Source organism: Flagellimonas rhodophyticola (genome assembly GCF_049332665.1).
Lineage (GTDB): Bacteria > Bacteroidota > Bacteroidia > Flavobacteriales > Flavobacteriaceae > Flagellimonas.
In genome coordinates, this window is sequence record NZ_CP186326.1 from 2,687,229 (window position 1) to 2,917,914 (window position 230,686).

Annotated in this window: 188 protein-coding genes, 2 tRNA genes and 1 other RNA gene (2 of these 191 only partly in view); 112 read left to right on the plus strand and 79 right to left on the minus strand. The window is 39.0% G+C overall.

Annotated elements, in window-relative coordinates:
* Positions 1-241, minus strand: partial view of a thiol-activated cytolysin family protein gene (locus tag ACOKFG_RS12075; RefSeq protein WP_298789856.1) — the start only. 1,838 nt of this gene lie to the left of the window's left edge; the window shows 241 of its 2,079 coding nt (coding positions 1-241); its start codon is at positions 239-241; its stop codon lies off the left edge, out of view.
* A gap of 308 nt (positions 242-549) precedes the next feature.
* On the opposite strand from ACOKFG_RS12075, the gene ACOKFG_RS12080 reads away from it, so the two are divergent.
* The 12 genes from ACOKFG_RS12080 to ACOKFG_RS12135 all read left to right on the plus strand — a co-directional run bounded on the left by ACOKFG_RS12080 (position 550) and on the right by ACOKFG_RS12135 (position 14,961).
* Positions 550-2,433 (plus strand): tetratricopeptide repeat protein, encoded by a 1,884-nt coding sequence (locus tag ACOKFG_RS12080; RefSeq protein WP_298789857.1) that lies wholly within the window; start codon positions 550-552, stop codon positions 2,431-2,433.
* Between the two features lie 147 nt (positions 2,434-2,580).
* Positions 2,581-3,384 carry an AraC family transcriptional regulator gene (locus tag ACOKFG_RS12085; protein ID WP_298789859.1) on the plus strand — a complete coding sequence of 268 codons (804 nt, stop codon included), beginning with the start codon at positions 2,581-2,583 and terminating at the stop codon, positions 3,382-3,384.
* Between the two features lie 79 nt (positions 3,385-3,463).
* The gene (locus tag ACOKFG_RS12090; protein WP_298789861.1) at positions 3,464-4,537 is read left to right on the plus strand and encodes a serine hydrolase domain-containing protein; all 1,074 of its coding nucleotides are present in this window, start codon (positions 3,464-3,466) and stop codon (positions 4,535-4,537) included.
* A gap of 226 nt (positions 4,538-4,763) precedes the next feature.
* Entirely contained in the window at positions 4,764-6,014 is a 1,251-nt protein-coding gene (locus ACOKFG_RS12095) for an amidohydrolase family protein (RefSeq protein WP_299485447.1), read from the plus strand.
* Between the two features lie 251 nt (positions 6,015-6,265).
* On the plus strand, positions 6,266-6,751 hold the full coding sequence (locus ACOKFG_RS12100; RefSeq protein ID WP_299485449.1) for a hypothetical protein: 486 nt from the start codon (positions 6,266-6,268) through the stop codon (positions 6,749-6,751).
* Positions 6,752-6,991: 240 nt separating this feature from the next.
* Positions 6,992-9,241 carry a hypothetical protein gene (locus tag ACOKFG_RS12105; protein ID WP_299485451.1) on the plus strand — a complete coding sequence of 750 codons (2,250 nt, stop codon included), beginning with the start codon at positions 6,992-6,994 and terminating at the stop codon, positions 9,239-9,241.
* 136 nt (positions 9,242-9,377) lie between these two features.
* Entirely contained in the window at positions 9,378-9,944 is a 567-nt protein-coding gene (locus tag ACOKFG_RS12110; RefSeq protein WP_299485453.1) for a Crp/Fnr family transcriptional regulator, read from the plus strand.
* A gap of 63 nt (positions 9,945-10,007) precedes the next feature.
* Positions 10,008-10,460, plus strand: a complete 453-nt coding sequence (locus ACOKFG_RS12115) for a DoxX family protein (protein WP_299485455.1) — start codon at positions 10,008-10,010, stop codon at positions 10,458-10,460.
* Positions 10,461-10,518: 58 nt separating this feature from the next.
* A complete protein-coding gene (locus tag ACOKFG_RS12120; protein ID WP_299485481.1) occupies positions 10,519-10,941 on the plus strand; it encodes a thiol-disulfide oxidoreductase DCC family protein in 423 nt (140 codons plus the stop codon).
* 86 nt (positions 10,942-11,027) lie between these two features.
* Complete coding sequence (locus ACOKFG_RS12125; protein ID WP_299485483.1) at positions 11,028-11,624, plus strand: SRPBCC family protein; 597 nt, start codon at positions 11,028-11,030, stop codon at positions 11,622-11,624.
* Between the two features lie 36 nt (positions 11,625-11,660).
* On the plus strand, positions 11,661-12,770 hold the full coding sequence (locus tag ACOKFG_RS12130) for a DNA alkylation repair protein (protein WP_299485485.1): 1,110 nt from the start codon (positions 11,661-11,663) through the stop codon (positions 12,768-12,770).
* 130 nt (positions 12,771-12,900) lie between these two features.
* The gene (locus ACOKFG_RS12135; protein WP_299485487.1) at positions 12,901-14,961 is read left to right on the plus strand and encodes a mucoidy inhibitor MuiA family protein; all 2,061 of its coding nucleotides are present in this window, start codon (positions 12,901-12,903) and stop codon (positions 14,959-14,961) included.
* Between the two features lie 53 nt (positions 14,962-15,014).
* Here ACOKFG_RS12135 and ACOKFG_RS12140 read toward each other — a convergent pair whose 3' ends face one another.
* From ACOKFG_RS12140 to aroC, 6 genes are all read right to left on the minus strand, one after another.
* The gene (locus ACOKFG_RS12140; RefSeq protein ID WP_422861360.1) at positions 15,015-15,737 is read right to left on the minus strand and encodes a hypothetical protein; all 723 of its coding nucleotides are present in this window, start codon (positions 15,735-15,737) and stop codon (positions 15,015-15,017) included.
* Between the two features lie 9 nt (positions 15,738-15,746).
* A complete protein-coding gene (locus ACOKFG_RS12145) occupies positions 15,747-16,919 on the minus strand; it encodes a flavohemoglobin expression-modulating QEGLA motif protein (protein ID WP_422861361.1) in 1,173 nt (390 codons plus the stop codon).
* Positions 16,916-17,743: an N-formylglutamate amidohydrolase gene (locus ACOKFG_RS12150; protein WP_422861362.1), complete on the minus strand. Its 828-nt coding sequence runs from the start codon at positions 17,741-17,743 to the stop codon at positions 16,916-16,918. Before ACOKFG_RS12150 ends, ACOKFG_RS12145 begins: the two co-directional genes overlap by 4 nt.
* Positions 17,736-18,767 carry a glutathione synthase gene (gshB, locus tag ACOKFG_RS12155; RefSeq protein WP_298789889.1) on the minus strand — a complete coding sequence of 344 codons (1,032 nt, stop codon included), beginning with the start codon at positions 18,765-18,767 and terminating at the stop codon, positions 17,736-17,738. Before gshB ends, ACOKFG_RS12150 begins: the two co-directional genes overlap by 8 nt.
* Before the next feature lie 20 nt (positions 18,768-18,787).
* Complete coding sequence (locus ACOKFG_RS12160) at positions 18,788-20,113, minus strand: dicarboxylate/amino acid:cation symporter (RefSeq protein WP_422861363.1); 1,326 nt, start codon at positions 20,111-20,113, stop codon at positions 18,788-18,790.
* Between the two features lie 64 nt (positions 20,114-20,177).
* Positions 20,178-21,242, minus strand: a complete 1,065-nt coding sequence (gene aroC, locus ACOKFG_RS12165) for a chorismate synthase (protein WP_299485493.1) — start codon at positions 21,240-21,242, stop codon at positions 20,178-20,180.
* Positions 21,243-21,433: 191 nt separating this feature from the next.
* Between aroC and ACOKFG_RS12170 the strand changes: the two genes are divergently transcribed.
* Positions 21,434-22,384: a UDP-2,3-diacylglucosamine diphosphatase gene (locus ACOKFG_RS12170; RefSeq protein ID WP_299485495.1), complete on the plus strand. Its 951-nt coding sequence runs from the start codon at positions 21,434-21,436 to the stop codon at positions 22,382-22,384.
* Here the strand turns inward: ACOKFG_RS12170 and ACOKFG_RS12175 are convergent.
* Positions 22,361-25,273 (minus strand): FAD-binding and (Fe-S)-binding domain-containing protein, encoded by a 2,913-nt coding sequence (locus ACOKFG_RS12175; RefSeq protein ID WP_422861364.1) that lies wholly within the window; start codon positions 25,271-25,273, stop codon positions 22,361-22,363. The genes ACOKFG_RS12170 and ACOKFG_RS12175 overlap by 24 nt on opposite strands.
* Before the next feature lie 86 nt (positions 25,274-25,359).
* Between ACOKFG_RS12175 and ACOKFG_RS12180 the strand changes: the two genes are divergently transcribed.
* A complete protein-coding gene (locus ACOKFG_RS12180) occupies positions 25,360-25,854 on the plus strand; it encodes a hypothetical protein (protein WP_299485498.1) in 495 nt (164 codons plus the stop codon).
* A 102-nt stretch (positions 25,855-25,956) separates the two neighbouring features.
* Positions 25,957-27,066: a TlpA disulfide reductase family protein gene (locus tag ACOKFG_RS12185; protein WP_299485500.1), complete on the plus strand. Its 1,110-nt coding sequence runs from the start codon at positions 25,957-25,959 to the stop codon at positions 27,064-27,066.
* A 56-nt stretch (positions 27,067-27,122) separates the two neighbouring features.
* Here the strand turns inward: ACOKFG_RS12185 and ACOKFG_RS12190 are convergent, their stop codons facing one another.
* Positions 27,123-27,773, minus strand: a complete 651-nt coding sequence (locus ACOKFG_RS12190; RefSeq protein ID WP_299485502.1) for a rhomboid family intramembrane serine protease — start codon at positions 27,771-27,773, stop codon at positions 27,123-27,125.
* A gap of 53 nt (positions 27,774-27,826) precedes the next feature.
* Between ACOKFG_RS12190 and ACOKFG_RS12195 the strand changes: the two genes are divergently transcribed.
* From ACOKFG_RS12195 to ACOKFG_RS12210, 4 genes are all read left to right on the plus strand, one after another.
* On the plus strand, positions 27,827-28,723 hold the full coding sequence (locus ACOKFG_RS12195; RefSeq protein WP_299485504.1) for a lysophospholipid acyltransferase family protein: 897 nt from the start codon (positions 27,827-27,829) through the stop codon (positions 28,721-28,723).
* Positions 28,724-28,730: 7 nt separating this feature from the next.
* Entirely contained in the window at positions 28,731-29,600 is an 870-nt protein-coding gene (locus tag ACOKFG_RS12200) for an alpha/beta fold hydrolase (RefSeq protein WP_299485506.1), read from the plus strand.
* A gap of 74 nt (positions 29,601-29,674) precedes the next feature.
* Entirely contained in the window at positions 29,675-30,667 is a 993-nt protein-coding gene (locus ACOKFG_RS12205) for a sterol desaturase family protein (protein ID WP_299485508.1), read from the plus strand.
* Between the two features lie 68 nt (positions 30,668-30,735).
* Complete coding sequence (locus tag ACOKFG_RS12210; RefSeq protein ID WP_299485510.1) at positions 30,736-31,269, plus strand: nuclear transport factor 2 family protein; 534 nt, start codon at positions 30,736-30,738, stop codon at positions 31,267-31,269.
* Position 31,270: 1 nt separating this feature from the next.
* Here ACOKFG_RS12210 and glmM read toward each other — a convergent pair whose 3' ends face one another.
* Positions 31,271-32,662 carry a phosphoglucosamine mutase gene (gene glmM / locus ACOKFG_RS12215; protein WP_299485512.1) on the minus strand — a complete coding sequence of 464 codons (1,392 nt, stop codon included), beginning with the start codon at positions 32,660-32,662 and terminating at the stop codon, positions 31,271-31,273.
* 91 nt (positions 32,663-32,753) lie between these two features.
* On the opposite strand from glmM, the gene ACOKFG_RS12220 reads away from it, so the two are divergent.
* The 3 genes from ACOKFG_RS12220 to ACOKFG_RS12230 are packed head-to-tail and all read left to right on the plus strand — an operon-like array spanning position 32,754 to position 35,941.
* Positions 32,754-33,347 (plus strand): acyl carrier protein phosphodiesterase, encoded by a 594-nt coding sequence (locus ACOKFG_RS12220; RefSeq protein WP_298789915.1) that lies wholly within the window; start codon positions 32,754-32,756, stop codon positions 33,345-33,347.
* On the plus strand, positions 33,335-35,017 hold the full coding sequence (gene ggt, locus ACOKFG_RS12225; RefSeq protein ID WP_299485514.1) for a gamma-glutamyltransferase: 1,683 nt from the start codon (positions 33,335-33,337) through the stop codon (positions 35,015-35,017). Before ACOKFG_RS12220 ends, ggt begins: the two co-directional genes overlap by 13 nt.
* Before the next feature lie 9 nt (positions 35,018-35,026).
* Positions 35,027-35,941, plus strand: a complete 915-nt coding sequence (locus ACOKFG_RS12230; RefSeq protein ID WP_299485516.1) for a hypothetical protein — start codon at positions 35,027-35,029, stop codon at positions 35,939-35,941.
* 29 nt (positions 35,942-35,970) lie between these two features.
* Here the strand turns inward: ACOKFG_RS12230 and ACOKFG_RS12235 are convergent, their stop codons facing one another.
* Complete coding sequence (locus ACOKFG_RS12235) at positions 35,971-36,864, minus strand: LysR family transcriptional regulator (protein ID WP_422861365.1); 894 nt, start codon at positions 36,862-36,864, stop codon at positions 35,971-35,973.
* A 78-nt stretch (positions 36,865-36,942) separates the two neighbouring features.
* Here ACOKFG_RS12235 and ACOKFG_RS12240 point away from each other — a divergent pair, with 78 nt between their 5' ends.
* The gene (locus ACOKFG_RS12240; protein ID WP_422861366.1) at positions 36,943-37,863 is read left to right on the plus strand and encodes a DUF1338 domain-containing protein; all 921 of its coding nucleotides are present in this window, start codon (positions 36,943-36,945) and stop codon (positions 37,861-37,863) included.
* Here ACOKFG_RS12240 and ACOKFG_RS12245 read toward each other — a convergent pair.
* Positions 37,850-38,614 carry a LexA family transcriptional regulator gene (locus tag ACOKFG_RS12245; RefSeq protein ID WP_298789926.1) on the minus strand — a complete coding sequence of 255 codons (765 nt, stop codon included), beginning with the start codon at positions 38,612-38,614 and terminating at the stop codon, positions 37,850-37,852. The two genes, ACOKFG_RS12240 and ACOKFG_RS12245, sit on opposite strands and share 14 nt — an antisense overlap.
* A gap of 186 nt (positions 38,615-38,800) precedes the next feature.
* Between ACOKFG_RS12245 and ACOKFG_RS12250 the strand changes: the two genes are divergently transcribed.
* Complete coding sequence (locus ACOKFG_RS12250) at positions 38,801-39,577, plus strand: TIGR03915 family putative DNA repair protein (RefSeq protein ID WP_422861367.1); 777 nt, start codon at positions 38,801-38,803, stop codon at positions 39,575-39,577.
* A gap of 4 nt (positions 39,578-39,581) precedes the next feature.
* On the opposite strand, the gene ACOKFG_RS12255 is transcribed toward ACOKFG_RS12250, so the two are convergent.
* Positions 39,582-40,106 carry a hypothetical protein gene (locus ACOKFG_RS12255; protein ID WP_422861368.1) on the minus strand — a complete coding sequence of 175 codons (525 nt, stop codon included), beginning with the start codon at positions 40,104-40,106 and terminating at the stop codon, positions 39,582-39,584.
* Positions 40,107-40,284: 178 nt separating this feature from the next.
* On the opposite strand from ACOKFG_RS12255, the gene uvrA reads away from it, so the two are divergent.
* The 4 genes from uvrA (at position 40,285) to ACOKFG_RS12275 (ending at position 49,266) form a co-directional block, all read left to right on the plus strand.
* A complete protein-coding gene (gene uvrA, locus ACOKFG_RS12260; RefSeq protein ID WP_422861369.1) occupies positions 40,285-43,146 on the plus strand; it encodes an excinuclease ABC subunit UvrA in 2,862 nt (953 codons plus the stop codon).
* Positions 43,147-43,160: 14 nt separating this feature from the next.
* On the plus strand, positions 43,161-43,847 hold the full coding sequence (locus ACOKFG_RS12265; RefSeq protein ID WP_299173478.1) for a TIGR00730 family Rossman fold protein: 687 nt from the start codon (positions 43,161-43,163) through the stop codon (positions 43,845-43,847).
* A gap of 14 nt (positions 43,848-43,861) precedes the next feature.
* Positions 43,862-46,696 carry a metalloprotease gene (locus ACOKFG_RS12270; protein ID WP_422861370.1) on the plus strand — a complete coding sequence of 945 codons (2,835 nt, stop codon included), beginning with the start codon at positions 43,862-43,864 and terminating at the stop codon, positions 46,694-46,696.
* Between the two features lie 158 nt (positions 46,697-46,854).
* Positions 46,855-49,266, plus strand: coding sequence for an alpha-ketoacid dehydrogenase subunit alpha/beta (locus tag ACOKFG_RS12275; protein ID WP_422861371.1), 2,412 nt, complete (start codon positions 46,855-46,857; stop codon positions 49,264-49,266).
* Between the two features lie 30 nt (positions 49,267-49,296).
* Here the strand turns inward: ACOKFG_RS12275 and ACOKFG_RS12280 are convergent, their stop codons facing one another.
* A complete protein-coding gene (locus ACOKFG_RS12280) occupies positions 49,297-52,077 on the minus strand; it encodes a M16 family metallopeptidase (RefSeq protein ID WP_299173484.1) in 2,781 nt (926 codons plus the stop codon).
* A 247-nt stretch (positions 52,078-52,324) separates the two neighbouring features.
* Here ACOKFG_RS12280 and ACOKFG_RS12285 point away from each other — a divergent pair, with 247 nt between their 5' ends.
* Positions 52,325-52,702, plus strand: coding sequence for a DoxX family protein (locus tag ACOKFG_RS12285; RefSeq protein WP_299173486.1), 378 nt, complete (start codon positions 52,325-52,327; stop codon positions 52,700-52,702).
* A gap of 2 nt (positions 52,703-52,704) precedes the next feature.
* Here the strand turns inward: ACOKFG_RS12285 and holA are convergent, their stop codons facing one another.
* Positions 52,705-53,706 carry a DNA polymerase III subunit delta gene (gene holA, locus ACOKFG_RS12290; RefSeq protein WP_299173489.1) on the minus strand — a complete coding sequence of 334 codons (1,002 nt, stop codon included), beginning with the start codon at positions 53,704-53,706 and terminating at the stop codon, positions 52,705-52,707.
* A 26-nt stretch (positions 53,707-53,732) separates the two neighbouring features.
* Between holA and ACOKFG_RS12295 the strand changes: the two genes are divergently transcribed.
* The 3 genes from ACOKFG_RS12295 to ACOKFG_RS12305 all read left to right on the plus strand — a co-directional run bounded on the left by ACOKFG_RS12295 (position 53,733) and on the right by ACOKFG_RS12305 (position 56,163).
* Complete coding sequence (locus ACOKFG_RS12295) at positions 53,733-54,179, plus strand: type I restriction enzyme HsdR N-terminal domain-containing protein (RefSeq protein ID WP_298789947.1); 447 nt, start codon at positions 53,733-53,735, stop codon at positions 54,177-54,179.
* A gap of 12 nt (positions 54,180-54,191) precedes the next feature.
* The gene (locus ACOKFG_RS12300; protein WP_299173491.1) at positions 54,192-55,193 is read left to right on the plus strand and encodes a glycosyltransferase family 2 protein; all 1,002 of its coding nucleotides are present in this window, start codon (positions 54,192-54,194) and stop codon (positions 55,191-55,193) included.
* Positions 55,194-55,287: 94 nt separating this feature from the next.
* Positions 55,288-56,163 carry a flagellar motor protein MotB gene (locus ACOKFG_RS12305; protein WP_298789950.1) on the plus strand — a complete coding sequence of 292 codons (876 nt, stop codon included), beginning with the start codon at positions 55,288-55,290 and terminating at the stop codon, positions 56,161-56,163.
* A 51-nt stretch (positions 56,164-56,214) separates the two neighbouring features.
* Here the strand turns inward: ACOKFG_RS12305 and ACOKFG_RS12310 are convergent, their stop codons facing one another.
* Together ACOKFG_RS12310 and ACOKFG_RS12315 are read right to left on the minus strand one after the other, a co-directional pair.
* Positions 56,215-56,835, minus strand: a complete 621-nt coding sequence (locus tag ACOKFG_RS12310) for an L-threonylcarbamoyladenylate synthase (RefSeq protein ID WP_298789952.1) — start codon at positions 56,833-56,835, stop codon at positions 56,215-56,217.
* A 74-nt stretch (positions 56,836-56,909) separates the two neighbouring features.
* Positions 56,910-59,240: an ATP-dependent helicase gene (locus ACOKFG_RS12315; RefSeq protein ID WP_422861372.1), complete on the minus strand. Its 2,331-nt coding sequence runs from the start codon at positions 59,238-59,240 to the stop codon at positions 56,910-56,912.
* 130 nt (positions 59,241-59,370) lie between these two features.
* Between ACOKFG_RS12315 and ACOKFG_RS12320 the strand changes: the two genes are divergently transcribed.
* From ACOKFG_RS12320 to ACOKFG_RS12340, 5 genes are all read left to right on the plus strand, one after another.
* Positions 59,371-59,916, plus strand: coding sequence for a DsrE family protein (locus ACOKFG_RS12320; protein WP_298789956.1), 546 nt, complete (start codon positions 59,371-59,373; stop codon positions 59,914-59,916).
* Positions 59,917-59,926: 10 nt separating this feature from the next.
* A complete protein-coding gene (locus ACOKFG_RS12325; RefSeq protein WP_298789958.1) occupies positions 59,927-61,201 on the plus strand; it encodes an amidohydrolase in 1,275 nt (424 codons plus the stop codon).
* Positions 61,202-62,776 carry an FMN-binding glutamate synthase family protein gene (locus tag ACOKFG_RS12330; RefSeq protein ID WP_298789960.1) on the plus strand — a complete coding sequence of 525 codons (1,575 nt, stop codon included), beginning with the start codon at positions 61,202-61,204 and terminating at the stop codon, positions 62,774-62,776.
* Between the two features lie 40 nt (positions 62,777-62,816).
* Entirely contained in the window at positions 62,817-63,590 is a 774-nt protein-coding gene (locus tag ACOKFG_RS12335) for a hypothetical protein (protein WP_298789962.1), read from the plus strand.
* 76 nt (positions 63,591-63,666) lie between these two features.
* Positions 63,667-64,185: a hypothetical protein gene (locus tag ACOKFG_RS12340; protein WP_298789965.1), complete on the plus strand. Its 519-nt coding sequence runs from the start codon at positions 63,667-63,669 to the stop codon at positions 64,183-64,185.
* A 3-nt stretch (positions 64,186-64,188) separates the two neighbouring features.
* Here the strand turns inward: ACOKFG_RS12340 and ACOKFG_RS12345 are convergent, their stop codons facing one another.
* Together ACOKFG_RS12345 and ACOKFG_RS12350 are read right to left on the minus strand one after the other, a co-directional pair.
* Positions 64,189-65,103: a patatin-like phospholipase family protein gene (locus ACOKFG_RS12345; protein ID WP_298789967.1), complete on the minus strand. Its 915-nt coding sequence runs from the start codon at positions 65,101-65,103 to the stop codon at positions 64,189-64,191.
* Positions 65,100-67,124: a M1 family metallopeptidase gene (locus tag ACOKFG_RS12350; RefSeq protein WP_422861373.1), complete on the minus strand. Its 2,025-nt coding sequence runs from the start codon at positions 67,122-67,124 to the stop codon at positions 65,100-65,102. Before ACOKFG_RS12350 ends, ACOKFG_RS12345 begins: the two co-directional genes overlap by 4 nt.
* Before the next feature lie 115 nt (positions 67,125-67,239).
* On the opposite strand from ACOKFG_RS12350, the gene recG reads away from it, so the two are divergent.
* On the plus strand, positions 67,240-69,345 hold the full coding sequence (gene recG / locus ACOKFG_RS12355) for an ATP-dependent DNA helicase RecG (RefSeq protein WP_422861374.1): 2,106 nt from the start codon (positions 67,240-67,242) through the stop codon (positions 69,343-69,345).
* Between the two features lie 50 nt (positions 69,346-69,395).
* On the opposite strand, the gene ACOKFG_RS12360 is transcribed toward recG, so the two are convergent.
* Positions 69,396-70,508: a DUF2911 domain-containing protein gene (locus ACOKFG_RS12360; RefSeq protein WP_299485546.1), complete on the minus strand. Its 1,113-nt coding sequence runs from the start codon at positions 70,506-70,508 to the stop codon at positions 69,396-69,398.
* Positions 70,509-70,918: 410 nt separating this feature from the next.
* On the opposite strand from ACOKFG_RS12360, the gene leuC reads away from it, so the two are divergent.
* The 7 genes from leuC (at position 70,919) to ACOKFG_RS12395 (ending at position 81,802) form a co-directional block, all read left to right on the plus strand.
* Positions 70,919-72,328 (plus strand): 3-isopropylmalate dehydratase large subunit, encoded by a 1,410-nt coding sequence (gene leuC, locus ACOKFG_RS12365; RefSeq protein WP_298789975.1) that lies wholly within the window; start codon positions 70,919-70,921, stop codon positions 72,326-72,328.
* Positions 72,329-72,384: 56 nt separating this feature from the next.
* On the plus strand, positions 72,385-72,981 hold the full coding sequence (gene leuD, locus ACOKFG_RS12370) for a 3-isopropylmalate dehydratase small subunit (protein WP_299173511.1): 597 nt from the start codon (positions 72,385-72,387) through the stop codon (positions 72,979-72,981).
* A gap of 31 nt (positions 72,982-73,012) precedes the next feature.
* Complete coding sequence (locus ACOKFG_RS12375) at positions 73,013-74,530, plus strand: alpha-isopropylmalate synthase regulatory domain-containing protein (protein ID WP_299485548.1); 1,518 nt, start codon at positions 73,013-73,015, stop codon at positions 74,528-74,530.
* Between the two features lie 95 nt (positions 74,531-74,625).
* Entirely contained in the window at positions 74,626-75,681 is a 1,056-nt protein-coding gene (leuB, locus tag ACOKFG_RS12380) for a 3-isopropylmalate dehydrogenase (protein WP_298789979.1), read from the plus strand.
* Between the two features lie 545 nt (positions 75,682-76,226).
* Positions 76,227-76,976 (plus strand): outer membrane beta-barrel protein, encoded by a 750-nt coding sequence (locus ACOKFG_RS12385; protein ID WP_298789981.1) that lies wholly within the window; start codon positions 76,227-76,229, stop codon positions 76,974-76,976.
* Positions 76,977-77,050: 74 nt separating this feature from the next.
* Positions 77,051-79,375 carry a carboxypeptidase-like regulatory domain-containing protein gene (locus ACOKFG_RS12390; protein WP_422861375.1) on the plus strand — a complete coding sequence of 775 codons (2,325 nt, stop codon included), beginning with the start codon at positions 77,051-77,053 and terminating at the stop codon, positions 79,373-79,375.
* A gap of 84 nt (positions 79,376-79,459) precedes the next feature.
* Complete coding sequence (locus tag ACOKFG_RS12395) at positions 79,460-81,802, plus strand: carboxypeptidase-like regulatory domain-containing protein (RefSeq protein ID WP_422861376.1); 2,343 nt, start codon at positions 79,460-79,462, stop codon at positions 81,800-81,802.
* Between the two features lie 172 nt (positions 81,803-81,974).
* Here the strand turns inward: ACOKFG_RS12395 and ACOKFG_RS12400 are convergent, their stop codons facing one another.
* The 7 genes from ACOKFG_RS12400 to ilvD all read right to left on the minus strand — a co-directional run bounded on the left by ACOKFG_RS12400 (position 81,975) and on the right by ilvD (position 91,088).
* The gene (locus ACOKFG_RS12400; protein WP_422861377.1) at positions 81,975-83,564 is read right to left on the minus strand and encodes an NADP-dependent glyceraldehyde-3-phosphate dehydrogenase; all 1,590 of its coding nucleotides are present in this window, start codon (positions 83,562-83,564) and stop codon (positions 81,975-81,977) included.
* 158 nt (positions 83,565-83,722) lie between these two features.
* A complete protein-coding gene (gene ilvA, locus ACOKFG_RS12405; protein WP_422861378.1) occupies positions 83,723-84,988 on the minus strand; it encodes a threonine ammonia-lyase in 1,266 nt (421 codons plus the stop codon).
* Between the two features lie 29 nt (positions 84,989-85,017).
* Positions 85,018-86,493: a ketol-acid reductoisomerase gene (gene ilvC, locus ACOKFG_RS12410; protein WP_299173539.1), complete on the minus strand. Its 1,476-nt coding sequence runs from the start codon at positions 86,491-86,493 to the stop codon at positions 85,018-85,020.
* 24 nt (positions 86,494-86,517) lie between these two features.
* On the minus strand, positions 86,518-87,045 hold the full coding sequence (gene ilvN, locus ACOKFG_RS12415; RefSeq protein ID WP_422861379.1) for an acetolactate synthase small subunit: 528 nt from the start codon (positions 87,043-87,045) through the stop codon (positions 86,518-86,520).
* A gap of 1 nt (position 87,046) precedes the next feature.
* Positions 87,047-87,628 carry an O-methyltransferase gene (locus tag ACOKFG_RS12420; protein ID WP_422861380.1) on the minus strand — a complete coding sequence of 194 codons (582 nt, stop codon included), beginning with the start codon at positions 87,626-87,628 and terminating at the stop codon, positions 87,047-87,049.
* Entirely contained in the window at positions 87,629-89,362 is a 1,734-nt protein-coding gene (ilvB, locus tag ACOKFG_RS12425; protein ID WP_422861381.1) for a biosynthetic-type acetolactate synthase large subunit, read from the minus strand. It lies immediately after the preceding gene.
* 49 nt (positions 89,363-89,411) lie between these two features.
* Positions 89,412-91,088, minus strand: a complete 1,677-nt coding sequence (gene ilvD, locus ACOKFG_RS12430) for a dihydroxy-acid dehydratase (protein ID WP_298790000.1) — start codon at positions 91,086-91,088, stop codon at positions 89,412-89,414.
* A gap of 351 nt (positions 91,089-91,439) precedes the next feature.
* Between ilvD and ACOKFG_RS12435 the strand changes: the two genes are divergently transcribed.
* Positions 91,440-92,168 (plus strand): nitroreductase family protein, encoded by a 729-nt coding sequence (locus tag ACOKFG_RS12435; protein ID WP_422861382.1) that lies wholly within the window; start codon positions 91,440-91,442, stop codon positions 92,166-92,168.
* Here ACOKFG_RS12435 and ACOKFG_RS12440 read toward each other — a convergent pair.
* Genes ACOKFG_RS12440 through ACOKFG_RS12455 form a run of 4 tightly spaced genes read right to left on the minus strand, consistent with a single transcriptional unit; the run spans position 92,163 to position 95,663 of the window.
* On the minus strand, positions 92,163-93,002 hold the full coding sequence (locus ACOKFG_RS12440) for a biotin-dependent carboxyltransferase family protein (protein ID WP_422861383.1): 840 nt from the start codon (positions 93,000-93,002) through the stop codon (positions 92,163-92,165). The genes ACOKFG_RS12435 and ACOKFG_RS12440 overlap by 6 nt on opposite strands.
* Complete coding sequence (gene pxpB, locus ACOKFG_RS12445) at positions 92,995-93,729, minus strand: 5-oxoprolinase subunit PxpB (RefSeq protein WP_422861384.1); 735 nt, start codon at positions 93,727-93,729, stop codon at positions 92,995-92,997. The genes ACOKFG_RS12440 and pxpB overlap by 8 nt, the downstream gene beginning before the upstream one ends.
* Complete coding sequence (gene pxpA / locus ACOKFG_RS12450) at positions 93,726-94,466, minus strand: 5-oxoprolinase subunit PxpA (RefSeq protein WP_422861385.1); 741 nt, start codon at positions 94,464-94,466, stop codon at positions 93,726-93,728. Before pxpA ends, pxpB begins: the two co-directional genes overlap by 4 nt.
* The gene (locus tag ACOKFG_RS12455) at positions 94,467-95,663 is read right to left on the minus strand and encodes an Nramp family divalent metal transporter (RefSeq protein ID WP_422861386.1); all 1,197 of its coding nucleotides are present in this window, start codon (positions 95,661-95,663) and stop codon (positions 94,467-94,469) included.
* A gap of 179 nt (positions 95,664-95,842) precedes the next feature.
* Between ACOKFG_RS12455 and ACOKFG_RS12460 the strand changes: the two genes are divergently transcribed.
* Entirely contained in the window at positions 95,843-96,286 is a 444-nt protein-coding gene (locus tag ACOKFG_RS12460) for a hypothetical protein (protein ID WP_298790014.1), read from the plus strand.
* Here the strand turns inward: ACOKFG_RS12460 and ACOKFG_RS12465 are convergent.
* Positions 96,283-96,693 carry a hypothetical protein gene (locus tag ACOKFG_RS12465; protein WP_298790016.1) on the minus strand — a complete coding sequence of 137 codons (411 nt, stop codon included), beginning with the start codon at positions 96,691-96,693 and terminating at the stop codon, positions 96,283-96,285. The two genes, ACOKFG_RS12460 and ACOKFG_RS12465, sit on opposite strands and share 4 nt — an antisense overlap.
* A 300-nt stretch (positions 96,694-96,993) precedes the next feature.
* Between ACOKFG_RS12465 and ACOKFG_RS12470 the strand changes: the two genes are divergently transcribed.
* Positions 96,994-97,863 carry a 3-keto-5-aminohexanoate cleavage protein gene (locus ACOKFG_RS12470; RefSeq protein WP_422861387.1) on the plus strand — a complete coding sequence of 290 codons (870 nt, stop codon included), beginning with the start codon at positions 96,994-96,996 and terminating at the stop codon, positions 97,861-97,863.
* 12 nt (positions 97,864-97,875) lie between these two features.
* Positions 97,876-98,520 (plus strand): hypothetical protein, encoded by a 645-nt coding sequence (locus ACOKFG_RS12475; RefSeq protein ID WP_299485573.1) that lies wholly within the window; start codon positions 97,876-97,878, stop codon positions 98,518-98,520.
* Here the strand turns inward: ACOKFG_RS12475 and ACOKFG_RS12480 are convergent.
* From ACOKFG_RS12480 to ACOKFG_RS12580, 21 genes are all read right to left on the minus strand, one after another.
* Positions 98,517-100,052, minus strand: a complete 1,536-nt coding sequence (locus tag ACOKFG_RS12480; protein ID WP_299485575.1) for a YifB family Mg chelatase-like AAA ATPase — start codon at positions 100,050-100,052, stop codon at positions 98,517-98,519. The two genes, ACOKFG_RS12475 and ACOKFG_RS12480, sit on opposite strands and share 4 nt — an antisense overlap.
* Before the next feature lie 42 nt (positions 100,053-100,094).
* Positions 100,095-101,894 carry a hypothetical protein gene (locus tag ACOKFG_RS12485; RefSeq protein ID WP_299485577.1) on the minus strand — a complete coding sequence of 600 codons (1,800 nt, stop codon included), beginning with the start codon at positions 101,892-101,894 and terminating at the stop codon, positions 100,095-100,097.
* Between the two features lies 1 nt (position 101,895).
* The gene (locus ACOKFG_RS12490; protein WP_299485579.1) at positions 101,896-103,053 is read right to left on the minus strand and encodes a DUF4249 domain-containing protein; all 1,158 of its coding nucleotides are present in this window, start codon (positions 103,051-103,053) and stop codon (positions 101,896-101,898) included.
* A gap of 26 nt (positions 103,054-103,079) precedes the next feature.
* On the minus strand, positions 103,080-105,845 hold the full coding sequence (locus tag ACOKFG_RS12495; protein WP_422861388.1) for a TonB-dependent receptor: 2,766 nt from the start codon (positions 105,843-105,845) through the stop codon (positions 103,080-103,082).
* Positions 105,842-106,525, minus strand: coding sequence for a hypothetical protein (locus tag ACOKFG_RS12500; RefSeq protein ID WP_422861389.1), 684 nt, complete (start codon positions 106,523-106,525; stop codon positions 105,842-105,844). Before ACOKFG_RS12500 ends, ACOKFG_RS12495 begins: the two co-directional genes overlap by 4 nt.
* 273 nt (positions 106,526-106,798) lie before the next feature.
* Positions 106,799-108,574, minus strand: coding sequence for a hypothetical protein (locus ACOKFG_RS12505; RefSeq protein WP_299485585.1), 1,776 nt, complete (start codon positions 108,572-108,574; stop codon positions 106,799-106,801).
* Positions 108,575-108,583: 9 nt separating this feature from the next.
* A complete protein-coding gene (locus tag ACOKFG_RS12510; RefSeq protein ID WP_298790034.1) occupies positions 108,584-109,771 on the minus strand; it encodes a DUF4249 domain-containing protein in 1,188 nt (395 codons plus the stop codon).
* A complete protein-coding gene (locus ACOKFG_RS12515; protein ID WP_298790036.1) occupies positions 109,768-110,952 on the minus strand; it encodes a DUF4249 domain-containing protein in 1,185 nt (394 codons plus the stop codon). Before ACOKFG_RS12515 ends, ACOKFG_RS12510 begins: the two co-directional genes overlap by 4 nt.
* Positions 110,953-110,987: 35 nt before the next feature.
* Positions 110,988-112,160 carry a DUF4249 domain-containing protein gene (locus ACOKFG_RS12520; RefSeq protein WP_298790037.1) on the minus strand — a complete coding sequence of 391 codons (1,173 nt, stop codon included), beginning with the start codon at positions 112,158-112,160 and terminating at the stop codon, positions 110,988-110,990.
* A gap of 41 nt (positions 112,161-112,201) precedes the next feature.
* Positions 112,202-113,425 carry a DUF4249 domain-containing protein gene (locus ACOKFG_RS12525; protein ID WP_298790039.1) on the minus strand — a complete coding sequence of 408 codons (1,224 nt, stop codon included), beginning with the start codon at positions 113,423-113,425 and terminating at the stop codon, positions 112,202-112,204.
* 3 nt (positions 113,426-113,428) lie between these two features.
* Positions 113,429-116,197 (minus strand): carboxypeptidase-like regulatory domain-containing protein, encoded by a 2,769-nt coding sequence (locus ACOKFG_RS12530; RefSeq protein ID WP_298790041.1) that lies wholly within the window; start codon positions 116,195-116,197, stop codon positions 113,429-113,431.
* Entirely contained in the window at positions 116,194-116,946 is a 753-nt protein-coding gene (locus ACOKFG_RS12535) for a hypothetical protein (RefSeq protein WP_298790043.1), read from the minus strand. Before ACOKFG_RS12535 ends, ACOKFG_RS12530 begins: the two co-directional genes overlap by 4 nt.
* Positions 116,947-117,181: 235 nt before the next feature.
* Entirely contained in the window at positions 117,182-119,578 is a 2,397-nt protein-coding gene (locus ACOKFG_RS12540; protein ID WP_298790045.1) for a penicillin acylase family protein, read from the minus strand.
* 128 nt (positions 119,579-119,706) lie between these two features.
* Positions 119,707-121,470, minus strand: a complete 1,764-nt coding sequence (locus ACOKFG_RS12545; protein WP_422861390.1) for a hypothetical protein — start codon at positions 121,468-121,470, stop codon at positions 119,707-119,709.
* An 11-nt stretch (positions 121,471-121,481) separates the two neighbouring features.
* On the minus strand, positions 121,482-122,720 hold the full coding sequence (locus ACOKFG_RS12550; RefSeq protein WP_299485594.1) for a DUF4249 domain-containing protein: 1,239 nt from the start codon (positions 122,718-122,720) through the stop codon (positions 121,482-121,484).
* A 3-nt stretch (positions 122,721-122,723) separates the two neighbouring features.
* The gene (locus ACOKFG_RS12555; RefSeq protein ID WP_422861391.1) at positions 122,724-125,504 is read right to left on the minus strand and encodes a carboxypeptidase-like regulatory domain-containing protein; all 2,781 of its coding nucleotides are present in this window, start codon (positions 125,502-125,504) and stop codon (positions 122,724-122,726) included.
* A gap of 6 nt (positions 125,505-125,510) precedes the next feature.
* Entirely contained in the window at positions 125,511-126,257 is a 747-nt protein-coding gene (locus tag ACOKFG_RS12560) for a hypothetical protein (RefSeq protein WP_298790053.1), read from the minus strand.
* A gap of 240 nt (positions 126,258-126,497) precedes the next feature.
* Positions 126,498-128,474 (minus strand): thioredoxin family protein, encoded by a 1,977-nt coding sequence (locus tag ACOKFG_RS12565; RefSeq protein WP_298790055.1) that lies wholly within the window; start codon positions 128,472-128,474, stop codon positions 126,498-126,500.
* A complete protein-coding gene (tilS, locus tag ACOKFG_RS12570) occupies positions 128,471-129,778 on the minus strand; it encodes a tRNA lysidine(34) synthetase TilS (RefSeq protein ID WP_298790057.1) in 1,308 nt (435 codons plus the stop codon). The genes ACOKFG_RS12565 and tilS overlap by 4 nt, the downstream gene beginning before the upstream one ends.
* 22 nt (positions 129,779-129,800) lie before the next feature.
* Complete coding sequence (locus ACOKFG_RS12575) at positions 129,801-131,102, minus strand: chorismate-binding protein (RefSeq protein WP_298790059.1); 1,302 nt, start codon at positions 131,100-131,102, stop codon at positions 129,801-129,803.
* A 6-nt stretch (positions 131,103-131,108) separates the two neighbouring features.
* Positions 131,109-131,645 carry an NAD(P)H-dependent oxidoreductase gene (locus ACOKFG_RS12580; RefSeq protein ID WP_298790061.1) on the minus strand — a complete coding sequence of 179 codons (537 nt, stop codon included), beginning with the start codon at positions 131,643-131,645 and terminating at the stop codon, positions 131,109-131,111.
* A gap of 134 nt (positions 131,646-131,779) precedes the next feature.
* On the opposite strand from ACOKFG_RS12580, the gene ACOKFG_RS12585 reads away from it, so the two are divergent.
* Positions 131,780-132,976: a heparan-alpha-glucosaminide N-acetyltransferase domain-containing protein gene (locus ACOKFG_RS12585; RefSeq protein WP_298790063.1), complete on the plus strand. Its 1,197-nt coding sequence runs from the start codon at positions 131,780-131,782 to the stop codon at positions 132,974-132,976.
* Between the two features lie 20 nt (positions 132,977-132,996).
* On the opposite strand, the gene lpdA is transcribed toward ACOKFG_RS12585, so the two are convergent.
* Entirely contained in the window at positions 132,997-134,403 is a 1,407-nt protein-coding gene (gene lpdA / locus ACOKFG_RS12590; protein WP_299485600.1) for a dihydrolipoyl dehydrogenase, read from the minus strand.
* Positions 134,404-134,582: 179 nt separating this feature from the next.
* Here lpdA and ACOKFG_RS12595 point away from each other — a divergent pair, with 179 nt between their 5' ends.
* The 3 genes from ACOKFG_RS12595 (at position 134,583) to ACOKFG_RS12605 (ending at position 137,950) form a co-directional block, all read left to right on the plus strand.
* A complete protein-coding gene (locus tag ACOKFG_RS12595; RefSeq protein WP_298790067.1) occupies positions 134,583-135,632 on the plus strand; it encodes a helix-turn-helix domain-containing protein in 1,050 nt (349 codons plus the stop codon).
* 94 nt (positions 135,633-135,726) lie between these two features.
* Positions 135,727-137,043, plus strand: a complete 1,317-nt coding sequence (locus ACOKFG_RS12600) for an MFS transporter (protein ID WP_299485602.1) — start codon at positions 135,727-135,729, stop codon at positions 137,041-137,043.
* Complete coding sequence (locus tag ACOKFG_RS12605; protein WP_299485604.1) at positions 137,021-137,950, plus strand: aldo/keto reductase; 930 nt, start codon at positions 137,021-137,023, stop codon at positions 137,948-137,950. Before ACOKFG_RS12600 ends, ACOKFG_RS12605 begins: the two co-directional genes overlap by 23 nt.
* A 4-nt stretch (positions 137,951-137,954) precedes the next feature.
* Here the strand turns inward: ACOKFG_RS12605 and ACOKFG_RS12610 are convergent, their stop codons facing one another.
* Positions 137,955-138,344 carry a hypothetical protein gene (locus ACOKFG_RS12610; protein WP_299173615.1) on the minus strand — a complete coding sequence of 130 codons (390 nt, stop codon included), beginning with the start codon at positions 138,342-138,344 and terminating at the stop codon, positions 137,955-137,957.
* A 105-nt stretch (positions 138,345-138,449) separates the two neighbouring features.
* Positions 138,450-138,908, minus strand: a complete 459-nt coding sequence (locus ACOKFG_RS12615; protein WP_299173617.1) for an Lrp/AsnC family transcriptional regulator — start codon at positions 138,906-138,908, stop codon at positions 138,450-138,452.
* A gap of 150 nt (positions 138,909-139,058) precedes the next feature.
* Between ACOKFG_RS12615 and ACOKFG_RS12620 the strand changes: the two genes are divergently transcribed.
* The 8 genes from ACOKFG_RS12620 to ribB all read left to right on the plus strand — a co-directional run bounded on the left by ACOKFG_RS12620 (position 139,059) and on the right by ribB (position 148,539).
* Complete coding sequence (locus tag ACOKFG_RS12620) at positions 139,059-140,279, plus strand: aminotransferase class I/II-fold pyridoxal phosphate-dependent enzyme (protein ID WP_299485606.1); 1,221 nt, start codon at positions 139,059-139,061, stop codon at positions 140,277-140,279.
* Between the two features lie 71 nt (positions 140,280-140,350).
* The gene (gene nhaC, locus ACOKFG_RS12625; RefSeq protein WP_298790078.1) at positions 140,351-141,841 is read left to right on the plus strand and encodes a Na+/H+ antiporter NhaC; all 1,491 of its coding nucleotides are present in this window, start codon (positions 140,351-140,353) and stop codon (positions 141,839-141,841) included.
* A gap of 93 nt (positions 141,842-141,934) precedes the next feature.
* A complete protein-coding gene (gene tpx, locus ACOKFG_RS12630; protein WP_298790080.1) occupies positions 141,935-142,441 on the plus strand; it encodes a thiol peroxidase in 507 nt (168 codons plus the stop codon).
* A complete protein-coding gene (locus ACOKFG_RS12635; protein ID WP_298790081.1) occupies positions 142,434-142,799 on the plus strand; it encodes a diacylglycerol kinase family protein in 366 nt (121 codons plus the stop codon). The genes tpx and ACOKFG_RS12635 overlap by 8 nt, the downstream gene beginning before the upstream one ends.
* A gap of 63 nt (positions 142,800-142,862) precedes the next feature.
* Entirely contained in the window at positions 142,863-145,232 is a 2,370-nt protein-coding gene (locus ACOKFG_RS12640; protein ID WP_299485609.1) for a DNA translocase FtsK, read from the plus strand.
* 4 nt (positions 145,233-145,236) lie between these two features.
* Entirely contained in the window at positions 145,237-145,884 is a 648-nt protein-coding gene (locus ACOKFG_RS12645) for an outer membrane lipoprotein carrier protein LolA (protein WP_299485611.1), read from the plus strand.
* Between the two features lie 4 nt (positions 145,885-145,888).
* A complete protein-coding gene (locus ACOKFG_RS12650) occupies positions 145,889-147,397 on the plus strand; it encodes an LptF/LptG family permease (RefSeq protein WP_298790087.1) in 1,509 nt (502 codons plus the stop codon).
* On the plus strand, positions 147,397-148,539 hold the full coding sequence (gene ribB, locus ACOKFG_RS12655) for a 3,4-dihydroxy-2-butanone-4-phosphate synthase (RefSeq protein ID WP_299485613.1): 1,143 nt from the start codon (positions 147,397-147,399) through the stop codon (positions 148,537-148,539). Before ACOKFG_RS12650 ends, ribB begins: the two co-directional genes overlap by 1 nt.
* Here ribB and ACOKFG_RS12660 read toward each other — a convergent pair.
* Together ACOKFG_RS12660 and ACOKFG_RS12665 are read right to left on the minus strand one after the other, a co-directional pair.
* Positions 148,536-149,729 carry a DegT/DnrJ/EryC1/StrS family aminotransferase gene (locus ACOKFG_RS12660; RefSeq protein ID WP_299485615.1) on the minus strand — a complete coding sequence of 398 codons (1,194 nt, stop codon included), beginning with the start codon at positions 149,727-149,729 and terminating at the stop codon, positions 148,536-148,538. The two genes, ribB and ACOKFG_RS12660, sit on opposite strands and share 4 nt — an antisense overlap.
* Positions 149,730-149,735: 6 nt before the next feature.
* Positions 149,736-150,491 carry a sulfite exporter TauE/SafE family protein gene (locus ACOKFG_RS12665; RefSeq protein WP_299485617.1) on the minus strand — a complete coding sequence of 252 codons (756 nt, stop codon included), beginning with the start codon at positions 150,489-150,491 and terminating at the stop codon, positions 149,736-149,738.
* Positions 150,492-150,594: 103 nt separating this feature from the next.
* Here ACOKFG_RS12665 and ACOKFG_RS12670 point away from each other — a divergent pair.
* From ACOKFG_RS12670 to ACOKFG_RS12735, 14 genes are all read left to right on the plus strand, one after another.
* Positions 150,595-150,679: transfer RNA gene (locus ACOKFG_RS12670), tRNA-Ser, on the plus strand.
* A gap of 109 nt (positions 150,680-150,788) precedes the next feature.
* Positions 150,789-150,874: transfer RNA gene (locus ACOKFG_RS12675), tRNA-OTHER, on the plus strand.
* Positions 150,875-151,072: 198 nt separating this feature from the next.
* Positions 151,073-151,528: a hypothetical protein gene (locus tag ACOKFG_RS12680; RefSeq protein WP_298790095.1), complete on the plus strand. Its 456-nt coding sequence runs from the start codon at positions 151,073-151,075 to the stop codon at positions 151,526-151,528.
* Positions 151,529-151,785: 257 nt separating this feature from the next.
* Positions 151,786-152,106 carry an ArsR/SmtB family transcription factor gene (locus tag ACOKFG_RS12685; RefSeq protein WP_298790097.1) on the plus strand — a complete coding sequence of 107 codons (321 nt, stop codon included), beginning with the start codon at positions 151,786-151,788 and terminating at the stop codon, positions 152,104-152,106.
* A complete protein-coding gene (locus ACOKFG_RS12690) occupies positions 152,103-152,555 on the plus strand; it encodes an SRPBCC domain-containing protein (RefSeq protein WP_298790100.1) in 453 nt (150 codons plus the stop codon). Before ACOKFG_RS12685 ends, ACOKFG_RS12690 begins: the two co-directional genes overlap by 4 nt.
* A 15-nt stretch (positions 152,556-152,570) precedes the next feature.
* The gene (locus tag ACOKFG_RS12695; protein WP_298790101.1) at positions 152,571-152,807 is read left to right on the plus strand and encodes a DUF1059 domain-containing protein; all 237 of its coding nucleotides are present in this window, start codon (positions 152,571-152,573) and stop codon (positions 152,805-152,807) included.
* Between the two features lie 96 nt (positions 152,808-152,903).
* A complete protein-coding gene (locus tag ACOKFG_RS12700) occupies positions 152,904-153,494 on the plus strand; it encodes a hypothetical protein (RefSeq protein WP_298790102.1) in 591 nt (196 codons plus the stop codon).
* 223 nt (positions 153,495-153,717) lie between these two features.
* Complete coding sequence (locus ACOKFG_RS12705) at positions 153,718-154,254, plus strand: hypothetical protein (protein WP_298790105.1); 537 nt, start codon at positions 153,718-153,720, stop codon at positions 154,252-154,254.
* A gap of 36 nt (positions 154,255-154,290) precedes the next feature.
* Positions 154,291-154,662, plus strand: coding sequence for a nuclear transport factor 2 family protein (locus tag ACOKFG_RS12710; protein ID WP_298790106.1), 372 nt, complete (start codon positions 154,291-154,293; stop codon positions 154,660-154,662).
* A 171-nt stretch (positions 154,663-154,833) separates the two neighbouring features.
* Positions 154,834-155,427, plus strand: coding sequence for a hypothetical protein (locus ACOKFG_RS12715; RefSeq protein WP_298790108.1), 594 nt, complete (start codon positions 154,834-154,836; stop codon positions 155,425-155,427).
* A 101-nt stretch (positions 155,428-155,528) separates the two neighbouring features.
* Complete coding sequence (locus ACOKFG_RS12720) at positions 155,529-156,770, plus strand: alginate lyase family protein (RefSeq protein ID WP_298790110.1); 1,242 nt, start codon at positions 155,529-155,531, stop codon at positions 156,768-156,770.
* 235 nt (positions 156,771-157,005) lie between these two features.
* Positions 157,006-157,731, plus strand: a complete 726-nt coding sequence (locus ACOKFG_RS12725; protein WP_298790112.1) for a DUF6090 family protein — start codon at positions 157,006-157,008, stop codon at positions 157,729-157,731.
* A 166-nt stretch (positions 157,732-157,897) separates the two neighbouring features.
* Complete coding sequence (locus ACOKFG_RS12730) at positions 157,898-158,275, plus strand: DUF2200 domain-containing protein (RefSeq protein ID WP_298790114.1); 378 nt, start codon at positions 157,898-157,900, stop codon at positions 158,273-158,275.
* 76 nt (positions 158,276-158,351) lie between these two features.
* Positions 158,352-159,596: an amidohydrolase family protein gene (locus ACOKFG_RS12735; protein ID WP_422861392.1), complete on the plus strand. Its 1,245-nt coding sequence runs from the start codon at positions 158,352-158,354 to the stop codon at positions 159,594-159,596.
* A gap of 95 nt (positions 159,597-159,691) precedes the next feature.
* On the opposite strand, the gene ACOKFG_RS12740 is transcribed toward ACOKFG_RS12735, so the two are convergent.
* A complete protein-coding gene (locus ACOKFG_RS12740) occupies positions 159,692-160,066 on the minus strand; it encodes a transcriptional repressor (RefSeq protein WP_298790118.1) in 375 nt (124 codons plus the stop codon).
* 153 nt (positions 160,067-160,219) lie between these two features.
* On the opposite strand from ACOKFG_RS12740, the gene ACOKFG_RS12745 reads away from it, so the two are divergent.
* From ACOKFG_RS12745 to ACOKFG_RS12755, 3 genes are all read left to right on the plus strand, one after another.
* Positions 160,220-161,128, plus strand: coding sequence for an NAD(P)/FAD-dependent oxidoreductase (locus ACOKFG_RS12745; protein ID WP_298790121.1), 909 nt, complete (start codon positions 160,220-160,222; stop codon positions 161,126-161,128).
* 210 nt (positions 161,129-161,338) lie between these two features.
* On the plus strand, positions 161,339-162,340 hold the full coding sequence (locus tag ACOKFG_RS12750) for a cellulase family glycosylhydrolase (RefSeq protein ID WP_298790123.1): 1,002 nt from the start codon (positions 161,339-161,341) through the stop codon (positions 162,338-162,340).
* A gap of 35 nt (positions 162,341-162,375) precedes the next feature.
* Positions 162,376-165,669, plus strand: coding sequence for a VCBS repeat-containing protein (locus ACOKFG_RS12755; protein ID WP_298790125.1), 3,294 nt, complete (start codon positions 162,376-162,378; stop codon positions 165,667-165,669).
* Position 165,670: 1 nt separating this feature from the next.
* Here the strand turns inward: ACOKFG_RS12755 and ACOKFG_RS12760 are convergent, their stop codons facing one another.
* The 6 genes from ACOKFG_RS12760 to ACOKFG_RS12785 form a co-directional block, all read right to left on the minus strand.
* Positions 165,671-167,335 (minus strand): glycosyl hydrolase, encoded by a 1,665-nt coding sequence (locus ACOKFG_RS12760; protein ID WP_298790128.1) that lies wholly within the window; start codon positions 167,333-167,335, stop codon positions 165,671-165,673.
* A 78-nt stretch (positions 167,336-167,413) separates the two neighbouring features.
* Positions 167,414-168,493, minus strand: coding sequence for a glycoside hydrolase family 5 protein (locus tag ACOKFG_RS12765; protein ID WP_298790130.1), 1,080 nt, complete (start codon positions 168,491-168,493; stop codon positions 167,414-167,416).
* A gap of 68 nt (positions 168,494-168,561) precedes the next feature.
* Entirely contained in the window at positions 168,562-171,063 is a 2,502-nt protein-coding gene (locus tag ACOKFG_RS12770) for a glycan-binding surface protein (protein ID WP_298790132.1), read from the minus strand.
* Positions 171,064-171,090: 27 nt separating this feature from the next.
* Positions 171,091-172,161 (minus strand): IPT/TIG domain-containing protein, encoded by a 1,071-nt coding sequence (locus tag ACOKFG_RS12775; RefSeq protein ID WP_298790133.1) that lies wholly within the window; start codon positions 172,159-172,161, stop codon positions 171,091-171,093.
* A gap of 6 nt (positions 172,162-172,167) precedes the next feature.
* Complete coding sequence (locus tag ACOKFG_RS12780) at positions 172,168-173,730, minus strand: RagB/SusD family nutrient uptake outer membrane protein (protein WP_298790134.1); 1,563 nt, start codon at positions 173,728-173,730, stop codon at positions 172,168-172,170.
* Between the two features lie 23 nt (positions 173,731-173,753).
* Positions 173,754-176,873: a SusC/RagA family TonB-linked outer membrane protein gene (locus ACOKFG_RS12785; protein ID WP_298790135.1), complete on the minus strand. Its 3,120-nt coding sequence runs from the start codon at positions 176,871-176,873 to the stop codon at positions 173,754-173,756.
* A 613-nt stretch (positions 176,874-177,486) separates the two neighbouring features.
* Between ACOKFG_RS12785 and ACOKFG_RS12790 the strand changes: the two genes are divergently transcribed.
* From ACOKFG_RS12790 to ACOKFG_RS12805, 4 genes are read left to right on the plus strand one after another with little or no spacing between them, the layout of a single operon-like run.
* Positions 177,487-178,623 (plus strand): glycosyl hydrolase, encoded by a 1,137-nt coding sequence (locus ACOKFG_RS12790; protein WP_298790137.1) that lies wholly within the window; start codon positions 177,487-177,489, stop codon positions 178,621-178,623.
* A gap of 3 nt (positions 178,624-178,626) precedes the next feature.
* Positions 178,627-180,459, plus strand: a complete 1,833-nt coding sequence (locus ACOKFG_RS12795) for a sodium:solute symporter family protein (RefSeq protein WP_422861393.1) — start codon at positions 178,627-178,629, stop codon at positions 180,457-180,459.
* A 9-nt stretch (positions 180,460-180,468) separates the two neighbouring features.
* Positions 180,469-181,653, plus strand: a complete 1,185-nt coding sequence (locus ACOKFG_RS12800; protein WP_422861394.1) for a glycosidase — start codon at positions 180,469-180,471, stop codon at positions 181,651-181,653.
* On the plus strand, positions 181,646-182,839 hold the full coding sequence (locus ACOKFG_RS12805; RefSeq protein ID WP_298790143.1) for an AGE family epimerase/isomerase: 1,194 nt from the start codon (positions 181,646-181,648) through the stop codon (positions 182,837-182,839). Before ACOKFG_RS12800 ends, ACOKFG_RS12805 begins: the two co-directional genes overlap by 8 nt.
* Position 182,840: 1 nt before the next feature.
* Here ACOKFG_RS12805 and ACOKFG_RS12810 read toward each other — a convergent pair whose 3' ends face one another.
* Positions 182,841-183,716, minus strand: a complete 876-nt coding sequence (locus ACOKFG_RS12810; RefSeq protein WP_422861395.1) for an AraC family transcriptional regulator — start codon at positions 183,714-183,716, stop codon at positions 182,841-182,843.
* A 352-nt stretch (positions 183,717-184,068) separates the two neighbouring features.
* Between ACOKFG_RS12810 and rluF the strand changes: the two genes are divergently transcribed.
* The 3 genes from rluF (at position 184,069) to ACOKFG_RS12825 (ending at position 187,148) form a co-directional block, all read left to right on the plus strand.
* Positions 184,069-184,791, plus strand: coding sequence for a 23S rRNA pseudouridine(2604) synthase RluF (gene rluF, locus ACOKFG_RS12815; RefSeq protein WP_422862191.1), 723 nt, complete (start codon positions 184,069-184,071; stop codon positions 184,789-184,791).
* 225 nt (positions 184,792-185,016) lie between these two features.
* On the plus strand, positions 185,017-185,865 hold the full coding sequence (locus tag ACOKFG_RS12820) for a hypothetical protein (RefSeq protein ID WP_422861396.1): 849 nt from the start codon (positions 185,017-185,019) through the stop codon (positions 185,863-185,865).
* Positions 185,866-186,503: 638 nt separating this feature from the next.
* On the plus strand, positions 186,504-187,148 hold the full coding sequence (locus ACOKFG_RS12825) for a response regulator transcription factor (protein ID WP_298790153.1): 645 nt from the start codon (positions 186,504-186,506) through the stop codon (positions 187,146-187,148).
* A 69-nt stretch (positions 187,149-187,217) separates the two neighbouring features.
* Here the strand turns inward: ACOKFG_RS12825 and dnaK are convergent, their stop codons facing one another.
* Positions 187,218-189,137, minus strand: a complete 1,920-nt coding sequence (gene dnaK, locus ACOKFG_RS12830) for a molecular chaperone DnaK (protein WP_422861397.1) — start codon at positions 189,135-189,137, stop codon at positions 187,218-187,220.
* 199 nt (positions 189,138-189,336) lie between these two features.
* Between dnaK and ACOKFG_RS12835 the strand changes: the two genes are divergently transcribed.
* The 4 genes from ACOKFG_RS12835 to ACOKFG_RS12850 all read left to right on the plus strand — a co-directional run bounded on the left by ACOKFG_RS12835 (position 189,337) and on the right by ACOKFG_RS12850 (position 193,667).
* Complete coding sequence (locus tag ACOKFG_RS12835; protein WP_299485641.1) at positions 189,337-190,761, plus strand: L-serine ammonia-lyase; 1,425 nt, start codon at positions 189,337-189,339, stop codon at positions 190,759-190,761.
* A gap of 20 nt (positions 190,762-190,781) precedes the next feature.
* On the plus strand, positions 190,782-191,033 hold the full coding sequence (locus ACOKFG_RS12840) for a VF530 family protein (protein WP_299485643.1): 252 nt from the start codon (positions 190,782-190,784) through the stop codon (positions 191,031-191,033).
* 230 nt (positions 191,034-191,263) lie between these two features.
* Positions 191,264-192,994, plus strand: a complete 1,731-nt coding sequence (locus tag ACOKFG_RS12845) for a hypothetical protein (protein ID WP_299485645.1) — start codon at positions 191,264-191,266, stop codon at positions 192,992-192,994.
* Between the two features lies 1 nt (position 192,995).
* Positions 192,996-193,667 (plus strand): SCO family protein, encoded by a 672-nt coding sequence (locus ACOKFG_RS12850; protein WP_299173723.1) that lies wholly within the window; start codon positions 192,996-192,998, stop codon positions 193,665-193,667.
* A 1-nt stretch (position 193,668) separates the two neighbouring features.
* Here ACOKFG_RS12850 and ACOKFG_RS12855 read toward each other — a convergent pair whose 3' ends face one another.
* On the minus strand, positions 193,669-194,151 hold the full coding sequence (locus ACOKFG_RS12855; protein WP_299173726.1) for a nuclear transport factor 2 family protein: 483 nt from the start codon (positions 194,149-194,151) through the stop codon (positions 193,669-193,671).
* 70 nt (positions 194,152-194,221) lie between these two features.
* Here ACOKFG_RS12855 and panB point away from each other — a divergent pair, with 70 nt between their 5' ends.
* The gene (gene panB / locus ACOKFG_RS12860) at positions 194,222-195,040 is read left to right on the plus strand and encodes a 3-methyl-2-oxobutanoate hydroxymethyltransferase (protein WP_298790169.1); all 819 of its coding nucleotides are present in this window, start codon (positions 194,222-194,224) and stop codon (positions 195,038-195,040) included.
* 48 nt (positions 195,041-195,088) lie between these two features.
* Complete coding sequence (locus ACOKFG_RS12865) at positions 195,089-195,751, plus strand: pseudouridine synthase family protein (protein WP_298790171.1); 663 nt, start codon at positions 195,089-195,091, stop codon at positions 195,749-195,751.
* Here ACOKFG_RS12865 and ACOKFG_RS12870 read toward each other — a convergent pair.
* Entirely contained in the window at positions 195,748-197,292 is a 1,545-nt protein-coding gene (locus tag ACOKFG_RS12870; protein ID WP_298790173.1) for a hypothetical protein, read from the minus strand. The genes ACOKFG_RS12865 and ACOKFG_RS12870 overlap by 4 nt on opposite strands.
* A gap of 146 nt (positions 197,293-197,438) precedes the next feature.
* Between ACOKFG_RS12870 and ACOKFG_RS12875 the strand changes: the two genes are divergently transcribed.
* Positions 197,439-198,611 (plus strand): 2-isopropylmalate synthase, encoded by a 1,173-nt coding sequence (locus ACOKFG_RS12875; RefSeq protein ID WP_298790175.1) that lies wholly within the window; start codon positions 197,439-197,441, stop codon positions 198,609-198,611.
* A 34-nt stretch (positions 198,612-198,645) separates the two neighbouring features.
* The gene (gene leuB, locus ACOKFG_RS12880) at positions 198,646-199,764 is read left to right on the plus strand and encodes a 3-isopropylmalate dehydrogenase (protein ID WP_422861398.1); all 1,119 of its coding nucleotides are present in this window, start codon (positions 198,646-198,648) and stop codon (positions 199,762-199,764) included.
* On the opposite strand, the gene ACOKFG_RS12885 is transcribed toward leuB (ACOKFG_RS12880), so the two are convergent.
* Complete coding sequence (locus tag ACOKFG_RS12885) at positions 199,757-201,004, minus strand: peroxiredoxin family protein (protein WP_422861399.1); 1,248 nt, start codon at positions 201,002-201,004, stop codon at positions 199,757-199,759. The genes leuB (ACOKFG_RS12880) and ACOKFG_RS12885 overlap by 8 nt on opposite strands.
* Before the next feature lie 127 nt (positions 201,005-201,131).
* On the opposite strand from ACOKFG_RS12885, the gene pheT reads away from it, so the two are divergent.
* A complete protein-coding gene (gene pheT / locus ACOKFG_RS12890; RefSeq protein WP_422861400.1) occupies positions 201,132-203,552 on the plus strand; it encodes a phenylalanine--tRNA ligase subunit beta in 2,421 nt (806 codons plus the stop codon).
* 1 nt (position 203,553) lies between these two features.
* Here the strand turns inward: pheT and ACOKFG_RS12895 are convergent, their stop codons facing one another.
* Positions 203,554-204,096, minus strand: a complete 543-nt coding sequence (locus tag ACOKFG_RS12895) for a fasciclin domain-containing protein (protein ID WP_298790183.1) — start codon at positions 204,094-204,096, stop codon at positions 203,554-203,556.
* 224 nt (positions 204,097-204,320) lie between these two features.
* Between ACOKFG_RS12895 and ACOKFG_RS12900 the strand changes: the two genes are divergently transcribed.
* Positions 204,321-205,040: a hypothetical protein gene (locus tag ACOKFG_RS12900; RefSeq protein WP_422861401.1), complete on the plus strand. Its 720-nt coding sequence runs from the start codon at positions 204,321-204,323 to the stop codon at positions 205,038-205,040.
* Positions 205,041-205,042: 2 nt separating this feature from the next.
* Here the strand turns inward: ACOKFG_RS12900 and ACOKFG_RS12905 are convergent, their stop codons facing one another.
* The gene (locus tag ACOKFG_RS12905) at positions 205,043-206,674 is read right to left on the minus strand and encodes an ABC-F family ATP-binding cassette domain-containing protein (RefSeq protein WP_422861402.1); all 1,632 of its coding nucleotides are present in this window, start codon (positions 206,672-206,674) and stop codon (positions 205,043-205,045) included.
* A 170-nt stretch (positions 206,675-206,844) separates the two neighbouring features.
* Here ACOKFG_RS12905 and ACOKFG_RS12910 point away from each other — a divergent pair, with 170 nt between their 5' ends.
* Positions 206,845-208,227, plus strand: a complete 1,383-nt coding sequence (locus tag ACOKFG_RS12910; RefSeq protein WP_298790189.1) for a transaldolase — start codon at positions 206,845-206,847, stop codon at positions 208,225-208,227.
* 53 nt (positions 208,228-208,280) lie between these two features.
* Here ACOKFG_RS12910 and fsa read toward each other — a convergent pair whose 3' ends face one another.
* The 4 genes from fsa to ffs all read right to left on the minus strand — a co-directional run bounded on the left by fsa (position 208,281) and on the right by ffs (position 210,455).
* Positions 208,281-208,937, minus strand: a complete 657-nt coding sequence (gene fsa, locus ACOKFG_RS12915) for a fructose-6-phosphate aldolase (RefSeq protein WP_298790191.1) — start codon at positions 208,935-208,937, stop codon at positions 208,281-208,283.
* A gap of 98 nt (positions 208,938-209,035) precedes the next feature.
* Complete coding sequence (locus ACOKFG_RS12920; RefSeq protein ID WP_299485657.1) at positions 209,036-209,455, minus strand: hypothetical protein; 420 nt, start codon at positions 209,453-209,455, stop codon at positions 209,036-209,038.
* A gap of 33 nt (positions 209,456-209,488) precedes the next feature.
* Complete coding sequence (locus ACOKFG_RS12925) at positions 209,489-210,298, minus strand: SDR family oxidoreductase (RefSeq protein ID WP_298790194.1); 810 nt, start codon at positions 210,296-210,298, stop codon at positions 209,489-209,491.
* A 58-nt stretch (positions 210,299-210,356) separates the two neighbouring features.
* Positions 210,357-210,455: signal recognition particle sRNA small type (gene ffs / locus ACOKFG_RS12930), an RNA gene on the minus strand.
* Positions 210,456-210,549: 94 nt separating this feature from the next.
* Here ffs and ACOKFG_RS12935 point away from each other — a divergent pair.
* The 9 genes from ACOKFG_RS12935 to ACOKFG_RS12975 all read left to right on the plus strand — a co-directional run bounded on the left by ACOKFG_RS12935 (position 210,550) and on the right by ACOKFG_RS12975 (position 218,695).
* On the plus strand, positions 210,550-211,596 hold the full coding sequence (locus ACOKFG_RS12935; protein WP_298790196.1) for a glutaminyl-peptide cyclotransferase: 1,047 nt from the start codon (positions 210,550-210,552) through the stop codon (positions 211,594-211,596).
* Positions 211,597-211,598: 2 nt separating this feature from the next.
* Complete coding sequence (locus ACOKFG_RS12940; protein WP_422861403.1) at positions 211,599-211,994, plus strand: acyl-CoA thioesterase; 396 nt, start codon at positions 211,599-211,601, stop codon at positions 211,992-211,994.
* Complete coding sequence (locus ACOKFG_RS12945) at positions 211,991-213,547, plus strand: choice-of-anchor Q domain-containing protein (RefSeq protein ID WP_422861404.1); 1,557 nt, start codon at positions 211,991-211,993, stop codon at positions 213,545-213,547. The genes ACOKFG_RS12940 and ACOKFG_RS12945 overlap by 4 nt, the downstream gene beginning before the upstream one ends.
* Positions 213,548-213,676: 129 nt before the next feature.
* A complete protein-coding gene (locus ACOKFG_RS12950; RefSeq protein WP_422861405.1) occupies positions 213,677-214,411 on the plus strand; it encodes a LytR/AlgR family response regulator transcription factor in 735 nt (244 codons plus the stop codon).
* Positions 214,412-214,548: 137 nt separating this feature from the next.
* Positions 214,549-214,713, plus strand: coding sequence for a hypothetical protein (locus ACOKFG_RS12955; RefSeq protein WP_422861406.1), 165 nt, complete (start codon positions 214,549-214,551; stop codon positions 214,711-214,713).
* A 30-nt stretch (positions 214,714-214,743) separates the two neighbouring features.
* Entirely contained in the window at positions 214,744-214,962 is a 219-nt protein-coding gene (locus ACOKFG_RS12960) for a hypothetical protein (protein ID WP_422861407.1), read from the plus strand.
* Positions 214,963-215,215: 253 nt separating this feature from the next.
* Complete coding sequence (locus tag ACOKFG_RS12965; RefSeq protein WP_422861408.1) at positions 215,216-217,168, plus strand: tetratricopeptide repeat-containing sensor histidine kinase; 1,953 nt, start codon at positions 215,216-215,218, stop codon at positions 217,166-217,168.
* 24 nt (positions 217,169-217,192) lie between these two features.
* Entirely contained in the window at positions 217,193-217,861 is a 669-nt protein-coding gene (locus ACOKFG_RS12970; RefSeq protein ID WP_298790209.1) for a histidine kinase, read from the plus strand.
* Between the two features lie 177 nt (positions 217,862-218,038).
* The gene (locus ACOKFG_RS12975) at positions 218,039-218,695 is read left to right on the plus strand and encodes a hypothetical protein (protein WP_298790211.1); all 657 of its coding nucleotides are present in this window, start codon (positions 218,039-218,041) and stop codon (positions 218,693-218,695) included.
* A 50-nt stretch (positions 218,696-218,745) separates the two neighbouring features.
* On the opposite strand, the gene glyA is transcribed toward ACOKFG_RS12975, so the two are convergent.
* Entirely contained in the window at positions 218,746-220,020 is a 1,275-nt protein-coding gene (gene glyA / locus ACOKFG_RS12980) for a serine hydroxymethyltransferase (RefSeq protein ID WP_298790213.1), read from the minus strand.
* A 250-nt stretch (positions 220,021-220,270) separates the two neighbouring features.
* Between glyA and ACOKFG_RS12985 the strand changes: the two genes are divergently transcribed.
* Entirely contained in the window at positions 220,271-221,476 is a 1,206-nt protein-coding gene (locus ACOKFG_RS12985) for a hypothetical protein (RefSeq protein WP_422861409.1), read from the plus strand.
* A gap of 95 nt (positions 221,477-221,571) precedes the next feature.
* On the opposite strand, the gene ytxJ is transcribed toward ACOKFG_RS12985, so the two are convergent.
* On the minus strand, positions 221,572-221,961 hold the full coding sequence (ytxJ, locus tag ACOKFG_RS12990) for a bacillithiol system redox-active protein YtxJ (protein WP_299485667.1): 390 nt from the start codon (positions 221,959-221,961) through the stop codon (positions 221,572-221,574).
* 143 nt (positions 221,962-222,104) lie between these two features.
* On the opposite strand from ytxJ, the gene clpB reads away from it, so the two are divergent.
* The 5 genes from clpB to ACOKFG_RS13015 all read left to right on the plus strand — a co-directional run bounded on the left by clpB (position 222,105) and on the right by ACOKFG_RS13015 (position 228,812).
* The gene (clpB, locus tag ACOKFG_RS12995) at positions 222,105-224,705 is read left to right on the plus strand and encodes an ATP-dependent chaperone ClpB (RefSeq protein WP_422861410.1); all 2,601 of its coding nucleotides are present in this window, start codon (positions 222,105-222,107) and stop codon (positions 224,703-224,705) included.
* Between the two features lie 128 nt (positions 224,706-224,833).
* Positions 224,834-225,430 carry a TetR/AcrR family transcriptional regulator gene (locus ACOKFG_RS13000; protein WP_298790221.1) on the plus strand — a complete coding sequence of 199 codons (597 nt, stop codon included), beginning with the start codon at positions 224,834-224,836 and terminating at the stop codon, positions 225,428-225,430.
* A gap of 576 nt (positions 225,431-226,006) precedes the next feature.
* Positions 226,007-226,627 (plus strand): helix-turn-helix domain-containing protein, encoded by a 621-nt coding sequence (locus tag ACOKFG_RS13005; protein ID WP_422861411.1) that lies wholly within the window; start codon positions 226,007-226,009, stop codon positions 226,625-226,627.
* Between the two features lie 155 nt (positions 226,628-226,782).
* A complete protein-coding gene (locus ACOKFG_RS13010; RefSeq protein WP_422861412.1) occupies positions 226,783-227,946 on the plus strand; it encodes a hypothetical protein in 1,164 nt (387 codons plus the stop codon).
* 8 nt (positions 227,947-227,954) lie between these two features.
* Complete coding sequence (locus ACOKFG_RS13015) at positions 227,955-228,812, plus strand: TolB family protein (protein ID WP_422861413.1); 858 nt, start codon at positions 227,955-227,957, stop codon at positions 228,810-228,812.
* An 11-nt stretch (positions 228,813-228,823) separates the two neighbouring features.
* Here ACOKFG_RS13015 and ACOKFG_RS13020 read toward each other — a convergent pair whose 3' ends face one another.
* Entirely contained in the window at positions 228,824-230,332 is a 1,509-nt protein-coding gene (locus tag ACOKFG_RS13020; RefSeq protein ID WP_422861414.1) for a PorP/SprF family type IX secretion system membrane protein, read from the minus strand.
* Positions 230,333-230,405: 73 nt separating this feature from the next.
* Here ACOKFG_RS13020 and ACOKFG_RS13025 point away from each other — a divergent pair, with 73 nt between their 5' ends.
* Positions 230,406-230,686: the 5' portion of a SixA phosphatase family protein gene (locus ACOKFG_RS13025; RefSeq protein ID WP_422861415.1), read on the plus strand. 250 nt of this gene lie beyond the right edge of the window; 281 of the gene's 531 nt are visible here — the first part of the coding sequence; its start codon is at positions 230,406-230,408; the stop codon falls past the right edge of the window.

Consider the following 230,686-nt stretch of genomic DNA (forward strand, 5'->3'; position numbering starts at 1 on the left):
GGTATTCGTCACCCTCTGCCAAAGTTTCGTCTGTTCTTGACTGTGGTACCTCTTCAAATTCACCACCTTGTTCAATCACTCCCCTAAATGTGGTTGGTGTTGGCCCATCATCATCTTGGGAAATGGGGTCATCGTCAGTTGGAATCTCCGGGGAATCGCTATCGCTGCTGCAAGAAAAGAGTAACAGTACAAATATTGTTAGCAACGGTAGCAATTTTAAATGAGATTGATTTGTTTTCATAATTATTTGGTTTTTAGGATTCAACACCCCAAACCTAGATTAGAAAACACCCCAACCCTAATTTTGAGCATGGACAAAGTATGGACAAGTAGTATGGATTTAATTCAAAACCACCATGGACAATAGTTTTTCACTTGATTGTCCAAATTTTTCAAAAGGCCAATAAAAACAGTGCTTTATAAGGTTTTTTAAGGTAGCTTTTTACCGGAAACGCATGGACTTTTCATGGACAAGTGTTTTTTGAACTCTAGAATACCTGTTTCTAGGAAAGGATATTATCGATATCTTGGTAAACCAATCAACCTCTCATGAAAACTCTGAATATTTTTTTTCTTCTTATTTTTTCTATTGTGTGTCAGTTATTGTTTTCACAAGACCAACGCGAAATAGATAGTCTTAAGACTTTGTTACAACAAGAACTTGATTCGGAAAAAAGAATTAAACTTTTGGAAGAATTGCACTCAAGCCTAATTTACAGAGCACCTAAACAAGCTCTTAATTTTGCTAAAGATGGTCTAAAATTGTCTTTGGAAACAGCAGACAGAAATGCGCAACTAAAAGCTTATTATAATATCGGTGTCGGCTTTATGACCTTGGGCAATATAGATTCGGCAAAATATTATCACCTAAAAGGAGAAGCTCTTGCAAGAGCACTAGAGCAAAAATTACAACTTGCATATTCAATTTCTGCAATTGCAAATATTAAGGCGTTAGAAGGCGATTTTGATGAATCCATTGCAACATATGAAAAAGCCAACGAAATATTTAAAGAGAAAGACTCCTTATTTGATTTGGGAATAGGAATTGGCAATGTTGCTAGCATATATATGGCGAAAGGCAGCAACAAGATTGCACAAGCGAAATCAATGGAAGCATTAAAAGTTCTTGATAACTTTCAACGTGACCCATATAGAAAGGCAGATATATTAAGAAGAATTGGCCATATACAATATAACATAAAAGACTTTCGGGAATCAATTAAATACTTTAATCAAGCCCTTAAGGTCTACTTAGAAACGGATGACAATGTTTATGCCTCCGAAACATATGTTGATATTGGCACCTCACTCGCTGAAATGGGAGAGTACAAAGTCGCCATTTCACAATTCGAAAAGTGTATTGCCCTAACAGAAAAATATGATTTAAAGGGTACGCAAGCTATTGCTTACACCAATTTGGGGAACGCTCTTAGGAAGATTAAGGACTATAATACGTCATTCATTTATCTAAAGAAAAGTTTAGATTACCAACTTGAACATGGGTTTGTAAATAATAAAATTGAAGTTTTGAAGAGTATGAGCGAATTGTACTTTGATCAAAACCAGACATCTAAAAGCATTGAATACATCAACAAAGCTATCATAATTGCGGATTCTGTTAAATCCATTGATTATCTCATGAACACTTACCTTTTGAGATCTCAGATTTTCGAAAAACAAGAGAGAAATATGCTTGCACTCTCAGATCGCAAAAAACATGAAGTTTTCAAAGACAGTATTTTTAATATCAAAAAGGTTCAGCAAATTGATGAACTAACTACTATCTATGAAACCGAAAAAAAAGAAGCGGCAATAGCTCTCCAAGAGGAAGAAATCAACACACTAAACGAAAAAGCTAAGGTGGATAAACTCACCAAAGGATTGTATGCCGGAGGTATGGCCTCTGCCCTAGCCCTTTCAGGGCTTTTGGTATTTGGTTTTAGACAACGTATCAAAAAGAACAAAATAGCGCGCGAAAAACAAGAGGAAATCTATAAACAAGAAATTGAGCACAAGAAAAAGGAATTGACTAGTCAAACCTTGCACCTGGTTCAGAAAAACACCTTTATCCAAGAACTCAAGGAAAATCTAGAAAACCTTAAAAGCTCACCGGAAAAATTCAAAGTGGAGTTTCGCCGCATCGTAATGCTACTGAAAAAGCAGAATGCCTCGGATAAAGATTGGGAAGTTTTCAAATCCTATTTCTCTGAGGTACATAATGACTTTGACCAAAAGCTCAAGACCCTCTACCCCGATATCTCAGAAAAGGAAATCCGGTTGGCTGCATTTTTACGGATGAATTTGACCACCAAAGAAATTGCAGCTACGCTGAACGTATTGCCTGATAGTATTCTCAAATCCAAATACCGTCTCAAAAAGAAATTGGAGCTGGAAAAGGAAACCGATTTGACCAGTTTTTTGAACACCTTATAGGTCTCCACTTCTATTTAAGGGTTTCAGAATAATCATTGAGCGGCGGCGGCCCTTGATTTTGAAGGAAAATTAGACGAAATTCGTTATCAGCTGACATAACTCATAAAACGGGACAAAATAGTTTTCGTTATCTGTATGATCTAGTAAATGAAAATTTTAACCAAGGGAAAATATTACGGAAGTCCAAATTCAGAAGTGTCCTTTAATGGAGTTTTGTTGTCGCAGTATACCTACACTGGAGACAAAACGGACTGGCATTACCATGAAAACCCATATTTTATGTATGTGTTACAGGGGAACATGAAGGATAGCAATGCCAGAGTACAAACGCTCTGCCCTTCTGGTAGTTTAATGTTCAACAATTGGCAAGAACCCCATTATGGTTCCAAACATTCTGACAACGCTAGTGGGTTCCATCTGGAATTTGAGGTAGACTGGCTCAAAAAAAACGGAATCCCATTACACTTATTAGAGGGTAGCCAACTTATTGAAAATCCGCAACTACACGTTCTATTTGCTAAGTTATATCGCGAATTCTTACTTTCAGATGATTATAGTGAAGTGTCTGTTGAGGTTTTATTGCTACAAATCTGCGAGACTTTGAGCAACCAAAAAGAAATAAACACCCTAAACAATCCCATATGGGTAGATGGCTTAAAAGAATTACTGCATTATGACACTTCCTCGCTCAGTCTTGATTATTTATCTTCTGAGCTAAATATCCATCCGGCACATATCTCCAGAGCGGCTTCCAAATACCTATCCATGAGTCTAGGAGAATATATAAGACAGCAGAAAATCAAAAAAGCTATCCCGCTTTTGTTGGATCCTTCCAATTCATTGACTGCAATTACCTATCAACTTGGTTTTTCAGACCAAAGTCATTTCACTCGAACCTTTAAGACCTATTTGAACAGAACCCCGGGTGAATTCAGAAGGCAGGTTGTTTAATTTAAATGGCTACAATGTTAATTTCATTCTATTTTATGCGAAAAATAAGGTGGTTCTTTGTTTTATAAAATCATCAATCATGTATAAAATCTGTATTTCGTTAGTTTTCTGTTTGACCTTGGGTCAAACTGCAATTTCACAGTTAGACTTTTCAAGGGCAGAGGACTCTCCCCACGCCCTCCTTTCTGAAATGGACAGTACGATACAGACTGGTAAATACGAACAGATTACAAGCGTTTTGGTGGCTAAAAACGGCATTGTTCTTTTTGAGAACTATTATAATGGTGCTGATAAGACCACGAAACACAATACACGATCCGTCACCAAGACTATGGCTACCTTATTAACGGGAATTGCCATAAAAGAAGGTCACATCCAATCTGAAAAAGACAAAATTTTCACCTATTTGGAGCATAAGAAACCTGTGAAGCATCCGGATCCTAGAAAAATGGAAATAACATTAGAAGATCTCCTTACCATGAGTTCGGCCTTGGAATGTAATGATTTCAACAGTTTTTCCAGAGGAAACGAAGAACGCATGTATCCCATTGAAGATTGGACCGGTTTTTATCTTGACCTTCCAATGAGGGCCTACCCCTTTGAGCCCCAACCGAAGGACCAACCCTACGGAAGGGCATTTAGCTATTGCTCCGCTGGAGCTGCGACTATGGCAGAAGTTGTACAAACTGCGGTAGGAATGCCGTTGGACAACTTTGCCACACAACATCTTTTTGGGCCTTTGGGCATTCAGGATTATACCCTTCATTACAACCCTGAAGGTGTTCTGAATACCGCGGGTGGCAGTGAATATCGAAGTAGAGATTTCCTTAAACTTATTCAATTATGTCTCAACAATGGTGAGTGGAAAGGTCACCAAATAATTCCAGCTGACTGGTTAAAAAAGGCCACTACTCCCAAGGCTCGCGTTCGTAATGGCGTAGATTATGGCTATTTATTGTGGCTGCAGCGTTTTGGAACGGAAAAACTATATTCCTCATACGCCATGTCGGGTAATGGCGGGCAAAAAGTACTGGCACTACCTGACCTAAATACCGTTGTGGTAATAACCACCACGAATTACGGAAACCGCAATGCCCACAACTACACCAATGCCATTATGAATGACTTCATTGTGCCGGCCATGGAAAATTAAGCAACCCTGCTCTCCAAAAACTCACCAACTGCGGGCAGATGCGTTTTATTCGTATACCACCCCAAATAAGACGGTCACCTTTTAAGTGTTATTACATACCCATTTAAAATTGTTTTGGTAACTTATTGCCAATCAATTATTTGATGTAAATCACTAAAACACAAAAAATCCACTCTCGATTGTCACAGTGCTATAAAGTTTCAGTCCTTATGAAAACAACCTAACCATGAAACAGCTCCTCTTAAGTCTTTTTTTGGTGACTCAGCTTATGACTTGCCAACAAAATGTGGCAAAACAGAATCCGAATAGTCTACAAATACAGTTTACGAATGGGCTGTGGTTTAACGGCAACACTTTTGTAGAAAGAACCGTCTGGGTAAAAAATGGCATCTTAAGTTTTACCGGGACTTACATCCAAAACGACACCATAATCAATCTCGCTGGCAAATATGTTATTCCACCCTTTGCGGAGGCGCATAATCACAATCTGGAAAGTGCTTATGGGTTGGAAAAAAGGATTAATGCTTACCTGGACAATGGCGTGTTTTACGTAAAACACCTATCCTCCATTAAAAAACGGATTGGTCCCTTAATGCATCAATACAACAATCCGAATGGGCTTGAGGTCAGTTTGGCCCATGCCCCTTTTACGGGAACCGGTGGTCACCCCATAGCGCTTCGGAAACGGTATTTGGATGCTGGGTATTTTGATGGCCTTTTCAATTCCTTGGAAGAAGTTGAATCGCATGGATATTATATCATGGACAATGAAGATGACCTCAACCGCAAATGGGAGCAGGTGTTGTCATTTCAACCTGATTTCATTAAAATCAATCTCCTCTATTCCGAAGAATACCAAAAACGGAAAAACGATACGACCTATTTTGGTAGAAAAGGCTTGGACCCAAATTTGGTGCCTGCTATTGTCTCAAAAGCACATCAGCATAAATTAAGGGTCAGTGCGCATGTGGAAACCACCCATGATTTTCATATAGCAGTAACCGCTGGAGTGGACGAAATTGCGCATCTCCCGGAAATCCGACATGGCAAAGCCATTTCCGTTGCGGATGCGAAAATAGCTGCTCAAAAAGGTATCGTGGTCGTTACCACAACCTCCTTGATTACCAAAAACAAGAAATGGCCCAATTACCAAGAATTGGTGGACAACATCGGTGCAAATCTCAAATTATTAAAGGATGCCGGCGTTACCATTGCCTTGGGCTCCGACATGTACAACGATAATTCGGTTGGGGAATTCAAACTATTGCATTCCTTGGAGGTATTCAGCAATCTGGAATTGCTTAAAATGTGGTGCGAGAATTCGGCTGTCACTACCCTTCCACATCGTAAGGTCGGCTATCTTAAAGAAGGTTTTGAAGCTAGCTTCTTGGTGCTGGACAAAAACCCTTTAGAAGATATGTTAGACATCAACAAGTCCATTCAACTAAAAATTAAACAGGGAACCATCCTCGAATGATAAAATAAGCGAAAATACTCTTGACACACCTTTGTCATCACGGTTCTAATTTCGCGCAATTACCAACTAAAAACTGAGAATTGTGCTTATGGTATGGATTTTGAATCCATCCGTGTATTATGCGTATAATTCTACATAGAATACTTCTTTTGTCGACTTTTTTGTTTTGCCTACATACCACATCCGCGCAAAACAAATCATATAAGAAAGGTTATATTATTCAACACAACGGCGACACCCTAATAGGTTTTGTGAAAGATAGGTCTCCAGAACCTTTTGTGTCCTTTTATAAAAAAATCCGATTTAAGCAACGTTCCTCTTCATGGGTTAAAAAATATGATGCAGATGATATTTTGGGATATGGTTATGGAGCAGCTAATTTTCTATCCGTTCCCTTTAGGGAACAGCGAGACATGTGGGTTGCCAGATATTATACAGATTTCGGAGCGCCCAGAGAATTCTTGAAAGTGATAGCGCAGTCTGAAAATCTGGTCTATTACGAGCAGCTGTTTATAGATGACGACAATTCTTATCTGGATTCGATTCCCTTTTTCCACAAGCCCTCTTCCAACCAAATGGTACGAGTTACCCAAGGGATTTTGGGATTTAAAAAGAAACGTCTTATGGAATATTTCTCCGATTGCCCGGGAATCATCCCATTCTTAAACACTAAAAATCCAAGGAATTCAGGAATTTTAGATCTTTATGAATTTTATTTAGCGAACTGCGCCGAGTAGGCCATTTTAAAATTCGAAACTACAAGCTTAGACCTTTGTGAAAAAGCGGGCGTCCTCCCCTTTTTTCTTCATGACCTATAAAGCAAGCTTCCAGCACAATACATGTTGATAACTTCTTACAATCCAAAGGTTGCACCACTTGACTGTGAAGGAAAATTCTGTGAACTTCGTCATCGACGGATATAAATCATTAAAACGATTCATATCCTTTTAGTTGTGCTGCACTAAATCAACTTGGAAATGGAATCATCTGAAATTTTGATTAAAAATATTAGAGAAGAAATCCCAACCATTCTCATAGGAAAGTTTGAGGAAGCCAACCTTTCAAATTTAGAAGAAATCCTTTCTATTGACCTTCAGGATTTTGGCCAAAGAAGGGGAGTTGGAAAGACAGTAGTAAAAAAGCTACAAGAGTTTCAAGAACGAGTAAGAGAAAATTTGGAAGAGTTTGTAGACTTACAAACACAGAATACCAAGATCCATTATTTACCTGTTAATGAGGATGTTGTCTCAACTTCGAATTTCTTAGATAATTCTTCAGAAACCGTAACAGACTTTCTTAACCTTTTGCCCAAACATGAACATAGAGGCATAATTAATCACCTTTATGGTCTTAACAATTCTGACATCTTCACTCTAGATGATTTATCTCTCTACTACCCATTAACGAAAGAGCGAATTAGGCAACTTAAATATGAATTACTTGATGAGATAAAAAGTGTTTTTCAGGGAGAACCAAATTCAGATTTAAGCTGCCATATAAGACAAAGTGTATCCAAAGAATTCAAAGAAATTCAAGATTACTTATCGAAAAAACGAGTCTTTTCTTTTCTTGAGCTTATAGAAATCTTTAGAGACAGATATTCTTGCGACAATGCTTCTGAAAATAAACCAATAATTAACCTTTTGATTGATCTATTTGGCTTTTCAAAGTGTCGAAAAGTTGAATCAGTTTTTACCAAAGCGGACTTAATTGTTGTTAACGAAAAGAATAGAAAGAACTTTTTAAAAGCTGCAGATAAAACTTTGCGTCATTTGAAGAAAAAGATTATTCCAATCAACGAAATGCAGGCTGTGATTGAAATTAGAAGGTCGAACAAGTCGCTCCAAAATAATCAGGTCATTGATGCCTTAAATGTTCTTCCTGAAATAGAAATCCTTGATTCTGACGATCAAACATTTTATCAAGTCAAATTTGAACACCTATCAAGTGCCGCAGATAGAACTTACAGAGTTTTATTAGAGAAAGGTGATCCAATGTACATTGACAACATTGTTTCTGAAATCAACCATCGTCTCGCTCATACTGGAACATCTAAGATATATGATCGACATAGCTTAGCAATTGCTTCCGATAAGAGGTTTGTTTCCATGGCTAAAACTGGTTTTTGGACTTTAAAAGAGTGGAATAAGAATATTGATAAGCTTGAAGATTTAGTGAAAAACGCACTTTACAAGCTAAATAAGCCCTCAACGTATGATGAAATATTTGAAATAATTTCAGCAGGCAGACCAAATATCAAAGAAAATTCTGTTCGTGCTATAACAGGTAGAGATTGCCTGAAAGTAACTGGAAACAAGTGGATTCTCCCTGAATGGAAGCAGAAATATTCTGATCTAGCTTTCGTAAAGCGAAAAAAACGTGTCAATACATCCGAACCAGAACACAGAACCGAGCAAAGAGCTTTAGTGATAAAGTATCTTGATAAGAAGCCAGGAAAAAAGGAACTAGCTTCAAAAATCATTAAGGACATTTCACCAGCAGATAGTAGGTTTTCCAGAGTCTCTTTCTATAAGTTGTTTGAACAAGAAGAGTATTTCATAAAAGATGATACTGATAAACTACTGATTTCGCTGAGAAGTCAAGAATCAAATGTCAAGGTATCTGTGGATCAATTCAATTGGAAAGAAGTTAGTAAAAAATTAGAACGAGACATCAAAGGTGCTTTTGAAGATTCAACTTCGCCAAACTACTCCCAATCTCTTAAAGAATCGATACAATTGTTTTACGAGTTTCTTTTAGAAAACTCCTCCGAACAAGAATTCCAAGGTCTGCCAGAAAGAATATTGGGAAATATGAACAAATACTATTTTGACTCAACAGATAATATAGATAAACTCAATTTCTTGAAGCAGTTTCTTACTAGTACAGATCCACTACTCAAGAAAATTTTGTGGTTTATTGACCGTACAAACTATAACTGGATAAAAACACATAAAAAAGGACTTGGAGATATTATTTACAAGCTCAACAAACTTGACCCGACCAAAGAACGGTTTAAAGACGCTAGAACAGCACGAGCCTATAAGTTTGGCAAGCAAATTCAGTCAGTTTATTTCTATCGTAATAATGATACCCATGGTGCTAATGACTGGACAGTTGCTGAATTGACAAAGACCATTTCTGATTGTTTCACCATTTACATTTTCGCCTGTGCGGAATACTTCAATGAACTAAAAAAAGAAATAGCGCAGCACAACAAAACTTAAACTGCATTAAAACGCAGTTTAGCCAAACCGATAACGAAACCTCTTTGCAAGATTGTATCTTATGGCCTACCAAAGCAATGTCATAAAGATGTACCTTGGAGTATAAATAAGCTTGCCACGGGCTAAAAAGCGGTACATGGACGAAATCAGAAAATTTATTGACACTATCGCTCCAATGAGTGATTCTGATTGGCGGTTTTTCTCCTCAAAACTGCATAAAGCAGCGCTCAAAAAACATACGGCCCTATTAAAACTTGGAGCGGTTGAGAGCCATTTGTATTTTATAACAAAAGGAGTGGTCAGATTTTATATTCCAAAGGAAGAAGGCGATTTGACTTTTGGTTTTCTATTCGAAAATGAATTTGTCACGGGTTATGATTCATTTTTAACACAAACCCCTTCTGAATACCAAATTGAAACCTTGACCGATTCCGTTTTGTGGAAAATTTCGCACAAAGACTTAGAAGAAGTCTATGAAAGAACAAGCAGTGGAAATACTATCGGACGAAAAATGGCAGAAAATATGTTTTTGATAAAATCAAAGCGGGAACTTGCTTTATTGAGTAAAACAGCAGAAGAGCGCTATTTGGACCTATTCTCTGACAGACCAAAATTGTTACAGCAAATTCCATTAAAATATATTGCATCATATATTGGTGTTACTCCACAGGCATTAAGCAGAATACGCAGGCGCATTACTTAACCTGGGTTCATTGTTTTTACTTTGGTGTTTTTTGAACTTTGTATTTCAATAATACCTAAAAGCATGAAACCACTATTAGTACTGTTATCAAGTTTTATCATCTCTATTTTTGTAATTAAAATCATTAAAAAAGAATATGATTTTGCCCTATCTGCCAGAATTGCCATGTCAATAATGCTTGTATTTACGGCGATTGGTCATTTCGTATTTACAAAGGGAATGTCAATGATGATACCCAATTTTATTCCTTTCCAAGAAAGTTTTGTCCACCTAACAGGAGTATTTGAAATTCTTTTAGCAATTGGCTTACTTATCCCTAAATTGAAAGTGATAAGTGGATGGGCGCTACTAATTTTTCTTCTGCTCATGTTACCAGCTAATATTTATGCTTCCATGCATAATGTGAATTATCAGAAAGGAACATTCGACGGAAATGGTCTTGCCTATTTGTGGTTTAGAATTCCTTTACAAATCCTTTTTATAGTTTGGACTTATATTTTTTCAATCCGGATGTAATTTCCTTGTTGCCGCAAGATTGCGTCTTAATAGTGCACTAGGCTTTCACCCCAAGGTAATGTATCTTTGTAGAGTGGGAAACAATAAAAAAATCATCTTGTTTGATGGCGTTTGTAATCTCTGTAACGGAGCCATCCAATTTATCATAAAACGGGATAAAACTGACACGTTCCGTTATGCGCCGCTCCAAAGTGAGATTGGCGAACAGCTTATTGCTGAGCGTGCTATTGACACCTCCAAAGTGGATTCCATTATCCTCATCGAACCTGGAATAGCTTATTTTACCAAATCAGATGCCGCTTTGCGTATTGCACAAGATTTTGGAGGATTGTGGAAAGCGTTGGCAATCTTCACCTGGATACCCAAAACCTTTAGGGATGCCATCTACGATTTGGTTGCCAAAAACCGCTATAAATGGTTTGGCAGAAAGGATGCCTGTATGATTCCAACACCCGAACTACAGGCCAAGTTTTTGGGATAATCACAATTTTCCAACTTTATTTCATCCTCTGACATAGGGCTGTCACAACCTGGTTCTAGTTTTGTTTTCAAATAAAACAATCTACAATGAGAGTAAACAAAACAATTCCCATGATCTCCTTGGCGCTGGGTCATGCGTTAATAGGTTATGGACAAAATGCAGAACAAGGTATTCAGTTCCCCTCTGCTTCCGATTTCGTTTCCAGCCCCTTAAGAAATAGTATTACACTTGAACTCAAAGCCTCGACTTCAGAGGTTTGGGCCCTAGTTGGAAGACTAGAGCGAATGCCCGAATACAGCAGTGGACTTAAGAAAGTGGATGCGGAATACGATGCTGTCGATCATTGCAAAGCCTTTACCTGTACCTTTCTTCCTATGGAAGAAGGTATGCCCGAAACCACCCATACAGAAATAATAAAATGGTACAAGCCCAATGCAGGATTGGCATCGATAGCTGAAGAACCCAATACTTTTGGCCTAAAAAACTCGCTGGGCATGTTGACTTTGGAAAGTAAAGGCAATAGCACATTGTTTCGATGGAGTCAGTATTTTGACGCTGACGATATGGAATCCCTTAAAATGAACGTTGAAGCGTTTAGGTTGGCGCTTAATGAGGACATCGCCAGTAATCTGATCAAAACGTTTGGAGGACGAGTCGTTGAGAGTTATGTCCAACAGTTTTGATTAAAGCTATTTTCATTTTTAAAACTTTAATACACAGTGGCAGAATTATTTAAAAATATCTACAACCCCGCTTTCTTTGACCGCTTTACCCAGTGCGTAAAAGAAGTGTTTCCGTCTTTTGATGGGGAGGCCTTTTTAAACGAAATATATTCGGATGATTGGGAAAACAAAGAGTTAAAGCAGCGAATGCGGCATATTACCCTAGTCCTTAAAGATCATTTGACCAATAATCTAAAGACCAATGTTGACATATTGCTGAACCTCATCCCGGTTTTGAAGCAAAATGATTTTAGGTCCGACAATCTGGAGTTTATTTTCCTTCCTGACTTTGTAGAAATTTATGGGATTGACCATCATGACATCGCCATCGATGCCTTTGAGGAAATTACCAAGTTTGTAAGTTGTGAATTTGCGGTAAGGCCCTTTATAATAAATAGCCCAAAAAAAATGATGCAACAAATGACGACATGGTCCCGCCACAAGCATCCAATGGTGAGGCGACTTTCCTCGGAAGGGTATCGACCTCGATTACCCTGGGCAATGGCATTACCCGACCTTAAAAAGAACCCAGCCCCCATTTTGCCTATTCTGGAACGTTTAAAATCGGACTCATCGGAATCCGTGAGACGAAGCGTGGCCAACAACCTGAACGATATCTCCAAGGACAATCCGGATATTGTGATTCAATTGGCCAAAAAATGGAAAGGTGAAAGCAAAGAAGTGGATTGGGTAGTAAAACATGCTTGCCGCACTTTGCTAAAACAAGGTATTCCGGAGGTGATGCTTTTGTTTGGATTTGGAAAAATCAATAACATCAAAATTGAAAAATTCAAGATTTCAACTCCTATAGTTGCCGTTGGCGGGAATTTGGAATTCTCTTTTGTGCTTCACAATAGGAATCGCAAGAATTCCAAACTTCGCTTAGAATATGGACTGTATTATCAAAAGGCAAATGGTACACTATCTAAAAAAGTGTTCAAAATCAGCGAAAAGGAATATCCCGGTGGTTCAGCTACCCTGATTACTCGAAAGCAGCCCTTTAAAATCATCACCACTCGAAAACTTCATGTTGGTTTGCACCAAGTTTCATTGATTATTAATGGTATTGAATTGGATAAAAAGGATTTTCATCTGATTGAAAAATAATATCAACGCATTTTTGCGTTCACTAACCCATAAGTCTGGCTTACCATTCAAAAGGTAACACTCGCTTGTTTTGAGTTTTATAAACTGACGGTTGAGGCTAAGTTTATCCAAACTTTAAAGCCAATCCGTCATGAAAAAATTACTGTTCATATTTATTATCTGTCCATTATTCCTATTCGGGAATGACAAAAAAGTGCCCTCGACCATTAATGATGTCACCGTATACCTAAGCGGTGCGCAAATCTACAGAAAGGCACAATGTGTCCTCAAGGAAGGCAAGAATAAACTTGTTTTTACCGGCCTTTCGGCCAAAGTTGAAGAGAGTAGTATCCAAATTTCCGGTCTGCAATCTGTCTCTATTCTATCCATGTCTTACGACCTGAATTATTTGGAAAAAACTGCAAGCGACCCACAGGTAAAACAATGGGAAGACGATATTATAGAGCATCAGCATCAAACGACCATGCTAAACAACATCATTGCAGGTTTGGATGAGGAGGAAAAGGTGATAACCTCCAATAGATCTATAAATAACCGGCTTCAGGCATTGGATTTAGACCGTGTAAAACAAGTAAGTGCATACTACAGAGAGCGCATCACAGCAATTAAAAATGAGATTTTTAAAACCAATCTTAAAATCAATGAGCATAAACTAGAGATCAACAAACTCCAAAAGCAGTTGGCAGAAATCAACAACGCCCCTGAAGAGGAACAAGGTGAACTTACCATAACTTTTGACGCACCAATTACCACAAATTTAGATCTGTCCATTTCCTATTTGGTCAGGGATGCTGGTTGGATTCCGAATTACGATATCAAGTCAAAAAAGCTGAATGCTCCCATAGACTTGGCATATAAAGCTCATGTCTATCAAAAAACTGGTAAGGACTGGGATAATGTAAAGGTGACACTATCCACTGGAAACCCAAATATCAACGTCAGTAAGCCAAATTTAGGCACTAAATACCTCAACTTTGTCAGTCGAAATGCCCGACGAGCAAAACCAGCACCTAAGAAAAAGGGCTATACCTATAATCCCATGGTACGGAAAATAACCGGAACGGTTGTAGATGATTCAGGTGCGCCCCTACCGGGGGCCAATATTGTTGTCAAAGGCACTCAGACAGGTACGCAGACTGATTTTGACGGAAACTTTGAACTTGATGTATCCTCAGGTAAAGAACTTTCCATTTCCTATGTCGGTTTTGTTCCATATGATATTCCCATTTACTCATCAGTTATGAATATACAAATGGAAGAAGATGCTTCAAGGTTGGAAGAAGTGGTAGTAACCGCAATGGGAACATCTCAGAGAAAATCATATAGTTACGCTGTGTCAAAAACGGTGAATGGAAGAGTTGCTGGTGTAAATATTAGAGGAAATAACAGCATTCCAAAAGTACAACCCCCATTATATATTGTTGATGGTGTTCCGTTAGCTGGATTTATGGAAGGTGATCTTGATGAAAATGAGATTCAAAGCATAGAGGTATTGAAAGGAGCCGAAGCGGAAGCACTTTACGGAAGTCGAGGTGCCAATGGAATCATTGTCATCACCACAAAAAAGAGTACTGTGCAAGATGATTTGACCAATACCAAATTCGTTATCAAAAAACCATATTCCATTGTTTCAGATGGAGATATTACGGCCATTGAAATCAATACGTTTCAGTTACCTGCCAAGTATGAATACTTTGCCGCGCCTTTGGTCAATGAAAATGTTTTTCTCACCGCCAGTCTGAAGGATTGGGAAAAATTCCAGCTCCTACCGGGCGAAGCCAATATTTATTACGAGGGCGGTTATGCGGGCAAAACCAATATCGACCCCTTTACGGTGAAAAAGGAAATGACACTTTCCTTGGGAATTGACCCTAATATTACTGTAAGTCGCAAACAACAGCGTAATTTTAAAAGCAAATCCTTCACGGGTAGCAATCGTATTTTGGACAGAACTTACGATCTAGAAGTAAAAAACAATAAAAGCTTGGCTATCAACCTAAAACTTATGGATAGGGTCCCAATCTCGCAAAACCGGGAAATAAAAGTGGATGATATTGACCCAAAAATGGCCAGTTATGATAAAAAATCAGGCCTCTTGACCTGGGATTTGAAATTGGACAGTCAGGAAAGTAAGAAAGAGAGCTTTTCATTTCAAGTCAAATATCCGAAGGGGCGCTATATCTCTTTGTAAAAATAAAGGAGCAGTGTTATTAACAATTCACTGTTCCTTTTTCCATTCTTGTATTAGTCAAAACTGATAGGCTCATCCAACAGTTGCATGACTTCTTCATCATCCGCAAACTGTTTATGCCAATTGTATACCACTTGTCTATACGGATTGTAACCAAGGTCGACTAATTTCTTTTTACCAAAGTTCTGCACCATTTGCATAATCCTAAATTGCTGTCCATCTCCTGTTTGTTCCAAATACGCCTTCAACATATCTCCAATTTCTGGACGCCATGATAAGGATGCTATTAGGTCTTCGCGTTTTACTTTGTCCAAGCCGGGTGCTTTTTCCATTTGTGCAATCTTAGGAGCAGAAAAGGCATATCGGACTCGCAATGGTGCATAGAACGGAATGCCTGATTTCTTATATGCACTCTCAATCTCTTCAACACTTTTGCCTTCTATGGCCGCTCCCATGCTAACTATAGAATCCGGTACCAAGATTTCCCGATGCATCAAAGCAAAACGATTACTGCGCTCCGTTATAATGAAGTCGTTTTCTGAAAGTCTTTTTACAATTCGAATGGTATCTATTCTAGGTTCTTGTTCTTCCCTTTCCTCTATAGATAAGAACATATCCTGGAGTTCAATAAAGGTCACCTTGTCTCCATAACTATTGAACAAGAAGCTTTTTTTCGGAAAATCGACATCAATGTCCGAAGGGGCTTGGGCCCTACACATTATAGAAAAACCAATGACCAAGGTAGCCAAAGGAAGGGCAAACACGGTTTTTTTCATTTCTTGAAGTTACTTTAGGTTATTCAAGATAAAATCCAAGGTTTTGTTCGTGTTCAGTTTTTGTGCGAATGAAAGGGTTTTATGTGTAATCGGTCGAACCAATCCTAGTGTCTTCAAGTATCTAATCGTCTCTTCATCATCCAAGGCCACCTTACCGGTCAATAAAATGTCTAAGCTCTCCTCTTTTTGATAGCGCTTATAGATTTTGCGCAGACCGCTCAAGTATAGTCTATCTTTGGTGAATCCACCTCCTCTATGTGCTCTCAGTGTGATACCAAAGGCTTCTTCCTTGTTTAATTTGTATTGACCATGAATCAAATCGAAGGTATCTGCAAATGAATACCCTTTGATCAAACTGTCAGCAGCCAAAACGCGATAGGCCAATTCTTTAAGTCTTTTTAGGGTTAGCGCACCGCCCATATACTCGCTAAAGACAGCTAAACCTTCTTGGGTTTCCACATTTTTGGGCAGTCCGTTGGAAAAAATCTTAAGTGGTTGCAGCAATCCATTGTAAGTAGTTACCAAATGGACCCCAATTTCATGATTGGCAAGTGTCAACAGCTGGTTTTTACTAAACTTGATATTCTTCTTTATCAAAAGAGCCTTTTCGGTATTGCTTACCATGGCTTCCGCAGCCATATTTTTTGAGAATCTTACGTTTAAATCAAAATCGTAAGCTTTTGAAAAATCTTCGAAGTACGTACATGCCTCTTCGGGAGAAAATACCTTTTCCATATCCGAAGAAGCTGGTTCGTCGGCAAAATGAAGAATGAACCTTGCATTCTGGACATCACGCTCCGTAGGTGTGCCATAAACCCTCAATGAGTTGTAATAGAATTTATTTCCCCTTCCAATGGTTTCTATACACTGTATCATATTGGAATAGTGATAAATCACCTCTTGATACAATCGTCGAATGCGTTCATCGGCTATGCGCTCCAACCGCTGTGAGAAAAACAGTCTATGTAGCTTATAGGGGTTAAATTTTAGTTTGGGGTATTTAAATTCGGGCTCCGCTGAAAACTTCGAAGTGAAAAAACGATGTTTCTCCTTTTCAATGTTCATTGGATTCACATAGCCAAGCAGTTCTATACGATGCACCAAACGATCAAGGTTGGCGTCTATTTCAAACAAATGCCCATATTCCTTTTCTAAACCTTGTATTTCTTTAGTACTTATCATGCATCTGCTTGCTCAAAATCATTAACCATTTCCGGAATCAATAGCTTTAGTTGGTCTTCTACAGAACGTACTACTTCCGGAAATATGATTCCCGTAAGTTCATCACAATAGACTTTTGAAATTTCGGTGGCCAAAACCAAGGTGTTTTTAAAATTATTCGTGATGTATTTCAGAAAATGTCCATTTCCTTGGAAGGTATCATTGATTTTAGAAGTCGTCTTTATCCCGTTTGGCAATTGTACGGTTTCTAATTTTCCTCTCCAGTTTTCCACCAAATTTCCAAATCTATCATTGTCTATATTTGATGTGCCCAAGTTCCATACCGGTACTTCCCGGTCCCATCTCTTCCAATTGTAGCTGTGCATATCAAACACCAATGTCTTTTTAAATTTTGATTCCAACTTGGAAATTAAGGCGTGTACTACCCTATAGAAATTGGCATGTTTGGCAAGACTATGTTGTTTTTCCTCTTCGTTCAGAGGCTCCTTCCATAGCTGTTTGCCCCATGCTGTATCAAAAATGGCCGTTTCGGGAGGTCTATTTAAATCGTATTCGAACCTGCTGTCACAACCAGCAATTACTATGGGAAAGCTCTGAATCATTTGCTTTGTGCAGGGATCTTCTTCGTACCATCTTTCATGTTCGGTATGAATGCAGTTGTCCCACAATGATTTTCTGAATTGGTGCCCATCGTGCACAGCGGCGCAAACATATGGTACGTAAGCTTCTATCTTCAAAGTAAAGGAATAATCCTCGGAAACAACTTCAAAATAGCTTTCCTCAGCTATCAATCCAAGTATGTCTTCAATGCTACATTTATGCATTTTCTACTTCACTACGTAATCTAGACCTTCGGTCAAATGCCTGTAATTTATCTACTACTTTACTTTCAATAAAGTCAATAACCTTGCATTGTGCTTTTGTTTTATACACCTTGTTTATATAGGTTATCCCTCCTGGCGACATCACATTGACCTCAACCAATTTACCCCCTATTACGTCTATTCCAACAAAATAGAGCCCGTCTTTTACCAGTTTAGGACCTATTTGCTTGCATAGTGCTTTTTCTTCTTTGGACAACGAATGCTTTGCTACCGATCCTCCTGCCGAAACATTGGAACGATGATCATCCGATCCTGGAATTCTTCGCATTGCGCCGATGGGTTCCCCATTGAGCAACAGGATTCTCACATCTCCTTGGTCTGCACCTTCAATATATTCTTGAAGAATCACATAGTTGGATGAGCCATCAGCGTTGGTCACATAGAAATCAAGCAAAGATTTAATATTTGACATGGCGGACTTTTCAATAAGAATGACTCCGGAACCTCCAAAACCATTTAAAGGTTTTAAGATCATCTTATCTGCTGAGGATTCCTTAATCTGCTGCACCAAATATCTTTTGTTTTTGGATACATGGGTCACAGGAATAATATTGCTATGGCTATCGCCGAAAGCAGCAGTATACAATTTGTTATTTGCCTCTCGGAGTCCCTGCAGGGAATTCACAATAAAAACATCATCCTTTACCGAATCCAAAAAATTGAGCATAATCGGGTCCAAAGGTGGGTTTGCACGCATGAAAATGACATCAAAACCGGCAAGTGGAAGCATTTCTTCCCGTAAGGAAGCTTGTTTGTAGAATGTTTTAAGACTACTGGAAATCTTATCCATTCTATTGATTACCGTGCAAAAAGCGCTGGTAACGCTATTTCGAATGGTCAAATTTGCCGGTGTGCAGAGTGCGACACCATGATTTCGCTTTACGCATTCATGAATCAGTGCAAGACTTGTGTCGTTTTCGGGTTGGATTTCTTCCCAAGGGTACATTAAAAAACAAATGTTCATAACGTATACTTTTTAGTTGCTTATTTTACTTCATCCAAATGGTCGTCCCATTCTTTTACATTGGGTTTACCAAGTTTACCTACGGATTTTGCTACCAGCATTGATACGGTAGCATCACCAGTAACATTGATTACGGTTCGGAACATGTCCAAGGGTCTGTCCACTGCAAAAATCAATGCTAAACCAATGGCAAATTTTTCTGGTGGAAAGCCTACGGACTCCAATACGATAACCAACATCACCATTCCTGCTCCTGGAACTGCGGCAGTACCTATGGAAGCCAACAACGCAGTTAGAACAATGGTCAACTGGGCGGAAAGCGGTAAATCGAAGGCTAAGGCCTGTGCAATAAAGACAGCCGCTACGCCTTGGTAAAGACTCGTTCCATCCATATTGATCGTAGCACCAACAGGCAGCACAAAACTAGTAACTTCCTTATCCACGCCTATATGTTCTTCTACCCGCTCCATGGTAACGGGTAAAGTTGCGGCACTTGAACTAGTAGAAAATGCCAACAATTGAGCTGGACTCATCTGTTTTAGAAACCATAGAGGGTTTTTCTTAGCGAAAACAGCAACCAAGATTCCATAAAACACTATTAATAACAGTAGTCCTGCAATCACGACTCCTGAATATTTTAATAAGGCTATCAATAGCTCGGGGTCTCCAGAAGAAACCACGACACTGGCCAAAAGTGCAAAAACTGCATAGGGTGCAACTAACATGATCAGGTCAACCATCTTTAATACGACATCATTCAAGGAGTCGAAAAAATCTTTAAGGGGTTTTGCCCTGTCCTCGCCTACCAACAGCAATGATATTCCTAAGAAAATCGTAAAGAAAATTACCTGCAGCATCAACTTATTATTGCTCATAGCAGCTACTGCGTTATCAGGCACCATATCTTCTAAAAATTGAAGTGGTCCAACTGATTTCTGTTGTGCTGCCGTTTCCAATTTTGAGGTAACTCCGCTGTCAGATGCATAGGTATCCGTCAATTTTGCTATTGTCTCTTCTGAAATTCCATCACCAGGTTGTACAATGTTCACTAATAACAATCCTAGAACAATTGCCACAATCGTAGTGCACATATAGATGCCAATGGTTCTTAAACCAATATTTCTAAATTTGGAAATATCCTTTAAATCTGAAATCCCCTTGACCAATGAAGCCAAAATAAGTGGTATGGCAATCAGTTTGAGCAGTTTGACAAAGATTGTCCCTAATGGTTTTATCCAATCTGAAACGAACGTCTCTCCACCATCAACACCGGTCATTACAAATCCAAAGATGAGCCCTAGAAGCATCCCGATTAGGATTTTCCAGTGCAGTTCAAGTTTTCTCATATTTCCAATTTAACATTTGGACAAGAAAGATAACATTTTGAGCTTGAAATGTTGAAAAGAAAGCCTATAATTTATTTGTGCGACTTAAAAGTGTAAAGTCGGCAAGAACCAAGGCTGCCATTGCTTCTACAATGGGCACTGCCCTCGGGACAACACAAGGGTCATGTCTACCCTTACCTTGGGTAGTAACTTTTTCCCCCTCTTTATTGATGGTCTCATAGGATTGTAATACTGTCGCCACAGGCTTAAAAGCTATATTAAAGTAGATATCCATCCCATTACTAATTCCGCCTTGAATACCACCACTTCGATTTGTGGTTGTGGTTCCATCTGAGTTGTAAGAATCGTTGTGTTCGCTTCCCTTCATTTTAACTCCATCAAAACCACTTCCATACTCAAACCCCTTTACTGCATTGATTGAGAGCATTGCTTTTCCCAAATCGGCATGTAGTTTGTCAAAAACAGGTTCTCCAAGACCAATGGGTACATTTTGAATAACACATGTGATTACTCCACCAACGGTATCACCCTGTTTTTTAATGGATTTGATATATTCCTCCATCTTTTTCGCCATTTCCATATCCGGACAGCGAACGGGATTGGACTCAATCTTTGAAAAATCCAAATCTTGATATCTAGTCTCCATTTTCAAATCCCCGACTTGGGAGACAAACGCATTTATCTTTAAATCACCAAGTAGCTGCTTTGCAATTGCGCCTGCCACCACCCTGCTCGCAGTTTCTCTTGCAGAACTTCTTCCACCACCTCGATAATCCCTAAAACCGTATTTCTTATCGTATACATAGTCAGCATGGGAAGGTCGATACGAATCTTTTATATGGGAATAGTCTTTTGATTTTTGATTGGTATTATGGATAGCAAAGCCAATTGGGGTTCCAGTGGTCTTACCTTCAAAAATACCCGAATAGAATTCAACGGTATCCGGCTCTTTGCGTTGGGTAACAATAGCGGACTGCCCCGGCTTTCTTCTATTTAACTCATTTTGGATTTTTTCTATATCCAATTCCAGTCCAGCGGGACATCCATCTATAACTCCTCCAAGAGCTTTTCCATGAGATTCTCCAAAGGATGTCAGTTTAAAGAGTTGTCCAAAAGTATTTCCAGCCATTCGGTAAAATTCAATAAGTGCCAAAGGTAGATGTTATAAACCGTTTTCAAAAGTCAGCTCGGCGGTTAATGTTAATGTAACATAAAATGCTCCGATTTGATGATTTTTTAACGGTATGCAAAGGAATTAATGACCTGGATTTGAATTTCAGTTTATTCCTACACGTTTATTTTGTACTAAACCTTATAATCTTGAAAAAGAGGAAGATTGAACTGGCGGTAATATCCGATGTCCACCTTGGCACCTACGGGTGTCATGCGGATGAACTTATTGCCTACCTCAACAGTATTCAACCTAACAAATTGATACTTAATGGGGACATCATCGATATATGGCAGTTTAGTAAGCGCTACTTTCCATCCTCTCATTTAAAAGTGCTCAAGAAAATAATTGGTATGGCCTCCAATGGTACCGAGGTTTTCTATATCACTGGAAATCATGACGAAATGCTCCGTAAGTTTAGTGATACTTCAATGGGTAATTTCAGGATTACGAACAAACTAGTATTGAATCTCGATGGAAAAAAGGCTTGGATATTTCATGGTGATGTATTTGATATTTCTATTCAAAATGCCAAATGGTTGGCCAAACTAGGAGGTTATGGATATGACCTTTTAATTGTAATCAACAGTTTTTTTAATTGGTGTTTGTCCAAGATGGGCCGAGAACGCTACTCCCTGTCAAAACGAATAAAAAATGGAGTGAAGAGTGCAATTAAGTATATCGACAACTTTGAAAAGACCGCAGGTGACCTTGCCATTGAAAATGGTTATGATTATGTAATCTGCGGGCACATCCATCAACCAAAAAAGGAACGATACGAAAACAAACATGGGAAGTGCGTATATCTAAATTCCGGTGATTGGGTAGAGAATTTGACCGCGCTTGAATATTCATTTAAACGCTGGAAAATCTACTATTACAACCGGGATAGATTATCTCCCTTCTTTGTGGATGAGGATTTGAAAGAAATGGATATACATGACCTTATCGCATCTGTTACCCATGCTGATTTGGAGCCAGAGACAGAAAAAATCATTGAAAACCACACCCGATTAATCGAAGCCGAAGAAACTGTTGAGGAACAAGTTGAATTTCTCGAAGAAAACGAGCAAGGCTCAGACAATCAAGGCTCTGCGTAAAATTGAAACAGGATGCTGGGCATCTCTAGATGTTCCATCTTTAATTTGATGTCTACAGCTTGCACCATTGGCCGAAATAATGGTTTCCGATGCACTCTTTCTTACAGCGGGAAATAATTTTAGCTCTCCAACTTGCATACTTGTGCCGTAATGTTCCTTCTCATAACCGAAAGACCCCGCCATACCACAACAACCCGAAGGGATAATGGAAACCTTATAGTTCTTTGGCAAGTTCAAAATATCAAAAGTCACTTTTTGGTTGGATAACGCCTTTTGATGACAATGATTATGGATTTTCACTTCCTTTTTATCTTTTGTGAAAAGCTCAGCACTAATATGTCCTTTTTCTATCTCTGACGCTAAAAACTCTTCAATCAAAAATGAGCTTGAAGCCAATAAATCGACTTTAGACTTATCATCGTGAAGTCTTTTGTATTCGTCTCTAAAAGAAAGTATTGCCGAAGGTTCAAGTCCGAGAATAGGAACTTTTTGCTCTAAAACCCCATCAAGTTTAGAAATATTGGAAGCAACCAGTTTCTTGGCCTGCTTTAAGAATCCTTTGGAAAGATAGGTTCGACCGCTTTCCCCATAAAAAAGTTGCACATCATAGCCTAACTTACACAAAAGCTCAATGGCATCCTGGCCAACTTCAATGTCCAAATATTGGGTGAACTCATCAATATATAACACCACCTTCTTGTTAGTATTCCCTGACTCGGCTTGGTACTTTTTTAAATGTTTATCAAAGTCAAAACTGTGCACTAAAGGAAGGCTCCTTTCATTGGCAACTCCCACCGCAGACTTAAGCCAACCTCCAAGTAATTTGGATTTGAAAATGGTGTTAGTGATGCCGGACACCTTACTACCCAGCCTATTTGCAATTGTATTGTATGCAAACAATTTACTTCTTAAGGGATATCCGTTTGACTCTTGATATTGATATAAAAACTCAGCTTTCAATGTTGCAACATCAACATTGCTGGGGCATTCGCTTGCGCAGGCCTTGCAGCTCAAACAAAGGTCAAACACCTCTTTCAGTTCTTTTTGGTCAAACCGATTGGGTTTTTCTGAGTTCGTCAAAAATTCTCTCAATGCATTTGCCCTTCCTCTTGTGGTATCTTTTTCATTTTTTGTTGCATGATAACTCGGACACATTCCCCCGGACATGGTGTGATTCTTTCTACAGTCCCCACTACCATTGCATTTTTCTGCAGCTTTTAGAATGCCTTCGCTATCCGAAAAATCCATTAAAGTCTTCACTTCGGGTTCTTTTCGGTCAATTTCATACCGGAGGGATTCATCCATTGGAAAAGCATCTACAATTTTCCCTGGGTTAAAAATATTTGCTGGATCAAAAGCTGCCTTTACGCGTTTAAGTAATTCGTAGTTGGCTTCGCCAATCATCAATGGAATAAATTCAGCTCTCACAATTCCATCTCCGTGCTCGCCACTAAAACTACCTTGGTATTTTTTAGTGAGCTTAGCCACATCCGTTGTAATTTCCCTAAAAAGTTTTACATCATCCGATTTTTTTAAATTCAAGATGGGTCTTAAGTGTAACTCCCCTGCTCCAGCATGTGCATAATACACGGCTTCCTGGTCGTATCCTTTCATGATTTGGGAGAATTCCAAAATGAAATCCTTTAAATCCTCCAATGCAACTGCCGTATCTTCAATACAGGCCACCGCTTTTCGGTCTCCAACCATATTTCCAAGCAATCCCAATCCTGCTTTTCTCAACTCAATCGCTTTATGGATATCCTCTCCCTTCAAAACAGGATTTGCATAGCTTAGGCCTGAATTTTCAATTGTGCTGAGCAAGTCAAGCACCTGTTTTTCCAAATCTTCTTCAGAATGCGCCTTAACTTCCAACATTAGGATTCCAGCAGGGTCTCCATCCACAAAAAATCGATTGGCCAACTGTGATCTATTGCTCTTTGTGCAATCAAGGATGACTTTATCCATCATTTCACACGTATGCAGCCCATGTCGCATCACAGGAGCTACATCGCTTAAACAATCTTCCAAAGTCCTATAATGAGTAGCCACCATAGCGGATAGTGGTGGAGGAAGGTCATCTAATTGCAGGGTAATCTCGGTTGTAAATGCTAAAGTACCCTCACTTCCTGAAAGAAGTTTGCTGAGATTGAAATCCTCCGATTTGGTTCCGAAAATGTTGTTGTTTAAAAGCTCATCTACTGCGTAGCCCGTATTTCTTCTATGAATACTTGCTTTTGGAAATTCCCTTTGGATATTCTCGACATTCTTAGCATTGGAAAGTTCTTTTTCCAAAACATTATAGATTTTTCCTTCTAAAGAACCTTCGTTGGTCTTTGAAAGCAGTGCCTCTTTACTCATTGCACCAAAATGTGCTTCACTTCCATCGGAGAGAATACAGTCCATGGATACCACTTTATCCCTGGTAACCCCATATTGAATAGATGTAGTACCTGAAGAATTGTTTCCTACCATTCCCCCGATCATGCATCGATTGGACGTAGAAGTATTTGGACCAAAAAAAAGACCGAAAGGTTTTAGATGTTGATTGAGTTCATCCCTCACCACTCCAGGCTGTACAGTGATTTGTTTTTTCTCCTGGTCCAACGCTAAAATTTCAGTGAAATGTTTTGAGACATCAACAATAATGCCTTCGCCCACACACTGACCTGCCAAAGATGTTCCCGCGGTGCGTGGAATTAGTCCTACTTTATTTTCATTGGCGAAAGCTACCAAAACTTTAATGTCATCTTTGTTTTTAGGATAGGCAACAGCTGTTGGTGTTTTCCGGTAAACGGAGGCATCTGTTGCATAAAGAGCTTTGCTCAAGTCGTCTGTCAATAATTCTCCCTGTAGTGCTGAAGAAAGCTTTTTTAAAAGAGTTTTATCCAAAATGGAACAATTTTTGGTCGTCAAAATAGTTTATTCTCAAGAAGCTTTGCAAAGCTATCTTTAATTTTTAACTAAACGAGAGACTTATGAAGATTACCACATTATTTACTGGTGTTTTTTTGTTCACAACAATTGCCATGAGTGCACAGGACATATCGGAGCATACTTTAGGGCTTCGATTGGGTGATAGTGACGGTTTTGGTGCCGAAATTTCATATCAAAAATCTATTGGGCGTTATAACAGGGCCGAATTCAACCTAGGATGGCGAGACAGCAGGGCCTTTGATGCCTTCAAGCTTGCAGGTGTTTATCAATGGGTGCACCAACTTGACGGGAACTTTAACTGGTACTACGGTGTTGGAGGTGGTTTGGGAAGTGTTGATTTTGAACCAATTCCAAATGGTGCCGATAACGATGGTCTTTTTGTATTCGCGGCAGGAGATATTGGCGTAGAATACGATTTTGATATTCCACTTTTGCTCTCCCTTGATTTCAGACCAGAAATTGGGTTGTTGGGATATGATGGATTTGACAATGGTTTTGATTTTGACATCGCCCTAGGAATACGTTATCAATTCTGATAAAAACATGATTTTATACAGCCCTTTGCCTCCATCTATCGGAAGTAAAGGGTTTTTTTATGCCGTATGGAATGAATACCTTAGCGCTTTAAAACGTAAAAAATGAAAAAGATTTTTGGATTCGTATGTGCAACAATGCTATTGGTCTCCTGTGGCTCCGGTTCTGATGGATATACGCTCAAAGGTACTATCACGGGTGAACTTGCTGAAGGAGCGCAGGTTTTTCTAAAAACCACAGATTCGCTTAATCAACTGGTAGAACTAGATACTGCAAACGTTGCGAACGGAAGCTTCAGTTTTACAGGCACCCAAACTGAACCAAAACTACATTATCTGTTCTTAGGCACTAATCCTGGCAACGTTCCTTTTGTTTTAGAAAATGGGAATATTGATATTAAATTCCAGAAAGATAGTCTTGGATTTGCCTCTATCAAGGGTACTCTTCAGAATGACCTTTTCATGAATTTCCTTCAAGAATCAAGAAAACTTTCCGATAGAGCAAGATCAATGCAGAACGACATGCGAGCAGCTTCGCAACAACAAGATACTGCAACCGTGACTGCGCTTCGTGAAGAGTATATTGAATTTCAAGAAGAAGTTAAAGATTTCAATATTGATTTCGCAAAGGAGAATCCGAATGCCTTGATATCAGCTTTGATTATTGGTAACTTAATGGGAAGTAAAGTTCTTCCTGATGATGAAATCAGAGCAATGTTCGAAGCTCTTACACCAGAAATCAAAGAGTCAACGCCAGGAGCGCGTTTAAAAGCGCAGTTGGATAAGCTTAAAACAACCCAAATTGGAGGTGTCGCGCCAGAATTTTCCGCTCCAACACCAGATGGAGGCACTTTGGCTTTAAGTGAAGTAAAGGGAAAAGTAACCCTTATCGATTTTTGGGCAGCGTGGTGCAGACCTTGCCGTATGGAAAACCCTAACATCGTTTCGGTTTATAACAAATATCATGACAAGGGACTTAACATTATAGGTGTTTCTCTTGATGCAAGAGCGGAAGATTGGAAGAAAGCTATTGTGGCAGATGGCCTTGAATGGAATCATATTTCCAACTTAAAACGATTTCAAGACCCTATTGCGCAGTTATATAGCATAAATGCCATACCTGCTGCCTTTCTTTTGGATGAAAATGGTGTTATTGTGGCCAAAGACCTTAGGGGTCCTGCCTTGGAAGCTAAGGTAGCGGAGCTACTGAATTAAAAAAGAATTTTACAAATAGGGAAGGTCAAGGTGTAAACTTTGGCCTTTTTTAATGCTTATATTTTTCCCATCTTTTCAAGAGCAAAAAGTATGATTATCGGAACTGCCAATAGGATAACAATCCAAGTATCGGTAACCAAAAGCTCCGGTTTAAATAGTAGCGTTATGGCATAGCCACCTATTGCCCCGCCAAAATGAGCAGAATGTCCTATGTTTCCCAACCTACTCTTCATCCCATAAATGGAATACAGTAAATAAGCAATTCCCAATACATAAGCTGGCAATGGGATGGGAATAAACATAATACCCAATTGCATATTGGGGTTTAACAAAATAGCAGCATAAAGAATTCCAGTAACTGCCCCACTGGCACCAACCGCACTATAAAAAGGTTCATTCTTATGAAAGAAAATGGCTAACAAACTACCGCCCAGAAGACTTATAAAATAAATAATGACAAACCTGGAGGCACCAAAACCACTGATTACCACATCAGCAAAGAAATATAGGGTGAACATATTAAAAAACAAATGCGAAAAATCAACATGTAAAAACCCGGAAGTGATCGTTCTTTCCCTTTGCCCCGCATTAATACCACCAATACTGAACTTGTATCGCTCAAAAAAACCGGTGTCGTTAAAGCCTCGTAATGAGACCAATATATTTGCGGCAATAATAGCAATGGTCGCAATGTGCAAATTGTACATAAGCCTTTAAATTTGGGGTTAAATATAGCTATATTTGCCCACAAGAATTGCCTATGCAGCTAGCTGTTTTTATACTTGCCTACCCCCTTCTCTGGTTAATTTCCAGACTTCCGTTCAGCGTACTTTATTTCATTTCAGATGGAGTGTTCATTCTGTTATACCGTATTATAGGCTATCGAAAAAAAGTAGTCCGAGGCAATCTCGCATTGGTTTTTCCAGAAAAGTCGGATAAAGAACGTCTTAAAATTGAAAAGGAGTTTTACAGACACCTTTGTGATATGTTCCTGGAGATGATAAAGACCCTGGGGATAAGTGACAAGCAAATGAGGAAAAGGTATGTCTTTACCAATGTTGAAGAAATTCTAAAGCTTGAAAATGAAGGTAAAAATGTAATGATCATGATGCCGCATTACGCCAGTTGGGAATGGGTTTTCAATTTAAACTCGTTCATTAGTGCTACAGCGTATGCCATTTATCAACCCATCAACAATAAATATTTCGATAAAATGGTGAGGGACATACGCAGCAAGTATGGAACAACTTTGATAAAAACTTTTGAGAGCAGAAAAATCATTAAAGATGCAAAGAAAGCCAACGAATTGGTGACCGTTGGAATCATCAGTGATCAGTCACCCATGCTTAATAGGGCACGGCATTGGACAAAGTTCATGGATGTTTTGGTTCCCGTGCATGTCGGAGGAGAGGAAATTTGTAAGGAGCACGACATTATTCCGATTTATTTAAAAGTTGAAAAATTAAAACGGGGACACTATCAAGGCACTTTTAAGGTTCTTGCAGAAAATCCAAAAGACGTAGAAGGGTATGGAATTTCAGAAGCTTTCCTCTCAGAAACCGAAAAATCCATTCGCGAAGCACCTGAATATTACTTTTGGACCCACAAACGTTGGAAACATAAAGACAAAGCGCCGGCAGCGTTCCAAAAGCCCTAATTCATAGATGTCCTTTAGACTTCGATTTAAAAAAAGGTATGTTCTTCTCGCTTTAGTGCTTGGTTATCTGCTTTTCGCCAATTCTTGCATGACTATGCGTACTTCGAGTAGAGAAACTGTAAAATTCTTCAAGGAGAAACAAGTCGACTACATCGACCAAAATTTAACTGTTCAAGATAGAAACATACATTACATTCAGACTGGAAACCAAGACGCTCCTACCCTAGTTTTTATTCATGGCTCTCCAGGAAGTTGGGATGCTTATAAAAACTACCTGACCGATCCTTTGTTAAATCAAAAATTCAGAATTATTGCTCCAGATCGGCCTGGCTTTGGGAAAAGTGATTTTAGAAATAGCATTTCACTCAGGTCACAAGCCCTAATACTAAATCAGTTACTCAAACATTTGGACAACGGTAAGCCTTTTACCTTAATAGGACATTCATATGGTGGACCACTTATTGTACAAATGGCATTGGAGCAACCTGAGCTCTGTAAAAATCTTGTCATACTGGCAGGAGCGTTGGACCCCGAGGCTGAAAAACCAGAAAAATGGCGCAAACCTTTAACATGGATTCCTTTAAAGTACCTGGTTCCCGGAGCCCTAAAACCTTCCAATGATGAATTATGGATGCTGAAGCAGGATTTAAAGCAACTAAAATCGGAATTACATAAACTTAGACCGCGCACATTGATAATTCATGGTAAGGAGGATAAGTTGGTTCCTTTTCAAAATGTTCCATTTATGGAAGCGCAATTTTCTGGAGTTGACAGCTTAAAAGTAATTTCTATTGAAGGTGAAAATCACTTTATTCCCTGGAACCAAGAAAAACTGGTAAAACAATCTTTATTAGATTGGATTGCTCCTAACAAATAGATTACTAATAAGTTCTGTTTTGTTATTCGTCTAAATTTTATTCTTGCCTGAATATTTTTCCATATTATTCATCTATGGAAATTTTATCAACCTTGCTGGAAGAGATTGTTGGTTTTTTTGGGATTACCCAAGCTTTGGAAATACTTAAAAGCGGTGATTATACCGTATTTAAGACTTATGAAGGGGTGGCCTCACTCGTATATCCTATTATTCCGCTTCTATTGTTATTGGAGTTTGTCGCAGGTTTAATCTACAAGAAGCCACAGATAAAAGTATATAAAGTCAATTTCTTAATTTACATTTTCAACAGATTTGTTGGTCGCTTCATTGCAATCGCAATGGTCGCTTTTTGCATTGGATTTTTTGGTCCTTATGCTCTTTTCAGTTCAAGTCCAACTTGGTATTGGTTTATATATGCCTATGTAGTTTGGGAGCTTGCCCATTTTGTATACCATTATCTTGGCCATAAGGTTAGGATATTTTGGTGTCTTCACTCAACGCACCATGCCCCAGAAGACATGAACCTATCTGTTACCCATGCCCACTTTTTTTTAGAGGCACCCTACGCTGATATTATTCGCACAACTATCTGCATCCTACTGGGAGTACCTCCAGAAGTGCTGTTTGCAGTAATGTTTATTGATGGCACATATGGGGCATTTATCCATGTTGGTGAAAACTTGATTAAGGATGCCCGTTTTGGTTTCTTAAATAAAATCATGCTTACCCCCTCCCATCATAGAGTTCACCACGCACGGAATCCGCTTTATATGGATACCAATTTTTGCAATTTGTTGAATATTTGGGATAGGGTTTTCGGGACATATCAAGAAGAACAAAAAAGTATTAAAATTGAATATGGGATAACTAGACAAATGGATTCTGGCAATTTTATCGATGTATATTTTGGTGAAATTATTGCGCTTGCAAAAGACGTTGCCAAGGCGCCAGGCATCTTAAATAAACTGCGTTACTTGATAATGCCTCCGGGATGGAGTCATACCGGAGAGCATAAAACGGCTAGGTTGGTCAGGAGCGATTATCTAAAAAACCTTCCAAATACTTAAATTTTTCCAAAAATTTTAAGTGAGATTGTTTTTGTTTCATAAATTGATGGTAACTCAAAAATCAAAAAATGAAACAATTACTAACCATCTTACTTCTCTGTTGCGCCTTTAGTTCATTTGGTCAGCAAAAGAATATCGTATCCAATGAAACCATTGAAGCTATTCGGGACGACGTCTGGATTCCATTTATGGAAGCTTATGCTGAATTTGATTCCGATAAATTGAAGTCTATTCATTCCAAGGATATTGTTAGGATTACAATAGACCAAAACCAAATTGAAACTGGAGAAAATTATCTAGAGAACTTCGGAGGTTTTTTGCAACATATGAAACAAGGTGGGAATGAGGTTGCAATTGCCTTTGCCATTCAATCCACCGCCATTGACGAAGGTGGTGCACTCGCCTATCAAACCGGATATTATCGGTACAGTTCAAAAAGAAATGGTGAAGAAAAGCTAATACCACGCGGATATGGCTATTTCAACGTAGCACTTAAAAAGGAAAATGAAATATGGAAGCTATGGCTCGACTCAGATAAACAAACCGATATATCTGATGAGGATTTCCAAGCACAAGAAATCTTATACGAACTTATGAAATAGGTTAATCCAACCCTGCTACTTCTTTTATCTCTCCAATAATTCTATCGGCCAAACCATCCGCTTCCTTTTGTGAAAGGGCCTCGGTGTATATTCTGATAATCGGTTCGGTATTGGATTTACGTAAATGTACCCAGTTCTCGGCAAAATCAATCTTAACTCCATCAACAGTGGACACCTGTTCATTCTTATATTTTTGATGCATGGCATCGAGAAGGCTATCGACATCCAAATCTGGTGTAAGCTGAATCTTCTTTTTACTCATAAAATAGCTTGGATAACTAGCTCTTAATTCAGCAACGGTTCCTCCCTTTTCTGACATCAACATTAAAAACAGAGCAGTTCCTACCAAAGCATCCCTTCCATAATGACTTTCTGGGTAAATGATTCCTCCATTCCCTTCTCCCCCAATAACAGCATTGTTAGCCTTCATTTTAGTAACCACATTCACTTCACCAACTGCTGCAGCCTCATAGATGCCACCATGCTTTTTGGTAACATCACTAAGGGCTCTGGTTGAAGACAAGTTTGAAACGGTATTTCCTTTAGTTTTATTCAATACATAATCCGCGCATGCCACCAAAGTATATTCTTCACCAAACATTTCCCCATCATTGCTGATAAAGGCCAAGCGATCTACATCAGGGTCAACCACAATTCCAAAATCAGCTTTTTCCTTGACCACTAATTCGCAGATATCAGCTAAATGTTCCTTTAGCGGTTCTGGGTTATGAGGGAAATGACCTGTAGGGTCACAGTACAACTTGACAACTTCTACACCTAGTTCTTCCAGAAGTTTTGGAATAGCGATTCCTCCTGTGGAATTCACGCCATCTACCACAACTTTAAAGCCACCTTTTTTGATGACCTCCTTATCAACTAAATTTAGATTGAGTACTTCTTTGATATGAATGTCGATGTACGAATCGTTTTTTGTAATGTTCCCTAAATCATCTACTTCGGCAAAATCAAAATCTTCTTTTTCTGCCAATTCCAAAATAATCGCTCCTTGCTTGGCATCTAAAAATTCACCTTTTTCATTAAGTAATTTCAAGGCATTCCATTGTTTCGGATTATGACTGGCTGTAAGTATTATGCCTCCATCCGCCTTTTCTAGGGGAACTGCAATTTCAACTGTTGGTGTTGTAGAAAGCCCTAGATCAACCACATCAATTCCCAATCCAACTAAGGTAGAAACTACTAGATTCTGAATCATCTCACCAGATAATCTCGCATCCCTACCGATAACAACATTCAATTTATCTTTTCCAGTATAATCTTTTAACCAAGTTCCATATGCAGCAGCAAATTTTACAGCATCAATTGGAGTAAGATTATCATTGGTGGCTCCGCCGATGGTACCACGTATTCCGGAAATTGATTTAATCAGTGTCATAGTTGTTGAAAAGTTTTTGCAAATATAACTGCCTGTCCGCTATTACATGTTTCGAATTTGTAAATTTCAAAAAGAAAACAAAGATCTATTCGTGAACTTCCTAGCCCACATTTATTTATCCTTTGATGATCAGGAAATTACATTGGGCAATTTTTTTGCAGATCATATTCGCGGGAACAAATTCAAACATTTTCCCGAAAAAATCCAGAAGGGTATTATACTTCACAGGGAAATTGACACTTTCACCGACTCACATCCAATTGCAAAGCAAAGCAGCAAGCGTCTCCACAAAAATTACAGTCATTATAGCAGGGTAATTGTAGATATCTTTTATGATCACTTTCTGGCCAAAAATTGGTCTGTTTACTCTCAAATCCCGCTTAAGGAATATGTTGAAAACTTCTATGATTTGCTAGAGGACAATTATGATATACTTCCACTTGGCACGCAACGCATGATGCCCTATATGATTGCTGATAATTGGCTCTATAGCTATGCTAACCTAGACGGAATATCCAAAGTGCTCAATGGAATGAACCGAAGGACAAAAAACAAATCCAAAATGAATTTTGCCATTCTGGATTTAGAACAAAACTATACTGCATTTGAAGAGGAGTTCACCAATTTTTTTGAAGAATTGATTACCTTTTCCCAGCTAAAATTCAAATCCCTATGCGAAGACTGATTCTTATCCTTCCTATTGTCCTATTTCTACATTGTAAAAAACAACCCGCAACACCAACAGGCCTGGTCACCGAAAAAGCAATGGTGGTCTCTGCCCGCGCGGAAGCTTCGAAAATTGGTTCTGAAATCATGGAAAAAGGCGGCAATGCGTTTGATGCCATGATTGCTACAGAGCTTGCGCTTGCTGTGGCTTACCCCTATGCTGGCAATATTGGAGGCGGAGGTTTTATGGTTTACCGGAAAAGTAATGGAGATATTGGGGCTATAGACTATCGTGAGAAAGCGCCATTATCCGCCCACAAGGATATGTATCTGGATTCTTTAGGGAACGTTATTCCCAATATGAGCACTGTTGGAGCAACCGCAGTGGGAGTTCCCGGAACTGTGGCAGGCGTGGTTGAGGTACATGAAAAATTTGGCTCCCTCCCTTTTTCGGAAATCCTTGCACCCGTAATTGCCTTGGCAAAGAAAGGTGTGGTTGTTACCGAAAAACAGGCAAAGAGACTAGAGCATCATCGTGAACAGATTATGACCGTAAGCGGTGACAGCACCAAGTTGGCTGCCAATTATAAGCCAGGAGACACAATTAAATATCCTGAGTTGGCCAGAACCTTGGAGAAAATCCAAAAACATGGCAGAGATGGTTTTTATAAAGGTGAAATCGCACAAAAATTAACCGCTTTTATTCAAGAGAAAGGGGGGTACATAACAGAAGAGGATCTTGAAAAATATGAAGCCAAATGGAGGCAACCCGTCGTCTTTGATTACAAAGACCTTAAGTTAATTTCGATGTCCCCTCCAAGTAGTGGTGGAGTGACCATGAACCAGATTTTCAAAATGATGGAATCCCATGACATTTCCGACTACGGACACAATTCCACAAAATCGGTACAATTATTCACGGAAGCCGCTCGCAGGGCTTACGCGGATAGAAACTACTTTTTGGGTGATCCAGATTTCGTTAGCATTCCATTGGATGTCCTTTTAAGTGATGACTATTTGGAGGAAAGAATGCAGGGTTTCTCATTTGAAAAACCGACCCCTTCTTCAGAAGTTTCCCATGGGGTTGTTGAAATCATTGAGAGCGACGAAACCACGCATTATTCTATTGTAGATAACCAAGGTAATGCCATTTCAGCAACGACAACCTTAAACGGAGCTTATGGATCCAAACTATATTCCGATGAGCTAGGTTTTTTCTTTAATAATGAAATGGACGACTTTAGTGCTAAACCAGGAATTCCAAATATGTTTGGCTTAATCGGTGCTGAGGCCAATAGCATTGCTCCAGAAAAACGTATGTTGAGCAGTATGACGCCAACCATTGTAGAGAAAGACGGAAAGTTATTTATGGTGGTCGGCACCCCCGGAGGCTCAACAATTATTACCGCCGTAGCCCAGACAATTCTAAATGTTTATGAATTCAATTTGAGTATGCAAGAAGCGGTAAATGCTCCAAGATTTCATCATCAATGGCTTCCCGATTTAATTATATTCGAAGAAGAAGGGTTTTCCAACGAGCTTAAATCCGAACTTAAGGGTATCGGGTATAAAATCCATGAAGGTCGAAACCGAATTATAGGTAAAGTCGATGCAATTAGGGTTCTCCCAGATGGAAAACTGGAAGGTGGTGCCGACAAACGTGGTGATGACACAGCAGTCGGCTTTTAAATTGGTGCTATGTTCGATATTGTCATCTTGACGGATTCACGATTTGTAAATCCCAAAAACTCAAACCAACTTATTGAGAATGTTCTTCAGGAAGATCAGCTAGTTTTAGGGTCTCTTCAAAAATTAGGACTGCAAGTCATCATAAAAGCATGGGATGATTCTGATTTTGATTGGAGCTCAACGAAATATGCCCTTTTCAGGTCCACCTGGGACTGCTTTGATCGTTTCACAGAATTTTCTTCTTGGTTTGAACAGACAAAGAATATAACCAACTTTATAAACTCCTATACGTTGGTTTCGTGGAATATTGACAAACATTACCTAAAAAAGCTACAACAGAATGGAATAAATATTCCCAAAACATTGTTTGTAGAACCAGGTGCACAAATCAATTTAAAACAGGTAATTGATAAAGCTCGACAAGATTTAAGTTTTACTACAGAAAACTTGGTGCTTAAACCATGCATCGCAGGAGGGGCTAGACATACCTACAAATTCCACATGAATGACTGGGCAAGTCATAATGATATGTTCGAGGAATTGATTTTGAACGAAACCATGATGTTGCAAGAGTTTCAAAAGAACATTGTGGAACATGGGGAAATTTCCGTTGTTATGTTCAATGGAGAATACTCACACGCCATTTTAAAACTAGCAAAGCCCGGCGATTTCCGAGTACAAGATGATTATGGAGGAACAGTGCATGATTATCAACCTTCAAAACAGGAAATTGATTTTGCAAAACAAGTACTCCACGCCAGTCCAGAGATGCCTATCTATGCCCGTGTAGATATTTTTAAAGATAATGAGGGTAGTCTGGCTTTGGCTGAACTTGAAATTTTTGAACCTGAATTATGGTTTCGACGTTACCCTGAAGCCGCAGATTTTTTCGCAAAAAGTATCAAGGAAAAACTGTTTGATTAGTATTTGACCTCTTCAAAATTCACCCACTTCTATTCTCCAAGTAACCTTAAAAACACCTCCAGTGCATGATTGGTGCTTGCTTCATTCCATACTGCAAATAGTTCTGTTTTAAAAGGCTCGTCATTAAGTTCTATAAAATCGACTTTATATTTGGTGGATAAGGTGAGTGATTTGGGAACAATCGAAATTCCAAGTCCACTCTCCACCAACTTAAAAATTGCAGGTCCATGTATAGATTGATGTGTAATCTTCGGCGTAAAACCATGACTCGCACAAAGACTTATAATTTGATGATAATACGATTGACTTTGTTGATTTGGAAAAAGAATGAATGATTCATTGGACAGCTGTTTTAAGCTTTTAAAATTCTTCATTCCTACGGAATGATCTTTTGGTAAAACAACGCAAAGATTCTCAGTTGCAACGGATTTAAAGCTCATGGTATCCGGAACTTCATTAGATCGCATTAAGCCAACGTCGAGTTGATTCCGCTCCAACAATTCCATTAATACCTGATTACTCCCTTCTTGTAAAACAAATTGGATTTTGGGGTAAGCTAAATTCAATTCTTTGATTTTTTCTGGTAAGAATTCTTGGATTGCCGAACCAACAAAGCCGATTTTAATCATCCCTGTATGCCCCTCAATAGAGGCATTCCATCTTTCCATAGAGGTTTGCATTTGTCCGACGATGATTTCAGCTTCGGTTTTAAAAAGTGCGCCAGCTCGATTCAATTCAACTTTCCGATTATGTCTTTTAAAAAGAGGGCATTTCAGAATAGTCTCCAATCGCTGTATCTGCTGACTCAGGGCAGATTGTGAAATCAAGAGTCGTTCCGCCGCTTGTCCATAATGAAGGGTATCGGCAAGAGTCAAGAAATAGTGCAAGTGTCGAATTTCTAATTGATTACTATAACTAATCATTTAATACCAAATAATAATTAAATACGATTAAATATACAACTAGTTTTGTAGTCAATTCCTATAATTAAAACATAGATTATGAACTTCGATGACAATACTCCATTAGACATTATCTTGAAATCTATTTTTGACCCCTATAAAAAGAGTGTGATTGATGTGGAAAAAATAAGTCAAGCAATGATTGCCAAAGGGCTGATCGGTAAGCAAGAAGACATCATCAATGACCACATAGCTTTCAGGACCTTAGGGGTTCCCAATTTGGGAATAGCTTCGCTGGAAAAAATATTTCTTACCCATGGCTACCAACGAATGGATTCCTATTATTTTGAAGAAAAGAAATTGGACGCGTATTGGTATGCCCCTCCGAAGCCAGAGTACCCAAGGATTTTTATCAGTGAATTGAGAGTGAATGAGTTATCATCTAATGCCCAATCAATCATTAAAAAATACACCAAGCTCATTGCCACAGACCCTGTGGACGCCCTAAACCTGGAAAATCCGAAGGAAGTTGGGCAGTTTTTTTACAAACCGTTATGGGAAGTGCCTTCACTTGATGAGTTTCTAGAATTAGCAAAAGAGACAGAGTACGCAGCCTGGGTCATTTATAATAGATACTATCTTAATCATTACACTATCAGCGTGCACGCACTACCTGAACCCTACAATTCTTTGGTAGCATTCAATTCCTTTTTGGAAGAGATAGGTATTGTCTTGAACACCGCTGGAGGGAAAATTAAAATCAGTAATGATGGTTTGCTAAAACAAAGTAGTTCGGTAGCTAAAATGGTAAATGCAACTTTTGAAAATGGCGAACAGATGAAAATAGCGGGCAGTTACGTGGAATTTGCCGAGCGATTACCACTTCCTGAGTTCAAAAACATGGAGAAGACCCTTTTGAAAAGAGAGCACCTACGCGAGGGGTTTGAATCAGCAAATGCCGACAAAATTTTTGAAAGCACTTATAACGAGCAGGTCAAAAAAACGGTTAATTGCTCTTAACCTGTCCTACTTGCTTTTTTAATTCTTCCATGGACTGTTGAAGCTGACGCAGTAAACCGGTTTCCGTGGTTGCATCAACATTAAAGGTAAGCTTACTACTGACTTCCCAAATTTCCTGTATCTGAAAGGGTTTGATTTCGTAAGGAGGATACGTTTCATTTAAAGAAACTAAGGTGATATTATTCGAATTGGGTCGTTTCTCAATCTTTTTGACCATGACCGAATCCTGAAGAACCACTACATACATTTTATTGGAACTTACATGATCTATGTGCTCGATGGCCCTTGCCAAAACCCATTCATCTGGTCTAAGATTTGGCAGCATACTATCGCCCTCAACCTGAAATCCTCGATATGTAGCATTTCTAAACTCCGGAATTGGCAAATCAAAAGCTGGAAGTTGCTGGTACCAACTGGTATCTTGAATGTTTTGTGGGTATCCCGCAGCGGCCTTGGCATTTACCAGTACCATATTGTCTTGTTCAGCGCTATCAACGGTGACCACTTTTGGAATAACACTGGTTTTTGAAGTCTCCAAATGCTTCTGATCACTTTCCCCAAACAACCACAACGGATTAATTTTAAATTGCCTTAATAGCTCTGCCACTACTCTACCAGATAATTTGGTGCGGCCACGTTCAATATCAGCAGTGGTATTAGAAATCCCCAATAACTTGGCAAAATCAGCTTGGGTATATCCAAGTTCTCTCCGAATCTCAGTAAATCGTTTTAACGTTAGTTCATTTTCCATGGCCCTAATTTATTATCCCCTTCGAACTGATAATTTGGATTATTTCCTATTCCGTTTCTACAAGCTCAGGGTACTCTTATCAATTCAAATATAGGTATTTTGGATTATTTCCAAAAAATAATTTGGATTATTTCCATTTTTAGGAATAATTCCATAATTTTGGATTAATTACAAAACGGGCGAATCATGAAACATTCAACAACACTGATTTACGATGGTACATTTAACGGCTTTCTTACCGCTGTCTTTGTGGCTTTTGAAGAAAAAATAAATGTATCCGATATTCAAAAGAACGGACAGAACCAAAATGGTCTTTTTTCGGATACCAAAACTATTTTCACTAATGTGGAGAAAGCAAAACGGGTTTGGAACACCATTCGAAACAAAAGTCACAATGCTATTACTAATATCTATTTTTCATTTTTGAGTGAATCCGAAGGTATTGAGTTGATATTATACACCTATATTCAGAGGCTGATGGATTCTAAAGCGAGTACCCATTTGAATTATTCCGATGGTATTGTACAACGAGTGAATCAACTTGCAAGTGCCGTGGGACGTGAAAAACAACGTACTGAAAAATTAGTTGATTTTCAAATCACGAAAGATGATGTTCGTTTTGCAATGGTAGAACCTGATGCTAACATCTTACCCTTAATATCCAAGCATTTTAGAAGCATTTACTCAAATCAAAGCTGGTTGATTTATGATCTGAAACGTGGATACGGTATTTATTACAATCAAAATCAGGTTGAACTGATATCCTTAAATCTCCAGGAAGTACATTTAACCAAAACATTCAAGAGTGATGCCTTTTTGAATGATGAGTACGATTACCCGACACTATTGAACGATTATATAAAGAACACCAAGATTAAAGCGTTGATTAATAGAAAACTGTTCTCTGAATCGGTTTCAAAAGGAAAAAGAAGATCCCTTACAATGACAAAAGAAGCCGTATAGTCAATTATTTGGACCGTTCTCCTATAAACTGATCGCTTTTGTTTTTAAATAGTACATTAAACGAGGTTAGACTTCCATAAATTCGGGTTATGTACTGCTGAAGGTCTATTTTTTCTTGATCATCTAAGTTTTTGCTACTGTTTATTTTTTGTTCCATTACTCTGATTCGGTCACGAACCATGACTATTTTATGAAAAAAAGTATCAATGGGCATTTCCTTTGGTGACAATTGGTCTGTTGGCTCAAGGATTAGTTTCCCACCTTTCCACTTATCTGCCAAAGCAACTTTTTCATGTGTATCGCTCCATTTTTCCAATATCTTGACCAAAGAGCTCTCCACATCAAAAAAACTAACCGTATCCACATCATCTTCAACTCCTTCAATGATATCAAATTCCGAATCCAAGTCAATGGTCTCAAGTCCATTTTCCAAAAAAGTGACCCAATAGTGCCTGGATGACACATTCGTCACAACTCCTTTTCCGTATTCAGGATGATCAATTCGGGAACCTATTCCAAGTAATTTCATTTTATGCTTTTATGAATTTTAAACGGACACTATTATGGGTAATATCCAATGTTAAATCTTATTTTGGATTAATTCCAAGAGGTTATAAAAATAAGTCAACAATTCACAAAAACGAAACCCAAACCAACTTCATTTTTAACGCTCAAATCGCTATTTTTGAAGTTTTGCTATATTTTTTATGATTGACTACGAAGAACATATTGAGGTTAAGGGCGCAAGGGTCCATAACCTTAAAAATATTGATGTTACCATTCCTAGGGAAAAGCTCGTAGTAATCACAGGCCTCTCCGGAAGTGGAAAGTCTTCTCTCGCTTTTGATACCATATATGCTGAAGGACAGCGCAGGTATATTGAAACCTTTTCCGCCTATGCAAGACAGTTTTTAGGAGGTCTGGAAAGGCCTGATGTGGATAAAATTGATGGCCTTTCTCCAGTAATTGCCATTGAACAAAAAACTACATCAAAATCTCCAAGGTCTACGGTAGGAACAATTACCGAAGTTTATGATTTTTTACGTTTGTTGTTTGCCAGGGCTGGTGATGCCTATAGTTACAATACCGGAGAAAAAATGGTAAGCTATAGCGATGAACAAATCAAGGACCTTATCATTGATTCGTATCGTGACAAAAAGATTAATGTTCTAGCCCCGGTGATTAGATCAAGAAAAGGTCATTATCGTGAATTGTTCGAGCAAATTGCCAAACAAGGTTTTGTTAAGGTACGCGTGGATGGTGTTATTATGGACATCACTAAAGGCATGAAGGTTGACCGTTACAAGACACACGACATAGAAATCGTCATCGATAGACTCAAGGTCAGTGAAAGTGAAGATTTCCATAAAAGACTCAATGAAACCATAAACACTGCTATGTACAGTGGTGATAATGTGCTCATGGTCTTAGAAGAAGGTGAAAGAGTACCCAGATATTTTAGTAGGGACTTAATGTGTCCTTCTTCCGGTATTTCTTATCCTACTCCAGAGCCAAATACATTTTCCTTTAATTCGCCAAAGGGAATGTGCCCAGTTTGCAACGGTTTGGGTCATGTGCATGAGGTGAATGAACAGAAGATTTTCCCAAACAAAAAACTATCAATTAACGGAGGTGGAATCGCACCTCTCGGAGAATACAAGAAGTCTTGGGCATTCAAACAGCTAGAAACTATTGCCCAACGCTATAAGTTTAATCTTTCCGACCCTATTTCCAAGATTCCCAAAGAAGCCATGGATGTAATTCTAAATGGAGGGAAGGACAGCTTTGAGGTCGATTCAAAAACTTTGGGTGTAAAGAGACAGTACAAGATTGATTACGAGGGTATTTCCAATTTTATCAAAACCCAGTTCGAAGAAGCCAATGCCACCTCTATTAAAAGATGGGCCAAGGATTTTATGGATAGGGTCTCCTGCCCTAACTGTGAAGGCGCTCGTCTACGAAAGGAATCACTCTATTTCAAAATTGGAAATAAGAACATAGCAGAGCTGGCCAAGCTTGATATTGCTGAACTGGCGGATTTCTTTGAACAACTGGAAAGTACAATTGAAGGAAATCAAAAGAAAATTGCCGAGGAAATCATTAAAGAAATCAAAACCAGAATTCGATTTTTGTTGGACGTAGGTTTAGATTATCTTTCATTGAACCGCAGTTCCAAATCCCTTTCGGGGGGCGAAGCCCAACGAATTCGATTAGCGACACAAATAGGATCTCAGCTTGTAGGCGTGCTTTATATTCTTGATGAACCGAGCATAGGATTGCACCAGCGCGATAATGAACGTTTGATCAATTCTTTAGAATCGCTTCGCGATATAGGCAACTCGGTTATTGTGGTTGAGCACGACAGGGACATGATCGAACATGCTGACCATGTTATTGATATAGGCCCGAAAGCAGGTAGACATGGCGGTGAGATTATTTCAGAAGGTAAACCCAAGGACCTGAAGCACCATAATACACTTACCGCACTGTACATTACAGGAGCACTGGTAATACCCGTTCCACAAAATCGAAGAAAAGGAACCGGAAAAAAAATTGTCCTTTCTGGTTGCACAGGAAACAATTTAAAAAATGTGACCGCTGAATTTCCTTTGGGTAAATTAATTGGGGTCACCGGGGTTTCTGGGAGTGGTAAATCCACATTGATTAACGAAACGCTTTACCCTATTATGAATGCCCATTATTTTAATGGGGTTAAAAAACCAATGCCCTATAAAAAAATTACGGGTTTGGAACATGCCGATAAGGTAATTGACATTAACCAATCTCCTATTGGCCGTACACCAAGATCTAATCCAGCAACCTATACGGGCGTGTTCAGCGAAATACGGGCACTGTTTTCCAAGACAACCGAAGCGACGATCAGAGGTTATAAACCAGGTCGGTTTAGTTTCAATGTCGCGGGTGGCAGGTGTGAAACATGTCAAGGAGGTGGACTCAAGGTCATTGAAATGAATTTCTTGCCGGATGTATATGTTGAATGCGAAACTTGCAATGGTAAACGTTTTAATAGGGAGACCTTAGAAATTCGATACAAAGGAAAATCCATTGCCGATGTACTTGAAATGACCATCAATGAAGCTGTTGAATTTTTTGAAAACATTCCTAAAATACACCGAAAGTTAAAGACCATTAAAGATGTAGGACTAGGGTACATTTCTTTGGGACAACAGTCCACCACTCTTTCAGGAGGTGAAGCTCAAAGGGTTAAATTGGCGACTGAACTTTCAAAAAGAGATACCGGAAATACTTTTTATATATTGGATGAGCCTACAACAGGACTTCATTTTGAAGATATTAGGGTATTGATGGAAGTTTTAAACCAATTGGTGGACAAAGGAAATACCATTTTGGTCATTGAACATAATATGGACGTCATAAAAATGATGGACCATATCATTGATATCGGTTACGAAGGTGGCCGAGGAGGCGGAATGATAGTTGCCAAAGGCACCCCTGAAGAGGTAGCAAAAGACAATAAAAGTTATACAGCCAAGTTCTTGAAGAAGGAGTTGGACAATGCGAAAAGAAAAATAGCCCCTGCGGTCTGATTAAAAATAGAATTATGCGAAAAGAACAACACCACAAAGGTTGGAATGAAATAAAGACGAACGATTCATGGGCAATATTCAAAATCATGGGGGAATTTGTCAATGGTTTTGAAAAAATGAGTCAGATAGGACCTTGTGTTTCCATATTTGGTTCGGCACGTACCAAACCCGGAGAACCTTTTTATGAGCTTTCTGTAAAAGTAGCCAAAAGCGTTGCTGAAGCAGGCTATGGAATCATAACCGGAGGTGGTCCAGGAATCATGGAAGCCGGTAACAAAGGTGCAAACTTGGCGGGGGGAACCTCTGTGGGACTGAATATCGACCTTCCTTTTGAACAACATGACAATCCATACATCGATGCTGATAAAAGTCTTGATTTTGACTACTTTTTTGTTCGAAAGGTGATGTTTGTCAAATACTCACAAGGGTTTGTGGTCATGCCAGGAGGCTTTGGAACGCTCGACGAACTCTTCGAGGCCATCACGCTGATCCAAACGAATAAAATACATACATTCCCCATCATTTTAGTTGGCACAGAATTCTGGAGCGGACTTTTCGAATGGATAAAGAATACCATGTTAACAGCTGGAAATATAAGTCCAGATGACCTGGATTTAATTAAAATTGTTGATACTGCAGACGAGGTGGTCCAAATCATTGACGCATTCTACAAAGGACGAAATCTTAGTCCTAACTTTTAATACAACGACTCTTGTTGAGTAAGAAACCTTCATTACAAATAACTATTGCGCTTCATTTTTTGTTGTGCCTTTCTGCATTGGCTCAACACACGAATGAAATCAATGCCACTTTGAAGGGTATCGGTAAGGAAATCCAAATCAAGCAAAAGTTTACCTATGTAAACGATTCGAAAGATGGGCTTTCCGTATTGTATTTTAATGATTGGAATCACGCATATGCCAACAAGAACACCGCCCTCGCAAAACGCTTTGCGGAAGAGTTTAAGCGAAGTTTGCATTTAGCCAAAGACAAAGAAAGGGGGTATACCAAAATGATGAGCATTGTGGATGCCAACTACACTGGATTGGAATGGGGTCACTATAAGAACAAGGATGTTCTCCGAGTTGAGTTAAATGAGATTTTGCAACCAGGTGAATCAGTACAGCTTTTTTTCACGTATAACGTAAAATTACCGCACTCAAAGTTTACTTCTTACGGTCATAGCCCAAATGGAGATTATTATCTAAGGGATTGGTATTTGACCCCTGCTGTTTACACCGACGAATGGAAGCTCTATGACAATATGGATCTAGATGATTTATATACTGATGTCACCAATACCTCTATAGACTTCATTTACCCTAAAGGATTGCATTTGGCCACCAATTTTGATTCTAATGGCAACTCTGAATTCCCGGGGGGACAATTCACAAGACTTGTTGGGGAGAACAGGAAGAGCTGTGAGGTTATTTTATATCCTAGAGAAGAATTTACCAAGCATGTTACCCGAACCATGACAGTGGTCACCGACTTAGATTCCAATAAGTACAATAATATCTCCCAGGGGATTTCAATCAATCGGATTTCAGATTTTTTATTCGAGAACCTTGGTCGTATGCCCCATAAAAGTTTATTGGTCAGTAATCTTGCCTATAATAAATCACCTCTCTATGGTATAAATCAACTACCCTCCTTTATAAGGCCTTATGAGGCGCAGTTTCAATTTGAAATGAAATTTTTAAAGACTGCTTTGCACAGTTTTTTGAAAGAAACTATGTTTCTAGATCCTCGACAAGAACGATGGGTCAGTGATGCAATTGCGAATTATCTAATGATAAAATATGTTGAGGAATACTATCCAGACCAAAAACTGGCCGGTAAGCTTTCTCGACTTTGGGGGTTTCGAAGTTTCCACTTGGCGAAAATGGACTTTAATGAACAGTATGCCTTGCTGAGCATGCTTTCAGCCCGTAAAAACATTGATCAGGCACTTACAACTCCCAACGATTCTTTGATTAAGTTCAACCAAAAAATAGCCAACGGTTACAAAGCAGGATTGGGAATGTCATATTTGGCGGAGTATCTTGGAGAAAAGAAAATCGACAGCAGTATTCTTTCCTTTTATAAAACCCACAACTTAAACTCGAATGTGAAAGCAGAGGACTTTAGGGTTGAGATAGAACGATTTTCAGATAAAAACCTAGATTGGTTTTTTGATGAGTACGTGTCCACACGAAAAAAAATAGATTACAAAATAAAGAAGGTGGAAAAAACCGAGGATTCCATCACCTTCGTTATAAAAAATAAAAGAGGTACAAAAGTTCCGATTTCGCTTTTCGGACTTCAAAAAGATTCGGTCGTATCTCATTATTGGTTTACGGATATTGACACTTCAAGCGTCTTTACCATCCCCAGAAAAGGTGAAGACCGTTTAGTACTTAACTATGATCAAAAGATTCCGGAGTTTAACCAACGTGATAACTGGAAGACGTTAAATGGATTCTTTTCCAGCAATAAAAAACTAAAGTTTCAATTTTTCAAGGATACCGAAGACCCCAACTATAATCAAGTTTTCTACGTACCTATAGCAAACTTCAATGTCTATGATGGCATAACTCCAGGGCTTAGAATCTATAATAAGACTTTTTTAGAAAGACCTTTTCAATACGATTTTGGTCCTACCTACTCCTTCCTAGAAAAGACTTTGGTAGGAAAGGCAAGTCTACGGTATAGAAAATACCATGGCAAAAGTGGTCTTTATGTTTCCAATTATTCCTTTTCGGGTTCTACCTCCCACTTTCAGGTTAATTCAAGGTTTACAACACTTACTCCGGCAATTAGTTTTGGATGGAGACCAGATAATTTAATGTCCAATCGACGGCAATCCCTGCTTTTTAGGTATAGAAGTGTTTTTAGGAACATAGATGATGCAATAGCAGATGAAATCGATACAGACCCAGATTATGCCGTTTTTAACGTCCGGTTCCGAGATTTTGACAACAACATATTAAACTATTCTTCTTGGTTTCTCGATGCACAACATTCAAGTGAGTTTAGCAAGCTTGCTTTTGAATTTGAATACCGTAAACTATTTCAGAGCAATAGACAGTTAAATCTCAGATTCTATGCTGGTAAGTTTCTGAGAAACAAGACGAATTCCGATTTTTTCAGTTTTGCCTTAGATCGTCCAACTGATTATTTATTTGACTTGAATTATCTCGGTCGTTCAGAAAATTCAGGAATCTACAGTCAACAAATTATCATTGCAGAAGGAGGTTTTAAATCAACACTTGAAAACCCTTTTGCAAACGATTGGATAACTACCATGAACGCTAGCACCAACATTTGGCGATGGATTGAAGCTTATGGCGATATAGGATATATTCGCAATCGTGGTGAAAATGCTCGTTTTGTGTATGACTCTGGTATCCGTTTGAATCTTGTTACCGATTATTTTGAACTTTACTTTCCTGTATATTCCAACCGAGGATGGGAAATTGCGGATAACGATTACGGAGAACGTATCAGATTTATTGTGACCATAAGCCCCAGAACACTTATTGGCCTATTCACTAGAAAGTGGTTTTAATTGCCATATTCCCAAAAAACATGCCTTAAAAAACACAAAATTTGAAAATTTTGTTTTCAAACGTTGATTTTGTTGTCATATTATCACATTATTAACATGGCTAGGTATTGCCAATACCGATGTATTTTAGTAATTTTGCAAAAAATCCTGCATAGCCTATGAAACCTGATTCCAAGACAAGCAATGATATTTCCTTTGATGATTTTCAGTCTCAAATTCTGAGGGATTATAAAGTTGCCGTCACCAGCAGGGAGTGTAGTTTGCTTGGAAGACGGGAGGTACTTTCCGGTAAAGCAAAATTTGGGATTTTTGGAGATGGAAAAGAGCTGCCTCAATTGGCTATGGCGCGCGCTTTTCAAGATGGGGACTTCAGAAGTGGTTATTACAGAGACCAAACTTTTATGATGTCCTTGGACAACCTAAGTCCAAAAGAGTTTTTCCACGGTTTGTACGCCACCACAGATCTGGATAAAGAACCTATGAGTGCAGGCCGTCAAATGGGAGGCCATTTTGTAACCCATAGTTTAAATGAAGATGGCTCATGGAAAGATTTGACCAAACAAAAAAATAGCAGTGCGGACATATCGTGTACCGCAGGACAAATGCCTCGTCTTCTTGGATTGGCACAAGCATCAAAACTATATCGCAACCTTAAGGAAATAGATCAGACAAATTTTTCCAACAATGGAAATGAAGTTGCTTGGGGAACAATAGGCAACGCAAGTACCAGTGAGGGCCACTTTTTTGAGACTCTCAATGCCGCTGGCGTAATGCAAGTACCTCTAGTAATGTGTGTTTGGGACGATGATTACGGTATTTCCGTTCCTTCTGAGTTCCACACAACCAAAGGAGATATTTCTGAGGTACTAAAAGGGCTACAGCGAGATGAGGATAATGACGGATATGAGATTTTAAAGGTTAAGGGGTGGGATTACACCGCTTTAATCCATGCTTTCGAAAATGCGTCGGATATTGCCCGGGAAGAACACGTTCCTGTACTCATTCATGTGACCGAACTCACGCAACCTCAGGGTCATTCAACCTCTGGATCCCATGAACGATATAAGTCACAAGAACGTTTGGAGTGGGAACGTGAAAATGACTGCAATAAAAGATTCAGAGAATGGGTCATAGAAAATAATATTGCCACTGAAGAAGAGCTTAAAAGTCTTGAAAGAGAAATAAAACAGCAAGTAAGGGCTGCAAAAAAGGAAGCTTGGTCAGAATTTCTTAAACCTCATCTTGATGAGAAGAAACAATTGGTAAAGCTTTTGGAAGCTGCCGCTAGCAAAAGTCCGAATCGGACTTTTATCTCAAAAGTTAAGAACGACCTTATTGCCATTGAAGAGCCGTTGAAGAAAGACTTGGCCTCCAAATCCAGAAAAGCACTTCGCTATCTTTTAGGGGAGTCAACGGAAGAGAAACGGGCACTTCAAGTTTGGATAAATCAATTTTTAAGTACATCACAACCCAAGTTCAGTTCACATCTTTATAGCGAATTGCAGAATAACGCCATAAATGTTGCCCCTTCGACACCAGTATTTTCTGAAGAAACTGAAATGGTCGATGGACGAATCATTTTAAGAGACAATTTTGATGCGCTATTTGAAAAATATCCAGAGTCCTTGGTGTTCGGCGAGGATACAGGTAACATTGGAGATGTAAACCAAGGCCTAGAAGGACTTCAGAAAAAATATGGAGCGCTACGCGTTGCAGATACGGGAATTCGAGAAACAACAATCGTTGGACAAGGTATCGGACTTGCCTTAAGAGGATTAAGACCTATTGCGGAAATTCAATATCTTGACTATATCCTTTATGGATTACAGACATTAAGTGATGATTTAGCGACATTGATGTACCGCACCGTGGGCAAACAAAAAGCTCCTTTGATTATTCGGACTCGCGGTCATCGATTGGAGGGTATTTGGCACTCAGGTTCACCTATGGGAGGACTCATCCATCTGTTACGAGGCATGTACATTCTTGTTCCACGTAATATGACCCAAGCAGCAGGTTTTTACAATACTTTGATGAAAAGTGATGAACCTGCCCTAGTGATTGAAAGTCTTAACGGTTATCGTTTAAAAGAAAAGAAACCTTCAAATCTTGGCGAGTTCTGCACCCCGATTGGTGAAGTTGAAGTCATGAAAGAAGGCTCCGATATTACACTACTATCTTATGGTTCAACCCTGCGTATTGTAGAAAAAGTAGCTGCTGAATTATCCGAAGTGGGAATTGATGCCGAAGTAATAGATGCACAATCACTTCTTCCTTTTGATCTTGGCCACAATGTGGCAAAAAGTTTAAAAAAGACAAATAGACTACTTATTATAGACGAAGATGTCCCCGGTGGTTGTTCTGCATATTTGATGCAAGAAATCCTTGAGAAACAAAATGGTTACCAATATCTTGATAGTGCACCACAAACACTCACAGCTAAAGAACATAGGCCAGCTTATGCTTCTGATGGGGACTACTTTTCCAAACCCAACGCGGAAGATATTTTTGAAAAAGTTTATGAAATCATGAACGAAACGAATCCGGAGGAATTTCCAACACTCAGATAAAAGTAAGCCCGCTTAAAGCGGGCTTTTATTTTAGTTTTTAAGTTCAATTTCCTGCTCTTTCATCGCAGGTACCAAAGGATTTCCATCTGCATCTATTTCAATTATGTTGTCAAATCCCAATTCATCCAATTTCGACGCAATTTTTGCCCTATCTCCTACCATAAACCAGTTTACGGCTTCTGGTTTTACAACTTTTTTACTGACCTCACGAACAGCATCAAGGGAAAGGCTTCGAACATTTTGGTCATAGGTTTCATAATAATCATCTGGTAAATTATATCTCAACAAATTACGAATGGATGTATTTACAGCACTATTGGTTTCCCATTGTCCTGGCAAGCTCAATACCTGATTCGTTTTTACCTTGTCCAACTCTTCTTGTGTTGCCGGTCTTGTAGAAATGAATTCTGAAATTTCTTTGCGGATTTCACCCACTGATTCTGATGTCTTATCGGTTTGAACAGGGGCATATACGATAAATGGACGTTCTTCTTTGGAGCCTAAAACAAACCCTCCGGCTCCATAAGACCAGTGCTTATCTTCACGAAGATTCATATTAATTCTTGACGTGAAATCACCTCCAAGAATGCTCACCATCTGTTCCAATGCTATTTCAGAAACCCCACCATATTTCTCCGTCAAGTGGCCCGCAATAATAACGGATTGCTGGGATTCTGGCCTGTTCATTAAATACAAAGTGTTTTTAGAGTTTGTTTTTGGGGCACTAAATGTAATAGCAGGTACATTTCCTTTCTTCCATTTGCCCAAACTCTTTTGAAGCTTTGATTTTAACTCATCCATTTCAATATCGCCAGTGACAATAATGGTTGCATTGTTAGGTTTGACCCAGGTGTCATAAAACTTGACGGCATCTTCCCTAGTCAGTTTTTGAACGGTATTCTCATAACCTGTGCCAGTATATGGATTGCTATACGGATGATTTTCACCATACATATATTTATTCATTACCCTTAATGCCATGGAAACTGGTTGTGCCTTTTCATTTTTGATGTTATTGATTTGCTCATTTTGTAAACGGTCAAATTCTGCCTGCGGAAAAATCGGATTCAACACAACATCGGAAAACAACTCAAGACTAGCATCAAAACTTTGCTTTAAAGTTGTCATAAACACATTGGACTGATCTTGATTTGAAAACGTACTTAGACTTACTCCTAAAAGTTCCGACTTTTCACTGATTTCCAAGGAATTCAGATTCTTAGTGCCCTCATCCATAAGATTCATGGCAAGTTGTGCGGTTCCCGGACTACTCAAATGATCGGTCTTATACCCCGCATTGACCACAAGGTTAACCACCACAGTTGGGACTCCTGTGCGCTTAGCTAGCACAACGTTTAGTCCATTGGAAAGTTGTGCTTTTTCCAAAGCTGGAAACTTAGAACTCTTTTGTTCCCCCAATTCTGGAAGTTTGGAACGGTCAACCGTACTTTTTTGCACTGTATATTCAGGAAATGGTTTGCATACCAAAATGTGTTTTCCTTTGGATAGCCATTTATTCGCGGTGCTTTTCAGGTCTTCAATTGTAGCATCCTCAATAAATTTCAAACGCGTTTTATAATACGAAGCGTCTCCAAAATAGGTCTGGTTGGAGGCAAGAATATCCGAAACTCCACCAAATCCACCAATACGTTCAAGTCCTTTTATGAAATTGGCAAAATAGGCTGCTTTTACCCTTTTCAATTCAGCTTCCGTAGGACCTTCTCTCAAAAAATTCTGAATTTCGGCTTCCAGTTGGCTTTTAAGTTTATCCGAATCCTGACCCGGCTTAACATTCAACCAAGTAATAAATCTACTAGCTATTTCACTTGATGCTTGAAAAGAAACGGCAGCACTAGCAGTCTGATCTTCGTAAACAAATTTCTTGTACAACCTTGAATTTTTCCCGCTAGTAAGAATTGAAGAGATCAAATCAAAATGTAAATCTTCCCTATCGCCAAACTGTGGGGTGTTCCAAGCAAACAGTACTCTGGTCTCAGGCACTCTATCTTCATAAACCTGATAAGTATCGAAATTTCGTTCAGGTATATTCACTTCCTGTCTTTCAATGGTCGGCCCTGCGGGAATATCTCCAAAATATTTTAAAACCTTTTGATGTACTTCTTCCGGATTGACATCACCGGCAACAGCTACGACAGCATTTGCTGCACCATAATATGACTTGAACCATTCTTGAACATCTTCCATTGAAGCTGCATTTAAATCCTCCATTTCCCCGATAACTGTCCAGGAATAAGGATGCCCTTTGGGGTACATGGCCTTGGTCAAATAGTTCCATTGTTTCCCATATGGTTGATTTTCTCCTTGTCTTTTTTCATTTTGAACCACACCTCGCTGTTCATCCAATCTTTCTTGATCTACAGCTCCTAGTAAATGTCCCATACGGTCAGATTCTAAAAACAGTACTTGGTCAAGGGCTGATACCGGTACATTTTGAAAATAATTGGTCCTGTCCGTATTTGTAGTCCCATTTAAATCGGTACCACCTATACTTTCCAGTGCCTGGAAGTAATCCTTGTTATAGTTCTCACTACCGTTGAACATGAGATGCTCAAAGAGATGGGCAAAACCACTCTTTCCTGGTTTCTCATTTTTAGATCCCACATGATACCACACATTCACGGCGGCAATCGGGGCTTTATGGTCTTCATGAACAAGCAAAGTGAGTCCGTTTGGCAAATTAAATTGCTCATATGGAATTTCTATTTCGCTGGCGTTGAACTGAAAGTTTTGTCCGTATTGCGATTGCATACACAATACGACCACGGCAATAAGAATAAAGTATCTTTTCATGACTGTGATTTATTGTTTTTTGATTGAAATAATTAAGTGTGAAACAAGGTAATGATAAGTTTTAGTTTTCCCAAGTATTTCCATTAGGGCGAACATACTATATTAAGATTACAGAGTGCAGCTAAATTGCCAAATCCGCTGAACAAAATTGTGGAATTAATGAAGATGGCAACCGTCAATTTCCATTCGATTTTTCTTATTATTCGCGACATAATTTATACATTCACGTAAATTTAAAATCCCCCTAATGAAAAATAGTCTTTTAATCCATCTAGGTCTTGCCCTCCTCAGGATAGTTCCTTCTGCACTTTTAATGACACATGGCTATCCAAAACTTCAAAAGCTTATAAGTGGAAACACTGAATTCTTGAACCCCATTGGTATTGGTCAAGCCCCTTCTCTATTTTTGACAGTAATTGGTGAATTTGTTTGTCCAATTTTATTGATTATTGGATTTAAAACAAGGTGGGCCGCAATTCCATCTGCAATTACCATGTTTGTTGCTGGTTTTATCGTTCATGCTTCGGATCCTCTGGGTAAAAAGGAATTGGCTTTGCTTTATCTTACCGTTTTCGTGGTTATTTTTCTTTTAGGTCCTGGTAAGTATAGCGTAGACAAAAAATAGAATCAATCTATTTGGATCAGTAATTCTTTCAATAAATCTGCCTGTGATAAATTGTTGGCATTTACGCCCTTACTCTTTAAGTCCAATTGGCGTAATCCTGAGACAATGCTGCTAACACGTTTCATGGGATAATTTTTGGCAGCTGTAGTGAATTCATTCACAAAATAGGGGTTGACTCCGAGTACCTTAGAAACATTACCAGGAGAGTGGTCCTTAAGCCCATGATACTGTAATAATTGAGTGAAGAAGGTACTTAATAAAGAAATGGTAACAACAAAAGGGTTATCCTTTGGGTTCTGGGCGAAATAATCAATAATACGGACTGTTTTTCGTATGTTCCGTTCACCAATAGCTTTTTTCAATTCAAAATTGTTGAAATCCTTACTGATACCGATATGCTTTTCAATCAGTTTCGAGGTAATCTCTGTGTCCTCGGGTACTACCAATAACAATTTATCCAGTTCATTATTGATTTTACTTAGGTCAGCACCCAAATATTCTACCAATAATACTGCAGCCTTTGGCTCAATCCTATACTTTTTACCACCAAGCGTACGACGTATCCATTCGGAAACTTGGTTTTCATAAAGCTTTTTGCTTTCAAAAAGCTCCCCATTTTTTTGAATGGCTTTGTAAAGCTTCTTGCGTTTGTCCAGTTTTTTGTATTTGTAACAGATTACCAATATGGTCGAAGGCTGGGGATTTTCAACATATGAAACAAATTTTTCAATGTTTCGAGATAGGTGTTGTGCTTCCTTTACAATCACCACCTGATGTTCAGCCATCATTGGAAATCTTTTTGCATTTGATATGACTTCATCAACACTTGTATCCTTTCCATACAATACCATTTGGTTGAATCCTTTTTCTTCCTCAGCCAATACATTTTCAGAGATGTATTGCGATATCTTGTCAATATAATAGGGCTCCTCCCCCATTAAAAAATATATAGGTTTTGGATTGCCTTCGTCAATATGGTTCACAATTTCCTTTATCCGGTCCATTCAGAAAAAATCATCAAATTTGTCCAATGCAATCATTGAACTTTCCCAAGTATCGGTTTAGAGTCAAAAGTAGCGAAAATAGCCTCCATATTTTTGACTTGATACGTAAAAAGTTTGTCCTGCTACAACCTGAGGAATGGGTACGCCAACATGTACTTCATTTTTTGATTTTCACCAAAAATTATCCGCAGAGTATCATCAATGTGGAAAAACAGCTCACGGTAAACAATTTGAAGAAACGATACGATATTGTTGTATTCAAACCCGATGGCCATATTGATATTTTGGTAGAATGTAAAGCACCAGAAGTTAAAATTGACCAAACCACTTTTGATCAAATAGCGCAATACAATCTCAGCTTGAAGGCAAACTACCTTATGGTTACCAATGGAATGGAGCATTATTATTGTAAAATGGACCTGGAACAAGAAAAATATTTGTTTTTGAAGGAAATTCCTGATTTTAGCCGTTAATTTGCTGCCGTTTTGAAAGTTGCCATAGTCATATTAAACTGGAACGGTAAAGCCTTGCTAGAACGATTTCTTCCAACTGTAATCGCTCATTCCGATGAAGCGGGCATCTATGTCGTTGACAATGCCAGTGAAGATGATTCCGTTGCCTTTGTTAGTAGTGAATATCCTCAGATAGGTATTGTGCAAAATTCAACTAATGGGGGCTTTGCCAAAGGCTATAATGATGGACTGCAAACTATCGACGCAGATATCTACTGTCTTTTAAACTCCGATGTCGAAGTTGCTCCGAATTGGTTGAATCCTATTTTGAAGACGTTCAAAGACGTACAGGAAGCGGCTATTATCCAACCTAAAATCTTGGACCTTAATCGAAGGGAATATTTTGAGTATGCTGGCGCAGCTGGTGGATTTATTGATATGCTGGGGTATCCATTTTGTAGGGGAAGAATATTTCAGGCACTTGAAAAAGACCAGGGACAGTACAATGATACCAAAGAAGTCTTCTGGGCGACGGGGGCCTGTATGTTTATCAAAAGTGATGTTTTTAAATCCTTAAACGGCTTTGACCAAGACTACTTTGCCCACCAGGAAGAAATAGATCTTTGCTGGAGAGCAAAAAATGCTGGTCATAAGGTCTATTATGTTGGAGAAAGTCATGTATACCATCTTGGAGGTTCCACACTAAAAAACATGGACCCAAAGAAAACCTTTTTGAATTTTCGGAATTCCTTGTACTCCATAACCAAAAATCTGCCCGGCAAAAGAGCGCTTTCAATCATAATTTTAAGGTTATTATTGGATGGAATAGCTGGACTGCGATTTGTTTTTCAATTTAAGTTCAATCATTGTTTAGCGATAATCAAAGCGCATATAAGTTTTTATATTAATTTTAGAAAGATTTACGGCAAAAGGGAAAAAGCTAATTTTTTGCAAAAATACTATTCTACGACATCCATTGTCTGGTCCCATTTCGTACATCAAGTAAAGAATTTTAACATTTTAGTAAAAGATTAACTACGCCTGACCACGCAAACATTGCATTTTACATAATTTTGGTCTCGTTTTTAATCCAGAAAATCAAACATATCTATAACTTATTACCACGATTATGAAAAAAGTTTTCCTAGGAACATTATCTATGGCAATTTTATTGACTTCCTGCGTATCTCAAAAGAAATATGCCGATTTGGAAGCCAAGCACAAAGAAACCCAAGACCTATTAAATTCTGCAACAGTTAAGTTAAATGACTGTTTGGAAGAAAAAGCTACAGCTTCGTCCAGACTTCAGACTCTTGAAGATCAAAACGCTTTCTTGAAAGCCAACAACCAAGAGTTGATCAACAACATGGGCAATTTAACTACACTTACTACCAAAGGTGCTGAAAACCTTGAGAAATCTTTGGAGAGTCTTCGTGAAAAGGACCTTACCATTAGGAAATTACAAGATGCGGTTACAAGAAGGGATTCTGTAAACCTTGCTTTGGTTCAGAGCTTAAAAGGTGTTCTTGGAAATTTGGATGATGAAGACATCGAGGTTAGTGTAGAAAAAGGTGTGGTATATGTATCCATCTCTGATAAACTATTGTTCAGAAGTGGAAGTTATAACATCACAAGCGCTGCTAGAAACGTTCTTGGTAAAGTTGCCAAGGTTGTGAACAACAAACCAGATTTTGAATTCTTGGTTGAAGGACATACAGATAATGTACCTTATAAAGGCAGTGGGGCTCTTGTTGACAACTGGGACTTGAGTGCAAAAAGAGCGACATCCATTGTTAGAACATTGCAAAATGATTTCAATGTTGACCCCAAGCGTATGACCGCAGCTGGAAGAAGTTATTATATTCCTGTGGCGTCTAACGACACAGCAGCAGACAGAGCTAAAAACAGAAGAACACGTATTGTAGTATTGCCAAAAATTGACCAATTCTACAGTATGATAGAAGAAGGAATGAAAGATCCAGCCATCGGCGGTTCTGGAAACTAGTCTTTCTATATATAGTATGAAAAAGCGGTCTCTGGGCCGCTTTTTTTTATTTTAGAAAATATCAATACTTCCCTTGCCTTCCCTAACAACCTCAGGGTATCCGTTAGAAAGATCTACGACCGTTGAAGCAACATTTCCGCCGTATCCCCCATCAACGACCACATCCACCAAATTTTGCCATTTTTCATAAATAAGCTCTGGGTCTGTGGTATATTCCAATATATCATCCTCATCCCGAATAGAGGTTGAAACTATAGGGTTCCCTAATTCGGTGACTAGGGCACTTACAATGGCATTGTCAGGAACACGAATACCGACGGTCTTCTTCTTTTTAAAATCTTTGGGAAGATTATTATTGCCAGGAAGGATAAATGTATACGGTCCTGGCAATGCTCGTTTTAAAATTTTAAACGTAGCCGTATCAATTTGACGTACAAAATCAGATAGATTGCTCAAATCAGGACAAACAAAGGACCAATTGGCTTTTTCCAACTTTATCCCTTTAATCCGAGCTATTTTTTGTAGTGCTTTTGAATTTGTGATATCGCAACCCAGACCATAAACCGTGTCGGTCGGATAAATAATCAATCCTCCTTTTCGGAGTATCGCTCCAATTTTTTCAATCTGACGAGGATTTGGGTTTTCCTCAAAAAGTTTTATGAGCTCGGCCATCAACAATTCTCATTTTCTACAAAGTAACAAAGATTATGGCCATTGCGAAGACTTTGCATGGCCATCGGGGATAATTATCCTTCCAAAACCTCTAATTTGGCAAATCTCAAAAGCAGTTTCTTCACATCTCCCCGCTCAAATTTGATTTCGGCTTTTTTATCATTTCCAACTCCTTCAATTTTCAAAATTTTACCCTTTCCAAATCGAGTATGATTCACCAAGGCACCTTCTGCTAAATTAGGATCAACGGTATTGGTATTGTTTGTTGGTGCGGCAATTTCTGGTTTTAATTTTCTGAGCTTACGAAGCTGGTTTTCGTTGGGTTTTTGTACGCTGGGCGGGGTTCCATTTTTAGGTTTTATCTGCCGAAGTTTACTCTTGTCCACCTCGCCAAAGATATTGGCGTCAATCATGGATTTGTAGCGGTACCCATCACTGACCGGAGTAAGATTTTCAACATATTGCTCTTCTATTTCCTCTAAAAATCGACTCGGTTCCGCATCAATTAACTTTCCCCAACGGTATCTATTTTGAGTATAGGTTAAATACGCTTGTTTTTCGGCCCGAGTCAATGCGACATAAAACAAACGTCTTTCCTCTTCCAGTTCACTTCTTGTGTTCATGCTCATAGCTGAAGGAAAAAGGTCTTCCTCCATACCTACAATATAAACATATGGAAACTCCAAACCCTTTGCCAAATGAATCGTCATCAAAGCAACACGGTCATCATCTCCTGTATCTTTGTCCATATCAGTGGCAAGAGCCACATCTTCCAAAAATTCTGTAAGACTACCTGTTGCATCGGCCAGTTCTTTTTGCCCTTCAACAAAATCTTTGATTCCGTTCAACAACTCTTCAATGTTCTCCATCCGTGCTATACCTTCTGGAGTGCCATCTTTTTTGAACTCCAACAACAGTCCCGTTTTCTTGGATACATGTTCAGCAAGGTTGAAAGCATCAGATCCCTCATTCATAATTTGGAAGCTTTTGATCATTGTCACAAAATCTTCCAGCTTTCGTTTGGTGCCTGCATTGATTTTTAAATTGAGTTTATCCAAATGTTCCATCACCTCAAAAATGGAACGGCCATAATGATTAGCGGCCACTACCAATTTATCAATGGTAGTCTGACCAATACCCCGAGCTGGAAAATTAACGATCCTTTTTAGAGCTTCCTCATCTTTTGGATTGATAACCATTCGCAAATAGGCCAACACATCCTTAATTTCTTTCCGCTGATAAAAAGAAAGCCCTCCGTAGATGCGATAAGGGATATCTCGTTTGCGCAAAGCATCTTCAATAGCTCTTGATTGAGAATTGGTTCGGTACAACACCGCAAACTCACCATTCGGCATTTGCAGCTGCATTTTGTTTTCAAAAATGGAGCTTGCCACATACCTACCCTCTTCCGCATCAGTAATACTTCTGTGGATTTTTATCTTATTCCCTTCATCATTGGAAGTCCAGACCACCTTTTCCAATTGGTTTTTGTTCTTTGCAATGATCGAATTGGCTGCGTTGACTATATTTTTTGTGGAACGGTAATTCTGTTCCAACCTATACATCCCAACATCATCATAGTCCTTTTGAAAATTAAGGATATTACTGATATTGGCTCCTCTAAACGAATAGATACTCTGGGCATCATCACCCACTACACATATGTTTTGATATCGATCTGAAAGTGCTTTGACAATCAAGTATTGTGAATGGTTAGTATCCTGGTACTCATCAACCAAAATGTAGCGAAACCTGTCCTGATACTTCATTAACACCTCCGGAAAACGGGTTAATAGTTCATTGGTGCGGAGCAGTAAGTCATCAAAATCCATGGCTCCAGCCTTAAAACAACGATCCACATAGTTTTGGTAAATCTCACCAAGTCTTGGTCGTTTGGCCATGGCATCCGCTTCAACTAGTTCTGGGTTTTGAAAATAGGCTTTAACCGTAATCAAGCTGTTTTTATAAGACGATATCCGATTTTGAATTTGCTTATACTTATAAATATCCTTGTCTAGTCCCATCTCTTTGATAATGGAAGCAATCAGACGTTGGGAATCCTGCGTGTCATAAATGGTGAAATTGCTCGGGTAACCTAATTTATCCCCATCAAAACGTAACAGCTTGGCAAAAACGGAGTGAAAAGTCCCCATCCAAAGGCTCTTGGCTTCAGAATTTCCAACAATGGTGGCTATACGCTTTTTCATTTCGCGAGCTGCCTTGTTGGTAAAAGTCAATGCAAGAATATTAAACGAATCGACACCTTGCTCCATTAAATGGGCAATTCTATAGGTCAATACACGAGTCTTACCAGAGCCCGCTCCAGCAATCACCATTAATGGGCCATCTTTGTGCAGCACCGGTGCCCGTTGGGCATCGTTCAATTCATCCAAAAAAGTACTCAAACCGTAAGGTGTTTAAAAAGTAGATGTGAAATTAGCCAATAATGGTTTCATGCTAAAATGATCCTGTTAATACTTATAAACACGATTACGTTTTAATTGGAATTGAATATATTTAGGAAATTAAAAAAATATGGCAAGACCCCTATTTTCATTTTTACTTTTCTTCACTCTTTTTTTTAACCACACTTTATTCTCCCAAAGCCCTGAAGCCGGTCCCATTATAATTGACTTTGGCAAAGTCCATAAAATTGACAACCCAGACTTTAAGACCAATGCTGATCAAGAATTCAAAGTAGTTTTTGATATTATGAACAGCCCCGAGTCACATACCGAAATCAACAAAACCATTGAAACGGCAGCTCGCTTTTTAAATATGCACGCCCAAAGTGGTGTTCCAAAATCCCAATTGAAAGTTGCCTTGGTGGTTCATAACAAAGCTTCCAAAGACATCATTAAAAATGAAGCATACAATAGTCGATATGGTGTCTTTAATCCCAATTTCGAAATGATACATGATCTTATGGATGCCGGGGTTGAGGTGATACTATGTGGTCAATCATCAAAATCAAGAGACTTTCCAAAAGAAGATCTTATTCCAGGAGTAAAAATTTCACTTTCGGCTATGACGGCACTTATACAATTGCAAAACGAAGGTTATCAACTTATAAAATTCTAAACTCAAACAAATGCGCAAAACTCTAACATTAACACTACTGCTAACCAGTCTTTCTATATGGGCTCAGGACCATAATCTGGATAAGGACTACACTGCTGTTGAAAACAAGGTCATTGAATGGCGAAGAGACATCCACCAAAATCCAGAACTCAGTAACCGAGAATTCAAGACTGCCGAAAAAATTGCAAAGCATCTAAAATCTCTGGGAATTGAGGTTCAGACAGGGGTTGCTAAGACAGGGGTAGTTGGGTTGTTAAAAGGAGATCAACCCGGAAAGGTGGTTGCCCTTAGAGCAGACATTGATGCGCTTCCTGTTACAGAACGTAACGATCTTCCATTTAAGTCAAACGTAAAATCGACTTTTTTGGGCAAGGAAGTCGGGGTAATGCATGCTTGTGGCCATGACACCCACACTGCTATCCTAATGGGTGTTGCCGAAGTTTTATCCAAAAACAAGGATAAAATCAAAGGAACTGTGAAGTTCATTTTTCAACCCGCTGAAGAAGGTCCACCACCCGGAGAAGAAGGTGGTGCTTTGTTAATGGTAAAAGAGGGGGTGCTTACCAACCCGGATGTCGATGCCATTTTCGGTCTTCACATCAATTCTCAAACTCCTATAAACAACATAAAATACAAACCAGGCGGAAGTATGGCGGCCGCTCAACGTTTTGTAGTCAATGTGAAGGGGAAACAGACCCATGGCTCCCAACCTTGGGGCGGTGTGGACCCTATTTTAATAAGTGCAAAAATCATTGATGGTCTTCAGACCATTATTAGTCGAGAGACAGAATTGATTAATGAAGCAGCGGTAATTTCTGTTGGTAAAATCACCAGTGGTGTCCGTTCCAATATCATCCCGGAAAGCGCTGAAATGATCGGTACCATTCGAACTTTGGATTATGATATGCAAAAACAAATAAACAAGCGGATGGAGGAAATGGTTCCGGCTATCGCCAAAGTTTATGGAGGTGAAGCAACTATTGATATTCAGACCTCTACTGCCATCACTTATAATCATTTAGAGTTAACTGAAATGATGGCTCCAACTTTGAAAAGAGTTGCTGGCAACGAAAATGTGAGCATACATAAAGCCATTACAGGTGCAGAAGACTTCAGCTATTTTCAAGAGAAAGTACCTGGTCTTTACTTTTTCTTAGGCGGAATGACTCCCGGGACCACAGAATCTTTTCCACATCATACTCCCGATTTTAAAATTGACGATAGTGGTTTGCTTTTAGGCGTTAAAGCGATGACCGAACTTACTTTGGACTATATGAATATGTAGATGGAATCTATTTTGGATTTTTTGAATTCCGTTTCTTGGTGGATTTGGGTTTTGATTTTCTTGGCTTTGGTGGCTATTCGGGATGTTTTCTTTCAGAAATCACATACCATAAGCCATAATTTTCCAGTAGTTGGGCATCTCAGGTATTGGTTGGAAAGTATCGGTCCAGAAATGAGGCAATACTTTGTGGCCAACAATCGTGAAGAGCTTCCATTCAACCGCATAGAAAGAGGATGGATTTATGCCTCAGCCAAAAAAGAAAATAATTACGAAGGCTTTGGAACGGATCGAGACATTTATGCGCATCAGCATATTTTTGTAAAAAATGCGATGATTGGATATCAAATACCTGAAAATCATCCCAATCAACTGGATTCGTATTTTTTACCCTGTGCTAAAGTCATAGGAGCTTATAATAAACGGAAAAAGCCTTACAGGCCAGCCTCCGCAATCAATGTTTCGGCCATGAGTTTTGGTTCTTTGTCTGCTACCGCGGTAGAATCCATGAACAAAGGAGTCAAAAAAAGTCAAGCCTATCACAATACTGGAGAGGGAGGACTTTCTCCATATCATAAGCATGGAGGGGATGTTATCTTTCATTTCGGAACAGGTTATTTCGGGGTCCGTTCAAGGGAGGGTAACTTCTCCATGGAGAAAATGAAAATTTTGGTGGATGAAAACCCTTGCATAAAAGCCATCGAGATTAAACTTTCCCAAGGCGCAAAACCTGGAAAGGGAGGAGTGCTTCCTGGAGCCAAAATCTCACCAGAAATTGCCAAGATTAGAGGAGTTGAAGTGGGAAAAGATGTCCTTTCTCCTGCTACGCATAAAGCTTTTAATTCAATTCCGGAGTTATTAAAGCTAATTGAGGACATCGCCAATGAAACAGGTTTACCTGTTGGAATAAAAGCGGCAATAGGAAAAGTGGGTCAATGGGAAGAACTGGCCGATTTGATGAAAAAATCGGGGAAAGGTCCCGATTTTATAACCATTGATGGCGGTGAGGGAGGAACCGGCGCTGCGCCACCTAGTTTTGCAGACCATGTTTCACTACCTTGGGTCTATGGCTTTGCTTCAGTTTACAAAATATTCCAGGATAAGGAGTTAACGGATCGCATAGTTTTCGTTGGAAGTGGAAAATTAGGTTTTCCAGCCAAAGCGGCCATGGCTTTTGCCATGGGTATTGATTGTATTAATGTGGCTCGCGAGGCTATGATGAGCATTGGATGCATCCAAGCCCAAATATGTCATACCAATAGATGTCCTGCTGGGGTCGCCACACAGAGTAAATGGTTACAAAAAGGCATCAGCGTTCCTTTAAAATCAGACAGATTGGCTCAATACTTTAAGACATTTAGAAAAGAGTTTTTAGAGATTACCCATGCTGCAGGATACGAGCACCCATGTCAATTTAGCATGAACGATATTCAAGTAAATGTTGATGATGACTATCTAAGCAGTGATCTTGAAGCAGTTTATGGGTACAAGAAAAAAGAGGTGCCTTTTACCTCAATGCAGGAGTTTTATGATTGTGTTTATTTGGGAGGTAAAACAACTTCCGAAAAAACACCCTAATTTTGAGCCGCATAAACATCGAACCAAATAGTACTTACTTATGAAAAAACAGTTACCCATTATCTTTTGCTTTTTGATAACTACAATTGGATTCTCTCAAAAGAAGAGTGAGCTATTTGAGCAGATTGAAGAGTTAAAAACCAATATACAGGATGTTGAACAGGAACTAGCTGAGAAAAAAAGAGAGGTTTCATCGAGTAAAGCAAAGGCAGAGACGCTGGAAACTGAAAATGTTAGTCTACGTGATGCCAATGCCACTTTGCTGCAAAATCTAAGCAGCTTTTCAGAACTTTCTAAGAAGAATAGTGAAAATGTCAACAAGACATTAGCTGCTTTGGAACGAAAGGAGAAACAGCTCAGTATCTTAAATGAAATGATAGCCTCCAACGATTCCACAGCAATTGTTCTACTGTCACGAGTAAAGCAAACTCTTGGGGAGGGTGCAAATGCTGATGTCAATGAAGGTGCCATTGTAATATCTAACAGTCTTACTACTTTGTTTGGTGCTGACACTGCATCCGATTTAACCGATGAGGGTAAAGCTTGGTTGGCAAATGTAGGTAAAGTGGTTCTTGCCAACCCTACGCTTAAAACAGAGATACAGGGGTTGAATATTACAGGGGAATTTGCGGTTACCTTGGATCAAGCAGCATCAGTTTCCAAGGAATTGATAGCTGTTTCAAAAGTTCCTGCAGATGCTTTGAGCGTTTCCGTAAAAGATGGGAATTTTAAGGAAGGTATCCTGATTCGCTTGCAGCCAGATCATAAAGAGTTTTATGACAAGGCCAAAGATCGTTTAACCAAAGGGCTATAAGAATACTATTTTACTGTATACTTTTTGAATATTTCATCCGTTGTAGTTTCTATAAAATCCAAAAACAAACTATCCTATGAGTGGAGATGATATCTTTCAACTTTTCGGCTTCTTGCTACCGGCAGTTGTGACCGGAGCTGTAGCCTTTTATTTTTTTAGATTACATACGCGAAATGAAGATGGCCGAAGACGTTTCCTGTTGCACAAAGATGCTCAAAAAGATACGCTCCCTATCCGTTTGCAAGCTTATGAACGAATGGTGCTTTTTTTAGAACGTATTGCTATCAATAGTTTGGTGGTGCGTGTGGCTCCAAAAGGAAAGAGCAAAGGTGATTATGAAAATCTACTCATAAAACAAGTGGAAACGGAATTTGAGCATAATCTTTCGCAACAAATCTACATGTCTGAAGAATGTTGGAACATTATAAAGGCGGCTAAAAATGCTACTATTCAGATTATTCGCTCTGCGGGAATGAGCGAAACTGATTCTCCTGATAAATTGCGTGAAGATATTCTGAACCAAACCATGGAAAAACAATCTCCTTCGGCAACCGCTTTGGCATATGTAAAAAAGGAAGTGGGCGAACTTTGGTAATTCCTAGTCCATATGATCCGGATCTATAGGACTGGTTTCTTCATTTTTATTTTTGGCATATAAATAACCTCTTTTCCACCAAAGAGTCATTCGCTCCTTGTTAAAAACCAAGGAGTTTGTGGTTAAAATTGTAGGTGTATAATAAAAATTAATAATGGCATCTTTTTGATTGGCCACTAATTTGCCAATTCGAATATTCTGATTTTCAATGCGGTCGAGCATAAAACTGAAGATGGTGGTCATCAATTCAAACGGATTCCTTGCTGGCATCCTGTTCAGGTAATTCACTTCGGTGTGCAGTACCACGACATCCACCTCGGTGGCACCTCTTCTTACCGCTTCCTCTATAGGGACCAAGCTGCCCAATCCTCCATCTGCATATTCACATCCATTGCGCCGAGCCAAGCTCATAAATGGAGTGTAATTGGATGAAATCCAGATCCAGTCACAAAATTCTTCATAGGTGCAATCATTAACGGATTTGTACTCGACTTGGTTCAAAGAAAGGTTGGAAACCGTTACTACAACATCAGTGTTGCCATGTTTTAATTGTTCAAACTCTTCTGGAGTCACCGACCTTCGAATAAGCTTACGTAAGTTTTCACTTTCCCCAAATGTTTTTTTTCCTCGGATAAAGCTTTTGAGAACATTCCAATGGTTGATCGCAATAATTTCGACCCCATGTTTCTTCTTAATCAGAAAAGGACAATTGTTGAAAATACTTTTTTGGTTCACATTGGAATAGATTTCTTTAATCTTATCCAGTTTGTTCAAAGCCAAATGAGAAATAAGCAAGCTACCTGTCGAGGTTCCAACAAACAAATCATATTCATGTCGTGCCTCTTGAATCAAAAACTGAGCAACACCACCTGCAAAAGCTCCTTTACTGCCTCCCCCTGAAATTACCAATGCTCTCATTTACCTAGAGTTTTGTCTACATATTGTTGTTGTTCCAAACTAAGGGTCGGATATATACCCATGAGCCTTTCTTTATTTTTACCTTCTTTTAAAAATTCTTTGAGCATTTTTCTGGACGATTTTTTAAAATGCCATACATGATGGTTGCATGCTTCAATCAAATTTTTAACCACCTGATCATTATAGGCGCCTATACCCTTTAGGTACTGAAAGGCTAGTAGTCTTACTTCAAAATGATGCTCAGCTCCTGTATACCCGCTTAATTCATCAAAATATTGTGGTTTTGAAGTTTCATTATACTCAGGAGTCACCAAAGCCAGTGTCAACCATAAAAGTCGAACATTTTTATTTGGAAGTCCAACAATATCTTGCGTTAGGTTCAAATATTTTCCTCTCTCATCTGGAAAGGACTCCCATAGTTTGAAAAGAGCGTTTTCTTGTGTCACATAACTTTTGTCTAAAAGCATTGACTCGAATGCTTTTTGTAACTCTTTAGAGACGTCTTTTACGGCCAATGACACAGCCTGTCTGACCTCCAAAGGTTCATTTCGGACAATCCTTTGAAGTATGGTATCCGGAATATGCTCAATAAAATCAAATATATATTCTCTTTTGAACGCTTTTGGACCCGAATCATTCCAAAACCAAGTAAACCAGTCCTGTTCTCCCTTTTGATAAGCTTCCGCATTCATTTTCTTTGCCAATAAGAACATATTTATAGAGTTACTCTTTTCTTTTAAAAAGGTAAGTGCAACTTCAAAAGGAAATTCGGATTCTTGCAACCATGTTTCTTCAAAATCCACGAGCTTCATACCGGAGGCTTTTTCCATTTCCCACATAAAATCGGAAATGGTAACATTTTGGAATGCATACTTATTCAAGTAGTTTTTAATGCCCTGTTTAAAGTTCATTTCCCCTACTCTTTCTCTAAGCATTACAAGTGCCCAGGCTCCTTTTTCATAAAATGTAAGACTTCCTGCACTTGGGTCCGTTAGAGCCTCTCCATTTCCTTCCCCTGAAAAATTGTTTAAAGCGTTCGCTGTTTCGAGTAAATGCCAGTAAAAATAATCATCGCCAAAAATATCTTTTTCAGCCAAATAGGCATAGTAGGTGGCGAACCCCTCATGCAACCAATGGTGTTCTCCACTTTGTTCCGTTACCAAGTTCCCAAACCATTGGTGGGCCATCTCATGAGCATTGACATTGACATAATTCTTATCCGTAAATGCAATGGAATCCACCATAAAGGTGTTTGAAAAAATGGTAGCTCCAGTATTCTCCATTCCGGCATATAAAAAGTCCTGGACTGGAACCTGTTTATAGTTTTGCCATGGGTAAGGTACTCCAATCTCGTTTTCCAAAAAATCGAAAATCTGTTGGGTGTATCGATAGGTCGGCTCAACTTTTAAACTGTCTTTGGGTTCATAATAAAGTTCTATTGGAATGCCTGATGTAGACTTAATAATTTTCTTGTCAAAATTACCGATGGCAAAACCCACCAAGTAACTGCTCATTGGTTTTTGCATATTGAACTTCCATAAAAAAGCTTTGGAGTCAGGTAAACTATCCCTTGACACCAACTTCCCATTCGATATGACCTTTAAATCATCCTTAAAAATAAAGTTCAAATCAAACTTTATTTTATCATTCATATCATCTAAACTTGGCAGCCAATGGCTTGTGTACTTTCCTTGACCTTGTGTCCAAATCTGTTCGTTACCTTGAGTTTTATCCTCCCAACCCAAAAAGTAGACCGTCTGTTTGGGGAGAGCTGTATACGAAAGGGTTATAAAATGTGTTACTCCTTTTTTAAATTTCTTTTGGATAATCAATCTTCTATAATCATTTTGATGGTCAACATTTTTTGAATCAAGTAAAATCTTGGAAAATTTCATTTGGTGAGCATCAAAAAAAATGGAATCGACATCTTTTAGCACCTCAAACTCATATGTGACTTTTCCATTGATTTTTTTTTCTTCTGGAATTAGCTCAATAGAGATTTCTGCATGGATAAAATCCACTTTATCCTGTGTTTGAGCTCCTAGAAACTGAAGAAAAAGAAAAAAAAGAAATGTGAGGCCAAGCTTCATACTGGGAATCTATCAAAAGTCCTTCCAAATTACATATTTTAGTTTGATGAATCCCAATTTTCTACAAACTCCAATTCCATATCTCAAAGGTGTAGGTCCGAATCGAGCGGACACTTTGCGCACCGAATTGGGTATAGAAACTTACCAGGATTTATTGCATCTATTTCCCAATCGCTATCTCGACAAGACCCAATACTACAAGGTAAATCAATTGCAGTCCAGCGGAGCCGATGTTCAAGTTGTGGGCAAGATTATTCACCTCAAAACTGTAGAACAAAAAAGAGGCAAGCGTTTAGTTGCAACTTTTATTGATGAAACTGGACAAATGGAGTTGGTATGGTTCCGCAGTCATAAATGGATTCGTGAAAATTTAAAATTGAACGAACCATATGTGGTGTTTGGCAGAACCACCCGTTACGGAAGCACCTTCTCCATGCCCCACCCCGAAATGGAATTGCTATCCGAGCATCAACGAGGGTTAAAAATTGCCATGCAACCCATTTATCCCTCTACGGAAAAATTAAGCGCAAAGGGAATCACCAATCGCGTCATAAGCAAAATGGTGCAGCAATTGTTTTTGGAATGTAAAGGTCAATTTCCAGAATCATTATCCCCTCCAATATTGGATGAATTAAGATTAATCTCAAAAAGTGAAGCTCTTTTCAATATTCATTTTCCAAAAAATCAAGATTTGTTGGCGAAGGCACGGTTCCGGTTAAAGTTTGAGGAGTTATTTTTTGTGCAGTTGCAGTTAATTTCCAAAAAAATACTTCGAAAGCATAAAATCAAAGGACTTACGTTTGACCAGGTTGGCGATAATTTCAATGGTTTTTTTAAAAATCACCTGCCTTTTGAACTAACCAACGCACAAAAGAAAGTTATTAAGGAAATTCGCAAAGATATGGGCAGCAATGCCCAAATGAATCGTTTGCTTCAAGGGGATGTTGGTTCCGGTAAGACAATTGTTGCTCTTATGTGCATGCTGTTGGCGATTGACAATGGTTTTCAGAGTTGTTTGATGGCCCCTACTGAGATATTAGCCCAACAACACTATAATGGTTTAAAGGAATTGTTGGGAAAAATGGATGTGAAAATTGCCCTGTTGACCGGCTCCACAAAAAAATCGGAACGAACCTTATTACACAACCAACTGGAAAACGGCAATCTTAATATTCTTGTTGGAACACATGCTGTTCTTGAGGACAAGGTGCAATTTAAAAATCTAGGATTGGCTGTAATTGATGAGCAACATCGGTTTGGGGTAGCCCAGCGCTCTAAACTTTGGCATAAAAATGAGATTCCACCGCACATCTTGGTAATGACCGCAACCCCTATTCCAAGGACATTGGCCATGAGCTTATACGGTGACCTAGATATTTCGGTGATTGATGAACTACCGCCAGGCCGCAAACCTATTAAAACCGTACATCGATTTGATGGTAACCGCCTAAAGGTCTTTCAGTTTATCAAGGATGAAATAAAAAAAGGAAGACAAATCTATATTGTTTATCCCTTGATTAAGGAATCAGAAGCTTTGGATTACAAGGATCTGATGGATGGATATGAAAGTATCGCTCGGGATTTTCCACTGCCAGAGTATCAAGTTTCTATTGTGCATGGTAAAATGAAACCTGCGGACAAGGATTATGAGATGGAACGTTTTGTGAAAGGGGAAACACAGATTATGGTGGCCACAACGGTCATCGAAGTCGGTGTAAATGTGCCCAATGCTTCCGTAATGATCATTGAAAGTACTGAACGTTTCGGACTTTCTCAATTGCATCAGCTTCGCGGACGTGTTGGCAGGGGTGCAGAGCAGAGTTTTTGTATTCTAATGACAGGTTATAAACTGTCTGAAGATGCCAAAACAAGACTTCAAACAATGGTAAGAACCAATGATGGATTCGAAATCGCCGAGGTGGATCTCAAACTGCGTGGTCCTGGAGATTTGATGGGAACCCAGCAAAGTGGATTACTTAATCTTAAAATTGCTGATATCGTTAAGGACAACCAAATTCTGAAGACTGCGCGGTATCATGCCATTCAACTGCTAAAGAATGACCCAAAATTGGAAAAAAGTGAAAATGCCTCAATCCTATTTGCTTATTCCAAGATGATGAAGCAATCCAATATTTGGAATTACATCAGCTAAAAAAACCCAGCTTCCGCTGGGCTTTTTCAACATGTTTTACATAAAGAAATCTAATTGATTGCTTCGCCTTTTTCAGCTTTTTCCAAATTGGCTGCCACCCTATCCTTATTAGCTTGGGCCGGTGCATTCTCCATGGCAATTTTCAAATGTTTCACCGTGGATTTGTTATCTCCTAGGGCTGAGTATCCTCTTGCCAATCCATAGTGTACTGGCCATGTACCTTTATGGTTTTTGGCATTCCATTTAAAAATTTCCAAGGCTTCATTATTCTTACCTTGACCTATGAGTTGTCTGCCATAGCCATGAACTTGAAAAACGGTCCCTAATGGTAACGCTTCCTCCATCAAGGCTTCAGCTTCCGCCGTTTTACCTTGTTTTGCTAAGATTTGAGATTTAATACTCAAATTATTAAACGTTTTTTGACTAAAAAACTGCCCAGCTATAGCAGCATCCACCCAACCAAGTGCCTCATCAAGGTCTCCGCCATTGTTTTGAGCATAGTTGGCAGCTTGCTCCCAGCTTTGTCTACTAAATCCGGGGGTAGTCTGTAATTGCTGACGTATTTCAGCCAAGATATTATTGCTCACATCCGTTTCCACTTTGAACGGAATTTGCTTTTTCTCCCAATTCAATGTAACCTCGGCAGAAGTTGCATCAACATTGTTGAAACTAAAGGTCAACTGTTCAACATGCGGTCCTTCCGCTGTTTCCACGTCAACACGCAGTACATCTTCTTCTGGTTTGTAAAAATAACTCCCCCAGGCATCATGGTTCTTAGAGAAAATAATTGTCGCGGTATTGCCTTCATTTACAATCATGTGAAGTCCATACTTTCCTGCAGGCAAGGTTTTACCTCCAATCGTCAAGTCGTGCGTTGTCTTAAAAATGGTGTTTTCATTGGCGCCAGCTCTCCATGGAGATTCTGCTGCTGTACCAAATCCCAAGTTGTTCATACCATAAGGTACCAAAGCGCCCCAAACCTCTCTGTCGTTCACGCTTGGTCTGGAATATACAACGGTAACATCTGTGTTGCCAATTCGTTGAGAAACTTTCGCCATTTGGCTACCACGTGGCAAAAAACTTAATTGGGCAACTGAGCTGTAAGAAATTAAAAAAACAGCAATTAGCATCATGGCCGAAAAGGCCGAGTAACTTTTCTTCATTTGTTCGTTTTTGATGAGTTAATGAATAAACTTTTAGGTCGTGGCCCTAAAGTAGGTAGCTGATTGCTTTGTTTCCGTTACAGCAATGTTAAAATGAAGCTGAACATGTTAAAATTCAATGGTTTGTTCATTCAACCTAAGCCAAATTAGCTCTGTTCAAATGACTTTTTTAACATAACAGTAAAGATGTATGGGTAATCTTGCTTTTCGATAAAAAAATAGAATAACTACTTAGATTATCCTATATGATAATAATGTGCCAACTTTTTGTTTTATATACCAAATATTGCTGTTTTATTAGTTGTTCCAAGTCAAAATTTAAGTTGAACATCGTAATTTCAGCGCCAAATCATTACGTATATTTTTTTCATATTTTAAATTTACCTTCTTATATATTATTGTTTACAGTTATGAGTAAAACACTATTTGATAAGGTTTGGGATTCGCATGTGGTACAACATATTGAAAACGGTCCTGACGTACTTTTTATAGATAGACATTTGGTACATGAAGTCACTAGTCCAGTGGCCTTTCTGGGTCTTAAAAATAGAAGCATTAAGGTGCTCTATCCTGAACGCACGTTTGCTACTGCCGATCATAATACACCTACACTTAACCAGCATTTGCCGGTCAAAGACAAACTGTCCGCAAACCAATTAAAGGCCTTAGAGGAAAATTCTAAAGCCCATAGCATCCCTTATTGGGGGCTTGGACATGAGAAAAACGGCATTGTTCACGTAATAGGTCCTGAAAATGGAATTACGGTACCCGGCGCGACCATTGTGTGCGGTGATTCGCATACCTCTACCCATGGTGCTTTTGGTGCTATTGCCTTCGGAATTGGAACCAGCGAGGTAGAAATGGTGCTTTCCACACAGTGCATCATGCAGCCAAAACCAAAAAGTATGCGCATTAATGTAAATGGAACATTGAACAAGGCTGTTACACCGAAAGATGTAGCACTCTTTATTATTTCCAAATTGACAACTTCTGGTGCTACAGGTTATTTTGTTGAATATGCAGGAGATGTTTTTCGAAATATGTCGATGGAAGGCCGAATGACTGTCTGTAACCTAAGTATTGAAATGGGAGCCCGTGGTGGTATGATCGCCCCAGATGAAAAGACATTTGATTATATAAAAGGAAGAGAGTATGCACCAAAAGGAGCAGCTTGGGATAAAGCTATGACCTATTGGGAAACTCTATATTCTGAAGACGATGCGAGTTTTGACAAAGAACTGACTTTTGAAGCCTCTGAAATTGAGCCAATGATTACCTATGGTACCAATCCTGGCATGGGAATGGGAATCAAAAATGATATTCCTCGAGCCGAGACTTTGGAAGGTGGAGCTGCCACATATCAAAAATCACTGGCCTACATGAACTTTAACGAAGGTGATGCCATGATTGGAAAACCCATCGATTTTGTGTTCCTAGGTAGCTGTACCAATGGTAGAATAGAAGATTTTAGAGCTTTTGCCTCTATTATAAAAGGAAGAAGAAAAGCGGATAACGTAACAGCTTGGTTGGTCCCTGGATCACATCGTGTTGAAGAAGCGATAAAAGATGAAGGCATTTTGGACATTCTCCATGAATCCGGTTTTGAACTTAGAGAACCAGGATGTTCTGCATGTCTGGCAATGAATGATGATAAAATCCCTGCCGGAAAGTACGCTGTAAGTACTTCAAATAGAAATTTTGAAGGAAGACAAGGTCCTGGAGCTCGAACCTTACTGGCAAGCCCATTGGTGGCAGCAGCAGCAGCCGTTACCGGGAAAGTGACCGACCCAAGAGAATTAATGGAATTGGAAACAGTATAATCTAAAACAACATTCAGACACTAGAATTCAGAAATCTGATCATTGAAAATTAAAACATGGCTTACGATAAATTCAACATACTAAAAAGTTCTGCTGTCCCTTTACCTATTGAAAATGTGGACACGGATCAAATCATTCCAGCTCGATTCTTAAAAGCGACTGAGCGTAAAGGATTTGGCGATAATTTGTTCCGTGACTGGAGGTATAACCCCGACAATACCCCAAAAGAACATTTCGTACTCAACAACCCCATTTACAAGGGGAAAATTTTGGTTGGTGGAAAAAACTTCGGCTCTGGTTCTTCCAGAGAACATGCCGCTTGGGCCGTTTACGATTACGGTTTTCGCTGCGTAGTTTCAAGTTTCTTTGCTGATATTTTTAGGAATAACTGTTTAAACATTGGGGTACTTCCGGTTCAGGTGAGTCCTGAATTTTTGGACAAAATCTTCACGGCAATCGAAGCAAATCCAGATACTGAAATAGAAGTTAGTCTTCCAGAGCAGACCATTACCATTTTAGAATCTGGTGAGAGTGAAAGTTTCGCCATCAATGACTACAAAAAGGAGAATATGCTCAACGGGTTTGATGATATTGATTATCTATTGAACATCAAGAACAACATTGAAGCATTCGCACAGAACACCCCTTTATAAAAAGCAATAGGCTTAGACCACGCATTTGAAAATGAAAAAAAGGACTGTTGAAATTATGGATACCACCCTTCGGGATGGTGAACAGACCTCAGGCGTATCTTTCTCCGCTTCGGAAAAACTAACTTTGGCCAAACTTCTGCTTGAAGAACTCAAGGTAGATCGCATTGAAATTGCATCAGCTCGGGTATCGGAAGGAGAGTTCGAAGCCGTTAAAAAGATTACGGAATGGGCAAAAACAGAAGGTTTGCTGCCCAAAGTAGAGGTATTGACCTTTGTTGATGGCGGTGTTTCTTTGGAATGGATGCAAAAAGCCGGCGCCAAAGTGCAAAACCTCTTGACGAAGGGTTCCCTCAACCATTTAACCCATCAACTCAAGAAAAAACCCGACCAACATTTTAAAGACATTGAAAGCGTAGTATCGAAAGCCGGTGACATTGGCATTGAAACCAATGTTTATTTGGAGGATTGGAGCAATGGTATGCGAAATTCACCTGAATATGTATTCCAATATTTAGATTTTTTGGTCAAACTACCCATAAAAAGGGTACTGCTGCCAGATACGCTAGGTGTGCTCACCCATCAAGAAACTTTTGATTTTTTACATCAAATTGTTCAACGTTATCCCGAAACTCATTTTGATTTCCATGGACATAACGATTATGACCTTAGTGTTGCAAACGTTATGGAAGCTCTAAAAGCTGGAGTTCACGGATTACATTTAACAGTTAACGGAATGGGAGAACGAGCGGGAAATGCTCCACTTGCCAGTGTGGTTGCTGTTGTTAACGATTTTATGCCAGAAATTACTATTGGCGTAAAGGAATCTTCATTATTTAAAGTAAGTAAATTGGTCTCTGCATTCACAGGTTTTGGCATTCCCGTTAACAAACCCATTGTTGGAGATAATGTTTTTACACAAACTGCTGGAATACACGCAGATGGTGACAGCAAAAAGAATCTTTACTTTAATGATTTATTACCTGAACGCTTTGGCAGAAAACGCAAATACGCGCTTGGCAAAACTTCTGGTAAAGCCAACATACAAAAGAATCTTCAAGAGTTGGGGCTGACCCTGAATGATGAGGAGCTAAAAAAGGTCACAGAACGTATTATTGAACTTGGAGATAAAAAAGAAAGAGTCACTAAAGAGGACCTTCCCTATATTATTTCTGATGTTTTGGCCAGTAATGTACATCACCAACGAGTTTTTGTAAAGTCATACGTGCTTACACATTCCAAAGGGTTAAAACCCTCTACTACCCTGTCCATTGAAATCGACGGAAAATTATACGAAGAAAATGCCCAGGGTGATGGACAGTTCGATGCTTTTATCAACGCTTTGCGGAAAGTGTATCAAAAAGAAAAAATGGAATTGCCTAAATTGGTAGATTATGCAGTACGAATCCCGCCGGGAAGTAACTCTGATGCTCTTTGCGAAACCATAATCACTTGGCAAACCCAAGACCAGGACTTCACGACTCGTGGGTTGGATTCAGACCAAACAGTTTCCGCAATCAAAGCAACCGAAAAAATGCTCAACCTATTCTAAATAGTAAATTTAAGATATCTGAACTCAGACTTCTGAAATCTGACATCCAAACACATAAACACTTTACCTTTAATCCTATAACCATAACTGAAAAAATGAAACTTAATATAGCCCTTTTAGCCGGAGACGGAATAGGCCCCGAAGTTATTGACCAGGCCGTAAAAGTATCCGATGCTGTAGCCAAAAAATTTAACCATGAAATCAATTGGACACCAGCTTTGACAGGTGCTGCTGCCATTGACGCGGTTGGAGAACCATATCCCGAAGAAACGCACCAAGTATGTACCAACGCTGATGCAGTGCTGTTTGGCGCCATTGGCCATCCACGTTTTGATAATGACCCATCCGCTAAGGTTCGTCCAGAGCAAGGTCTATTAAAAATGCGTCAAAAATTGGGGCTTTTTGCCAATGTACGTCCAACTTTTACTTTCCCATCTCTGATTGATAAATCGCCCCTAAAACGGGAGCGCATTGAAGGTACCGATTTAATTATCCTTCGCGAGCTAACCGGAGGAGTCTATTTTGGAGAACGTGGAAGAAAGGATAATGGTGATACCGCTTTTGACACTATGACGTATCAACGTTTCGAAATTGAACGTTTGGCCAAGAAAGGTTTTGAAATGGCAATGAAAAGAGGCAAAAAACTCTGCTGTGTGGACAAGGCAAACGTCTTGGAAGCTTCTCGGCTTTGGCGTGAGACAGTGCAGGCCATGGAAAAAGAATACCCAGAAGTTGACGTTACTTATGAATTTGTAGATGCGGTTGCCATGCGGTTGATCCAATGGCCCAAAGGATACGATGTCATTATTACCGCAAACCTATTTGGAGATATCTTGACTGATGAGGCCTCTGTAATCTCTGGATCAATGGGACTGATGCCTTCCTCATCACTTGGAAACAATGTATCATTATATGAACCCATTCATGGATCATACCCGCAAGCCGCTGGAAAAGACATTGCCAACCCATTGGCAACAATATTATCCGCAGCGATGCTATTTGAAGATTTCGGCTTAAAGGAAGAAGCAGATGCCATACGTTCAGTTGTTAACAAATCTCTTGCTGAAGGTGTTGTAACCGAAGACCTTTCCGAAGGAGAAAAATCATATAAAACTAGTGAAGTAGGCGATTGGCTTGCCGCCAACATCTAAAAAAACAACAACCAACTTTTCATTAAGAACCCTGTGCAATTGCATGGGGTTTCTTTTTTACCCCACTCTACCTTTATTCAACACTAATTCTTAGTCCCCTTAACCGTTACTCCCCAAACCTTTTACCTCCTTACCATAATCCCACCGACAACTGACAATTGACAACCATCAATTGAAACGTCACATCCGTCAATTGACATCCTCGAACAGCTTGCTCCATTTTTACTTTTGGAAGCGATTGCCATGTATAATTATGGCATCCAGAACCAAATTTTGCAATGTTACGTCAATCTCAAAAATCAAACCCTCCTTTCCTTGAGTCATACCCTTACTTAAATACTAAGTACTATGGTCAAAACCATCAAAACACCTTATAGATGGCACAACAGGCATTACAAATATTTACCAGATATAATGATAACCCTTAAAACCAATTTGCGAATGAATAGGAAAACCTATAACACATCTTAAATCGAATAGCAATGCAATATGAACATGAAAATTTCAAAATTTTTTAACCAAAGCCTTCAAATCCATAAATTATTATGAAGCATATACTCTTTATTACATCGGTCCTGTGTTTTTTGATATTCCCATTAAAGGGAATGACCCAGGATACGGATGAAGCAACAAATTCCGATAGCTCCATTATAGTGGGCGCCCGAGTCGGAGGCAGTTTTAGTCAATTTGCGCAACCCGGAACTGTAATCACTGGTAACATTGGCGCCTTTGGCCGCTATGAAGTCCTACCCTATATGCAGGTACAACTGGATTTAGGTTACGATGTTTTCGGTGGCGGCCGTACCGATCTTAACAGGGAATTGCCCGAACCTGCCAACACTACGCAAGCTGGTCTACTCACACAATTGGAATACCTGAATCGTCAGGTCTTTTTCCATTCGGTAGCAGGTCGTCTTTCTGCAAGATTATCCTTGCCGGAGCTCAATGGCTCTGCTGTGCAACCACGTCTTATCGTAGGAGGTAATTTAAACTACATTTTTAGGGGACGTGAAAATCGGGACCAATACATGGTGTTCGATGATGGTTCACGAATCATCCTATCCAACGATTGGGAAGAAGTCGGAGCCGACTACAAGTCGATTAATCTTGGAGCACATTTTGGTCTAGGCATCGATTTTAACCTGACAAACGGTGAAACATTTTCCGCAGAGTTTATTTACGATCGAGGTTTTATTGACCTAAACAACATCTCCATAGGCCAGCCCGAAAATATCGAGGTAATACGAACCAATCGTTTTGGGATAAGCTTCACCTATACTTTTATAAATTTTTAGCTATGAAAAACAAGTACGAACACAGTTTTAAACCAATACATCAATTGTTGAATACATTTAAAAACCATAATACAATGAAAAGAAACAAAAACTATTTTTCCATCATAGGTATGGTACTCGCTTGTGGGGTGCTCATCACTTCATGTGCTGATAACTTCGATGAAGAAGAACTATTGCTAAGGCAACAAGAACGCAGTGACAGAATTGCAGCAGATGAAGCCGCTGCAGAAGCGGCAGATGAAGCCGCGGAAGAAGCCCTTTCAGCAGCAAATGCAGCTGCACTGGCTGCCGCTGCCAACCTTACGTACACCATAACCCTTCACTCGGATGACCTTCCTGTAGCTGATGCAGACGTTATCCTTACCAACCAAAATGGTGGCAGTACGGCTGCGGTAACTACCGATGCCAATGGTAACGCTATTTTTACGGATATTGACCTTGGCGGATATAACGTGGCCATATCATCCGATAACCATCTTAACGCTTCCTATCTTGTAGATTTTGGTTCCCCACAGGACGGAGTTCACTATGAGTGGGTAAACGGTTCTATTGTAGCTTTGGAACAGTCCGAGGCATCAAAAATTGAGCTATTAGAGTTAAATGGCACCCAAACCGCAACCATTAAGGGAAATGTTGAGATAGAGACCGATTTGACCAATACCACTCCTGAAGTTCCCCTTGATATTAACATCCGTGCCAACCTGGACAATTTCAATGGGCTTTTTGAACATACCAACAACAGTTTCAATGGTTCCAACAGTGCGTCCACCTTCTATATCAATGGTTCATACTCTTTAACAGAAGGTGACATTGGTTCTGCTGTTGTTGACCCCAATACCGGAGCCTATTCCATGATGGTTCCTGCCCAAGAAGACGGCACAACCATCGAACTGTTGTTCCCCTTGGTAGAGACCGACCAAACTTTAGGGTTTTCCAGTGTCAACGGACAAGATGTAGGTGCACAAGTAGGTACACAGGCTGCTGTTTTTGGGCCTGATATTACAGCTACCACAACTCCTAATGTCTTTGGTGTAACGGCCGAGTTTCCTGCTCCTGCTGATCCGGGAAGAGGGTTTACAATAGGTAACTTTCAACCAACTGCGGCCGATCTTAATGCGGCAGGTGAAACTTTTACTGTTAGTAGTTTCCCATTAGAGGCTGCTTCAGGTGTCAGATATAGAGGCAATCAAGGTTCAGGATATGAACTAACGCCTGCTGTGACTGTTTCTGCTCCTGATCTGTCTGGCAATAGCGCTGTAAATGCTACCATAGAAGCATATATGGACTGGATATTTGAGTCTGTTTCGTATACAGCACAACCTGCGGCAACTTATGGTCTTAATGAGACGATTACCATTAGTGTAGAAATTTCTGATGAGAATGGCATTCAGGATATCTATGCTCTGGCAGAAGTGGATGCTGAAGCAGACGGGTCATTGGTTGCTGGTACTGCTGCTGTTAGCATGAACCCGGAGGTGACTACTAATTATATTGTAACCAGTTTTGCCCTTACCTTTACTGGTGCAGGGACTCCAACTGGAACACTAGCCAGAACGGGTAGTGTAGACAGATTTATGATTACAAATGATGGTGAAGGGTATACTAGTATCCCTACTATCACTGTAGGAGCTGCTCCTGTCGGAGGAACAGATGCTACACTAGAGATATATGCTATGTCTTTCAAATACTCTTTTGATTTGGACAACTCCGGCGTAACTCAGGAATATGTAGTACTTCCTGATGTTACTTTCGAACTTGAAACCGTACCGGGAGCTTTCAATATCAGTACTTCAGCGAATCTTGTGAGAATGGATGCAGATGGTTTTGTAGACGATAATGGTGGGCTTGCGCTAAATCCTTTTATTGACTTTAATAACATTTCAAACAGTGGCTTGATGGTTTCCAATAATGGTAACCTGGTCTTTGATGACGATTTGTTTAGCAATGATATTGGCGTTGTCGCTGCCGTAGAGAAAGGTCTAACAGGCTTTTCTTACTCCATGCCAAGAGCAATTATAGCAGAACCTACCCATGAGCAGACTACAGCAGATGTTGAGGTAAATGCTGATGGTGAAATTACTGGTCTATCCAATATTTCAGTAGGTAGTGGATATACTTCAGAATACGACGTTACCTTAGTTGCACAAAACGGACTGCTTGGTGCGGGCGCTATGATTGATTTGATTGATTTTGATGTGATAGCACAGACTGGGGAAGCAACTTGGGGTGGTAGTACAAATGATCTTATCATAGTTGAGCCCGGTTCTGGTTATACAGAGGATGTAAATATTAGTGCGGAAGCATTTTCAGGTACCACTTCCATCACAGTAAGAAATGGAGAGACTAAAATTCTAAATGTTAACTATGGTACGGGAGACCGTGTATCAGATGTTGATTAAAACAATGTTTTTTACTGAAATAAAAAAAGGGGCCTTAGGGCTCCTTTTTGCGTATTCCAAAAAGTACCGTTTAAAAAAATTATCATGAAAACAAGAAAATTAAAACCCACCAAAGTCAAAAACTATTTCTTCATTATAGTTTTGATACTCACCTCCGGAGTCTTGACTACCTCATGTGCTGATAACTTCGATGAAGAAGAACTATTGCTAAGGCAACAAGAACGCAGTGACAGAATTGCAGCAGATGAAGCCGCTGCAGAAGCGGCAGATGAAGCCGCAGAAGAAGCCCTTTCAGCTGCAAATGCAGCTGCACTGGCTGCCGCTGCCAACCTTACCTACACCATAACCCTTCACTCAGATGATGTTCCTGTAGCTGATGCAGACGTTATCCTTACCAACCAAAATGGTGGCAGTACGGCTGCGGTAACTACCGATGCCAATGGTAACGCTATTTTTACGGATATTGACCTTGGCGGATATAACGTGGCCATATCATCCGACAACCACCTTAACGCTTCCTATCTCGTAGATTTTGGTTCCCCACAGGACGGAGTTCACTATGAGTGGGTAAACGGTTCTATTGTAGCTTTGGAACAGTCCGAGGCATCAAAAATTGAATTGTTGGAACTGAACGGTACCCAAACTGCGACCATTAAAGGGAATGTTGAAATAGAGACCGATTTGACCAACAATACTCCTGAAATTCCGCTGGATGTTACCATCAGAGCCAATCTGGACAGTTTCAACGGCATGTTTGAACATACCAATAATAGTTTCAATGGGTCCAATAACCCAGACTCTTTTTATATCCCTGGGTCTTTCTCATTAACAGAAGGAGATATCGGTTCAGCAGATGTTAATCCAAATACTGGGGACTACGCCATGATGGTTCCAACGCAAGAAGAGGGTACAACCATCGAACTTTTGTTCCCTCTGGTAGAGGCAGAACAGACCTTGGCATTTTCCAATATCAATGGGCAAGATTTAGGTGCCCAAGTAGGCACACAGGCAGCCGTTTTTGGACCTGATATTGTCACTACTACAACACCTTCTATCAAGGGTGTGGTGGCGGAGTTCACAGCCTCTCCAGAACCAGGAAGAGGGTTTAACGTAACAACTTTCACTGCCCAAGAAAGAGGGCTAGGAGGCAGCGCTGTATCTATCGATAATTTTCCCGTAGAATCTGATTTGTCTGAAATCCGATTTAGAGGATCTCAAGGGTCTGGTTATCAATTAACACCTCGGGTGACAGTTTCTAACCCTGACCTTTCCGGTCCAAGTTCTAGAGTCGCTACTGTGGAGGCATGGATGAGTTGGGCACTGGAATCCGTTGCTTATACGGGACAACCTGCATTTACTTATAATAATAATGAAGAAATCACTATTGGTTTGGAAATTTCTGACGAGAATGGTCCTCGTGACATCTATGACTTGGCTAAGATAAATGCCGGTGTGATTGGACAATTGGTTGCTGGCTCTGTAGATGTGGATTCTGCACTACTAATGGCTCCAGATGGCGACAACGTAATAACGACCGATTATGTGGTAACTAGTTTTGCCATTACTTTTACAGGCAATGGCACCCCTACAGGTACGCTTACCAGATCTGGATCGGTAGATGTTTTTAGAATCCCGCAAGGTGGAGCTGGACAGGGATACACGGATATACCAACAATCGATGTGGAAGCTGCTCCACAGGGGGGTATCAATGCCACACTTGAGATTACCGATATGGCATTTCTATACTATTTTGATCTGGATAATACGGGTGTTATCCAGCCTTATGCGGTGCTGCCGGATGTTTTTTTTGAATATACAACAACTCCATCGGGATCTACTGAAGTATTTACTTCGGTCAACTTGGCTCTTTTAGACGACCATAATTTTTTGTTAGCTACTTTTGGTTTTCCCTTTCCTGACCTTAAAACAACGCTTACAGTATCGGGTAACCAATTACTGTTTGATGAAGACTACTTTGGTAGTTTTGAAGTAAGCGCAGGTGTATTGACTATTTTCTCCTATACCATTCCGAGAGCGATCGTAGTAGAACCCACCCATTCGCAAACTACCGCAGATGTAGATGTGAATGCAGATGGTGAGATTACAGGGCTCTCCAATATCACTCATGGTAGGGGATATAATACTACATATGACGTACAACTTACTACTTTGGATGGCCTCGCGGGCTCGGGGGCCGAAGTTGAGTTGGTAGGTTTTAGTACAACAAATGAACGAACAGGTGAGTTAACTTGGAGCGAAAATTTCATTATAAAAGACGGTGGTTCCGGTTACACCCTTGATGTGAACATTCCTGAAGAACCGTTTACACCGGAAACAGCAAGTCAATCACTTACCGTAAAAAATGGCCAAACCAAGATTATAAATGTCAATTACGGTACGGGAAAACCGGTTGCCGACCTTGAGTAGAAGACTAGTTGACTATTTCACAAAAAGAAGGGGGCAAAAGCCCCCTTCTTTTTATAATTACTTTATTAGAGAATTCCTTGCTCATCCATAGGAATCGATATCCAAGTTTTGAAAAAGTAAAAAACAATTTAGCTAAATATGTTCCAAAATTCCAACCCTTCAAAAATAGGCCTTACAGAATGTAATCAGTGCTTAAAAAATTGCTCACCTTGGCTTCTAACAACTGCTCTATAGTCTCATTATTAAGATCATTATCTTTGAAGGCTACAAAAGTTCGTATGGAAAAAGACCGCAACGCATCATGCACACTTAATGTGGATTGCGCTGAGTCCTTTCGTCCGGTAAATGGATATACATCAGGCCCACGTTGACAAGAACTATTTAAATTGACCCTGCAAACTAAATTTGCCAGTGTATCAATAAGCGGGGATAGCGTATAGACATCTTTGCCAAACAAACTCACCTGTTGTCCATAATTGGAGGCGGCCATATCATCCAACGGCTCCTCGATATCAGTAAATGATACCACAGGGATTATAGGACCAAACTGTTCTTCTTCATACACTCGCATCTCTTTGGAAACAGGATATAAAACTGCTGGCCAGATATAGTTTTCTGAAGTTTTTCCGCCTTTCTTGTTATGAACCTTTGCTCCTTTTCTTTTAGCATCATCCAATAATTCCTGAATATATGCGGGCTTTCCAGGTTCCGGTAGTGGTGTCAATTGAGCTCCGTCATCCCAAGGATTGCCAAACTTTAAGGCGTCAACTGCCGATGAGAATCGTTTTAAAAACTCATCCTTAATATCCTCATGTACATAAATGACCTTTAATGCGGTACAACGTTGCCCATTAAAGGAAAGGGTTCCAGAAATACATTCCTTGATGGTCAAATCCAAATCCGCATCAGGTAGGATTATCGCCGGATTCTTGGCTTCTAGCCCTAAAACCAAGCGAAGTCGATTACTCTTCGGATGTTGGTCCTGTAAAGCATTGGCTGATTTACTGTTCCCAATCAATGCCAATACATCTACTTTCCCTGTCTTCATAATTGGAGCAGCCACTGCTCTACCCCTACCAAACAAAATATTCACCACTCCTTTAGGAAAACTGCTTTGAAATGCTTCCAAAAGCGGAGTAATTAATAAGACTCCATGCTTGGCTGGTTTAAAAATTGCAGTGTTACCCATAATCAAAGCAGGTATCAACAGTGCAAAAGTCTCATTTAACGGGTAATTATAGGGCCCTAAACACAACACTACTCCCAATGGTCCTCTGCGAATATGCGCATACACTCCGTCGTGTTTTTGAAACTTGGCCGAATTGCGGTCCAATTGTTTATAGTCCTCAATAGTATCGTAAATATATTCCACCGTACGATCAAATTCTTTCCTTGAATCGGGAAGGGATTTACCAATCTCCCACATTAGAAGTTTTACAACCTCCTCCCTTTTCTCCTCCATTTTTTTCACGAAAGATTCCATACACTCAATACGGTCCTTCACCTTCATCGTTGGCCACACGCCTTGACCTCTATGATAAGCATTAGTCGCGGCATTTAAAGCTTCCATAGCCTCGGTCTCTCCCATATCTGGAATACTTCCCAGTACAGTGTGAGCATATTCTTCCGTTGATGCTATTGTAGAGATTACTTCGGAGTTTTTTCCATTCCAGGCTTTTAATTCACCATTGACCAAATAGGTTTTTTGATGAATTTGTTCTGTGATTTGGAATTCTTCTGGTATTGCAATTTGTGTCTGCATGACCTTCTTTTTTTTTGGATTTCTGTTATTTAATACTGCCAAATAAGGCACAAAGCTAACACAAAAAAGTGTCAAAACTCCTTTATTTACAGCGGTTTGCCAACGCAAACGTTTTAGTGACGTTATTTTAAAAAAAGAGATTGGCTATGTGATACCAATCACACTAAATATTGAAACAAATCGGGTTTATCGTTTAGATAATCCCCGAAAAAATTGTTAATCTTCATCCGTTGAATTAGCGGCTTGAGGTCATCAGATGATTTTAACTCTATTCCCACAACAGCTGGCGCATTTTCACGACTGGATTTTTTGGAGTATTCAAAATGTGTAATATCATCTGTGGGCCCTAAAATGTCAGCAACAAACTCCTTTAAGGCACCAGGTCGCTGCGGAAAACGCACAATGAAATAATGTTTTAAGTTACTAAAAAGCAACGCCCGCTCTTTTATTTCAGCCGTGCGGGTTATATCGTTATTACTACCGCTTACAATGCAAACAACATTCTTCCCTTTTATGTCATCTTGAAATTCATCCAAAGCAGCAATGGTCAGAGCTCCTGCTGGCTCCACCACAATAGCATCTCTATTGTACAACTGTAAGATGGTCTGGCATACTTTGCCCTCTTGAATGGTTTCCATCTTATACAGATGGTCCTTACAAATTGGAAAGGTATAATGACCCACTTTTTGCACGGCCGCTCCATCTATAAATTTATCTATCTGATTTAGCTCGATTAATTCTCCTTTTTCTATAGAGGTTTTCATTGAAGGAGCCCCGGCTGGTTCAACACCTATAATTTTGGTCTTTGGTGATAACGCGCTAAATGTTGCACAAAGTCCTGCAGCCAATCCACCACCACCAACAGCTACAAAAACAAAATCTATCGGTTCTTTAGACTGATTTAGCAGTTCCAAACCAATAGTCGCTTGTCCTTCAATGGTTTTTGGATCATCAAAAGGATGAACAAAAGTTTTGTTTTGATTGTCACAGTAGGTTTTTGCTGCTTTTTGGGAATCGTCGAATGTATCTCCTTCTAAAACTACTTTGACCCAATCCCCTCCAAACATTTTAGTCTGGTCAATCTTTTGTTTTGGCGTAACCGCAGGCATATAAATTGTACCCTTCACTTTTAAATGATTGCAAGCAAACGCCACTCCCTGTGCATGATTACCAGCACTCGCGCAAACCACACCCTTTTTTAATTCTTGTGATGAAAGAGAACTAATCTTATTGAATGCTCCTCGAATCTTATAACTGCGTACTCGATTTAAATCCTCACGTTTTAGAAGAACATTCGCCCCTAATTCTTTGGAATAGCGGATACTTGGCTGCAATGGTGTTGGGTCGGTTACTAGTTTAATAGTCTGCGCAGCCTTATAAATATCCGCTATATCTGGAAAATATGTTGTCGCTGTTCCTTTCATAAGGACATTGTCAGCGTAGGTTTAATTAGTTAAACTATAGGCTTCATCGCCGTCATAGACTCACGCAACCTAGCTCCCACTATTTCAACTGGATGCTCACGCAAGGCTTTATTGACTGCTATAAGTTTCACATTGTCCACCCCGTTGTCGCTGCCAGCGCCGTATTGCTTTCCAATGACATCGGTATCTATTGACTTCATAAAATCAGTCAACAACGGCTTACATGCATGGTCAAAAAGGTAACATCCGTACTCTGCAGTGTCGGAAATAACCCTGTTCATCTCAAACAATTTCTTTCTAGCAATTGTATTTGCAATTAGTGGCGTCTCATGTAGAGACTCGTAATATGCCGATTCACCTATTATGCCAGATTCCGTCATAGTCTCGAAGGCCAATTCCACACCAGATTTCACAAGAGCTACCATTAACACTCCGTTATCGTAAAATTCTTGCTCTGAAATATTATCATTTCCGGCAGGGGTCTTTTCAAATGACGTTTCTCCTGTAGCCGCTCTCCAATCAAGCAAGTTTTTATCGTCATTGGCCCAATCTTCCATCATCGTTTTGGAAAAATGACCACTCATGATGTCATCCATATGTTTTTGGAACAACGGGCGCATGATTTCTTTTAGTTCTTCCGCCAGTTCAAAAGCTTTTATTTTGGCTGGATTGGACAATCTATCCATCATATGGGTTATACCGCCATACTTAAGGCCTTCGGTGATAGTTTCCCATCCATATTGAATTAGTTTTGAAGCATAACCTGCGTCCATTCCTTTTTCCAACATTTTATCGAAGCATAGAATAGATCCTGTTTGTAACAGGCCGCATAAAATCGTCTGTTCACCCATCAAATCGGATTTTACCTCTGCAACAAACGACGATTCCAAAACACCTGCTTTATCTCCTCCAGTGCCTGCAGCATAGGCTTTAGCTTGAGCAAGTCCTTTACCTTCCGGGTCATTCTCCGGGTGCACGGCTATCAATGTTGGCACACCAAATCCCCTTTTATATTCTTCACGAACTTCAGAACCAGGACTCTTTGGAGCTACCATGATCACTGTTAAATCCTCACGAACTTGCATTCCTTCCTCAACAATATTAAACCCATGGGAATACGAAAGGGTGGCTCCTTTTTTCATTAAAGGCATAACAGCGCCCACTACATTAGTGTGCTGCTTGTCCGGGGTTAAGTTGATCACTAAATCGGCCGTTGGAATCAATTCTTCGTAGGTTCCCACGTTAAAATTGTTCTCTTTGGCATTTTTAAAGGATTGTCTTTGTTCTTTGATAGCGGCCTCACGAAGTGTATAGGAAATATCTAAACCAGAATCCCTCATATTCAATCCTTGGTTCAGACCTTGGGCACCACAGCCCACAATAACTATTTTCTTTCCTTTTAGCGCTGCGACACCATCAGCAAATTCGCTGGCGTCCATGAATCTACATTTTCCTAATTGTTCCAATTGATCGCGAAGCGACAGCGTATTAAAATAATTTGTCATTTTCGGTTTTGATTTAGTGCTATTTTATTGATTTTGAAATTCTTCTAAAATGGTGGTAATTGGCATTGTGGCCTTAGTGACGGCAATGCGTCCTGAACGGACAAATTGCATAATACCATAAGGCTCAAGAGCATCGTGCATTTCATCAATCTCATGTTTACGTCCTGTTTTGGCCAAAACAAAGAAGTCCCTGGCCACGGTAACAATCTGCGAATTACTTTCCTTAATAATATTCTGTATCTGACGTTCATCAAACAAGAGATCGGAGGCTATTTTGAATAAGGCCGACTCTTGATATATGGTTTCCTCATCAGTGTGGTAAAATGCTTTTATTACTTCTATTTGTTTTTCAATCTGTCCTGCAATTTTACGGACCCATTCTTCATGGGTGAAAACAACTATCGTAAATTTTGAAACATTCTCAATTTCTGATTTTGAAACATTTAAACTCTCTATATTAATGTGTCTCTTTAAGAATATACCTGATATTCTATTTAAAAGTCCCACATTGTTTTCGGAATAAACCGATATGGTATACCAATGTTTTTCCATGCTATTTTATTTTGACTGCAACTATAAGTCCGGTTGACCAGTCCATTTTAGTAATTGTAAAATCTTTCTTTGCTTCTAATATTTGAATTAATTCAGAGGCCTTTTTATCATGACCTTGCGGCCAGTTGGTTTGATAGCTCATATCATCAATCACATAGAAGCCTCCAATATTTAGTAATTCCAACGTTGCATCCAATAAACTATACTTGCCTGGCCATGCATCGGCAAAAATCAAATCGAACTTGCTTCCTTTATAGGTTGATATCCATTCTTCGCCATCCGCACAGACCAATTGAAGTCTTTCATCCGCTTCAAAAAAGTCTTTTGCTATTTGGGTCAATTCTAGGTCATTATCAATACTTAGGACTTTGGAATTCTCATCCATGCCTTTCAACATCCATGATAAGGATAATCCCATACCTGTTCCCAATTCGAGGAAATTACCTCCTGGTTTTGAAGCAATAAGCGTTTTGAGTAGCGCACCAATGAACATATCGGAAGGCATATCAAAGCCTATTTCCTTTGATTTTGCAAGCAAATCAGGATAAATCCTCGGTTTATCAAGTATTATAGCTTGATCCATCTACTTTAATCTAATATCTGATACGGATGCTCCAGACGGAATCATCGGGAATACGTTATCTTCTTTTTCCACTTTAACCTCCAAAAAATACGGGTCTTTTGATGCAATCATTTCGCTTACTGCATCATTCAGTTCTGAGCGTTCTATAACCCTGCGAGATTTAATGTGATATCCTTCTGCAATTTTCACAAAATCAGGGTTGGTCATTACAGTAGAGGCATATCTACTTTCAAAGAATAGTTCTTGCCACTGACGTACCATTCCCAAATGATCGTTGTTGAGTACAACAATCTTTACGGGAACATTATGCTGAAAGATAACTCCTAATTCTTGAATGGTCATCTGGTAGCCTCCGTCACCTATTATGGCAACAACTTCTCTGTCCATCGCACCCATTTTAGCTCCAATAGCCGCCGGTAAAGCAAATCCCATGGTCCCCAAACCTCCAGATGTGATATTGCTTTTAGATTGTTTGAATTTAGCATACCTACAGGCAATCATTTGGTGTTGCCCTACATCGGTAACTATGACCGCTTTATGTTCAGAGGCAATATTGATTTGTTCAATCACCTCGCCCATGGTAAGTCCATCCTTGGTGGGTGTTAAATCATTTTTAATTACCGTTTCGTACTCAATTCTATATTTTTCTTCAAACTCCGCTCTCCAAGCTTTATGCTCATTCTCATTGATTAACGGCAACAACAGTTCCAAGGTTTGCTTGGAATTGCCCAATACTGCCACATCCGCTTTTACATTTTTGTTGATTTCAGCGGGGTCTATTTCAAAGTGTATAACTTTAGCTTGCTTAGCATAGGTATCCAAGCTACCGGTAACCCTATCATCAAAGCGCATACCTATAGCAATAAGCACATCACATTCGTTGGTCAATACATTTGGGCCGTAATTACCATGCATACCTACCATTCCAACATTCAAAGGATGATCTGTATCCATTGCGGAAAGTCCCAAAATGGTCCAAGCTGCGGGAATTCCAGCTTTTTCAACTAAGGCTTTGAGTTCCGCCTCAGCTTCTCCTAATATTACTCCCTGGCCAAAAACAATGTATGGTTTTTTGGCATTATTAATAAGCTCAGCTGCTGCTTTAATCGCATTCATGTCTGGTTTCGGTGCTGGTGTGTAGCTTCTAACACCTGTACATTTTTCATATACAAAATCGAACTCATCAAACTGAGCGTTTTTAGTGATATCGACCAAAACTGGCCCTGGTCTCCCAGAACGCGCAATGTAGAAGGCTTTAGCCATGATTTCAGGAATCTCGCTAGCCTTGGTGATTTGATAATTCCACTTGGTGACGGGAGTAGATATCCCTACGATATCGGTTTCCTGAAAAGCATCCGAACCCAATAAGTGTCTTGGAACTTGTCCTGTAATGCATACCATGGGAGTGGAATCTATTTGTGCATCTGCTAAGCCAGTAACCAAATTGGTAGCTCCAGGGCCGGAGGTAGCCATAGCAATCCCCACTTTTCCATTTACACGTGCATATCCTTGAGCGGCATGGGTAGCTCCTTGCTCATGTCTTGTGAGAATATGGGTCAGTTTGTCCTGGAACTTATAAAGTTCATCATAGACTGGCATAATAGCTCCTCCTGGATAGCCATAAATTAAGTCCACACCTTCAGCCAACAAACAATGGATAATGGCTTCTGCCCCAGTGATACGAATTGACGTTTCTTTTTTCTTTTCTGTTTTTTGCGCTTTCAAAGTCTCCATAAACCTTATTTAAGGATTATATGCTCCCAATACATTTTGGGAAATGTTTTTAAATCATGTCGGTAACACAACCTAGCGAGGCTGAGGATACCGTTTTGGCGTATTTGTACAAACTACCTTTTCTTACCTTAAGAGGAGGTTGTTCCCAATTTTCCTTTCTTCTGCTCAATTCTTCTGCGGAAACTGCTACACTGATGCTATTTTTCTCCGCATCAATGGTTATCACATCTCCATCTTCAACTAGTCCGATAGCACCTCCCTCCTGAGCTTCAGGTGCAATATGTCCCACCACAAAACCGTGGGTTCCACCTGAGAATCGACCATCTGTTATCAAGGCTACATCTTTACCCAAGCCAGCTCCCATAATCGCAGCTGTAGGTTTGAGCATTTCTGGCATTCCAGGCCCTCCTTTAGGTCCTTCATATCGAATTACCACAACATCACCTTTCTTAACCAGGCCATTTTTGATGCCGTCATTTGCAGCAAACTCCCCTTCAAAAACTTTGGCAGGTCCTGAGAAATGCAGACCTTCTTTTCCTGTTATTTTGGCCACTGCGCCATCGCTGGCCAAATTCCCGTATAGAATTCTTAAGTGCCCTGTTTCTTTAATTGGATTGTCTAAATCCATAACCACTTTTTGCCCTTCAGACAAATCAGCAACCTCTTCCAGGTTTTCTGCAATGGTTTTTCCCGTTACAGTAAGGCAATCACCATGAAGCATTCCATGTTTCAGCATGAATTTCATGACGGCAGGCACCCCTCCTACGTTGTGAAGATCTTCCATCAAGTATTTACCACTGGGCTTAAGGTCAGCCAAAAACGGAGTTGTATCACTTATACGTTGAAAATCTTCTAGTCCAAAATCGATTTCTGCCGCTTTGGCAATGGCTAAGAAATGAAGTACTGCATTTGTGGACCCACCTAATATGGTTATTAAGCGGACTGCATTCTCCAAGGACTTTTTGGTTATGATGTCACTTGGTTTAATATCATTCTCGAGTAGATGTTTTAATGCCTTGCCCGAGTCAACACAATCTTTCTTTTTATGACCACCCACTGCTGGGTTTGAAGAACTATATGGCAATGACATACCTAGTGCTTCAATTGCTGATGCCATTGTGTTTGCCGTATACATTCCGCCACACGCTCCAGCACCAGGGCATGCATTCTGAATTACGCTTTTATATTCATCCTCATTCATGGTTCCAGCGACCTTTTCGCCCCAAGCTTCAAACGCAGAAACTACATCCAGCTTTTTATCGTTCAAACATCCAGGTGAAATTGTACCTCCGTATACCAAAACGGAAGGCCTATCCAAGCGGATCATGGCCATTAGTGCACCCGGCATGTTCTTGTCACAACCAACCACAGTTACCAAGCCATCATAATTCATGGCCTGAACAACTGTTTCCATGGAATCTGCAATAATATCTCTAGATGGAAGTGAATAACGCATTCCGTATGTTCCCATTGAAATTCCATCACTAACGCCGATTGTATTGAAGATAAGTCCTACCAAATCACCTTCAAAAGTTCCTTCCTTTACATAGGTTGACAACTCATTCAGATGCATGTTACATGGGTTCCCTTCATACCCTGTGCTCCCAATCCCCACCAATGGCTTTTTAAGGTCTTCCTCGGTCAATCCAATCGCATATAACATTGCTTGAGCGGCAGGCTGCGTTGGGTCTTGGGTTACATTTTTACTATACTTATTCAATTCCATTAATAATATTCTTTCTAATCCAGAATTCCGTTGAATTTACTCTACTATCCAAAGATAGATGTTTCAAATACCCAATAATTTTAACAGTTTAAGTGGTTCTAAATCCATCTGCATCAATAAATACGTATTTAACTGAATTTCAATATTTTATCTTATTTTAAAATCCCATATTCATTTAGTTTCAATACGCATAAAAAAAGCCTGTATCTCATTCGATACAGGCTTTTCTCAATCAATGGCAAGTCTGTATCATTCCCTAAAGGGAACAATAATGACGACGTTATTGATTGTATTATTTTGTTTCATACTTCAATAGTACAAAAAAATATTGTTTTCGATATCTTTAAAGCTATGGAAAAAAGTGTTACCGATGCTATTCAGTATCGACGGTCCGTCCGCATATTCAAAGACGATATCAAGTTGGATTCAGACAAAGTAAAGAAATGTGTTGAAAATGCGGTTTTGGCACCAACCAGCAGCAATCTTCAACTTTGGGAGTTTTATCATGTAACCCAACCCCATACTTTGGACAAATTAAGCGTTGCATGCCTAGGTCAGAAGGCGGCAAAAACAGCACAACAAATTATTGTAGTTGTGGTTCGAAAAGATTTATGGAGGAGTCGAATAAAAGCCAATCTTAGCTTTTTAAAATCCAGTTTTGGCAAAAAACCTAGAGAAGAATATAGTAAACCTGAAAAATTCGCTTTGAATTATTATGAGAAAATTATGCCAACGGTTTATTTTGATTTTCTTGGATTGTTGGGATGGATAAAATATTTTATGTTTCAGATTGTTGGTATGTTTAAACCAACATATAGACAGGTAAGACAATCTGACATGCGGATTGTCGCCCATAAAAGTGCAGGTCTTGCCGCACAGAATTTTATGGTCAGCATGGCGGCCATCGAATATGATACCTGCCCGATGGAAGGGCATGATTCTTTGCGCATAAAAAAAATTCTTGGATTACCCTCTAGCAGTGAAATAAATATGGTCATTGGTTGTGGGGTACGAGAGGAACATGGGGTTTATGGCCCACGATTTCGTATTCCTTTTGACCAAGTTTATAAGAGATTATAAAAGCTTAAAGGTCAGTGTGTCTCCAAATTTTTTCTGAGCCAATACGCTTATGGCCTCTTCCGTAAGTTGTAGAATTCTAGGATACCCACCCGTTGTTTGACTGTCTTTCATTAGGACTATTAATCTACCTGCGGGGGTAAACTGGACGGTACCTGGTATTGTTCCAGATGTCAACATGTTAGTATCATGACCTGTAATGAGTTCTTCTATTTGATATGCCATTCTATTATTGGCTTTGGATACTGTAAACTGCCTGGAAAAGAGTGACTCTAGTTGTTTATCTGAAAGCATATCATATTCCGGTCCTTTATCTACTTCTAAATAATCAAGCTCGTAGTGATTTTTGGTTTTTACTTCGGAAATCGAAGGTTCAAATGATTGTATCTCATTAAATGAAATTTCATCACCATCTTTCAAGCATTTTTTATGAGTAACAGGATAGTATTGTGATCTGCTCCCCAGAATTTCTTCAGATTTAAAGCCTCCTTTTACCGCCAAATAGTTTCGAAAACCATTTTCCAACTTGCCGTAGGATAATATGTCACCCTGATTAACCCTGATTACCTGATTATTATCTATTGGCTTATTGTTCAATGTTGCTGAAAGTTCAGCACCTGAAAGACATATGTAAGTTGTTGCCTCAAACTGCAAAGTAGGTCCGGTCATCGTTATTTCCAATACCGCATCCTTGGGATCATTCCCCAACATTTTATTTGCTCTTTTTACTGAAACGGAATCCAGTGCGCCAGAAACGGGTACACCTATATGCCGATTGCCAAATCGTCCTAAATCTTGAATGGTAAGGAAAAAACCTGATTTTAAGACCTTAAGCATGCAATGGGGTTTTTTCAAGTTTATATATTCCCACCTCTGTTTCTATTTTATGCAAATCGTATTCCGCCTTTGATATTTGATAAAACTGAATCTTATCCCCAACATTCACGAAACAAGGATTCTCGACCCTCGCATCAAAAATTGGAACAGGACAACTGCCGATGATATTCCAACCTCCAGGAGAATCTTGAGGGTAAATTCCAGTTTGCTTTCCTGCTAGTCCGACAGAACCTTTATTCACCAACAATCTGGGTTCTTTACGCCGTGGTATTTCTAGTTCGGTAGGGAGTCCTCCCAAATACATGAAGCCGGGTAAAAAACCTATGCCGTATACAGTATATTGGTTAGCGGTGTGTAAGTCTATTAATTCCTTGGCAGGAACACCTAAGGTTTTTGAAGTCTCCTCTAAGTCGATGGCAAAATCCGAATCATAACATACCGGTATTCTCCATAGAAAGCGTTTACTTTTATTGTCTGAGCTAGTTTTTTTGGAGTAACAATCTTTAATTAAGGGCACCATTTCTACAAAGTCAATATCCTCTGCGTTGTTGACCATGGTGAGGGAATTATATGCAGCAGACATCTCCCAATTTGGAAGGTTCAAGTTTTTAAAACTATTTGAGAAATCAAGAATATCCTCTAAAATGGATTCGTCCACTTTTTTTGGCCATTCAATAAGAACGGCCCGTTTTCCGAAGGGTTTAATGTTGATGGAATAGTTCTTCACTTCAGCTGCACTCCACTATTGGGTAATTCTCGGGAAAGATACATCAATATTTGTAATGCGGAAGGCGTATCTCCATGAATACATAATGTATCCGCCTTTATTTCAATTTCTTCTTTGGTAACGGTCTTTAACTTACTTTTTTTGATTATTAAAAGAATGTGCTCCAAAACCTTTTGGGGCTCCTCAATCAATGCATTACTCAATTGACGGGAAACCAAACTTAAATCTGTGTTATAGTTTCGGTCGGCAAACGCTTCATAAATAATTTTGATGCCATTTTCTATAGCTAATTCCGCTATTACGGAACCATACGGAACATATACGAATGTATTTCCCAGATACGGTTTGATGGCATTCAAATAAAGTAGGGCCAAGGATTTATTCTTTGCCGTTTCATTATACAAAGCACCATGCGCTTTTATATGATGAAGTTGAGCGTTTTCTTTTTCAAGCACCCTGTTAAAGGTTCTTAACTGGTCGATAATACTTGTTTTCAAATCATCATCTGATATTGAAAGTACTTGTCTTCCAAAATTTATTTTATCCGGATATGAAGGGTGTGCTCCAATTTTCACATGATGCTTTTTGGCTAGTCCAATCACATATTCCATCGACCCAATGTCTCCAGCATGCCCTCCGCATGCAATGTTGCAAGAGCTTATGAACGGAAGTAGGTCATCTTCGTTTCCAACCCCTTCCCCAACATCGCAATTGATATCAATAGACCACTTCTTCATTTAAAACAATCCAATTACCTTTAAAATACTCTTTACTCCAAGAAAAATCGAAAACCCTACGATCAAAAATCCAAAAACATTCTGGGTCATACTGTTTGTATGAGTACCCATTACGGATTTCTTGTTCACTACCCAAAGTAACAATATGGCCATTATTGGAAGTAATACGCCATTGGCGACTTGGGCAAATTGAATGATCTGTATTGGTTTGATATTAAAGGAAAGGAATGCTACTCCTGAAAACAGTACAATGGCCCATGTCAGTTTAAACTTTTTGTTTTGCATCCCATTATCCCACCCAAAACAACTGCTAGTTACAAATGCCGCTGCCAAAGGTGCCGTTATTGCCGAAGTGATTCCTGCCGCCAGCAATCCGATACCTAGAAAGTAACGCGACATTTTCCCAAATAGAGGTTCTAGTCCAATTGCCATATCAAGAACATTATCCACATTTTGAATTGGCGCTGCAGCTGCAGTAATCAATATGGCGATTGATACAAAACCACCCAGTGCTATTGAAATAATGGTATCTCGTTTTACATCTCTTAAGTCATTTGTAGATTTCCATTTTTCCTTAGTTAAGGATGCATGCAAAAACAGATTATAAGGCACAACCGTTGTTCCTACCAATGCTATTACAGTAAGTAAGCTGCCCTCAGGCAATTTTGGAATGAACATCCCATTGAACACTTCACTAATAGATGGTTTTGTAATAATAGCGCATAACACAAAACAAATCCCCATTACAGCAACAAGTCCAACAAAGATTTTTTCCAAAGTTTTATAATTGCTCCACCATAATAAAAGGAATGCCAAGATTCCTACAATTAAAGGATAGAAGGTCTCAAATGTTCCTTGACCGAAAAGTCCTTGCAATCCTAAGGTAGCCCCACCAATATTACCGCCCTCATAGGCAGCATTTCCTATTAGAATAGCAGCAAGTACAATTCCTAATACTGTATTTCGTAACCAAGTTACGTTGAGCTCAGCTTTTAATACATCAACAAGGCCTGTTTGGGAAACTACTCCTATTCTTCCGGCCATTTCTTGAAGTACAATTGTTGCCACAATGGACAGAACTACCGCCCAAATTAGGGCATAACCGAAATTGACACCGGCTAATGTGCATATGGTGATGGTTCCTGGGCCAACAAACGCAGCTGCAACTAATACTCCAGGGCCGATTTTTTTGAACATATCTCTTATTTTTCTTACGCTGAAATTAAAATGTTTTGTCAGAAAATGTGCGTTTCATCTAAAAAAATGTATTTCATCTAAAAATGGGGTGCAGTACGTCGAAGATTTATACGATTAGAAGAATGTCAAAGTTATAATAATCCCAAATCATATTATTGACCAAAACTTGACCTATACTCATGACTTGTAAAGATTGTGAAAAAAGTATCGGGCGTGAGCAATACAACGCATCCATGGACTCTTTGGGCGTTGAACTTTGCGAACGACACACCCGACTTATTAAAAAGATTATCCTTGACAACAATACACCGCTAGAAGCGATTCAACTCTTCTATGCCTTAAAAGAAGCGGGAGCACATCCTATGTTAGAATGGTGGGATGGTAAAAAATCAGTGGATGTCGCAATTTCAAGGGTAAAACTTAACATTGAAATTGATAAAGATTACAACATGATAACCCATGAGCAAGCCATTAACGACCTAGAGGAAGCGATGCATTCCTTTAAAAATGGCTTTACCACCATACGAATACCTCATTTAGCAGTAAAATATTATTTGGAAGATACTGTGCAAAATATACTTGGCATTATCACAGGTCTAAAAGCCAACACCAAGGTTATTTAATCGGAACAGAGAAGTTTTCCTATGTCACTGGATTCTTTGTATTCCAAAACATTTATAGCGATTGTTCTATCACCAATGTTCTCAAGATCATTGGTGTAGTTCTTTCCTTCAAATTCCCAATATTCTGTTTCCCCAGGTTCCAATTTTACCATGCTAATTTTGCCATTACCATGGCGGGTAAGCGCCAAGCCTCCGGTAACGCATACCCAATTATAATTTGCATTATGTTTTCTAAAGGGTATCCGTTCTCCGGGCTCAAGGCGTATGTCCCATAGTTTCACAGTTTCGTTTTCGAAAACCAGTCGTTCTCCCAATGAATCTTTAATTTCTTGATGAAGAAGCTCATCTATCATTTTTGGCTCCCATGGGTCAAAATTACCCGCTGGGTTCAGTTCCACACATTGCATAGCTCAATTCTCTAAAAAACGGCCGCAAAAGTACAACCCAAGCAGTCTTATGCACGTTTTAATGTAGGATTTAACTTTATTTTTTGATTATTTAAAGTTTTTGCTAGATTTTTTTAAAATATTGATTACTAATCCCTTAAAACATAATCTCTTTGAAATTTATCTCTAGCTGTATACATTTTTTAATTCATTTTTATAAGTAGTGTTTTGGTAACTCATCCAATAAATTGTTAGTCTGTCCATAATAATACTCATCTTCCACAGCACTCCGTACTTTAGTTGTTACCAGTAAAACATACTATGTCTGAAAACTTAATAATCAATTTCACGCCTACCGGAATGATTCCGACCAAGGAAATGACCCCTCATGTTCCAATTAGTGTGTCAGAAATAGTTGAAAACGTGCTGGAGGCAGATGAAATTGGAATAACCATGGTGCATCTTCATGCACGCGAAGAAGTAAGCGGAATTCCCACCTATAAAAAGGAAATCTATGGGCAAATCATAGAAGGTATACGAAAATATGCCCCTCAGCTCGTCATATGTGTATCGTTGAGCGGCCGAAATTTTTCTGAACTTGAGCTACGGGCAGACCCTCTTTTTTTGGAAGGCAATCTAAAGCCCGATATGGGTAGTCTTACGTTAAGCTCGTTGAATTTTAATTCAACGGCGAGCATCAATTCTCCTAAAATGATTCAAGACTTGGCGGGTATTATGATGAAAAATGGCATAGTCCCCGAGTTGGAAGTCTTTGATATCGGCATGATCAATTATGCAAAGTATTTAGAAAAAAAGGGATTGTTAAAGCCGCCGTTTTATTTCAACCTTCTTTTGGGAAATATTGCCTGTGCCCAGGCCAATTTGCTCAACGCCGGGGTTATGCTAAATGATCTTCCAGAAAATTCGTTGTGGAGTTTGGCAGGGATTGGAAATGAACAATTGAAAATGAACTCTATTGCGATTGCAATTGGTGGAGGCGTACGTGTTGGTATTGAGGATAATATTTGGTATGACCAAAAGCGCACTAAATTGGCTTCCAACTCAGATTTAGTCAAAAGGGTTCATACAATAGCCAATGCAAACGAGAGAGCTATTATGTCTCCTATGGAATTTAGTAGTAAAATGAAACTTCGAAACAATGAGAAAGAATATGGAAGGTCTGAAAAATAACTAACACTCTAGATGGAAACAGGTAAGAACACCCTCCCAGATAAAATCAATTGGGTTTGGAAGATTGTTAAGCACGGCGGACTCCTTCTTGGTGTTAGAAATAGATTAGCCGGAGTGGGACTTGATTTTATGCCATATTATTGGGTGAAGGAAGAGGTAACTCCAATCACACCTCCAAAAATAAAAGATAATCCGAAGGATTATGCGGTATCATATTTCGGATTTAGTGAAATAGATATTATTCAACAACGTATTCGTGGTATCGGACATAAAAACCTCAAAAAAAACTTAGAAAATGGTCAAACCTGTATAGGAATTAAAAGGCATGATGACATTGTTGCGTATATGTTTATTCAAAACAACCATCTAAATTTTCGTGGAAAAAGTTTTGAACTAAAGCCTAATGAGAGCTATCTCAAGAACATGTACACTTTTGAATCATATCGAGGGAAAAATATGGCGCCATACTTACGTTATCAGGGCTACTGCATGTTGAAGGAAAAAGGAATCGACACGAAATACAGCATTAGTGAATATTTCAACAAACCAACAATCAGATTTAAGAAAAAACTAAATTCGATCCATTTGGCCCTTTATCTAAGCATAAAACTTTTTAAACGCTATCAATGGACCATTAAATTGAGAAATTATAGTTAGCCCAACCACCCTTCCCTATCCAAACTCCTGTATTGAATGGCTTCAGATACATGCGGAGTTGCAATTTTTTCAGTTTTCTCTAAATCAGCGATTGTTCTAGCCAGTTTTAATATCCTGTCATATGCTCTGGCTGAAAGATTTAACCGTTCCATAGCTTTCTTCAACAAGTCCATGGATCGCTCATCTAAAGCGCAAAACCGTTGTATCTGTTTTGTGTTCATTTGTGCGTTGTAATGCACATTACTAAAGGATGAAAATCTGTGATTTTGGATTGCCCTAGCCGCTACCACCCTCCCACGAATGACACTACTGGATTCTCCCGTACTTTTATTGGACAATTTTTCGAATGGAACAGGTACAACTTCAATATGGATATCGATTCTATCCAACAATGGCCCAGAAATTTTGTTCAAATAACGTTTCATTTCCGATGGAGATGAAGTTTGAGGTGCATCCGGATCATTAAAATACCCCGAGGGACTTGGGTTCATACTGGCGACTAGCATAAAGCTGCTTGGATAGGTTACGGAAAACTTGGCCCTTGAAATGGTTACCTCTCTATCTTCCATAGGCTGACGCATGACTTCAAGCACTCTTCGTTCAAATTCAGGCAATTCATCCAAAAAAAGGACACCATTGTGCGCCAACGAAATTTCACCGGGCTGCGGATAACTTCCACCTCCTACCAAAGCTGCACTACTAATGGTATGATGTGGGTTACGAAATGGCCTTAGGCTCATTAATCCAGTGTTCTTTAATTTACCAATAACACTATGGATTTTAGTAGTCTCAAGAGCCTCTTGAAGTGTCATGGGTGGTAAAATTGATGGTAGTCGTTTGGCCAACATCGTTTTACCCGCTCCCGGAGGACCTATCAAAATGACATTGTGCCCTCCAGCTGCTGCAATTTCCATGCACCGTTTTATGCCTTCTTGTCCCTTTACATCGGAAAAGTCAAATTCAGGAAAATGTACATTCTTAAAAAATTCAGTTCTGGTATCTACTCTGGTTGGTTGAAGTTGGCTTTTCTGATCAAAATAATCAATCACCTCACTTATGTTCTCCACACCAAACACCTCCAGATCATCTACAACAGCAGCTTCCATAGCATTTTCCATGGGGAGGATAAAACCCTTGAAGCCTTCTTCTCGAGCTTTTACAGCTATTGGCAAGGCTCCTTTTATAGGCTGCAGACTTCCATCCAAAGAAAGTTCACCCATTATGACATATGCCTCAATATTCTCAGATTGAATTTGCTTGGAGGCGGCAAGAATACCAATCGCTAAAGTGAGGTCGTAGGCTGAACCTTCTTTTCTAAGGTCTGCAGGAGCCATATTAATTGTTATTTTCTTTCCAGGAATTCGAAAACCATTATTTTGAAGTGCAGCAGCAATGCGAAAGTTACTTTCTTTAACAGCATTATCGGGTAATCCCACCAAATGATAACCGATACCTTGATCAACATTGACTTCTACCACAATGGTTTGGGCCTCAACCCCAAATACCGCGCTGCCATAAACTTTTATAAGCATAAAAAGAAGGTTCTTTTATGATGCTTAAAAAGTAGTACAGTTCTATTTAACCGTAAACCTTTCTTTGACGGATACCGGGTTTCCATTTGACGTAAACCCTTCTATGATCAGTTCGTAGTCACCAACAATATCGGAAGTAAAGAAAATAACCTCTTCATTTTCACTGGAAATATCAAGATTTGGCTCCCAAAGTAATTGATATCTAAAATCTAGTGTTTTAACCGTTTTACCGCCCTCAGTTTCATCGTACCGCTGTTTATAGTATTTTTTGTCTGGCTCAGGTTTAAATAAATTCACGGTGATTATATGTTCGCCCAATTCTGGGGATTTATAATCTCTATCTATGGTATCAACCATTAGTACTCCTTGAAAAATTTTCTGGCCTACCACATATTTACTTCGTAAAAAACTAATGCTTTTTACATTTCTGGCATTGTATTCTAAAAGGTGGTTCTGATCTTGTATCAAGATACCATCAACAATAATCAAAGGGGAAAATTCAGGACTTAAAAATGTATCATAATTATGTTCCTTGACATAAAAAGTCCCTCCTTTTTGGGTCTTAGTGGCCCACACCAATTCAACCACTTCAACCAAGGTTTCGCTGATTGTGGAAAAGCGGGTATAGTCATCCAAATTATAGATCGTCATAATATTTTCATAGGATTGCTCAATGGGCGAAACCTGCTTTAAAGTGTCTGATTTTATCTGAAAATATCCATTTTCGATTTGATTGTGAACACTTCTTTCTAGAATGATATCTTCCATTTCAGGGGTTATCCCGAACTTATTGAAGGTCATTTCCGGATAGTTTGTTGATTGCCCTTGGTCCAAAACTACGTTATAGTTATGCCTATTTTCGCCAAGTACCTGAACAATGGCTTGCGTACCATTGTATTCCTTTTCAAGATTCGCATAAAATCTACCATCTTCATCGGTATTTATTACTTTTAATTCATGACCCTCTTTTCCGGGAATTGAAATTGCAACTTCAATATTATTTATACTGCTGATGGAATCTTTTGGGGTGATTTTACCAAAAATAAGTTCTCCTCGTAATTCTGGATAAAACATCCTATTATTTGGTTCCTTCCAAAAATCATTGGTTTTCTGTTGTCCTGGTTTAGAAAATTCTTTTTTAGAAGTTGGTCTGATGGGCGTGGTTATAGTGTCAATCCTTCTAACGGAGAGTGAATAGGTTCCTTCGGAATAGTTATCAAAAAAGTTCTTCAAACTAAAAACTACTTTGGATCTTTTATTAAAAATGTCTTTTTCAAATCCATCACTTTTCCAGTTATTGGTGCCAACACCTTCCGTCAAAATGCTTTTATGTTTTGCTTGAACTGAAGTTTTCAATTTTAAGGTATCCTCTTCTAGGAGTATTCGCTCCTGATTACTTTGGTATGGGTTAATTATTGCTATATCCCCTTGAAAAAAATTGTCTTGATTACCATTTTTCATCCATTGTGTATATCCTAGGAGTTTGTAATTTCCTGATGGAACCGTAGCGGGAATAAAAAAATCACTCTGCCCTGCGCTTTTTACCAAGCGGATTTTATGCTTAAATATGGATTGCATGTCTTCATCAACCAATTCTACATAGGCAATCTTGCTGAGATTGCTTAACTCGTTGGACTCGCAATTAAGGTTATACACTTTATAATACAAATATTCACCTGAAAACAACAGGCTGGTATTGTAGTGAATGAATATTTTTTCTTGAGGAATGTTGGGATAAGCCGCATTAAAATCAGCATCTGACGAACTCAATTGACCGAACGAACAGCATGGAACGATGAAAACAACCCAGAATAATTTTGCTATGTTTTTTATTGAGTTCATATTATTCTATCCAAAAATCTGGGATTTCACTGTCACCAAGAACTGTGCAATCACCGCAGACCCTGGGCACCACCTTATAAGGTCCATCTCGAGGTTCATCAGGACCTGGCACCCCAAAAAACTTAATATTATTAAACCTTACCCCATTGATCACCTCGGAAATTACAGGGTTGGTAACAAAACAATCATTGGGGTAGGCAGGAATCAAATCATCAGGAAAGAAATCTTGGTGATTAAAAAATATTCTTTCTTGGTTCACGGCCGATACGTCAAAAAATCCAATTACTTTTTCCCTAGGGTCATTCTGTGCCACAATGTTACCATTAAAGAATCCCGGCTGATTCTCGGAAAATATACTTTCCAACCCAGAAAGTTCACTTAGGGTTTTATAAAAGGCGTGCGCTTCTCTTGAAATCACATATTGTTTTACCAAAATGCTATACCGATGACCTATTATATAGTCATCTCTGCCTATAAATCTCACCTGGAAACCTGAAAGTCTATCCTCAGTGAACCCACTGGTATTCGCCAAAATTATTTTGATGGAGTTAACGGTGTTATAGCAGACTTCTTCTTCCCTAGGTCTAATTTCAAAACCAAGAATAGGTGGAGTTTCTGAGACAATATATAAATCTTGTGGGTTCCAATTTGGTGCAACAATTTTATAGGTTTCTTCATAATCAAATCTATAGTAGAGTGATTCAGCTTGAGGATCGAAGGTGTCCACCATGATTGACACGCCTTCTACATTTTGGTCGTTTGTTACTACGGATGCGTATAAATCGTCCATTGCCAAGCTCTTGGTAAGTAAGGTTGGTTTAGATACATAAGAACTGCCTGCGCTAGTGGTTATGGACAGTTCATAATTGACATTTGGCTTCGCATTGAACATTATGGATGAAACATATATTCCCGGTGAGCTTTCATTGAAATTATACTCCTCTCCGTCATCTCCAGAAATACTAACAATAGCATTGGTCTCTCCTTCTGGTTCTTCCTCGAAACGATATGTTCTCGTCAAAGATATTGTTTGGAATTTGAGTTCGTTGGTTATCAATGCATCAATTACCAAGGCACTTTCAAATTCTTCTGTTGTAGCTTCAAAGGGCTCAACACAGCTGCTAAGAACGATTAGAAAAAAAAGATAACATCTATACATTTTGAACTTATTCAAGTCAAGGACACTTAGAATTTGAAATTATAAGTTATCGTTGGTATTGGTATTGAAAAAATTGAACTTTTATAAGCTTTTATCTGCCCACTTTCTGTAACAAAAAATACAGAGTATGGGTTGTTTCTGCCTAACACGTTATAAACCGAAATATTCCAAAAGCTATGAGCCAATTTTTTCAACTTATGGTTGCCTTCAACATTAAAACTTAGGTCTACTCGATAATAGTCCGGAATTCTAAATTTGTTTCGATCGCTATAAAATGCATATTCCGCGCCCCTAAATGTATAACTTCCAATAGGGTATGTAACTGGTCTCCCGGTCTGGTAAACCACGTTGGCCGAAAAACTAAATCGTTTTGTGAGCTTATAATTTGCCACAAGACTAAGGTCATGCGGTTTGTCATAATTAGCTGGAAAATATTCGCCGTTGTTTACTGTTTCCTCCGCAAAGTCACTGTCCAGTTTCAAAAAAGATCTAGAGTATGTATATCCCAACCAACCGTTGAACTTACCTCTATTTTTTCTGAGTAAAAACTCTACGCCATAGGCCTTACCTTCTCCTTGCAATACTTCGGTCTCAATACTTTCATTTAACAACAGGTCCGCCCCTACTTTAAAATCAAGATTATTTTTGGATTTTTTATAATACCCCTCTAGACTCAGTTCAAAATTATCGCCGTCAAAATTTTTGTACAATCCTAGGGCATATTGCCGTGCTCTTTGTGGTTCTATGTTTATATCTGAGAGTTTCCATGTATCTATAGGTGATACGGTAGTATTGTTCGATAATGTATGAATGTATTGAAAAGTGCTATTATAGCTCGCTTTTACAGAAAAGTCTTCAGCTAAAAAATACCTTCCTGATACCCTGAACTCGGGTCCTGTATATGTTTTTATCACCTCATTGTTTCCATATTGAACCCTATCAATCAATGTCCCTTCGTCTTTCGGTAAGCCTGCTTCATAAATACGCTGTTCGGATTCCCCCAAACTTGAATAAATAGAATATCGAAACCCCAAATCCAACAACAATTTGTCGTTCACGGCATAGGTGTCTGATAAAAAAACGGCTGATTCAAGAGCTTTTTCCCTTGGTATTCTTAAAGATTCTACGATAGATAATGAACCTGTCGGGTTTATATCTCCAGGATTTACTAAATACAGTTTGGATGCAATACCATATTCAAAATTATGTGAACGATTATATAAATAGTTCATTTTAAGTTTTAACGCGGTCTCGTTTACTTTGTACCCAAATCGAAAATCAGTATCCGATTCACCATCAAAATCAATGTTAAACCTGTATTCGCTATTCGTCAATTGCAAACTACCGGTGTTTTTTTCGTTGAATTTATGGTTCCAGTTTAATGAGAACAATCTATTGCTGTAATTGTACAATGAGTCTGATGTTATGCTAAAAGCATCCCGGCTATAATACCCGGAAAACTGTATATCGTTGTTCTGGTTTACCTTATGGTCGTACTTTGCTAGTAAGTCATAAAATGAAGCTTGACTGTTTTTTAATGACTCTTCTTCCAATGACCTTAATATCCAATCGGAGTAGGAACTTCTTCCACCAATCAGCAAGGCTGACTTCTTATCAATAATTGGAATTTCGAGTGCAATATTATTGGTAACCGGACCGATTGAAGCTTCACCAGCGAACTTTTCCGTGTTTGCATTTTTATTCGTTATATCGAAAACTGAGGATAACCGACCTCCAAATTCAGCTGGAATACTTCCTTTATATATTGTCAAATCTTGAACCGTAAAGGGGTTCATTGCCTGGAAAATGCCAAAAAAGTGGGTGGGATTGTAAATTACCGCGTTGTCCATAAGTACCAAATTTTGGTCCGCGTTACCCCCTCTAACATTGAATCCGGTAGCGCCTTCTCCGGCCGAACTAATTCCGGGCAAAGCAGTGGCAACTTTTAGAATATTTCTTTCTCCAAGAACAACAGGTATGTTTTTTGTTTCTTCCGATGAAATTTCTGTGGTTCCCATGATAGCTTCCTCAACATTTTTGTCTGCATCGGCGCTGACCACAACTTCTTCTAACCTTTCAATGCTTTGATCAAGGGTTATATCCAGATTTCCATCATTATAGATGATAATGTTTTTTTGAATAGGTTGAAATCCAAGGGAGCTTGTTTCCAATATACTCAATCCCGGCGGTAATTCTATCTCATAAAATCCAGTAGCATCGGTAACCACTCCGATATCTCTATTCTTAATGATTATCGAAAGGTTGAGAATAGGTTCCCCGGAATTCCTGCTTTTTATATATCCGTTTAAAACAAATCCTTTTCTTTCAGTAATGTGTTCTTTCCCTATCCTCACCGTTTCCACTTCTCGTCTCTCCGAAGCATTCTCTTTTGAAAGTAATATGGGGTTATTCGCTACAACCCTGTTTTGGTTTTTAGGTTTGTCTTCCTTTTTTAAAGCACCAAAAAAACCAGGTGGCAATTGATCATAGATAATATTGTTTCTGTTCAAAGCAACTCTCTTATCTTTTAAGATGTAAAAATTGATGATTGTTTCATTGAATATGTTTTCAAGTAATTCCTGGATTTCGACATCCTCATAACTTCCAGAAATTTTTGTATCAGCCAACCAATCTTGAACATAATAGAAACGATACTCCGTTAGCTCTTCTATTTCATTTAAAACATCGACAATGTTCTGATCATTAAATGATATTGATACTTTAATTGAGTCATTTTGGGCCATGACCAATTTAAAGCTGAGCAATACCATTATCGTAAGAACATGTTTCATTGTACCAATTTTCGGTCTTCCGCAAGTAACCCGGAAATCCTATTAGAAAGTGTAATTAGATAATCTCTTGTATTGGATTTAGGGAATTTTTTCTTCGATAATCCCTCAATCTCTTTTTTATATTCTGGAAAAACTTTTACTAAATCCTTCCTATTTCTCAATGGATAATACTGTTGATTGTAAAATAGAAACATAACATTCCTGCTTTTGAACTCATAATACACAGAATTGTTCCCAGCTTTTTGGAATCTCTTTTTTTTGTGTTTTTCGAAAAGTTTAAGGTGTTGGTTTTCCAAAAGCACCTCATAGAAACCTGAAATACCGGGATTATTTGGTAAACTATCCCTGATATTAATGAATTTATGTCCATCTATAATAAAACTATCAACCTTGCTTTTAATGAGTTGCAGCAGAACAATTCGCAACCCTTTCTTTAGATTCAATAAAACCAAATCTTCATCCAAATCGTATTTCATTTCCAATCCAAAATAATGGTGTCCATCATAGACAATGGAACCCTTCAGGAAATCAGTGGTTTTATAGAACTTATGATAATTGTTGATTACCTTATATTTTTCTACGTAGCCTATACCATTGTATAATGCGGTGTTTTCAATCCCCATTGCTTTATCAAACCACTCATAATATTCCTCTTCACCTTTTTGGACCTTTTGGGACATCAAATAAAATGGAGCAAAAAAAGAGCTTAAAAAAGTCAGAAGGAAGACTTTAATTGTTGTACAAGTGGTAATATGACAACTATTGAAGAAAAACATAAGTGTGGAAATATTTCTTCATACTTATGAATGTAATTATCATAGCCAACTATGCATAATTATTTCTATAAACAACTATCCCAAAGGTAAGTTCTACCTAAATGCGTGGATTAACTTATCTCAAATCAATCCCGTTTTAAGGAAATTAACAACACTCCGTTGTCAAAATGCAGATAGCTATTTTACTGAAAAACGTTCTTTAGCGGAAACAGGATTTCCATTTGACGTAAAGCCTTCTATAACCAATTCATAGTCTCCGGTAACATCGGATGTATAGAAAATCACCTCTTTTTGACCATCAGAAATGTTAAGCATGGGATTCCAAAGCAATTGATGTCTAAAATCGGGAATCCGATCATCTTCTCCCTTCTCGGAGTACTCTTGGGTAAAATATGTTTTCCTTGGTTGTGGTTTAAAAAGTTCAACATTTTTAATATGTGGTGCGTAAAAGTCATCATAAAACCCGCCTTCAATGGTTTTGAAAAATAAAACTCCTTGAAAAGCTTGCGAGCCCAACATTACTTTATCTCTTGAAAAACTGATGCTCATGACTTTTTTTGCGCTGTAGTCCATAAAATCTTCGTGGCGTTTTAAGAATAGGCCATCCACAAAAACCATGGGCAACATACTAAGGTCTGTAAAGCCTTCGGCAGGTCTAATTTCAAAAACGCGTTCTCCATTATTCAATCTTCTTACGGATACCTGGTCCACAACTTCGACTATTGTTTCTTGCAAGCTATTAAATCTGGTGTAATCATCGAGGTCATAGTTTACCTCAAATTCCCGGTAATAAGGAGCCAAATGTTCCGCAGGAAGAATGGCATCCGACCGTTTTTCCCTAAAGGCATTTTCTATTTGATTTTGAATACTCTTTTCTAGGATGTAAGCATTCATTTTTTTTGAAAGCTTGAAGTCTGAAAAGTCCGTAACCTCGATATTCAGGTCTGGAGAGTCCAAGACCACTTCATACTTATCCCAATCATCGGATAGTATCTGCAAGGCAGCATTAACGTTGTCGTATTCGCGCTTCGTGATAAATTTGAACCGTCCATTGATATCGGACGTAGCAACCTTTAACAAGTATTTATCGCCAGGTAATGAAAGGGAGATTCTTTGCCCTTCTATCGGTTGTTTACTTTCCTTATCCATTATACTTCCAGAGATTACTTCTCCTCTTAACTCCGGTAAATGGGCAATCTTGTCTCCGGGAGTCATCGTGTTTGTTCCTTTTACGACATAGCTATTATAAAAGGATAGTGAAGAAATCCGTTCTGGAGAGGAAATTGAATCCAGTTTTCTGACGGAAATGGTATAGTCCCCGCCTCTCGAAGCTAGGTTATCTGTGCTAATGGATACGGTGACTTTCTCCCTTTTTCCAACCACTGATTTATCAAGACTTAAATCCAAGAAAGCACTTTTAACCGCTTTATTTTCTATAGAAGCGCTATTGGAAACTGACAACATCCTAGCATCGATTGCTTCCTGTAAAGAGTCTTTCTTTGGTTCTAGATGAGATTCTGTGGTAACTTGATATGGATTGATAATATGCATATCCGTTTGAAAGAATCCTGATACTTCAAAATTTTTCATCCATTCGGAATAGCCCAACAATTTATAACTTCCGGTTGGTACGGATGTTGGGATAAAGAAATCCCCATATCCAGAACCTTTACTCAGTCGTACCTTATGGGTAAACACAGCCTTTCCATTGCTGTCGATAAGCGAGACATATGCAATTTTGCTTATGTCACTAGCCGCTTTCGTGCTTTTGTCAATACAATGCACTTTATATCTCAAGTATTCCCCAGAGAATAACAGGGATTCGTTATGATGAACATAAACCCGCTCTTTGGGCAGATTTTCAAAAGAATTCACAGCTTTTGAATTGGACAACTGACCAAAGACTGTCGCCGAACTCAACAATAAAACGAATACAATGCTAATATTTTTCATAATTCAAATTTATTCTGTCCAAAAATCGGGGACTTCGGATGGACCCAAAATTGTGCAGTCTCCACAAACCTGAGGAACTGTAACATATGGGCCACTATTATCTGAAGTAAATTCCCCTTCATTATCTTTTATATATTTAATCAAATCCCATCGAATCAAATCAAACAATCCATTGAAAGGAGCCGATTCTACGCAAGGGTTTATGTATGGTGGCAATGCGGCACCTGGAAAAAAGTCCTCATAGTTAAAGAAAATTCGTTTTTCATCCACGGCGGATACATTAAAAAAGCCCAAAACTTTTTCATTTGAATCCTCCAAAGACGAAATGTTCCCTTCTAGAAATCCCGGTTGCGTTTCTGAAAAAACACTCTCACTGGTCGAAAACTCGTTCAATGTTTCTAAAAATGTATAAGCTTCCAAAGTATGGGTGTACTGTTTAACTAAAATGCTGTAGCGATGGGATAAGATATAGTTATCACTGTCTATAAAGCGTACCATAAAATTGGACACTCTTCCTGACTCAAAATCCTCAGTATCTGTTAAAATCAAGCCATTGGACATTCTTGAGGGGTAACAAACCCTTTCTTCCAAAGATCTCGGCACAATTATAACGCTGGGAGGTGTTGTTTCTACAACTTCCAATTCTTTGGGAATCCATCTTGGAGCAATTACCTTATACGTTTCTTCATATTCAAAACGATAAAAATTAGTCGTTTCTGAGGAATTTGATGTATTAACGAATATTCCCATTCCGTCTTCACCAAAATCATTGGTTATACGTTGCGCATAGATGCTATCTATTTGATTGGTGGAAGGCAGTCTCATTAAACTAGAGCTATATCGTTTTCCAGAAGCTGAAGTTATCAATAGTTGGTAATCAGTATCTGGAGTTGCAGCGAAAGCAACATTTGACCGGTAATTTCCACTATCCGTTTCTTGAAAAGCATAACTATTCCCTTGACCATCGACAACGGAAATTAAAGCGTCAGATTCACCGGATGGTCCATCATCCTGGAATCTATAGGTTCGCGTTAAATTTATCTCTTGTTGTTTCATCTCATCTGTTATCGTGGCGTCCACCACAAAAGCATCCTCAAATTCAATAAATTCTGTTTCAAAAGGCTCTATGCAGCCAGTAAATGGCAAAAATGCCAAAAGGGCCAACTCACAGCGATATTTGAAAATATCATCCGTCATTCAACCCAAAAATCTGGAAGTTCACTAGTTCCTAATACTGAGCAATCACCGCAAACCCTGGAAACAATTAAATATGGCCCTTCGTTTGCGCTTGTCGGTTCATGATCTCCTGTGTAAACTCCTTGCCCTGACTCCAGAAGGGGACGCAAAACACACCCTCCCATGTTGGCAATAACTGGAGTACTCGGTCTACATGACTCCACATAGGGAGGCAAAGGTTCTCCAGGATAAAAATCATCATAGTTAAAGAAAATGCGCTGCTCCGAGACCGTACTAACATCAAAAAATCCCAAAACCTTCTCATCTTGATTTTCTAAGGACAATACGTTCCCTTGTAAAAACCCTGGTTGAATCTGAGAAAACAAACTTTCAGAACTTGAAAGCTCATTCAATCGTTCATAAAAGGTGAAGGCCTCATTGGATTGCACAAACTGGCGCACCAAAATGCTATACCTATGTGAAATGATGTAGTTATCCCTTGAAACAAATCGAACCATAAAATTGCTTACCCTATCCTCTGCAAGATCCTCGGTTGAGGTAAGTATAATATCATTCGAAAAGTCTGTCGGATAACATACCCTTTCAAGAAAATCATTATTTACGGGTACCACATTGCAACCGCTATCTGGTTCTGGGTCACCAATTAAAGCAACTGGGAACCATGACGGGGCAATTACCCTGTAGGTTTCTGAATATTCGTATCGATAGTTGTTGGAATTGCCCGTTGGGTCAAAACTGTTGACAAGAATAGCCATACCATCTACTCCATCGTCATTTGTAATTCGCTCTGCAGAAATTCCATCTATTGAAGTTCCAAGCGAAAATGGAACCGAGTTGGACCCATAGTTTCTACCATCCTGGGTTGTAATGAAAAGTTCGTAAGTTGTCCCCGCCTGAGCCGAAAAAGCCTGTTGGGACAAGTAAACGCCATTACCCATATCCTGAAACTGAAAGGTGTTCCCAGATGAATCGTTTACACTGACACTGGCATTGGATTCAGCGATTGGGCCATCAGCTTCAAACTCATAGGTGCGAGAAAGCACAACTTGTTGTTGTTTAAATTCGTTGGTGATGGTAGCCTCAATGACGAGTGCACTTTCAAAATCCACAAAAGTGGCTTCAAAGGGTTCAATGCAACCGTAACATAGTATGCCTATTATAACTAAGAATCCTTTTTTCACTATACCTTTAAAATTTTAATCCTTTAATCTCCATATTATTCTTCTATCCAAAAAGCGGGGGGATTCGGGTTTCCAAGTTCGGAACAATCACCACAAACGTTTGGAACTATCAAAAAAGGTCCTTCTCCAGGCCCCGGGGTATCATTCAAATCAACATATCCAACCAAACCAAGCTCTACTTGTGTGCTCAAAACGCATCTTGGTGGTACTGACCCAGACACCAAGGGTGGGGAATTAATAGCGCAAGGGTCTACATAAGGTGGTAGCGCTTCTCCAGGATAGAGGTCTTCATAATTGAAAAATATTCGTTGCTCACTTACAGAAGCAACTTCGAAATAACCTAACACCTTTTCATTTCTATCTAAATCAGAAAAGACATTGCCTTCCAAGAACCCTGGTTGGGTTTCAGAGAACAGACTTTCATTCCCAGAAAACTCGTTCAGGGTTTCATAAAAAATAAACGCCTCATTGGATTGAACCAATTGACGCACCAAGATGCTATATCTATGTGAAATAATATAGTTATCGCTAGCAATAAACCTGACCATAAAATCATCTACTCTATCCTCACCTAGATCTGAGGTATTGGTTTGAATTATGGCATTGGACAAATCAGTTCCAAAACACACTTGTTCGGATCTAACATCGGGAATGGTGCGAACATCACAAAGACGTGTAATTTCTTCTAGGGGTACTTTTTCCAAGTCCGTTGGATTCCAGAAAGGCGCTATTATTTTAAAGGTCTCTTGATATTCGTAACGATAATTAACGGAACTGCCCGTAGGATCAAAACTATCCACTAGAATTGCTACGCCATTCTCTCCTTCATCGTTTGTAATCCGTTCTGCCCTCACTTCATCGATTTGGGTAGTAGCCGGTAATGCCATCTCATTGGAAGAATATGTTCTTCCATCTTGAGTTTCAATCAATAATTGATAGGATACATTAGGTTGAGCTGCAAATGCCACATTGGATTGGTATACTCCTGGGGTAATTTGCTGAAATATATAAGTATCACTTCCACCGGTAATGCGAACATTGGCATTGGCTTCAGGCGTGGGTCCATCTGCCTCAAACTCAAATGTCCTTGTTATAAAGACCCGTTGCTGTTCCAGCTGATCTGTTATCGTGGCTTCAACAACGATTGCACTCTCAAAATCGGCAAAAGTAGCTTCAAAAGGTTCTATGCAGCTTGATAAAAAAATCATTACTGCACAAAATTTTAGTGTCGTCGCTATCTTCATGTTTCCTATTCTATCCAAAACTCTGGTACTTTTGTTTCTCCCAAAACAGTGCAATCCCCACAGACTCTAGGAACCACATAAAAAGGTCCCCCATCCGATTGCGGACCTATATAGTCTTCATTATCCACGACATATCGTATTAAATCAAGATCTACTAAAGAGGCCAAAATACATCTGGGTTCCGGCCCATGTCCAGCGGCTACTTTCGGTTTTGATCTTTGGCAAGGGTCCGCATAAGGCGGAAGTTCCTCACCTGGAAAAAAATCATCATAGTCAAAAAAGATTCTTTTCTCCGAAACTGACGTCACGTTGAAATACCCAAGAACATTATTCTCTCTGGCCGTATCTGAATGCAGATTGCCCTCTAAAAATCCTGGTTGGGTTTCGGAAAATATACTTTCGGAACTTGAAAATTCTTTTAATCTATCGTAAAACGAGAATGCATCATTGGACTGTACGTGCTGCCGTACCAAAATGCTATATCGATGAGATAAAACATAGTTATCTCTGTTCACAAATCGAACCATAAATTTTGAAAGTCTGTTCTCATCAAAGCTTTCAGTGCTGGCCAATATTATTTCATTGGAAACCCTAGTTCCGTAACATATTCTCTCATCTCGTGTACGATCGACCTTAACGGTTCGCGGACAAACAGGTTGAGGGATATTTTCGAGTCCAATGGCATTCCAATCTGGGGCTACAACTTTATAGGTCTCCACATATTCGTATCTATAATTTTTAGCTTGGCCTTGATCATCAAAATTGTCAATAAAAATACCCATGCCTTCTTCCCCGGTATCGGTTACAATACGCTCGGCATAAAGACTATCTAAAGCTGAACCGGTAGGCAAACTAGTATTATCTGAACTATAGGTACTACCATTGCTCATGGCAATTTTTAATTGATAGTTCATATTGGCCTGTGCCTGAAAGGGTACCAAGGAAGTGTAAGTGCCTGGCGAAGATTCACTAAAAGCGTATTCGTTACTGGCATCATCAATCACCCTAACCTGAGCGTTGGTCTCAGGGGCAGCAGTTTCATCTTCAAACGTAAAGGTCCGGTTCAGATATATTGTTTGATGTTTCATTTCATTGCTTATAGTTGCTTCCACAACGAGAAAATCCGCAAAGTCATTGATTTTAGGCTCAAATTCCTCCACACAACCAAGGCAAAGCATCAACGATGCGATGATTATGAATATGAATTGATATTTCCTTTGCAGCCTCACTTATTAAAACTTGAAGTTATACGTGATTGTCGGGACCGGAATAGAAAATATGGAGCTTTGAAATGCCTTTATGTCTCCATCCTGCGTCACAAAAAATACCGAGTACGGGTTGTTTCTTCCCAGTACATTGTATATGGAAAAACTCCAAAAACTATGAGCGAATTTTTTGATTTTGTGGTTACCCTCCATATTAAAACTTAAATCCAATCGATAATAATCCGGGATTCGGAATTTGTTCCTATCACTATAAAACACAAACTCTGAATTGTTAAAAGCAAAACTTCCAATTGGAAACGTCACCGGTCTTCCGGTTTGATACACAAAATTGGCAGAAGCACTAAACCTGCGAGTGAACTTATAGTTGGCCACGACACTTATGTCATGGGGTTTGTCAAAGTTGGACGGAAAGAACTCGCCATTATTGACGCGTTCCTCATTAAATTCGCTATCCAGTTTCACAAACGATCTTGAATAGGTATACCCAAGCCATCCATTTAGTTTTCCTTCATTTTTCTTCAATAGGAATTCTACTCCATAAGCTTTTCCATCTCCCTGCAAAACTTCAGTTTCAATTGCCTCATTTAATAACAACTGTGCTCCTACTTTATAATCTAGAAGGTTTTTCTGTTGCTTATAATATCCTTCTAAACTCAGCTCGTATTTGTTGCCTTCGAAGTTCTTATAAAAGCCGAGAGAAGCCTGGTATGCCTCCTGGGGTTCAATGTTCAAGTCGGATAGTTTCCAGGTGTCCGTTGGTGACACGGTAGTGTTATTGGAAAGTGTATGAATGTATTGGTACGCATTGTTTAAGCTTGCCTTCACTGAAAAATCTGGAGCTAAAAAGTATCGAGCAGAAAACCTTAACTCAGGTCCCCCATAGGTTTCAATAACTTCATTTTTATCAAAATCTTGGGTTTCCACAAAAGTACCATTGTTTCTGGGTGCATTATCCTGATAAATGCGTTGTTGGGAAGCACCCAATGCGGCATAGAAAGAATATCGCAATCCAATATCAATCAATAATTTATCATTGACCTCATAACTGTCTGACAGAAAAACCGCGGATTCCAGACCTCTTTCTTCGGGAATGGTTAAAGCAGAAACGTCTGAAGCGTTCCCCAAGGGAACAATGTCACCAGGGTTTACAATATAAAGTTTGCTGGAAATACCATAGTCGAACTTGTGTTTATCACTATGTAAGTATTTCATCTTGATCTTGAATTCTGTCTCGCTATTCTTATAGCCTAAATCAAAATCATCATTTGATTCGCCATCGAATTCAATACCAAATTTGTATTCGCTATTAGAGAGGATAAGGCTACCTGTTGTTTTCTCACTAAACTTATGGTCCCATTTCAACGAAACCAACCTGTTGCTATAATCGAATATTGAATCAGAGGTAATACTAAATTCATCCCTACTGAAATACCCGGTGGCCTTGATTTCATTTTTATCGTTTATGGTATGATTGTACTTGGCAACAACATCAAAAAAGGAAGCTGTACTATTGTTCAATTGTTCATCGTCCAAGGCTCTAAGTATCCAATCTGAATAAGTAGCCCTTCCGCCAACTAGTAATGCGGATTTATCCTTTACAATTGGAGTTTCCAACACAATGTTACTGGTAACAGGTCCTATTGAAGCTTCTCCTGAAAACTTTTCGGTATTTCCATCCTTCGTGGTTATATCAAAAACCGAAGAAAGCCTTCCTCCAAACTCAGCTGGAACATGTCCTTTGTAAATTTCAGCAGAACCTGTACTAAAGGGGTTTATCGCCGAGAAAATGCCAAAGAAGTGAGCCGGATTGTAGATCACTCCATTATCCAACAATATCAGGTTTTGGTCTGTTCGACCTCCCCGTACATTATAACCTGCTGCGCCTTCACCGGCCGTGGTAATACCTGGAAGGGTGATTGCAGCTTTTAAAATATCCCTTTCCCCTAATACCAATGGGATATTCTTAATCTTTTCCACTTCAATCAATGTTACCCCGGTTAGTGCAGTTTCGACATTTCGGTCCAAGTTTCCTTGAACAATTACCTCATCCAGTACCTCGAAACTTTCGTTGAGTTGGAAATTATAGGTTCCATCATTATACAAAATCACCTTAGTTCTTGAATCTTGAATTCCTAGCCCCCTAGTCTGGATAATATTCTCGCCAACTGGAAGTTCTAAACTGTAATTTCCACTGGCATTGGTAGATGTTCCAATATCCTTGCCCTGTACTATGATTGCCAAATCGGGAATCGGTTTTCCGTTATCGGAATTGACTACTTTCCCATTTAAAGTGAATGTTCTTCTGCGATTGTTGCGGTTTTCTTTACCAATCTTTACAACCAGCATCCCTCTATTGGAACCGTCATCGGTGTTTACAAAGAGTGGTCCGTAATCTTGCAGATCTTCATACCCGGGTTCATCTTCCGTGAGTTGCTCTTCTTTTCCAAAAAAGTCATCGGGCAAACTATCATAGATTTGATTGTTCTGCAATAGGAAAACCTTGTTGTCATCAGAAATGTAAAAGTTCAAAATGGTATTCTTGAACAAATCATCTAGGATAAGACTTACTTGCATATCCTGAAAACTTCCAGTTACCTTTATGTCTTCTAACCAAGATTCCAAATAATAGAATTTGTAATCGGTTTTACTTTCAATCTCGCGAAGTGCAGTGGAAACGTCCGTATTGGTGAATGAGACCGAGATTCTTGGAATCTCTTGCGCCACAACAAATTGCATGCTTACAAGAAGCATGGCTAATGTGAAAACTTTTTTCATTTTTCTGATTGGTTTGCTTTTTGGGATAGGAGTATTTCAATGCGCTTCATAAGGCTAATTCGAAAACCATCGGGATTTGATTTTCGCAGTCCTCTAGCCACGTTGTAAAATTTGTCAATCTCTCTTTTAAGGTCAGGAAACAAGGAAACTATATCCTTTTTGGACCTAATGATTGTGAAATCTCCATTATAATACAAGACATTTTCACTAGGTCCATCGAGAAATTCATAGTAGATAGACTTCCTATCTTTTCTATCAAAATTTTTCTTGGCATACTTGATGTACAAGGTAAAACTTGCACTTTCCAAAGCCACTTCATAAAATCCATATGTGCCAAGTAAAGGGGCATCTGCAGGAAGGATCTTAACAAAATTATGACCATCAATCTCAAAGCTTTCAACATAATCCTTTATCAATCTGAGCGTTCCACCACCCACATTGTTCGCTAATCGGAGAAGCACCTCGTCTTCATAAACATCGTACCTCAATTCAAGGTCATAATAGCACTGTCCATCATAACAAACACTTCCATCCTGAAATTCCCTTGTCTGAAAGAACTGGGTATTTTCGTTTATGGTACGGTATTTATCCGTATAAATTACTCCTTGATACAGGCCTGTGTTCTCTATGCCTACATTGTTATCAAAAGAATTGTAGTACGATATCTGTGCCTGGTCCTGCCCGTAAGACACAGAAATTACTGCCAACGACACCAGAGGCGTTAGTGCAGCCTTAAAAAAGTTTAACATAATTGATTGGTCGTATTAAAGGTGTTTATTGATTAAATGAATTAGCTGAATCCAATATACTATTAATAATGACCAATTCCATGAAATTGACCCAAAATGATCAGAACATTAACTATCAGTTAATTATTATGATATAAAATAGAAGAAAATGAAAATTTAGGACTATATAATTGCCTGTTTACTTCCTTAGGAAGGAAGGATTCCAACGTCAAATGCCTTAAAAAGTTATTATTGACTACTTTTTCGGTTTAAAAACCAAAGCAGAACCAGCGTTCTCCTGGATCTCTTGTTTGTTCATCATCATTTTCCTAAACTCCCCATTAATGAACATCTCAGCCTGGTCTTCGTAATGTTCGCTAAAAGGATTTCCCGATTGTCCCGTTGGAAGTATGCTGATACTATTTTCGATGTCGGAAAAATCAATGACCCTTCGAGTGGAAGGTCCAGAATTCACATTATAAAACCCGGTGCTATCGTATGGAAACGCCATGTTATTGATTACCTCTCTTGTTCCATTAACTGGAAATGGGCCAACATTGAAGAATTCTCGTAAACTTTCGACTTGTCCTATTGGATGCTTATGTTCAAGAGTATGTACTTTATCCCAAGTCCATTGTGATGGATCTTCCCCAAAGTCTGCAATCAGGGAAATCCAGGCATCTGCAAACGATTTCAGTACAATCTGGTCTCGGGTTTCCACGATGTCCGCCGTGTGGACATTGTCCCACCATTCTCCTTCTTTCATCTTAGCGCCCCAAGCAATTTGCCTTTTCAACATATGGGTGGCCAATAGCTGCTCAAATCGCTCAGCTCCCAGCTCATCTTCCATGGTATTTTTAAGCATATAATATTCACACCTATGAAACAATGTAGGATTGGTACTGTCCAAAGTATAATTTCCATCCCAATTTTTAAGGGCATCAACTTGAACAAGCTGTTCATCGCTTAGACTCGACACATCCAGAAGTTTGATGAGTTCGGTAATCAAATCCGGGTTCACTGACGAGGTGACATCTAAAATCATCTTTGAAGTTGACTCACGATCCCAATCATTCTTATCATCAAGTAATTCCACAATTCTTTTCGCTCTGTTTTCTGGTAAATAATACCCAGGGTATATCCTTCCCGCTATTGAATCTGGTTGATTATTAGCAGAATAAACATAATTCCATGGCGGATTAGTAGCACTTGGGTTTTCTGAAAAATCGAGGTATCTAATAGGTTCATTTTCTCCAGTAGTACCATCCAAAACAAATTTGGTCGAAAGGCTATCAGGCATCTGATATAGTTTAGCCGTAGCCCACCATGCCACATTTCCTTCTGCGTCACCATACATTACGTTAAGACCCGGAGCATGTATTTTTGGCAATGCGTTTTTAAACTCATCAATATTTTTGGAATGGCTTAAACCATAAAGCGCATCCATAACCTCGTTATCAAGTTTGGTATATATCCATGACATCGCCATCGGACGTTCCCCTTTTATCTGTTTTGCAATATTATTTAAAACAGGACCGTGTCTCGTTTTCTTGTAAGAAAAAGAAATGCTTTCTCCATCCTTGACCTTAATATCTTTTGTTATGACTTCATAATCCTTCCAACCGTCTTCGGTCTTATATTTTGTGCTATCGGTCGGATGGGTTTCTTCATAGTAAAAATCGATGTCATCATTCTCGAACATGGTAAGTCCATATGCCAAATTTCTATCATGCCCCAACAAAGGAAATGGAACACCGGCCAAGTGATACCCATATTTTTCGTATTCTGGTGTATTCACGTGCGCTTCATACCATACGGATGGTTGCGCAAAGCCGATATGTGGGTCATTGGCCAGGATTACCTTTCCGTTTTTTGTTTTTTCTGGTGCCAAGACCCAGCTATTGCTACCTTCAAACATGGGTACAGGCAACTTATTTAAAACCTTCTTAAGGTTGAGAGCAAGTTGATTTCCAAGCGTATCAGCCGCAACGTTTTTATAATTCTTAATCCAGATTGTTGAGGAATCAGAATCAACTGCCAAATTTGAGATATACTCCTCTCCTAGCTCATCCCTAATTTCAGTTAGTAAAGGGTCTGTTTTATGGGCCATGGCAAAACTAAAGGCCATATACCCAACCACATTATAAATATCATCGATAGCAAAGGGCTCCTTCTCCAATCCAGTTAGGTAGAATTCAACCGGGGTGGGACCCTCTTCAATAAATTTATTTACCCCATCCAGATAGGCCTCGGATAAAATGACCATTTCACTTTCTGAATCCAGATTAGATACAGTTTTGGCAGTATGCTCGTCGATTCCCAACGAAAGAAAAAACTTATCCGTTTCAATTAAGTCTTTACCAAAAACTTCTGAAAGACGTCCTTTTGCCAATCTGCGCAGCAACTCCATTTGCCATAGTCTATCCTGAGCATGCACATAACCCAAAGCTCTTAAAGCATCTGGTTCAGATTGGGCATAGATATGCGGGATACCATAGTTATCAAAATACACGTTCACCTTGTCTTCCAAGCCAGGCATAACTTTTTCACCATTATAATCCGGTTTAAGACTTTGAATAAAGAGCATAAAACCAAGAATAACGAGAATGAGCAGACCGGCAAGTACAAGAAGTACTTTCTTAAGTTTTTTCACTGTGGGGGTTTTGGTTAATTGTAAATAGTTAATCTAAGTTAAACTATTTTCCAAAAAGCGAGAAATTCTTCTGTCCAAGAGCTACCATTGATTCATAGAAAGTGAATCAGGTAAGATTTAAAAAACCGCTACTCTACCTCAATGGTTTTCATAATTGAAATGGGGCGTCCGCTCTCCGTAAATCCTTCTAAAGAAATCCTATAGGTTCCTGAAACATCACTAGTGTAAAATTCAAGGGTGATTTCTTCATCTGTAAGTGAAATATCAGGCACCCAAAGTAACTGGCTTCGAAAATCCGGGATACGTTCATACTTTGTTCTTAAATCAGCTTGGTAGCTCTGCTTGTAGTACTTTTTTTGAGGTAACGGACGAAGCAGTTTTTTCTTCATGATATAGTCACCATCGGAAGAAATGCTGAAATCTTCGCTTATGGTTTCAAAAAGTAGCGCCCCTTGAAAGACTTCAGGGCCAATTCTGAATTTGTCTGTGTACAATCCTATGCTTTGTATTTTTCTTGCATCGTAATCCACAAGTTCATTATGGTTTTGAACCATTGCCCCATCAACAATGACCAAGGGTAAGGTGACCAAATCAAGATAAGGCCCGAAGTCCTTCACTTTAAAAATGGGCTCTCCATTCTTGTTTTTCTCAATCCATGCATTATCCACTATTTCCACAATGGTTTCTGCTATTGTGGGAAATCGAGTATAGTCATCCAAATTATACAACTTCGACAGGTTCGTGTAAAAAGGTAAGTTCTGTTCCCTGACAATTGTGGAATCCGCTCTCATTTCGCTGTAGGCGTTTTCAAACTGATTATGGATACTTCTTTTAAAGATGGCATCCAGTGATTTTGACATGATTTCCACTTTTTCAAAGGAAAGCTGATCATAATCAATATATTCCTCAGTATCCATTTGAAGCATACAATTACTCCTACCTTCCCCTAAAACTTGCACTATCACCTCATTTTCGGGATTTTCTTCTTCCAGATTAAAATAAAAAACCCCATAGTTATTAGTGTCAGAAACCGAAAGCTGGAAGTTGTCCCCAATGGAAGACAATGCAACTTGTTTTGAATGTAGGGGAAGCTTACTTTCTTTGTCGAGCACTTTGCCCTTAAAAAGTTCACCTCGCAGTTCAGGTAAAAAAATAGTTTTGTTGTTATTGGGTTCATTTGATTTGTAGGCATTGAGAAAACCATCTGCACGCGCTACTTCGAAATTTTGGGACATATCAGTTTTCCGCACAGAAATGGAAAAATTAGTCTTGCCTTTTTCACCCAAAATACTTTTCAACTTCAGCGAAACTGGAGTCCTTTTACCATACGTTTTAGAATCAGTCTCAAACAAGACATATTCGTTTTTTATAGATTCCGATAACAGGCCATCCTTACTATTGGATTTGACAGCTGCAGAATCATTGGGAATGATAAGAATGTTATCCTGATTGGTCTGGTAGGGGTTGATTACGGTAATATCACCTTGAAAGAAGGAATCTTGATCTTTATTGAGCATCCATCTGGTATAGCCTATAATTTTATAGTGTCCGGAAGATACCTCGGCCGGAATGAAAAAATCCCCGTCTCCAAGCCCGGATTCCAGCTTTATTTTATGCTTAAACACTGTTTGATTATTGGCGCCGACCAATTCTACATAGGCTATCTTGCTTAAGTTGCTTAATTTATTTGTCTTTTCTTCCAAACAATAGACCTTGTAGTAAATATTCTCCCCAACCACAGCAGAAGAGGTATTATAGTGAATGAAGACTTTTTCTTGCGAAATGTCCTTGTAGCTATCTAAGAGACTGTTATTATTTAGGTCCGTTTGCCCTTTGGAGACATGAATAATTCCAACAAGAAAAAAAATAAAAATGGTTCTAATTCTCAGCATAATCTAAAAACTTACTCAATCCAAAATTCAGGGAGTTCATTTGTGCCCAAAACAGTACAGTCCCCACATACTCTGGGCACTACTATGAAGGGTCCCTCTATATTAACTGGTTCAAAATTTTCTTGAAGATATAAGAATGTCTCCGCTTCTATTAAAGGCCTTAAAACGCAATCAGTCTCCATGTCCTGCAGAGGAGGAGCAACCCTATTGCAAGGGTCAGCGTATGGGGGAAGAGCCTCTCCTGGAAAAAAATCATCGTAGTTAAAGAATATTCTTCGTTCGTTTACCGATGCAACTTCAAAATAGCCCAGAACTGGTTCATCAACATCAGCTATGGAAGTTATATTATTGAATAACTGCCCAGGTTGCGTATCCGAAAAAACGCTTTCCGTTTCAGAGAAATCCTGCAAAGTTTGGAAAAAGTCATAGGCCTCAGGGGAAATTACATATTGTCTGACGAGGACGGAATAACGATGTGAGATAATATAGTTATCCCTATTAATAAATCGCACAGGGAATCGCTGTACACGATCTTCATCAAAATTTTTGGTAGTTGTGATAATTACATTATTTGGGAAATCAGTGGGATAGCAAATCCGTTTGTCAGGGCTCCTGGGTTCTGAACTGATTCTAACATTGCAATCCTGTTCGAGGCGAAAAGGTGGAATGGGCACTCCTTCCAAATCACTGGATATCCAGTCTGGTGCAATGACCCTGTAGGTCTCCTCGTACTCATAGCGGTAATACCGTGAATTTCCGGTAGGGTCGAAACTGTCCACGAATATGGCCATTCCTTCGTTGTTATTCTGGTTGGTAATTCTCTCCGCGTACACATCTTGCATTTCTATGGATTGACCCATTAATACAGGGCTTGAAACATAGCCCCGTCCGTTACTTGTGGTTATCTCTAGTTGGTAGGAGCTTCCAGAAACAGCTTCAAATGAAACATCAGAAACATACTTACCTGGCTGGGTTTCCGTGAAAACAAACTCGTTCTGGGAGTCATCTGTGACCCTTACATCGGCATTTTCCTCCTTATTAGGCAGAATGTCTTCAAATGTGCGTGTTCTGCTCAAAAAGATTTCTTGTTGTTTAAGTTCATTGGTCAAAGTAGCCTCAACAACCAAAATCGACTCGAAGTTCTTCGTCTCGGGTATAAACTCCTCTACACAGCCACTCAATAGTAAAAGAAGCACTGAAAACCCTAAGGTTTTCTTAATTGGCAATATGAAGCTAATTTTTGGAGTCATTTTCTAAAACTTGAAATTGTAGGTTATAGTTGGAATCGGAATTGAAAAAATGGAGCTTTGAAAAGCCTTTATTTCCCCATCTTCCGTGACAAAAAACACCGAATACGGGTTGTTTCTTCCTAAAACATTGTAGATTGAAAAGTTCCAAAAACTATGGGCAAACTTTTTTATCTTATGGTTTCCCTCCATATTAAAACTGAGGTCTAATCGATAAAAATCCGGTATCCTGAACTTGTTCCGTTCGCTGAAAGCAACAAAATCAGCATTGTTAAACTCGAAAGTTCCAATGGGAAACGTGACAGGTCGACCAGTCTGATAGACAAAATTTGCCGAACCACTAAAACGTTTGGTGAACTTGTAGTTGGCAACTAAACTAAAATCGTGCGGTTTATCAAAGTTGGATGGAAAATAATCCCCTCCATTAATCCTTTCTTGATTAAAATCGCTATCCAACCTTACGAAAGACCTTGCATAGGTATATCCCAACCACCCATTTAATCTACCCGTAAGTTTTCGCACTAAAAACTCCAAACCATAGGCTCTTCCATCACCCTGGAGAATGTCAGTCTCAATAGTTTCATTTAGTAGTAATTGCGCACCTGTTTTATAATCAAGAATGTTGTTTGAACGCTTATAGTAGCTCTCTAAACTTACTTCGTACATACCATCATTGAAATTCTTAAATAGACCTAGAGAAACTTGATAAGCTTGTTGCGGTTCAATGTTAAGGTCTGACAGTTTCCATGTATCGGTCGGTGAGGCCGTTGTGTTGTTAGACAGTGTATGAATATATTGATAGGTATTGTTGAACCCCACTTTAATGGAAAAATCGGGAGTTATAGAATATCTTGCTGAAAATCTTGCTTCCGGCCCACCATAAGTTTCTATAAATTCATTGGTATCAAATTCCCTGACTTCAACAAGTGTCCCATCATCTCTAGGAGCGTTGTCCTCATACACCCGCTGGGAAGATGCACCTAGAGCGGCATAAAAAGAATACCTTAACCCCACATCCAAGGCAAATTTCTCGCTTATGGTATAGGTGTCCGATAAAAATATGGCAGCCTCCAATCCCCGTTCTTTCGGAATCTGCAATGAAGCTATATTAGATTCGGGATTTAGAGGGTCCACATTACCTGGTTCCACTTGATATAGTTTTCCAGAAAGCCCATAGTTCACGATATGGTCTTCTCCAAAAATGGATTTCATTCTCAGCTTCAGTTCTGTTTCGTTTATCTGATAGCCCAAATCAAAATCCCCATTGGCATCACCATCAAATTCAATATTGAATCTATATGCGCTATTGGAAGCTATTAAACTTGCCACATTTTTTTCATTTTTAAACGTATGGTCCCACTTTAATGAGACCAATCTGTTGCTAAAGTTGAAAATGGAATCTGAAGTGATGCTGAAGTTATCTCGACTGTAATATCCGGTGACCTCCAAATCGTTATTCTGATCTATCTTGTGGCTGTACTTACCAATAACGTCATAAAAAGAAGCTGAGCTATTTCGTAATTCTTCAGTGTCAAGAGATCTTAATATCCAATCAGAATATGTGCCCCGAGCCCCAATCAAAAAAGAGGACTTCTCCTTAACAATGGGAGTTTCCAATGTGATATTGCCAGTTACAGGACCTATGGATACTTCACCTGCAAATTTTTCGGTATTTCCATTTTTTGTGGTTACATCGAATACTGAGGAAAGTCTACCTCCGTACTCTGACGGTATATTGCCCTTGTAAATGGTTACACCCCCCGTAGTAAATGGATTGAGGGCCGAAAAAAGACCGAAAAAATGCGCTGGATTGTATATTACCGCATTGTCCAACAAAAATAAATTCTGATCTGTTCTGCCTCCCCTCACATTGTACCCTGCGGCACCTTCACCGGCATTCGAAATTCCCGGAAGTGTCAATGCCACTTTTAAAATATCTCTTTCACCAAGTACAAGTGGTATGGTTTTTATTTCTTCCACATCAATTTGGGTAATTCCCGTGATCGGTTGTCTCACATTGCTTATTTTATTTCCTTCAACAACAACTTCCTGTAGCGCTTCCAAGCTTTCGTTCAATTCCAGGTTTAACTCACCATCATTATACATAATCACCCTATATTGGGAGGTTTGGATGCCAAGCGCCCTTGCCTCCACTAAATTTGGACCTGCAGGAAGACTGATTTCATAGAAACCCTCGGCATTGGTGGAAGTACCATTTTCGGACCCTAAATGTACAAGGGCCAAATCCTCAATGGGCCTTCCTGTTTTGCTGTTGCGGGCATAACCAGAAAGAAGATAGTTTTGCTTTCCCCGATCATTATCTTCCCTTCCAATCCGTATGGTCCCAATAGGACCTTCTGTTGCCACTCCCTGTTCCTTATAAAAAATTGGCGCATTGTATGTGGATTCTTTTTCGACTGGTCTTTCAATTGCAGTTGAATCCTTAAGAGCTATATCTTGTAAAAAAAAGTCGGGTACTTTATCGTAAATGGCATTATTACGGGTAAGTATTACTTTACCGTCATCGAAGACGTAGTAATTGATTTCGGTATCCCGGAAAAGAGAAGTCAGTATCTCATCAATGGTCTGTTGATTGTAATCTCCAGAAAGCGGTTCGTCTTTAAGCCATGATTGAACATAATAAAACCTGAAGCTGGAAATCTGCTCTAGATCCAGTAAAACATCTTCCATTTTTTTGTTCTCGAACGATAGGGATATTTTTTCGCTCCCCTGTTGGGCCATCAATGCTTGAGTCAAGAAAAGGGTCATTACTAAATACTTCTTCATCCCCATTTATTTTTTAGAAGCTATTAGCCTGTTATCAATTAGATTGACCAAACTTGACATAAAAAATCCTGCTCTTCTTTTCTTCTTGGTCTTATTCCTTTTATAATGCGCTGTTATTTCACTTTTAAATTCCGGGAAAAGTTCGACTAGATCTTTTTTACCCTCTATCCGATAAAACTTCGTCTGATATTGAATTAGATGTTCGCTTTCTCCCTCAATAAACTCGTAATACAGACTTTTTTTGTCCGTACGTTCAACAGCATTTTTTTTGTATTTGGTATACAGCCCTAAATATTCTCCTTTAAATAGTTTTTCATAAAAACCAGAAAAACTGGCGCCGTTATTATCTCTATCTGAAATAACCCCAAAAGCATGTCCATCGATAGTAAAGTCCTGTACTTCATCCTTAATCAGTTTTAAGGTAGTGCCGCCAATTCTATTGGGAAGTCTTACCAATACATTGCTTTCGTATAGATCATACTTCAACTGCAATCCAAAATAAGATTGGTTCTTATAGGTTACAGTTCCATTTAAAAAATCTTTGGATTTGAAAAACTTTGTTTTATCATTTATTGCGCGGTGCTCTTCCTCGTACTCAATACCGTTTACAAGTGCAGTGTTTTCTATACCTACAATCTGATCAAACCATTGATAAGTAACATCATTGTTAGTGGAAGTTTGCCCAAAGGCGAAGAAAACGTTGGAAAGGGATATAAAAAAGTAAAGTCGACAGCCAATAATGTTGCCTCTCATAAATCTCTTTTTGAGGGGTTGAAAAATTATTAGCTACAAAACAGTTTAAAGATAACAAATTGCCATAACTTATCTTAAGGGCAATACTATCATTTCCTTTTAAAAATCAATATTTAGTTTCATTACTGTTATCAATTGAAGGCCTGCCGAACTTAACTATTTCGAAATCAAATTTTTAGATAATTCTATTCAAAAAAGAAAAAAATTATTTTCTGGCACTTTGAAGGTCCCATCTTAGGACTATCTCATGGAAAGCTGATATTTTTCCAAACCTGAAATGAGCCATCGCTCGTAGGTTTCGATATCAACATACTGCACAGCGTCGTTCAAAATCTCAAGGTTTGGAGAAAGTAGCACATAATACGGTTGTGAAGCTGCATTAAAATTTATGGTCTGGAACGTACCCCATTTTTGTCCGATAGTCTCAATGGTTTTTATACGGCCGGAGGCGTACTGGAAGTCGAACCTTTGATTTTCAGGGAGTTCTTTTCTATCATCCACATACAGCGAAATCAATACATATTCATCGCGAATTAAAGGATAAACCTTTGAATCACTCCATACATTTTCCTCCATCCTACGGCAGTTTTGACATGCCCATCCAGTAAAATCCAAAAGAATAGGTTTATTAACCTCTTGGGCATATGCAACACCTTCATCAAAATCCTTGAAACAATCCAAACCTAACGGACAGTCACTCTCAGTTTCAGCTATGCTGTAAAAATCTGGTGGTGGAAATCCGCTCAACAATTTGAGACTAGTAATATTGAGTACACCCAAAATAAGGTATGTTGAAAATGCAATGGTTAATACGCCGACAAATTTTCGTCCATTCGACAATTTTTGCTTTGGGCCATCGTGTGGGAACCTAAATAATCCGAATAGATACAATGCCGTCAAAACAAAAAGTACAATCCAAATTCCCAAAAAGATTTCCCTTTTGAATATTCCCCAGTTACCCACTAAATCTGCATTGGAAAGAAACTTAAAAGCCAAGGCCAGCTCTAAAAAGCCAAGAACAACTTTGACTGTGGTCATCCATCCTCCAGATTTAGGCAATGAGTTTAGCCAAGTTGGAAACAACGCAAATAGTGCAAAAGGCAAGGCTAATGCGAGCCCAAAACCAACCATTCCTGCTGAAAGGTTTATAGCAACATCACCTTCGGCCAGGGTGGTACTTCCCAATAATCCTCCTAAAATTGGTCCTGTACAGGAAAATGACACAATTGCCAAGGTCAGCGCCATAAAGAATATGCCCAAACCGCCGCCAACTTTGGTTGAGGCTTCGTCCATTTTATTGGCCCAAGAACTTGGTAAAGTGAGTTCATAATATCCAAAAAAGGAAAAGGCGAAAAACACAAAAATCAGAAAAAAGAATATGTTCAACCAGATGTTGGTGGCTATGGTATTTAAAATTTGTGAATCTACTGAATCGAACAAATGAAAAGGAAGACTCAACAGAAAATAAATCAATACAATAAAGAATCCATACAAGATGGCATTGACTACTCCCTTAGATCTATTCTGTGATTGTTTGGTAAAAAAAGATACGGTCAACGGAATCATTGGGAACACGCAGGGCGTTAATAGTGCAATGAGTCCGCCTAGAAATCCTAGCCCAAAAATCATCCATAGTCCAGATTTTCCATTGGTCTCTTTCAGTCCTCCTTGATTGAGTAACTCCTTATTTTTTAAGTCGATTTTTAACGATTGTCCTAAAGCTATGCTATTGGAGTCAAGCTCTTTTGCGGTTTCCACAAAGGCGCTTCCATCCAACGAAATCTGGAAAAATTCGTCCATTGGAATACAAACTTCCTTGCATATTTGATAGAACAGGTTTACGGTTATCTGCTTAACACTTGGATTGAGTAGTTTAATTTTTTGGACAAAAACAGCTTCGTGTTTAAAGAAGGTTTCTTCTACCTCAAAAATATCGCTGTACTCTTTAATGGTTTCACTCTCTGTTGTTTTACCAAGTAGCTCGTAATCCTCCCCTGCCTTCTCAAAAGTAAACTCACTAGGTAAGGACCCACCTTCCGCCGTATACTGGGAATATACATGCCATCCGTCTTGAATTTTCCCCTTGAAGACCAATTCATACTCGGATTCAGAAAGTTTCTGAACTTCATGGCTCCAAATTGCTGGATTTTCTTCGGATTGACCCAATAGCGGAACAATGGACAAAAAGAAACCAAATAAAAAAGACAAAGACCTCATACTGAAAGTGTAACTTTTAAAATATTCTCGGTAGTGTCATCTACCTTAAATCGATTATCAGACCTCATACCCACTACCCAAACAATTTCATTGTTGGAACATAACAACCATTGTTTTTCTTTGGAAAACAAGTTTATCTTTTCGTCCTTAAAGTACTTGGACAGCTTCTTTTTCCCTAGCATTCCATAAGGGTAAAAATAGTCGCCTTTTTCCCATCTTCTTAACATTAACGGATAGTTTAACTTTTCCTTATCGAAAAAAACAACATTTTTAGGACTTTTCTGGACAGCTTCAGCTTTTTCAAGTTTTAGGCTAATTGGATTTTGTATTACCTCAATACCCTCTTCAATTATAAAGAAATCTTGTTTTTCGTTTTCCGTTTCGGAAAGTATTAAATAATCTCTGTCTTTTAGGAGTTTATGGGTTTTTGATACGACTTCTTTGCCACTCATAGAAGTTAAAAGGTCTTGTATACCACTCCAATCCGTAAAGCCGTAGGATTGGAAAAGTTTGTATAGGTAGGCTTCTATAGGCTGAAGTTTTAGTAGCTTATCAAGCTTAATCTTTACAAGGTCCCCTTTTATTTCAAACAAATCGGTTCTTACCTGGTTGATATAATTCTCAACCAGGGTGCTGGTTTGATTCAGAAAGTTTTCAGTCTGATTGAAATTATCCAAGAAGGAAGGGTGCATCTCTTTTAATCTAGGTACAATTTCATGTCTGACCTTATTGCGCAAATATTTGCTGTCCTGATTGCTGCTGTCCTCCCTCCATGCAAGTTCCTCAGCCTTTGCATAAGCTAAAATTTGGACTCTAGAGAAAGCAAGAAGAGGCCTAATGACCCTTTTGTTTTGCTCTGGGATTCCAGTTAAGCCATCAATTCCGGTACCTCTAGATAGATTAATTAAAAAAGTTTCGAGTTTATCATCTAAATGATGGGCTGTTAATATAAAATCGAAACCCTCAGAAGCTTTCAATTCTTCAAACCATTGGTATCGAAGTGCTCTAGCTGCCATTTGCACGGACCCTCCATTTTTTAGAATATAGTTTTTGGTATCGAAAGACTTAGTGATGGTTGGAATTTTTAATTCTGAACCTAGTTTTTTCACAAAAGTTTCATCTCCATCACTCTCGGACCCTCTTAGATTGAAATTACAATGCGCTAAAGTGACATTTAGTGCTGACCTTACACATAAATGCGCAAGCACAATGCTGTCCACTCCTCCGCTGCATGCCAACAATAGCTTTCCTTTTTTGAGGAAGGAATGTTTTTTTTCGATATGGTTGTTGAACTCTGTCAGCATTTTGCAAAAGTAACAATTAAGCTTAGGTACCTTCTAAAACACTTCGCATGGCCTTGGCCTTGAGCAAGCATTCCTGATATTCATTTTCCGGTACTGACCTTGAAGTAATCGCACTGCCTACCGAAAAAGACACATATTTATGACTGTCATTGTATAATATGCTTCTTATGACAACATTAAAGTCAAAATTGCCAGCTGGGTCAAAATAACCAACCGTACCACTATATAATCCACGTTTGGTTTCTTCCAATTCCTCAATAATCTTCATTGCCGAAATTTTAGGCGCTCCGGTCATACTTCCCATCGGGAAGGTTTCTTTTATCAATTCCAATGGCTTTTTGGAACCGGACACCTTAGCTTTCACCGTTGATATCATTTGATGCACCTGGTTAAAGGAGTAGACCTTGCATAATTCATCAACCTCTACACTACCCTTCAATGCACTCTTGGAAAGGTCGTTACGTACAAGATCGGTAATCATGATGTTCTCCGCCCTTTCCTTTTCATCCTGTCCCAATTGTTGTTTAAGTTTTTCATCCTGCAAGGTGTTTTCTCCGCGGGCAGCAGTTCCTTTAATGGGTTGAGAGATTATAGTCGGTCCCTGTTTTTTTAAATATCGTTCTGGAGAAGCACATAATAAGAATTTATCATCTATTCTTAAATAGGAGGCAAATGGAGGTTTTGAGATTCTGTTGAGATTCTTATAGGTCTCCAAAGGGTCAATAGTCGTGTTCTGCGCATAAAACTCTTGACAGAAATTGGCTTCATAAATGTCTCCCCGGTGAATGTGTGCAAGGAAGTTATGGGCTTTTTCAAAGTATGCATCCTTGTGTATTCGCATTTTAATACGGATGGATTGCGGTTCGCCAAATCTCGGATTTGTTGTATCGGACAAAGCAGCAATTTTTCCAAAGTCCTTTTCAATTTCCGCTTCAAATTCCTTTAAATACAAAAAGTCAATTTTTCCCTCCCTGATCAAAATTATTTTATCAGGTTGAAAGAAGAAAAGTTCAGGGAAATTGAGTCCATCAAAATTGTTGGATTCCAATTCCTCTATTTCATTTTTTAGATCGTATGAAAAGTATCCGAACAGCCAATCCTTCTCTTTATCGATGAAATTTTGCACATCATCGGTACTTTTGAGTGTTTTTTTAGACTTATCGGTCTGTTCAGAAATAGCCAAAATACAATCATAGGAACTGTATTTATCTTGATGGTCATTACTATCCATCCAAGCAATAATACTATTACTTTTTGACCATTCCAACAAAGCCTCTTTCCATTTAGAAAGTGATGAAATCTGGAAAGAACGATGCCTGCGCAATGTCTATTATTTTAAGGATTGAAAAAGCAATTGCAATGCTTCTTGATACTGGCTTTCTAAGGCAGAATCAACAATCCCTTTTTCAGTGTCAAAATTTTGATGGAACGATGGGAGTGAAAATGTGGCTATGATTTCCGCTCCAAACCTTGGCAACATATTTTCTACAACGCCAAGCGCTCCTATCCCCCCTCTTTTACCAGGCGAACAGGACATCAATAACACTTTGGTTTCCTCAAGAAAACTGCGGTCCAAGCGAGATAACCAATCCAAAACATTTTTAAAATATGCTGATGGATTACTGTTGTGCTCATTCACTGACAGAATCACTGCTTCGGCTCTTTTAATATCATCTCTTAGCTCCACTAATGAATTTGAGTATCCATTTTGCTTTTCCTCATCCTCACTATACATTGGAAAAGGGTATTTAGACATGTCAATCAACTGTATTTCATGCTCTTGCATAAAAGATGTGGTATGTCTTACTAGTTGGTAATTGATGGATTTTGAAGAATTACTTCCTGCCAATGCCAAAATTGCAGCCATAAGGGAAAAACTTTGATTGTTTCGCTAAAATACCTTAATTGGGCATTACATGCGAGTATTTTGGCTAATTTTGCCCCACAGAACATCCAAACTTACGGTCAAACAAGTATATAGGATATTCATTTTTGTTAAAGATGAGTTCAAATACCACCAGATTGTTCTTTATTGATGCCATGAGGGCATGGGCCATTTTAATGATGCTCCAAGGTCACTTTATAGATGGGCTGCTGGATCCGGTTTTCCGAGATACGGATAATAACGTATTCAATGTCTGGCTTTACTTTAGGGGAATTACTGCCCCTGTTTTCTTTACGGTCTCTGGGTTTATCTTTACCTATCTGTTAATACGAGGGCCTCAAAAGGGATTGGAAAATCCAAGAGTTAAAAAAGGTGTTCGGCGTGGACTGCAGCTTCTGCTGATTGGGTATCTGCTTCGCATGAACGTTTTCGGTTTATTTAGCGGTGACATTTATGACTCCTTCTATTTGGTGGATGTGTTGCACTGTATTGGACTTTCCATTTTGGTTGTGATTGGGGTTTACCTCTTTGCTTCAAAAAGAAAAAGTTACGTCTTTCCCACCATACTATTGGGGATTACCTTGTTGTTATTCTTGTTTGAACCGATTTATAAGCAGTGGTCTTTTGCATTATTGCCTGATGCTCTGGCCAATTATTTTACCAAAGCGAACGGATCTGTCTTCACTATAATTCCTTGGCTGGGATATGCTACCATCGGTGGTTTTATCTCGATTCTATTCACAAGATTTAAAGACTATCGGTATTTGTACCCTGTAGCAATTTCAACTGCAGCGGTGATAGGGTTTATCTTGATTTATTTTTCCTCCTTGGGTTTTATAAATCTTTATAGACTTAGCGGTGTGGAATTGTTTAAAATGATAGAAAACAATAATTATCTTTTTATCCGCTTGGGAGATGTATTTATGGCCTTTGCCATTTTTATGTTATTTCGTCAGTTCATGACCAATAAAACTGTTTTGAAAATCGGTGCAAGCACGTTATCTATTTACGTTATTCACTTTATTATTCTCTATGGAAGTTTTACCGGTTTGGGATTATATCGCTTTTTCAACCATTCACTTGGACCTGCAGTTGTAATCCTTGGAGCTATTGCATTTATGTTCTCCTGTACTTTCTTGGCGTTAAGCTACAATAAACGTGAAACTGAAATTAAAGCACATGGTATCCAGATGCTTGGATTCATTAAAAATCAAACTCTGGAGTTAAAAAGAATATCCTCTCCTATTTTAAGAGAACTCTCCGTAAAAGCTAAGGTTCTGCTTCGCAAGTTTCTTAGAACAGTACGAAGTTAAACCTCTTTCCATCAAAAATATTAGATATGTATGGGTCTGTCTTCAGTGGCGGCCAATGCAGCCTCTTTGACAGCCTCTGCATAAGTTGGATGCGCATGACTCATACGGGCTATGTCTTCAGCAGATGCTCTAAACTCCATTGCAGTTACACCTTCCGTGATTAAGTCAGCACAACGCGCTCCTATCATATGTACTCCAAGTACTTCATCTGTAGTTTGGTCCGCAAGTATTTTTACAAAGCCATCAATGTCCATACTTGCTCTTGCTCTTCCTAATGCGCGCATTGGAAATTGACCTACTTTATAGGCAACTCCCTCTTCTTTGAGTTGTTCTTCTGTTTTTCCAACAGCTGCTACCTCTGGCCAGGTGTAAACCACTCCGGGGATTAGGTTATAGTTGATATGTGGTTTTTGTCCGGCAAGTAATTCAGCAACCATAGTACCTTCTTCTTCGGCTTTATGGGCTAACATTGCTCCTTTTACAACATCACCGATAGCATAGATATTGGAAACATTGGTCTGCAAGTGTTCGTTTACCTCTACCCTACCTCTATCATCTATTTGTACGCCGGCCGCTTCCACATTTAATCCATCAGTGTAAGGTCTTCTTCCAACAGAAACCAAACAATAATCGCCCTTAAAAACAACTTCTTGTCCTTTCTTATCATCCGCTTTAACAACAACTTCATCACCTACACGCTCCACAGATTTCACTTTATGGGATAAGTTGAATTTTATCTTTTGCTTCTTCAAAGATCGCATCAACTCCTTAGAAAGTCCGCCATCCATGCCAGGTATAATTCGGTCCATAAACTCGACCACAGTGACCTCGGCGCCAATACGCTTATATACTTGACCAAGTTCCAAACCAATAACTCCTCCACCAATTACGATCATGTGTTTGGGTACCTCTTTAAGTTTCAACGCTTCGGTTGAGGTTATGATTCGTTCTTTGTCAATTTTGATAAAAGGCAACGTAGATGGTTTTGACCCAGTTGCTATAATAGAGTGTTTGGCCCCTATGGTTTCGGTTTTCCCTTTTTCATTTGTGATATTGACATGAGTAGCATCCTTAAAACTACCTACCCCTTGATAAACGTCAATTTTATTTTTATCCATCAAAAACTGGATTCCTTTGGTTGTCTGATCAACTACGCCCTGCTTCCTATTGATCATTTGTTCCAAATTCACCTTCACCTCTCCGGGAATATCAATTCCATGCTCTTCAAAATGCTTAACCGCATCTTCATAATGATGGGAAGAATCCAACAACGCTTTGGAAGGAATACAACCAACATTCAAACAAGTGCCCCCTAAGGTGCCGTATTTTTCAATTATTGCAGTTTTCATTCCTAACTGTGCGCAACGAATTGCCGCTACATATCCTCCAGGTCCAGAGCCGATGACGGCTACATCATATTGATTCATATTTGAATTTTAGAGCTATTATTTTGTTCGATAATTAGAACAAAAATAACAATGTTTATGCTAACAAGGACTTCTTCTTTGGCGTTTTGAATTTCTTTTTGACCTAAGTGGTTATAATTCTATCTTAAAGTTGAATTCCATAATAGGGAACATCTGGAATTTCTGACTACATTTGAGTGATGCGCATATTAAAACTGGACAAAGAATTGGAGGTTTTTATCGCCGGACTTGGGGCCGCCCAAAGTCTGTTAATGTCCATTTATAGCTTTACTGAAAGAAAAAAGGATTTTAAAAATATACTGTTAGCGCTTTTCTTTCTGGCCATTACCGTTCGGTTGGTCAAGTCTATACTTTGGGTTTACCTAGACAGTTCCCCAATGTGGTTGATTAACTTAGGTTTTATAGCGCATAGTATTTCGGGACCTGCACTTTTTTTGTACCTATTACATTTTTTCTTTTCTAAGAAATGGTCCAATTGGAACCTGATTCATTTCCTTCCAAGTCTTATCCTCTTTATTTATGTTGGAATGCTTACGCTCGATAATTTTTGGTACAGCGGAGGCTATTCTGCATTGATTTTTCATCAAATTGGATATAGTGTGGCCGGATTGTCGCTTTTAGTCATCCATTTTCTCTCCAAAAGAAAGAAAACATCCATTGGGAAAGCCTCTATTGTTTGGGTTCTTGCCTTGGTTTTGGGCACAGCGCTTTTGCAATTTTTATATTTTTCCAATTATATTTTGGGGCTTACCCCATATTTACTTGGGCCCATCAGCTATCTTCCGTTTGTTTATTTTCTAGCGTTTTTACTTTTCAAAAACCCATCGCTTTTGAAATCTTCGGCGTCAAAGAAAAATCAGAACATTCGTGTTTCGGATTATCAGCTAGAAGTACATGCCCGACAGATGAAAGATTTGATGGAACTCGAAAAATTGTATTTAGACCCAAACTGTACCCTAAACAAAGTTGCCAAAGAATTGAATCAACCTTCTTATCTTATTTCACATGTTGTAAATAATACAATCGGCAAAAGCTTTCCTGAATTTTTAAATGGACTCCGCATTGAAGAGGTAAAAAGAAGATTGCAAGAACCAGAAAATCAAAATGTAAAGATTGCAAGCATCGCTTATGATTGCGGATTTAATTCGCTTTCTTCCTTTAATATCGCCTTTAAAAAGGTGACCGGCACCACTCCCACCAAGTTCATGCAAAACAACATTTCCCATTAGCCATTTATAAATTCGTCAGACCAATTCATTAATACAAAAGACCAAGAAGATTTGAATGCCCATTTTCGTTTTGAAATAATGGTGTCATCTGTCTATGAAAAATCTTTTTGAATTTCTTAAACTTTCCAAATTCCGACAGTCTGAAAATCGACAAATGAAGTTGGTGGGATGCTCTTTCTTTTATTTTTTCTGTTTGTTGTGTTCCTATTTTATTCTTAGACCGCTACGCGATGAAATGGGCATCGTAAACGGGGCAGTAAACATGCAGTGGCTGTTTACGGGGACCTTTGTGGCGATGCTTTTTATTGTACCAGTTTTTGGGTGGTTGATGGCCAAAACGTCCATAAAAAGGGTCTTAATCTTTTCCTACGCCTTTTTTATAGCTAATATCCTTTTGTTTTATTTCCTATTTGAAAACGTTGGAATTACCAAACCAGTAGCCATCGCATTTTTTATTTGGTTGAGTGTTTTCAACCTCTTTGTGGTCTCATTGTTTTGGAGTTTTATGGCTGATGTATTCACTGGGAAAACTTCCAAACGGTTTTTTGGCATCATTGCCTCTGGTGGAAGTTTGGGAGCGCTGACCGGACCACTTATCGCAAACTACCTAGCCCAGCAATTCGCTGTTAATGTATTATTGTTAGCAGCAGTTTCGTTTCTATTTCTGGCGCTGTGCTGTATCTATATCATCCTAAGTCTATCTGATAAAAAATACACCTACAATACCGAGATAAATCGAAGTATTAGCACAAAGCAGCTTTTTAAAGGAATACAAAACATAGCAAAATCAAGATACCTTCAATCCATTGTGATCTTCATTTTATTGTACACTACCATTTCAACAATCCTCTATTTTGAGCAGGCCCATGTTGTTGAAAATACCTTAGTACAGCAAAACCAGCGATTGGCATATTTTTCTAAGATTGATTTTTCCGTAAACGCTATTGCAATCATAGGGCAACTGCTGTTGACCGGAAAAATCATCCAAAAATTTGGGTTAGCAAAAGTATTGGCGTCCGTGCCTTTCTTAATGGGATTGGGTCTTTTTTTTCTGGGCACCAATTCCTCACTTTGGGTTATCGCTGTGCTTATGGTCGTACATCGGGCTGGTAATTTTATGTTGCTTCGTCCTTCAAGGGAAATTTTGTACACAGTTACCTCTTTAGAGGAAAAATACAAGTCAAAAAATTTTATTGATACCGCTATCTATCGTGGCGGAGATGCTTTGGTTGGATGGTTATTCGCGGGACTTGTGGCCATCGGATGGGGTCTTGGGGCTATCGCCTTCCTGGCCATACCACTTTCTTTTATTTGGAGTTTTGTTGGATACAGTCTCGGAAAGCAACAATATAGAAAAGAGAATGCATTAACTTTAAACAACACTATTTATGAAAACAGCATTAAATCGTAGGGAGGTATTAAAGCTATCCGTATTGGGAGGTCTTGGGCTATCGTTCAATCCTCTTTCAAATGTATTGAATCCATTGGATAAAATTGGGACAAGAGTTATTCCATCATCAGGGGAAACATTACCCATGGTTGGGGTCGGAACTTGGCAAACTTTCGACGTTGGAAGCTCGACAGAAAAACGCAAAGTTTTAAGTGAAGTACTTTCCCAGATGTATGTTTATGGAGGAAGAGTTATTGATTCGTCCCCCATGTACGCCTCTTCCGAAAGTGTTGTTGGTGATTTAACGGCAAACCTTGGTTTTCAAAATGAGCTGTTTTACGCAACAAAGGTTTGGACTTCAGGTCAACAGGCAGGTATCCGACAGATGGATGCTTCCATGAGAAAAATGAAACGAAAGCAAATGGATTTAATCCAAATACACAACTTGGTTGACTGGAAAATCCATGTGAAAACTCTGAAAAAATGGAAGGACGAGGGTAAAATCAGGTATTGGGGTATTACCCATTATGTGGATTCTTCCCATAGTTCTTTAGAAAAAATAATTGTATCGGAGCGTCCCGATTTTGTGCAGTTCAACTATTCAATACGGTCTAGACATGCCGAGAACTCCCTCTTTAAAACGGTGGAAAAATATGGCGTTGCTACATTGATCAACCAACCTTACGAAAGCGGGTCACTATTTAGAATTGTAAAAGGAAAGTCAATTCCCGAATGGGCAAAAGAATTTGACATACATAGTTGGGGACAATACTTTCTGAAGTTTATTCTTTCCAACAAAAATGTGACTTGTGTAATTCCCGGCACATCAAAGCCGCATCATATGATAGACAATATGAAAGCTGGATTAGGCAGGATGCCAGATGAACGATTAAGAAATAAAATGGCTTCGCACCTCAAGTCCCTTTAGAACGCTACACAGGTGCTAACGGAAATTTATTAGCTCCGTAATACCCCAACCAAAGACCAGCCAAAAGGGATACATGTAATCCAGATTCAAACCAAAACGGTCCACTCCATTGACCACAGAGTACAGCAAACGACATTTTGGCTACAATAAACAGCGAGATTGCGAAATGCGGCCAGCAATTATCCCTTACCACAATAAGCGATGCTAAAAAACCGGCCACAATAGCCGATAGAAAGGTGGCCAAGCCGCCGAAAGCCAATTCTATATTGGAAGAGGTACAAAAACTAAGTTCATCCAATAAAATCTCTTGTGATATCGTGGTATACAGCAAAAGGGACAATCCCCCGATGATGGTCGCTGATACCGTCAGCAAAATTCGCGTACGGGAACTCATTGATTAAAGACGTTTTTTGATTGTTGTTCGTTTTTTGGTAACGAGAAATTACCAAGATTCATTCAAAGCAAACCTCTTTTTAACATGGATTTACGTTAAACTTTGCTAAATGTGAACGATGGGACTATTCTTTACTTCTTTAATCGTAAACGAACTCTGACTACTCCCAATATTGCTTATGGCCGTTAATTTGGTTACCATAAATTCGCGATACTCTTCCATATCCCGAACATTCACTTTTAGAATGTAATCGTAATCCCCACTTACATGAAAGCACTCAGACACCTCATCCAGTTTTAAAACTTCACGTTCAAATCGAAGTACATTTTCCTTGATATGCTGCACCAATCTAATATGACAAAGCACGGTAAAATTACGTTCAACTTTCTTTTTGTCAATCAGGGCAATATAATTGGTGACCACTCCGGTTCTTTCCAAACGTCTAATACGCTCATATACCGCAGTTTTGGATAAATCAAGACTGTCGGCATATTGCTTGGTGGTTTTCTTACAATCCTCTTGAAGCAATTTTATGAGCTTTCTATCAATTTGATCTAGTTCCATACCGATGGATTTTCAGTTTTATAGAGAAAATATTATTAAATATAGAATAATTATCTATATTTTTACTTATTTTAGAATAATGTTCTATGTAATAACATTAATATTGACTTTAAGTCCATAATTATCGAATTTTATCGAAAACTAAAACCAATGGACTACAAAGCATCAGAACAGATTCAAGGCCTTCAATATTTTGGCGAATTTGGAGGAGTAAACCCTTCTATATCAGATTCTTCTACCTATACTTTTCTTTCAGCAAAGACGATGTTCGATACCTTCGAGGGTAATACCGAGGGATGCTATTTATACAGCAGACATTCATCACCTTCAAACCTATACTTAGGAGAAGCTATGGCCCAATTAGAAGGCACCGAGGCAGCTAATGTATATGCTAGTGGCATGGGTGCTATAAGTGCTGTTATTTTTCAATTGTGTGACGTTGATGAACACATCGTATGCAGCAGAACCATTTACGGAGGCACATATGCTTTTCTAAAGAACTTTGTGAAGAAATTCAATGTTTCCACCTCGTTTGTCGACATTACCAATCTCGAAGTGGCTGAGCAGTCCATCACACCTAAAACCAAGATGATTTATTGCGAAGCCATAAGCAATCCCCTTCTTGAGGTCGCCCATATCCAATCACTTTCTAAATTGGCCAAAAAATATGGTATTCCGCTTGTAGTTGACAATACTTTTTCTCCTTTAAGTATAAACGCTTCAAAACTAGGCGCTGATATTGTGGTTCATAGTCTAACGAAATTTATCAATGGAAGCAGTGATTGCGTAGCTGGTGCAGTTTGTGCCTCTTCAGAGTTTTGCCTCAGCCTGAAAGATGTCAACGACGGTGCAGGAATGCTATTGGGAAGCACTTTGGACAGCCTGAGGGCCGCTTCCATATTGAAAAACATGCGTACGCTACATATCAGAATAAAAAAACACAGTGAGAATGCACATTTCTTGGCAAATCAATTTGAAAAGGATGGATTAAAAGTGGTTTATCCAGGTTTAAAAAGTCATCCTGGACATGAGGTAATGAAATCCCAAATGAACTCGGAATACGGTTTTGGTGGATTGATGACCTTGGATGTTGGCTCGTTGGATAAGGCCAATGCACTAATGGAATTAATGCAAAAAGAGAAACTGGGATATTTGGCCGTTAGTCTAGGATTCTACAAAACCTTATTTAGCGCACCTGGAACTTCCACCTCTTCCGAAATTCCTTTAGAAGAACAGGAAGAATTGGGGCTATCACAAGGACTTATCCGTTTTTCTATTGGTTTGGACAACGATATTAACGCAACGTATTTGGCAATGCGTTCCTGTATGGAGCAACTGGGAATCTTGGAAAACAATGCCGTTATGGCATAAGGACCTTCAATTCTAGGTTTGGAGAACAAGTCTCAAAGTTGTAATATTACCTGTAAACAAAACCAGATTCCATGCCAAAAAAAGAGGAAAAGCCCAAGTACAGACAAGATGAGAATATCGTAGAAAATAAAGAGTTAAGTATTTGGGAAGCCCTGATTCCGGTTTTTGCCTTGGTGGGAATGCTCGCCTACAATGTTTATGTTTTTGGAGATGATGCCTTAAGTGGTTCCAACCAGTTTATTCTATTGCTTGGTGGAGCAGTGGCGGCTATTGTAGGTTTCTTCAATAAGGTTTCCTACAAACAAATGATTTCTGAGGTAGCTGAAAATGTCCGTTCAACCACTGGAGCATTATTGATTCTTTTGATGGTAGGAGCCCTAGCAGGTACTTGGTTAATAAGTGGAATTATTCCGGCGATGATTTATTATGGGCTTCAAATATTGAACCCAACCATATTTTTGCCCGCCTGTGTAATTATTTGTGCTATTATTTCTATCGCTACAGGGAGTAGTTGGACCACAGCGGCTACCGTTGGAATTGCCTTGATTGGAATTGGAGAGGCCCTGGGTGTTTCTTTAGGAATGACAGCGGGAGCGGTTCTTTCCGGAGCCTATTTTGGAGATAAGATGTCCCCGCTAAGTGATACAACAAATCTGGCGCCGGCCATGGCGGGTGGTGAACTATTTGCACACATCAAATACATGGCATTTACCACTATCCCTACCATTACGGTGACCCTTATTGTTTTTATCATTCTTGGGTTCACCATAGATACCTCTGGAGTAGCAGATACTGAATCGATTCTTGAAAACATCAGTAACGCTTTCAATATTAATGGATGGTTATTTATAGTTCCTTTAATGGTAATTTTTATGATTATAAAAAAGGCCCCTCCCCTTTTAGCGTTGTTAATAGGAACACTTTTAGGTGGCGTTTTCGCATTAATCTTTCAACCTGACATTGTAACCACTTTGGGCGGCGGGTCTACTTTGGATTTTGAATCGGGATATAAGGGAATTTTAAACGCGATTACGGTGGACTCTGCAATTGCCACTCCTGACCCTGCATTGAACGATTTATTCTCTTCTGGTGGAATGGCTGGAATGCTAGGTACCATTTGGCTGATTGTTTGTGCCATGGTTTTTGGAGGTATTATGGATGGTATTGGAGCTTTGGAACGGATTACCGAATCCTTGTTAAAAATGGCCAAAACTACTTTTGGACTTTTTGCAAGTACAGTAGGAAGCTGTTTAGCATTAAATGTAACTGCATCCGACCAATATTTGGCTTTAGTGGTTCCTGGTAAAATGTTTTCAAAGGCATACCAAGATAGAGGATTAGCCCCTGAGAATTTGAGTCGTACTTTGGAAGATTCCGGTACGGTCACCTCAGTCCTTGTTCCGTGGAACACCTGTGGCGCATACCATAGTGGGGTGTTGGGCGTGAGTGTGGCGGAATACTTTGTATATGCCATTTTCAATTGGCTAAGTCCCTTTATGACTTTGCTTTTTGCTGCCTTTAGAATAAAAATCAAACAACTGGCTTCGCCGAGCGCAGCTTAAGGTTTCACTTAAATTCTGGTTAAATATTTCGCAGAATGCATTTCATTCAGCTTTAATATTTTTACCTTCACACTTAATTTAATCAAGACAAAAATGGCATCAATAACTTTGGGTGGAAGCCCTGCAAATACTGTTGGCGAGTTACCTACTATCAATTCGTCAGCTCCTAGTTTCAATTTGACAAAATCTGACCTTTCACAAGTTTCATTGTCCGATTATGCGGGACATAAATTGGTTCTAAATATATTCCCAAGTGTTGATACTGGTACTTGTGCGCAATCTGTAAGACAGTTCAATGAGGAAGCAGCTGAATTAGGAGATACAAAGATTTTGTGCATTTCCAAAGACCTTCCTTTTGCTCAAAAAAGATTTTGCGGAGCAGAGGGCATTGAAAATGTAGAAATGTTGTCAGACTACAAAACGGGGACGTTCGGCCAGGAGTACGGAGTTACTTTTGCTGATAGCGCTTTTGCTACATTGCTTTCGAGATCTATTGTGGTTATTGACAAAGATGGAAATGTGGTATATACAGAACAAGTTGCTGAAACTGGTGATGAACCCAATTATAAAGCTGCTTTGGAAGCGTTGATGGATGCCTAAGGAATCTTTTCTAAAAAATAGAATTCGGAGTGTCGGTTACGCCATCATAGGCATGATTCTTTTACTAAGGACCGAAGCCAGCATCAAAATTCAATTTGTAATTGCGATACTGATGACTGGAGCAGGGTTTTATTTTGAAATTTCCAAAACAGAATGGATTGTACAACTTATGGCCATTGGCATGGTAATGGGCATTGAAGGACTCAATACCGCTGTCGAAAAAATTGCAGATTACGTACAACCCGAAAACGACCCAAAAATTGGTTTTATCAAAGACGTTTCGGCTGGTGCAGTAATGATTGTATCTTTAATCGCTAGCATAATTGGACTTATTATTTACATCCCAAAATTCGCATAAGTAACATCCATAGATGTTCCAAGCATCGTAAATTTGTAAATTAGCCCCCATATTAGCAGATGAATGGCAAAAAAAAGGACTAAATCCAAAAAACCTACACCCGCCAAGAAAAGAGCTTCACTAAAGCTCTCCAAACAAAACAAGATTATTTTTGGTAGTCTGTTGATTGTACTCAGCATTGCTTTGTTCTTTTCTTTTATGTCCTATTATTTCACTTGGCAGGAAGATCAGAGTATTCTGGAACAATTCAATGATAGAAACGCCCAGGCAAGCAACTTACTCAACAAACTTGGAGCGAGTATCAGTCACTTTTTTATGTACAAAGGCTTTGGGCTTGCTTCATTTGTATTTCCCCTTTTGCTGGCCGTAACTGGCCTCTATCTCTTTTTAGGATTACCCACTAAAGGACTTATAAGCAAATGGATATGGGGATTGACAGGAATCATTTGGACTTCTATCGCTTTAGGGTTTTTCGCAATCGAACAACCGCTTCTCGGCGGCCTGATTGGTTTTGAAATGAATGATTTCCTTCAAGACTATACAGGGAAAATCGGTGTATTCCTATTGCTTGTCTTTGTTTTGATGGTCATATTGGTTCGTCTTTTCAACTTTACACCAGAAGGTATAGTCAAATTTTTTAGTTCGCAAAAGAAACAACTCTCAACTGACCTTGGAAAAGGAAAATCCGCGGAACCTATAATTAAAGAGGATATAAGCATCGAACTCAGTACAAAAGAAGAGGTTCCGGTCAAGGTGGACGCCTACACCCATAAAAATGATATTCCTCCGCTACAGAATGAGGCTGGCTTAGATGTCAATTTGCCTGAGCAGGAAGAGCTGGACATTGATTTAAAGGTTGAAAAAATCACCGAGGAAAAAGAAGAGAAGGATATAAAAGCAGATAAACTAGTCAAAGACTTTGGTGAGTTTGACCCAAAATTGGAATTGGGCAATTATAAATTCCCTCCATTAGACCTTTTGGATCAGCATGGTGCAACTGGTGGGATTACCATCAACCAAGAAGAGCTTGAGGAGAATAAAAATCGTATTGTAAGCACGCTTAAAAATTACAAGATTGGTATTGCTCAGATTAAGGCGACCATTGGACCAACAGTTACCTTATATGAAATTGTTCCAGAAGCTGGCGTTCGTATTTCCAAAATCAAAAATTTGGAAGACGACATCGCACTTTCATTGGCGGCTTTGGGGATTCGGATAATCGCACCTATCCCGGGTAAAGGAACTATTGGTATAGAAGTTCCAAACAAAAATGCAACCATAGTTTCCATGCGATCTGTGATTGCATCCAAAAAATTTCAGAATGCAGAAATGGAACTCCCGATTGCATTTGGAAAAACAATCAGCAATGAAACTTTTGTGGTTGACCTGGCTAAAATGCCCCACATGCTTATGGCTGGTGCCACTGGTCAAGGTAAGTCTGTGGGCTTAAACGCTGTCCTCACTTCCTTGCTCTATAAAAAGCATCCTGCGGAGGTTAAATTCATTTTGGTAGACCCGAAAAAAGTCGAACTGACACTTTATAATAAGATAGAGCGTCATTTTTTGGCTAAACTTCCCGATTCTGAAGACGCAATAATTACGGATAACACTAAGGTAATCCATACACTGAATTCGCTCTGTATTGAGATGGACAACCGATATGAGCTGCTGAAGTTGGCCATGGTAAGAAACATTAAAGAGTATAATGTAAAGTTCAAGGCTCGAAAACTCAACCCAAATGATGGACACAAGTTTTTACCCTACATTGTTTTGGTCATTGATGAGTTTGCAGATTTGATCATGACAGCGGGTAAAGAAGTTGAAACCCCCATCGCTCGACTAGCGCAATTGGCAAGAGCTATTGGTATCCACTTGATTATCGCAACACAACGTCCATCTGTGAACGTGATTACCGGAATTATCAAAGCCAACTTTCCTGCGCGTATTGCTTTTAGGGTTACTTCCAAAATTGATTCCAGGACCATTTTAGATACCCAAGGGGCAGATCAGTTAATTGGTCGGGGTGATATGCTATTTACCCAGGGGAACGATGTCACTCGATTGCAATGTGCCTTTGTGGATACCCCAGAAGTTGGAAAAATTACAGAATATATTGGCTCGCAACGAGCTTATCCAGATGCTCACTTACTGCCAGAATATGTCGGTGAAGATTCTGGCACGGGGATTGATATTGACATTGCAGACAGGGATAGTATGTTCCGAGATGCGGCCGAAGTTATTGTTACCGCGCAGCAAGGTTCAGCTTCTTTGATTCAAAGAAAACTGAAATTGGGGTACAACCGAGCAGGCAGAATTATTGACCAATTGGAGGCCGCTGGAATTGTAGGACCATTTGAAGGAAGCAAAGCTCGACAGGTATTGGTGCCAGACATTTTAGCCCTGGAACAACTTTTAGAAAACGAAAGAAATTAAAATCATGAACAAAAAAAATATACTCCTTTTAGTACTTTTTGCCTTTGGCATTTTTGCAAACGGACAAAACTCTTCAAAAGCCAAGACATTATTGGATGAAGTCTACTCAAAGGCAACCAGCTACGACAATATCTATATTGATTTTCAGTCCACATTGGAAAATACTGAAGCTAACATCAAACAAGACACTAATGGTCACGTTACCCTAAGCGGTGATAAATACTTACTGGATTATTTGGGTGCACAACAATTGAATGATGGGAAGAAAGTATATACTATTGTGCCTGAAAATGAAGAAGTGACCATTGAAGATGTTACCGAGGATGATAATACAGTTACCCCTTCGAAAATGTTAACTTTTTATAGAACAGGGCATAACTATAAATGGGATATTCTTCAAAATGTGGGTGGAAGAAAAATTCAATATGTAAAATTGACTCCTATTGATTCAAATGCTGAGATAAAGTCCATTCTATTGGGTGTTGACACTCAAACCAAGCACATTTATAAGTTAATTCAAACAGGGGAAAACGGGACAAAAACCACTTTAACTGTTAATTCTTTTAAAACCAATCAGCCCCTCTCAAGTACACTTTTTACCTTTAACACGAAAAAGTACGAGGACAAAGGGTACTACATCATAAGAAACTAATGCATTGAAAATACTAGACCGGTATATATTATCCCGATTTCTGTACAACTTCTTTAGCGCATTTTTTATCCTGATAGTGATATTCATTTTTCAGGGTATCTGGCTCTTTATCGATGACTTGGCGGGTAAAGGTCTGGGAATTGTCATCATTGGAAAGTTCATTTTCTACTTTATCCCTACCCTAGTAGACAAGGTGTTGCCACTTACCGTGCTACTATCCTCCATTCTTACTTTTGGAACTTTTGCCGAGAATTATGAGTTCGCAGCTATGAAAGCCTCGGGAATATCCCTGCAAAGAGGTATGAGAAGCCTTATAATCTATGTGATTTTTCTAGGAGGTGTCACCTTCTTTTTTGCCAATAATGTAATTCCAAAATCAGAGCAGAAAATGTTCAACCTTCGTAGAAATATTGCCAAGGTAAAACCCGCAGCGGCAATTACCGAAGGTGTTTTCAGTGACTTTGAAGGAACAGGTGAGGGCATGAACATTAAGGTGGATAAAAAATATGGCGAACAAGACCGTTTTTTGGACAATGTTATTATCCATCAGAAAACCAAACAAAACGTAAACAATACTGTTATAAAGGCGAAGGCCGGAGAATTAATCAGTAGCGAGGATTCCGATATCATTCAATTGGTGTTAAAAGATGGCAATTATTATAATGAGCATAAGCCAAAATCAATTAAGGAGAAGAGAAAGCATCCCTTTGTCAAAATGAAATTTGAAACCTACACCATCAACATTGACATCTCAGAACTCAATAACCAGGACCTAGAGGAGGATGGAAACATTACCACCGATAAGATGAAAAATGTTAGTCGGCTAATCAAAGATATCGACTCATTGGGTAAGAACAACCTCGAAAAAGTTGAAGCTTTTTCCAAAAACATCACAAATCGAATGGGAGCTTTTCCCGTTCCGTCAAAAAAAGACAGTCTAGAAATAAAAGCAGCCAAATCATCACCAAGAATTAAGACTGCAACGGAAGATGAAAAACAAAGAGACAGCATACAGACCATAGAAGAATTAATTCAAAGCTTGCCTGAATGGCAAAGAACTCAGGTGGTGAAAAGTGCCAAAAACTCGGTTTCTGGAATAAAGAACAGTGTGATTGCCAAAAAGGACGAATTACAAAAACGGTTTAAATTTTATCATGGCCATATTTTATCGCTTCATAAAAAATGGGCTTTGGCTTTTTCATGTATTATTCTATTCTTTGTTGGAGCGCCTTTGGGAGCCATTATAAGAAAAGGTGGACTTGGATTGCCTATGGTGATTGCCATAATCCTCTTTTTAACGTATTACTTTTTAGGAGTTTTTGCCGGAAATTATGCCAAAGAAGGAAACATACACCCCATTCTAGGTGCTTGGCTTCCGACCTTGATCATGCTCCCAATGGGTATCTCATTGACCCGCAGGGCCACCGCGGATAAAGGACTTATAGGTTTTGGGCATATATTTGATGGCATCAAAAATCTCTTTAAAAAGAAAGAAAACAATTCCGAAGATTAATGACCACTAGTAAAGAAGGTAAAATACAGTTAAACGCCATTGAAGATGCCATTGAGGACATCAGACAAGGCAAAGTTATCATTGTTGTAGATGATGAAAACCGAGAGAATGAAGGAGACTTTGTGGCCGCTGCGGAATTGATCACTCCAGAAACCATAAATTTCATGGCCAAACATGGTCGTGGTCTCATCTGTGCTCCACTTACCGAGGGTCGTTGCGAAGATCTTGGGTTGCATAAAATGGTCACCCATAACTCTGACCCGTTGGAAACTGCGTTTACGGTTTCTGTGGACCTCCGTGGAAACGGAGTAACCACAGGTATTTCAGCTGCTGATAGAGCCAAAACAGTTATAGCCCTTACCGAACTCAATACCAAGCCCCATGATTTGGCTCGTCCTGGTCATATTTTCCCTTTGATTGCGAAAGAAGGAGGCGTATTGCGACGAACTGGACATACGGAAGCTGCTATAGATTTTGCCCGCTTGGCCGATTTAAAACCGGCTGGGGTTATTGTGGAAATCATGAACGAAGATGGCAGTATGGCCAGACTACCGCAACTGGTTGAAGTTGCCAAAAAGTTTGACCTTAAGATTGTGTCCATTGAGGATTTGATTGCCTATCGCATGGAACACGATAGCTTGATTGAACGAAAAGAGGCTTTCGATATTAAAACCCGCTTTGGTGATTTTCGATTACACGCATACAAACAAACCACCAATGATCAAGTACATATTGCTTTGGTCAAAGGTACATGGAAGGCCGGAGAACCTATACTTACGCGAATAAATTCAACCTTGATCAATAACGATATGTTGGGTACTTTGACAAACAACCCGGATGAAACCCTGCAAAAAATGTTTGATGCATTGCATGCTGAGGAAAAAGGTGCAATGATTTTTATTAATCAAGGCAATCAACATATGAACTTATTGGGACGACTGGCTGAATTAAAAAAATTACAAGCGCAAGGTGTTCATAAAGCACCGAAAATAGATATGGATACCAAAGATTTTGGAATTGGTGCCCAGATTCTTCACGATCTTGATATTTCCAAAATCCGATTGTTGACCAATTCACGTCAGACACGCCGTGTAGGAATGGTGGGCTATGGTTTGGAAATTGTAGAGTATGTGACCTACTAAAGCACTTGCTGAATTGCTTCCACCATCTTTTCTGCCCGATCACGCACTTCATCTTCGGACCAAGCTAGTTTGATGAGACACGAAATGTTTCGACCCACCCAATGATCAGAAGCCGAAAAATCAGATTTGGTATAGTCAGGCAGTGTATCAATAACATCTTGTGGGAGTTTACCTAACGATTTTAATTCGGTAAGATGTTTCCATTTGCGATAATAGTGCCAATTGTTATCATACCAATAAAAACAGCCATCAACTCCAGTTTTGATCAGACTTTTTTGAGCATTTCTTGTGATATCTTCCGAGGGAAGGAAAAAATTTAAAAAAGAATAGTTTTCCTCTCCCCCATCTGGAACCCGTCTGAACACCACTTCTGGAATTTGTGAAAGCGCATCCCTTAAAATGGTATAGTTTCTTTTTTGAATGGCAATGAACTCATCCAAACGGTCAACCTGAGCAAGTCCTACCGCAGCATTTAGTTCGGATATTCTGAAGTTATATCCCAAAAATGGGTGCTGTTCTGCTCCCCTATCATTTCCTAAATGGTCATGTCCGTGATCGGAATATTTATGTGCATTTTGATAATAGTCTTCATTATTGGTAATCACGGCTCCACCCTCGCCACAGGTAATCGTTTTTACATAATCGAAGGAAAAACAACCCAAATCCCCAATACTTCCCAAAGGTTTGCCGCGAAAACTTCCGCCTATGGCTTGACAAGCATCTTCCAATAGAAGTAAATCGTGCTTTATACAAATGGACTGTAACGCACCCAAATCTGCCATAGAGCCGCACATATGTACAGGCATAATCACTTTTGTTCTTTTAGTGATGGCTGCTTCAACAGCTTTTGGGTCCAGAGTCAATGTATCATCCACATCCACCAAAACAGGAACAGCTCCTAAAGCCAATATGGATTCAAAACTTGCAACAAAGGTAAAGGTGGGCATAATGACCTCATCCCCTGCTCCAATGCCAGCGCTTGCTAAAGCAACCGTCAAAGCCGCCGTGCCGCTGCTAACCAAATGTGTATGTTGCACCTGCATTTTTCTGGAAAGTGCCTTTTCCAGTTCTTCTGCTTTCCAATGCCCCTTGCGCATACCGTCAAAGCCATAACGCATCAATACTCCAGAATCAAGCACATCTTGCACCTGTTCCCGTTCCTTATTTCCAAAAAGTTCGAATCCCGGCATAACTATTTAAGTAAAAAACCACAGTTTTATGGCCATTGCTACGACCATGATGATTAAAAATGTTTTTATGAATCCATCTCCTTTTTTCACTGAAAATCGGCTAGATACCCAAGCACCTGTTCCATTTCCAATAGCCAAAATAAATCCCAATTTCCAATTAACCTTATCGTTAAACGCAAATACGGCCAATGCCGCTAGCATATAAATAAACACGACAACAACCTTTGTGGCATTAACCCGAACCAAGTTCATTCGGTTTACGAAATGCATGAATAAAATCATTAAAAAACCAAGACCTGCATTGATGAATCCACCATAAATACCGAAAAAGAAAAAAACGATAAGGCTTACCCACAAGTACTTGCCCGTAAGTCGTTCTTCCATTTCGTGGAGTTTCATTTTTGGCTTGAAGATGATAATCAATACCACTGACAACATTACCATGGCCAAGATACGATTGAAGGTCTCCCCTGTAACATCCACGGCAATTCGTGCCCCAATAATAGACCCCAAAAATGCAGCAATGCCCAAATACACATTAAACGGGTATGTAGAAACACCTTTGCTTTTGAATCCAGCAGTGGCCATGGCAGTTTGGATTACAATGGCCACCCTATTGGTTCCATTGGCCACATTGGAGGGCAATCCTAAAAAGATTAAGGTTGGAAGCGAAAGTAAAGAACCTCCCCCTGCAATTGTGTTTATAAACCCAACTGCAAAGCCGACAACAATCAAAAGTAAATAGTGGTACCATTGATCCATGGGGGCAAAAGTAGCAGGTAATATTGGAATGTAAGCCTTTAAAAAAATAAAGTCTGGAGGCTTTTACAGAAATAAAAAAGGTTACTATATTTGCACCCGCATTGGAGGAATGGCAGAGTGGTCGAATGCGGCAGTCTTGAAAACTGTTGAGGGTCACACCTCCGGGGGTTCGAATCCCTCTTCCTCCGCTGAATTGAATAGAACCCACAACAATTGTTGTGGGTTCTATTATCCTTTATATACTAATTTAAAAACTGAAACGTTTTGTTTTATATTTCTGAAATATAGTTTGTTAATGGAGGAATGGCAGAGTGGTCTATTGCAGCAATTCTTCGGATTTGCGAGATGAAAGTCTCCGAGGGTTCGAATCCCTTCTTCCTCCGCGAGTATACTTCCAAAGCCCCTTACGTAGGGGCTTTATTTTTGATTGACATTCTAGCTGACAGCGCTTTACACTTTATTCGCTTGAGATTTAATTTAGAAAACCGAACCAATCATCAGTTTTATTACTATTTTGGAAATATAGTGATGTTTTTTCTTCGCTATTAACAACTTGTCCACTATTAAACCAAAAAAATATCATGAAAAACCCATTCTGGATATTATTACTGTTAGGCTCAACAATACTTTCATGTGGACAAAAAAAAGCAGCAAAAACAACTACGGAAAATACTCCACAGCAAACTGACTTTATTTGGCTTCCGATTTCGAAAAATGACAGTGTGAAATTTAGAGGGTTTTCTACTCGCTATTTTAATAAAGGGAAAGACTCCGTAATTTTTGCGCACTATGAGACAGAATTATACAAAAAACAGGAAGATGCTGAAAATCCATTATTTAAAAAACAATCGATTTTAGTCTTAAAAGCATTATCCGAGAAAACCAGTTTACCTGACACTATTTATATACAGGCTAAAGGGACTCAAAATGGCACTTTTATCAAAAAAAGTTCAGATTTTAATATACTAGCTGGATTTGATGGGGAAGAATGGAAAATTAGTGATGGAGAGAAATGGAAATCGCGCGCTGATTATTAAAATAAAAGCACACAACATTGGCTATAATTCATTGTGGTTTTGTACACACTAAAATAAAAGCATAATGCAAACAGCTGGATTTCAGCTTAATAATTCTGCGGATGATTCCACACTAAAATCAAAGCCGAGACAGTTAGGCAACAATTCTTGTACAACATCCTTAGGTCTTAAAATTCACTAGAAATGCGGAATAATTAAAAAAATATTGTGTAACCGAAAGATTACGCTTAAATTTGTAACCAATCAGTTACGTAATTATGCGAAGAGATGTTTTTCAGGCAATTGCCGACCCAATACGAAGAGACATTATTAAACTATTAGCGGAAGAAACGCTTAGCGTGAACTCGATAGCTGAGAAGTTTGATATCAGCAGACCTGCGATTTCAAAACATTTAAAAATATTGAATGAATGCGGAATAATAGCTTATAACCAAATAGGAAGAGAGCGCTTGTGTTTAATTCAACCGCAAAAATTGATTCCAGCTTTCCTTTGGATAAACCAATACAATAAACTTTGGGAAGATAGAATAGACTCTTTTGAAAATTATATCAATGAAATATCAAACAAACAAAAATGAGTGATTTAAAAAATAGAACATTAACAATTGAAAAAAACTTTAATGCGCCATTACAGTTGGTTTGGGATGCCTGGACGCAATCTGAACACATTCTGAAATGGTGGGCACCAAAAGGAGTAGACATTAAAATTATCGAGCACGATTTTAAAATTGGTGGAAAATGGAAGTATTCTGGTGTAATGCCTGATGGAAAAGAATATATAACAGAAGGGACCTACACAGAAATTGTTAAACTAAAAAAAATCGTCACTTCTGCCGACTTCAAACCAATGACTGAGAATGTGGAAATACAAGTTTATTTTGAAGCAGATGGGGAAAAAACAAAATTCACTTTCAGCGTAATTCATGCTACGCAAGAATACTGCAAGCAGCAAGAAGAAATGGGGTTCTATAATGGTTGGGGCTCCGTACTTAATAGATTAGAAGAATTTTTAAACAAAAACCAATAAATAAAACATACAATTATGAAAACAATGACCTGTAACCAATTAGGAGGGGCGTGTGAAAAAGAGTTTACCGCGAATACTTTTGAAGAAATAGCAGAAATGAGTAAAAAACACGGTATGGAAATGTTTCAGAAAAATGACAAACCTCATTTAGAAGCAATGAATAAAATGAGAGAATTAATGAAATCTCCCGATGCCATGAAAGAGTTTCACGAAAGCAAAATAAGAGAATTCAATAATCTTCCTACTGATTAAAAACCGAAACCCGTTGGAAACTATATATGGGGATAAGGCGTTCTGTATTTATGAAATTCAGTACTATTGACAAACACCATCAAAAAGTTATAACCAATGCAAAAAATAATCTTAAACTGCATAATTCTTTTACTTCTATTCTCAAGTTGTGACAGTCAAACCAAATCAGACGTTAAAACTCTAAAAATTGAGGAGTTCAATTGGACTATAAATATTCCTGAAAATTTTGAACCCATAAATCAAAACGAATGGAATAAAACGTTAAAAAAAGGAATGGATGCTATTGAAAATACACTTGAAGAGGAAGTGGATAATCAAGCAGTTACTATTTTTTCGTACAAAAATGGCCAGTTCAATAACTTTGAGGCAAATTGGCAACCCTTTGATGTTGAAATAGACGGAGATTATTTGGAAACATATTCCGAAGTAAATTCCATGATATACCAAACTTTCAAGACACAAATACCTGATGCAAAACTTGACTCAATATCGTCTATTCAAAAAGTAAACGGCTTAGAATTTCAGCGGTTTGACATTTCAATAGATTTCCCAAATGGCATTAAAATGAAGACCATTGGTTTTAGCCGCTTATTTGATAAAAAAGAATTTACAATGAATATCACCTCTGTTGATGAAAAAATAGGAAGTAAAATGTTAGATGCATTTTTAAATTCCAAATTCGAATAAATACTGGTTATAATCAGGGCTGTATTTCATTGTGGCCTCCCTCCCAACCTAAAATTTGCTACTTTTAAAAAGCTCGATTTCACAACTTGAAAAATCCTAAAGATTTTTCCTTGTCGAAATCATAGCCGAGATCGTTGCATGCAATTAAAGACAACAGCAATTGACAATATTTGACAAACTATTTAAAAAAGAAAAATTTAACCAACTTAAAGTCGGAAATTGGGTGAATTCTTATTCAAAAGGAATTTACAGAATTGAAATTATTGTTGACCAATTTTACGATGAAAGCTATCCCGCACTCGGAGAAAATAAAATTGGTGACCGAATTAAAGACCGAATAGTCGTTTCGAAAAGATTTCTGAACTCAACGTTTAAAAAATCCTTTAGTTATGAGAGCTGTAGCGAGACTTTTGTTTCAAAACTAAACAATAATCAATATTCCGAACTACAAAAGGTAATTGGACAGAGCCCAAAATTGTTGGAAGAATTCAATGAATACGAAATTCCGACAAGAGAAACCATTTACAATATGGAGTTACAAATAGACAATGAATCTGATTTGAAAAGAGTAAACGAACTTATTGACTTTATAAAAACGGGCAAAAACTTTTTGGAAATTCAAACAAAAATGGAACAAGCAGACTTGTTAAAATTTAAACCAAAATATTTCGGAAATCATTTACTTCAACTGATTAACTATAATGATGAATATTTGAATAAAAAGAAAATATGGCGGAAAGCAACGCTGACTAAAAAATAACTGTAGGCAACAATGGTTATCCACAATTTACACCAAATGAAACCTGAAGATTTTATAAAAGCTTATGAAAATGCGTTGGCAACTCAAAATTGGAAAAATATTGAACCCCTAATTTCTGAATCTGCAAGCGTAACTTTTTCGAATGGGAGTGTCCACTTTGGAAAAAGTAAAGTTCAAACTGCCTTTGAAAACAATTTCAAAAAAATTAAGAATGAAAAATATTTAGTTGATAACGTAAGATGGCTTAGTAGAGAGGAAAAATTTGCCGTTTATTTATTCGACTTTCATTGGACAGGGATTGTTAATGGAAAATCCGTTTCTGGAGACGGAATCGGGACTTCCGTTTTAGTAAAAGAGCATCACAACTGGAAGTTATTAACTGAACATTTAGGGAAGAAATCATCTTAAATCTTGAATAAAAACTAGCTCACAACAATGGCCATAATTCATTGTGGTCTCCCACCTAACCTTAAAATTTGCTACTTTTAAATAGCTCGATTTCGCCGCCTGAAAAATCCTAATGGATTTTCCACTCCGAAATTATAGCTGAGGCCGTTACCACACATTGGAAAACATACTATGAAACTATTGACGGGATTTTACATTTTTGTGTTAATTGCAAGTCTTGTGACGATTACTAACAACCTGAATAATTTGATTAACCCGACAATTATTGTTAGTGTAGTTGGAATTATATCTTCAGTATTATTTCTCTTTAAAAAAACAAATTTCTATTTTTTAGCAATTATTTGGATCATTGTACAGATTCCATTTTTTGAATCTGATAGTTTCAAATTAGATTTTTCTCAATTTCTAAATTTTCATTTCTCAATTATTTGGGGAAATATATCCCTTGGGTTAAATGCTCAAATATTTCTACTCTTTTTCGTGAAAACGTTATTACTTTCTGAACTTTTATTCCGAAAAATATCTTTCAAAGCATATTCTGAAAATGATAAACTAAAGAGAAAGAATGAATATTCTTTTATCCCAACGGACATAGTTGAAAAAAAGCTGGTGGGAGAATCGGCTATTGAAATTGATAATATAACATATTCAAAGATTGAATTAAAACCTGTAAAAAGTGAAAGAATTAAAAAAGCCGGAATTACAATGGTTTCCTCAAATGAAGTCGAAAAAATAAATGCTTTGATTGAATACAAACTAAATTAATAAACATGTGGTAACAATGGCTCTAATCCATTGGGCTAGTTGATCAAATTAAGAACGTTCCTTAAATTTATAGCTTAAACTTATTATTAAAACTTCACATCATGAAAACACTACTTGAGCTACGTTTCCACTGCCTTTCGCTGTCATTTTCATTGATGTTAAGTACGGCATTTGCCTTCGCTCAAACTAGCAAACCTAACACCATTCCTTCCTTGCTACTTGGTCAAGGTGATCAACTCCCACTAGTAAAAGCAGGCCTTGCAGCCGGTAACCCTCATTTAGTTGCAGCCTTGAAAGAAATCGTAAAAAACGCCAATTTCGCGCTTGAACAGCCGGTCGTCAATGTAGTTGACGAAGGAGCCTTGCCTCCAAGCGGTGACCCGCACGACTATTACAGTTATAGCCCTTATTGGTGGCCGAATCCTGAGGATCCCAATGGGCCCTATATTTGGCGTGACGGAGAAATAAATCCTGATCGTAATACTTCAGACATCTCGCGGATTGAAGCCATGGTTAATAGAGTCACGTCGCTGGTACCGGCCTGGTATTTTACGGGTGACGAACGTTATGCGGAAAGTGCTGTTAAGCAACTTCGTGCTTGGTTTCTAAATCCTGCTACAAAGATGAATCCCAATGTCAAGTTCGGCCAGAAACGCCGTGGTCACAATTATAATAGCCCATCAGGAGTCCTAGAGGCATGGCGTATGCGCTGGGTAATCGATTGTGCGATTCTACTGGAATCCTTTCCCGGATGGACAGAGGAAAATGCAAACGCATTGCGTAGTTGGTTTAGTCAATTCGCAACTTGGATGGTGGAAAGTCCCACAGGTATCGAAGAGTCTATGCAACCAAATAACCATGGTTCTTGGTATAATGCCCAACTCATTCTTTATGCTCTTTATGGCGAAAACTTTGATCTAGCTCGCAAACAACTTGATGACATGCCTGCGCGAATATTTTCCCAGGTTTTCATCGATGGACGGCAACCACAGGAACTCATCCGAACTCGGTCACTTGACTACAGTATGTATAATGCTCGGGCTCTAATTACTGTGGCCCGTCTTGGTCGTCATCTCGACTACGATCTCTTTGCTTATCGCAGTTTAGAAGGTCGGAGTATAAGGCTCGCTGTAGATTATATGACACCATTTATATTCGGTGAGAAAGAATGGCCTATTATGCAAATTCGGCCCCATAGTAATGAAAGCGCTGCTGAGCTATATTGGAATGCTGCAAAAGGTTTTCAAGATATCGAATACGCCAATCTGTTACGCAAACTTCCAGAATCCCCTCTTCCATCGTCCATGGTACAATTGCTCGATCCAATGCGGGAAGGCTGGTAAACCCCATTTGTCCTTCAAATCTAGGCCGAGTCCTTAGATAAATTTGCAAAAACAATAGCAAGAAAATTACGATGGCTAACAACGCGTAAGGTTAATTGTTAAGTCTGTATAGCAGTCTCTTGTGGGTTTTTGTAGAAATCCTGGCTCTTCAATTCCTTTTACTATCTTAGTTCTCAATCGCAACCAAACCATATACCTCACGGGTTAACCTTCATTATGACAAGTAAGCAAACTAATGATTAAATTTTTTCGCAACATACGCCAAAACCTTTTCAACGAAGGAAAAACTACCAAATACTTAAAGTACGCCATAGGCGAAATTGTGCTGGTTGTTATTGGCATTTTGATTGCGCTAAGTATTAATAATTGGAATGAATCACGTCAACAAAAGAAGGCTTTAAATAACATCTATAGTATTGTAGCGGAAGATTTAAAGAAAGATTCTTTAGAAGTAGACATGGTATTGAATTTTATGCTCGACAGAAAAAAGGTGTTTGAAAAAGTTTTAAATGACTCATTAAAATTAGAAGATGTTGAAGGAAACAAGGTTATCCACTCAATATTAACCGATGTAAGAGTGTTGAACATAGAAAAAAGAGGCTATAAGCTGCTGAGTAATTTTGAAGATAACATGATAAGTGAAAATGACTCTTTGGCTTTTAGAATTATCAATTTTTACGCAAGTTCCATTTTCTTTTCTGAAAAGGTGGAAACAATTATTATCGATGATTTAATAAAAACCAATGATCTTTGGAAGAATCAGGAATGGTATACCAATATTATGCAAAATAGAAAAGATGAAAAATTCATCGACTATATGCTGACAAATAGAGAATTCAAAAATTTATGTGCTTTTCGATACAGTATCTATTATGAAAATTATGCGCCAACAGTTGAGCAGTTTCAACAAGGTGGTCAACGAATCTTAGAAGCAATAAAAACCAGACTCAATAAAGAATAATTAAAAAATCACAAGGCTAACAACGTGAATAATTAATTGTTTTGGAATTTCTTCAGTGTAAATCCAGACGCATTAATTATCCTAACCAACGAAGAAAAATGACCAACGCCTTTTTCCACAACCAACCACAAACAAACCTGTTAGTCGCAAGTTCAATAAAAATGAAATGAAAGTTACAGTCGAAAAAAATGAAAAGGTTGCCAATATGATATTTGCATCCATTTATCCACTTTACCTGAATAGATTGGAGAAGAATGGTAGAACAAAAGAAGAGCTCAATCAAGTAATTAACTGGTTTACCGGTTTTGATCAAGATGCTTTACAAGCGCTTATTGATGAAAAAGCAACTTTTAGGACATTTTTTCAAAAAGCTAAAATACATCCTAACGCATACTTGATTAAAGGAGTTGTTTGTGGTTATCGAATTGAAGAAATAGCCGATGAATTTGAATTGTATAAACAATGCAGACGTATGGAAAAGCTGATTGATGAATTGGCAAGAGGACGTAAAATGGAGAAAATTTTGCGTGAAGAAAAAAAGTAGAAACTCGCGCAAAACACCTAGATACATTAAAATACGGTTTAGCTGGAACGCTAGATGTCATTTGAAAACAAACATTATGAGTAGATATATACCAGTTCTAATCTTATTTTTTTTAAGTGTTTCCGATTCACACAGTCAAGAAGGAATCAACGAAATAATCATTAAAAACACCTATTTAATCGATGGAAATGGAAGCAACCCTGAATTAAAATCCATCAAGATAGTGAACGGAATAATTACTGAAATTGAAAAACCTGAAAGGCTGCTAGGTACTGAAAATGCATTTATTATAGATGGTTCTGACAGGTATTTAATTCCTGGCCTGATAGACAGTCATGTTCATTTAATGATAGGTGGCGATGAAAATGGGCAGAAAGAATTACTCTTTAAAATGTTGAAAACTGGTGTTACCACTGTTCAAGATTTAGTAGGAGATGCAAGAGATTTGGCATATTATTCAAAACAGCAAAAAAGAGGACTCATGAAATCACCTGAAGTCTATTTTTCGGCTATGTTCACAACTGCTGACTTTATGAAAAAGGATTTTAGAATGGGCATGTTTCCTGAGGGTCAGAATGGTGAATTACCTTTTTTACAAGCGGTGGATGAAAATACTGATTTCAAGAAAGCAATAGCCAGAGCCCATGGTACTGGAGCGACTGCCATTAAATTATATGCAGGACTTTCAGAAAACATTATCAAGAATCTAACTAACGAAGCGCATGAAATGGGCTTGAAAGTTTGGTGTCACCCAGCGCAATTCCCACAAACTGCCCAGGATATAGTGGAAATTGATATTGATGTTTTTTGCCACGCAGGTTTATTAGCTTATACAAGTCAAAATGCGCCTTCAGAATATCATATATGGTTTAAAAAACTATACGACAATGACCACTACGACGTATTCCCCGAAAGTCTAGAGGTCGATACTATTTTAAATACCATGTTAGAGCATAACACAATTCTTGATGCAACTTTAGTTGCCTGGAAATATTCAGACAAAGGTTTTGAATTGGCAACAAAAATTATCAAAAGAGCCCATGAACTTGGGGTAAAAATCACTACTGGAACCGATATTCAAGGGTTTCCCACACTAGAAGAGTTGTACCTCCTAGTAGAAGTTGTTGGCCTCTCACCAAAAGAAGCGCTAATAAGTTCCTCAAAAAATGGAGCTGAAGCTATTGGAATAGAAAAAACCCACGGTACAATTGAGGTAGGGAAGGTAGCAAACTTGTTATTGTTAAACGAAAATCCATTGATCAATATTAGAAATGTTCAGAAAATCGATAAGATCCTGATAAATGGTAATGTTGTAGATTAAAACGCTCCAGCTTACAACCTCTATAAGTCATACCTGCCTATGGCAGGGTGCTAACCATACACAACCCCATTATACCAATTCAATCTTAATATACGTTAAACACAATCTTTACAGGTTCCAGTCAAAACGCAATTCACCGTTTCCAACTTATAGTTTTGTGGTAAACTAAAGTTTACTGGTATAGGCAAGCATTCTATGGTTTCACAGGTTGAACAACGAAAATGAAAATGATTTTGCGGTTTATCGTTTTCATCACATCTTACGCACAAGGCAAAATACTGCTTCCCATTGTCTGCAACAATTCTATGCAACACACCATCTTCACAATACCTATTTAACACGCGGTAAATGGTAGCTCTATTAATATCAACACCAATTTTCTTTTCAATAGCACCCTGACTCATTGCTTTACCGGATGAATGTAAAACAGATAGCACCGCTTCTTTTGTAGCTGTGTTCCTTCTTTTCATTGTAAACAATAATTATTGCGATTATGTTGCAATAGTACAAACTATTTCTATATTTGCAACATTAATTAATGCGATATTGTCGCAATTAAAAAGTTTAGTTGGTTTAGCACGTACTCTTCCGATTCCAATAGATTAGTTTAAAAATATGATGATATGGATACCATTAAAGATATTGATGTAATAATAATAGGCGGAAGCTATTCCGGTTTATCGGCCGCTTTGGCACTTGGTCGATCACTGCGTAATGTTATGATTATTGATGGTGGTTTTCCTTGTAATCGGCAGACCCCGCATTCCCATAACTTTATTACTCAAGACGGTGCTTCCCCAAATAGCATTTCAAAAAAAGCTAAAGCACAAGTTTTAAAGTACGATACCATAACTTTTATTGAAGATGTAGCGGTCAGTGCTAAAAAAATTGATGACAGTTTTAATATTCTCACAACTTCTGGGAAGAAATTTCAAGCCAAAAAACTAATACTTGCTACTGGAATTAAGGATAAAATGCCCAATATAAAAGGATTTTCTGATTGCTGGGGTATATCGGTGGTTCACTGTCCTTATTGTCATGGCTACGAGATAAAAAATAAAAAAACCGGAATAATAGCCAATATAGAGGTAGCATTTCACTTGGCGCCTTTGGTGAAAAACCTAACTCCCAATCTCAGTATTCTACCTACCGTAAAGGCAGAGTTTAACGATGAGCAAATTTCAAAACTGAGTGAAAATCATATAAATATTATTGAAAAAGAAATCACCGAAATAGAACATAAAAATGGTTATATAAAAAATGTCCTCTTTAGTGACAATAGTAGAGAACCTTTTGAGGCACTATATGCCCCTCTTCCATTTAAACAACATTCCAACATACCCGAATTATTAGGCTGTAAAATAAATGAACAAGGATATATTGAGGTGGATATGATGAACAAAACAACTGTAAATGGCGTGTTTGCTTGTGGCGACAACTGCTCAAGAATGCGTTCTGTGGCGAACGCAGTGGCTTCGGGAAGTATGGTTGGCGCCGTTATAAATATGGAATTATCAAATGAGAAATTTTAAGATAGTTACCAAGAAATCTATGGTTGAAGTATTTATCAGTGATTTAGAACAAAGGTCTAAGTAAAACTAAAGGATAGTGAGCAGAAATCCACTTCAACTTAAGCCAGCCTATATATCCCAATGATTTTATATTTTAAAATGACAAAATAGTATCGGCCATCTGCTTCATTTTTAGCTAGTTTTGATTAGAAGTCAATTAGTATAATAACAATGAAGTTTTCCATTTTTCTTTCTGCCCTCCTATTTTCCTTCGCAACCGTAATGGGCCAACAGCTAAACCGTATTTCTGTTAAAGGAAATAGTTTCGTTAATCAACAAGGAGATACCATCGTATTTCGCGGTATGAGCTCGAGCGACCCCGATAAACTTGAAAACGATGGACTATGGACCAAACGCTATTTTGAAGAAATCAAAGATTGGGGTGCTAATTTGGTACGATTTCCCATACACCCCAAACGTGTAAGAGATAGAGGTCAACAAGAATACCTAAAACTTCTTGATGATGGTATAAAATGGGCTGGTGAACTCGGCATTTATGTGGTAATAGATTGGCACAGTATCGGTAATATTGAAACCGGTATCTATCTCTTGGATATTTACGACACAACCAAAAAGGAAACCTTTAATTTTTGGAAAACCATGGCCGAGCGATATGGTGAAAATACCACAGTTGCATTTTATGAAATATTCAATGAGCCTACCATGAATCAACGAAAGTTTGGCACCTTGGATTGGGAGTCATGGAAAGCTTTCAATAAAGAAGTAATTACTGTTATCAGAGCTAATGGCGGAAAAGGCATTCCTTTGATAGCTGGCTTCAATTGGGCCTATGATCTTACTCCAGTCAAATTCAGTCCATTGGATGTGGAGGGAATTGGTTATGTAAGTCATCCATATCCTCAAAAAAGAGCTAAACCTTGGGAAGAAAAATGGACACAGGATTGGGGATATGTAAAAGAGAATTATCCCGTAATACTAACTGAAATGGGTTTTTGTGGCCCGGATGACCCTGGAGCACATATTCCTGTCATCAGTGACGAATCTTATGGAACGGCCATCACAAACTACTGTGACCAAAGGCAAATATCATATCTTGTTTGGGTATTTGATATGGAATGGGCTCCAAACATGTATACGGATAGAAAATTTACACCATCCAGACAAGGAAGGTTTTTTAAGGAGAAGTTCAAGAGCTACCAAACCAAGAAGTAAGGCTTCATAAAACTGTTTTGATAATTGCTTGTTCAATGATAAAACGGATTTACATATTAGTGGTGGCTTTGTTATTTTCCCTTTTGGGTTGCAAGGAGGAAGGAAATCAACACAACTTGTTGGACAAATCTGAGGCCAATCCCAATTTTGTGCTAGTACCACATTCAAAAACGAAGATTGATTTCATAAATAAGGTTGAGCAAACCAATAGCTTTAATTTCTTGAACTACCTTGACATTTTTAATGGCGGTGGTGTTGCATTGGGTGATTTCGATAATGACGGTTTATTGGATATTTATCTCACATCAAACCAAAACTCCAACAAGCTTTATCTCAATCTTGGCGACTTCCAGTTCCAAGATATTACGGCAAAAGCCGGTGTATCAGATGAAACCGGCTGGTCAACAGGTGTCAATGTGCTGGATATCAATAACGATGGAAATTTGGACATTTACGCGTGTAAATCAGGCTCTCTGGCCGATTCATCATTAAGAAAAAACAAACTTTTCATCAATCAAGGAAATGCGACCTTTACTGAAGAAGCTGCCGCTTGGGGCCTAGACCATTCCGGATTTTCTATTCAGTCCTATGTTGTGGATTTTGACAAGGATGGAGATTTAGATCTGTATTTGGTAAACCATAGGTCCGATTTCAACAATGTTAGGAAAGTGGAGCCAAAAACGGACTTGGTCTATCATAATGAATTCTCGGACCAATTGTTTAGGAATGATGGGGATACTTTTACCAATATAACTGAGCAGGCAGGTTTAAGAAACAAAACTTGGGGGCTTAGTGCAGCAATAGGTGACTTTAATGAGGATGGCTGGCCAGACATTTACGTGGCCAATGATTTTATTCAACCAGACCATTTGTACATCAATCAGAAGGATGGGACGTTTAAAGACAACGTTCTTGAGACCTTCAACCATATCTCCTATAACAGTATGGGCTCTGATTATGAAGACCTGAACAACGACCTACGGCCTGACCTACTTGTGCTTGATATGTTGGCCGAAGACCACCTGCGGAGCAAAGAGAATATGGCCACCATGGATAGCAAAGGGTTTCAATACATGGTGGACGCCCAATACCATTATCCGTACATGTCCAATATGCTGCAACTAAATCAAGGCAATGGTCATTTTAGTGAGATAGCGCAACTAGCCGGGATTTCGAAAACCGATTGGAGTTGGGCTCCGCTAATTGCTGATTTTGACAATGATGGGCACAAGGATATTTTTATTAGCAATGGAATTGAAAAGGACTTGGGGAACCAGGATTTTAGAAGAAAGCTACGCCCAACAATACAAGCCAACCCTCAAATGGGTATTTCGGAGCTTGAGCAACTGATGCCTGGTGAAAAAATGGCCAATTACATCTTCCAGAACAAAGGAGATTTGAATTTTGAGAACGTTTCCAAGAAATGGGGATTCAATATCCCTATCAATTCAAATGGTTCTGCTTATGGAGACCTAGACAATGACGGCGACCTTGATTTAGTGCTTAACAACTCATCTGACGTAGCCTCCATTTTTAAAAACAGTAATTCTGAAAACAATTTTATCAAATTAATCTTGAAAGGCGAAAAGCCAAATTTAGATGCCATTGGTGCTACTATTAAAGTGACAACTAAAAATGGTTCCCAAATCAAATCAAATTACTATGCTAGGGGCTATCAATCCGCAATGAAAGACGCTTTGCATTTTGGATTGGGAAGTTCAGAAAATATACAGTCCATAAAGGTTCAATGGCCAGATAGTACTTTTAGTATAATTCAAAATCCAAAAAGCAATCAAACCCTGGTGGTTGAGCAACAACAGGCAACCCACGATTCAATGGAGAACATGCAAACTCCTATGCATCATTTTGTTGCCTATCAATCCAATTTACTGGGAATTGATTTCATTCACAAAGAATTAGAGTATGACGACTTTGCAGATCAAGTACTGCTACCCCAAAAACTTTCACAGTTAGGACCTGATATTACTGTAGCAGATATTAATGGGGATGGATTGGAGGACTTTATAGTTTCAGGTGCTCGGAATCAACCCAACAGTTTGTATGTACAGCATAAAAGTGGATATTTTGAAGAGGTCAATGTGCCTGCTTTTGAAAAACACAAAGCATTCGAGACTTTAGGACTTCATTTGTTTGATTTCGACGGAGATGGTGATATGGATTTGTATACTGCCAATGGTAGCTATGAGTTTGAATCGAACAGCGAGTATTTCCAAGATGTTTTATATATAAATGATGGTGGTACCCGTTTTGTAGCAACCGAACTGGTTCCGGACCTCAACACACCAACTAAAAAAATAACATCGTTGGATTATGACAGTGATGGAGATTTAGACCTTTTTATTGGAGGTCGATTTGAAACCAAGAAATACCCTTTGACTCCAAGATCTTATATTCTAGAAAACAGAAACGGTGTTTTTAAGGATGTGACCCAAAAAGTAGCTCCAAAATTTAAAAATATCGGAATGGTCACCGATATGGTATTTTCAGATTTTGATATGGATGGTGATAAGGATTTGATTGTTGTTGGAGAATGGATGGGGGTTTCTGTTTTTGAGAATACCGGAGGGCACTTCTCCCCTGCTTCATTGAGAAGCATAGAAGATACCGAAGGTTGGTGGCAAAGCATAACTCCTGTGGATATTGACAATGATGGTGACGAGGACTATTTATTGGGTAATTTGGGGACGAACAATAAATACCATCCAACTGTTGAGAAACCTTTACATGTGTATGCCAACTACCTTGATGACAATGAAAGTTTTGATATGGTGCTTAGTAAAGAGTACAAAGGAAAATTGGTTCCAACACGGGGCAAAGAATGCTCTACGGAACAAAATCCTTTTTTAAATCAGAAGTACAAATCATACAAGGAATTTGCCAATTCTTCTTTGCAGGATATTTATGGCACCGATATGCTTCAAAACAGCTACCATGCGGAAGTCAAAAACTTTAGTTCTTGTCTCTTGGTTAACCAAGGTAATGGCAATTTTGCATTAAAAAAACTACCCAACCAAGCGCAGCAAGGCCCGACATTGGACTTTGAACTCATGGATGTCGATAAAGACGGTTATCTGGATGTGGTGGGCATAGGGGCACTCCACGAAACAGAGGTAGAAACTATTCGCTATGATGGCAACCCAGGATACCTGCTTCTAAATAAGGGGGGCACTTTAAAACCCTCTCCAAATCAAGGATTTCATTTAGATACCAATACCAAGGTCCTCAAAAAAATTATGATAAAGGATGAGTCTTACCTGCTAGTTGGAAACAACAATGGCATTTTGCAAGTTTTAAAGGGCACCTTTTAAGTTAATTTCCACTTGCCCCATACATATTCAAAGCTTCGATATCTTCCTGAAATAAGGTTCTTGGGTGATTTTTAAAGGCGATAAAATCATCTTTTACTTGTTGGGAACTTGCGGCGTTTGGAATGAACAGGTTATCCTGACTGTTATCCCATGGAGCATTAAACCAGGCTAGTACCCATGCAATTCTGATGGTCCCTCCCCCCTCTTCGATTGCTGATAATATATTATCGGTCCAAAAATCAGGATTATTGGAAACATATTGCTGCTGACCAGTTTCTGTCAATGCGGCAACTTTTCCGTGTTGCTCGGCAAAATTTGTGAGTTCAACCAGTTGTTGTTTAAGACCCGCTTTGTCAGGGTTATAATAATCCAATCCTACAATGTCTACATAATTATCACCAGGATAGTACGATGTATCCAATGTTCTGTCTGGTGACCAAGCAAAGAGCACATGATTGGTGCGTTCCTTTATATAATCCACTGTAAGCTGATAAAAGTCAACATACAATTCCGGAGAATGGTTAGCTGTTTGTGTTCCCCACCAAAACCAGTTTCCATTCATCTCATGAAACAACCTAAAAACAACAGTAAAGCCCAAATCATTATTAATGATATCCAGAATTTCATCAATTTCCCCAAAATACCATCCCCTTGCATCATTTTGATTGTTCACAATATCGGATACAAGACTTTTATCAGTTTCATCCGTGATTTGGCTATAATAGATTTCTCCGTCTACCCTGCTTCTTTGGTGAAAATCAAATGTCACTATGGAGCCATTTTCATATGCGGCGTTGGCCTCATCAATATGTAGTTGACGCTCCGAAGCACTTTTGTATAGCATATAATGTGGGTCAATCCCAAATACGGCAGGATGATCTCCACTAACATCCTTACAATCGGAAGTTGTCAAATCATAATTAAGAGCATTTAGTTGGAAAGAAAGCGGAAACTCTTGGCCGAATGCAAACATATCACCCATAGCTAAGGCGGCTAAGTTATTGAGTACATTTTTGGTTTGTTGGGATGCATCGGTATCAATCGGCACAAAGGCCACTGATTGTCGAATTTCTACAGTAATATCATCAGAATGAAATGCTCCATTGCTATCCGTAACTTTCAATGTAAGCGTATGAATGCCTAGCCCTAAAGGTATTTCAAGTGTGCTGGAATCAGCCATTAGATTGTTTTCAAGGGTCCATTCATAAGTCATTTCATCATTTTCTGGGTCACTTGATTCACCTCCGTCAAAGGCAACCATCATGGAATTCATACCTTGCGTTAAATACAATACCATATCATCTCCTGCAACTGCAACTGGGGCTTTATTGATATATTGTTGAAGATTCACACTGAAAGTGGAGGTTGTTTCATCTTCCGCCTGAACCGTATAAATCAGTTTATTGCTAAAATTATTTACGGTAGTCCCAGATTGTTGGATTTTACCATCCAAATATACGGTCGCGCCTTTGGACACTTCAAAAATTGCGGTAAGACCACTCACATCCATATTTGTTGTCATTTCAGCACTGAGCTCCCTCTGCGCCAATCCGGAAAAATTCAAATCTGGTAATTCTTTTATGGCAAACGAAAGCAACGACTTGTTGCTACTTAGAAATACCTCCTCTTCTGCAGAGTCTTTGGAACAGGAGAAGCTTAATAACACTAAAAGTAAGGGGCAAATGTACTGTTGACAGCATCTTAACCACATTTGAAAACTAAAATATAATTGTCCCTCCATAGATTAATATGCCGTGTTCTTGTCTCTAATATGGCTCCTAACGATGTTTCCGGAAAGAGTTAGCTCATCCGTTGTCCAACCACCCAAAGCACTTGCACCTGGTTTTAAGGCAGCGGACAGTTCTTCCTTGTCCGCAATGGACCAATTAAGGTGAGATATTTGATGGGTATCCAAAAAACTCCACCATGTTTCCGCCTCCGTTTCATTCAAGGAACCGTCACCTGAGGCTTCACTAATACCGTATTCGGTAACAAAGACTGGGATATTATTATTAAGAGCTACAAGTGCTTTGTCTCTTAGCTCTTGCTTGTGTGTCGCTGCGTAGTAATGAAGTGTGTACATGACATTGGGGTCATCTATTTTTTCAAAAATGACATCATCGACATCTTGAGACCAATTGGGCGTACCACATACTATAATATTATCTGCATCATATTTGCGAATCTCATCTATAACGGCTTCATGATAAGGTTTTAAAACGTTTTTCCAGGATACGTTAAGCGGTTCATTGTAGATTTCATATATAATGTTGGGATAATCCGCATACTTTTCAGCAAGTTCTCCAAAAAAAGCTACGGACTCCTCTAAATGATCTTCCGCATGATGATCATGCCAATCAACAATTACATATAGTCCGTTGGCAATAGCCGCATCAATTACAGCAATAATTTTTTGTTTCTCCGATTCTGGATTTTCAAGGTATCCCTCATGTTCAACAGCCAAGGCTGCTCTTACAACGGTGCTTTGCCAGTCATCCTTTAACCATTTTACCACTTCCGGTGTATAGTATTTTCCAATCCATTGACTCCAGAAAAGAGACATTCCTCGAAGTTGGACAACATCCTCATTTTGACCCACCAATTTATTTCCTTGCACGGATAATTGCCCATATTCTTCCACTACGGAGGAAAATGTACTGGTTCCCCCATCATTTGAATCTTCTGGGTTTTGTCCAGAATCTTCGGTTGGTTCATTTTCTGTTGAAGTTTCGTCCATTGCATCATCCGGACTTTGTTCATCAGAAGAAGAGCATCCAATGCCACATGCGATAAGTATTAGAAAAAACCAACATACTTTCTTCATAGCAAATCGATGTAAGGTTCCCACTTTACACTTTGTGGGAACCTTTTTTGAAATTAAACTAACTCAACTTATTTTTCTTCAAATCTTACATTGTCAATGGCGAAGTTCAGCAATAAATCTGCTCCCTCAAACGCCATTCCAAACTCGTTGTCAACCAAGCTAAAATCTGGTTGGCCCAGTTCTGTCAAAGGGATTTCAATGGTCTCCCAACCATCTGTCTCATATGGTTCTCCAAGATCATTCCAGGGCGCCCAATCATAAAAAGAATCTGCTCCTCCGTTGCCGCCAGAATTGAATCTTATCCTGAACATTCCCGCATTTATCGGTTCCAGGACATTGATATCGAATTTTAATACATAATCGTTCAAATTACTGCCCACGGTGGCTGCACCATTGAACGTACCGGGGTCATTTCGCCAGAACAGGTCTTGCCATCCCGTACCTCCGGTTTGGAAGTTGGCTCTACCGTAGCTGGTCCCATCAAGAGATACAGCGGCATCACTTTCTGGCTGAACATTGCCCCACCATGGATCTTTTCCGTTCCAATCAAAGAATACCAAATCTGGGTCATCTACAGGGTCCGGTCCACCGCATTCGTATCCGGGCACATCGAACCTAACGTTGTCAATTGCAAAATTCAATAGAATGTCAGCACCTTCGAACGCCATTCCAAATTCGTTGTCTACAAGGCTAAAATCTGGTTGGCCTAATTCTGTCAAGGGGATTTCTATTGTCTGCCATCCATTGGTGTCAAATGCTTCTCCCGTATCGTTCCAAGGCGCCCAGTCGTAAAAAGAATCTACTCCTCCATTGCCGCCAGAATTGAATCTTATCCTGAACATTCCTTCATTTATAGGTTCCAGGACATTGATATCAAATTTTAATACATAATCGTTCAAATTACTGCCCACAGTGGCTGCACCATTGAAGGTACCGGGGTCATTTCGCCAGAACAGGTCTTGCCATCCCGTGCCTCCAGTTTGGAAATTGGCCCTTCCATAACTAGTACCGTCACTAGAAATTGAACCATCATTCTCGGGCTGAACATTACCCCACCAAGGGTCTTTACCATTCCAATCAAAGAATACCAAATTTTCATCGGTAACCGGATGTGGCCCATCGCAATCACCCGCAACTTCTATACCCAGTGCTCCAAGTAGTTCTACTGGAACCAATACCCTATTCAATTCATGTATGATACCGTTTGTAGCACCTATATTGGCACTAACAACTTGCGAAGGAATTGCATCAGTAAAGGATGGGGTTAACCTAATCGCATCGGAAACACTAACACCAAAACTGTCTCCCAGCAAGGTGTTTACATCACTTCCATCGGTCAACTGAGATTCCACAAGAGTACCTGCATAAATATGGTACTCCAAGAGTTTTCTCAGCGCTTCGATTTCCTCAGGAGTATTAAAATCATCCAAAGAACTAAAGTTCTCTATGGTTGCAAAAAGGGCATCAAAAGCTTCATTATTAGGTGCAAAAACAGTCAAATTCTCGGTAGTAAGGCTCTCCGACAGCCCGGCTAGTTCGGCCGCTGCCAACAAAGAAGTAAAACCGCGGTCTTCTGACCTAGCAGCCAGGTCAAGGGTTGCTCCCAATACTTGTTGATAAATGGCATCTGGTAATAATACCTTATCGATACCATGCACTATTCCGTTTGTAGCTTGAACGTCCAACAAGTTGATTTCAGCGTTTGTAGGCGAGGCATCATCGATAGACACACCCTCAACGGAAAAAGATTCCCCCTGCGCTGTCTCAAAGGTTTCACCACCAACATCATCGGAAGTAACATTGCCACCCACAATTACATGATACAACAGTACCTGTGATAATATTTCGTTAGGAACATCGGATAAATTTTCATATCCAAACGCGGCATTTAATTGAGCCATTAGCATTTCAAAGGCAGCGTTATTTGGAGCAAAAATTGTAAAAGGGCCTTGACCTTCAAGGGTTTCCACCAACTCTGCCTGAGCAAGAGCTGCCGCTAAGGATGCATAGTCAGGGTTTGCTTGCGCATGATCCACAACATCCGGGGGCAGCAATACATTGTCCACCATGTGCACAACTCCATTAGTAGCGCCAAGATCAAACATTCCTTCGACCGGAGATGCTACACCATTAAAGGTTATTGGAGTAGCCTTGTTCACGAAAAAACTAAGATTTCTTCCATCTACACCAGTGGCCATTGTCAATCGGTATCCGGTTTGAAGGTTTACCGATAAATCAGCAGTAGAAGTATTCCACACATGGTTCATTAAAGTATTTCTTAAAATACTATCGTTCATAGTGGCTAAATCCACACCGCTAAATGCTTCATTTGTAGGTGCGAATAGTGTAAACGTGGTATTATTAGCAAGTACATCATCCAAATCAAGTTGTTCTAAAGCTCCGAGTAAAGTGGATGCTTGGGAAGCTCCAGCCAATATTTCTGTGATATTCTCTGTTGGCGTTTCGGATTGTGGGAACACTTCCTCATCATCTTCGCAAGAAGCCAATGAAAACATCATCATCCCAACTCCCAATACGGCCGTTATTTTGTTTAAATTAATATATTTCATAATCATCATATTAAAAGTTAGTTGCCCTTATTGAATCAGTCCGAATTGATCTAGATAAAAAAGAAAGGGTGCCGTCCCACCGGAGAATTCTTGGAAATCGATTCTTGTAATGGTTTCAGGGGCCGTGCCAGGAGCATAAAAATCCGTAAGTGGAATACTAAAACTATTCCATTCTCCTGGAACTAAATTCAGAACTACCTGGGTATCAAAATCATTCAAGGCGCAGGCAACTCTCACTGTTTGGGGATTGGCAGGAAAAATCTGGAAATTCAATGCACTAAACTCAGCAATAGTTAATTTTTCCGAAGTATCACTCGCCGAGAATGTAAGTCCTGCCCAATTGTTACTATCTCTTCTGATTGAGGTGGAACCCAACGTAATTTCATCAGAAAGAACCTGAGTGCCGTCCCATCCGCCCAATTGCCAATCATTGATGATTGCATCTGTAAAAATCGGATAATTAAAGCCGTAGGAAGTTGATTGGGCCACAGCACCGTTAACTTCAATCTGTACAAATCCTTGAACAATTCCTCCGGGAATAGCAATTGCCAATTCTTCCTCGGATACATTGATGATTTCGGTTGGAATTTCTTCAAATGGGCCATCCACGCCAACTCCATTTACAAAGGATGCTGAAGATGCACCACTAAAATCACCTCCTTCAAGAATTACTGCACTAACACCATCAATTATTTCTTCTGAAAAGCTATCGATAGTTAGCAGTGAAAAATCGTATTCTGCAACACCATGCAATGTTTCTACTATTAACTTGTTTGAACCAATGACAGGAGCGCCTAGTGGTACATTCAATACGATTACATTTTGCGTTGCAAAGTTAGGGTTGACGGTAGCTTCGAACCCGTTAAATTTAACGGAAACTATATCCTTTAAGTTGGAACCTTTAATGTTCAAGGTATTTCCCAATACACCTGTCTCAACATCAGAACCATTGTTCACATCCCTTACTGAACTAATTGATGGTGGTCCACTGGCAGCTGCATTTATGGCGTCATTTTGATTAAACTCATTACTGCACCCTATACCTATTAGCATCAAAGTAAAGAGGATACCTACTACAGATAATTTTCTAGTTTTCATAATATTTTAATTAAAGTAAGGAACAGGAGGGTCTAAAAGTCCTGGGTTGTTTATAGTCTCATTGGTTGGATACGGAAACAAAAGTTTGTCCGCAGACACATTAATAAACCGATCTGTGGTTCCTCCAGTGGCTCCTCGATCAGTATCATTAAACCAACCTCGTTGTATCGAGGAAAGATAGGCTGTGGCATCTGACCTTCTAATGGCATCGTACCAATGTTCCATTTCAAAGGCAAACTCTAGTTTACGTTCTTTAAAAATGTCTTCAAAAGTTGGGTTCGTAATGGATGGCAGTCCGGCTCGATTTCTTATTTTGTTTACAGATTCCTCCGCCTCGGCCATGGACCCACCCCCGCCTTGTACGATGGCTTCTGCGTGAATTAACAAAACATCCGCATATCTAAGAAGATAGGTATTATTGGCATAGCTGTTTCTAACTCCTCCTCCATTATTAGCCGGAGTTCCAACAACGTATTTTTTAATGGCCACATTAGTTCCCTGTGCATTACAACCTGCAGGACCAGGTGCGGTATAACCTCCATTTAAATCAGGATAAAAGGAGTCTGGATCCATTATGGTGGCTTTATAACGCTGATCTAAAACCTTATCTTCATAAGTTTCTTGGAGATCCAAGGAAGGGCCCACAGCGGACCATCCATCATCAAAACCAGTAATACCGGATAAAGCGTATAGACTTTGAATTCCATTTCCTTCTGCGAAGTTTCCACTACCGTTCCATTGCAACGCAACAATACTTTCTAGGTTATTGTCATTAGCTGTTAGGAACAAATCATTGTAACTTCCTGAAGTGCCATCACCTCCAGTTCCGCCAAGTAATCTAAATTCACCCGAGGCAATTACCTCAGAGGAAAGAGTGTATGACTGGGCATATTCGCCAAGGGTCAAATGTACTTTGGCAAGCATGGACTTAGCTCCATTACTTGAAATTCTGCCCGGTTCGCTAGCCTTTGTATGGGAAATGTTATCCACGGCAAAATTCAAGTCGTTTTTAATAAAAGTATAGATGTCGGATACCACATGACGTGGGATGTATGTATCATCCACCAATTCTACATTATTCTCAATAATCGGTACCGAACCAAAGATTCGCACCAGATAGAAGTAGGATATGGCCCTCATTGCCCTGGCCTCACCAACAGCATTGTTTACCACCGCGGCTGGAACATCCGAATTTGCCCTAGCAGGGACTTCGTTAATTACCGTGTTGGCATGAGCAACTACAGCCCACAAGGAGCCCCAAGCTCTTTGTAAGGTATTTAGGTTACCTGTTACATCGAAAAGCTCAAAACTTTGGTTTCTTGGATCCCAAGTTCTTGCGGTACCACCCGAAACATCACCAATACACCAGGCTGAGTTTGTGACAAAATCGAACCATGGAACATTGTACAATACATTTGTGGAGGTTTGTATTTGAACCTCTGTTTGGAAAAAATCCGCTGAACTAGGTGTGTCCTCTGGTGGACGGTCTAAAAAGTCCTTACTGCACGAAACCAAAAGCGTCGTGGCTAAAAGAAAAACGGATAAAGACTTAAACAAACTGATTTTCATGATTATAGCTATTTTTTATTGTATTAAAAACTTACATCGACGCCAAAAGTGAATGTTCTTGGCAGAGGGTAACGACCATTATCGATACCTGCTAGTATAGGGCTCTGTCCCAATGAACCTATGTCTGGATCATAGCCAGAATAGTTGGTAAACGTGTAGAGGTTTTGTATGGAACCATACACGTTGACACTACTGAAAAAGGTCTTATCTATTAATTTAGATGGGAACGCATAACCCAAGCGAACATTTTGGATTCTTAAATAGGAACCATCCTCAATATATCTGTCAGAAATAAAGATGTTAGGTGTTTGGTTCAATGTATATCTTGGATGCGTGGCATCTGGATTTGCAGGAGTCCAATAATCCAGAACTGAATCCAATTGATTACGGAAAGTTAGATTGGTTCCAGTAAGTGATCTATTGACCGCATTAAAAATATCGTTTCCATATGACCCTTGAAGAAATACCCCAAGACTAAAACCTTTGTATCTGAAATTGTTCTGCAAACTGAAGGTGAAGTCAGGATGAGGATTCCCTATCTGGGTTCTGTCGTTACCATCCACTACTCCATCTCCATTTACATCTTCGAATTTTATATCCCCTAACCAGGTTCTTCCTGCTACAGAGGCATCACCAACGGGCTGACCAAATTGTTGTGGTGCGTTGTTCAGGTCATTCAATGATCTAAAAAGTCCATCAACTTTATACCCATAAAATACACCTATAGGTTCACCGACAATAGTTCTAGTAACCGTTTCGAGGGTATCATCTAAATTGGTGTTTCCGAAGGTGGTTACTCCATTTAAGTCCAAAACTTCATTGCGATAATGTGAAAATGTAATCGCAGAGTTCCATCCAAAATCCTCATTGTTGAAGGCGTCTATATTTAAGGTAACATCGATTCCTTTATTCTCCATTTCTCCCAAATTGACAAAAGGAGGTAATACTGAACCAGCATTTAAAGAGGAGTTTCCGCCCAGAACGAAATCAGTAAGGGCCAATCTGAATAAGAAATCACTGCTCAACTTACGATACACTTCAACAGTCGTATTTATTTTTCCATCCCAAACGGAGAAATCAGCTCCCAGATTAATCTGTTTCGAGGTCTCCCACCGTACATTTGGATTTCCAAAACTTGTCACCCTAAAACCAGTTCCTAAATCGGTGATTGTTGGTCCTAATAGGGACAAATCTGGGTTGTTGGGCAAATCTTGGTTTCCAACTTCTCCATAACCTCCGTATAGTTTAATATTCTGTATGATATCAAAACCTTCCATGAAAGATTCATTGGATAATCTCCATGCTGCAGAAACGGAAGGGAAATAGCCCCACTTGTTACCTTCAGCAAATTTTGATGAACCATCAGCCCTAAATGAAGCTGTTACACTGTACCTATCATCAAATGAATATATAGCCCTTGTGAAATAAGACTCTAAGGCACTACTTCCTTTGAATTGAGTCGAATTGAATGTTTGGGCATTGTTAAGCGTGCTAAATCTTTCATCAACAAAACCGATTCCTAATGCTCTAATACCATCATAGGAACTTCGCTGTGTCTCGTGCCCCCCTAATAAGGTAAGGTTATGCTTGTCGCCAAAAGTCTTATTCAGTGTTAACGTGTTGGTCACAACCGAATATGTATTGTCTACTGTCTGTTCCGTTAATTGTGGATTATTCAAACTTATTGCTCCATAAGAAAAAGAGCTTTGAAATTGTCTGTTTCTTTCTCGATTGAAATTCCCACCAACCTGGATTTTATATGTAAGTCCTTTAATAAACTCCCATTGGGCGTAAGCACTGCCCAATACCACATCTCTCCTTAAATCATTGGCCAAACTACGCTGTTGAGCAATTGGATTTGGCACCGCCAATGAGATTTGTTCTGCAGTCACCGGACCGGCAAAAGAACCATCTGGGTTAAAGACTGCCGTTTCAGGGTTGTTTCGTAAGGCCAAAGCTACAATCCCACGTGAATTTCCATTAGCCACTATATCCTCGTCGGTTCTAGAGGCGGTGATATTCACACCTACTTTTAGATTATCCCGAATCTGTGTATCTAAATTAATCCGCGCGCTTCCTCTTTGAAATCCACTTCCCTGAACAATACCTTCTTGATCAGTCAAGGCTGCAGATAGATAATATTGCGTTTTTTCTGACCCCCCTGAAAAAGAGAGTTGATGATTCTGTAGCACCGCATCAGTAAAGATTTCTTTTTGCCAATTTGTGCCGGGACCCAAAATACTAGGGTCCGCAAACTCCAGTCTTGGTGACTGTTGAAAAACTCTTCGCATTTCATTTTGCAAGGTGGCATATCCTGGCAAATCCAATACGGGTAATATATTAGTTGGTTGTTGAAAAGCAGTATAACCATTATAAGTCAATTTTCCTGTTTCCTTTCTACCAGTTTTTGTAGTGATGATAACAACTCCATTAGAAGCTCTTGAACCATAAATTGCTGTGGCAGATGCATCTTTTAGGATGTCAATGGATTGAATATCATTAGGATTTAAGGAAGATAATGGACCTGAGCTGTTGGCAACACTCCTACCGCTCCCTGAAATATTATTGGCATCGCCTGAAACAGGTACTCCATCAATTATATAAAGTGGTTCTGAAGAAGCATTAACAGAACCCACACCTCTAATACGTACAGATACTGCTCCACCAGGTCTACCACTGTTTTGGGTAATAGCAACACCCGCTGCCCTACCTTGTATTAGCTGATCAATACTTACTTGCGGTATTTTTGTGATTTCGTCAACATCTATCGAAGCCACAGAACCGGAAATCTGTTCCTTACGTTGTGTTCCATAACCTATGACCACAACTTCATCCAATTGAGCTAGGTCCTCTCCCAGCACAATGTTAATAGTGGACTGACCGTCGACTCTTATCTCCCGAGTAACAAAGCCAATATAACTTACAACTAGAATGCCGCCATCGGCCACCTCGATAACAAAATTACCGTCAAAATCTGATACCACCCCGTTAGCGGTGCCCTTTTCAACAATGTTTGCCCCCGGAATAGCCTGGTTGTTCGAGTCAACAACAACTCCACTCACCCTGTTTTGGGCCAGAGTAATCTGGAACAGGAATACAAAAATCATAGGAACACCATACAATCTAATGACCCCCTTCTTCATAAATTTAAAATTTCGCATAATCCTCAAATCAAAAATGTTTTATTTCTAATGGCTGGTGTTGGTAATTATGATATCCATAATTTGACCAACGTTTCAATGAAACAAATTTATCTGAACACTTTGACCTTAAATAATACTATTTGATCATTTTGTAGTATGATTTTTTGTCAGTGAATTACTATGCTAATGCTGGTAGGCTTTAAGCTTGTACTAATTAAATATCTAATTATCAGTATTTTAATAAAATTTCAAAAAGCTATTTCCAATACTTGCATAATGATTTTGGGATAATAAACATGGTCTAGAGCCGCTTATTAGGTCATTAAAACCAATGATTTTTAAGAAATAATAATATCATAGAAATCTGATTGGAGGTTTGTCCCAATTCCATATTAGATAATTATACATTAAACCTTTGATTATCATTGTTTTATATTATAACATTTCTTTTAAAAACGATACTGAGCATATTGTTGCGAAGAATTATCACATCTCAATCTGAAAATATTTTTTCCATTTATGATTAAATAATATTACTATCGATAACCTCTCCTGATTAAATTTGCGCCTTACTAATGCACTTCAAGGCTTAGTTGTAAAACACTTTTAAACTATGTTATCCAACCTAACAATACCCAAAAGACTTTTGCTGCCAATCCTATTGATTGGCTTGGCATCATGCAAGTCTTTATATGACGATAACTATACCAAGCCCGTACTAGTAGATAAAAAACCTACACGTACCCTCAGCGAACTGCATAAAAAACTTTTTATCTCCTCTAAGACGGGGATTCTTTTAGGGCATCAGGACTCTCCTGGATATGGTATTGGATGGAAATACGATAACATGTCTAAAAAATTTGAAAGTGATGTCCAGAAAACAACAGGGGATTTTCCGGGAGTTTATGGTTTTGACCTTGGGCATATTGAACTTGGAAAAGGTCACAATTTAGATACTCTTTCTTTCGCCGTAATTCGCGATATCATAATAGATGTCCACTCAAAGGGTGGTGTTATTACAATGAGCTGGCATTTGGACAATCCGGTATCCAATGGCGATTCTTGGGACACATCCCCTTCGGTTAATTCACTTTTGTACAAAAAAGAATACGTTGAAAAGTATGAGCGCTGGATAGCATTGGTGGCAGACTTTATCACTTCACTAAAATCCAAAAACAAAAAAATTCCAGTAATCCTAAGACCCTTTCATGAAATGAATGGAGATTGGTTTTGGTGGGGGGACGCCAGCTGCTCAACTACTGATTACGTTGCCCTCTGGAAAAAAACCGTGCACTTGTTGAGAGACAAACATAACCTGCGCCAAATCCTCTACGCGTATTCGCCTAATATCGTAGATAGTGAGGAGGAGTATTTAAAGTATTATCCAGGTGACGAATATGTAGACATATTGGGAGTAGATATTTATGACCACAATAATTCAGAAGCCTACGTTGAGAACGTACAAACAAACCTTCATATATTGAAAAAAGTTGCAGTTGAAAAGAACAAACTGTATGCTTTTACAGAAACCGGGTTCGAGAAAATTCCCAATGACATATGGTTTACTGAGCTGCTGTATCCTCAAATCCAATCTTCGGGTATTGCCTGGATATTATTTTGGAGAAACGCCAATAAAACACATCATTATGTGCCCTACCCAGGACATGAGAGTGAGCAAGATTTTGCCCGATTCAGTAATTTCCCAGATATTCTGCTCTTAGAAAACTTACAAGCCATAAATCCCTACTAGCATATGCTTTCAACAAGTGACACCATCATCATAATTGTTTATTTGCTATCTACCATTGTCATCGGATTGGTGGTTAGAAAAAATGCGCAGAAAAGTAAGGAAGCATACCTTTTAGGAGGAAAAAAAATCCCATGGTACATGTTGGGTTTGTCCAATGCTTCCGGAATGTTCGATATCTCTGGAACCATATGGATGGTAACTTTAATGTTTGTTTACGGTGTTAAAAGCGCATGGATTCCATGGCTATGGCCTGTATTCAATCAGATTTTCTTGATGGTATATCTATCCAAATGGCTTCGAAGGTCGAATGTTACTACTGGAGCAGAATGGATAGGAACCCGTTTTGGTTTTGGTAAAGCAGCTCAACGTTCTCACATCATCGTAGTAATCTTTGCGTTGATCATGTGTTTAGGTTTTCTTGCTTATGGTTTTATAGGCCTGGGCAAATTTGTGGAGATTTTTATTCCTTGGGAAACTATTAGCACGTATGTTCCCTTTGATATTCCACCAGCCTTTGTACCTCATTTTTATGGCACCATCTTCACTTTTTTTGCAGTTTTCTATTCACTAATGGGTGGAATGTCTGGTATTGTGGCAGCTGATGTTATTCAATTTGGTATTATGACCATCTCCGGATTAGTTATCGCTTACATTGGTTTTCAAGCGGTAGGCAATCATGAGTTAATAGTACCTGACGGATGGATGAGTCCCTTTTTTGACTGGGAGTTGAACCTCGATTGGACACATATTATTCCCAACGTCAACGAAAAAATAAAATCTGACGGCTTTGGGCTCTTTACCATTTTCTTTATGATGATGGTTTTCAAAGGTGTGTTGGTGAGTATTGCTGGTCCAGTGCCTAACTATGACATGCAAAAAATACTTTCGACAAAGTCACCCGCTGAAGCATCCAAAATGAGTGGTTTCGTATCCGTTATTCTACTTCCTATCCGATACCTCATGATCGCCGGTTTTGCTGCACTGGCATTGATTTACTATGAAAAGTTGGATTTAATGAATGCTGCCGGCAATATCGATTTCGAACTTATTTTACCCACAGCAATGATTGAGTTTGTGCCCATCGGTCTGTTGGGCCTATTGTTAGCAGGTCTAATTGCGGCCTTTATGTCAACATTTGCTGGTACTTTAAATGCGGCCCAGGCTTATCTTGTCAATGATATCTATTTAAAATATAAGAACCCCAACGCCACTCCAAAGCAGTTACGGAACATGAACTATTTTTCAGGAATCGTTGTGGTATTGGTGAGCATTGTTCTAGGTTTTTTTGCAAAAGATGTCAACTCTGTATTGCAATGGATTGTTTCCGTGCTATATGGTAGTTATGTTGGCTCCAATATTCTAAAGTGGCATTGGTGGCGTTTTAATGGTGAAGGTTTTTTCTGGGGAATGGTCGCAGGCCTTGTGTCAGCAGCTATTATTCCAGAACTGTTTCCCAATGTGCTTGAGCTTTATTTGTTTCCCATATTGTTATTGATTTCTTTATTAGGAAGTATTTTGGGCACATATTCAGCACCTCCTACGGATGATAAAACACTTATCTCCTTTTATAAAAACGTAAGACCATGGGGATTTTGGAAACCAATTCATAAAATGGCATCTGTCCAGTCGCCGGGCATTTCCAAAAACACCGATTTTGGGAGGGATATGTTTAATGTCGTAGTTGGAACAATTGCCCAAATAACCTTGGTAATCATCCCCATGTATCTCATTTTCCGAAAAAATATAGAAATGTATATTGCGCTTGGTATTTTCATTGTATGCGCTTTGCTGCTCAAAAAATACTGGTGGAATACACTTAACGAACAACTAGACTAAAAGCTTTTTATGATTGATAATAAGGGCCATTTTAAAAAAATAAAAGAAGAACATTTAAAACTTCTAAGCAGAAAAAACGAACCTGTTCAGAAGTCAAATGGAATCTATCGCAGATATCAATTCCCCATAGTAACTCCAGAACATATCCCCTTACATTGGCGCTATGATCTTGATGAAAGATCTAATCCCTTTATGATGGAACGCATTGGGTTCAATAGTACGTTTAATGCTGGCGCAATAAAACGGGACGGAGTGTACCTTTTGTGTCTAAGAGTTGAGGGAAATGACCGAAAGTCATTCTTTGCCATGGCTGAAAGTCCAAACGGGATTGATAATTTTAAATTTTGGGATAAACCTTTCCTCATACCGGAGATTCCAGGAAACCCAGATACCAATGTCTACGATATGCGGTTAACCGAACATGAAGATGGATGGATATACGGTATTTTTTGCACAGAAAGAAAGGACCCTACCGTCTCACCCGAAGATACCAGCTCGGCTATAGCCAATGCTGGAATAGCTAGAACGAAGGACCTTAAGAATTGGGAAAGATTGCCAGATTTAGTGTCCAATTCTGGGCAACAACGCAATGTAGTACTTCACCCCGAATTTGTCAATGGAAAATACGCGCTATACACCCGACCTCAAGATGGCTTCATTAGCGTAGGAAGCGGCGGGGGAATTGGTCTAGGTTATGTAAAGGATATGATAAATCCAGTAGTTGAGGATGAGAAAATCATCAACAATAAGAAGTACCATACGGTTTATGAGCTTAAAAATGGACAAGGACCGGCTCCCATTAAAACATCAAAAGGATGGTTGCACTTGGCCCATGGAGTTAGAAATACGGCAGCAGGATTGCGCTATACTTTGTATATGTTCATGACCGATTTAAACGATATCTCCAAAGTAATTCATCAGCCAGCGGGCCATTTTATGGCGCCAGTGAATGGGGAGCGGACAGGGGATGTGTCCAATGTACTATTTACAAATGGTTGGATAGCCGATGAAGATGGAACAGTATATGTTTATTATGCCTCTTCAGATACTAGAATGCACGTTGCTCTATCCAGCGTGGACAAACTAGTTGATTATGTGCTAAATTCTCCTGAGGATAAGTTTTCCTCTGCGCATTCTGTGAAAAATATCCTTGAGTTGATTGATAAAAACAAAAGCTTTTGCTTAGATGACTGAAGCTTACAAAAAGCTCCAAACCGAAATGGGAAATGAGCTCGAACGTATTCTACAGTATTGGGAAACCAACACCGTTGACCTCAAGTATGGAGGTTTTTTAGGCGGTATTGATCATACAGGAAAGGTACTACCAGATGCACCTAAAGGTATTATCCTTAACACCCGGATTTTATGGTCTTTTAGTGCAGCCTCAAATCATTTGAAAACAGACCGTTACAGGCAGCTTTGTGATAGGGCATACGACTATTTATGCACCTATTTTAAAGACTCTATAAACCAAGGTGTTTTTTGGGAATTGGACCATGCCGGGAACTCCATTAATTCAAGAAAGCAAATCTATGCGCAAGCGTTTGCCATCTATGCGCTTTCAGAGTACTATGTTTACTCAAAAAAGAATGAGGCAAGATTGTGGGCAATCTCCCTTTTCGAAACTATTGAAACAACCGCAAAAGATAGGCTAAAAGGAGGGTATTTTGAGGCATATAACAGAGATTGGTCTCCTATTGAGGACATGCGGTTAAGCGAAAAAGACATGAATGCCTCAAAGACCATGAATACTCACCTCCATATTCTAGAGGCCTATACCCGTCTAGCGGATATTTATGAAAACAATGACCTCACCACATCACTTCATGAACTCGTTCAATTGTTTCAAACTAAGTTTTTGAATAAGGAAAACCATTATGACCTTTTTTTCGATACGGATTGGAATCTACTAAGCAGTGCCATTTCGTACGGTCATGATATAGAAACCTCATGGTTGGTTATTGAAGCTGCAAAACGTTTGGAAAATAAAACAATTCTCAAGAAAGTGGAGCAAACAGCAATCAAGGTAGCAGACACGTTCATTGAGGAAGCGATAGCACTAGATGGTGGTGTTATAAATGAAAAGGATTCCGAATCAGGTCATTTGGACACGGACAGACATTGGTGGCCTCAGGTTGAAGCACTCATTGGCCTAAACTATGCTTACAGACTCACCGAAAACCGAAAATACACAACATGTTCCTTGTCAATTTGGGAATTTACTAAAAAGAATATCCTGGATTATCAAAATGGGGAATGGTATTTTAGAGTGGATGAAAATGGCAAACCCTATGAACAAGAAGATAAAGTGAGCATGTGGAAGGCACCATACCACACAACACGTGCTTGTATTTTATTAAATTCCTCCGCCGTAAAATAGATTAAAGCACCTTTTTAATACCTTCAAATTCTTCCTTGAATTCGCTGGGAGTACATTTTTTAATCTTTTTGAAAATTCTATTGAAGTTCGCAATATTATTGAATCCGCATTTATAACTTATTTCAGCAATGTTCATGTTGGATTCAATTAACCATCTGGAAGCATAGCTGATTCGGGTTTCATTGGTATACTCAATAAAAGTGCGTCCAGTTCGCTTTTTAATGAACCTGTTAAAGGTAACAGGACTCATATTTACCAATTCTGAAATCTCTGCAAGGGTGATTTTTCGACCAAAATTTTGATGGATAAAATCGTAAACTGTTTTTATTCGATCACTGTTTTCAAAAACATCGTTCATTGAAGAACTATAAGTTGACAGCTGCACCTGGTTCCTTGAAGTGGCTAGGTCTTGCAATAAGGATAGGAGTTCCATAAAATAGTCCATACTGTCTATTTTGGAAAGTGCCATTATCCTAGTCTTAACTTCTTTTGCCGTTTTGGATGAAAAAAGAACACCTCGGTTGGCGCGTTGTAAGAGTTCCTTTATCGACTTAAAGATTCTTCTTGAGAGGAGTTTTTCATCAAACAGATCGTTATGAAATTGGATGGTAATCTCGTAAATCTTTTCATTCTTGCAATTATGCGTTTGCCAACCGTGCTCAAGATTGGGGCCAACAAGAACTAATTCAATATTTTCAATCTCCTGCATGCTATCGCCCACAATCCTTCGTACACCTTTGCCGTTCCAAATAAAGTTAAGTTCATACTCCGGATGAAAATGAATCGGAAAGTCAAAGTGCTTTTTCACCCGATCAAAGACCAAAAAGCTATCATCCGTGGATAATGGTGTAATTTCTCTATGGAAATTTTTATTCATAATAGCAATGTAAGGTTTAATGCATTTTTTACAAAGCACTAATCCGATAAACTGAGGTAATTCCAAAAGACTATGTAGTATCAGGTATCCAAAATCCCAAAGTTTTCATAAAACCCAATATATCAAGCATCCTTTGATAAAAAACATCATCTAATACACAGAACCCCCACCAACCTCTTTGTAGGTTGTGATGCAATGTTCATGTGGTTTAGTTGGTTATTTACGTTGGCGGGGGTTCTTTTTAATTGTTCATTACCTTTTTGCTCATCTCTTCAAAGAAATGGAAAACTAAGTATCAAAAATTATACTTTTGAGGCGCATTGTAATCTTACCTTTAAACAATGCCTCCATTATGAAGGAAACCAGAATCAACAAATACCTTAGTGAGGTAGGTTATTGCTCTCGAAGGGCTGCGGATAAACTTATTGACCAGGGAAGGGTTACCATAAACGGTAAGGTTCCAGAAATGGGGACCAAAGTCACTCCAACTGATGAAGTACGGGTGGACGGAGAGCTGATTTCTGAACCTAAAACCAAACCCGTCTATTTGGCATTCAACAAACCAGTCGGAATTGTGTGTACTACAGACACAAAGGTGGAAAAGGATAATATTATCGATTTCATCAATTATCCAAAACGGATTTTTCCAATAGGCAGACTGGACAAACCAAGTGAAGGTCTCATATTTATGACCAATGATGGGGATATCGTAAACAAGATACTACGAGCCAGAAATCACCATGAAAAGGAATATATTGTCACCGTTAATAAGCCCATTACCCCGGACTTTCTAAAGAAAATGCGTAATGGTGTGCCCATATTGGATACCGTAACCAGGAAATGTGAAGTAGAGCAGTTAGGGACAAATCAATTCAAAATCATTTTGACCCAAGGTTTAAACCGACAAATAAGAAGGATGTGCGAATACTTGGATTATAGGGTCAGGAAACTAAAACGTGTTCGCATTATGAACGTTTCCCTTGATGTGCCCATAGGCAAATGGAGACATCTGACACCAAAAGAACTTCAGGAAATCAATAGATTAGTGTCTAATTCCGCTAAAACACATGATTAGGCAGCTTAACTCAAATACCTGTTACCGGCTTTCTGTTATCGGTCAAAATGCATAAAACCATCGTTAACCGACACATGCACTCCTTTTATATGTTAATAGAATAAAAATTATTCGATGAAATACTGTTTTTAATCGATATAATTCAAAAACTATGAAAAATTAATAGGTAATTCTCAAAAAACTTTCTTCAAATTTGTGATGTATTAACCCCCAAATCTATACATCATGACACGTTCGCTAACTTACATTTTGACCCTTTTCATTGGATTGTTTTGCATAGCCCAAACTACTGCCCAAAATCCTATGAAATTTGAAAACAAGGAAGAAACCATTAAGAGTGGTCATCTATCAACTATTGAAGGCTATATCCCTTCAATGTCCGTAACATTGGATGGTAAAACAGCTTATTTCAGTAAATCTAACGATCAAAAGCCCTTGTACGGAGTATTTTCAAAGAAAGAACGTATTTACGAGGTTTACCGAGCTGAAAAAATCAACGGTAAATGGGGTAATGTGACCAAACTAAACGTGTGTCCAAAATATGCTTCTGCCAAGCATCCTACAGTTTCTGAAGATGGTAAACGCCTTTTCTTTGCTTCCAACATGAGGGGAAGCTATGGAAAGTATGACATCTACGTAGCCGATATCAAATCTGACGGAAGTCTGGGTGTTTCCAAAAACCTTGGTCCCAAGGTTAATACCAAAGAAGACGAATTATACCCTAATATTTATAACGGTACCCTATTGTTCTTTGCTTCTGAGGGTCATGAAGGATTCGGAGGCCTAGATCTTTATGCTACCCAGGTAACCCATAACAGACTTACCCCTTCTGTGAACCTTGGAAGTCATATTAATAGCAGTAGAGATGATTATGCCATTCAACTTGATATTGATAAAGGAGAAAGTTATGTGGTTTCCAACAGAGGTCAAAATCATACCATAGAGCACGTAACTGTATCCTATAGAAGACAGTCTGTTGATGGCACGGCAATTGCCTACAACGATAAAAACTTTAGTGCAGCATTAAGCGCAAGAACTTCAAACAAGTACACCAGTGCATCATATGAAGACTAATGATTTGGAACAAATTGGTCCGCTACCTGAGAATTATCTGATTTTGTCAAATACTGAACATTTTATAGAACTGTGATAAATTAATAAAGGGTAAATACATTTTATCATAGAAAGGGTTGTATTATTTCATCCGGACTGATTTCAAGAATAGGATGCTCCACAAGGGCATCCTATTTTTTTATGCATTGTTTTTCAGATACTTATAGTCTAAATCATATGATCTTTCGCGAAAATCGGAAAGTGCATTTGAACGAAAAAAACTACAAAAAGTGCCTCTGAAAGAAAAAAAAACTTAATTTAATTTTTGAAATAATGCTAAACCCCAAATCTAAAACTCATGAAAAAAGCTACAGTTCTTCGTGTGAGATTCAGTCCCCTTTGTCAATCAAGGGTTCCTTTCTAGCACTCCAGAAACCTTTTCTAAACTATTATTGATTTAATCCTGATAAGGATTGTTATCAGCATGTCCAAATAGGACATCGGTGAAGCTCATCATTGTTTCAAAATATTCTTTTGAAACACACCAGCTTTTCCCTTGTATCTCACTATTTGGATATGGACGACAGGATACGTTTTGCTTTGAACAAAACGAATGAAGGGCGAAAATGACAAAATCAGATAATCCAAATCTAGTAATTATGAAAACTAACCCATTAAAAATTGTAATCATCGACAATGATGAAAATCTACACCCATTTTATCAACTTTATTTTAAGGATGAGCCTTTGTACGAATTGGTAGGCATTCATACCTCTGTGCACAAGTTTATATCCAATTCAAGAAGAACCAATCCAGACATTGTTGTATCTGAGATTAATTTGCCCGGAATTTCTGGGATAGATGGAATTCAATATTTCATCGAACAAAACAAATCACCAAAAGTCTTGATGATAAGTCCGAAATGTAATTTTGAAGTTATAAAAGAGGCATTTAAAAAGGGAGCCGATGGATTTTTGTCCAAACCTTTGAACAAAAACCGATTCTTTCATGCACTGGAGGAACTGCACCAACACGGAGTAGTTTTGGAACACGATGTGGCCAGAAAAATCATCCACTCTTTCCAGATTAAAGCATTTGAAAGGTTTTCAAAAAAAGAAAATCAAATCATAGAACTTTTTACCCAGGGTTATACTTATAAAATGATTGCCAACAAGCTTTGTGTTACCCCAAGTGCGATAAATTTTCACATTCAGAATATTTATGTAAAGCTCAATGTAAATTCCAAATCAGAGGCTTTAAAAAAACTCCAGGAGATGGAAGTACGTCAATTGAATGCCGCGTAAATCAAACATTTGTAAATAAAAAAAAAGCCCGCTAGTTGCGGGCTTTTTTTATTATATAAATTCCAGTGATTACTTCACTTCTTCAAAATCTACGTCTTCAACATTGTCACCCTCGGCAGAATCACTTCCTCCCGCCGCATCTTCAGCACCTGCTGTAGCGTCGGCCCCATTGGCTTGTGCAGCATCCGCCTGGGCCTTGTACATCTCCTCAGAAGCTACTTTCCAAGCTTCGTTGATTTTCTCCAAAGCAGGCTCAATAACAACCACGTCCTTAGTTTCATAAGCCTTCTTCAGTTCTTCCAAAGCTCCTTCGATTGGCTTTTTCTTATCATCAGACAACTTATCCCCAAACTCCTTCAATTGTTTTTCTGTTTGGAAGATCATAGCATCTGCCTCATTCAATTTATCAGCAGTTTCCTTAGCTTTTTTATCCGATTCGGCATTTGCTTCAGCTTCTGCTTTCATTTTTTCGATTTCCTCCTCGGTCAAACCTGAAGAAGCTTCGATACGAATATCCTGAGTCTTGTTCGTAGCCTTGTCGGTTGCAGATACTTTAATGATACCATTTGCATCAATATCAAAGGTCACTTCAATTTGAGGTGTTCCTCTTGGCGCAGGTGGAATACCATCTAAATGGAATCTACCAATGGTTTTGTTATCCGCGGCCATAGGACGCTCTCCCTGCAATACATGGATTTCAACCGAAGGCTGATTATCCGCTGCTGTAGAGAAAACCTGTGATTTTTTTGTTGGAATTGTGGTGTTCGCTTCAATTAATTTGGTGAACACACTACCCATAGTCTCGATTCCCAATGAAAGTGGGGTAACATCCAACAACAATACGTCTTTTACATCACCTGTCAATACACCACCTTGAATCGCAGCTCCAACGGCCACAACCTCATCTGGGTTAACTCCTTTGGAAGGCTTCTTTCCGAAAAACTTCTCAACTGCTTCTTGCACAGCTGGAATACGGGTAGAACCACCAACCAAAATAATCTCATCGATATCGCTTTTTGAAAGTCCGGCATTTTTTAGTGCTGTCTCGCAAGGCTCTATAGTTCTTTTTACCAAGTCATCTATCAATTGTTCAAACTTGGCTCTGCTCAAGGTTCTTACCAAGTGCTTAGGACCAGAGGCCGTTGCAGTAACATAAGGCAAGTTGATTTCGGTCTGCGCAGAAGAAGACAATTCAATCTTTGCTTTTTCTGCAGCTTCGCGAAGTCTTTGCAATGCCATTGCATCTTCTCTTAGGTCCAGCTGTTCATCATTTTTGAATTCTTCAGCCAACCAATCAATAATTTTTTGATCTACATCGTCACCACCTAAGTGCGTATCTCCATCTGTAGCCAATACTTCAAAAACACCATCGCCCAATTCCAAAATGGAAACATCATGCGTTCCTCCACCAAAATCGAAAACAACAATTTTTTGATCCGTATCTTTTTTGTCCATTCCGTAGGCCAAAGAAGCTGCAGTTGGTTCGTTGATAATTCTTTCAACGGTCAACCCTGCAATCTCTCCGGCTTCTTTTGTAGCCTGACGCTGTGAGTCATTAAAGTACGCAGGAACCGTAATTACAGCTCGTGTAACATCTTGGCCCAAGTAATCCTCCGCCGTTTTCTTCATTTTTTGAAGAATCATTGCTGAAAGTTCTTGGGGTGTATATAAGCGTCCATCTATGTCAACCCTTGGGGTGTCATTGTCACCTTTCTCTACTTTGTAAGGAACGCGATCTGCTTCTTTTTTAGATTCAGAGAATTTATTTCCCATGAATCTTTTAATGGAATAAATGGTTTTATGTGGGTTTGTAACTGCCTGTCTTTTTGCAGGGTCACCTACCTTTATTTCTCCACCCTCCACAAATGCAATTACCGAAGGTGTTGTGCGTTTACCTTCTGCATTCGGTATTACTACGGGCTCGTTACCCTCCATAACGGAGACGCAGGAGTTGGTCGTACCCAAGTCTATGCCTATAATTTTGCTCATCGTATCTAAAGTTATATCTATTGAAAATTCTATTATTAGTGTCGCTCTACCAATGTCAATGATTATGCCATGACAAAGAATATGACAAGGTGTCAGCCAAAATCTGCTAAAAGATTAAATTAGTTTCGGTTTTTTTAGCCAGCTACATTGCCAATTTTATCTATTTTGGCTTTCCAAATTGAAAGGCTAAATCTTATTAATGGAATGTATTAGTGTTTTTGATATGCTCAAAATTGGAGTGGGGCCTTCAAGCTCGCATACCTTGGGGCCTTGGAGAGCTGCTGAACGCTGGATTGGGGAATTGAAAGAACAGAACCTTTTTGATTCCGTTCATAAGATTGACGTGAACTTATATGGTTCGCTATCCTTGACAGGTAAAGGCCATGCTACCGATATTGCTGTGGTCATGGGTCTTTTGGGCACTGATCCTGAAACCGTTCCTACGGAAAATATCGATTCCATTGTTGAACATATTAAATCTACCAAATCCCTTGACTTTGGTGGAATCCATAAAATCCCATTTGGGATGGAGGAAAATATTCAATTCAAAAGAGAATTTCTTCCGTTCCATTCCAATGGCATGGAATTCACTGCTAGTTTCCAGGATGGAAGTTCACAAACGGAAACTTATTATTCCATTGGTGGAGGTTTTGTGGTAAAGGAAGAGCGCACACATTCTGAGGCAAACAAGGCCACATTCAAAACCTTTCCCTATCCAATTAAAACGGGAGAAGAACTACTCTTTTATTGTAATGAGCAAAGCAAGTCCATATCAGAAATAGTTTTAGAAAACGAACGTTCGTTACGTTCGGATATTCAAATTGATTCAGAGCTCAACCGCATTTGGAATACCATGCTGGAATGTATGTATACAGGCTGTCATACTGAAGGTACATTACCTGGTGGTCTAAATGTGAAACGTAGGGCGTTTGACCTGCATGAAAAATTAAAGGGTTCACATCCCTACTCCAACCCACAAGAATGGTTAAGCAGCATTCGGGAAACAGAGGTCAAGTTTCGTCAAATTATCAGGTGGGTAAGTTGCTTTGCGCTATCTGTAAATGAAGTAAATGCAGCCTTGGGCAGAGTGGTTACAGCACCCACAAATGGAAGTGCCGGGGTAATTCCTGCGGTTCTCATGTATTATTTGGTTATTGAAAATCATGATGGTGATTTTGAAGACATAAAACGATTTTTACTTGTTGCCGGAGAAATAGGAAGTATCTTTAAAAAAGGCGCTACAATTTCCGCTGCCATGGGAGGCTGTCAAGCTGAAATCGGAGTATCATCCGCCATGGCAGCGGGGGCGTTGACAGAATTAATGGGTGGAACCCCAGAACAAGTACTCATGGCCGCCGAAATTGCAATGGAGCATCATTTGGGATTGACTTGCGACCCCATTGGAGGATTAGTTCAAGTGCCCTGTATAGAACGAAATGCTATGGGTGCCATAAAAGCGATCAATGCTGCCGAACTAGCTATGGATTCTGACCCTAGTGAGGCGAAGGTTCCGTTGGATAAAGTTGTCAATACCATGTGGGAAACCGCCAAAGACATGAACAGTAAGTACAAAGAAACTTCAGAAGGAGGTCTAGCAGTTGGGGTCTTTTTAAGTGATTGTTAACAAAACTATCAAGTAATTTTATGGCCTCATCTGGTAATCCTAAACAATCGCAACCCAACAATCCATTGCATGGCGTAAAACTGGTTGATATCCTAGAATTACTGCAAGAGCATTATGGATGGGAAGAAATGGCGCAAAGAATCAACATCAACTGTTTTAAAAAAGACCCTTCTATCAAATCTAGTCTTAAGTTTTTAAGAAGAACTCCCTGGGCCAGGGATAAGGTGGAAAAACTTTATCTTCAATTAATGACTGGGAAAGGACGACCGTAATACTTCCCAAAATACATCAAAACAAGCCGCCTATACAATAATCAGATTCAGGTACCCTTTCTTTTAGTACCTTAGCATTTGATTAGCAGCAAATTATCACAAAAGTATTTATTCTAAAATGTTGATGTGAAAATACGTTTTTAAGGCATTGGCCTTTTGAATGATTCTGTTCTCCCACACAAATTTGCCAATCAGCATATAAAAGTAGAAAACCTGACAACTAGAATATTATGAAAACCAAATTAAGCTTGGCCGTTGCGGTTCTAGCGTTATTAACAGCAGTCCACTTTTTGACTAAAAACAAGTCTCAAAGTACATTAAAGAATCAACAACGTGCGTCCTTTAGTTTCATCAAGTGCACACCAACAACTTATTTATTGGAAGTAGTGGACTCCACGCAGCAAATTGCCCCACTTTTTGAGAATTTGGGGAATCTGACTTACGCCATTACAACCAACAACGAAAGAGCACAAATGTTCTTTGACCAGGGCCTGAGACTCACCTATGCGTTTAATCATGCAGAGGCCCATAGGTCTTTTATGGAAGCATCTCGTTTAGACCCTACTTCGGCCATGACATTTTGGGGCCAGGCTTATGCCCTGGGCCCAAATATAAACGACCCTTTGCCTCCCGAAGATCGCAAAATAAAAACCAATGAGGCCTTGGCGAAAGCCAAAAGTCTTTCTTCAACCGCAACAGCTAAAGAGAAGGCTCTGATTACGGCCTTAACAGCGCGCTATAGTGAAGACCTCACAAAAGACGTTCCAGAACTTAATATGGCCTATATGCATGCAATGGCCAAAGTGTTGGAACAATTTCCAAACGATGCCGATGTACAAATACTGTATGCCGCTTCCGTAATGAACACAGTCCCATGGAATTATTGGGATGAAAATGGAGACCCTTCCCCCAATATTCCAGAAGCTAAAGCCGCGCTTGAAAAAGCAATGGAAATCAATCCAAATAATCCAGGAGCCCATCACTACTATATCCATATGGTAGAGTTGCCTAAACCGGACCTAGGAGTTGCCAGTGCTGATAAATTAGGAACTCTTATGCCAGCAGCAGGACATTTGGTTCATATGCCTTCGCATATCTATATTCGGGTAGGGCGTTATTTAGATGCAGTTAAAGCAAATCAAAATGCAATTTTAGCCGATGAAGACTATATTTCACAATGCTATTCACAAGGCTTATATCCTTTAGGATATTATCCACATAATATTCATTTTCTATGGTCCGCAGCCAGTTTATTGGGAAATAGTGATGTAGCGATTGATGCAGCAAAGAAAACTGCTGAAAAAGTACCTGTGGGTGAGTTTATAACCATGCCTTTTCTCCAAGATTTCGCATCCACTCCAATGTTGGCCTATACCAGATTTGGAAAATGGAATGAAATCTTGACTATCCCTGCTCCCAATAAGGATATCAAACACCTCAACTTAATACGCCATTATGCCAGAGGAATGGCCTTCATCAGAAAAGGAAATGCCAAAGAAGCCCAAGAAGAGTTGGAAGCAATCGAAGCTTTAAAAAATGATCCTGAATTGGAAACTTTGGTCGCAACTGCACAAAATCCATCTATCAATTCGGCGAAAATCGCCTATGAAGTGGTTGCTGGAGAGCTTGCTGCATTGAATGGTAATTCTGCAAAAGCTATTGAACATCTAACCAACGCCGTGACTTATGAAGACGAACTTACTTACACAGAACCAGCAGCATGGCATATCCCAACACGACAAAACCTAGGCGCCGTTTTAATGAAAGCCAAAGAATATGAGGAAGCAGAAAAAGTGTATCGAGAGGATTTGAAGGTATTACGCCAAAATGGATGGTCATTAATGGGATTATATAACAGTTTGAGTGCCCAAGGGAAATCAGATGAAGCCAAAGTTGTAAAAGAGGAATTTGATCAGGCTTGGGAACATGCCGATTTGAATATTACAACATCAGTATTGTAAGATGACCAAAGCTGCTTTGAAAAAATACAAACGGACCAAAGGACTAATGGTTTTGCTGACCATTAGTTTTCTGGTTGCGTTTTATATCATTTATCAAAGTGGCACTAAATTGCCCATTTTGGGGCCTAAAGATTTTAATCCTGAATTGGTCGACAATAGCCTTCAACAAATGGAAAAGCAGCATGTTGTTGCTGACTTTAAGCTAATCAACCATAATGGAGAAACGGTAACGCAGTTGGACTATGAGAATAAAATCTATGTGACTGACTTCTTCTTTACGCGTTGTCCGAGTATCTGTCCAATAATGTCCAATAACATGGAAAAATTGCAAGAAGCTTTCTTGAACAATGATGATGTCATGTTTCTTTCTATGTCGGTCACCCCTGAAATGGATAATGTTCCAGTTTTAAAAAAATATGCGGACCGTCACGGTGTAATTGATTCCAAGTGGAACATTACTACTGGCGACAAAAAACATATCTACAATTTAGCACGTAAAAGCTACTTTGCCGCTGTTGATTATGGAGATGGCGGGCTTCAAGATTTTATCCACACACCAAATTTTGTATTGGTCGATAAGGAAAAAAGGATTCGTGGTGTTTATGATGGCACGGTCGACGAAGATATCCTTCGACTAACCAATGATATTAAGGTCTTGGCCAATAAACCATGAATCAATTTTCAAGACAACCTGCTCTTCCCCTAGTATCGATTAAATAGATAATTTTCCATTCCCCATCAAAATTAATCAGCTGAAATGAGTTGATTCCACAATGGCTGAAATTGTCATTGAGCCAAAATTCATAGCCCACCCATGCATTTGCCATTGTACGGTCAACCTGAATTGAAAAAGAAGTCAGTTTTTCCTGAAAACTTATGCTGTCTGGAATACTTGTAATAGAGGTGATCAGTTTGGAGATTTCCTCCGTTCTGAACATTGTTTTACCTTCCTTGTTTCTTCCAGTGGTTTGCAGTACAACCTTATCTGCAAGGGTGGCTTTCATAATCATGGAGTCTTGCTTATGGAATCCATCAAAAAAAGTTTCAATAACTTGTTTTACTTGCTGTTTGTCTTCAATTTCAGTCGGATTGGGACCTTGGGCGTTAATCGTGATTATCCCGAATAACATTGTGCACCAAATGATAGAAGTTTTCATAATCTGAAGTTTTTCGATTGCAGTCCAATTTAAACAAATCTGCTTACATTTATCCACTAAAACATTTCTAATGTCAGTTGCCAAAAAAGAATACAAAAGAGTTACCGTTAAGTCCTTGGTGGAAATGAAGCAGAACGGTGAGAAAATTTCTATGCTTACGGCATATGATTATTCCATGGCGAAAATTGTTGATGCGGCCAATGTGGACGTAATCTTGGTTGGAGATTCCGCCAGTAATGTTATTGCGGGCCATGAGACTACGCTACCAATCACACTAGATCAAATGATCTACCATGCCAGTTCTGTTGTTAGAGCGGCCAAAAGGGCACTTATCATAGTTGATATTCCATTTGGGAGCTACCAGAGTGATTCAAAGGAGGCTTTGCGTTCCGCTATTCGTATAATGAAGGAAAGCGGTGCCCATGCCGTAAAAGTTGAAGGTGGGTCGGAAATAAAGCAATCCGTCTCCCGTATTCTGGAAGCTGGCATTCCAGTGATGGGTCATCTTGGGCTAACTCCGCAATCCATTTATAAATTCGGAACCTACACCGTTCGAGCCAAAGAAGAAGAAGAGGCGGAAAAACTGAAAGAAGATGCCAAAATGCTGGAAGAGCTGGGCTGCTTCGGTATTGTTTTAGAAAAGATCCCGGCCAAATTAGCTAAAGTAGTTGCAGAAAGCGTTTCTATTCCCATAATCGGAATAGGAGCAGGAAATGGAGTTGATGGGCAGGTTTTGGTTGTGCATGATCTTTTGGGCATGACGCATGAGTTCAATCCCCGTTTCTTGAGAAGGTACATGAACCTATATGAAGATATGGGCAATGCCATTTCCCAATATGTCGGTGATGTAAAGAGTCGCGACTTTCCAAACGAAAACGAACAATATTAATTCACAATTATCAATTTCCCATTTTCAGACAAATCCAATACATCCAATTTGGATGTGATTTATGAGGACAACCATCTAATTGTTGTCAATAAGCGTTCTGGTGACATAGTTCAAGGGGACAAAACAGGAGATGCTCCTCTGAGTGAGGTTGTAAAAGAATATTTAAAACATAAGTACAACAAACCAGGCAATGTGTATCTGGGGGTGGTGCATCGACTCGACCGTCCTACTTCAGGAATTGTGTTATTTGCAAAAACCTCTAAAGCTCTCCCTCGGTTGAACAAGCTTTTTTCTGAAGGGAAAGCAAAAAAAATCTATTGGGCCGTTGTTAAAAATCCTCCACAACAAGAAAGCGCAATTCTGGAGCACTGGTTGGTGCGAAACCCAAAGCAGAACAAATCGTATGCTCATACCAAAGAGGTTCCAGATAGCAAGAAAGCCAGCTTAAGCTATAGCATTTCCAAAAAGCTGGATTCTTACTCCCTATTGGAAATAAACCTTAAAACCGGACGTCATCATCAAATCAGGGCTCAATTGGCGGCCTTGGGCTGTTTTATTAAAGGTGATTTGAAATATGGAGCGTCAAGAAGCAATAAAAATGGAGGAATACACTTGCATGCCCGCAGTTTAACCTTGGAGCATCCAGTAAAAAAGGAAATACTTACGTTTATTGCAGAACCGCCCGATGATCCTGTCTGGAATGCTTGCTAACGAGTAATTGCCAGCGCTTTTTCCCGGATAATTTGACCAACAGGTTTATTGTGCAAGTGACTCTCCAACCAAGATAGAATATCTAAATACAGGAAAGCTCTTTTTTCATACGGATGATGCTCGTATTTTTTAAGCTCGTTATAAAGCTTTTGGAATTCGTTTTTCAGCTCACTGGGGTATATATCGCCCAAACTTCTTAAGAATTTTATCATCTCTTTTTGAACGGCGTGCAAATCGTTCATTTTCAACAGAAACTTGTAGGTGCTTTTAAGCTGAACCTCCAAATGATAGTCCATCCCAGCTTCATAATGCGCCACAAGACTCAATACCCTTGCAAAGCACATTAAATCTTCTCTCATTTTCAGATTCTTGTTGGCAATAATTCTTTTCAGATAAACGATGCAATTTTTATGATCGCCATTACCAAAATACAAGCATGCAATTTTGTAGTACAGCAACATAATATGATGTTCATCAATTCTATCCTTATGTTTTTTTATACCGTATTCTATAATATTGATTAGATAAAGTCCCCTATCAAAGGTTCCCTCTAAAAAATGAAGATTGAGCTTATTCGAGTTGATATATAAGAAGGCCAGAGAAGCAATATTGTCATTTTGTGGAAAACTAGAACTATTTACCTGAGCTTCCAGCTTTTCAAGTGTTCCTTTAAACTGAGATCCGTATTTGACAAAAAACAAAGACTCTAAGAGATAATGGTTCCCCTTCAAAAAGAACACTGGATTTAGGTTTATCATTTCCTGGTGATCATAGAAAAGATCTACCCATTTGCTTGCGTATTTGTACGAGGAAAGAAAATCCTGAGTCAATAAACTGTACCATAAATGCGCTTTATAAAGCCAGAGTTTCTCTCGAAAACCCAATTCTTCCAACTTATAATCAGGAAGGTGTGTTTCAAAATAATCTTTTACCTCTTGTAAATCTTCATCATTGCGCACATAACCCACTTTTAACATCATCCCATACAATTGCAAGGACAAATTGGAGAGCTTGCTGGTCATGACATTATGTTCAGACAGTTCTTTAGCCTGAATGGCCAATTCTTCAGCCCTATCAGGGATACTCCTGGTGATATATTGGGTCTCTATAATTTTTTCCAGTTCAACAATCTCATAAGCCACATTTTTTTCCTCGTTCTCAATCGCAAAGTTTTTGGCTTTATCCAAGATCTTCAAACTTTGTTTGTACAATCCTTTTTGATAGAGAATAGTTGCGAAATCAAGCTGTTCACGAATTTGAACCCGTATATTTTGATTAACAGGATTGAGTCTTAAACTCACTAAAATCTGTTTGTACAAATGCGCTTTTAGGTTTGATAGCTGTGCTTTTTTTACAATGCCGCTTTCCAGAATTTGACGCTCATCGTACTTTTTTAGCTTATCCAATAGGTTGAAAAGTGCCAAAAATTTAGCGTCCGTATTCACGCCAAGTCGCCCCACATAAAGCTTAAACTGGCGCTTTTCCGATTTGGAAAGTGATTTAATCAGCACAAACAAAGTATCCTTGTGGGCATTTGTCATCGTAAAAAATATAATTTAACCTTTTGTATGTCAGATACTTACCTTTATTGAAATACCCTTTAACGTTGTAATGGATTTAGGGGTCATCAGCTTCGTGCAAACTGCTACTTTATCTTCGTATAGCTTAGACAAAACAGACTAAAATAATGGCTAAAGATAAGGTACAAATTTTTGATACGACACTGCGCGATGGAGAGCAGGTTCCCGGCTGTAAATTGGACACCGAACAGAAATTGATTATTGCCGAACGTTTGGATGAACTAGGGGTAGATATCATTGAAGCTGGTTTTCCCATTTCGAGCCCAGGAGATTTTAAGTCTGTGCATGAAATTGCCAAGCTTGTAAAGAATGCAACGGTCTGTGGGTTAACCAGAGCCGTTAAAAAAGATATTGAAGTTGCTGCCGAAGCAATAAAAATAGCAAAACGACCAAGAATCCATACGGGTATTGGTACTTCAGACTCTCATATCAAACATAAATTTAACTCAACACGAGAAAAGATTATTGAAAGAGCTGTTGATGCCGTTGCTTATGCCAAAACATTTGTTGAAGATGTTGAGTTCTATGCCGAAGATGCAGGTAGAACGGACAATGAGTATTTAGCCCAAGTATGTGAGGCCGTAATCAAAGCAGGTGCTACCGTTTTGAATATACCAGACACAACTGGTTATTGTCTGCCAGAAGAATATGGTGCTAAAATGAAATATCTTAAGGAAAATGTGAAGGGTATTGATAAAGCTATCCTTTCGTGCCACTGCCATAATGATCTTGGGTTGGCAACTGCAAATTCTATCTCAGGAGTGATTAATGGCGCTAGGCAAATAGAATGTACCATCAACGGTATTGGAGAACGTGCTGGAAACACCTCGCTGGAAGAAGTTGTAATGATTTTGCGACAACACCCTTACCTAAACCTAGATACGGATATCAACAGTCAATTATTGCTCGATACGAGTCAGATGGTATCCCAAAAAATGGGAATGCCTGTGCAACCCAATAAGGCTATTGTAGGATCTAATGCGTTTGCTCACAGTTCAGGTATACACCAAGATGGGGTTATCAAACAAAGAGAGACCTACGAAATTATTGATCCAAAAGATGTTGGCGTTAGTGAATCTTCAATTGTTTTGACAGCACGCAGTGGACGGGCGGCATTAGCATACAGAGCGAAGAACGTGGGGTATGAATTGACCAAGTTACAATTGGACGTGGTTTATCAAAATTTCCTGAAGTATGCTGATCGTAAAAAAGAAATCATGGATGATGATATCCATGAAATTATAGAAACCAGTGATATTTCCATGCAGAGTCTTGCCTAGCCAAGTATGCTGGAGCATCAAATTACTTGATTAGATGAATCTTAACATAGCATTGCTGCCAGGTGATGGTGTAGGACCGGAAGTTATAGCGCAAGCAGTCAAATGTTTAGAAGCGGTAGAAGAAACTTTCAACCATAACTTTACGTACAAAGAAGCCCTTGTGGGCGCCATAGCCATTGACCGTAAAGGGAATCCTCTTCCACCGAATACCTTAGCACTCTGTAAGGAAGCCGATGCCGTCCTTTTTGGAGCAATTGGAGACCCCAAATACGATAATAATCCCGATGCCGAAGTGCGACCTGAGCAGGGATTACTAAAACTCAGAAAAGAACTTGGCCTCTTCACCAACATTAGGCCTGTAAAAGTTTTTCCATCATTGATCAAAAATTCCCCCTTAAAAAAGGAAATTATTTCTGGTACAGACTTCACCATTTATCGAGAATTGACCGGAGGAATTTATTTTGGAAAAAAACATTTGAATGAAGAAGGTACGGTGGCATCCGACCTATGTGAATATTCTGAGAAAGAGATATCTAGAATTGCACATTTAGCATTCAAAGCGGCTAAAAATCGTAGCAAAAAGTTGACTTTGGTAGATAAGGCCAATGTGCTTGAATCATCTAGGTTGTGGCGGAAAGTTGTAACCAGAATAGGAGAAAGTTACCCGGATGTAGCCTTAGAATATATGTTTGTGGACAACGCTGCAATGCAGATTATATTGAATCCGAGCCAGTTCGATGTTATTTTGACAGAAAACATGTTTGGTGATATTATTTCGGACGAAGGTAGCGTCATAGGAGGGTCTATTGGTCTGCTGGCTTCCGCCTCTGTAGGGGATGAAAATGCCATGTTTGAGCCCATTCACGGTTCATACCCCCAAGCTAAGGGGAAAGACATTGCCAACCCAATCGCATCCATTTTATCAGCAGCAATGTTGTTGGAACATTTTGGGCTTTTCGAGGAAGCAATGGCTGTTCGAGAGGCTGTGGACAAATCGCTGAAAAAAGGAATTGTCACACAAGATCTCGAAGCGAATAGTCAATACGGAACAAATCAGGTAGGTGATTTTATAGCTGAGAACATTGTGGACAGTGAAGATGACATCAACATGAATGATGAAAACATCGATTTAGGAAAATCCACCATTATTTAGAACTATCCTCTTCATTGGATACCAACTCCCGGATTGTTTGATCAAATTCTTTTGTAAAATCCTCATACCGCTCCCCTGTTGCGGGTCCATTAAAACCAGTATGTATTTTCTTTACCTCCCCTTCCCTATCAATATAGATTGTTGTTGGGTATGACAACACGTGGTTCAACATTGGTAATTTTTCGTTTGCTTTACTTTTATTTGAAGTCTCGTATTGCGCCAAAAGCACTGGGTACTTCAACTTTTCTCTTTGCACAAGTCTATTAATGCCTTGTTCGGCTTTTTCTTTGGTCTTGGCATACTCAAATGCCAACGCCACTATTTCGACATCTAAATCGGGGTTTTTCTCAAAATAATCCACATAAAAACGGGTTTCATCCAAACAATTGGGACACCATGTGCCCATAATCTGAACTAAAACAGGTTTATTCTTAAATCGGTCGTCCGACATACCGATCATATTGCCTTCGGTATCAGGAAAAGAAAAGTCAAACTTATCATAGCCCTCCTTTAAATATGTCAAAGTATTGGGGTCAGGCAGTTCATAAGCCTCGTTGCGTTTACCCACGAACTTCTCAACGGAATGGTTTCCGGAATAAAAAACTCCTTGAAGGGTACTATCCGTTACCTTTGCGGTGAACAAGAATACATGAGTTCCATCAAAAGTTGAAAGCTTTAAACTATCTCCGTCAACTACTCCATCCAAATACCTGTAATCTCCGGTCAATGTTCGGAATGTGCCCTTTATCGAGTTCCCATTCTGCATAAAAATTCCCATGGCTGGGTATTCTTCATCAGTACCAATATCAAAATGGGTTTCCCATATTCCAGAAATATCTACATTGGGCTCAGCGGTGATTTCAAACCTATCCCTTTTTCCATAAATAGCGGTAAATGGAACAGTTCTATCTAAACTCTCTTTTATAAAACTGCCTTGAATTTCTTTTGCTGAAAAAGTGCCTACAACATATCCTTCAAACACAGGCATGTTAATCCGAATTGAATCTCCATTTAACTCGATTTCATCTATCAAGATTCTTTCTTCAGCATTGCGCATTTCTATGTTATAATCACCGATAGAATCTTTGGATAAATAAAAGGTCACTGGCAATGCGTCGGTTGCCGACACATCCATTTTGGCCCACCAATCGCCTTCCGCCAGCACCACAACTTTTTCTTTTTTTTTGCATGAAACCAAGAATAATGATAGAGTAACCGCTAAGAGCCAAATTCTTTTCATAATACAAATAGATTTATCCAATTTGACTAAAATACAACCTAAAACTAATACTATTGCCCGTTGCGCCCATAATTTCGTTGAATCTCTTTCCCTATTGTTATATATTTGTCCACTTTAAATTTGGGGTATGAAAATTTCTTACAACTGGTTAAAGCAATTTTTGCAGATTGATTGGGATTCGCAGAAAACCGGGGAATTGTTGACAGATTTGGGCTTGGAAGTTGAAGGTATTTCCCATTTTGAATCAGTTAAAGGAGGACTTAAGGGTGTAGTTGTAGGACATGTGCTCACCTGTGATAAACATCCCAATGCCGATAGATTAAAATTGACCACTGTTGATGTTGGAAGTGAAGCTCCATTACAGATTGTTTGTGGTGCTCCCAATGTGGAGGCCGGCCAAAAAGTTCCAGTTGCAACGGTAGGAACCACATTGTACACTAGCGATGGTGAATCTTGGCAGATAAAAAAAGGAAAGATTCGAGGGCAAGCAAGTCACGGTATGATCTGTGCCGAAGACGAATTGGGTCTAGGTGAAAGTCATGATGGAATAATGGTATTAAGTGAGGCCCTCAAACCTGGCACTCTTTGTTCCGAAGTTTTTGAAATTGAAAATGACGAAGTTTTTGAAATCGGACTCACACCCAATCGAGCCGATGCTATGAGTCATTTTGGTGTTGCAAGAGATTTGAAAGCAGGGTTTGAGCAACTTGAAATTCAAAAAGGTTTGGTTACCCCATCTACCAGTAATTTTTCTATCGACAACAGATCTTTAAAAATAGATGTTGAAGTTGAAGATAGTCACCTAGCACCAAGATATTGCGGGGTTACCATTAGCAATGTTATTGTTCAATCATCTCCGGATTGGCTGAAGAATAGGTTAAAAGCGATTGGTTTGTCCCCAATAAATAACATCGTGGACATTACAAACTATGTGCTTCACGAACTAGGCCAACCCCTACATGCATTCGATGCCAACAAAATTAAAGGCAACAAAATTGAAGTAAAAACCCTGCCAGCAGGGACCAAATTCACCACCTTGGATGATGTTGAACGTGAACTCCATGAAGACGACCTTATGATCTGTGATTCTGAAAAGCCCATGTGTATTGCGGGGGTTTTTGGCGGAAGTTTTTCCGGCGTCACGGAAAACACCACCTCCATTTTCTTGGAAAGTGCCTATTTCAATCCGATATCCGTTCGGAAAACAGCGAAAAGACATGGCTTGAATACCGATGCTTCGTTCCGCTTTGAAAGAGGCATCGATATTGACATGACCGAATACGCTCTGAAAAGGGCTGCAGCTCTAATTCGTGAGATAGCCGGTGGGGATATTAGTTCTGAGGTAGTAGACTTATATCCTAAAAAGTTTGACGAACGTCACGTGTTCCTAACTTTTGACAAAATCAACTCCCTTATAGGACAAGAGATTCCTAGAGATACCATCAAAAGGATTTTAGCCTCTCTGGAAATCAAAGTAAACAACGTAACCGAATCCGGTTTAGGACTCACCATACCAAATTACAGAGTAGATGTTGAGCGCGAAGTTGATGTTATTGAAGAAATCCTTAGGGTTTTCGGTTATAACAACATTGACTATAAGGAAAAGCTAACTGCATCCATTGCAAAATCAACAAAGTTTGAAAACCATAATATTCAAAATGTGGTTGGAGATTTGTTGGTGTCTCAAGGATTTTATGAGATAATGACCAATAGTTTGGTTGCGGCTGGGACCCAGAATATCTTGGAATCTGAGAAAAATATGGTCGGCATGATTAACCCTTTAAGTTCTGATTTATCAGTACTTAGAACCTCCATGTTATTTTCCGGTCTTCAGTCTGTGAGTCATAACCATAATCGTCAAAAAACGGATTTGAAACTTTTCGAATTCGGAAAGACTTATCATAAAAAGGGATCCAAAAATGTTGAAAAACAACATCTATCCATATACATCTCCGGCAATCGTAATGACGCCAGTTGGGCTGCTGATTCTTCAGCGACCAATTTCTTTTACATAAAAGGTATTGTAAACCATGTACTTCAGCGTTTGGGACTTCAAAATGTTGAAGTTGATCCCTGTGAAGGTGCAATTTTTGCCGAAGGCTTGAGTCTGAGCTTGAACAAAAAGATGCTTGTATCCTTCGGGTTAGTAGCTAAATCGTTGTTGAAGGAGTTTGATATTAAACAAGATGTTTTTCATGCTGATTTCGACTGGGACGCCATCCTAGATTGTATTGACACTCAGAATACCACATTCCAAGAAATTCCTAAATTCCCTGAAGTTACAAGGGATTTAGCACTTTTAGTAGATGAGGCAACAGCTTTTAAACAAATAAACGATTTGGCTTGGGGCACTGAAAAGCAACTTTTGAAGAAAGTCAACTTGTTTGACGTTTATACCGGAAAAAATCTTCCTAAAGGAAAAAAATCCTATGCCGTTAGCTTTACATTATCGGATACTAAAAAGACATTGACCGATAAGCAGATTGATAAGATTATGGCCAAGTTAACTGGAAGGTTCCAAAAAGAATTAGGAGCGGAACTCCGATAAATTACATCTGCGAAGGCTGAATTACGCTATCAATTTCATGAATAATCCCATTTTCCTGAGATACGTCAGCAACCGTAATTCTGGCGGTGTTGCCCATAGGGTCGGTTAAAACAATATTGATACCGTCCATATGTGCCATCAATTTTTTGCCCTGAATGGTAGTAAAGCTGGTTTTTCCATTTCCTTGGCATAGCGCTCGCAAAATTTTGGATGCCGATAATTGTCCTGCAACTATATGATATCCCAACAAAGATTTCAATTCACTCTTGTCTTTGGAATTGATTAATTCTTCCATTTTATCATTAGAAAATCGTTCAAAAGCAGCATCAGAAGGAGCGAAAATTGTGAACGGACCGGATTTATCCAGTATATCTTCAAGTTCAGTTGCTTTTACCGCAGCGAAAAGGACCTTGTATCGTTCCGATTCCGTTACTTCTTGAGAGGCTGACAAGTTAGTCAATGCCACTGATGATTCTTGAGCTGAAACAGTTAGGGTAAAGGCAAAGCAAAGTCCAAGTAGGAGTCGTTTGAATGGGGATTTCATAGTGTTCTTATTCTTTGGGACTTTTGTTGATTAGGGTCTTTTATTGCGTTTTGTACGTTCAAATGCCAAAAACTTCGATAAGATACACTTTTTTTGATATAATAGCGGTTTTATTCGATGAGTCAAATTTCATTTAACATTTAGTTAACATTTGTTGATTTTTATTGGCTTTAATATGGAGTTACAATTCCTTAAATTTGAGATAGTTATCCTAAAACCAGAGCATGTTTTGGAACAAAACCAATATTGAGAAAAAACTGCAGATTCTAAAATCCAGAGAGGAAAACGAGCCGGAAATTTTAGAGCAAGTCAAGCGTATTCTCGAACATGAAACATTACGTGAGCAACGTGTTCTAAAAACACTTAAAGAGCAGACAATAAATATTGTAAATACTTTTGATTTTAATTTGCTTGAAACCAGTAAAATCTATCACCTAAATCAAATTAAACAAGTCTGCATTGATTATCGTCTTCGGTTTTTAGATAGTAGATATTTCAAGGGTGAAATTCCTCAAACTGCCATTGCTAAAATCAAGGGATTGGAAAAAGCCCACAGGCAAAAGTTAAATGGATTTAAAATTATGGCGCCCTCCAAATTATTCAGATTGGAAGCGAAGGACGACCCTCTTCTTTTTGTGCCCATTGGAAACGATTATTATTACCTGATTCACAAATGGGGTAATGACCTTCATCCATTGCGCAAACTAATGGCCTGGCCTTTTAAAGGCATCATAAACCTGACGCTATTGGTTTTGCTAATTAGCTACTTGGTTACTGGAATGGTCCCGAATGGGTTATTTTCAAAAAATGATTCTTCCGCTGAATTCTGGATAATCTTGTTCTTTATGTTTAAGTGTATTGCTTCCGTCGTTATTTTTTACGGATTCGCCCTTGGCAAGAACTTCAATCCGGCCATTTGGAACAATAAGTATAACAAAACCTGAAACTATCCGACAGCGACAGCATACATTTTTTCACGCTGCTCCTTGATCGTCTTGTCCGACATATAGTCGTCAAAAGTCAAATAGCGGTCTATACAACCTTTGGGCGTAATTTCAATAATTCTGTTGGCCACGGTATGTACAAACTCATGATCATGGGTTGTAAGTAGAACCGTTCCTTTGAAATTCTTGAGAGAATTATTAAACGCAGTGATGCTTTCTAAGTCCAAGTGGTTGGTCGGTTCATCCAATAGCAGAACGTTGGCGCGAAGCATCATCATTCTACTAAGCATACAACGCACTTTCTCTCCACCGGAAAGCACAGTACATTTTTTAAGGGCTTCCTCTCCACTAAACAACATTTTACCCAAGAATCCACGAATATATACCTCTTCTCTTTCCTCCTCGGTTTTGGCCCACTGACGCAACCAATCTACCAAATTGCTGTTTTCTTTAAAATATGAGGAGTTATCCGCAGGCAAATAGGATTGTGTTGTGGTTATTCCCCATTGATAGCTTCCTGTGTCTGCTTTTGTTTTTCCGTTGATGATATCATAAAAAGCCGTAGTCGCCCTAGAATCTTTGGAAATAATGGCGACCTTGTCTCCTTTGGCTAAGTTGATATTGATATCTTGAAACAACAAATCCCCGTCGTCAGAAGTGGCTGAAAGCTTTTCAACATTCAAAATTTGATCACCTGCTTCACGTTCACGGTCAAAAATAATGGCAGGGTATCTTCTGCTTGAGGGTTTGATATCTTCAATCTTCAATTTTTCCAACATCTTCTTTCTCGAAGTTGCCTGTTTACTCTTAGCTACGTTGGCGCTAAATCGCTGAATAAATTCCTGGAGCTCCTTTGCTTTTTCCTCCGATTTTTTGTTTTGCTGCGCACGCTGACGGGCCGCCAATTGACTGCTCTGATACCAGAATGTATAGTTCCCGGAAAATAGATTGATCTTCCCAAAATCAATATCAGCAATACTGGTACAAACGGCATCCAAAAAGTGTCTATCGTGTGACACCACGATTACAGTATTGTCATAGTTGGCCAAAAAATTCTCCAACCAGTTAATGGTCTCGTAGTCCAAGTCGTTGGTAGGCTCATCCATAATCAATACATCCGGATTTCCAAACAGTGCTTGGGCCAAAAGTACCCTTACTTTCAACTTGGAATCCATATCCGCCATATTGGTATAATGCAATTCTTCTGTAATCCCTAAATTGGAAAGCATTGCAGCAGCATCACTGTCGGCGTTCCAGCCGTTCATTTCCTCGAACTGCACTTGAAGCTCCCCTATTTTCTCTGCATTTTCATCCGTATAATCGGCATATAAGGCATCAATTTCCTTCTTTATCTTAAACAAAGGCTTGTTTCCCATCACAACAGTTTCCAAAACTGGAAACTCGTCATGGGCATTGTGGTTTTGTTCTAAAATGGACATTCTTTTTCCCGGTTCAAGATGAACCGCCCCAGAAGTTGCTTCTATTTGCCCCGCTAGAATCTTTAAAAAAGTGGATTTTCCCGCGCCATTCGCCCCAATAATTCCGTAGCAATTACCTTGAGTAAAGGTCACATTAACCTCATCGAACAAGACTCTTTTTCCAAATTGGACCGACAAATTAGATACTGATAACATGCAGCTTTTATTTTTGCGCAAAAATAGCTAAAACCAACGCGTATTTCCAATTTAAACACATATTATTAAACTACACATTAACAAGCTTTTGCAACATTTAACTCGGTATTAACAGGGAAGGTTTTGAGGTATCCTTAATTTTGTTGGTCGAACAAGATGGTTCCCTTTATATGACAAGACTTTTACTCAGCCTCTCCCTTCTTTCAATTTTGGCATGCTCCACGAAGTCTCGTGAGTGTCCTTCCGTGTTTTTTGGAGGAGAGATTGTAAACCCCACGAGTGATTATGTTGTGCTCTATAAGAACGATAATTATATCGATTCTGTAAAGCTTGATCAAGGTAATCGATTTGCATTCAATTTATTGGGGATTGAAGAAGGACTTTACCATTTTGACCACAATCCAGAACTTCAATATCTCTATCTACAGGAAGGTGACAGCATTCTAGTCAGATTGAACACCAAAGAGTTTGATGAATCCCTGGTCTTTTCGGGTCGTGGAAGTGAAATCAATAACTTTTTGATTGAAATGTACTTGGCCCACGAAGAAGAAGAGCCTTTGGTTTATGATTATTATGCACTTGATCCTAAATCCTTCGATGTTAAAATGGACTCTTTACGTGCTCAAAAGATTAAACATTTAAAGGACTTGGAAGTAGATTATCCACTTTCAGAAAAGCTTTCCTCGGTTGCTTTGGCTTCAATAGAGTTTCAGAATTATGCGCACAAGGAAAAATATCCTTTTAAGCATAAATGGAAAAAGGGTACTAAAAGTATTCCTGAATTACCGGATAATTTTTATGACTACAGAAAAAAGGTAAATCTTAATAACGAAGACCTTACCTATTTCAGACCCTATCTAGATTATTTAAAATACCATTTTGGCAATGTAGCCTATGTGTCTTGCATGAAATATTGCAATATGCAAGAGAAGCCCTCATATGACTATCTTCATTTTAACAATCATACGCTAAAATTGGTAGACAGTCTGGTGCAACATGATGAGCTAAGAAACATTCTTTTCAGGAATATTGCGATGGCTTATTTATTGAAAGAACATAGCCCAAGTGAAGATTGTCAATCTTTTATCGATAAGTTTACCACACTTTCTACAAATGATAAGCATGAGAAGGAAATAGAGGAGTTATATGTGGGAATCCATGAACTACAACCCAATAGCGACCTTCCAGACCTTTTTGTCACGAATACGGATAACGAAAAAGTTTCACTAAAGGAAATTAGCAGTAACAAGAAAACAGTCTTCTATTTTTGGTCCGCTTCGCAGAAAAGTCATTTTAAGAATGTACACAAGCGTATTGCTAAACTAAAGGAAAAGTATCCCGATCATAATTTTGTGGGCATCAACTTAAAAACTGGCTTTAAACAATGGCATGGTATGGTGGAAGAACATCGAATGGATAAAGCGAATCAATTCCACAGCGAGAATTTTAAGGAAATCCAAGTTGCCATGATTATTGACAACCTCAACAAATGTGTTATTTCAAAAGACACTGTGGTGGTCGATGCATTTGCCAATCTCTATACTTCTTTATAAAAAAAGCCCCGAACTACATTCAGGGCTTTGACAACTTCAATATTTTTTTGGCTTTAGGAATTTCCCTTGCGATAATCCGCTAAGAATTTTTCCAAACCAATGTCTGTAAGCGGGTGTTTCAATAATCCTGTGATAGAAGATAACGGTCCTGTCATTACATCAGAACCAAGTTTGGCGCAATCGATTACGTGCATGGTATGTCGAATGGAAGCTGCTAATATCTGGGTCTCAAAAGCATAGTTATCATAAATCTGACGGATTTCGGCGATAAGATTCAGACCATCCGTAGAAATATCATCTAATCTGCCTAAAAAAGGAGATACATAGGTTGCTCCGGCCTTTGCAGCCAAAAGCGCTTGTCCTGCTGAAAATACTAAGGTACAATTGGTTCTGATTCCATTATCCGAGAAATGCTTTAAGGCCTTTATCCCATCTTTAATCATAGGAACCTTTACAACAATCTGCTCATGTAACTTTGCTAACTCCTCTCCTTCTTTGACCATGGCCTCAAACTCTGTGGAAACTACTTCTGCAGAAACATCACCTTCAACGATATTACAAATATCTACGTAGTGTTTTAAAATGTTTTCTTTTCCTGTAATGCCCTCTTTGGCCATCAAAGATGGATTGGTGGTAACACCATCCAAAACACCTAGTTGTTGTGCCTCGGCTATTTGGTCAAGATTGGCGGTATCAATAAAAAATTTCATGCTTCTTATGCTGTTTTAAGTTGTAATACAATTCATTGCGAATTTACAACAATAAGAAACCTGTATTGCTATTATCAATTAAAATATCTGGAATGCTATTAATCCAATACTTGAATTGTGAATTCCCTTACAGTAGATTCTCGGCAAGTAGGGCTCCTATCATATCCATTATAATCATAGCCTTCAACAAAAAGTTCCACCCTAAATCTATAGATGCCCGCTTCTTCAGGTCTCCCAAAAAAATCGACAGACCTTCTGTTCACATCATAAAAAATCCCCGGAGGCAATTCTCCAATGATATCAAAGAAATAGTCATAATCATTATCATTGACCTCATTACTAATCTCAGCAGTAATAAAATCCTCATACCTTTCCCCTACTACGCCAATAAGCAATTGCTTTTGATGAATTTCTGGGTTGATATTAAAAACGCATTCGTAAATTTCGTCGCAGCTGCAGAACATAAATGCTAGCGACATTGCTATGCAAACGTTGAATAATCTATTATTTTTCTCCATGTTTTTCTACGAATCAAAAAACATGCCATCACTTTAAAGCTTATAGTGATTCAATAAAAGTTTCTCATAAACCTTACCGGGTAAAATTCGTTTCAACAGTAGTGAAAGTCTTTGCATAAACTCTCCCACAGGCTGGTGAATCTTAGGGTTTTTACTTTGAATTATTTCATGGACCTTTTTCGCTACATCTGCGGGATCCCCTCCAGCATCAACATGTTCGTTCATCAGGTCTAGACTTTTTTGATATACCTTTTCATAAGCCGAACCTTTAACCACCGGAGCATGGTAACGTCCAGCTGCAATATTGGTGGCAAAATCGCCAGGAGCCAAATTGGTAATGGAAATACCAAAACTCTTGGTTTCCATTCGCAAAGCTTCCGTAACAATTCCCAGAGCACCTTTTGATGCAGAATAGTATCCCCGGAATGGTAACCCCATAAAACCGGCAATAGATGTCACATTGATAATCAATCCTCCGCCTTGTTTGCGCATTTGCGGCAAAACGGCTTTCATCATATGAACAGGTCCATTAAAGTTAATGTCAAAGACATTCAAGATTTCTTCATGGGGAGTTTCTTCGATAGGACCGGTTATTCCAACTCCGGCGTTGTTGATCAGTATATCCAACCTGTCCTCTTTGGAAATTACAGATGAAACCGCATTACGAACACTATCCGGTTGTTTAACATCTAGAGGAATCAATTCAAAAGCATCAAAATCCGGGTAATTTTTGGGGTTTCTAGCGGTGCCATAAACTTTAAATCCTTTTGAAGCAAGATAAGTCCCAATGGCCTTACCCAAACCAGAAGAGCCACCAGTGATCAACACAACTTTTTTATCCATGTCCGCGGTTTATTTTACTATCGGAAAGATACATGATTATCAGAATTTTGGGCACAAAAAAAGGCAAGCTACCTACATCGCACCGCTACGACCGCATACCCTTGCTGCGTTCCCACCCTGGGGGATTTTGCAGGAGCTGGTCGTGTAGGACTTGCCAAAGGCAAATATACGACCTTTTAAATTTGCTGCAATCCTATTTCATTCTTAATTTCGATGCAATGTGATAAATGATGAAACACGTACTTAAAACTATGGTCAAGCTATTTTCAACTTTTTGCTTTTTGCTCTTTTTTTTAGGATGCGGAGGTGAAACTGACCCTGCAAAATTCTTTGCTATCCAACTAGAAGGAAAACAAAATAAATTTCAGCAAAACCAAGACGTTGGTGTGGCCATTAAAAACAAAAAAAACGTCGCTATTTCCAATGTCACCTATTCCATGGATGGCAGGCAACTTCCATTGTCAGACGGAAAGCTAACACTAGACCTACCCAAGTTGGGAAACAAAAAATTGATAGCCAAGATCAATTTTGGAGAAGAGTCCGTTGAAATCTCTAAAAATATTAGACTTTTAGCCGCTAACGCTCCGGAAGTATATACCTACGATATCATTAACACCTATCCACATGACCCAAAGGCTTATACACAAGGATTGGAGTTTAGTGATGATGTATTGTTTGAAAGTACCGGTAAAAGAGGAGCATCAACAGTACGAAAAGTTGATTTTAAGACTGGTGAAATCCTCCAAAAAATTGAAATGGACAATAGCGTCTTTGGCGAGGGCATTACGCTGCTCAACAACCAGTTATACCATCTTACATGGCAAAGTGGTTTGGGCTATGTATACAATCCTTCGAATCTAGAAAAGATTAAAAACTTCAGCTACGGAGAAAGTCGCGAAGGTTGGGGCCTTTGCAATGATGGCAGTAAACTGTTTAAGAGTGATGGGACAGAGAAAATCTGGTTTTTGAACCCAACAACTTTGGAAGAAGAAGGATACATTGAAACAGTGACCAATAAATCCATTTTCAATCAAGCCAATGAGTTGGAATATGTAGATGGAAAAATCTATGCGAATGTTTATCAAAAAGAGAGCATGATGATCATCGATGCAAGCTCGGGAGCCATTGAAGGCGTTATCAATTTTGGCGGCCTCAAAAACAAGGTCAAAAAAGGTGCGGAGTGGGACGAAACCAATTCGGTTCTGAACGGAGTGGCGTATCATCCAGAAAGGGAAACCTTTTTTGTAACCGGCAAGAACTGGGATAAACTTTTTGAAGTTACAATCCGCAAAAAATAGGAATGCAAACCTACACAATAGTCTTCCCAGTGAAGGCAAACGACCTTGATGAGCTCAACCATGTAAACAACATCAGATATGTGGAATGGATACAAGAGGTTTCTAAAAAACATTGGCTAAGCGTCACAGATATAAAAACTCGTGAAGGTTTAATTTGGGTAGTAAGAAATCATGAAATCTCCTATCACAAATCGGCACAACTTGGTGATGACATTCAAATAGAAACGCATATCGCAGAGACAAAAGGCCCCATATCAAAAAGAGTGGTCGAAATCAAAAACAATAAAACAGGCGCACTCCTAGTTAAAGGTATAACAGAGTGGTGCCTTTTGGATGCCGCTACATTTAGGCCCAGACGTGTGCCCGAAGCTGTGCAACAACTATTCAATAACACATGAATTGTTCCCAGATCAAATCCTTAGCCTTGGTTTCCATATTGGTCTTGACCGTTTTGGGAAGTTCATGTAGAGAGGATTTTGATTATGTAGCGAGCTCCGGCAATCTCGAATTCTCAAAGGACACCGTTTTTCTGGATACGATTTTTACGAATATTGGCAGCGCTACCTATACACTGAAAGTATACAACCGTAGCAATGAAGATATCCTTATTCCTTTTGTAGGACTTGAAACAGGTCAGTTGAGCAGTTATCGCCTGAATGTGGACGGACAAGCTGGTAAGGAATTCAACGATGTTCCGCTTTTGGCCAAAGACAGCCTTTTTGTATTTATTGAAACGACTTTCGACGTTTCCCAGACTCCGGAAAACGAGTTTTTGTATACCGAAGGTCTTTTGTTTGGAAATTCAAATGGCCAACAAACAGTTGAATTGGTCACACTGGTCAAAGATGCGATTTTCTTATTCCCTGCCACCCTTTCCGACGGCACCAAAGAAAGTTTGCTTTTGGGCTTGGATGAAAACGGTGCTGAAATTCGAGTGGAAGGTTTTTTTCTTGAGTCTAGTGAATTGCAGTTCACGAACGAAAAACCCTATGTGATTTATGGCTATGCAGCCGTTCCCGAAGGGAATACTTTGACCATTGATGCTGGCGCAAGAGTTCATTTCCATAATAATTCAGGACTGTTGGTCAATTCTGGTGCCTCTTTACATATAAATGGCCTTTTAAGTGACGACCAGGAAGTATTGGAAAACGAAGTTGTATTTGAAGGCGACCGACTTGAACCAGCCTACGCAGACGAACCAGGACAATGGGGCACCATATGGATTCGAGAAGGTAGTGTCGACAACCGGATTACACATCTAACCCTAAAAAATGCGACCATTGGATTACGGGTCGAAGGTGATGGAGTGCTCTCAGGTCCCACGCTGCGTCTAAGAAATTCACAGATTTACAATAGCCTTCGCCATAACCTTTGGGGCATCACATCGTATATAAGTGCACAGAACACCGTGTTTGGAGGCGCGGGCAGTAGTTCCTTTTATGGAAACAACGGTGGAAAGTATGATTTCACCCATTGTACCTTGGCCAATTATTGGAACAATGGTATTCGCAACGCACCTACCCTTGCTTTGGACAACTTTTCCAATGCGCTTATCACACCATCAAGTTCCAATGCTCTTGAAAATGCAGATTTCGTTAATTGTATTATTGATGGAAACATGAGACTAGAGCTTGGCCTATGGGGAAATTCCGATACTGCCTTCAATTTCAATTTTCAAAACTGTCTTTTAAAATTCAATGATTCGGACAATCAGTTCGCTGATAATCCCTTCTATAATTTTTCAGATACCAATTTATACGAAAACTTGTTGTTGAACCAAGACGCCAACTTTACAGCTCCCTTCCAAAATCAATTTCAAATAGGTGAAAATTCAGCCGCAATTGACGCTGCAAATCCAAGCATTGTTACCCCCCTTCCTTTGGATATATTAGGTGTTGATAGGGGACCAAATCCCGATGTTGGTGCCTATGAATATGTTGTAGAAAACTAATTTTTCTCAAAATTTTATGAGAAAAATCACATAAAACCCCTGATTTTGAGGGAAATCCATAGTTTTTTTAAGGGAAATCTGCAATAGGTTTTTTCATCTCGTTAGTATCTTGCACCCAGTACCTTACCAATGGATTATACATATGCCATAATCGATTCCAGTGCCGCCTCAAAACTTCAACTCCAACTTCATATGCAGGAGTACGAAGATTTGAACTGTGTGGGATATGCTAGAGATCCACAGGAAGGTTTGAATACGATTCTAAAGTTCACTCCCGATTTGGTGCTGATCAATCTGAACGAAGGTGGCATAGAACTTTTTCAAATGGTTACGGAGCTTAACCAGTATATGCCCTCACTTCCGCTTATCATAGGATATTCAAATTCTAAAAAATACGCATACAACGCCATAAAAAGTGGTTTTTTCGATTATTGGATCTTGCCTCATAACGAGTTCGACATCCGTAAGAGCATTATGCGACTGCGAAAGATATATCCTAAACAGAACATGCCATCTACGATCTGTTTAAAATCATACAGTGATTATCGCTATTTGGATACCAACGAAATCCTATACTTAAAGTCAGACAACAATGCCACTGACTTTTTTATGACCGACGGTTCAGTGGTTAGTGCATTCAAAACCTTAAAATCATTTGAGGCAGCTCTGCCCAGTGCCTTTATTCGTGTGCACCAGAGTTATATTATAAACAGTAGGTACGTTTCTGGCATCAATTACGGTAAGCATACCTGTACACTTCGTAATGATAAAGAAGAAGAACTCCCCTTCACCAAAACCTATAAAGAGAAGGTGGATGGACTTAAGGACATGCTCTCCAAAACGGCCATAAAGACCTTGAATTAGGTCAATTCTTACAAAATTCTGCAAAATTCTAATACAATTCATACGTATACTAAAACTTTTGTGTACGTACCCAGTCCTTTTGATGCTCTAAATATCTTGTTGCCATAAACCCATTTATCTAACTAAAACTTTTAAAGATGAAAAAGACATTAAGCATTTTGGCAATGGCGGTATTTACATTAGGATTGTTCTCATGTGAAGCTGAAACTGATGTTGCAGAAACCGAAACCTTATTTGAAAGCATTGAAGATCAAGATTCTACCACAGGTAGTAGCAATGATAACAGTGATGATAGAAACTAAGAAGGTATATTAAATCTGATATCTTTCTAAATGAAAAAAATAACCTCAGCAATTATCATATTAAGTGTCGGTCTAAATATATTGTCATGTAACGAAGGTGATAGTTCTACAAACGCATCTAACCCCGAAAGCATGTCAACAATGAAAGCAGACGTGACAAATATTACTCCAGACGATGTAAATAACTTTATCGTCAAGAGTCATCATTCGGCCTTAAAATACTTGGTCGACGATGATAGGGAATTATGATTTTCAGATAAATTTAAAACGTAGCCCCTGATCTTGTCCGGTTAGGGGCTTTTTTATACCTTGTAGTAAAAGAAAACAAATAACCACTTACTTTTACCATACTAACTTGAAAAACAAGAGTTTAATATTTACTTTCTTACTTTTCGTCTGTTGCAGTCAACACTCTGAAGACAATAATACTCGTGTCCTTCCCGAATCCAGAATTATTAATAATCTTATTGACGTGGCTCGTGACAGTACACAATTCACCCCAGTGAAAAGAAAAAAATATTTGCTCGATGCAGAATCCTACACCAAGAACCTTTCCAATGATACTACCCGATTAGATCACCTGTCTCGAATTTCCTTGGCCTACAAGAAACTGGAAGACTCATTAGGTTTTCGGCAAATGAACCTTAAGGTTCAAAAGTTATCCGAAAATGAAGGGATTTTTAAAGCTTTGGGAGAATCCCATTGGGATCTGGCTGCTTTTTTTAAATCCTATATGGTAATGGACAGTGCTTTTTTTCATTATAAAAAAGCGTACAAAAGTTTTAATGAATTACCCACTGATTCCACTTCCCAATCGCTTAAAGGAAGAATATTGTATAATATGGGATGGATACAAGACTATTTCAAAGATTATTTAGGTGCGGAAGTCAGCATAACCCAAGCGCTGCGAATTTTTAATGATTTAGAGGATAATCCACGAATTTATAACTGTAATAATTTACTAGGAACTATTGCTAACAATATGAAGAACTCTGGCAAAGCAATAGAATACTACAAGAAAGCCCAGAATGATTTAAAAAAGCTCCAAGGCTCCCTTAGAATTAATTCCACTTCTGAAATTCAAAACAACATAGCTTATGTGTTTTTAAAAGATGAAGAGTATGCCAAAGCCGAGGAGACTTATAGAGAACTATTAAATGATTCGAATTTAAAACCCATCAACCCCCTACTTTACTCAAAGGCCCTGGTTAGTCTTTCATATGCCTTATCCAAAGGAAAAAAAGAATATTCTACAGCCAAAGATTTACTTTCCGAAGCAATAGCAATTAATGAGAACACAGGGTTCTCATTCGACCAGGCAAGAGCAAAACAGTATTTAGCAGAAGTTTTGGCCGCCCAAAACGACACTGTTGGCGCGGTACAAATTGCGCATGAAGCGCTGTCCTTGGCCAAAGAAACCTCCAACAATGACCATCATTTGCTAATACTTAAGCTATTGACCAATTTGGATAGTGAGAAAGCAATGGAATATTCCAACGAATACTATGCTCTAAATGAGCAGATAAAGAACGAAGAACGTATTATCCGGGACAAATTTGCCCGTGTACGTTTGGAGACCGACGAGGTCATTGAACAAAACGAGAAACTGACCCGCCAAAAACAAATATGGATTGGCGCGGTACTAGCGCTGCTTGCACTGGGTATTGCATCTTATATTATAGTTTCCCAACGTGTGAGCAACAATAGGTTAAAATTCCAGCAAAAACAGCAAGAGTCCAACCAAGAAATCTACAATCTTATGCTGTCCCAACAAGGTAAATTCGAGGAGGGTAAACAGTTGGAGAAAAAGCGCATTTCTGAAGAACTCCACGATGGTATATTGGGCGAAATGCTGGGCATTCGGTTAATTCTTAGCGGTTTAAACGATAAAGAGGACGACGCTTCCATTGCACAACGGGCAGAACTCATCGAAAAACTCCGTGAGGTCGAGGAGGAAATTAGAACCATTTCGCACGAACTTAGCGATGCATCTTACCAAAAAATTCATAACTTTATTGTATCCATCGAGGAGTTGATCAATACCACAGGTAAATCTTCTGGTATTGAATGTTCTTTTGAATTTGACGAGGAAGTAGCCTGGGACAACCTGGTCGGCGACATAAAGATAAATGCCTACCGAATTGTACAGGAATCACTCCAAAATTGCGTAAAGCACGCCCGTTGCCAAAAAGTGGACGTTAGTTTTAATGTTGACAACAATGGTACACTAAAACTAGTGGTTGCAGACAATGGTGTTGGTTTTGATACGGGTAAAGGCAAGCGCGGAATAGGCCTTAGAAATGTGATTTCGAGGGTCGAGAAGTTGAACGGAACTTTGAGTTTCGATAGTAAAAAGGGTGTGGGAACCACGGTAACCGTAACATTTCCCACGCAATATGTGAACTTGGACACCCCTGCCAAGGTTGAGGAATACCGACAGATGTTGAACGTATAAACCAGCAACGTGAAAACAATCAAAATGAAGACACTACGAATTTTAGCAATTGATGATCATGAGATGACAATGCTCGGATACAAGTTTATTCTTGAGCGTATTGTCTTTGATGGCTATAGCATAATTGTTGATACCGCAAACACCTTTGAACTGGGAAAAAGGTTGATTGAGGAATCGGTAGATTCATTTAAATACGATATTCTCTTTTTGGATGTGCAAATGTACCCGCCGAATGAAGACCAACCCCATTCGGGCGAAGAATTAGGGATTTTGGCGCGCCAATTGGTGCCTGATACCAAAATTGTTTTTATGTCTTCGTTTGCTGATAATTTCCGAATCAATAGTATTCTTACTTCGGTAGACCCTGATGGTTATCTGGTAAAGACAGATATCGACCCAAAAACTTTGGAAGAGGCTGTGAAGGTGGTTACTTTGAATCCACCTTATTATTCATCAAAGGCACTGGGAGCTATTCGAAAAAAATTGTCCAACGATATTAATTTGGATGAAAAGGATAAAAAGATTCTGTATCATTTATCCATTGGCACCAAAAACAAAGATCTTGAGAAATTCATACGTCTTTCCCCCTCTTCCATTGAGAACCGAAAGCGACAATTGAAGTCTCTTTTTGGTACAGAAAACGAGAATGATCTTGCCTTGATTTTGGCTGCAAAAAACAGGGGATTTATATAAATTTCTTTTTTTATCGTGAATAAGCCGCATGGGTGAAATATGTCCTTTTTTTTCGTTTTTCTTCAAAAAAGAGCCCAAACACTAGAAAACTCCCAGAATTTTTAAGGATTTCCTTCAATCCCGAAAAAAAGATTCGTTTTAACTTTGGTAGAGAACATTATACCAATACTACCGAATATGCCATTCCAAAAAAAATCCGACTTCAATTTCCCTCTCGATGGAATTAAAAGTTTCATTCTTGCTAGGGGGCTTGAAGAATTCACAAGTGCACTGGAAAAAGTCTTTTTTGCCAAAGCTTCTGTCCAGTGCCGATATAACACCAAACAATTTAGGGCCGATTTGTATGTAGAGCTCAGATGCAATTACGGTCTTACTGAAGGTCTACATTATTGCAATACTGGAAATTGGGGTGGTTTTGCACAAAACGATAGCGGTGAAACAGCTTTGACACCTTTTGATTCATCATACCAAAACCTTTATGACCTTAATAAAGGAGCAATAGATATCGCCGAGATTTCTTTGCATTTCAATGATACCTCATTGATAGTAACCCGAATTTATGCGCAAAGTATTCCGGAACAATTGGGAGCTATAATTTTCAAGGTCAGTGAAAACTTTGTGTATCTCACCAAAGGATTGACTGAAATGCCGTATGAAATCTTCGTTCCTGTTTTTGAAGATGTTCCTGAACCATCCACAGAAAAAGAAAACGTCGATTTAAACTATTACCATCATTGGGGATTATATTTTGACGACGAAGTCAACCACAATGCTATGGTTTATGACCTCAAACGCAAAAAATTGTATAACGAGGATTTTTTCCTGTTGGAATAAGATAATTTGATTTTCCTTGGGCGAAGTCCAAGGAACCCTTTTAGTTAGTTTTAGGTATTGAACAAAGGTCGTGACTGCATAAGCTCATTGACCTTTGCTTTTATATGGGATATGTTCTCAGTATTTTCCGGGTCCATGATTACCGCATCTATAAAATCTACTATTGTTTCCATATCCTCCTCTATCAGACCCCTTGTTGTAATTGCCGGTGTTCCAAACCGTACTCCAGAGGTGATAAAAGGTGATTGGTCATCAAACGGCACCATATTTTTGTTTGCTGTTATGGCAGCAAGTTCCAGTGCTTTTTCGGCATCCTTTCCCGTAATATTCTTGTTTCTGAGGTCAATCAACATCATGTGATTGTCCGTCCCTCCAGAAATTACTTTGTAGTCGCGCTTCATGAAAGCTTTAGCCATAGCATCCGCATTTTTCTTCACTTGCAGCATATAATGTAAAAAGTCATCAGAAAGTGCTTCACCAAAAGCAACAGCTTTAGCAGCGATGATATGTTCCAACGGTCCACCTTGATTACCAGGAAAGACAGCAAGATCCAATAAGGCGGACATTTTTCTTAGATTGCCATTCTTCAAACGAATGCCGAATGGATTCTCAAAGTTTTTGCCCATCAATATTAATCCTCCCCTTGGCCCTCTCAAGGTTTTGTGGGTTGTGGTAGTAACAATATGGCAATGCGGAATAGGGTCGTTCATAATACCCTTTGCTATCAATCCGGCCGGGTGCGAAATATCAGCAAGTAAAATGGCATCAACACTATCTGCAATTTCTCTGAATCGCTTAAAATCCATATCTCTGGAATACGCCGATGCCCCAGCTATGATTAATTTGGGTTTTTCCTTAGTCGCAATTTCCTGGATCTTATCATAATTCAAAGTCCCTGTTTCCTCATCTACACCATAAAAAACTGGATTGTAGAGTTTACCAGAAAAGTTAACGGGTGATCCATGCGTAAGATGCCCTCCGTGCGAAAGGTCAAAACCTAAAATGGTATCACCTGGCTTCAGGCATGCATGATAAACCGACGCATTGGCCTGTGAACCTGAATGGGGCTGTACATTCGCATACTCCGCCCCAAAAAGTGCCTTGGCACGATCTATAGCCAACTGCTCCACCTCATCTACTACCTCGCAACCACCATAATAACGTTTTCCAGGGTATCCCTCGGCATATTTGTTGGTCAAAACGGATCCTGCCGCTTCCATTACCTGTGGACTCGTGAAATTTTCAGAAGCGATTAGCTCAATTCCTTCAATTTGTCTTTCTCTTTCCTTCTCTATAAGGTCAAAAATCTGGTGGTCTCTTTGCATTTGGTCTTTAAATTAAGAAGTCCCAAAATTACAAATAGAATGGTAAACAGACTCTAAAAAAACAAAGCCTTGGAAGTATTTTATCAAATGGCAATTAACAATATGTTTTTGTAACAGAATTGCCAAAAATCACTTCAATTTTGTGCATTTCATCGATATTATACTACGGTTTGTCCTTTTTCGTTACTAATCTATAGGTTTTTGGCACGGCTGTTGGAAACCAACTAGAAACCAGTAAAATCAAAAAGCCATGAAAAAAACATTACTCATTATCTCAGTTATCATACTTGCTGCCTGTGGAGGGGTCAAAAAAACCCAAGAGGCCCTAAATAGCGGCAACTATGTTTCGGCCATGAATAAGGCCATCAAGAATTTAGCGGAAAACAAAACCAAAAAAGGACATCAAGCCTATGTTTTGCTGTTAGAAGATGCATTCGCAAAGAATGTAGAACGTGAAATGGAGCAAATATCCTTTTTAAAGGGTGATGGAAATCCTGCAAACTTGGAAAGCATCTACAACAAGTATTTGCACCTCAAAGAAATTCAGCAAAGAATTAGACCTTTGATGCCACTTCCTATCTATGATGAGAATAGGAATGCGTCCTTCGACTTTGTAAACTATGATTCAAGAATTGTAGCTACAAAGAATAATCTTTCTGAGTATCTGTACAGCAATGCCAACAGTCTTTTGGCTTCTGCCAAGGAGAAAGCCGATTATAGAGCGGCCTATGGTGAATTAAAGTACCTGCAGGAAATAAACCCAGGTTATAAAGAGACGATTTCTAAAATGGAAGAGGCCTATACCCAAGGGCTTGAATATGTAAGGGTTGAAATCGGTAACGACACGCAACAGATAATCCCGGAAAGATTGGAAGAAGAGCTGTTGGACTTTAATGGATATGGATTGGATAACTTTTGGATGGAATATCATTCAAATCCAATTGCCGATATAAGGTACGACTATGCTTTGAATGTCAATTTCAGGGAAATCAATATTTCACCTGAACAAGTTAACGAGAAGGAGATTATAAAAGAAAAACTCGTTAAGGACGGTTATGACTACGTTTTAGACAATAACGGCAATGTGGCAAAAGACAGTCTTGGAAACGACATAAAAGTTGATAAGTTCAAAAAAGTGAAATGTAGTTTTTACCAGTTTACACAATTCAAGGCCGCCCAAATTGGGGCTAAAGTTAGCATTACGGATTTGGAAAGTGGTCAGGAAATCAACTCTTATCCGTTGAGCAGTGAATTTGTATTTGAGCATGTATATGCCAACTATAGAGGAGACAAAAGAGCTTTGGGCACTGATCTGATATCACTTTTGGATGTTAGAGCTGTACCTTTCCCTACCAACGAACAGATGTTATATGATGCCGGGGAGGACTTAAAGCTAAGATTAAAGTCCATTATTTCGCAGAACCGGATTATTGCCGGGAATCAGTTCAACGACTAAATAAGTTGTTGTATTGAGAGACTTAAAAGGTATTATTTGAACGTATCTATTCAATTGAACAAAAAGTCCCGACCATTGATTTGGTCGGGACTTTTTTATATATATTCTTCCAAATTGATATCTGCTATAGCGCCATGGGATGTATGATAAATCGTTTCTCCATTTTTGATAATTAATAATTGCGGAGACTGGTGCATCACCTGAAATCGGACTGCTACCTCATTAGAAACATTCCTATGCGCATGTAGGTCCAAAAAATAGATATCAATATCCTTCCCCAATGCATATGTTGAGGTAAACATATTTAAAACCATTCGGCTGATTCCACAAGTAGTCGAGTGTTTGAAAATAAGCTGAGTTCTTGATTTTGATTTTTCAGCAATCTCATCCAACTGTTCTTCCGATACCAAAGGTATCCATGGAATTTGCTTTTCCTCCCTCTGTGTTTGCTCTTTATTGCCAAATAGGCCATTAAATATTCCCATGTTGCTAATTTACTAGTTATGTCGAGCTTGTACAAAAAGCTTACAAACTGACGAAATGTCCCTTGTTTACAGGACTTTACCGACATTTTGACTGTTCGTTGCATATGGTAAGGTTGTTGACATTACCCAAATAAACATTGAAAATGAACTTTAATAATTTCACTATAAAATCACAAGAAGCTATTCAGCAGGCCCAACAGCTTGCGCAAGAGCTTGGACATCAACAAATAGAAAATGAGCACATTTTCCAAGCCATTTCAGAGGTGGATGAAAATGTATTACCATTCATTCTAAAAAAGTTGAATGTCAATATATCCATGATCAATCAGATTTTGGAGAAAGAATTGGAAAGTTTTTCCAAAGTATCCGGAGGAGATATTATGATTTCGAGAGAAGCGGGAAAGACTTTAAACGAGGCAAGCATTATTGCTAAAAAACAAGGTGATGAATTTGTCTCCTTAGAACATCTATTCTTAGCAATTTTTAAGTCGAAAAGTAAAATAGCCCAGATACTCAAGGATCAGGGAGTAACCGAAAAAGATTTAAAAGCGGCCATTGAAGAACTTCGTAAAGGTGGTAAGGTTACTTCACAAAGTGCTGAGGACACCTATAACTCCTTAGAAAAATATGCCAAAAACCTGAATCAACTTGCCGATAGTGGCAAACTTGACCCCGTTATCGGCCGGGATGAAGAAATTAGACGTGTGCTCCAAATTCTTTCTCGGCGAACCAAAAACAATCCAATGTTGGTCGGAGAACCTGGTGTTGGTAAAACGGCCATAGCGGAGGGTCTGGCCCACAGGATTGTGCAAGGTGATATTCCTGAAAATCTCAAAGAAAAGATTATTTACTCCCTAGATATGGGAGCGCTTATCGCTGGCGCCAAATACAAAGGCGAATTTGAAGAGCGCTTAAAAGCGGTGATTAAAGAAGTGACCTCATCCGATGGAGACATTGTTCTTTTCATTGATGAAATCCATACGCTTGTAGGTGCTGGAGGTGGTCAAGGAGCTATGGATGCCGCTAATATCCTTAAACCAGCACTGGCTAGGGGTGAACTTAGAGCTATTGGAGCAACAACCCTCGATGAATATCAAAAGTACTTTGAAAAGGACAAGGCTTTGGAGCGCAGATTCCAAAAGGTAATCATTGATGAGCCTGATACTGAAAGTGCTATCTCTATTTTACGTGGGATCAAAGAAAAATATGAAGCACATCATAAAGTGCGCATCAAAGATGAGGCAGTTATCTCGGCAGTGGAACTTTCACAACGTTATATCACCAATCGTTTTCTACCAGACAAAGCAATCGATTTAATAGATGAGGCAGCTTCCAAACTTCGTATGGAAATCAATTCAAAACCGGAGGAATTGGACGTACTTGACCGAAAAATAATGCAATTGGAAATCGAGATTGAAGTCATAAAACGTGAAAATGACAAAGCCAAGCTTCAAACTTTGAATTTAGAACTGGCCAATCTCAAAGAAGAACGCAATGAAATCTTTGCCCAATGGGAAAGTGAAAAAACTGTTGTGGACAATATCCAAAAAACAAAACAGGACATAGAAAACTTCAAACTTGAGGCGGAGCGTGCCGAACGTAATGGAGATTATGGGAAAGTGGCCGAATTACGCTACGGCAAAATAAAGGAATCTCAAGAAAGGTTGGAGAAATTACAAGAAGAGCTCGCACAACAGCAAAGTTCAGGAACCCTTATCAAGGAGGAAGTAACCAACGAAGATATTGCGGAGGTTGTTGCCAAATGGACCGGCATTCCAGTGACCAAAATGATGCAGAGTGAACGTGAAAAGCTTTTGAATTTGGAAGATGTGCTGCACAAGCGGGTTGTAGGTCAAGAAGAAGCCATAGAAGCTGTTTCTGACGCTATTCGAAGAAGCAGAGCAGGACTCCAAGATGAGAAAAAACCTATAGGGTCATTTCTGTTTTTAGGGAATACAGGTGTTGGTAAGACCGAGTTGGCCAAAACATTGGCGGCCTATCTTTTTGATGATGAAAATGCCATTACCCGAATTGATATGAGCGAATATCAAGAACGACACTCCGTAAGTCGATTGGTTGGAGCACCTCCAGGGTATGTAGGTTACGATGAAGGCGGACAATTAACTGAGGCAGTGCGGAGAAAACCCTATTCAGTGGTTTTATTGGATGAGATAGAAAAGGCACATCCTGACACCTTCAATATACTCCTGCAAGTATTGGATGAAGGTCGCTTAACGGATAACAAAGGGCGAGTTGCCGACTTCAAGAATTCTATCATAATCATGACAAGCAATATGGGAAGTCCAATTATTCAAGAGAAGTTTGAAGGTGCTGTTGATTTGGAAAGTGCCGCAAATGCAGCCCGTGTTGAAGTTATGGGATTATTGCGTAAAACCATCCGTCCCGAATTTTTGAATAGGATTGATGACATTATTATGTTCACACCATTGACTCAATCAAATATCAAGGAAATTGTAGGCCTGCAACTGGGGCAGTTAAAAAGAATGGTTTCCAAACAACACATTACATTGGATGCCACCGAAGAAGCCATTTCATATTTGGCCGAAAAAGGATACGATCCGCAATTTGGAGCAAGACCTGTAAAACGTTTAATCCAAAAAGAAGTGTTGAATAACCTGTCTAAGGAGCTCCTCGCAGGAAAGATTAAAGCTGATAGCATTATATTATTGGACTCGTTTGATAACCAATTGGTTTTCAGAAACCAAAATGAATTGGTGAAATAGATAACAATTTTAGAAAAAGAAGGCCCTTATTGTGTTAAAATAAGGGCTTTTGCATTTTTAATATACCATACAGTATCTGTTTTTTATATATTAGCTGAGACCAGCATGCCCAACCGGCCCGAACCACTATGACCAAAAAAGCAGAACGCACCACTGCGTACATTATTGAAACCGTAGCGCCTATCTTTAACAAGTATGGGTATGTGGGTACTAGTATGAGTGACCTCACAGAGGCTACAGGTCTTACCAAAGGGGCTATTTACGGCAATTTTGAAAACAAGGAGGCATTGGCTTTGTCCGCCTTTCAGTATAACCAAAATCACTTATTGGCAGTAATCGATGAGAAATTGGGTGTTGAAGGTGGAGCAATGGATAAAATAGATTCCCTATTACGGTTTTACCGCCAATATGATGTTTTCACCCTTCCCTTCGGTGGTTGCCCCATTCTTAATGTTGGCGTAGATGCTCAGAGCAACAATAAATTATTAGTAGCAGCGGTTAAAGAAACCATTAAAGAAATTGAAGGTAAGATTGCTCTTGTTTTAGAAAACGGTGTTAATCAAAGTGAGATTCATTTGCCTGTACCTCCCTTACAATTTGCCAAACAACTCTTCACCATGCTTCAGGGAGCAATTGCGATGTCAACCATGACCAGAGATCGTAAATATCTCATAAACACTATAGCTTATTTAGAGCATTTGGTTCAAAAAGAGATTAAGAACTAGCCTCAATTATCCCTTTTAAAATTATCGCGTTTCATCATTGTGTTGGTATAAAGCCAGTGAACTCAGAAAAATTGCTTTTATTTGGTTGTGATGAATACTTATGAATATCTCTTCTCACTGTTTTCTTTTCTGGCCTTCGTTTTGGCCATCTTACTTTTTCTAAAAAAAAGAGGAGATAAAGTCGCTAACCGATTATTGGGGACATATGTGCTTCTTTTTGGTTACAATATTTTTTACAATACTCTCTATTGGTCCGGGGAATTGTTTACCCAAAGATGTATCAGTATACTATTCACAAACATGCTCGTATGGGTACTTTATGGGCCAATTTTGTTCTTTTATATTAGAAGGGTCGTCTATAAAGTAAGCTTCAAATGGAAAGATTTGGTCCATATTATACCTTTCCTGATAATTTTGCTCAACTACTCAAGGGTCTATTTAATGACGCCTTCAACGAAAGTTGAACTTCTCCAAAATCGAAAAATCATCTTTTCCATATATTATTTCAACCAACACCAAACCAAGATAATCATAGCTCTTATGTTCCTATATTTTGGTTTGATTTTTTGGCAATTAATGAAGGGTGTCATAAGTCTAAATAAAGAAGTGTGGTTAAAATTGATATCGTTTTCGTATTTAGGATACGTTGTTTCTTTTACTTCATTTTTTGTACTAAGCGGTTTAGGCGTTTTAACTCCCGACCATGACTACCTCATTGGTGCATCTATGATTTTTTTCATTTCAATGTTAGCGTATTTTGGCTTTGTTCAGCCCGAAGTATTTGATGGCAAACCAATGAGCAGCATAATTCCTGTTATTAAATATAGAACAACGGGATTGACTCCAGATTTTTCGGTTGAGCTAAAGGAGGAAATGGAAAAATATATGGAGAGTGACAAACCGTATTTGAACAGCGAATTCAGGTTGGATGACCTTGCGTCTAAACTAGATATTTCGAGACATCATTGCTCACAAGTCATTAATGAACATTTTGATTCCAACTTTTTCAATTTTATCAACTCTTATAGGATAGAAGAAGTCAAAAAAATGCTTCAAAAAAACCCCAAACTTAGCATTACCGATGTGATGTATGCTTGTGGTTTCAATAATCGGGTCTCCTTCTATAATGCTTTCAAAAAGTTTACAGGAACAACCCCGAAAATGTACCTCAATTCCGACGGCAAGGAAACTGCCTGATCAATACGCCCCACTTTTAACGAACCAATATCCCCTCCAGATTGTTGTAAATCTTTATAAGGACTAATAATCCTTGTCCTTTTAATCTTTTCATTTGTTATAGCAACCGCTCTAAAATAACAAAGCTCATCATGAAATCTCAAATTGTTTCCCAAATGAAAAAGATAATTTCCATTGTACTGATTTCAATCGTTTATGCCTGTAGTTCAAGCGATGATGGCAGAGAAGATGTTCCTAACGAAAATCCTGTGCTTACAAGTATTACGATTAGTTCCTCCAATGGAAGCCAACTTGACCTTTTTGGAACCAACACCACGATACTGACTGCAATTGGAAAAGATCAATTTGGGCAAACCATAGCCATTGCCGGAACAATTAACTGGTCAGCAAGTAATACGAATCTAAGTGTAAATGGCAGTGGGTTAGTAACTGGTTTGCAAGTGGGAAGCTCGGTTGTAACCGCAAGTGCCGGGAGTGTCTCAAGAACGTTCTCCTTTACTATTGTTGATTCTGAACCACAATCTGGAACTTTTATTTACGTAAGCGATGCTGCCCAGTTCGCGACCGGTCCATGGAAAATTGTGCGATATGATGAAAATGGGCAAAATGCAATGACCTTCATTGATGATGACCTAGCATGGCCGCAGGATATCTTATTTCTAGAAGATCAAGGCCAGGTATTGATTTCCAACTTAAGTTCGAATAAAATAAACCGGTATGACGCATCCACAGGTAATTTAATAGGAAGTTTTGCAACCGGTATAAGCGGCCCAACACGCATGAAGATTGGCGCCGATAATTTATTATATGTTTTACAATGGGAAGGAAACGGGCTAGTTCGAAGGTACCAGTTGGATGGTACATTTGTGGATCAGTTTACCTCTGTTGGTGTTTCTAGAAGCATTGGACTGGATTGGGACTCTGATGGTAATCTGTATGTATCATCCTTCGAGGATGCCTCGATAAGGAAATTTGATGCCAATGGTGATGACCTTGGGTTATTCATCTCCTCCGGCATACAAGGACCCACGAACATTTGGTTTGATGCAAATGGAAACCTACTGGTAAATGATTGGACAGGTAATAAAGTGGTTAGATTTGATTCTGATGGCAATTTCATCGGAGATGTAGTATCCTCTGGTTTAAACCAGCCTGAAGGCGTTGACTTTTTTCCCAATGGAGATTTCTTGATTGGTAGCGGCGGTACTTCTGAAGTGAAGTTTTATGACCGCAGCGGCACCTTTATCAAAAATTTGGTCAGCGCAGGTGAAGGAGGCCTAGTACGTCCTAATGCGGTTCGAATAAGGGAAATTCAATAACCCACAAAATGAAAGGAACATTAATATTCTTACTGTTTTGTCACACCGTCATCTGTTCTGGGCAAATCAAAATGTTCGAACCGAATGCAATTTCTGATGATCAGTCTTTCGGGATAAGTGTATCCCCTGACGGTAAAAACCTTCTATTTGTTAAAGCTTATGGAGGAAGAGATTCATTACACCTATACGAATCCCGACACTTGAATGGCAAATGGCAAGACCCAAAAAGAGCGTTTTTCTCCAATAAGGCCTACGATGAAATTGACCCCTCCTTTTCTCCAGATGGGACCGCCATATTGTTTAATTCCCAAATTTCCGAAGATGAAGGTTATGATGTGTTTATATTAAAAAAGACAGATGCTGGTTGGACAAAACCTTCAAGACTAGCAGCGACTATAAACACAGAACGACATGAGTTTTATGCTACCATGTCGCTAAATAAAAACATCTATTTCACCAGAAGAATGGAGAGCAATGATATTTATGTAAGTCATTGGTCTAAGGATGGGTATAAAAAGGCCGTTCCCTTGGAAGGTGGTATCAATACCGATTCCAGTGATTCCAATCCTTACATATCTCCAAAAGAGGATTTTCTAATATTTATCTCAAGCCGGGAAGGAGGGTTTGGAAATGCAGATTTATATGTAAGTTTTAGAAAAAATAACAAGTGGAGCCAACCCATGAACTTAGGAAACAGAATAAATACGGAGGTCAGTGAATTTTGTCCTACTATTGATTTAAAAAACAAAAGGTTCTTTTTTTCACGAACCATTATTGATAATGAAAAACGAATAGAGAATATATACAGTATGTCGCTGAGAAAACTACATTTAAAAAAATTAAGAAAACAAGCCAAATGGGATTAGTGGGGTTGTCTTCATTTCCTCCTGACCCTAAAAATCCAGGTTTTGTCGGCATACTTGCCAAAAAACTTGCTATCCCGTGCATTTCTGGCCTCTTGCATGGTATTATAGCGTTCTAAATACACATAATTGAATTTGTTTTGACTGCGATAGAACGATTTTGGTTCCAGTCCTCTTTTCCTTAAGTTGAGCATGAAACTTTCAAAATAACGTTTGGTTCCGAATACATTCGCAATTAAATAGAATCCTGGTTCCAAACCTGCGGCGTCAGTAACTTCTTGATATTTTTCATTGGGCTTAACCTCAACTTTTTGATTCTGGAGTGCCGCGAGGCTGTCCTTTTTCCGCTGTTCCATAAGCATTATGCGTTGCTGTTCGCGGACTGCATCAAGCGAATCTCTCTCTTTTTGTTGGGTTTCTTTAAGTCGTTGTTGCCTTTCACGTTCCAAACGCTCATCCATGGCCAACTTTTGTTCTTCCTCCTTTGCTTTTACCTCAGCTTTCTCAGCATCAAGTAATTTTTGCTCTTCCAAAGCTTCCCGTTTTCTCTCCTCCTCTTCCTCCATCATCCGAGCTAAAGCCAAGGCATCATCTTTTTCAACATCGAATCCCACAACTTTTTTCCTACCATCACTTTTTCCAAAATGGTACGAAGCAATCAATTCCAATGTGGGTTCTTCATCGCTTAAAACATCATCCGTTCCGAATTCAAGCAACCCACCTATAGAAAATTGTTTGGCAAAGGTTACTCCTGCCCCTCCTGATATACCATAAAAATTATTATAGCCTCCCTGAACCCAGAATTTAGAGGTGGAAAGCAGTCCATTTATTCCAAATTGAGTATCAACATCTGAAATGGATTTGACATAAATCAGCGGTCTCACATAACTTTCCCCAAGCGCAGGAAGAATTGTAATCGGGAAATCATAGCTCATAGTTCCGATGAATGCCATGGCATCTGTGTCGTTATCACTGTTGGATAAATTGGAATCTAAAGCGTTCTCTACTGCAAGTCCTAAACCAAATCCATGAGCTTGTAGGCGGATAGCCGGTGAAGCACCAATGATAAAATCGTTGGTATTTTCAGGCTCCACAGAGTTTGGGTCAGGAATCAAAGCATCATCGGCCACTTCCTGTTGGAAACCAAATATGTTAATACCAAAGACCAATTGGATATCATCCAAATGAATCGCGTGAACATAGTTTAAATTTGCCCCAGTATTAAGATAAACTCCCGTATTGTGCTGTAAAAACCCTATTCCAAATGATGAATTTGGATTGATTCCATGCGAATAATTCGCAAATAAAGTAGTTGGGTCACTATCTAAAGTTTGCCATTGCCAACGCGACCAAACGGTCAGTGAGTGCGGGTTGTTCCAATTTAGGCCATAAGTGGCGTTCAACAAACTTGCGTTAAATTGAGTAAGGTTGTGTTGCCGAAAATCTGAAGGTAAAGTAATTTCTTGGGCCCATAAGAGTGAGGTCATCAATAGAAATACAAAAGAAACCTGAGGTTTAGGCATACGAGAAAATCAAAATTAAACGTTACTTTTAAGTGCTTACAATGTAAAAAAGGGGACTTTTAGAATAATAATTATGCGAATTACCAAGCTTATCATTGCGATTGCAATACTTCTAGTTGGAAATACCAGCTGCAATACTTCTACTAAAGATAATGAAATTAGCGATCCAATAATTTCTACATTTTACTTTATTAGACATGCCGAAAAGGACCGAACTGACCCGGAAAACCATGATCCGGAACTTAACCAAGATGGGCTGATGCGGGCAGTTAAATGGGCCGAAGTCTTTGACCAAATAGATATTGACATCATTTACTCTACCAATTATGAGCGCACCTCTATGACTGCAGCTCC

What these genes read in the sequence shown, in the direction of transcription:
- ACOKFG_RS13020 (WP_422861414.1), bottom strand. Translation starts at nt 230,332, where the DNA reads ATGCCTAAACCTCAGGTTTCTTTTGTATTTCTATTGATGACCTCACTC.
- ACOKFG_RS12780 (WP_298790134.1), bottom strand. Translation starts at nt 173,730, where the DNA reads ATGAAAATCAGTTTGTTTAAGTCTTTATCCGTTTTTCTTTTAGCCACG.
- ACOKFG_RS12640 (WP_299485609.1), top strand. Translation starts at nt 142,863, where the DNA reads ATGGCAAAAAAAAGGACTAAATCCAAAAAACCTACACCCGCCAAGAAA.
- dnaK (WP_422861397.1), bottom strand. Translation starts at nt 189,137, where the DNA reads ATGAGCAAAATTATAGGCATAGACTTGGGTACGACCAACTCCTGCGTC.
- ACOKFG_RS12955 (WP_422861406.1), top strand. Translation starts at nt 214,549, where the DNA reads ATGAAAAAGACATTAAGCATTTTGGCAATGGCGGTATTTACATTAGGA.
- ACOKFG_RS12920 (WP_299485657.1), bottom strand. Translation starts at nt 209,455, where the DNA reads ATGGAGAAAAATAATAGATTATTCAACGTTTGCATAGCAATGTCGCTA.
- ACOKFG_RS12585 (WP_298790063.1), top strand. Translation starts at nt 131,780, where the DNA reads ATGAGTTCAAATACCACCAGATTGTTCTTTATTGATGCCATGAGGGCA.
- ACOKFG_RS12285 (WP_299173486.1), top strand. Translation starts at nt 52,325, where the DNA reads ATGAAAAATAGTCTTTTAATCCATCTAGGTCTTGCCCTCCTCAGGATA.
- nhaC (WP_298790078.1), top strand. Translation starts at nt 140,351, where the DNA reads ATGCCAAAAAAAGAGGAAAAGCCCAAGTACAGACAAGATGAGAATATC.
- ACOKFG_RS12205 (WP_299485508.1), top strand. Translation starts at nt 29,675, where the DNA reads ATGGAAATTTTATCAACCTTGCTGGAAGAGATTGTTGGTTTTTTTGGG.
- ACOKFG_RS12470 (WP_422861387.1), top strand. Translation starts at nt 96,994, where the DNA reads ATGTCTGAAAACTTAATAATCAATTTCACGCCTACCGGAATGATTCCG.
- holA (WP_299173489.1), bottom strand. Translation starts at nt 53,706, where the DNA reads ATGGACCGGATAAAGGAAATTGTGAACCATATTGACGAAGGCAATCCA.
- tilS (WP_298790057.1), bottom strand. Translation starts at nt 129,778, where the DNA reads ATGCTGACAGAGTTCAACAACCATATCGAAAAAAAACATTCCTTCCTC.
- clpB (WP_422861410.1), top strand. Translation starts at nt 222,105, where the DNA reads ATGAACTTTAATAATTTCACTATAAAATCACAAGAAGCTATTCAGCAG.
- ACOKFG_RS12480 (WP_299485575.1), bottom strand. Translation starts at nt 100,052, where the DNA reads ATGCTTATAAAAGTTTATGGCAGCGCGGTATTTGGGGTTGAGGCCCAA.
- ACOKFG_RS12085 (WP_298789859.1), top strand. Translation starts at nt 2,581, where the DNA reads ATGAAAATTTTAACCAAGGGAAAATATTACGGAAGTCCAAATTCAGAA.
- ACOKFG_RS12275 (WP_422861371.1), top strand. Translation starts at nt 46,855, where the DNA reads ATGAAACCTGATTCCAAGACAAGCAATGATATTTCCTTTGATGATTTT.
- ACOKFG_RS12310 (WP_298789952.1), bottom strand. Translation starts at nt 56,835, where the DNA reads ATGGCCGAGCTCATAAAACTTTTTGAGGAAAACCCAAATCCTCGTCAG.
- ACOKFG_RS12105 (WP_299485451.1), top strand. Translation starts at nt 6,992, where the DNA reads ATGGAATCATCTGAAATTTTGATTAAAAATATTAGAGAAGAAATCCCA.
- ACOKFG_RS12440 (WP_422861383.1), bottom strand. Translation starts at nt 93,002, where the DNA reads ATGCTTAAGGTCTTAAAATCAGGTTTTTTCCTTACCATTCAAGATTTA.
- recG (WP_422861374.1), top strand. Translation starts at nt 67,240, where the DNA reads ATGAATCCCAATTTTCTACAAACTCCAATTCCATATCTCAAAGGTGTA.
- ACOKFG_RS12800 (WP_422861394.1), top strand. Translation starts at nt 180,469, where the DNA reads ATGATTGATAATAAGGGCCATTTTAAAAAAATAAAAGAAGAACATTTA.
- ACOKFG_RS12510 (WP_298790034.1), bottom strand. Translation starts at nt 109,771, where the DNA reads ATGACGGATGATATTTTCAAATATCGCTGTGAGTTGGCCCTTTTGGCA.
- ACOKFG_RS12295 (WP_298789947.1), top strand. Translation starts at nt 53,733, where the DNA reads ATGCAATCATTGAACTTTCCCAAGTATCGGTTTAGAGTCAAAAGTAGC.
- ACOKFG_RS12080 (WP_298789857.1), top strand. Translation starts at nt 550, where the DNA reads ATGAAAACTCTGAATATTTTTTTTCTTCTTATTTTTTCTATTGTGTGT.
- ACOKFG_RS12615 (WP_299173617.1), bottom strand. Translation starts at nt 138,908, where the DNA reads ATGGAACTAGATCAAATTGATAGAAAGCTCATAAAATTGCTTCAAGAG.
- ACOKFG_RS12745 (WP_298790121.1), top strand. Translation starts at nt 160,220, where the DNA reads ATGGATACCATTAAAGATATTGATGTAATAATAATAGGCGGAAGCTAT.
- ACOKFG_RS12810 (WP_422861395.1), bottom strand. Translation starts at nt 183,716, where the DNA reads ATGAATAAAAATTTCCATAGAGAAATTACACCATTATCCACGGATGAT.
- ACOKFG_RS12120 (WP_299485481.1), top strand. Translation starts at nt 10,519, where the DNA reads ATGTATCTTTGTAGAGTGGGAAACAATAAAAAAATCATCTTGTTTGAT.
- ACOKFG_RS12455 (WP_422861386.1), bottom strand. Translation starts at nt 95,663, where the DNA reads ATGTTCAAAAAAATCGGCCCTGGAGTATTAGTTGCAGCTGCGTTTGTT.
- ACOKFG_RS12750 (WP_298790123.1), top strand. Translation starts at nt 161,339, where the DNA reads ATGAAGTTTTCCATTTTTCTTTCTGCCCTCCTATTTTCCTTCGCAACC.
- ACOKFG_RS12550 (WP_299485594.1), bottom strand. Translation starts at nt 122,720, where the DNA reads ATGACTCCAAAAATTAGCTTCATATTGCCAATTAAGAAAACCTTAGGG.
- glyA (WP_298790213.1), bottom strand. Translation starts at nt 220,020, where the DNA reads ATGCAAAGAGACCACCAGATTTTTGACCTTATAGAGAAGGAAAGAGAA.
- ACOKFG_RS12460 (WP_298790014.1), top strand. Translation starts at nt 95,843, where the DNA reads ATGACTTGTAAAGATTGTGAAAAAAGTATCGGGCGTGAGCAATACAAC.
- ACOKFG_RS12940 (WP_422861403.1), top strand. Translation starts at nt 211,599, where the DNA reads ATGCAAACCTACACAATAGTCTTCCCAGTGAAGGCAAACGACCTTGAT.
- ACOKFG_RS12345 (WP_298789967.1), bottom strand. Translation starts at nt 65,103, where the DNA reads ATGAGAGCATTGGTAATTTCAGGGGGAGGCAGTAAAGGAGCTTTTGCA.
- ACOKFG_RS12970 (WP_298790209.1), top strand. Translation starts at nt 217,193, where the DNA reads ATGAAGACACTACGAATTTTAGCAATTGATGATCATGAGATGACAATG.
- ACOKFG_RS12495 (WP_422861388.1), bottom strand. Translation starts at nt 105,845, where the DNA reads ATGAAACATGTTCTTACGATAATGGTATTGCTCAGCTTTAAATTGGTC.
- ACOKFG_RS12530 (WP_298790041.1), bottom strand. Translation starts at nt 116,197, where the DNA reads ATGAAAAAAGTTTTCACATTAGCCATGCTTCTTGTAAGCATGCAATTT.
- ACOKFG_RS12400 (WP_422861377.1), bottom strand. Translation starts at nt 83,564, where the DNA reads ATGCAGACACAAATTGCAATACCAGAAGAATTCCAAATCACAGAACAA.
- ACOKFG_RS12910 (WP_298790189.1), top strand. Translation starts at nt 206,845, where the DNA reads ATGACAAGACTTTTACTCAGCCTCTCCCTTCTTTCAATTTTGGCATGC.
- ACOKFG_RS12265 (WP_299173478.1), top strand. Translation starts at nt 43,161, where the DNA reads ATGCGAAAAGAACAACACCACAAAGGTTGGAATGAAATAAAGACGAAC.
- ilvN (WP_422861379.1), bottom strand. Translation starts at nt 87,045, where the DNA reads ATGGAAAAACATTGGTATACCATATCGGTTTATTCCGAAAACAATGTG.
- ACOKFG_RS12950 (WP_422861405.1), top strand. Translation starts at nt 213,677, where the DNA reads ATGGATTATACATATGCCATAATCGATTCCAGTGCCGCCTCAAAACTT.
- gshB (WP_298789889.1), bottom strand. Translation starts at nt 18,767, where the DNA reads ATGAACATTTGTTTTTTAATGTACCCTTGGGAAGAAATCCAACCCGAA.
- ACOKFG_RS12500 (WP_422861389.1), bottom strand. Translation starts at nt 106,525, where the DNA reads ATGTCCCAAAAGGTCCAAAAAGGTGAAGAGGAATATTATGAGTGGTTT.
- ACOKFG_RS12595 (WP_298790067.1), top strand. Translation starts at nt 134,583, where the DNA reads ATGCGCATATTAAAACTGGACAAAGAATTGGAGGTTTTTATCGCCGGA.
- ACOKFG_RS12730 (WP_298790114.1), top strand. Translation starts at nt 157,898, where the DNA reads ATGAAAGTTACAGTCGAAAAAAATGAAAAGGTTGCCAATATGATATTT.
- ACOKFG_RS12710 (WP_298790106.1), top strand. Translation starts at nt 154,291, where the DNA reads ATGAAACCTGAAGATTTTATAAAAGCTTATGAAAATGCGTTGGCAACT.
- ACOKFG_RS12250 (WP_422861367.1), top strand. Translation starts at nt 38,801, where the DNA reads ATGAAACATTCAACAACACTGATTTACGATGGTACATTTAACGGCTTT.
- ACOKFG_RS12715 (WP_298790108.1), top strand. Translation starts at nt 154,834, where the DNA reads ATGAAACTATTGACGGGATTTTACATTTTTGTGTTAATTGCAAGTCTT.
- ACOKFG_RS12140 (WP_422861360.1), bottom strand. Translation starts at nt 15,737, where the DNA reads ATGAAAAAAACCGTGTTTGCCCTTCCTTTGGCTACCTTGGTCATTGGT.
- ACOKFG_RS12820 (WP_422861396.1), top strand. Translation starts at nt 185,017, where the DNA reads ATGACACGTTCGCTAACTTACATTTTGACCCTTTTCATTGGATTGTTT.
- ACOKFG_RS12520 (WP_298790037.1), bottom strand. Translation starts at nt 112,160, where the DNA reads ATGATTTTTTTATCAAGCTGCATAGAACCTTTTGAAGCTACTTTTGCC.
- ACOKFG_RS12770 (WP_298790132.1), bottom strand. Translation starts at nt 171,063, where the DNA reads ATGAAATATATTAATTTAAACAAAATAACGGCCGTATTGGGAGTTGGG.
- ACOKFG_RS12490 (WP_299485579.1), bottom strand. Translation starts at nt 103,053, where the DNA reads ATGTATAGATGTTATCTTTTTTTTCTAATCGTTCTTAGCAGCTGTGTT.
- ACOKFG_RS12685 (WP_298790097.1), top strand. Translation starts at nt 151,786, where the DNA reads ATGCGAAGAGATGTTTTTCAGGCAATTGCCGACCCAATACGAAGAGAC.
- ilvD (WP_298790000.1), bottom strand. Translation starts at nt 91,088, where the DNA reads ATGGAATTGAATAAGTATAGTAAAAATGTAACCCAAGACCCAACGCAG.
- ACOKFG_RS12390 (WP_422861375.1), top strand. Translation starts at nt 77,051, where the DNA reads ATGAAAAGAAACAAAAACTATTTTTCCATCATAGGTATGGTACTCGCT.
- ACOKFG_RS12740 (WP_298790118.1), bottom strand. Translation starts at nt 160,066, where the DNA reads ATGAAAAGAAGGAACACAGCTACAAAAGAAGCGGTGCTATCTGTTTTA.
- ACOKFG_RS12190 (WP_299485502.1), bottom strand. Translation starts at nt 27,773, where the DNA reads ATGTACAATTTGCACATTGCGACCATTGCTATTATTGCCGCAAATATA.
- panB (WP_298790169.1), top strand. Translation starts at nt 194,222, where the DNA reads ATGTCAGTTGCCAAAAAAGAATACAAAAGAGTTACCGTTAAGTCCTTG.
- ACOKFG_RS12110 (WP_299485453.1), top strand. Translation starts at nt 9,378, where the DNA reads ATGGACGAAATCAGAAAATTTATTGACACTATCGCTCCAATGAGTGAT.
- ACOKFG_RS12195 (WP_299485504.1), top strand. Translation starts at nt 27,827, where the DNA reads ATGCAGCTAGCTGTTTTTATACTTGCCTACCCCCTTCTCTGGTTAATT.
- ACOKFG_RS12605 (WP_299485604.1), top strand. Translation starts at nt 137,021, where the DNA reads ATGAAAACAGCATTAAATCGTAGGGAGGTATTAAAGCTATCCGTATTG.
- ACOKFG_RS12340 (WP_298789965.1), top strand. Translation starts at nt 63,667, where the DNA reads ATGAGTGGAGATGATATCTTTCAACTTTTCGGCTTCTTGCTACCGGCA.
- ACOKFG_RS12435 (WP_422861382.1), top strand. Translation starts at nt 91,440, where the DNA reads ATGGAAAAAAGTGTTACCGATGCTATTCAGTATCGACGGTCCGTCCGC.
- ACOKFG_RS12680 (WP_298790095.1), top strand. Translation starts at nt 151,073, where the DNA reads ATGAAAAACCCATTCTGGATATTATTACTGTTAGGCTCAACAATACTT.
- ACOKFG_RS12465 (WP_298790016.1), bottom strand. Translation starts at nt 96,693, where the DNA reads ATGCAATGTGTGGAACTGAACCCAGCGGGTAATTTTGACCCATGGGAG.
- ACOKFG_RS12280 (WP_299173484.1), bottom strand. Translation starts at nt 52,077, where the DNA reads ATGAAAAGATACTTTATTCTTATTGCCGTGGTCGTATTGTGTATGCAA.
- rluF (WP_422862191.1), top strand. Translation starts at nt 184,069, where the DNA reads ATGAAGGAAACCAGAATCAACAAATACCTTAGTGAGGTAGGTTATTGC.
- ACOKFG_RS12985 (WP_422861409.1), top strand. Translation starts at nt 220,271, where the DNA reads ATGAAAAAAACATTACTCATTATCTCAGTTATCATACTTGCTGCCTGT.
- ACOKFG_RS13000 (WP_298790221.1), top strand. Translation starts at nt 224,834, where the DNA reads ATGACCAAAAAAGCAGAACGCACCACTGCGTACATTATTGAAACCGTA.
- ACOKFG_RS12090 (WP_298789861.1), top strand. Translation starts at nt 3,464, where the DNA reads ATGTATAAAATCTGTATTTCGTTAGTTTTCTGTTTGACCTTGGGTCAA.
- ACOKFG_RS13005 (WP_422861411.1), top strand. Translation starts at nt 226,007, where the DNA reads ATGAAGGGTGTCATAAGTCTAAATAAAGAAGTGTGGTTAAAATTGATA.
- ACOKFG_RS12790 (WP_298790137.1), top strand. Translation starts at nt 177,487, where the DNA reads ATGTTATCCAACCTAACAATACCCAAAAGACTTTTGCTGCCAATCCTA.
- ACOKFG_RS12200 (WP_299485506.1), top strand. Translation starts at nt 28,731, where the DNA reads ATGTCCTTTAGACTTCGATTTAAAAAAAGGTATGTTCTTCTCGCTTTA.
- ACOKFG_RS12475 (WP_299485573.1), top strand. Translation starts at nt 97,876, where the DNA reads ATGGAAACAGGTAAGAACACCCTCCCAGATAAAATCAATTGGGTTTGG.
- pheT (WP_422861400.1), top strand. Translation starts at nt 201,132, where the DNA reads ATGAAAATTTCTTACAACTGGTTAAAGCAATTTTTGCAGATTGATTGG.
- ACOKFG_RS12320 (WP_298789956.1), top strand. Translation starts at nt 59,371, where the DNA reads ATGGCAAGACCCCTATTTTCATTTTTACTTTTCTTCACTCTTTTTTTT.
- ACOKFG_RS12600 (WP_299485602.1), top strand. Translation starts at nt 135,727, where the DNA reads ATGAAAAATCTTTTTGAATTTCTTAAACTTTCCAAATTCCGACAGTCT.
- ACOKFG_RS12125 (WP_299485483.1), top strand. Translation starts at nt 11,028, where the DNA reads ATGAGAGTAAACAAAACAATTCCCATGATCTCCTTGGCGCTGGGTCAT.
- ilvB (WP_422861381.1), bottom strand. Translation starts at nt 89,362, where the DNA reads ATGGAGACTTTGAAAGCGCAAAAAACAGAAAAGAAAAAAGAAACGTCA.
- ACOKFG_RS12720 (WP_298790110.1), top strand. Translation starts at nt 155,529, where the DNA reads ATGAAAACACTACTTGAGCTACGTTTCCACTGCCTTTCGCTGTCATTT.
- ACOKFG_RS12305 (WP_298789950.1), top strand. Translation starts at nt 55,288, where the DNA reads ATGAAAAAAGTTTTCCTAGGAACATTATCTATGGCAATTTTATTGACT.
- ACOKFG_RS12620 (WP_299485606.1), top strand. Translation starts at nt 139,059, where the DNA reads ATGGACTACAAAGCATCAGAACAGATTCAAGGCCTTCAATATTTTGGC.
- ACOKFG_RS12580 (WP_298790061.1), bottom strand. Translation starts at nt 131,645, where the DNA reads ATGGCTGCAATTTTGGCATTGGCAGGAAGTAATTCTTCAAAATCCATC.
- ilvC (WP_299173539.1), bottom strand. Translation starts at nt 86,493, where the DNA reads ATGACAAATTATTTTAATACGCTGTCGCTTCGCGATCAATTGGAACAA.
- ACOKFG_RS12180 (WP_299485498.1), top strand. Translation starts at nt 25,360, where the DNA reads ATGAAGATTACCACATTATTTACTGGTGTTTTTTTGTTCACAACAATT.
- ACOKFG_RS12145 (WP_422861361.1), bottom strand. Translation starts at nt 16,919, where the DNA reads ATGATAAGTACTAAAGAAATACAAGGTTTAGAAAAGGAATATGGGCAT.
- ACOKFG_RS12645 (WP_299485611.1), top strand. Translation starts at nt 145,237, where the DNA reads ATGAACAAAAAAAATATACTCCTTTTAGTACTTTTTGCCTTTGGCATT.
- ACOKFG_RS12975 (WP_298790211.1), top strand. Translation starts at nt 218,039, where the DNA reads ATGCCATTCCAAAAAAAATCCGACTTCAATTTCCCTCTCGATGGAATT.
- ACOKFG_RS12505 (WP_299485585.1), bottom strand. Translation starts at nt 108,574, where the DNA reads ATGAAAAATATTAGCATTGTATTCGTTTTATTGTTGAGTTCGGCGACA.
- ACOKFG_RS12230 (WP_299485516.1), top strand. Translation starts at nt 35,027, where the DNA reads ATGTTCGATATTGTCATCTTGACGGATTCACGATTTGTAAATCCCAAA.
- ACOKFG_RS12935 (WP_298790196.1), top strand. Translation starts at nt 210,550, where the DNA reads ATGGTCAAGCTATTTTCAACTTTTTGCTTTTTGCTCTTTTTTTTAGGA.
- ACOKFG_RS12335 (WP_298789962.1), top strand. Translation starts at nt 62,817, where the DNA reads ATGAAAAAACAGTTACCCATTATCTTTTGCTTTTTGATAACTACAATT.
- ACOKFG_RS12115 (WP_299485455.1), top strand. Translation starts at nt 10,008, where the DNA reads ATGAAACCACTATTAGTACTGTTATCAAGTTTTATCATCTCTATTTTT.
- ACOKFG_RS12095 (WP_299485447.1), top strand. Translation starts at nt 4,764, where the DNA reads ATGAAACAGCTCCTCTTAAGTCTTTTTTTGGTGACTCAGCTTATGACT.
- ACOKFG_RS12545 (WP_422861390.1), bottom strand. Translation starts at nt 121,470, where the DNA reads ATGCTGAGAATTAGAACCATTTTTATTTTTTTTCTTGTTGGAATTATT.
- ACOKFG_RS12840 (WP_299485643.1), top strand. Translation starts at nt 190,782, where the DNA reads ATGGCCTCATCTGGTAATCCTAAACAATCGCAACCCAACAATCCATTG.
- ACOKFG_RS12850 (WP_299173723.1), top strand. Translation starts at nt 192,996, where the DNA reads ATGACCAAAGCTGCTTTGAAAAAATACAAACGGACCAAAGGACTAATG.
- ACOKFG_RS12895 (WP_298790183.1), bottom strand. Translation starts at nt 204,096, where the DNA reads ATGAAATCCCCATTCAAACGACTCCTACTTGGACTTTGCTTTGCCTTT.
- ACOKFG_RS12690 (WP_298790100.1), top strand. Translation starts at nt 152,103, where the DNA reads ATGAGTGATTTAAAAAATAGAACATTAACAATTGAAAAAAACTTTAAT.
- ACOKFG_RS12795 (WP_422861393.1), top strand. Translation starts at nt 178,627, where the DNA reads ATGCTTTCAACAAGTGACACCATCATCATAATTGTTTATTTGCTATCT.
- ACOKFG_RS12210 (WP_299485510.1), top strand. Translation starts at nt 30,736, where the DNA reads ATGAAACAATTACTAACCATCTTACTTCTCTGTTGCGCCTTTAGTTCA.
- ACOKFG_RS12555 (WP_422861391.1), bottom strand. Translation starts at nt 125,504, where the DNA reads ATGAAGAAGTATTTAGTAATGACCCTTTTCTTGACTCAAGCATTGATG.
- leuB (WP_298789979.1), top strand. Translation starts at nt 74,626, where the DNA reads ATGAAACTTAATATAGCCCTTTTAGCCGGAGACGGAATAGGCCCCGAA.
- ACOKFG_RS12845 (WP_299485645.1), top strand. Translation starts at nt 191,264, where the DNA reads ATGAAAACCAAATTAAGCTTGGCCGTTGCGGTTCTAGCGTTATTAACA.
- lpdA (WP_299485600.1), bottom strand. Translation starts at nt 134,403, where the DNA reads ATGAATCAATATGATGTAGCCGTCATCGGCTCTGGACCTGGAGGATAT.
- ACOKFG_RS12875 (WP_298790175.1), top strand. Translation starts at nt 197,439, where the DNA reads ATGGCTAAAGATAAGGTACAAATTTTTGATACGACACTGCGCGATGGA.
- ACOKFG_RS12785 (WP_298790135.1), bottom strand. Translation starts at nt 176,873, where the DNA reads ATGAAGAAGGGGGTCATTAGATTGTATGGTGTTCCTATGATTTTTGTA.
- ilvA (WP_422861378.1), bottom strand. Translation starts at nt 84,988, where the DNA reads ATGAAAGGAACAGCGACAACATATTTTCCAGATATAGCGGATATTTAT.
- ACOKFG_RS12565 (WP_298790055.1), bottom strand. Translation starts at nt 128,474, where the DNA reads ATGAGGTCTTTGTCTTTTTTATTTGGTTTCTTTTTGTCCATTGTTCCG.
- ACOKFG_RS12735 (WP_422861392.1), top strand. Translation starts at nt 158,352, where the DNA reads ATGAGTAGATATATACCAGTTCTAATCTTATTTTTTTTAAGTGTTTCC.
- ACOKFG_RS12765 (WP_298790130.1), bottom strand. Translation starts at nt 168,493, where the DNA reads ATGAAGAAAGTATGTTGGTTTTTTCTAATACTTATCGCATGTGGCATT.
- leuD (WP_299173511.1), top strand. Translation starts at nt 72,385, where the DNA reads ATGGCTTACGATAAATTCAACATACTAAAAAGTTCTGCTGTCCCTTTA.
- ACOKFG_RS12135 (WP_299485487.1), top strand. Translation starts at nt 12,901, where the DNA reads ATGAAAAAATTACTGTTCATATTTATTATCTGTCCATTATTCCTATTC.
- uvrA (WP_422861369.1), top strand. Translation starts at nt 40,285, where the DNA reads ATGATTGACTACGAAGAACATATTGAGGTTAAGGGCGCAAGGGTCCAT.
- pxpA (WP_422861385.1), bottom strand. Translation starts at nt 94,466, where the DNA reads ATGAAGAAGTGGTCTATTGATATCAATTGCGATGTTGGGGAAGGGGTT.
- ACOKFG_RS12360 (WP_299485546.1), bottom strand. Translation starts at nt 70,508, where the DNA reads ATGAAGAAAAGTTACTCGGCCTTTTCGGCCATGATGCTAATTGCTGTT.
- leuC (WP_298789975.1), top strand. Translation starts at nt 70,919, where the DNA reads ATGAGTAAAACACTATTTGATAAGGTTTGGGATTCGCATGTGGTACAA.
- ACOKFG_RS12945 (WP_422861404.1), top strand. Translation starts at nt 211,991, where the DNA reads ATGAATTGTTCCCAGATCAAATCCTTAGCCTTGGTTTCCATATTGGTC.
- ACOKFG_RS12375 (WP_299485548.1), top strand. Translation starts at nt 73,013, where the DNA reads ATGAAAAAAAGGACTGTTGAAATTATGGATACCACCCTTCGGGATGGT.
- ACOKFG_RS12885 (WP_422861399.1), bottom strand. Translation starts at nt 201,004, where the DNA reads ATGAAAAGAATTTGGCTCTTAGCGGTTACTCTATCATTATTCTTGGTT.
- ACOKFG_RS12160 (WP_422861363.1), bottom strand. Translation starts at nt 20,113, where the DNA reads ATGAGAAAACTTGAACTGCACTGGAAAATCCTAATCGGGATGCTTCTA.
- ACOKFG_RS12395 (WP_422861376.1), top strand. Translation starts at nt 79,460, where the DNA reads ATGAAAACAAGAAAATTAAAACCCACCAAAGTCAAAAACTATTTCTTC.
- ACOKFG_RS12755 (WP_298790125.1), top strand. Translation starts at nt 162,376, where the DNA reads ATGATAAAACGGATTTACATATTAGTGGTGGCTTTGTTATTTTCCCTT.
- ACOKFG_RS12420 (WP_422861380.1), bottom strand. Translation starts at nt 87,628, where the DNA reads ATGGATCAAGCTATAATACTTGATAAACCGAGGATTTATCCTGATTTG.
- ACOKFG_RS12235 (WP_422861365.1), bottom strand. Translation starts at nt 36,864, where the DNA reads ATGATTAGTTATAGTAATCAATTAGAAATTCGACACTTGCACTATTTC.
- ACOKFG_RS12960 (WP_422861407.1), top strand. Translation starts at nt 214,744, where the DNA reads ATGAAAAAAATAACCTCAGCAATTATCATATTAAGTGTCGGTCTAAAT.
- ACOKFG_RS12185 (WP_299485500.1), top strand. Translation starts at nt 25,957, where the DNA reads ATGAAAAAGATTTTTGGATTCGTATGTGCAACAATGCTATTGGTCTCC.
- ACOKFG_RS12330 (WP_298789960.1), top strand. Translation starts at nt 61,202, where the DNA reads ATGGAATCTATTTTGGATTTTTTGAATTCCGTTTCTTGGTGGATTTGG.
- ACOKFG_RS12245 (WP_298789926.1), bottom strand. Translation starts at nt 38,614, where the DNA reads ATGGAAAATGAACTAACGTTAAAACGATTTACTGAGATTCGGAGAGAA.
- ACOKFG_RS12855 (WP_299173726.1), bottom strand. Translation starts at nt 194,151, where the DNA reads ATGAAAACTTCTATCATTTGGTGCACAATGTTATTCGGGATAATCACG.
- tpx (WP_298790080.1), top strand. Translation starts at nt 141,935, where the DNA reads ATGGCATCAATAACTTTGGGTGGAAGCCCTGCAAATACTGTTGGCGAG.
- ACOKFG_RS12535 (WP_298790043.1), bottom strand. Translation starts at nt 116,946, where the DNA reads ATGTTAAACTTTTTTAAGGCTGCACTAACGCCTCTGGTGTCGTTGGCA.
- ACOKFG_RS12610 (WP_299173615.1), bottom strand. Translation starts at nt 138,344, where the DNA reads ATGAGTTCCCGTACGCGAATTTTGCTGACGGTATCAGCGACCATCATC.
- ACOKFG_RS12900 (WP_422861401.1), top strand. Translation starts at nt 204,321, where the DNA reads ATGTTTTGGAACAAAACCAATATTGAGAAAAAACTGCAGATTCTAAAA.
- aroC (WP_299485493.1), bottom strand. Translation starts at nt 21,242, where the DNA reads ATGGCTGGAAATACTTTTGGACAACTCTTTAAACTGACATCCTTTGGA.
- ACOKFG_RS13010 (WP_422861412.1), top strand. Translation starts at nt 226,783, where the DNA reads ATGAAAAAGATAATTTCCATTGTACTGATTTCAATCGTTTATGCCTGT.
- ACOKFG_RS12695 (WP_298790101.1), top strand. Translation starts at nt 152,571, where the DNA reads ATGAAAACAATGACCTGTAACCAATTAGGAGGGGCGTGTGAAAAAGAG.
- ggt (WP_299485514.1), top strand. Translation starts at nt 33,335, where the DNA reads ATGCGAAGACTGATTCTTATCCTTCCTATTGTCCTATTTCTACATTGT.
- ACOKFG_RS12255 (WP_422861368.1), bottom strand. Translation starts at nt 40,106, where the DNA reads ATGAAATTACTTGGAATAGGTTCCCGAATTGATCATCCTGAATACGGA.
- ACOKFG_RS12905 (WP_422861402.1), bottom strand. Translation starts at nt 206,674, where the DNA reads ATGTTATCAGTATCTAATTTGTCGGTCCAATTTGGAAAAAGAGTCTTG.
- ribB (WP_299485613.1), top strand. Translation starts at nt 147,397, where the DNA reads ATGACCACTAGTAAAGAAGGTAAAATACAGTTAAACGCCATTGAAGAT.
- ACOKFG_RS12660 (WP_299485615.1), bottom strand. Translation starts at nt 149,729, where the DNA reads ATGCCGGGATTCGAACTTTTTGGAAATAAGGAACGGGAACAGGTGCAA.
- ACOKFG_RS12150 (WP_422861362.1), bottom strand. Translation starts at nt 17,743, where the DNA reads ATGCATAAATGTAGCATTGAAGACATACTTGGATTGATAGCTGAGGAA.
- ACOKFG_RS12560 (WP_298790053.1), bottom strand. Translation starts at nt 126,257, where the DNA reads ATGAGAGGCAACATTATTGGCTGTCGACTTTACTTTTTTATATCCCTT.
- ACOKFG_RS12325 (WP_298789958.1), top strand. Translation starts at nt 59,927, where the DNA reads ATGCGCAAAACTCTAACATTAACACTACTGCTAACCAGTCTTTCTATA.
- ytxJ (WP_299485667.1), bottom strand. Translation starts at nt 221,961, where the DNA reads ATGGGAATATTTAATGGCCTATTTGGCAATAAAGAGCAAACACAGAGG.
- ACOKFG_RS12725 (WP_298790112.1), top strand. Translation starts at nt 157,006, where the DNA reads ATGATTAAATTTTTTCGCAACATACGCCAAAACCTTTTCAACGAAGGA.
- ACOKFG_RS12870 (WP_298790173.1), bottom strand. Translation starts at nt 197,292, where the DNA reads ATGACAAATGCCCACAAGGATACTTTGTTTGTGCTGATTAAATCACTT.
- ACOKFG_RS12805 (WP_298790143.1), top strand. Translation starts at nt 181,646, where the DNA reads ATGACTGAAGCTTACAAAAAGCTCCAAACCGAAATGGGAAATGAGCTC.
- ACOKFG_RS12385 (WP_298789981.1), top strand. Translation starts at nt 76,227, where the DNA reads ATGAAGCATATACTCTTTATTACATCGGTCCTGTGTTTTTTGATATTC.
- glmM (WP_299485512.1), bottom strand. Translation starts at nt 32,662, where the DNA reads ATGACACTGATTAAATCAATTTCCGGAATACGTGGTACCATCGGCGGA.
- ACOKFG_RS12925 (WP_298790194.1), bottom strand. Translation starts at nt 210,298, where the DNA reads ATGGATAAAAAAGTTGTGTTGATCACTGGTGGCTCTTCTGGTTTGGGT.
- ACOKFG_RS12665 (WP_299485617.1), bottom strand. Translation starts at nt 150,491, where the DNA reads ATGGATCAATGGTACCACTATTTACTTTTGATTGTTGTCGGCTTTGCA.
- leuB (WP_422861398.1), top strand. Translation starts at nt 198,646, where the DNA reads ATGAATCTTAACATAGCATTGCTGCCAGGTGATGGTGTAGGACCGGAA.
- ACOKFG_RS12775 (WP_298790133.1), bottom strand. Translation starts at nt 172,161, where the DNA reads ATGAAAACTAGAAAATTATCTGTAGTAGGTATCCTCTTTACTTTGATG.
- ACOKFG_RS12240 (WP_422861366.1), top strand. Translation starts at nt 36,943, where the DNA reads ATGAACTTCGATGACAATACTCCATTAGACATTATCTTGAAATCTATT.
- ACOKFG_RS12485 (WP_299485577.1), bottom strand. Translation starts at nt 101,894, where the DNA reads ATGAACTCAATAAAAAACATAGCAAAATTATTCTGGGTTGTTTTCATC.
- ACOKFG_RS12635 (WP_298790081.1), top strand. Translation starts at nt 142,434, where the DNA reads ATGCCTAAGGAATCTTTTCTAAAAAATAGAATTCGGAGTGTCGGTTAC.
- ACOKFG_RS12700 (WP_298790102.1), top strand. Translation starts at nt 152,904, where the DNA reads ATGCAAAAAATAATCTTAAACTGCATAATTCTTTTACTTCTATTCTCA.
- fsa (WP_298790191.1), bottom strand. Translation starts at nt 208,937, where the DNA reads ATGAAATTTTTTATTGATACCGCCAATCTTGACCAAATAGCCGAGGCA.
- ACOKFG_RS12835 (WP_299485641.1), top strand. Translation starts at nt 189,337, where the DNA reads ATGGAATGTATTAGTGTTTTTGATATGCTCAAAATTGGAGTGGGGCCT.
- ACOKFG_RS12825 (WP_298790153.1), top strand. Translation starts at nt 186,504, where the DNA reads ATGAAAACTAACCCATTAAAAATTGTAATCATCGACAATGATGAAAAT.
- ACOKFG_RS13015 (WP_422861413.1), top strand. Translation starts at nt 227,955, where the DNA reads ATGAAAGGAACATTAATATTCTTACTGTTTTGTCACACCGTCATCTGT.